The sequence below is a fragment of the Streptomyces sp. NPDC042259 genome (assembly GCF_055582085.1).
Genome location: NZ_JBVJDW010000003.1, coordinates 577,850 through 771,680 on the forward strand (window position 1 = coordinate 577,850; position 193,831 = coordinate 771,680).

154 protein-coding genes, 1 tRNA gene, 1 rRNA gene, 1 pseudogene and 1 riboswitch are annotated in these 193,831 nt (G+C 72.1%); of the genes and pseudogenes, 42 read left to right on the forward strand and 115 right to left on the reverse strand.

Features of this window, described 5'->3' with window-relative positions; genetic code table 11:
- Positions 1 to 104 precede the first annotated feature (104 nt).
- Positions 105 to 506: an ATP-binding protein gene (locus tag ACZ6MA_RS11385; protein ID WP_469432931.1), complete on the forward strand. Its 402-nt coding sequence runs from the start codon at positions 105 to 107 to the stop codon at positions 504 to 506.
- Between the two features lie 102 nt (positions 507 to 608).
- Here the strand turns inward: ACZ6MA_RS11385 and ACZ6MA_RS11390 are convergent, their stop codons facing one another.
- From ACZ6MA_RS11390 to ngcE, 3 genes are all read right to left on the reverse strand, one after another.
- Positions 609 to 1,493 carry a carbohydrate ABC transporter permease gene (locus tag ACZ6MA_RS11390; protein WP_469433147.1) on the reverse strand — a complete coding sequence of 295 codons (885 nt, stop codon included), beginning with the start codon at positions 1,491 to 1,493 and terminating at the stop codon, positions 609 to 611.
- Between the two features lie 139 nt (positions 1,494 to 1,632).
- On the reverse strand, positions 1,633 to 2,550 hold the full coding sequence (locus ACZ6MA_RS11395; protein ID WP_469432932.1) for a carbohydrate ABC transporter permease: 918 nt from the start codon (positions 2,548 to 2,550) through the stop codon (positions 1,633 to 1,635).
- A gap of 51 nt (positions 2,551 to 2,601) precedes the next feature.
- Entirely contained in the window at positions 2,602 to 4,035 is a 1,434-nt protein-coding gene (ngcE, locus tag ACZ6MA_RS11400) for an N-acetylglucosamine/diacetylchitobiose ABC transporter substrate-binding protein (RefSeq protein ID WP_469432934.1), read from the reverse strand.
- A gap of 401 nt (positions 4,036 to 4,436) precedes the next feature.
- Here ngcE and ACZ6MA_RS11405 point away from each other — a divergent pair, with 401 nt between their 5' ends.
- Both ACZ6MA_RS11405 and ACZ6MA_RS11410 read left to right on the forward strand, forming a co-directional pair.
- Positions 4,437 to 8,300 carry a GH92 family glycosyl hydrolase gene (locus tag ACZ6MA_RS11405; protein ID WP_469432936.1) on the forward strand — a complete coding sequence of 1,288 codons (3,864 nt, stop codon included), beginning with the start codon at positions 4,437 to 4,439 and terminating at the stop codon, positions 8,298 to 8,300.
- Positions 8,301 to 8,380: 80 nt separating this feature from the next.
- Positions 8,381 to 9,421, forward strand: coding sequence for an FG-GAP repeat domain-containing protein (locus tag ACZ6MA_RS11410; protein ID WP_469432938.1), 1,041 nt, complete (start codon positions 8,381 to 8,383; stop codon positions 9,419 to 9,421).
- 81 nt (positions 9,422 to 9,502) lie between these two features.
- On the opposite strand, the gene ACZ6MA_RS11415 is transcribed toward ACZ6MA_RS11410, so the two are convergent.
- From ACZ6MA_RS11415 to ACZ6MA_RS11440, 6 genes are all read right to left on the reverse strand, one after another.
- Positions 9,503 to 10,795, reverse strand: a complete 1,293-nt coding sequence (locus ACZ6MA_RS11415) for a hypothetical protein (RefSeq protein ID WP_469432939.1) — start codon at positions 10,793 to 10,795, stop codon at positions 9,503 to 9,505.
- A gap of 102 nt (positions 10,796 to 10,897) precedes the next feature.
- Entirely contained in the window at positions 10,898 to 11,230 is a 333-nt protein-coding gene (locus tag ACZ6MA_RS11420; protein WP_469432940.1) for a hypothetical protein, read from the reverse strand.
- A gap of 23 nt (positions 11,231 to 11,253) precedes the next feature.
- Positions 11,254 to 11,532 (reverse strand): hypothetical protein, encoded by a 279-nt coding sequence (locus ACZ6MA_RS11425; RefSeq protein ID WP_469432941.1) that lies wholly within the window; start codon positions 11,530 to 11,532, stop codon positions 11,254 to 11,256.
- Positions 11,533 to 11,768: 236 nt separating this feature from the next.
- The gene (acnA, locus tag ACZ6MA_RS11430; RefSeq protein WP_469432943.1) at positions 11,769 to 14,486 is read right to left on the reverse strand and encodes an aconitate hydratase AcnA; all 2,718 of its coding nucleotides are present in this window, start codon (positions 14,484 to 14,486) and stop codon (positions 11,769 to 11,771) included.
- 319 nt (positions 14,487 to 14,805) lie between these two features.
- Positions 14,806 to 15,168 carry a GntR family transcriptional regulator gene (locus tag ACZ6MA_RS11435; protein WP_469433148.1) on the reverse strand — a complete coding sequence of 121 codons (363 nt, stop codon included), beginning with the start codon at positions 15,166 to 15,168 and terminating at the stop codon, positions 14,806 to 14,808.
- A gap of 1 nt (position 15,169) precedes the next feature.
- Complete coding sequence (locus tag ACZ6MA_RS11440) at positions 15,170 to 16,165, reverse strand: hypothetical protein (protein WP_469432944.1); 996 nt, start codon at positions 16,163 to 16,165, stop codon at positions 15,170 to 15,172.
- An 87-nt stretch (positions 16,166 to 16,252) separates the two neighbouring features.
- On the opposite strand from ACZ6MA_RS11440, the gene ACZ6MA_RS11445 reads away from it, so the two are divergent.
- Both ACZ6MA_RS11445 and ACZ6MA_RS11450 read left to right on the forward strand, forming a co-directional pair.
- Complete coding sequence (locus ACZ6MA_RS11445) at positions 16,253 to 17,782, forward strand: helix-turn-helix domain-containing protein (protein WP_469432945.1); 1,530 nt, start codon at positions 16,253 to 16,255, stop codon at positions 17,780 to 17,782.
- A 52-nt stretch (positions 17,783 to 17,834) separates the two neighbouring features.
- Complete coding sequence (locus ACZ6MA_RS11450) at positions 17,835 to 18,005, forward strand: Rmf/CrpP fold protein (protein WP_469432946.1); 171 nt, start codon at positions 17,835 to 17,837, stop codon at positions 18,003 to 18,005.
- Positions 18,006 to 18,030: 25 nt separating this feature from the next.
- Here the strand turns inward: ACZ6MA_RS11450 and ACZ6MA_RS11455 are convergent, their stop codons facing one another.
- Positions 18,031 to 18,432, reverse strand: a complete 402-nt coding sequence (locus tag ACZ6MA_RS11455) for a RidA family protein (RefSeq protein WP_469432947.1) — start codon at positions 18,430 to 18,432, stop codon at positions 18,031 to 18,033.
- Positions 18,429 to 19,601, reverse strand: a complete 1,173-nt coding sequence (locus ACZ6MA_RS11460) for an acyl-CoA dehydrogenase family protein (protein ID WP_469432949.1) — start codon at positions 19,599 to 19,601, stop codon at positions 18,429 to 18,431. The genes ACZ6MA_RS11455 and ACZ6MA_RS11460 overlap by 4 nt, the downstream gene beginning before the upstream one ends.
- 137 nt (positions 19,602 to 19,738) lie before the next feature.
- On the opposite strand from ACZ6MA_RS11460, the gene ACZ6MA_RS11465 reads away from it, so the two are divergent.
- Entirely contained in the window at positions 19,739 to 21,391 is a 1,653-nt protein-coding gene (locus ACZ6MA_RS11465) for an AMP-binding protein (protein WP_469432950.1), read from the forward strand.
- Complete coding sequence (locus ACZ6MA_RS11470; RefSeq protein ID WP_469432951.1) at positions 21,372 to 22,232, forward strand: PaaX family transcriptional regulator; 861 nt, start codon at positions 21,372 to 21,374, stop codon at positions 22,230 to 22,232. Before ACZ6MA_RS11465 ends, ACZ6MA_RS11470 begins: the two co-directional genes overlap by 20 nt.
- Positions 22,233 to 22,251: 19 nt before the next feature.
- On the opposite strand, the gene ACZ6MA_RS11475 is transcribed toward ACZ6MA_RS11470, so the two are convergent.
- The 12 genes from ACZ6MA_RS11475 to ACZ6MA_RS11530 all read right to left on the reverse strand — a co-directional run bounded on the left by ACZ6MA_RS11475 (position 22,252) and on the right by ACZ6MA_RS11530 (position 37,699).
- A complete protein-coding gene (locus tag ACZ6MA_RS11475) occupies positions 22,252 to 24,492 on the reverse strand; it encodes a bifunctional salicylyl-CoA 5-hydroxylase/oxidoreductase (protein WP_469432953.1) in 2,241 nt (746 codons plus the stop codon).
- A 1-nt stretch (position 24,493) separates the two neighbouring features.
- On the reverse strand, positions 24,494 to 25,321 hold the full coding sequence (locus ACZ6MA_RS11480; RefSeq protein ID WP_469432955.1) for an enoyl-CoA hydratase family protein: 828 nt from the start codon (positions 25,319 to 25,321) through the stop codon (positions 24,494 to 24,496).
- A 225-nt stretch (positions 25,322 to 25,546) separates the two neighbouring features.
- Entirely contained in the window at positions 25,547 to 26,548 is a 1,002-nt protein-coding gene (gene argF / locus ACZ6MA_RS11485) for an ornithine carbamoyltransferase (RefSeq protein WP_469432956.1), read from the reverse strand.
- Between the two features lie 100 nt (positions 26,549 to 26,648).
- Positions 26,649 to 27,881 carry an arginine deiminase gene (locus ACZ6MA_RS11490; RefSeq protein WP_469432958.1) on the reverse strand — a complete coding sequence of 411 codons (1,233 nt, stop codon included), beginning with the start codon at positions 27,879 to 27,881 and terminating at the stop codon, positions 26,649 to 26,651.
- Positions 27,882 to 28,143: 262 nt separating this feature from the next.
- The gene (locus ACZ6MA_RS11495; RefSeq protein WP_469432959.1) at positions 28,144 to 30,882 is read right to left on the reverse strand and encodes a polynucleotide kinase-phosphatase; all 2,739 of its coding nucleotides are present in this window, start codon (positions 30,880 to 30,882) and stop codon (positions 28,144 to 28,146) included.
- Positions 30,879 to 32,375: a 3' terminal RNA ribose 2'-O-methyltransferase Hen1 gene (locus ACZ6MA_RS11500; protein ID WP_469432960.1), complete on the reverse strand. Its 1,497-nt coding sequence runs from the start codon at positions 32,373 to 32,375 to the stop codon at positions 30,879 to 30,881. The genes ACZ6MA_RS11495 and ACZ6MA_RS11500 overlap by 4 nt, the downstream gene beginning before the upstream one ends.
- 61 nt (positions 32,376 to 32,436) lie before the next feature.
- On the reverse strand, positions 32,437 to 33,366 hold the full coding sequence (gene mmuM / locus ACZ6MA_RS11505) for a homocysteine S-methyltransferase (RefSeq protein WP_469433150.1): 930 nt from the start codon (positions 33,364 to 33,366) through the stop codon (positions 32,437 to 32,439).
- Between the two features lie 107 nt (positions 33,367 to 33,473).
- The gene (locus ACZ6MA_RS11510; protein WP_469432962.1) at positions 33,474 to 34,397 is read right to left on the reverse strand and encodes an LLM class F420-dependent oxidoreductase; all 924 of its coding nucleotides are present in this window, start codon (positions 34,395 to 34,397) and stop codon (positions 33,474 to 33,476) included.
- Between the two features lie 613 nt (positions 34,398 to 35,010).
- A complete protein-coding gene (locus ACZ6MA_RS11515; protein ID WP_469432964.1) occupies positions 35,011 to 35,469 on the reverse strand; it encodes a DUF6099 family protein in 459 nt (152 codons plus the stop codon).
- Positions 35,470 to 35,588: 119 nt separating this feature from the next.
- Complete coding sequence (locus ACZ6MA_RS11520; RefSeq protein WP_469432965.1) at positions 35,589 to 35,969, reverse strand: nucleotide pyrophosphohydrolase; 381 nt, start codon at positions 35,967 to 35,969, stop codon at positions 35,589 to 35,591.
- Positions 35,966 to 37,126 (reverse strand): AAA family ATPase, encoded by a 1,161-nt coding sequence (locus tag ACZ6MA_RS11525; RefSeq protein WP_469432966.1) that lies wholly within the window; start codon positions 37,124 to 37,126, stop codon positions 35,966 to 35,968. Before ACZ6MA_RS11525 ends, ACZ6MA_RS11520 begins: the two co-directional genes overlap by 4 nt.
- A gap of 165 nt (positions 37,127 to 37,291) precedes the next feature.
- A complete protein-coding gene (locus ACZ6MA_RS11530; RefSeq protein ID WP_469432967.1) occupies positions 37,292 to 37,699 on the reverse strand; it encodes a cell division protein SepF in 408 nt (135 codons plus the stop codon).
- A gap of 540 nt (positions 37,700 to 38,239) precedes the next feature.
- On the opposite strand from ACZ6MA_RS11530, the gene ACZ6MA_RS11535 reads away from it, so the two are divergent.
- On the forward strand, positions 38,240 to 39,040 hold the full coding sequence (locus tag ACZ6MA_RS11535) for a GNAT family N-acetyltransferase (RefSeq protein WP_469432968.1): 801 nt from the start codon (positions 38,240 to 38,242) through the stop codon (positions 39,038 to 39,040).
- A gap of 87 nt (positions 39,041 to 39,127) precedes the next feature.
- On the opposite strand, the gene ACZ6MA_RS11540 is transcribed toward ACZ6MA_RS11535, so the two are convergent.
- The 9 genes from ACZ6MA_RS11540 to ACZ6MA_RS11580 form a co-directional block, all read right to left on the reverse strand.
- Positions 39,128 to 40,456 carry a class I SAM-dependent RNA methyltransferase gene (locus ACZ6MA_RS11540; RefSeq protein ID WP_469432970.1) on the reverse strand — a complete coding sequence of 443 codons (1,329 nt, stop codon included), beginning with the start codon at positions 40,454 to 40,456 and terminating at the stop codon, positions 39,128 to 39,130.
- An 84-nt stretch (positions 40,457 to 40,540) separates the two neighbouring features.
- Positions 40,541 to 42,592 (reverse strand): APC family permease, encoded by a 2,052-nt coding sequence (locus tag ACZ6MA_RS11545; protein ID WP_469432972.1) that lies wholly within the window; start codon positions 42,590 to 42,592, stop codon positions 40,541 to 40,543.
- Positions 42,593 to 42,879: 287 nt separating this feature from the next.
- A complete protein-coding gene (locus ACZ6MA_RS11550) occupies positions 42,880 to 44,004 on the reverse strand; it encodes a cytochrome P450 family protein (protein ID WP_469432973.1) in 1,125 nt (374 codons plus the stop codon).
- Positions 44,001 to 45,467, reverse strand: a complete 1,467-nt coding sequence (locus ACZ6MA_RS11555; protein WP_469432975.1) for a cytochrome P450 — start codon at positions 45,465 to 45,467, stop codon at positions 44,001 to 44,003. Before ACZ6MA_RS11555 ends, ACZ6MA_RS11550 begins: the two co-directional genes overlap by 4 nt.
- Positions 45,464 to 46,096, reverse strand: coding sequence for a GTP-binding protein (locus ACZ6MA_RS11560; RefSeq protein ID WP_469432977.1), 633 nt, complete (start codon positions 46,094 to 46,096; stop codon positions 45,464 to 45,466). The genes ACZ6MA_RS11555 and ACZ6MA_RS11560 overlap by 4 nt, the downstream gene beginning before the upstream one ends.
- On the reverse strand, positions 46,074 to 46,436 hold the full coding sequence (locus tag ACZ6MA_RS11565) for a DUF742 domain-containing protein (RefSeq protein ID WP_130881749.1): 363 nt from the start codon (positions 46,434 to 46,436) through the stop codon (positions 46,074 to 46,076). The genes ACZ6MA_RS11560 and ACZ6MA_RS11565 overlap by 23 nt, the downstream gene beginning before the upstream one ends.
- Positions 46,433 to 46,855 (reverse strand): roadblock/LC7 domain-containing protein, encoded by a 423-nt coding sequence (locus ACZ6MA_RS11570; RefSeq protein WP_184738712.1) that lies wholly within the window; start codon positions 46,853 to 46,855, stop codon positions 46,433 to 46,435. Before ACZ6MA_RS11570 ends, ACZ6MA_RS11565 begins: the two co-directional genes overlap by 4 nt.
- 8 nt (positions 46,856 to 46,863) lie before the next feature.
- Positions 46,864 to 48,321 (reverse strand): ATP-binding protein, encoded by a 1,458-nt coding sequence (locus ACZ6MA_RS11575; protein WP_469432978.1) that lies wholly within the window; start codon positions 48,319 to 48,321, stop codon positions 46,864 to 46,866.
- Between the two features lie 288 nt (positions 48,322 to 48,609).
- Complete coding sequence (locus tag ACZ6MA_RS11580; RefSeq protein ID WP_469432980.1) at positions 48,610 to 50,613, reverse strand: FAD/NAD(P)-binding protein; 2,004 nt, start codon at positions 50,611 to 50,613, stop codon at positions 48,610 to 48,612.
- A 573-nt stretch (positions 50,614 to 51,186) separates the two neighbouring features.
- Here ACZ6MA_RS11580 and ACZ6MA_RS11585 point away from each other — a divergent pair.
- Both ACZ6MA_RS11585 and ACZ6MA_RS11590 read left to right on the forward strand, forming a co-directional pair.
- On the forward strand, positions 51,187 to 51,855 hold the full coding sequence (locus tag ACZ6MA_RS11585) for a potassium channel family protein (protein WP_370421856.1): 669 nt from the start codon (positions 51,187 to 51,189) through the stop codon (positions 51,853 to 51,855).
- Positions 51,855 to 52,532 carry a potassium channel family protein gene (locus ACZ6MA_RS11590; protein WP_469432981.1) on the forward strand — a complete coding sequence of 226 codons (678 nt, stop codon included), beginning with the start codon at positions 51,855 to 51,857 and terminating at the stop codon, positions 52,530 to 52,532. Before ACZ6MA_RS11585 ends, ACZ6MA_RS11590 begins: the two co-directional genes overlap by 1 nt.
- 99 nt (positions 52,533 to 52,631) lie before the next feature.
- On the opposite strand, the gene ACZ6MA_RS11595 is transcribed toward ACZ6MA_RS11590, so the two are convergent.
- The 4 genes from ACZ6MA_RS11595 to ACZ6MA_RS11610 all read right to left on the reverse strand — a co-directional run bounded on the left by ACZ6MA_RS11595 (position 52,632) and on the right by ACZ6MA_RS11610 (position 57,447).
- Complete coding sequence (locus ACZ6MA_RS11595; protein WP_469432983.1) at positions 52,632 to 53,432, reverse strand: DUF3159 domain-containing protein; 801 nt, start codon at positions 53,430 to 53,432, stop codon at positions 52,632 to 52,634.
- 3 nt (positions 53,433 to 53,435) lie between these two features.
- Positions 53,436 to 53,834: an OB-fold nucleic acid binding domain-containing protein gene (locus tag ACZ6MA_RS11600; protein ID WP_469432984.1), complete on the reverse strand. Its 399-nt coding sequence runs from the start codon at positions 53,832 to 53,834 to the stop codon at positions 53,436 to 53,438.
- Positions 53,835 to 54,098: 264 nt separating this feature from the next.
- Positions 54,099 to 54,788, reverse strand: a complete 690-nt coding sequence (locus ACZ6MA_RS11605; RefSeq protein WP_469432985.1) for a response regulator — start codon at positions 54,786 to 54,788, stop codon at positions 54,099 to 54,101.
- A gap of 106 nt (positions 54,789 to 54,894) precedes the next feature.
- On the reverse strand, positions 54,895 to 57,447 hold the full coding sequence (locus ACZ6MA_RS11610) for a DUF4118 domain-containing protein (protein WP_469432987.1): 2,553 nt from the start codon (positions 57,445 to 57,447) through the stop codon (positions 54,895 to 54,897).
- 246 nt (positions 57,448 to 57,693) lie between these two features.
- Here ACZ6MA_RS11610 and ACZ6MA_RS11615 point away from each other — a divergent pair, with 246 nt between their 5' ends.
- Complete coding sequence (locus tag ACZ6MA_RS11615) at positions 57,694 to 58,263, forward strand: GNAT family N-acetyltransferase (RefSeq protein WP_469432988.1); 570 nt, start codon at positions 57,694 to 57,696, stop codon at positions 58,261 to 58,263.
- A 128-nt stretch (positions 58,264 to 58,391) separates the two neighbouring features.
- Here the strand turns inward: ACZ6MA_RS11615 and ACZ6MA_RS11620 are convergent, their stop codons facing one another.
- The 11 genes from ACZ6MA_RS11620 to ACZ6MA_RS11670 form a co-directional block, all read right to left on the reverse strand.
- Positions 58,392 to 59,126: an RICIN domain-containing protein gene (locus ACZ6MA_RS11620; protein WP_469432989.1), complete on the reverse strand. Its 735-nt coding sequence runs from the start codon at positions 59,124 to 59,126 to the stop codon at positions 58,392 to 58,394.
- 111 nt (positions 59,127 to 59,237) lie between these two features.
- Positions 59,238 to 60,212, reverse strand: coding sequence for a helix-turn-helix transcriptional regulator (locus ACZ6MA_RS11625; RefSeq protein ID WP_469432990.1), 975 nt, complete (start codon positions 60,210 to 60,212; stop codon positions 59,238 to 59,240).
- Positions 60,213 to 60,320: 108 nt separating this feature from the next.
- On the reverse strand, positions 60,321 to 61,262 hold the full coding sequence (locus ACZ6MA_RS11630) for a VOC family protein (protein ID WP_469432992.1): 942 nt from the start codon (positions 61,260 to 61,262) through the stop codon (positions 60,321 to 60,323).
- Positions 61,263 to 61,376: 114 nt separating this feature from the next.
- Positions 61,377 to 62,504 (reverse strand): FAD-dependent monooxygenase, encoded by a 1,128-nt coding sequence (locus ACZ6MA_RS11635; RefSeq protein WP_469432994.1) that lies wholly within the window; start codon positions 62,502 to 62,504, stop codon positions 61,377 to 61,379.
- Between the two features lie 189 nt (positions 62,505 to 62,693).
- The gene (gene kdpC, locus ACZ6MA_RS11640) at positions 62,694 to 63,341 is read right to left on the reverse strand and encodes a potassium-transporting ATPase subunit KdpC (RefSeq protein ID WP_469432995.1); all 648 of its coding nucleotides are present in this window, start codon (positions 63,339 to 63,341) and stop codon (positions 62,694 to 62,696) included.
- 4 nt (positions 63,342 to 63,345) lie between these two features.
- Complete coding sequence (kdpB, locus tag ACZ6MA_RS11645; RefSeq protein WP_469432997.1) at positions 63,346 to 65,451, reverse strand: potassium-transporting ATPase subunit KdpB; 2,106 nt, start codon at positions 65,449 to 65,451, stop codon at positions 63,346 to 63,348.
- Positions 65,448 to 67,139: a potassium-transporting ATPase subunit KdpA gene (kdpA, locus tag ACZ6MA_RS11650; protein ID WP_469433151.1), complete on the reverse strand. Its 1,692-nt coding sequence runs from the start codon at positions 67,137 to 67,139 to the stop codon at positions 65,448 to 65,450. Before kdpA ends, kdpB begins: the two co-directional genes overlap by 4 nt.
- Positions 67,140 to 67,171: 32 nt before the next feature.
- On the reverse strand, positions 67,172 to 67,261 hold the full coding sequence (kdpF, locus tag ACZ6MA_RS11655) for a K(+)-transporting ATPase subunit F (protein ID WP_469432998.1): 90 nt from the start codon (positions 67,259 to 67,261) through the stop codon (positions 67,172 to 67,174).
- Positions 67,262 to 67,564: 303 nt separating this feature from the next.
- Complete coding sequence (locus ACZ6MA_RS11660) at positions 67,565 to 68,344, reverse strand: DUF3710 domain-containing protein (RefSeq protein WP_469433000.1); 780 nt, start codon at positions 68,342 to 68,344, stop codon at positions 67,565 to 67,567.
- Position 68,345: 1 nt separating this feature from the next.
- Positions 68,346 to 68,843 carry a dUTP diphosphatase gene (dut, locus tag ACZ6MA_RS11665; protein WP_469433153.1) on the reverse strand — a complete coding sequence of 166 codons (498 nt, stop codon included), beginning with the start codon at positions 68,841 to 68,843 and terminating at the stop codon, positions 68,346 to 68,348.
- Positions 68,843 to 69,427: a PaaI family thioesterase gene (locus ACZ6MA_RS11670; protein WP_469433001.1), complete on the reverse strand. Its 585-nt coding sequence runs from the start codon at positions 69,425 to 69,427 to the stop codon at positions 68,843 to 68,845. The genes dut and ACZ6MA_RS11670 overlap by 1 nt, the downstream gene beginning before the upstream one ends.
- Before the next feature lie 59 nt (positions 69,428 to 69,486).
- On the opposite strand from ACZ6MA_RS11670, the gene ACZ6MA_RS11675 reads away from it, so the two are divergent.
- Entirely contained in the window at positions 69,487 to 69,930 is a 444-nt protein-coding gene (locus ACZ6MA_RS11675; protein ID WP_469433003.1) for a DUF3093 domain-containing protein, read from the forward strand.
- Between the two features lie 231 nt (positions 69,931 to 70,161).
- Here the strand turns inward: ACZ6MA_RS11675 and ACZ6MA_RS11680 are convergent, their stop codons facing one another.
- The 4 genes from ACZ6MA_RS11680 to ACZ6MA_RS11695 form a co-directional block, all read right to left on the reverse strand.
- Positions 70,162 to 70,992, reverse strand: coding sequence for a hypothetical protein (locus tag ACZ6MA_RS11680; RefSeq protein WP_469433004.1), 831 nt, complete (start codon positions 70,990 to 70,992; stop codon positions 70,162 to 70,164).
- Positions 70,993 to 71,006: 14 nt separating this feature from the next.
- Positions 71,007 to 71,303, reverse strand: coding sequence for a DUF4193 domain-containing protein (locus tag ACZ6MA_RS11685; RefSeq protein WP_130881781.1), 297 nt, complete (start codon positions 71,301 to 71,303; stop codon positions 71,007 to 71,009).
- A 397-nt stretch (positions 71,304 to 71,700) separates the two neighbouring features.
- Entirely contained in the window at positions 71,701 to 72,957 is a 1,257-nt protein-coding gene (locus tag ACZ6MA_RS11690) for a sensor histidine kinase (protein WP_469433006.1), read from the reverse strand.
- A 6-nt stretch (positions 72,958 to 72,963) separates the two neighbouring features.
- Positions 72,964 to 73,617 (reverse strand): response regulator transcription factor, encoded by a 654-nt coding sequence (locus tag ACZ6MA_RS11695; RefSeq protein ID WP_184738539.1) that lies wholly within the window; start codon positions 73,615 to 73,617, stop codon positions 72,964 to 72,966.
- A 307-nt stretch (positions 73,618 to 73,924) separates the two neighbouring features.
- On the opposite strand from ACZ6MA_RS11695, the gene ACZ6MA_RS11700 reads away from it, so the two are divergent.
- On the forward strand, positions 73,925 to 74,092 hold the full coding sequence (locus ACZ6MA_RS11700) for a hypothetical protein (RefSeq protein WP_469433008.1): 168 nt from the start codon (positions 73,925 to 73,927) through the stop codon (positions 74,090 to 74,092).
- A gap of 523 nt (positions 74,093 to 74,615) precedes the next feature.
- Here ACZ6MA_RS11700 and ACZ6MA_RS11705 read toward each other — a convergent pair.
- On the reverse strand, positions 74,616 to 75,428 hold the full coding sequence (locus ACZ6MA_RS11705; RefSeq protein WP_469433009.1) for an inositol monophosphatase family protein: 813 nt from the start codon (positions 75,426 to 75,428) through the stop codon (positions 74,616 to 74,618).
- A gap of 68 nt (positions 75,429 to 75,496) precedes the next feature.
- Entirely contained in the window at positions 75,497 to 76,633 is a 1,137-nt protein-coding gene (locus ACZ6MA_RS11710; RefSeq protein ID WP_469433011.1) for a ferrochelatase, read from the reverse strand.
- A 150-nt stretch (positions 76,634 to 76,783) separates the two neighbouring features.
- Here ACZ6MA_RS11710 and ACZ6MA_RS11715 point away from each other — a divergent pair, with 150 nt between their 5' ends.
- Positions 76,784 to 78,055 (forward strand): MFS transporter, encoded by a 1,272-nt coding sequence (locus ACZ6MA_RS11715; protein WP_469433013.1) that lies wholly within the window; start codon positions 76,784 to 76,786, stop codon positions 78,053 to 78,055.
- A complete protein-coding gene (locus ACZ6MA_RS11720) occupies positions 78,015 to 79,334 on the forward strand; it encodes a D-arabinono-1,4-lactone oxidase (RefSeq protein ID WP_469433015.1) in 1,320 nt (439 codons plus the stop codon). Before ACZ6MA_RS11715 ends, ACZ6MA_RS11720 begins: the two co-directional genes overlap by 41 nt.
- Here ACZ6MA_RS11720 and ACZ6MA_RS11725 read toward each other — a convergent pair.
- Positions 79,323 to 80,486, reverse strand: coding sequence for a hypothetical protein (locus tag ACZ6MA_RS11725; protein WP_469433017.1), 1,164 nt, complete (start codon positions 80,484 to 80,486; stop codon positions 79,323 to 79,325). The two genes, ACZ6MA_RS11720 and ACZ6MA_RS11725, sit on opposite strands and share 12 nt — an antisense overlap.
- Before the next feature lie 349 nt (positions 80,487 to 80,835).
- Between ACZ6MA_RS11725 and sepH the strand changes: the two genes are divergently transcribed.
- Positions 80,836 to 81,912 (forward strand): septation protein SepH, encoded by a 1,077-nt coding sequence (sepH, locus tag ACZ6MA_RS11730; RefSeq protein WP_469433019.1) that lies wholly within the window; start codon positions 80,836 to 80,838, stop codon positions 81,910 to 81,912.
- A 169-nt stretch (positions 81,913 to 82,081) separates the two neighbouring features.
- Here the strand turns inward: sepH and ACZ6MA_RS11735 are convergent, their stop codons facing one another.
- Positions 82,082 to 82,921: a sulfurtransferase gene (locus ACZ6MA_RS11735; protein ID WP_469433020.1), complete on the reverse strand. Its 840-nt coding sequence runs from the start codon at positions 82,919 to 82,921 to the stop codon at positions 82,082 to 82,084.
- A gap of 277 nt (positions 82,922 to 83,198) precedes the next feature.
- Here ACZ6MA_RS11735 and ACZ6MA_RS11740 point away from each other — a divergent pair, with 277 nt between their 5' ends.
- Positions 83,199 to 84,002: a VOC family protein gene (locus ACZ6MA_RS11740; RefSeq protein ID WP_469433022.1), complete on the forward strand. Its 804-nt coding sequence runs from the start codon at positions 83,199 to 83,201 to the stop codon at positions 84,000 to 84,002.
- On the opposite strand, the gene ACZ6MA_RS11745 is transcribed toward ACZ6MA_RS11740, so the two are convergent.
- The 4 genes from ACZ6MA_RS11745 to ACZ6MA_RS11760 form a co-directional block, all read right to left on the reverse strand.
- Entirely contained in the window at positions 83,977 to 84,705 is a 729-nt protein-coding gene (locus ACZ6MA_RS11745; protein WP_469433024.1) for a thymidine kinase, read from the reverse strand. The two genes, ACZ6MA_RS11740 and ACZ6MA_RS11745, sit on opposite strands and share 26 nt — an antisense overlap.
- A 66-nt stretch (positions 84,706 to 84,771) precedes the next feature.
- Positions 84,772 to 85,980, reverse strand: a complete 1,209-nt coding sequence (locus ACZ6MA_RS11750; RefSeq protein WP_469433025.1) for an alkaline phosphatase family protein — start codon at positions 85,978 to 85,980, stop codon at positions 84,772 to 84,774.
- Complete coding sequence (locus ACZ6MA_RS11755) at positions 85,980 to 86,567, reverse strand: DUF5998 family protein (RefSeq protein ID WP_469433026.1); 588 nt, start codon at positions 86,565 to 86,567, stop codon at positions 85,980 to 85,982. The genes ACZ6MA_RS11750 and ACZ6MA_RS11755 overlap by 1 nt, the downstream gene beginning before the upstream one ends.
- Positions 86,568 to 86,748: 181 nt before the next feature.
- Positions 86,749 to 89,550, reverse strand: a complete 2,802-nt coding sequence (locus tag ACZ6MA_RS11760) for a bifunctional acetate--CoA ligase family protein/GNAT family N-acetyltransferase (RefSeq protein ID WP_469433028.1) — start codon at positions 89,548 to 89,550, stop codon at positions 86,749 to 86,751.
- 156 nt (positions 89,551 to 89,706) lie between these two features.
- Between ACZ6MA_RS11760 and ACZ6MA_RS11765 the strand changes: the two genes are divergently transcribed.
- On the forward strand, positions 89,707 to 89,988 hold the full coding sequence (locus tag ACZ6MA_RS11765; protein WP_130881794.1) for an HPr family phosphocarrier protein: 282 nt from the start codon (positions 89,707 to 89,709) through the stop codon (positions 89,986 to 89,988).
- A gap of 138 nt (positions 89,989 to 90,126) precedes the next feature.
- Here ACZ6MA_RS11765 and ACZ6MA_RS11770 read toward each other — a convergent pair whose 3' ends face one another.
- The 4 genes from ACZ6MA_RS11770 to ACZ6MA_RS11785 all read right to left on the reverse strand — a co-directional run bounded on the left by ACZ6MA_RS11770 (position 90,127) and on the right by ACZ6MA_RS11785 (position 95,132).
- Complete coding sequence (locus tag ACZ6MA_RS11770; protein WP_469433029.1) at positions 90,127 to 90,852, reverse strand: GntR family transcriptional regulator; 726 nt, start codon at positions 90,850 to 90,852, stop codon at positions 90,127 to 90,129.
- A gap of 247 nt (positions 90,853 to 91,099) precedes the next feature.
- Positions 91,100 to 91,903, reverse strand: a complete 804-nt coding sequence (locus tag ACZ6MA_RS11775) for a M23 family metallopeptidase (protein ID WP_469433154.1) — start codon at positions 91,901 to 91,903, stop codon at positions 91,100 to 91,102.
- Between the two features lie 13 nt (positions 91,904 to 91,916).
- Positions 91,917 to 92,070: riboswitch (cyclic di-AMP (ydaO/yuaA leader) on the reverse strand.
- A gap of 297 nt (positions 92,071 to 92,367) precedes the next feature.
- Complete coding sequence (locus ACZ6MA_RS11780; RefSeq protein WP_469433155.1) at positions 92,368 to 93,735, reverse strand: M16 family metallopeptidase; 1,368 nt, start codon at positions 93,733 to 93,735, stop codon at positions 92,368 to 92,370.
- Positions 93,736 to 93,782: 47 nt separating this feature from the next.
- On the reverse strand, positions 93,783 to 95,132 hold the full coding sequence (locus ACZ6MA_RS11785; protein ID WP_469433157.1) for a M16 family metallopeptidase: 1,350 nt from the start codon (positions 95,130 to 95,132) through the stop codon (positions 93,783 to 93,785).
- Between the two features lie 237 nt (positions 95,133 to 95,369).
- On the opposite strand from ACZ6MA_RS11785, the gene ACZ6MA_RS11790 reads away from it, so the two are divergent.
- A complete protein-coding gene (locus ACZ6MA_RS11790; protein ID WP_469433030.1) occupies positions 95,370 to 97,832 on the forward strand; it encodes a DNA gyrase/topoisomerase IV subunit A in 2,463 nt (820 codons plus the stop codon).
- A gap of 7 nt (positions 97,833 to 97,839) precedes the next feature.
- On the opposite strand, the gene ACZ6MA_RS11795 is transcribed toward ACZ6MA_RS11790, so the two are convergent.
- On the reverse strand, positions 97,840 to 98,961 hold the full coding sequence (locus tag ACZ6MA_RS11795; protein WP_469433158.1) for a CobW family GTP-binding protein: 1,122 nt from the start codon (positions 98,959 to 98,961) through the stop codon (positions 97,840 to 97,842).
- Between the two features lie 410 nt (positions 98,962 to 99,371).
- On the opposite strand from ACZ6MA_RS11795, the gene ACZ6MA_RS11800 reads away from it, so the two are divergent.
- Positions 99,372 to 100,349 carry a sucrase ferredoxin gene (locus tag ACZ6MA_RS11800; protein WP_469433032.1) on the forward strand — a complete coding sequence of 326 codons (978 nt, stop codon included), beginning with the start codon at positions 99,372 to 99,374 and terminating at the stop codon, positions 100,347 to 100,349.
- On the opposite strand, the gene ACZ6MA_RS11805 is transcribed toward ACZ6MA_RS11800, so the two are convergent.
- Entirely contained in the window at positions 100,333 to 101,388 is a 1,056-nt protein-coding gene (locus ACZ6MA_RS11805) for an ABC transporter substrate-binding protein (protein WP_469433160.1), read from the reverse strand. The two genes, ACZ6MA_RS11800 and ACZ6MA_RS11805, sit on opposite strands and share 17 nt — an antisense overlap.
- A 371-nt stretch (positions 101,389 to 101,759) precedes the next feature.
- On the opposite strand from ACZ6MA_RS11805, the gene ACZ6MA_RS11810 reads away from it, so the two are divergent.
- Together ACZ6MA_RS11810 and ACZ6MA_RS11815 are read left to right on the forward strand one after the other, a co-directional pair.
- Entirely contained in the window at positions 101,760 to 103,397 is a 1,638-nt protein-coding gene (locus ACZ6MA_RS11810; protein ID WP_469433033.1) for a sensor histidine kinase, read from the forward strand.
- A gap of 56 nt (positions 103,398 to 103,453) precedes the next feature.
- Positions 103,454 to 104,131 carry a response regulator gene (locus ACZ6MA_RS11815; protein WP_469433035.1) on the forward strand — a complete coding sequence of 226 codons (678 nt, stop codon included), beginning with the start codon at positions 103,454 to 103,456 and terminating at the stop codon, positions 104,129 to 104,131.
- Between the two features lie 25 nt (positions 104,132 to 104,156).
- Here the strand turns inward: ACZ6MA_RS11815 and ACZ6MA_RS11820 are convergent, their stop codons facing one another.
- From ACZ6MA_RS11820 to ACZ6MA_RS11830, 3 genes are all read right to left on the reverse strand, one after another.
- On the reverse strand, positions 104,157 to 105,752 hold the full coding sequence (locus ACZ6MA_RS11820) for a solute symporter family protein (RefSeq protein ID WP_469433037.1): 1,596 nt from the start codon (positions 105,750 to 105,752) through the stop codon (positions 104,157 to 104,159).
- Positions 105,749 to 106,219, reverse strand: a complete 471-nt coding sequence (locus ACZ6MA_RS11825) for a DUF485 domain-containing protein (protein WP_469433038.1) — start codon at positions 106,217 to 106,219, stop codon at positions 105,749 to 105,751. The genes ACZ6MA_RS11820 and ACZ6MA_RS11825 overlap by 4 nt, the downstream gene beginning before the upstream one ends.
- Before the next feature lie 181 nt (positions 106,220 to 106,400).
- A complete protein-coding gene (locus tag ACZ6MA_RS11830; protein ID WP_469433040.1) occupies positions 106,401 to 108,521 on the reverse strand; it encodes a DNA gyrase/topoisomerase IV subunit B in 2,121 nt (706 codons plus the stop codon).
- A gap of 434 nt (positions 108,522 to 108,955) precedes the next feature.
- Here ACZ6MA_RS11830 and ACZ6MA_RS11835 point away from each other — a divergent pair, with 434 nt between their 5' ends.
- Positions 108,956 to 109,186, forward strand: coding sequence for a DUF7455 domain-containing protein (locus ACZ6MA_RS11835; protein WP_130881806.1), 231 nt, complete (start codon positions 108,956 to 108,958; stop codon positions 109,184 to 109,186).
- A 502-nt stretch (positions 109,187 to 109,688) separates the two neighbouring features.
- Here ACZ6MA_RS11835 and ACZ6MA_RS11840 read toward each other — a convergent pair.
- The 7 genes and pseudogenes from ACZ6MA_RS11840 to ACZ6MA_RS11870 all read right to left on the reverse strand — a co-directional run.
- Positions 109,689 to 110,486: pseudogene (locus ACZ6MA_RS11840) on the reverse strand (S1 family peptidase); the annotation flags it as partial.
- A gap of 231 nt (positions 110,487 to 110,717) precedes the next feature.
- Positions 110,718 to 112,277: an RNA polymerase sigma factor gene (locus ACZ6MA_RS11845; RefSeq protein ID WP_469433042.1), complete on the reverse strand. Its 1,560-nt coding sequence runs from the start codon at positions 112,275 to 112,277 to the stop codon at positions 110,718 to 110,720.
- Between the two features lie 430 nt (positions 112,278 to 112,707).
- Positions 112,708 to 113,646, reverse strand: a complete 939-nt coding sequence (locus ACZ6MA_RS11850) for a FadR/GntR family transcriptional regulator (protein ID WP_469433043.1) — start codon at positions 113,644 to 113,646, stop codon at positions 112,708 to 112,710.
- Between the two features lie 362 nt (positions 113,647 to 114,008).
- Positions 114,009 to 115,859, reverse strand: a complete 1,851-nt coding sequence (locus ACZ6MA_RS11855; protein ID WP_469433044.1) for an ABC transporter ATP-binding protein — start codon at positions 115,857 to 115,859, stop codon at positions 114,009 to 114,011.
- 222 nt (positions 115,860 to 116,081) lie between these two features.
- Positions 116,082 to 116,843, reverse strand: coding sequence for an NUDIX hydrolase (locus ACZ6MA_RS11860; protein WP_469433046.1), 762 nt, complete (start codon positions 116,841 to 116,843; stop codon positions 116,082 to 116,084).
- Between the two features lie 102 nt (positions 116,844 to 116,945).
- Entirely contained in the window at positions 116,946 to 118,898 is a 1,953-nt protein-coding gene (locus tag ACZ6MA_RS11865) for a glycogen debranching N-terminal domain-containing protein (RefSeq protein ID WP_469433047.1), read from the reverse strand.
- A 261-nt stretch (positions 118,899 to 119,159) separates the two neighbouring features.
- Positions 119,160 to 120,722, reverse strand: coding sequence for a DUF4192 domain-containing protein (locus tag ACZ6MA_RS11870; RefSeq protein WP_469433048.1), 1,563 nt, complete (start codon positions 120,720 to 120,722; stop codon positions 119,160 to 119,162).
- 164 nt (positions 120,723 to 120,886) lie between these two features.
- Between ACZ6MA_RS11870 and ACZ6MA_RS11875 the strand changes: the two genes are divergently transcribed.
- Together ACZ6MA_RS11875 and ACZ6MA_RS11880 are read left to right on the forward strand one after the other, a co-directional pair.
- Positions 120,887 to 123,052 carry a RecQ family ATP-dependent DNA helicase gene (locus ACZ6MA_RS11875; RefSeq protein ID WP_469433049.1) on the forward strand — a complete coding sequence of 722 codons (2,166 nt, stop codon included), beginning with the start codon at positions 120,887 to 120,889 and terminating at the stop codon, positions 123,050 to 123,052.
- 257 nt (positions 123,053 to 123,309) lie between these two features.
- Positions 123,310 to 123,891, forward strand: a complete 582-nt coding sequence (locus ACZ6MA_RS11880; RefSeq protein WP_469433050.1) for a hypothetical protein — start codon at positions 123,310 to 123,312, stop codon at positions 123,889 to 123,891.
- A gap of 134 nt (positions 123,892 to 124,025) precedes the next feature.
- On the opposite strand, the gene ACZ6MA_RS11885 is transcribed toward ACZ6MA_RS11880, so the two are convergent.
- The 8 genes from ACZ6MA_RS11885 to nrdR all read right to left on the reverse strand — a co-directional run bounded on the left by ACZ6MA_RS11885 (position 124,026) and on the right by nrdR (position 132,199).
- Complete coding sequence (locus ACZ6MA_RS11885) at positions 124,026 to 124,667, reverse strand: hypothetical protein (RefSeq protein WP_469433051.1); 642 nt, start codon at positions 124,665 to 124,667, stop codon at positions 124,026 to 124,028.
- Positions 124,668 to 124,725: 58 nt separating this feature from the next.
- Positions 124,726 to 125,427: a ribonuclease HII gene (locus ACZ6MA_RS11890; RefSeq protein WP_469433052.1), complete on the reverse strand. Its 702-nt coding sequence runs from the start codon at positions 125,425 to 125,427 to the stop codon at positions 124,726 to 124,728.
- A 64-nt stretch (positions 125,428 to 125,491) separates the two neighbouring features.
- Entirely contained in the window at positions 125,492 to 126,385 is an 894-nt protein-coding gene (locus ACZ6MA_RS11895; RefSeq protein ID WP_469433053.1) for an ADP-ribosylglycohydrolase family protein, read from the reverse strand.
- An 11-nt stretch (positions 126,386 to 126,396) separates the two neighbouring features.
- Positions 126,397 to 127,056: a histidine phosphatase family protein gene (locus ACZ6MA_RS11900; protein WP_469433054.1), complete on the reverse strand. Its 660-nt coding sequence runs from the start codon at positions 127,054 to 127,056 to the stop codon at positions 126,397 to 126,399.
- 79 nt (positions 127,057 to 127,135) lie between these two features.
- Positions 127,136 to 127,741 carry a YdbC family protein gene (locus tag ACZ6MA_RS11905; protein ID WP_469433055.1) on the reverse strand — a complete coding sequence of 202 codons (606 nt, stop codon included), beginning with the start codon at positions 127,739 to 127,741 and terminating at the stop codon, positions 127,136 to 127,138.
- Between the two features lie 33 nt (positions 127,742 to 127,774).
- On the reverse strand, positions 127,775 to 128,605 hold the full coding sequence (locus ACZ6MA_RS11910; protein WP_469433056.1) for an arylamine N-acetyltransferase family protein: 831 nt from the start codon (positions 128,603 to 128,605) through the stop codon (positions 127,775 to 127,777).
- A 94-nt stretch (positions 128,606 to 128,699) separates the two neighbouring features.
- Positions 128,700 to 131,570: a vitamin B12-dependent ribonucleotide reductase gene (locus ACZ6MA_RS11915; RefSeq protein WP_469433057.1), complete on the reverse strand. Its 2,871-nt coding sequence runs from the start codon at positions 131,568 to 131,570 to the stop codon at positions 128,700 to 128,702.
- A gap of 116 nt (positions 131,571 to 131,686) precedes the next feature.
- Positions 131,687 to 132,199: a transcriptional regulator NrdR gene (gene nrdR, locus ACZ6MA_RS11920; protein WP_469433058.1), complete on the reverse strand. Its 513-nt coding sequence runs from the start codon at positions 132,197 to 132,199 to the stop codon at positions 131,687 to 131,689.
- Positions 132,200 to 132,836: 637 nt separating this feature from the next.
- Here nrdR and lexA point away from each other — a divergent pair.
- On the forward strand, positions 132,837 to 133,622 hold the full coding sequence (lexA, locus tag ACZ6MA_RS11925; RefSeq protein ID WP_130881823.1) for a transcriptional repressor LexA: 786 nt from the start codon (positions 132,837 to 132,839) through the stop codon (positions 133,620 to 133,622).
- A 142-nt stretch (positions 133,623 to 133,764) separates the two neighbouring features.
- On the opposite strand, the gene ACZ6MA_RS11930 is transcribed toward lexA, so the two are convergent.
- From ACZ6MA_RS11930 to ACZ6MA_RS11945, 4 genes are all read right to left on the reverse strand, one after another.
- Positions 133,765 to 135,738 carry an ATP-dependent DNA helicase gene (locus ACZ6MA_RS11930; protein ID WP_469433059.1) on the reverse strand — a complete coding sequence of 658 codons (1,974 nt, stop codon included), beginning with the start codon at positions 135,736 to 135,738 and terminating at the stop codon, positions 133,765 to 133,767.
- Positions 135,739 to 135,828: 90 nt separating this feature from the next.
- Complete coding sequence (locus tag ACZ6MA_RS11935; protein ID WP_469433061.1) at positions 135,829 to 136,518, reverse strand: GNAT family N-acetyltransferase; 690 nt, start codon at positions 136,516 to 136,518, stop codon at positions 135,829 to 135,831.
- A gap of 58 nt (positions 136,519 to 136,576) precedes the next feature.
- Positions 136,577 to 138,529, reverse strand: a complete 1,953-nt coding sequence (locus tag ACZ6MA_RS11940) for an IucA/IucC family protein (RefSeq protein WP_469433062.1) — start codon at positions 138,527 to 138,529, stop codon at positions 136,577 to 136,579.
- A 26-nt stretch (positions 138,530 to 138,555) separates the two neighbouring features.
- Positions 138,556 to 140,070: an aminotransferase class III-fold pyridoxal phosphate-dependent enzyme gene (locus ACZ6MA_RS11945; protein WP_469433063.1), complete on the reverse strand. Its 1,515-nt coding sequence runs from the start codon at positions 140,068 to 140,070 to the stop codon at positions 138,556 to 138,558.
- A 289-nt stretch (positions 140,071 to 140,359) separates the two neighbouring features.
- On the opposite strand from ACZ6MA_RS11945, the gene ACZ6MA_RS11950 reads away from it, so the two are divergent.
- Positions 140,360 to 141,562: a trypsin-like serine peptidase gene (locus ACZ6MA_RS11950; RefSeq protein WP_469433064.1), complete on the forward strand. Its 1,203-nt coding sequence runs from the start codon at positions 140,360 to 140,362 to the stop codon at positions 141,560 to 141,562.
- Between the two features lie 73 nt (positions 141,563 to 141,635).
- Here ACZ6MA_RS11950 and hflX read toward each other — a convergent pair whose 3' ends face one another.
- The 6 genes from hflX to miaA form a co-directional block, all read right to left on the reverse strand.
- Complete coding sequence (hflX, locus tag ACZ6MA_RS11955; RefSeq protein WP_469433065.1) at positions 141,636 to 143,123, reverse strand: GTPase HflX; 1,488 nt, start codon at positions 143,121 to 143,123, stop codon at positions 141,636 to 141,638.
- Positions 143,124 to 143,258: 135 nt separating this feature from the next.
- Positions 143,259 to 144,737 (reverse strand): M1 family metallopeptidase, encoded by a 1,479-nt coding sequence (locus ACZ6MA_RS11960; protein ID WP_469433066.1) that lies wholly within the window; start codon positions 144,735 to 144,737, stop codon positions 143,259 to 143,261.
- Positions 144,738 to 144,858: 121 nt separating this feature from the next.
- Positions 144,859 to 146,997, reverse strand: a complete 2,139-nt coding sequence (locus ACZ6MA_RS11965) for a RelA/SpoT family protein (protein WP_469433067.1) — start codon at positions 146,995 to 146,997, stop codon at positions 144,859 to 144,861.
- 178 nt (positions 146,998 to 147,175) lie between these two features.
- Positions 147,176 to 148,066, reverse strand: coding sequence for a diaminopimelate epimerase (dapF, locus tag ACZ6MA_RS11970; RefSeq protein WP_469433069.1), 891 nt, complete (start codon positions 148,064 to 148,066; stop codon positions 147,176 to 147,178).
- A 100-nt stretch (positions 148,067 to 148,166) separates the two neighbouring features.
- The gene (locus ACZ6MA_RS11975) at positions 148,167 to 148,625 is read right to left on the reverse strand and encodes a hypothetical protein (protein ID WP_469433161.1); all 459 of its coding nucleotides are present in this window, start codon (positions 148,623 to 148,625) and stop codon (positions 148,167 to 148,169) included.
- Positions 148,626 to 148,732: 107 nt separating this feature from the next.
- Positions 148,733 to 149,671, reverse strand: a complete 939-nt coding sequence (gene miaA, locus ACZ6MA_RS11980) for a tRNA (adenosine(37)-N6)-dimethylallyltransferase MiaA (protein WP_469433070.1) — start codon at positions 149,669 to 149,671, stop codon at positions 148,733 to 148,735.
- A 183-nt stretch (positions 149,672 to 149,854) separates the two neighbouring features.
- Here miaA and ACZ6MA_RS11985 point away from each other — a divergent pair, with 183 nt between their 5' ends.
- Both ACZ6MA_RS11985 and ACZ6MA_RS11990 read left to right on the forward strand, forming a co-directional pair.
- Positions 149,855 to 150,094, forward strand: coding sequence for a gliding motility protein (locus tag ACZ6MA_RS11985; RefSeq protein WP_469433072.1), 240 nt, complete (start codon positions 149,855 to 149,857; stop codon positions 150,092 to 150,094).
- 30 nt (positions 150,095 to 150,124) lie between these two features.
- Entirely contained in the window at positions 150,125 to 150,370 is a 246-nt protein-coding gene (locus ACZ6MA_RS11990) for an antitoxin (RefSeq protein WP_469433073.1), read from the forward strand.
- 607 nt (positions 150,371 to 150,977) lie between these two features.
- Here the strand turns inward: ACZ6MA_RS11990 and ACZ6MA_RS11995 are convergent.
- Both ACZ6MA_RS11995 and miaB read right to left on the reverse strand, forming a co-directional pair.
- The gene (locus ACZ6MA_RS11995; protein WP_469433074.1) at positions 150,978 to 151,682 is read right to left on the reverse strand and encodes a class III extradiol dioxygenase subunit B-like domain-containing protein; all 705 of its coding nucleotides are present in this window, start codon (positions 151,680 to 151,682) and stop codon (positions 150,978 to 150,980) included.
- A gap of 114 nt (positions 151,683 to 151,796) precedes the next feature.
- Positions 151,797 to 153,284: a tRNA (N6-isopentenyl adenosine(37)-C2)-methylthiotransferase MiaB gene (gene miaB / locus ACZ6MA_RS12000; RefSeq protein ID WP_469433076.1), complete on the reverse strand. Its 1,488-nt coding sequence runs from the start codon at positions 153,282 to 153,284 to the stop codon at positions 151,797 to 151,799.
- Positions 153,285 to 153,439: 155 nt separating this feature from the next.
- Here miaB and ACZ6MA_RS12005 point away from each other — a divergent pair, with 155 nt between their 5' ends.
- Positions 153,440 to 154,438, forward strand: a complete 999-nt coding sequence (locus tag ACZ6MA_RS12005) for a TAXI family TRAP transporter solute-binding subunit (RefSeq protein ID WP_469433077.1) — start codon at positions 153,440 to 153,442, stop codon at positions 154,436 to 154,438.
- On the opposite strand, the gene ACZ6MA_RS12010 is transcribed toward ACZ6MA_RS12005, so the two are convergent.
- Positions 154,428 to 155,843, reverse strand: coding sequence for a sensor histidine kinase (locus tag ACZ6MA_RS12010; protein ID WP_469433078.1), 1,416 nt, complete (start codon positions 155,841 to 155,843; stop codon positions 154,428 to 154,430). The genes ACZ6MA_RS12005 and ACZ6MA_RS12010 overlap by 11 nt on opposite strands.
- 15 nt (positions 155,844 to 155,858) lie before the next feature.
- Entirely contained in the window at positions 155,859 to 156,563 is a 705-nt protein-coding gene (locus ACZ6MA_RS12015; protein ID WP_469433079.1) for a response regulator transcription factor, read from the reverse strand.
- Between the two features lie 265 nt (positions 156,564 to 156,828).
- Here ACZ6MA_RS12015 and ACZ6MA_RS12020 point away from each other — a divergent pair, with 265 nt between their 5' ends.
- From ACZ6MA_RS12020 to ACZ6MA_RS12055, 8 genes are all read left to right on the forward strand, one after another.
- Positions 156,829 to 157,605, forward strand: coding sequence for an amino acid ABC transporter ATP-binding protein (locus ACZ6MA_RS12020; RefSeq protein ID WP_469433081.1), 777 nt, complete (start codon positions 156,829 to 156,831; stop codon positions 157,603 to 157,605).
- Positions 157,606 to 157,720: 115 nt separating this feature from the next.
- On the forward strand, positions 157,721 to 158,641 hold the full coding sequence (locus ACZ6MA_RS12025) for a glutamate ABC transporter substrate-binding protein (protein WP_469433083.1): 921 nt from the start codon (positions 157,721 to 157,723) through the stop codon (positions 158,639 to 158,641).
- A gap of 108 nt (positions 158,642 to 158,749) precedes the next feature.
- Positions 158,750 to 159,400, forward strand: a complete 651-nt coding sequence (locus tag ACZ6MA_RS12030) for an amino acid ABC transporter permease (RefSeq protein ID WP_469433084.1) — start codon at positions 158,750 to 158,752, stop codon at positions 159,398 to 159,400.
- On the forward strand, positions 159,397 to 160,284 hold the full coding sequence (locus ACZ6MA_RS12035) for an amino acid ABC transporter permease (RefSeq protein ID WP_469433085.1): 888 nt from the start codon (positions 159,397 to 159,399) through the stop codon (positions 160,282 to 160,284). Before ACZ6MA_RS12030 ends, ACZ6MA_RS12035 begins: the two co-directional genes overlap by 4 nt.
- Positions 160,285 to 160,592: 308 nt before the next feature.
- A complete protein-coding gene (locus ACZ6MA_RS12040; protein WP_469433087.1) occupies positions 160,593 to 162,452 on the forward strand; it encodes an FAD-dependent monooxygenase in 1,860 nt (619 codons plus the stop codon).
- A 32-nt stretch (positions 162,453 to 162,484) separates the two neighbouring features.
- On the forward strand, positions 162,485 to 162,571 hold the full coding sequence (locus tag ACZ6MA_RS12045; RefSeq protein ID WP_324606970.1) for a putative leader peptide: 87 nt from the start codon (positions 162,485 to 162,487) through the stop codon (positions 162,569 to 162,571).
- Between the two features lie 133 nt (positions 162,572 to 162,704).
- Positions 162,705 to 163,247, forward strand: a complete 543-nt coding sequence (locus ACZ6MA_RS12050) for a cupin domain-containing protein (RefSeq protein WP_469433162.1) — start codon at positions 162,705 to 162,707, stop codon at positions 163,245 to 163,247.
- The gene (locus tag ACZ6MA_RS12055; RefSeq protein WP_469433088.1) at positions 163,244 to 163,618 is read left to right on the forward strand and encodes a rhodanese-like domain-containing protein; all 375 of its coding nucleotides are present in this window, start codon (positions 163,244 to 163,246) and stop codon (positions 163,616 to 163,618) included. Before ACZ6MA_RS12050 ends, ACZ6MA_RS12055 begins: the two co-directional genes overlap by 4 nt.
- Positions 163,619 to 163,829: 211 nt before the next feature.
- Here ACZ6MA_RS12055 and recX read toward each other — a convergent pair whose 3' ends face one another.
- The 4 genes from recX to ACZ6MA_RS12075 form a co-directional block, all read right to left on the reverse strand.
- Entirely contained in the window at positions 163,830 to 164,384 is a 555-nt protein-coding gene (recX, locus tag ACZ6MA_RS12060; protein WP_466899299.1) for a recombination regulator RecX, read from the reverse strand.
- 78 nt (positions 164,385 to 164,462) lie between these two features.
- Positions 164,463 to 165,578 (reverse strand): recombinase RecA, encoded by a 1,116-nt coding sequence (recA, locus tag ACZ6MA_RS12065; RefSeq protein ID WP_469433090.1) that lies wholly within the window; start codon positions 165,576 to 165,578, stop codon positions 164,463 to 164,465.
- Between the two features lie 189 nt (positions 165,579 to 165,767).
- The gene (locus ACZ6MA_RS12070; protein ID WP_469433091.1) at positions 165,768 to 166,973 is read right to left on the reverse strand and encodes an AI-2E family transporter; all 1,206 of its coding nucleotides are present in this window, start codon (positions 166,971 to 166,973) and stop codon (positions 165,768 to 165,770) included.
- A 114-nt stretch (positions 166,974 to 167,087) separates the two neighbouring features.
- Complete coding sequence (locus ACZ6MA_RS12075) at positions 167,088 to 167,282, reverse strand: DUF3046 domain-containing protein (RefSeq protein ID WP_469433093.1); 195 nt, start codon at positions 167,280 to 167,282, stop codon at positions 167,088 to 167,090.
- A gap of 80 nt (positions 167,283 to 167,362) precedes the next feature.
- Between ACZ6MA_RS12075 and ACZ6MA_RS12080 the strand changes: the two genes are divergently transcribed.
- The 3 genes from ACZ6MA_RS12080 (at position 167,363) to ACZ6MA_RS12090 (ending at position 174,221) form a co-directional block, all read left to right on the forward strand.
- A complete protein-coding gene (locus ACZ6MA_RS12080; protein ID WP_469433094.1) occupies positions 167,363 to 168,283 on the forward strand; it encodes a hypothetical protein in 921 nt (306 codons plus the stop codon).
- Between the two features lie 139 nt (positions 168,284 to 168,422).
- Positions 168,423 to 173,201 carry an ATP-dependent helicase gene (locus ACZ6MA_RS12085; protein ID WP_469433095.1) on the forward strand — a complete coding sequence of 1,593 codons (4,779 nt, stop codon included), beginning with the start codon at positions 168,423 to 168,425 and terminating at the stop codon, positions 173,199 to 173,201.
- Between the two features lie 201 nt (positions 173,202 to 173,402).
- Positions 173,403 to 174,221 carry a DNA-formamidopyrimidine glycosylase family protein gene (locus ACZ6MA_RS12090; RefSeq protein WP_469433097.1) on the forward strand — a complete coding sequence of 273 codons (819 nt, stop codon included), beginning with the start codon at positions 173,403 to 173,405 and terminating at the stop codon, positions 174,219 to 174,221.
- Between the two features lie 82 nt (positions 174,222 to 174,303).
- Here the strand turns inward: ACZ6MA_RS12090 and ACZ6MA_RS12095 are convergent, their stop codons facing one another.
- The 11 genes from ACZ6MA_RS12095 to ACZ6MA_RS12145 form a co-directional block, all read right to left on the reverse strand.
- Complete coding sequence (locus ACZ6MA_RS12095) at positions 174,304 to 174,687, reverse strand: hypothetical protein (protein ID WP_469433098.1); 384 nt, start codon at positions 174,685 to 174,687, stop codon at positions 174,304 to 174,306.
- Between the two features lie 116 nt (positions 174,688 to 174,803).
- The gene (locus tag ACZ6MA_RS12100; RefSeq protein ID WP_469433100.1) at positions 174,804 to 175,013 is read right to left on the reverse strand and encodes a hypothetical protein; all 210 of its coding nucleotides are present in this window, start codon (positions 175,011 to 175,013) and stop codon (positions 174,804 to 174,806) included.
- A gap of 139 nt (positions 175,014 to 175,152) precedes the next feature.
- Positions 175,153 to 175,623 (reverse strand): Dps family protein, encoded by a 471-nt coding sequence (locus tag ACZ6MA_RS12105; protein ID WP_469433102.1) that lies wholly within the window; start codon positions 175,621 to 175,623, stop codon positions 175,153 to 175,155.
- A gap of 148 nt (positions 175,624 to 175,771) precedes the next feature.
- Positions 175,772 to 176,155 carry a helix-turn-helix domain-containing protein gene (locus ACZ6MA_RS12110; RefSeq protein ID WP_086566431.1) on the reverse strand — a complete coding sequence of 128 codons (384 nt, stop codon included), beginning with the start codon at positions 176,153 to 176,155 and terminating at the stop codon, positions 175,772 to 175,774.
- Between the two features lie 94 nt (positions 176,156 to 176,249).
- Positions 176,250 to 176,825 (reverse strand): CinA family protein, encoded by a 576-nt coding sequence (locus ACZ6MA_RS12115; RefSeq protein ID WP_469433103.1) that lies wholly within the window; start codon positions 176,823 to 176,825, stop codon positions 176,250 to 176,252.
- Positions 176,822 to 177,442 carry a CDP-diacylglycerol--glycerol-3-phosphate 3-phosphatidyltransferase gene (pgsA, locus tag ACZ6MA_RS12120; protein WP_469433105.1) on the reverse strand — a complete coding sequence of 207 codons (621 nt, stop codon included), beginning with the start codon at positions 177,440 to 177,442 and terminating at the stop codon, positions 176,822 to 176,824. Before pgsA ends, ACZ6MA_RS12115 begins: the two co-directional genes overlap by 4 nt.
- A complete protein-coding gene (gene rimO, locus ACZ6MA_RS12125) occupies positions 177,439 to 178,932 on the reverse strand; it encodes a 30S ribosomal protein S12 methylthiotransferase RimO (protein ID WP_469433106.1) in 1,494 nt (497 codons plus the stop codon). The genes pgsA and rimO overlap by 4 nt, the downstream gene beginning before the upstream one ends.
- A gap of 116 nt (positions 178,933 to 179,048) precedes the next feature.
- The gene (locus ACZ6MA_RS12130) at positions 179,049 to 179,861 is read right to left on the reverse strand and encodes a helix-turn-helix domain-containing protein (protein ID WP_469433107.1); all 813 of its coding nucleotides are present in this window, start codon (positions 179,859 to 179,861) and stop codon (positions 179,049 to 179,051) included.
- A gap of 269 nt (positions 179,862 to 180,130) precedes the next feature.
- Entirely contained in the window at positions 180,131 to 182,941 is a 2,811-nt protein-coding gene (locus ACZ6MA_RS12135; protein WP_469433108.1) for a DNA translocase FtsK, read from the reverse strand.
- A gap of 191 nt (positions 182,942 to 183,132) precedes the next feature.
- Positions 183,133 to 183,816, reverse strand: coding sequence for a response regulator (locus ACZ6MA_RS12140; RefSeq protein WP_469433110.1), 684 nt, complete (start codon positions 183,814 to 183,816; stop codon positions 183,133 to 183,135).
- A 275-nt stretch (positions 183,817 to 184,091) separates the two neighbouring features.
- A complete protein-coding gene (locus ACZ6MA_RS12145) occupies positions 184,092 to 189,587 on the reverse strand; it encodes a HAMP domain-containing protein (protein ID WP_469433111.1) in 5,496 nt (1,831 codons plus the stop codon).
- Between the two features lie 454 nt (positions 189,588 to 190,041).
- On the opposite strand from ACZ6MA_RS12145, the gene ACZ6MA_RS12150 reads away from it, so the two are divergent.
- Positions 190,042 to 192,678 (forward strand): SpoIIE family protein phosphatase, encoded by a 2,637-nt coding sequence (locus ACZ6MA_RS12150; RefSeq protein ID WP_469433112.1) that lies wholly within the window; start codon positions 190,042 to 190,044, stop codon positions 192,676 to 192,678.
- A 103-nt stretch (positions 192,679 to 192,781) separates the two neighbouring features.
- Here ACZ6MA_RS12150 and ACZ6MA_RS12155 read toward each other — a convergent pair.
- From ACZ6MA_RS12155 to rrf, 3 genes are all read right to left on the reverse strand, one after another.
- A tRNA-Thr gene (locus ACZ6MA_RS12155) sits at positions 192,782 to 192,854 on the reverse strand.
- Between the two features lie 58 nt (positions 192,855 to 192,912).
- The gene (locus tag ACZ6MA_RS12160) at positions 192,913 to 193,620 is read right to left on the reverse strand and encodes a DegT/DnrJ/EryC1/StrS family aminotransferase (RefSeq protein WP_469433113.1); all 708 of its coding nucleotides are present in this window, start codon (positions 193,618 to 193,620) and stop codon (positions 192,913 to 192,915) included.
- A gap of 118 nt (positions 193,621 to 193,738) precedes the next feature.
- Positions 193,739 to 193,831 (reverse strand): 5S ribosomal RNA (gene rrf, locus ACZ6MA_RS12165); the annotation flags it as partial.

Genomic DNA, 193,831 nt, shown 5'->3' on the forward strand with positions numbered 1-193,831 from the left:
CTGCCGGATAGTTGAGGCCTTCCGCGGCATTGGCGACGCATACCCCCGAAGCGACGCACACGCAGCCACCGTCCAAGTGCAGAGAACGAAACGGAGCCCAGTACATGTGCGAGGACCCCCAACTGGCCACCGCCGACTGGTGGTACACACTCCGGATTCCGGCGCAGCCGTGGATGATCAGCCTCGTCCGCAGCTCGCTCCAGCTCGCACTGCGACGGCACGGGCGGCTCGACCTCGCCGACACCGCCTGCCTGTTGGCGACGGAGCTGGTCACCAATGGCGTGGTGCACGCCGATTCTGCGGTGACCGTCGACCTCAGCTGCCGCTCCCGGACCCTGCGGGTCGACGTGCACGACAGCAGCCCCGTGGTGCCCGCCCGGCGCAGCGCCGGATGCGACGACGAGTCGGGGCGGGGCCTGACCCTCATCGACGCCTGCGCCACGGCCTGGGGCGTCTCTCCGGCGGCCCACGGCCGGGGCAAGGCGGTCTGGTTCACGCTGTGCTGAGCGGCTGCCGGAGGCGGCGGCCCCCCGGGCAGGGGGCCGCCTTGGCGTGCGGGCGAGGGCCTCGCCCGCACGGGGAGCGGTGTGCGGACGGGCGCCCGGGTCCTACTTGAGCGCGCCCGCCGTCAGCCCCGCCTGGACCTGGCGCTGGAAGACGATGTAGGCCGCGAGGACCGGGAGCATGGCGATCACCAGTCCCGCGAAGAGCCCCGACCAGTCGCCCTTGTAGCCCTGGCTGACGGCGAGGGCCACCAGTCCCTGGGGGAGGAGCTTCTTGTCCTCGTCACCGACGTTCAGCACGGTGGGCAGCAGGTACTGGTTCCACTGGCCGAGGAAGTTGAAGATGCCGACGCTGATCAGGCCGGGCTTGGCCATGGGCAGCATCACCTGGAAGAAGGTCCGGGTGTGCGAGGCTCCGTCGATCATCGCGGCCTCCGCCACCGAACTGGGCAGCGTCTTGAAGAACCCGCTGAGGAAGAAGATCGTGAACGGCAGCGAGTAGGCGATGTAGACCAGGATCAGCCCGGGGTAGGTGTTGAGCAGCTGCATGTTCTTCATGACGAAGAACAGCGGCACCAGCGCCAGGATGATGGGAAAGCTCATCCCGCCCACGAAGAGGAAATAGACGAAGCGGTTGCCGGGGAAGGTGAAGCGGGCCAGCACATAGGCCGCCATGGAGCCCAGCAGCATCGTGCCGAAGAGCGAACCGGCCACGACGATCACCGAGTTGAGGAAGTACTGGCTCATGTGCGCCTGGGACCAGGCCCGGCCCCAGGCGTCGAAGTGCAGGCTCGTCGGCAGCGCCCACGGCGAGGTGAAGATCTCCCGGTCGGTCTTGAAGGCGCTCATCACCGCCCACACCAGCGGCAGGGTGACCATCAGGCCCCACAGGGCCAGCACGCCGTGCGAGAAGACGTTGAGGACCCTGCCCTCGCTGCCGAGCCGCCCGCGCGGCGAGTCGATCACCGGGCCGCCGCGCTGCGACGGCACACCCGGCGCGGGGTCCGGCTCGGTGGTCTCCGGGAGGTCGGGGAGGTCCGAGGGCTCGGCGTGCGCGGTCACGGTGCTACTCCCGGTTCGGCGGCGGGGCGGTGGGTCGGCTTCGGCCACACGGCCGCGGTGAGGGCCATCAGTACTCCAGCCGCTCGCGCCGGCCGAGCTTCATGACGATGCCGGCGAAGATCATGGTGACGATGAGCAGGGCCACGCCGAGGGTGGTGGCGTATCCCGCCTGCCCGTCGCGGAACGCCTTCGTATAGAGGTAATAGGCCAGGACCTCCGTGGAATAGTCCGGGCCGCCCGGCCCCACGGTCATGATCTGGATGACCGCGAAGGCGTCGAGCGCCATGATCCCCATGTAGACCCAGCCGGTCTGGACCGTGTCCCACAGCAGCGGCAGGGTGATCCGGAAGAAGGTCTGGACGCGATTGGCGCCGTCCAGCAGCGCCGCCTCGTAGAAGTCCTTGGGGATGGAACTCATGCCCGCCGAGAACAGCACGACGTAGAAGCCGACGTTGCTCCACACCATGACCGCCATGACGCACCACAGCGCCAGCTGCGGATCGCCGAGCCAGTCCGGCTGTACGGAGTCCAGACCGACGGCCTGGAGGAAGGAATTGAGCGCGCCGCTGTTGGGGTTGTAGGCGAACTGGAACAGCAGTGCGACGATCGCGATCGAGAGCACCTGCGGGAAGAAGTAGACGACCTTGTAGAGGCCCGAGCCGCGGACACCGGCGATCGCCGCGTTCTTCCTGCGCCGGCCGCCGACGTTCAGCATGAATGCGAAGAACAGCCCGAGCCCGAGCGTCACCAGCGGGAGCACCAGCAACAGCAGGACGTTGTGCCCCACGGATTTCCAGAACACCTCGTCGTCCCAGAGCCGCTGGTAATTCCGGAAGCCGACCATCTCGAAGTCGGGACTCAGCCCCGTCCAGTCGGTGAAGGAGTAGTAGATGGCCTGGATGAACGGCGAGATGACGAAGACACCGTAGATCGCCAGCGGCAGGGCCAGGAAACCGGCGATGAAGCGGTACTTACCGTGCTGCATGACTGTCGACCCCGATCTCTTCCCGCGGGTGCCGCCGCTGGTGACGCGGACTCACTTGTGCCGGTACTTCTTGACGGAGGCGTCCTTGGCGGTGTCGTCGGCGAATCGCTGGATCTTGGCGATCGCCTCGTCGGGGGTGGCCCGGCCGGCCATCAGCTCGCCGAGCGCCGCCACGCCGATCTTCTCCTTCTGGAGGGCGACGTACCAGTCCTGGATCCGCGGGTTGACGACGTTCTGGCCGGCCTTGGTGAGCGCCTCCTGCGAGGACGCCAGGCCGGGCGGCAGGGTCAGGCCCTCGGTTCCCCCGTTGAGGGAGGTGAGCGAGGAGACCTGCTTGATGAAGTTCTGCGAGGACTTCTTGCTCAGCATGATGCGCAGCAGCTCCATGCCGCCGCGCGGGTTCTTCGCGTTCTTCGGCACGATGAACGGCTCGCCGCCGGAGGCCCAGATCGTCCCGAACGGCAGCTTGTCGCTCTTGTCGAGGCCGGAAGGGGCCCCTACCGCCATCCGGAAGTCCTTCGGGGTGGTCTTCTTCGACTCGTTCTCCACCCAGGAGCCGTTCGGGATGAACAGCGCCTTGCCCTCGTTCCAGGCGGTCTGGGACTCGATGTGGGTCAGCCCCGGCGTGCCCCGGAGGATGTAGCCCTTCTTGTACAGCTCGTAGTACGCCTCGAAGGCGGACTTGACGGCCGGGTCCTTCCAGGCGTTCGGCTCCAGATTGTCGATCTTTTCGAGGACCTCCTTGCCGCCGATCTTCGCGATGAAGGGGTAGAGGCTGAACGGCAGGTAGTACGGGTGCTTGCCTGCGTACGTCCAGCCGGCGATGCCCTTCTTCTTCGCCTTCTCGCAGACCGCGAGCATCTCGTCCCACGTCTCGGGGTACCGCGCGTCGAGCTTCTGCAGATTGGTCTGCGAATACCAGACGCCGTAGACCGTGTAGGCGTAGTAGAGGATCCAGGTCTCGTCGCCGTCGAACCGGCCCATTTCCACGACACCCGGGCGCAGCGTGTCGCGCACCTTCTTCTTGGGGTCGTCGACGGAGGGCGCGTCGAGGAGGGCATTGAGATCGGTGAGCTGCTTCTTCCCGACGAGGGTGCCCATGTCCATCTGTTCGGCGCCGGAATTGTCGATGAGGTCCGGCGGGGTGCCGCCGTTGAAACGGGGCTGCAGCGTGGACTGGATCTTCTGGGTGGCGGAGTGGCTCACCTTGCTGCCGGGGAAGGCCTTGCCGTATTCGGCCTCCGCGTCCTTGGCGTACTGCTGGCCGAAACCGCCGTCGAAGATGACGACGTCGAGCGGCGCGCTCTCATTGATGGCGAGCGGGTTCGTGGCGCTCTTCTCCCCCTTGTCGACCTGCTGGGAGTCGCCGCTGTCGCCGCCGCTCGCACAGGCGCTCAGCACGCTCATCGACGGCACCGCGATCAGACCGATGGCCGCCGCGCGCTTGATCAGATCGCGTCGGCCGAATTCCGAGGTGGATCCCATGCTCAAGTCCTCGCCTTCTCCAGGACTCAGGCGGTGTACCGGTCTTCCCCTTGCGAACTCGCCATCGACGAAGGGCCCGACACCGCGGGTCAGTTGAAGCTTGGTGTGTGCTGGGTGTGCGTCCGGGCTCGGTGATGCTCCCACGGCATGGCCGTCCGCCGCCGCCTCCCGGGTCCGCCGCGGCGCCGAACCGTCGCCTCGGACGCCGACAGGTATAGTCCACTCCCCATCAACTGGGCAAGATCGAAAGCAGCTTTGACGACCAGTCTTTCCCGAGTTGAGACCTCGTCGACATACCCCGACACCAACCGCGGAACCCTTGACACCACTGGCGTCGCACGCCCTACTTAACTCTGCGCGACTCGGATGACAACGTTGTCAGTTTCATCGGGAGGCATGAGATGCGACAGAGATTCCGACACCGATGGCGTAGCTGTGCCCGTCCCACCGCACTTCTCGTGGCCACCGTACTGCTGACGACCGCTCAGGGCGGTCAAGGAGCCGCTAGCGCTTCCGCCGTTCGGAGCAAGGCTCCTGATACGCGGTTCGCTTCCTCCTTCGAGAAGGGCGAGCCACAGCCCGATTGGCGCGACACCGTCGAGAGCGGCCCGGACGGCCGCAAGAAGACCGCCGGGGTCGACGGCAACGACACCACCGGGATCCCCGGCAACGCCACCGACAAGGTGACCGGCGTCCGGGCCAGTGACGAGAACACGGAGGCGGGAGAGGTCAAGGAGAATCTCGTCGACGGCGAGAGCGCCACCAAATGGCTCACCTTCGCCAGGTCCGCCTGGCTGGAATTCTCCCTGTCCGAGCCGGTCAAGGCCGTCCGGTACGCGCTCACCTCCGCCAACGACGCGCCCGGCCGGGACCCCCGGGACTGGACGCTCAAGGGCTCCGACGACGGGACGCACTGGACCGCGCTGGACGCGCGCGAGGGCCAGACCTTCGAAAAGCGTTTCCAGACACGGGAGTTCTCGTTCAATGGCACCGCCTCCTACCGCCACTACCGGCTGGACATAGCCCACAACAACGGGGACGCGGTCACCCAATTGGCCGAGGTGCAGCTCGCGACGGCGGACACCGGCCCTCCCCCCGCCTCCGACATGCGCAGCCACGTCGACCGCGGCCCGACCGGCTCCCCCACGGCGAAGGCGAACGCGGGCTTCACGGGGACGCACGCGCTGCGTTACGGCGGCGCCCACCAGGCCACCGGCCGCGGTTATTCGTACAACAAGGTCTTCGACGTCAACCTTCGTGTGACGTCGAGGACCCGGTTGGCGTACAAAGTCTTCCCCTCGATGCCGGAAGCGGACGCCCGCTACCCCGCGACCCATGTGGCGCTCGACCTCGCCTTCACCGACGGCACCTATCTCAGCGACCTCGACGCCGTCGACCAGCACGGCGCGCCGCTGAACCCCCGGGGGCAGGCCGACTCCAAGACGCTCTACGTCAACCAGTGGAACAACAAGACCGCCCTGATCGGCACCGTCGCCGAGGGCAAGACCGTCGACCGGGTGCTCGTCGCCTACGACTCGCCGGTGGGCCCCGCCACCTTCCGCGGCTGGGTGGACGACATCACGATCGCCCCCGCCCCGGCCGAGAAGCCCCCGGCCCACCTGGCCGATTACGCCGTCACCACGCGCGGCACCCATTCCAGCTCGAACTTCTCGCGGGGCAACACCTTCCCTGCCACCGCCGTACCGCACGGTTTCACTTTCTGGACCCCGGTGACCAACGCGGGCACCCATACCTGGCTCTACCAGTACGCCGCCACCAACAACGCCGACAACCGCCCCACCGTCCAGGCCTTCAGTGCCAGCCACGAGCCGAGCCCCTGGATGGGCGACCGGCAGACCTTCCAGGTGATGCCCTCCACCGCCGCCGGGCTCCCCGACGCCTCCCGTACGGCCCGCGCCCTGCCCTTCCGACACGCCAACGAGACGGCCCGGCCGCACTATTACGGCGTCACCTTCGACAACGGCCTCAAGGCCGAGATCGCCCCCAGCGACCACGCCGCGATGATGCGGTTCACCTTCCCGGGGGAGAACGCCGGCGTCATTTTCGACAACGTCACCAACGAGGGCGGTCTGACGCTCGACCCCGGCCGCGGTGTCGTCACCGGCTACTCCGACGTCAAGAGCGGCCTGTCCACCGGCGCCGGGCGGCTCTTCGTCTACGGCGTCTTCGACGCGCCCGCGACCTCCGAGGGCCGCCCCGGCGGCGGGGCGGGCGGTGACGTCACCGGCTATCTGCGCTTCAAGCCCGGCAAGGACAAGACGGTGACGCTGCGCCTGGCGACCTCGCTGATCGGCGTCGACCAGGCGAAGGCCAACCTCGAACAGGAGATCCCGGCCGGCTCCTCCTTCACCGGGGTCCGCGACCGGGCCCGCGACGCCTGGGAGGCGATCCTCGGCCGCGTGGAGGTCGAGGGCGCCGGCCACGACCAGCTCACCACGCTCTACTCCAACCTCTACCGGCTGTACCTGTATCCCAACTCCGGCTACGAGAACACCGGCACCAAGGCCCGGCCGCGCCCCCGCTACGCCAGCCCCTTCTCCCCGGCGGCCGGCGAGAACACCCCGACCCGCACCGGCGCGAAGGTCGTCGACGGCGAGGTGTACGTCAACAACGGCTTCTGGGACACCTACCGCACCACCTGGCCCGCCTACTCCCTGCTGACGCCCAAGAGCGCCGCGAAGCTGGTCGACGGGTTCGTCCAGCAGTACAAGGACGGCGGCTGGATCTCCCGCTGGTCCTCCCCCGGCTATGCCGACCTGATGACCGGCACCAGCTCGGACGTCGCCTTCGCCGACGCCTACGTCAAGGGGGTCGGCCTCGACGGCGAGGCGGCGTACGAGGCCGCGCTCAAGAACGCCACGGTGGCGCCGACGCACCCCGGTGTCGGCCGCAAGGGCATGAACACCTCCGTCTTCCAGGGCTACACGAGCACCAGGACCCGCGAGGGCCTGTCCTGGGCGCTGGAGGGCTACCTCAACGACTTCGGGCTGGCGAAGATGGGCGAGGCCCTCTACGCCAAGACCCACCGGGCCCGCTACAAGGAGGAGGCCGCCTACTTCCTCGGCCGCGCCCAGAACTACGTCAAGCTCTTCGACGCGAACGTCGGCTTCTTCCAGGGCAAGGACGCCGACGGCGCCTGGCGGCTGTCGCCCGACGCCTACGACCCGCGCGTCTGGGGCTACGACTACACCGAGACCAACGGCTGGAACTTCGCCTTCACCGCCCCCCAGGACACCAGGGGCCTGGCCGCCCTCTACGGCGGCCGGAGCGGGCTGGCGAAAAAGCTGGACGCCTACTTCGCCACCCCCGAGACGGGCTCGGCGCAGTTCGCCGGCTCCTACGGCGGCGTCATCCACGAGATGACCGAGGCCCGGGACGTCCGCATGGGCATGTACGGCCACAGCAACCAGGTCTCGCACCACATCGCCTACACCTACGACGCGGCGGGACAGCCGTGGAAGACGCAGGCCAAGGTCCGCGAGGTCATGTCCCGGCTCTACCTCGGCAGCGAGATCGGCCAGGGCTATCCGGGCGACGAGGACAACGGCGAGATGTCGGCCTGGTACGTCTTCAGCGCACTCGGCTTCTACCCGCTGGTGATGGGCGCCGGTGAGTACGCGGTCGGCTCGCCGCTCTTCACCAAGGCCACGGTTCATCTGGACAGCGGCCGCGACCTGGTGGTGAACGCCCCGGGCAACAGTGCCCGCAACGTCTACGTTCAGAGCCTGCGGGTCGACGGCAAGGCGTGGAATTCCACGGCGCTCCCGCACTCCGTGCTGGCGGACGGGGCGACGCTGGACTTCACGATGGGGCCGAGACCCTCGACGTGGGGCAGCGGCAGGAACGCGGGGCCGGCCTCCATCAGCCGCGACGACAAGGTGCCCAGCCCGGCCACCGATCTGACCGCGTCGAAGGATTCGGCGCTGACGGACGACACCTCCGCCACGGACGCGTCCTTCACCACCGCCTCCCTGCGGGTGCCCGCCGGATCCCGGGTGACCTCCTACACCCTGACCTCGGCCGACCGGGCCAGGGCCCCGGGCGGGTGGGTGCTCAAGGGGTCGGCGGACGGCGAGCGGTGGAGTGAGGCCGACCGGCGCACGGGCGAGTCCTTCGCCTGGGACCGGCAGACCCGCGTCTTCGCGATCACATCTCCCGGCCGGTACTCCCACTACCGCCTGGAAAGCGCGAACGGCGAGGTCAGGCTGGCCGAAGTGGAGCTACTGGGGGTACCGGCAAACTGATTGACAGGTAAGAAAGTGTGAAAAGATCAGTTTAGTCTGGCGACGTGCCGCAAACGGGCACGTCGCCTTTCTTTATCTGATTGAGCCTGATTTTTCTGGAGACCTACGTGGCCCATCTTCCCGGCCGTACGCGCGGACGCGCCCTGAGCCGTCTCGCGACCGCGGCGATAGCCGCCGCTCTGGTCGGCACCACCGCCGGAACCGCCCTGGCCGACATCACGCCGGCCTCCTCGCCCGCACAGCGCGCGGCGCGGCACGCGGCCGAGAACAGCGCCAAGCGCTGGGCCGAGGCCCGGAGCGCGGCCCAGGGCGCCCAGGCGGACGCCAAGTCCGCCGCCCCGGGCCTGGCGGCGCCGCGCACGGTCCGTCCGAGCGGCCCCACCGCCGCCGCCCCCTTCTTCCCGGTCTCCGCCGTCGGCGGCTCCGGGGACATCTACGCCTACTGGCCCGACGGCAAGGGCGGGCTGACCGCCCGCAAGCGCATGGCCGGCGACTGGCAGGGCATCGACGCGAGCGCCCGTGTCGACCACAACGGCGACGGCATGCCCGACGGCGTGTACCTGCGCGACGCCCACAGCAACATCTACTACGGCAGCGCCGACGGCGCCGGCCGCCGCGTCGCGACCGACTGGGCGCAGTACGACCAGCTGTTCACCCCCGGCAACCTCGGCGGGTCGAAGCAGTCGGACCTCCTCGTCCGTGACCGCTCCGGCGTGCTGTGGCTCTACCTCGCCGCCGCCGACGGCTCGCTGTCGGGCCGGAAGAAGGTCGGCTCCGGCTGGAACCAGTTCACCCAGATCGCGGGCCGGGGCGACCTGAGCGGCGACGGCAAGGCCGATGTCGTCGCCCGCGACAAGGACGGCGTGCTGTGGCTCTACAAGGGCACCGGCGACTCCTCCAAGCCGTTCGCCGCCCGCATGAGGATCGGCTCCGGCTGGAACCAGTTCACCAAGCTGCTCGGCACCGGTGACGTGGACCTCGACGGCCGCAGCGACCTGATCGCCCGCGACGGTGACGGCGCCGTGTGGCTCTACAAGGGCACGGGCAACGCGTCCTCGCCCTTCAAGGCTCGTGTGAAGGTCGGCAACTCGGGCTGGAACCAGTACCGCCTGATGTTCTGATCCGCGGCACCCATGACAAGGGCCGCACTCCCGGAAGGGAGTGCGGCCCTTTCGTACGGGGTGGCCTGCCGTGCCGCCCCCTCATCCGGACCCGTCGGCGCGGCGGCGCACCCGGCGCCGGGCGAGCCGGACGAGGGACCGCGCCGGTCGCACGAGCACCAGCGACAGCCCGACGACGGGCAGGGTGAGCAACAGGACCTGCAGGCACGCCGCGATCATGCCGAGGATCTGGTTGCCGGACGTCCCGGCGTGCTCCACCAGGGAATTGACGGTCCGCCAGTCGGCCTGGAGCAGTCGCGGCATATTGGCCAGCACCAGACCGAGCTGGAGAACGAGCGCCGGCACCAGGAAGAGGACCCATCCCGCGACGAAGATCTGCGGCCATCGCTTGAGGGCCGAGAGCCGCTCGTCGTGCGCCCGGCGCAGTACGACGCGCCGGAGAATGGGCGCGATGTACTTGAAGAGGTCGGGGATGCCCGTCAGGTCCGCGACGATGTAGTAGCCGTCGAACCGCAGGGTGGGCAGCAGCTGTTGGAACATCTCCAGGTGGACGGAGAGAATCGCCACCAGCAGGAGCGGGGAGCCGGTCGCCGTGTACAGCGCCAGCAGGCCCAGCACGAAGAGGGCATTGAAGTAGACGCCCCCCAGGTCGGCCCGGATGCGGCCCGCGCGGCCCAGCCGGTAGGAGTTGGTGATGTCGGTGTAGAAGGCCGGCCACACGACGTAGATGCCGCACCCCATGGCGCCGGGCCGCGCGCCTCCGTAGCGGCATGCCGCGCCGTGCCCCATTTCGTGGAACACGCACGAGGCGATGGCCAGGAGGACGACGAGCAGCACGCCGGCCGGGGAGGACAGCACCGTCCGCAACGCGGCACCGGTGTCCTGCGTCAACCACAGCCAGACCTCGCCGGCCACGAACGCGCCGAGGGCGCCGACCACCAGCAGGGGCCGGAACAGCCAGGCGAGGAGGCCGGAGAGGAACCAGGTGACGTGCTCGGGCAGTACCGCCACCTTGAACCGGAACGACAGGAACGGGTCGCTCTTGGGGGTGGGAGGAGGCGGCGAGCCGTCGCTGTAGGTGGTGATGCCGAGCGGGGCGAGCTTCTTGTCGATGAGGAAGGCGACGTGCTCGGTGGTGAACTCCCGGTCCGTTTCGCGGCAAAGTTCGTCGGCCACCCGCGCCATGACCGGCTCCGGTCCGGGATGCTCCCGGCTGGGGCCGTTCAGCGCCCGGACGACCTGGTAGAGCAGGGCGGGCAGCCGGACGATCTGCCCGTCGGGGCGGCAGACCAGATGGGGCGGCTCCCGGTAGCCGGAGCCCTCGAACTCGCCGACCAGTTCCATGCCGGCCACCAGCGTGGGTTCCTGTGACATGGGCGCTCCCCGTGAGATGACCGGCACACTGCCTGCGAAAGTGACGGGAAGGGCCGGAGGTCTCCGGCCCTTCCCCCAGCGTTACGGCGTGCCGTTACGCGATCAGTGGCTCGAGATGGCCGCGGGGGTGCAGGTCAGGCTGGTGGTCGGGTTCGTGGACGGCAGGCCCAGCGAACCGAGCAGCCCCGGCGTCCCCTGGCGGTCCACCGACTGGCAGGCCGAGAGGGCGGTGGTGCCGTGGTCGGAGGCCGGCGGGGCGTACACCCCGCCGCCCGAGGCCGTCGCGGCGCTGCTGCTGGAGCTGCCGGCGCCGGCGGCGCCGTCACCCGGGTCGGCGAAGTTGAGCGGAGTGGCCACGATGCCCATGACGGTCCGCTCGGGCAGCACCTCGCCCGAGACCTCGTCGAGTTCCTGGAAGCTGATGGCGTTGTCCATGTCCGTACCCCTTCTCGAAGCGGTCAGCGGCTTGAAATGGCCGCAGGAATACAGGTGGTGCTGTGTCCGGGAGAGCTGGGCGCCAGTCCCAGGGCGACGAGAAGGCCGGGGCTTCCCGGGTCCTGCCGGTACTGACAGGCGTAGGCGACCGTCGTTCCGTGCTCCGTCCTCACCAGCGTCGGGAACACGGGCTGGTCGGCGCCCGTGGCGCCTGCCGACAGCACACTCGAAAGCGCGATCCGCGGGGGAAGTTCCTCACCGCGAAGGCGGTCGAGTTCCCCAAAGGTGACGGCGGATCCCATCGCTTGCTCCCTCCCTCAGGAACAACGGCGTCGCGTCGTCCCGGCAGGGAGCGTAACCAGCGGGGGAATGCCCGACACATCCTCAATCCCCTGATCACCCGGACGTGTTGGGGAATGCCCCGAAAGAGTGGCAAGGGGAACGTCCGCCCGGTGAAACGGCGAAGGGCCGCACCCCGTGAGACACGGGATGCGGCCCTGTGCACGCCCGCCCGGGGTGAACGCCCGGGCGCTGCCGCTTACTTGCGGATCAGAGAGCGCAGCACGTACTGCATGATGCCGCCGTTGCGGTAGTAGTCCGCCTCGCCGGGGGTGTCGATGCGGACGACCGCGTCGAACTCGACACCGGTGTCGGTGGTGACCTTGACCGTGCGCGGCGTGGTGCCGTTGTTCAGCTCGGTCACACCGGTGAAGGTGAAGGTCTCCTCGCCGGTGAGGCCCAGCGTCTCCGCCGTGGCACCCTCGGGGAACTGGAGGGGCAGGACGCCCATGCCGATGAGGTTCGAGCGGTGGATGCGCTCGTAGGACTCGGCGATGACGGCCTTGACGCCGAGGAGCGCGGTGCCCTTGGCGGCCCAGTCACGGGACGAGCCGGAGCCGTACTCCTTGCCGGCCAGGACGACCAGCGGGATGCCCTGCTCGATGTAGTTGCGCGAGGCGTCGTAGATGAACGACACCGGCGCGTCCGGCTGCGTGAAGTCGCGGGTGAAGCCGCCCTCGGTGCCCGGCGCGATCTGGTTGCGCAGGCGGATGTTGGCGAACGTACCGCGGATCATGACCTCGTGGTTGCCGCGGCGCGAACCGTAGCTGTTGAAGTCACGACGCTCGACACCGTGCTCGGTCAGGTACTTGCCGGCCGGGGTGTCGGCCTTGATGGCACCGGCCGGGGAGATGTGGTCGGTGGTGACCGAGTCGCCCAGCTTCGCCAGCACGCGGGCGCCGGTGATGTCGGAGACCGGGGTGGTCTCCATCGTCATGCCCTCGAAGTAAGGGGGCTTACGGACGTAGGTGGACTCGGCGTCCCACTCGAAGGTGTTGCCGGTCGGGATCGGCAGCGCCTGCCACTGGGCGTCGCCCGCGAAGACGTCCTGGTAGGACTTGTTGAACATGTCCTCGCCGATGGCGTTGGCCACGACGTCGTTGACCTCGGCCTCGGACGGCCAGATGTCCTTGAGGAAGACGGGGTTGCCGTCGGTGTCGATGCCCAGGGCGTCCTTGGTGATGTCCACCTTCATGGAGCCGGCGAGGGCGTAGGCGACGACCAGCGGCGGGGACGCCAGGTAGTTCATCTTGACGTCGGGGTTGATCCGGCCCTCGAAGTTGCGGTTGCCGGAGAGCACCGAGGTGACGGCCAGGTCGTGCTCGTTGACGGCCTTGGAGACCTCCTCCGGCAGCGGGCCGGAGTTGCCGATGCAGGTGGTGCAGCCGTAGCCGACGAGGTTGAAGCCGACCTTGTCGAGGTACGGGGTCAGGCCCGCCTTGTCGAAGTAGTCGGTGACGACCTTGGAGCCCGGGGCGAGCGTGGTCTTGACCCACGGCTTGCGGGTCAGGCCCTTCTCGACCGCCTTCTTGGCCACGAGCGCCGCGGCGACCATGACGTAGGGGTTCGAGGTGTTGGTGCAGGAGGTGATCGCGGCGACGGTGACGGCGCCGTGGTCGATCTCGTAGGTGGTGCCGTCGGGGGCGGTCACGGTGACCGGCTTCGACGGGGCGCCGTTCGGCGTGTTGGCCGGGGCGTCGGAGGCCGGGAAGGACTCCTTGCCCGCCTCGTCGACGTCGTCGACGTAGTTGCGGACGTCCTGGGCGAACTGCTGGGCGGCGTTGGCGAGGACGATACGGTCCTGCGGACGCTTCGGGCCGGCGATCGAGGGGACGACCGTGGAGAGGTCGAGCTCCAGCTTCTCGGAGAAGTCGGGCTCGGCGGCCGGGTCGAGCCAGAGGCCCTGCTCCTTGGCGTACGCCTCGACGAGCGCGACCTGCTGCTCGGAGCGGCCGGTGAGCTTGAGGTACTTCAGCGTCTCGCCGTCGATCGGGAAGATCGCGGCGGTGGAGCCGAACTCCGGCGACATGTTGCCGATGGTGGCGCGGTTGGCGAGGCTCGTCGCCGCCACACCCTCGCCGTAGAACTCGACGAACTTGCCGACGACGCCGTGCTTGCGCAGCATCTCGGTGATCGTGAGCACGAGGTCGGTGGCGGTGGTGCCGGCCGGCAGCTCGCCGGTCAGCTTGAAGCCGACGACGCGCGGGATGAGCATGGAGACCGGCTGGCCCAGCATCGCGGCCTCGGCCTCGATGCCGCCGACGCCCCAGCCCAGCACGCCGAGGCCGTTGACCATGGTGGTGTGCGAGTCGGTGCCGACGAGGGTGTCGGGGTACGCCTGGCCGTTCCGGACCATGACGGTGCGGGCCAGGTGCTCGATGTTCACCTGGTGGACGATGCCGGTGCCCGGGGGGACGACCTTGAACTCGTCGAAGGCGGTCTGGCCCCAGCGCAGGAACTGGTAGCGCTCCTTGTTGCGGCCGTACTCCAGCTCGACGTTCTGGCCGAAGGCGTCCTTCGTGCCGAACTTGTCGGCGATGACGGAGTGGTCGATGACCAGCTCGGCCGGGGCCAGCGGGTTGATCTTCGCCGGGTCGCCGCCGAGCTCCTTGACGGCCTCACGCATGGTGGCGAGGTCGACGACGCAGGGCACGCCGGTGAAGTCCTGCATGATCACGCGGGCCGGCGTGAACTGGATCTCCTGGCTGGGCTGGGCCTGGGAGTCCCAGTTGCCCAGCGCCCGGATGTGGTCGGCGGTGATGTTCGCGCCGTCCTCCGTGCGGAGCAGGTTCTCCAGCAGGATCTTCAGGCTGTAGGGCAGACGGGCGGAGCCCTCGACCTTGTCCAGCTTGAAGATCTCGTACGACTCGTCGCCCACCTGCAGCGTGCTGCGGGCGTCGAAGCTGTTCGCCGACACGACAGTCTCCTTCATGCATGAATTCGCGCGTACCACGGCCATCCTGCCGTCACAGCTCCACGCCGATCCGTTAAGGTGAACCTAAGTTAGGCATGCCTTACTGGCGCGGCAGCGGTACGCCTCTCGGCAGATATCTCGATGTCGAGATAACTCTAGTACATCGCCGCGGCGCGGTCATGCCCTGATAGGCCGTGCGTGGCTGTCACGGGCGGTGATCTCACGAACATCGGAGGTCGTTCCCCTGTTCGAGTGAACGGCGTGCGGGCACGTCCACGACCCCTTCGACATGGAGCTGGACACCTCGGAGCTCTGATCGCGGTCAGCGCCCCGCCAGCCCCGTCCTGACCAGGGTCAGGACCTCCTCGTCGGACAGCCCGAGGGTGCGGGCCTCTGCGATCAGGTGGCGGACGCCCTCGACGAGGCGGGCGCGGCCCGGGGAGGTGGCGCCGCCGGTGACCACCGCCCCGCGGCCGCGGCGCAGCTCGATGAGTTCCTCCTCGCGCAGCCGCTGGTAGCCCCGGAGCACGGTGTGGACGTTGACGCCGAGGGAGTCGGCGAGCGCGCGGGCGGCGGGCAGGCGCTCGCCGGGGCGGACGGCGCCGTCGGCGATGGCTCCGCGCACGGCGGCGGCGATCTGGTCGCCGAGCGGCAGCGGCGAGGCGGGGTCGAGCCGGATCAGCACTTCAGCTCCCGTGGTGCGCGCGGTCACGGGCGACCAGCGCGTTGAGCAGCGCGGCGGCCGTGGCCGCGTCGTCGACGGTGATCACGAACTCGCTGCCGGTGGTCAGCCGGGCCACGATCGCGTCGCCGGAGCGCAGCACGAGCCCGCTGCGGCCCGGGTGGACCCGGTACCCCCAGCCGCCCATGTCCTTCCAGGCGTTGATGTCGCGACTGCTCGCCTCCCCTATGCGGGCGAGCGGCACGCGCAGCCGGGGCCGCGGCAGCCAGGGAACGGTGGCGGTCAGCCCGTGCCGGTCGACCGTGACGCGCGCGCCGGCCATGACGGACAGCACCGCGCCCGGGAGGAGCAAGGAGAGGGCCGAGCCCACGTCCGCGACGAGGGCGACCGGCACACCCAGCACGATGAGCGCGGGTCCGCAGACGAGGAGGGCGCGGGAGGCGACGGTCCGCGTCCATGTCACGCTCTCCCCCTCGCGGAGGGGCAGCCGGGGCGTGGCGTCGGGGCCGGCGGTCGCCCGGGGGGCGGGCGGCGCGCCCCGGCCCGCCAGGAGCAGGCCGAGACCGGCGACGCAGACGGCGAAGACCATGGCCGCGCCGAGCCGCCAGGGGTCGAGCCGGACCTGCGCGGCGGAGGCGGCCCGTGCGTTGGCGAGGACGAGGTCGGTGAACAGGAATCCGCTGAGCCCCGCGACGCCGTAGGCGAGGGCGACGAGCGCCCGCCCGTGCGCCCGTCTGCCGCCCTCCGCGCAGGCGCACCCGAAGAAGACGGCGGCCGGCAGGAGCAGCAGGGCGAGGGCCACATAGGGAAAGGCACCGAGCGTGGTGAAGCCGTCGGCGCGGCCGGCGCCGGCGAAGTGGGTGGCCATGGGGTCGGGCAGTCGGTCCCGGCGGGTGAGGAAGACCGTGAGGAACACGGCGGCGCCGAGCAGATAGGGCGCCACCACGACCAGAGGGCGGCGCCGGAGCGCCGCCGGACGTACGGGCGCGTGGGAAGTCATGCGTACGCCCCCCTTTCAGTTGTTTGCATAGTAATAGAACAATGATCAATGGGGAAGGGATCTCATATCTGAGATACCGTCTGTCTCATGACAGACGCCTACCTCGCCCGTATCGGCAAGCTCATCCGTGACGCGCGTCAGCACCGGGGCTGGACGCAGTCGCAGCTCGCCGACGCCCTCGGCACCAGCCAGAGCGCGGTCAACCGCATCGAGCGGGGAAATCAGAACATCAGCCTTGATATGATCGCCCGTATCGGTGAGGCGCTGGACAGCGAGATCGTCTCCCTCGGATATGCCGGACCCATGCATCTGAGGGTCGTCGGCGGCCGTCGGCTCTCCGGCGCCATCGACGTCAAGACCAGCAAGAACGCCTGCGTGGCCCTGCTGTGCGCGACGCTGCTGAACGCCGGCCGCACGACGCTGCGCCGCGTCGCCCGCATCGAGGAGGTCTACCGGATCCTCGAGGTGCTCGGCAGCATCGGCGTCAGGGCCCGCTGGATCAACGACGGCAACGACCTCGAGATCGTGCCGCCCGCCGAGCTGGATCTGGCCGCGATGGACACCGAGGCCGCCCGCCGCACCCGCAGCGTCATCATGTTCCTCGGTCCGCTGCTGCACCGCATGGACCGCTTCAAGATTCCCTACGCCGGTGGCTGCGATCTCGGCACCCGGACCGTCCAGCCGCACATGACGGCCCTGCGCCACTTCGGCCTGGAGATCACGGCCACCGACGGCACCTACCACGCTCGGGTCGACCGTTCGGTCGCACCCACCCGGGCGATCGTGCTGACCGAACGCGGCGACACCGTCACCGAGAACGCCCTGCTGGCCGCCGCCCGCCACGACGGTGTCACCGTCATCCGCAACGCCAGCTCGAACTACATGGTCCAGGACCTCTGCTTCTTCCTGGAGGAGCTGGGCGTGCGCGTCGAGGGCATCGGCACCACGACCCTCACCGTGCACGGCGTGGCCACCATCGACCGCGACGTCGACTACGCCCCCTCCGAGGACCCGGTCGAGGCGATGAGCCTGCTGGCCGCCGCCGTGGTGACGGAGTCGGAGCTGACGATCCGGCGGGTGCCGATCGAGTTCCTCGAAATCGAACTGGCCGTCCTCGAAGAAATGGGCCTCGACCACGAGCGCAGCCCGGAGTACCCGGCGGACAACGGCCGCACCCGGCTGCTGGACCTGACCGTGCGCCCCTCCAAGCTGCGGGCGCCGATCGACAAGATCCACCCGATGCCGTTCCCGGGCCTCAACATCGACAACGTCCCCTTCTTCGCGGCCATCGCCGCCACCGCCCAGGGCCAGAGCCTCATTCACGACTGGGTCTACGACAACCGCGCCATCTATCTCACCGACCTCAACCGCCTCGGCGCCGACGTCAAACTCCTCGACCCGCACCGCGTCCTCGTCGAAGGCCCGACCCGCTGGCGCTCGGCCGAGATGATGTGCCCGCCGGCCCTGCGGCCCGCCGTGGTCGTCCTGCTGGCCATGATGGCGGCGGAGGGCACGTCGGTGCTGCGCAACGTCTATGTGATCAACCGGGGTTACGAGGACCTGGCGGAGCGGCTCAACTCCATCGGCGCGCAGATCGAGATCTTCCGCGACATCTGACCCGGGGGTCACACTGGTCCCACGGATCGTTCCGGCAGGAAGGTGTGCCCTCATGGTGGCGAGCAAGGCCGAGCTGGTGGTGGCGCTGAAGGAGGGGCGGCTGGCGTTCGAGCTGGGCGAGCAGGTCGCCGACTGTCCCTACCCGCCGGGTGATCCACTGCGGGCGGCGTGGCTGCGGGGCTGGGCCGCCGCCCGCGACGACCGGCGGGGCGGCGAGGGCTGAGGGGCGGGAGCGGCGGGACGGGGGCTCACGGCAGGACCGCCACCCCGTCCAGTTCGACCAGGGCCTCCTCGTCCCAGAGCCGGGTCGTGCCGATCACGGCCATGGCCGGATAGTCGCGCCCGGCCAGCCGGCGCCAGATCGTCCCCAGCTCGCGGGCGTGCGCGCGGTAGTCGCCGACGTCCGTGGCGTAGACGGTGACCCGCGCCAGGTGGCACGGCCGGCCGCCGACGGCGCCCAGGGCGGCCAGTAAATTGCTCAGGGCCCGCTCGAACTGTTCCGGCAGACCGGCCCCGACGACCTCGCCGGCCGCGTCGAGGCTGGTCTGCCCGGCGAGGAAGACCAGCCGGCCGCCGGTGGCGGTGACGGCGTGGGAGAAGCCGGTGGGCGGGGAGAGCCCGGCGGGGTTGACGCGTTCGAGTTCGCTCATCGGCTCGTCCCCCCGGGGCTCACGGGTCCGGCGCCATCGAGGCCCGTCCGGTACAGCTCCTTGGCGATGATGGTGCGCTGCACCTCCGTTGCGCCCTCGTAGATGCGCGGCGCCCGGACCTCGCGGTAGAGGTGTTCGAGGAGGTGCCCGCGTTCCAGGGCGCGGGCGCCGTGGATTTGTACGGCCGCGTCGACGACGTACTGCGCGGTCTCGGTGGCGAAGAGTTTGGCCATGGCCGAGCGGCCCGCCGTGCCGGGCTCCCCCGCGTCGTACGCGGCGGCCGCCGCGTGGACGAGCAGGGCGGCAGCCTCGGTGCGGGTCGCCATCTCGGCGAGCCGGTGGGAGACGGCCTGGAGGTCCTTCAACGGCCCGCCGAACGCGCGGCGTTCGGCGGCGTGGGCCAGGGCGGCGCGGAGCGCGGACCTCGCCATGCCGACGGCGAAGGCACCGACGCTCGGGCGGAAGAGGTCCAGGGTGCGCATGGCGACGCGGAAGCCACCGCCGATCTCACCGATGACGTCGTCCGGGCCGACGGGGACGGCGTCGAAGGTGAGGGTGCCGACGGGATGCGGACTGACCATGGCGAGCGGCCGGCCGCCGAGACCGGGACGGCCGGCGGGGACCAGGAAGGCGGTGACACCGCGTGCGCCGGGGGCCGGGCCGGTGCGGGCGAAGACGGTGTAGAGGTCCGCCTCGGGGGCGTTGGAGATCCAGCACTTCTCCCCCGAGAGCCGCCAGGCGCTCCCCTCGCGCTCCGCGCGCAGCGCGAGCGCCGCCGCGTCGGAGCCCGCGCCGGGCTCGCTGAGCGCGAACGCGGCGATCGCGCGGCCCGCCACCACCTCCGGCAGCCAGCGCGCCCGCTGCGCGGAAGTCCCCGCGTCCACGATCGGGTACGTGCCGAGGCCCTGGAGGGCGAGGGCAGTCTCGGCCTCGGTGCACTCCAGGGCGAGGGACTCGCGCAGCAAGCACAGGTCCATGGCCCGGACGGCTCCGTCGGCGGGCAACAGCCGCGCCAGCAGGCCGAGTTCACCCAGCGCGGCGACGAGCGGCCGGTTGACGCGGCCGGGCTCGCCCTTGTCCGCCAGGGGGCGCAGCCGCTCCGCCGCGAGCGTGCGCAGTCCGGCGCGCCACTCACGTTGCCCCTGGTCCAGTGCGAAGGGTGTGGACACCGGGCGCCTCCTCCGTTGACATATCGCGCTCTGTTGACTGCCGTCACCAAGTCGCTACGCTGGCAGCGAATCCGCATGGCTGGCAAGACCCCCGGTTCACCTCTATTTTTCCTCGGCGCTAGGGGGCGCAACCCGCGATGGAGCTCATGCCGTCGGCCCATGTCGACACCTTCCCGCGTGATCACTTGCCACCTGGCGGACAGTGGCCGGATCTTCGCTTCGATCTGGCGGGGGCGGCGGTGCCGCGCTATCCCGGCCGTCTCAACTGCGGGGCCGAGCTGTTGGACGCGACGGTGGCGCGGGTGGGCGCGGACCGGCCCGCCGTGCGGGACGGCGCGGGCGGCGTCTGGTCCTACGGTGAGCTGAACGCCCGGGTGAACCGGATCGCGCACGCGCTCACCGAGGACCTCGGGGTCGTCCCCGGCAACCGGGTCCTGTTACGGGGCCCCACCACGCCCTGGCTGGCGGCGTGCTGGCTCGCGGTCATGAAGGCCGGCGCGGTGGCGGTGACCGTCCTGGCCGCACAGCGCCCGCACGAACTCGCCACCATCTGCGAACTCGCCCGGGTGCGGCACGCGCTGTGCGACGCCCGGTCGATCGACGACCTGGCCAAGGCGGGGGTGCCGGCCCTGACGATCACGCCGTTCGGCGGGGACGACGGAGGCGAGCTGCTGCGGCTCGCGGCCGCGAAACCCCTCGCGTACGCGCCCGTCGACACCGCGGCGGACGATGTCGCGCTCATCGCCTTCACCTCCGGCACCACCGGACGCCCCAAGGGCTGCATGCATTTCCACCGTGACGTGCTCGCCATCGCCGACACCTTCTCCGCCCACGTCCTGCGGCCGCACCCCGACGACCTCTTCGCGGGCAGCCCTCCGCTCGGCTTCACCTTCGGCCTCGGCGGGTTGCTCGTCTTCCCGCTGCGCGTGGGCGCCTCCACCCTGCTCGCCGACTGGGGCGGCCCCCGCCGGCTGCTGGCCGACATCCAGCGCCACCGTGTCTCGGTGCTGTTCACCGCCCCGACCGCCTACCGCGCGATGCTGGCCGAACTCGCCGCCTACGACGTCTCCTCGCTGCGCCGGTGCGTCTCCGCCGGTGAGCATCTGCCCGCGGCCCTGTGGCACGACTGGCGGCGGGCGACCGGACTGCGCGTCATCAACGGCATAGGGGCCACCGAGATGCTGCACATCTTCATCTCCGCGGCCGACGAGGCGGCCCGGCCCGGCACGACCGGGCTGCCGGTGCCCGGGTACGAGGCGCGGGTGATCGGCGCCGACGGCCGTCCGCTGCCGGACGGCGAGGCCGGCCTGCTGGCGGTGCGCGGCCCGACCGGCTGCCGCTATCTGACGGACGAGCGCCAGCGCGACTACGTGCGCGACGGCTGGAACCTCACCGGCGACACCTATCTACAAGACGCCGACGGCTACTTCCACTATGTGGCCCGCGCCGACGACATGATCATTTCCGCGGGGTACAACATCGCGGGCCCCGAGGTCGAGGAGGCCCTGTTACGCCATCCCGACGTCCTTGAGGCGGCCGTCGTCGGACGGCCGGACAGCCGGCGCGGCCAGGTGGTCGTCGCGCACGTGGTGCTGCGGGCGGGGGTGCCGCGTACCGAGGAGACCGTCGCGGAGCTGCGGGAGTTCACCAAAAAGGAGATCGTTCCCTACAAGTGCCCTCGCGAGATCGAGTTCCTAAATGCCTTGCCCCGCACGCCCACCGGCAAACTCCAGCGCTTCAGGCTGCGTGCGGGCGCTTTACAGTTTTCCCGTGAACGACCAGCCGACTGACTCGCCGACAGACCCGCAGCCGTCCCACACTCCCAGGTCCCTCATCGTCACCTTCTACGGCGCGTACGGACGCGGCAGCGCCGACGACCCGGGCGCCCCGGTACCGATCGCGGCCCTCATCCGGCTGCTCGGGGCCGTGGGCGTGGACTCCCCGTCGGTACGGTCCGCCGTCTCCCGGCTCAAGCGCCGCGGGCTGCTCGTCGCGGGGCGCACGGCGGGCGGGGCGGCGGGGTACGGGCTGTCGGACGACGCCCGGGAGCTGCTGCGCGACGGTGACCGGCGGATCTACGGCCGCTCCCCGGCGCGGGCCGGCCAGGGGTGGCTGCTGGCCGTCTTCTCCGTTCCCGAGGAGGAGCGGCACAAGCGGCATCTGCTGCGCTCCCGGCTCTCCCGGCTGGGGTTCGGCACGGCGGCGCCCGGGGTGTGGATCGCCCCGGCGCACGTCTACGAGGAGACGCGGCACACCCTGGAGCGGCTGGGGCTGGCCGGCTACGTCGATCTGTTCAAGGGCGGCCACCTCGGCTTCGAGCCGACTCCCGAGGCCGTGGCCCGGTGGTGGGACCTGGAGGCACTGGCGACGCAGCACCGGGCGTTCCTGAACGCCCACGAGCCCGTGCTGCGCCGCTGGGCGCGCCGGCGGACGCTGCCGCCGGAGGAGGCCTACCGCGACTATCTCCTCGCGCTGGACTCCTGGCGGCGGCTGCCGTACGCCGACCCGGGGCTGCCGGCGTCGCTGCTGCCGGACCGGTGGCCGGGCGGGCGGGCGGCCCGGGTGTTCGGGGCACTGCACGCGCGGCTGTGCGAGGCGGGCGGGCAGTTCGTCGCACCGGCGCTGGCGTAGCCGGGCCGGGTTCCGCCGGTCAGAGGGTGCGCCCCGTCGGCGGCTTGCGGCTGCCCGCCCGGTACGGCTGCGGCCAGGGCGCGCCGGGGCCGGTGTAGCCCTGGTCGGCGGCGGCGTGCAGGGTCCAGTTCGGGTCGTAGAGGTGCGGGCGGGCGAGGGCGCAGAGGTCCGCGCGGCCCGCCAGTATCAGTGAATTGACGTCGTCCCAGGAGGAGATGGCACCGACGGCGACGACCGGGACGCCGACTTCGTGGCGGATCCGGTCGGCGAAGGGCGTCTGGTAGGAGCGGCCGTATGCGGGCTTCTCGTCGGGGACGACCTGCCCGGTGGAGACGTCGATGGCGTCGGCGCCGTGGTCGGCGAAGGCGCGGGCGATGGTGACGGCGTCGTCGGCGGTGGTGCCGCCGGCGGCCCAGTCGGTGGCGGAGATCCGGACGGTCATGGGCCGCTCGGCGGGCCAGACGGCCCGTACGGCGTCGAAGACCTCCAGGGGGTAGCGCAGCCGTCTCGCGAGGTCGCCGCCGTAGGCGTCGTCGCGCCGGTTGGTGAGGGGGGAGAGGAAGCCGGACAGCAGATAGCCGTGCGCGCAGTGCAGTTCGAGGAGGTCGAAGCCGGCGCGGGCGGCGGACTCGGCGGAGCGGGTGAACTGCGCGCGTATCGCGTCCAGTTCCGGTCTGCCGAGGGCCTTGGGGGTCTGGTTGACACCGGGCCGGTAGGGCAGCGGGGACGCGGCGACGAGGGGCCAGTTGCCGTCGGGGAGCGGCTGGTCGATGCCCTCCCACATGAGCCGGGTGGAGCCCTTGCGACCGGAGTGGCCGAGCTGGACGCCGATGGCGGTGCCGGGGGCCCGGGTGTGGACGAAGTCGGTGACGCGCCGCCAGGCGCGCTCGTGTTCCGGCGCGTACAGGCCCGTACAGCCCGGGGTGATCCGGCCCCGTGGGCTGACGCAGACCATCTCGGTCATGACGAGTCCGGCGCCGCCGAGGGCCCGGGCACCGAGGTGGACGAGGTGGAAGTCGTCCGGGGTGCCGTCGACGGCGGAGTACATGTCCATCGGGGAGACGACGACCCGGTTGCGCAGGGTCAGCCCGCGCAGCCGGAAGGGAGTGAACATCGGCGGTGTCGCGGGGGGTATGCCCGCTTCCTCCTCGACGGCGGCGACGAAGTCCGCGTCCCGCAGCCGCAGGTTGTCGTGGGTGACGCGGCGGCTGCGGGTGAGGAGGTTGAAGGCGAACCGGCGGGGTGGCTGGCCGAGATGCACGGCGAGGTTCTCGAACCATTCCAGGCTGGCGCGGGCCGCGCGCTGGGTGGAGGCCACCACCGGGCGTCGCTCGGCCTCGTAGGCGGCCAGGGCCTCGGTGACGGTGGCCCGGTCCGTCAGGTGCCGGACGAGGGCGAGGGCGTCCTCGACGGCGAGCTTGGTGCCGGAGCCGATGGAGAAGTGGGCGGTGTGGGCGGCGTCGCCGAGCAGCACGGTGTTGCGGTGGGACCAGTGTTCGTTGACGACGGTGCGGAAGGCGGTCCAGGTGGAGCGGTTCGAGCGCAGCGGGCGCCCGCCGAGGAAGCCGGCGAAGTACTTGCCGCACTGTTCGAGGGAAGCGTCCTCGTCGCAGCGGTCGAGTCCGGCGCGGCGCCACACCTCCTCGCGCATCTCGACGATGACGGTGCTCGCGTGGGGCGAGAAGGGGTAGCCGTGCAGCTGCATCAGGCCGTGTTCGGTCTCGGCCGTCTCGAAGCGGAAGGCGTCGAGGGCGAAGTCGGCGGCGAGCCAGATGTACCGGCAGCGGTGTGTGGTGAGGGTGGGGCGGAAGGCGTCGCGGTGGGTGTCCCGGGTGCGGCTGTGGACACCGTCGGCCGCGACGACGAGGTCGTGGGAGCGGGCCAGCTCGGCGGCGGGCGGGGCCTCGGTGGAGAAGTGGAGGGTGACGCCGAGGGCCCGGCAGCGTTCGTGGAGGACCTCCAGGAGCCGTCGGCGGCCGAGGGCGGCGAAGCCGTGGCCGCCGGAGGTCAGCACCCGGCCCCGGTGGACGACGTCGATGGCGTCCCAGCGGACGTACTCCCGTCTCAGGGCGCGGTGGACGACCGGGTCGGCGCTCTCGATGCCGCCCAGGGTCTCGTCGGAGAGGACGACGCCGAACCCGAAGGTGTCGTCGGGGGCGTTGCGCTCCCAGAGGGTGACCTCGTGCGCGGGGCCCTGGCGTTTGAGCAGGGCGGCGGTGTAGAGGCCGCCGGGGCCGCCGCCGATGACCGCGACCTTCATGTCACCGCCCCTGCCACTTGGGGGGCCGTTTCTCGGTGAACGCGGCATGGAACTCGGCGTAGTCGGCGCCGTTCATCAGCAGCGCCTGGGTGGCGGCGTCGAGTTCGACGGCGGCGGCGAGCGGCATGTCGAGTTCCGCGGTGAGCAGGGCCTTGGTCTGGGCGTGCGCGAGGGCGGGGCCGTCGGCGAGACGGCGTGCGAGGGCCCGCGCCGCGTCGGCCGCCTCGCCTTCCTCCACCAACTGGCTGATGAGCCCGATGCGTTCGGCCTCGGGGGCGCGCACGGTCTCGCCGAGCATCAGCAGCCGCGTCGCGTGACCGAGGCCGACGACGCGGGGCAGGAGGTAGGCGGCGCCCATGTCACCGCCGGAGAGACCGACCTTGGTGAAGAGGAAGGCGAAGCGGGCGGTCGGGTCGGCGACGCGGAAGTCGGCGGCGAGCGCGAGGACGGCGCCGGCGCCCGCCGCGACCCCGTGAACGGCGGCGATCACCGGGAAGGGGCACTCGCGCAGGGCGCGGACGACCTGCCCGGTCATGCGGTTGAAGTCGAGCAGCCGGCCGGTGTCCATGGCCAGGGTGGCGCCGATGATCTCGTCGACGTCGCCGCCGGAGCAGAAGCCGCGGCCCTCGCCACCGAGCACGAGGGCCCGTACGGATCCGTCACGGGCCAGCTCGGGCAGAAGGTCGCGCAGGTCGGCGTAGGCGCCGAACGTCAGGGCGTTGAGCTTGTCGGGCCGGGCGAGGGTGAGGGTCGCCACGCCCTCGTCGAGGGTCAGGCGCAGGTGCCGCCATTCCTCGGTGCGGTGCGCGGAGCCGGTGAACGGACTCATGGAGCACGGCCTCCTTCAGCCGGTGGCTGGTGCGTGCCTGCCCGGCGAAGTTATCACCGCTGTGTGACTGTCGTCACGAGTACGCGATAAGGATTGGCCGGGAGACGCCAAGGGCCGCACGGCAGCGTCCGCAAGCCCCGGACGGGCTGTCATCGACTGAGGCCGGCCATATCCAGCCCGTCCGGCGTTTGAGGACGCACCCGCGGGGCGCCCGCCCGAGACGGTCTAGTCCCCCAGGGTCGCCACCAGCACCGCCTTGATCGTGTGCATCCGGTTCTCGGCCTCGTCGAAGACGACGGAGTGCACGGACTCGAAGACCTCGTCGGTCACCTCCAGGGAGGTCAGCCCGTGGCGCTCGTAGATCTCGCGGGCGACCGAGGTGCCGAGATCGTGGAAGGCGGGCAGGCAGTGCAGGAACTTCACCGCCGGATTGCCGGTCGCGCGCAGCACGTCCATGGTGACCGCGTACGGCGCGAGCAGCGCGATCCGGGCGTCCCAGACCTCCTTGGGCTCCCCCATCGACACCCATACGTCGGTGGCGACGAAGTCGGCGCCGAGCACCCCTTCGGCGACGTCCGCCGTCAGCGTGATGCGCGCACCGCTCACCTCGGCGAGGCGCCGCGCCTCGGCGACGACCTCCGGGGCCGGCCAGAGTTCCTCGGGGGCCACGATCCGTACGTCCATGCCGAGGAGGGCACCGGTGACCAGGTAGGAGTTGCCCATGTTGTACCGGGCGTCGCCGAGATAGGCGAAGGCGACGTGCTCCAGGGACTTGGCGGTGTGCTCGCTCATGGTGAGCACGTCGGCGAGCATCTGGGTGGGGTGCCACTCGTCGGTGAGGCCGTTGAAGACCGGCACGCCGGCGTGCGCGGCCAGCTCCTCGACGACCTCCTGGCCGTGACCGCGGTACTCGATGCCGTCGAACATCCGGCCGAGCACCCGTGCCGTGTCCCTGACAGACTCCTTGTGCCCGACCTGGGAGCCGGCGGGGTCCAGATACGTCGTCCGGGCACCCTGGTCGGCGGCGGCCACCTCGAAGGCACAGCGGGTGCGGGTCGAGGTCTTCTCGAAGACGAGCGCGATGTTCCGGCCCCGCAGCGACGGCTTCTCGGTGCCCGCGCGCTTGGCCGCCTTGAGTTCCGCGGCCAGCTCGATCAGGCCGTGGAACTCCTCCGCGGTGAAGTCCGTCTCCTTGAGGAAGTGGCGGCCCTTGAGGTTAGTCGCCATGGGGTGGGCTCCTAGGTCACGACTACAGGGGAAAATCGGAACTCTATACGATCCTTCGCATCACTATGCAGTGGCTCGGTGTGCGATGGGCCACCCCCGCTCATCGCGAGGACACCGCGTCCCGCTCGACCGGGCAGCTCATACAGCGCGGGCCGCCCCTTCCCCGGCCCAGCTCGCTGCCCGGGATCGTGATGACCTCCACTCCATGTTTGCGCAGAAACGTATTGGTCGTCGCGTTGCGCTCGTACGCGACGACCACCCCCGGCTCGATCGCCAGCACGTTGCAACCGTCGTCCCACTGCTCACGCTCCGCCGCGTGCACGTCCTGGGTGGCGGTAAGCACCCGGATGTCGTCGAGCCCGAGGGCGGCGGCGATCGCGCGGTGCATGTGCTCCGGGGGGTGGTCGGTGACCTTCAGCTCGTTCTCGCTCGTCCCGGGTTCGATCGTGTACGAGCGGAGCATGCCCAGCCCGGCGTACTGCGTGAACGTGTCGCCGTCGACCATCGTCATCACGGTGTCCAGATGCATGAACGCCCGCGCCTTGGGCATGTCCAGCGCCACGATCGTACGGGCCGACCCGGCCGCGAAGAGACCGCGGGCCAGCATCTCCACGGCCTGCGGGGTGGTCCGCTCGCTCATGCCGATCAGTACCGCGCCCTCCCCGATGACGAGGACGTCGCCGCCTTCTATCGTCGACGGGTAGGCCGCCTGGCCCTCGGACCAGAGGTGGAATCCGCCCGGCGCGAAGAGCGGGTGATGGCGGTAGACGGCCTCGTAGTGCACTGTCTCGTGCCAACGGGCGGGCCAGCGCATCGCGTTGATGCACACCCCGTCGTACACCCAGGCCGAGGCGTCACGGGTGAAGAGATGGTTGGGCAGCGGATTGATCAGGAAGTCATCGAGGTCCATGACGTGGAACCGGACGGACACCGGCTCCGCGTGCCGCTCCAGGAACTCCCGTTTGGTCATCCCGCCGACGAGCGAGGAGGTCAGCTCCGCGGCGGTCATCGCGTCGAACGCGGCTCTCAGATGGTCGGTGGCGAGCGGCCCGTACTCCTTCTCGTCGAAGACACGGTCCAGCACGAGCGAACGCGCCGCCGGCACCGCGAGGCTCTCTTGCAGCAGGTCCTGGAAGAGGTGCACCTCGACGCCGCGGTCACGCAGCACATCGGCGAACCCGTCGTGCTCGGCGCGGGCGCGCCGCACCCAGAGCACGTCGTCGAAGAGGAGGGCGTCCTTATTGGACGGAGTGAGCCGCTTCAGCTCCAGGTCGGGGCGGTGCAGGATGACGCGGCGCAGCCGCCCGGCCTCGGAATCGACATGAAATCCCATCCCTCCATCCTGGCCCCACCACACCGTGATCACTCGGCACCGGGGTGTGGAAGGCGTCGTGGCGGATGCCGCAGGTCCGCGGCGCGGCGCGGTGTCCTCAATCGCCGGACGAGCTGCTGTGCTCTGTCCTCAAGCGCCGGACGGGCTGATTTCAGCCCGTCCGGCGCTTGAGGACGCGCCCGCAGGGCGCCCGCCGCCGCAGGCGGCACGCACAGCCCGCAGTCGGCAGACGGCCCACAGCCGAAGACCCGTCGAACAAGTCCTAGAGCCGGGGGTCCACCGGCTCGGACTCCAGGGCGAGGACGGCGAACACCGCCTCGTGGACGCGCCACAGCGGCTCCCCGGCGGCCAGCCGGTCCAGCGCCTCCAGACCGAGCGCGTACTCACGCAGGGCGAGGGACCGCTTGTGACCGAGGTGGCGCACCCGCAGCCGGGCGAGGTTGTCCGGGCGGGTGTACTCCGGGCCGTAGACGATCCGCAGGTACTCCCGGCCACGGCACTTGACGCCCGGTTGCACGAGACGGCCGTCGGCGCTTCGCACCAGCGCGCCGAGGGGCTTGACGACCATGCCCTCGCCACCGGCGGCGGTCAGCTCCAGCCACCAGCGCACCCCCGCGGCGACGGACGCCTCGTCCTCGGTGTCGACGATCAGCCGGCCGGTGGGGGCGAGAAGGCCGTCGCGGTGGGTGCCCTCGTTCCCGTCGGGCAGGGAGGCCTCGGCCGCGACCAGGCGGTCGATGAGCGCGAGCTGCTCGTCGTGCGGGAGCGCGGCGAGACTGCGGCCCCGGGCGGCCAGGATCTGGAACGGGGCCAGCCGGATGCCCTCCAGGCCGTCCGTGCCCCCGGGCGCCGGCTCCGCGCTTCCGCCCGGCCGGACCCGCGCGGCGTCGCCGACCGGCCAGCAGTAGCGCCCGTAGGCCTCTGTGAACGCCTCGGCGTCCTCGGCCCGCTCCCGCTGCCGGCCGAGCAGGTCCGTGACGTCCACGCCACGGGCCGCGGCGGACTCCAGGGCGGTGAGCACCCCGGGAAAGACGGTACGGGCGGCCGCGCCGACGGCGGCGTACTGGTGCCGCAGCAAGCCCTCGGCCTTGAGCGACCAGGGCATCAGCTCGGCATCCAGCAGCAGCCAGTCCGTGTCCAGCTCCGCCCACAGGCCCGCCGCGCCGACACAGCGGCCGATCCGGCCGAGGACGCGCTCGGTCATCTGCGGGTCGTCGAAGAACGGCCGTCCGGTGCGCGTGTACAGCGCCCCAAAGGCGCCTTCGGGGGCGCCGAACCGCTCGCGTGCCACGTCCGCGTCACGGCAGACGAGGACCACGGCGCGCGAGCCCATGTGCTTCTCCTCGCAGACCACCTGGCGCACACCGTCGGCACGGTAGGCGGCGAAGGCCTCCGCGGGATGCTCCAGGTAACCGTCCTCCTTGGACGTCGCGCAGGGCGCCATGGTCGGCGGGAGGTAGGCGAGCAGCCGGGGGTCGACCGCGAAGCGGCTCATGACCTCCAGGGCCGCCGCCGCGTTCTCCTCCTTCACGGCGACACGGCCCATGTGCCGGGTCTCCACGGCCCGGCGGCCGGTGACGTCGGCGAGGTCGAGCGGGCGGCCGTCGGCACCGCCCGGGGCCTCGCTCGCCAGGGGCTTGACCGGCTCGTACCAGACGCGCTCGGCGGGGACGTCCACCAGCTCGCGCTCGGGCCAGCGCAGAGCGGTCATCCGGCCGCCGAAGACGGCGCCCGTGTCGAGGCAGATGGTGTTGTTGAGCCAGGTGGCCGAGGGGGTCGGGGTGTGGCCGTACACCACGGCGGCACGGCCGCGGTAGTCCTCGGCCCAGGGGTAGCGCACGGGCAGGCCGAACTCGTCGGTCTCGCCGGTCGTGTCGCCGTACAGGGCGTGCGAGCGGACCCGGCCGGAGGTGCGGCCGTGGTACTTCTCGGGCAGCCCGGCGTGGCAGACGACGAGCGCGCCGCCGTCGAGGACGTAGTGGCTGACCAGCGACTCGATGAACTCCCGCACCCGGGGACGGAACTCCGGGTCGGTGGCGTCCTCGCGCTCCAGTTGCTCGATCGTCTCGGCGAGGCCGTGGGAGGGCTGGACCTTGCGGCCGCTCAGGTAACGGCCGAGCTTGTTCTCGTGGTTGCCGGGGACGCACAGGGCGTGGCCTGCGGCGACCATGCCCATGACGAGGCGCAGCACACCGGGGCTGTCGGGGCCGCGGTCGACCAGGTCGCCGACGAAGACGGCGGTGCGCCCCTCGGGGTGCGCGGCGTCTACCGGGCGGCCGGCGTCGTCGCGCGTCAGCACGTAGCCCAGCGCGGTGAGCAGGGTCTCCAGCTCGGACCGGCAGCCGTGGATGTCGCCGACGATGTCGAACGGGCCGGTGACGTGCCGCAGGTCGTTGAAGCGGCGCTCCCGGACGATCTCGGCCGCGTCGGTCTCCGCGGCACCGCGCAGGACGTGCACCTTGCGGAATCCCTCCCGCTCCAGATGCCGCAGGGAGCGGCGCAGCTCGCGCTGGTGGCGCTGGATGACGCGGCGCGGCAGCCCGGCTCGGTCGGGTCGGGTGGCGTTGCGCTCGGCGCAGACCTGCTCGGGGACGTCGAGGACGATCGCGACGGGCAGCACGTCGTACTGCCGGGCCAGGGCCACGAGCTGCTTACGGCTCTCGGGCTGGACGTTGGTCGCGTCGACGACGGTGAGCCGCCCGGCGGCGAGCCGCTTGCCGGCGATGTAGTGCAGGACGTCGAAGGCGTCACCGCTGGCGCTCTGGTCGTTCTCGTCGTCGCTGACCAGGGCGCGGCAGAAGTCGGAGGAGACGACCTCGGTGGGCTTGAAGTGCCGGGCCGCGAAGGTGGACTTGCCGGAGCCGGTGGCGCCGACGAGGACCACGAGGGACAGGTCGGGCACGGCGAGCGTGCGGTGGCTGGTGGCCGGGACCTGGGCCGGGGTGGGGGCCGGAGCCGGGGTCGGGGTCCGGTCCGGGGTCGGGTCGTTCATCGCGTTCATACCGCCTTCGCCTCCTTCGCGGTCTCGTTCTTCCGGGCCCCGTTCACCGGGGGCGCGCTCTTGGGGTCCGTCTTCGGCTTGCGGAAGACGGCCATCTGGGTGGGTGGCCCCACCTGTGGGTCATCGGGGCCGACGGGGATGAACTCCACGCCGTAGCCGTGCCGTTCGGCCACCGCGTGGGCCCAGGCGCGGAACTCCTCCCGGTTCCATTCGAAGCGGTGGTCCGCGTGCCGGACGTGCCCGGCGGGGAGCGACTCCCAGCGGACGTTGTATTCCACGTTGGGGGTGGTCACCACGACCGTCGCGGGCCGGGCGGCGCCGAACACCGCGTACTCCAGGGCGGGCAGCTTGGGCAGGTCGAGGTGCTCGATGACCTCGCTGAGCACGGCCGCGTCGTACCCGGCGAGCCGGCGGTCGGTGTAGGCGAGCGAACCCTGCATCAGCCGCACCCGCGCCGACTGACGCTCGGTCATACGCTCCAGCCGCAACCGCCGCGACGCCTCCTTGAGCGCGCGCATCGAGACGTCGACCCCGACGATCTCGGTGAACCGCGGGTCCTTGAGCAGCTCCCCCACCAGCTGCCCCTGCCCGCACCCCAGGTCGAGCACGCGTTCCGCGCCGGCCGCGCGCAGGGCGCCGAGGATCGCCTCCCGTCGCCGGACGGCGAGCGGCACCGGCTTCTCCTCGGTGTCCGCCTCCTCGTCCACGGCGTTGTCGAGTTCTTCGACCTCGGCGTCGTCCGCCTCGGCGAGCCGGGCGAGGGCATCGCGGGTGAGCGACCAGCGGCGGGCGAGATAGCGGCTGGTGATGAGGCGCTGCTCGGGGTGGCCCTCCAGCCAGCCCGCACCGGCGCGCAGCAGCTTCTCCACCTCGTCGGGCGACACCCAGTAGTGCTTGGCGTCGTCCAGCACCGGCAGCAGCACGTACAGATGCCGCAGCGCGTCCGCGAGGGGCAGCTCGCCCTCCAGCGCCAGCCGCACGTACCGCGAGTGACCCCACTCCGGGAACCGCTCGTCCAGCTCCACCGGCTCCGCCGTCACCGTCCATCCCAACGGGCCGAAGAGCCGCTCCACCAGCCCCGCGCCACCCCGGGCGGGCAGCACGGGCACCTCGACCCGCAGGGGCAACGCGGTGCCGGGCAGCTCCGGCCGGGCCGCGCACTGGCCCTTGAGGGCGCTGGAGAACACGGCGGCGAGCGCCACCGCCAGCAGCGAGGACGCCGCGTACGGCCGGTCGTTGACATACTGCGCCAGCGCCGAGTCGGGGGCACCGCCGCGGCCTTGGCCCTTGCTCCTGCGCACCAGAGCCACGGGGTCGATCTCCAGCAGCAGCGCCGCCGTGCAGCGCTCCGCCGTCGCCTCGGGGTAGAGGACGTGCGCGGTGCCGTGGGAGGTGGAGAACCGCTGCGCCCGGTCGGGGTGTTTGTGCAGCAGGAATCCGAGATCGGTGGCGGGCGATCCGGCTGTGCCGGTGGTGCTTATCGTCAGGAACACCCGACTGAGTATTGCCGGATACGCACCGGGGCTCCTAACCCTTTTCGAAGGGACGGCCCGCCTATGGGCCCACCTCCGTCTCCTCGTCCGTTTCCAGGATCCGGGCCAGCTCCGCGATCCGCTCCGGCCCGACCCGGCAGCAGCCACCGACGAGCCGCGCCCCCGCCGACTGCCACGCCTCCACCCGCTCGGGGTCGAAGGTGGGGTGCCCCCGCCAGTCCCGTGCCCGCGCATCCCACTCCTCCCCACTGTTCGGATAGACCACCACCGGCTTCCCGGTCGTCCGGGCCGCGACCTCCACGGCCCGGTCCGCGTCACCCGGTTCACAGCAATTGACGCCCACGGCGATGACCTGGTCGTTGTCCGCGGCGAGCGCGAACGCCTCGGCGAGCGGCTGCCCCGCCCGGGTCCGCTCCCCCATGACGCTGTAGGACAGCCAGACCGGCACCCCGCACCCCCGCACCGCCGCCAGCAACGCCCGCGCCTCGTCCGCGTCCGGCACGGTCTCCAGCGCGAGGACGTCCGGTCCGGCCGCCACCAGGGCCTCGATCCGGGGGCGGTGGAAGCGCTCCAGCTCACCGACACTCAGCCCGTACCGTCCGCGGTACTCGCTGCCGTCCGCGAGCATCGCCCCGTACGGCCCCACGGACGCGGCGACCCACACCTCCCGACCGCTCCTCGCCTTCTCCCCGGCCCGCGCGGCCTGCCGAGCGAGTTCCACGCTCCGCCGCAGCAGACCCGCGGCCGCCTCCGGCCCCAGGCCCCGCCGGGCGAAGCCCTCGAACGTGGCCTGGTAGCTGGAGGTGATGAGCACCCGTGCGCCCGCCCGGACGTACGCCGTGTGTGCCTGCTCGATCTGCCCCGGATCGTCGGCGAGCAGCCGGGCCGACCACAGCTCGTCGGCCAGGTCACAGCCCTGTGCCACCAGCTGGTTGGACAAGCCCCCGTCCAGGACGAGTGGTCCGCGGGCGAGCGCGGTGGCGAGCGGCATACGGGTGGCGGAGGCGGCGGTCACCGGCTACTCCTCGGGTGCGGCGGCGGATGGGTCAGCCCGGGTCGGGCCCCGGGTCGGATCGGAGCCGAACCGGTCCGGCCCGGTCAGCCCAACTGGGGCTGGACCTGTGAGGAAATCAGCTCCAGCTGATCGAGGTCGTCGAGGTCCAGAATCTGGAAGTAGATCCGGGACGAGCCGATCGCCGCGTACCGGCCGATCTTGTCGACCACCTCGGCGGGCGAGCCCGCCAGCCCGTTCGCCTTCAGCTCGGCCACCTCCCGGCCGATGACCGCCGCCCGCCGCGCCACCTCCGCGTCGTCCTTGCCGACACAGGCCACGAGAGCGTTGGAGTAGACCAGGTCCTCCCCCTTGCGGCCGATCGCCTCGGCGGCCGCCCGTACCCGGCCGAACTGTCGCTCGCTGTCCTCGATGGAGGCGAAGGGGATGTTGAACTCGTCGGCGTACTTCGCGGCCAGCCGCGGCGTACGGGTCACGCCGTGACCACCGATCAGCACCGGCACCTTGGTCTGGGCGGGCTTGGGCAGCGCCGGGGAGTCGGCGAGCTGGTAGTAGGTGCCGTCGAACGTGAACGTCTTGCCCTGCTCCGTCTCCCAGAGCCCCGTGATGATCTCCAGCTGCTCCTCCAGCCGCCCGAACTTCTCCTTCGGGAACGGGATGCCGTACGCCCGGTGCTCCTCCTCGAACCAGCCCGCGCCGAGCCCCAACTCGACGCGACCGCCCGACATCTGGTCGACCTGCGCCACCTGGATGGCGAGCACCCCGGGCAGTCGGAAGGTACCGGCGGTCATCAGCGTGCCCAGCCGGATCCGCCGGGTCTCGCGGGCGAGGCCCGCGAGGGTGATCCAGGCGTCGGTCGGCCCGGGGAGTCCGTCGGCGGAGCCCATGGCCAGGTAGTGGTCGGAGCGGAAGAAGGCGTCGAAGCCGAGGTCCTCGGTGGCTTTGGCGACGGTGAGCAAGGTCTCGTAGCTCGCCCCTTGCTGGGGCTCGGTGAAGATGCGCAGATCCATGCCTCCATCCTGCACTCCCGGACCCGCGTCAACCGTCCGCCACCTCCTTCGCCCCACCCTCCCCGGACGGGTGAAATCGCGTCACGGCCGCCGGGCGGTGAAGCACCCGGCAGTGTCCGGGCGGCCGGGGGCGCCGGCGGCACGGCGTGGCCGCCCACGATCGTTGGCTCGGGCGGCGCGGGCCCGCCCGGCCCGCGCACCGGCGTCCGCCACCGGAGGCGACGCTCGCGACGCCGCCAGCCCGCACCGGGCGGGCCGGTGCCGGGCGGGCCGGCCCCGGGGAGGCCGTGATGTCCCGGGAAGCCGTGCCCGACGGGACGGTGCCGTCCCCATAGGCCGCTCCGCAGCCACGGGCCACGCAAGGCCCACGAGACCCACAAGGCCCACCCAAGGGCCTGTCGCGGCAGATGGAGGAACGGATGGCGGCGCTGACCGCCGATGCGTCGCAGCTCGACGCCGAACACCAGCCCCCCGGCGCGGCCCCTTCGCCTGCCTCGCCACGTGAGCGGTACCACCCGGCCGGCCCGGCCGGCACGGCAGCCGACTGACGCGGATCTCGGAGGACCGTAGCCGCCGGCGCCACCGCGCCTTCCGTGTGTGATGGCACTCCGCGTCATGCCGCCCCTCCCCGCTCCCTCAGCGCGAGCCGCCTTTGCAGGCCGCGCACCCGGTCACTCGTCTCGTCGGCGGCGTCTATCGCCTCGATGCACTGCCAGTACAGGCCGTCCTCCTCGGAGGCGCAGGCGACGCCGACCAGCGCTATGCCCACCTCGCCGAGAAGCCCGCCCAACGCCGTCAACACCGCCCAGGGGTCGCGTACTTCCGTCAGCTGGACCGCCCGCAACCCTCCCTCGCGAGGTATGCCCTGGCGCAGTGCGCCGGAGGCCCGGCCACCCGCCTCGCTCAGACCACCGGCCGCCGCGCGGGCCTCGAAGGGCCCGTGCACGGCGAGATGGCCACCGATCGCTTCCGCCAGTGCCTGCGTCTGCCATGCCTCGATGACGATGTCCTGCACCGCCCTGGCCTGCGCCAAGGCGAGCCGGGTGACTCTGATGAGCCGCATTGCCTCCATGCCCGGTCCCCACTTTTCCCGACTGCCCGCTCCTCACTACCCAGAGTGATGACTAACCGCCGGAAAAGCCAGGGGAATTCAGAAATCTGTGGATACCAGATGCGCTGTGGATATCTCAATCACTCCGGAGAGTGACGAGCTTTGTCGTCCGCTTCCGATCCCGCCACCGTCTTCCCCGCCCCGCCCACCGGGAACCGGCTCTCGTTGCGGTCGATCTTCGCCGAGAGCGCCGCCAGCGGGTCGACGCCGAGGACCTCGCAGAACTGCAACAGGTAGGCCAGGACGTCGGCGACCTCGTCCTCCACCCGGCCCGCCGTCTTCGGGTCGTCCATCACCCGCGCCGATTGCTCAGGTGTCAGCCACTGGAAGATTTCCACCAGTTCGGAGGCCTCGACGCTGAGCGCGGCGGCGAGATTCTTGGGGGTGTGGAAGGGCTGCCAGTCGCGGGCCGCGGCGAACGCGGCCAGTCTCCGCTGCAAGGTTTTGAGATCGTTACTCACGCCTCCAGGTCTACCATCGACGCTCCCGCCGCCCGCGCCGCCTCCTTCGCGGCCGCCCCGCGCACCGTGCCCACCAGCCGGATATGCCCCCGCTCGCACATGCGCGCCGCCAGTCCCACCAATTCCCGCGCCTGCCGCTCGTCCAGGCACCGGTCGAGCCCGTCCGCCAGCACCGTCAGCGTCTGGAGCGCCGGCAGCACCTCCGCCGCCTGGTCCATGGCCAGCACCCCGGGCCCGGTCAACAGGACGAGGGACAGGGCCAGATAGCGCAGTTCCCCGTCCGCCAGCCGGTCCAGGGGCGTCGTCGCGCCCGCCTTCCGGGCCAGCACGGCCCGCACGAAGCCACCGTCCAACTCCTGGACCGTCAACCCTTCGACCGGCCCTCGGCAACCGGCACCCGTGGCGGTGACCAGCAGCCCGTGCCGGATGGCGCACTCGTGCCGCGTTCGCCCCAGAACCGCCGCGACGTTGTCACACGCTCCCCGCAGCATCCCGTCACGGGCGGCGGCCGGCATGCGCATCAGCTCCGGCCGGGGGTCGCAGGGGAAAACGGACCGCAGCGCGACCACCACCTGCTCGGCCGCGTCGAGGACCATCCGCTGCCCCACCGTCTTGCCCGCGACCCGCAGGGGCAGCAGCGAGGTGCCGAGCCGGTCGTCGGGGAGCGGTGCGCGGGTGACGGGCACCGCGCCCGCCGTGTGCCAAGCGGCCTCGACCGTCCGCAGCCCGGGGTCGCGCAGCGCGGTGGACAGCAGGGTCAGCCCGGAACCCGTCAGCCGCTCGCCGACGACCCGCAGCTCGGGCTCGGCCTGTACGGCCACGTCCAGATGGACCGGTCCCGCCGGCCCGGTGACGGTGCAGCCGATCCGGAAGCCGCGCCGCCCTTGCGCGTCGGGCCGAGCCTGCTCGGGCACGCACGCGGAAGGGCCATCGGCCACGGGGGCGAGGGCCTCTTCGAGCGTATCGCCGCCCGCGAGCCGCGCGAGGACCTCGTAGGCCTGGAGGGCATTGGATTTTCCGCTTCCGCTCCCTCCGGTGAAGAGGGTCAGCGGTCCGAGCGGGAAGACGGCGTTGCGATGCGACTTGAAGGCGGACAGCCGCAGTTCGGTGACCTCGGGGCGCTTGGGAAGCGGGGCGGTCTGCTGGGGCTGCGGCACGGTCTGCTGGGGCCGCGGGGCGGCCTGCTCGGAAGGCCGAGAAGCCTGCTGTGGAACCTGAGGGGGCTGAGAAACCCGGTGGGGAGGCTGAGGGAGCTGAGAAGGGGGGCCGGCGGCCGGTCGGGCACAGCTTGCGTCCATGCCCGGACCGTATGCGGCTACCGGTCAGCCAAACCGTTTCATCTGATCACTTTTCCTACGATCGGGGTATCCCGACGCCACCTCGGTCCCCTCGGGGGCCAACAGGAAGACGTTGGTGTCGACACGGTGCATACCGCTGCCCAGACCGAAGACGACACCGCTGGAGAAGTCGAGAATCCGCTTGGCGACGTCCGAATCGGCACTGGTGAGGTCCAGCAGCACCGGGACACGCGCGATCAGATACTCGGCGACCTCGCGCGCATCGGCGAAGATCTGGACACGAAGAACGACGAGCTGACGCCGATTCGGCTCCGGCTCGTCCTCGGGAAGGGCCCGGTGATTGGGCCAGGACGGCCATGCGTGATGACCGCGCAGCGGGACGACCTCGGCCAGTCCCTCCCACTGCTCGTCTGTGGCCTCGGACCTGTTCACCGGACCACCCCTCCGGGGAACGTGCTGGCTATGTACATCCCACAATCCTAGGGACAATCGCGGGCCGCTACGCCGAATGACACGCGCCGGTGCCGGCTTCGGCGACGAATCGGTACATGGCGGGGACGGATTCCGTACGGGTGGGCGGCCCCGTACGAGGCGTCAGGTCTGGCGGCTGCCGGTGAGCACGCACTCACTCTCCCGCCCTGCGGGGGGGCTCTTTCCCGGACGGGACGGCGTCCCCCGCCTTCCGTCAGGCCGTTCACCACCCCGGCCGCGTCGGCGGACTCGGACAGCTCGACGACCTCCCCACCGTCTGGCCGCAGCGGCGGACACGGCGGGCCACCATCTCCAACTGCCGCGAGCAGCAGAGTGATTCGCTTCATTGCACGCATGTCGCACTGCTACGGTGCCCCCCCGCTCCGGTGCGAAGAACGCCCATGACCAGATCACAGAGGCCGAGAACATCATCTGATGACACCAGAACCGCATGTCGCCGTTAGAGTCCCCACTGCCGCAGAGGCACCACATGGAGGCACTATGACCGTTCCCGCGGAGTCCATGGAGTCGGTACAGCAGCTCACCACGGTCTGGCGGACCATCGTGCTCGACCGTGACGCGGACGCGGACGTGCGCGACCTGCCGGGCATCGCCGTGCGCTGGGCCGACAGCCGGTTCGGGTTCTTGAACTGCCTCACCTTGACCGAGGCGGAAGCGGGAGCAGAGCTTCTCAGGCACCGTCTGAGCCAGGCCGCGGACATCATGCGGACGAAGAAGCACCCAGGCTTCCTGTGGCTCTTCGAAGACCTTCTCGACGACGAGGCCCGCTCCGCGCTGGAGACGACGGCCGAGCAGGCCGGTCTCCAGTACGCCTTCCCCGGTACGGGCATGGCCGGCGACCTGCTCCCCGTCCCCGAACCGGCCCACCCCGACCTGGCATTCGTCCGCGTGAGCACGGACGAGCAGCTGCGGTCCTACGCCGACCTCCAATCACGCGCGTACGACCTCCCGTTGGAGGAGGGCCGCGACGGCCTGGTGGGGTCGGCGCTCTGGAAGAACGAGATCTACGCCTACCTGGCCATACGCGGCGACGAACCGGTGGCGTGCGCCGCCACGATCGAAGCGGAAGGCCGCCTGTTCGTCGCCTTCGTCGCCACGGACCCGCGGTGGCAGCGCAAGGGCTACGGCGAGGCGGTCACGCGCAAGGCGCTCCACGAAGGCGCGCGGGCCACCGGGCTGACCCGCGCCACGCTGCACGCCACCGCCGCCGGAGCCCCCGTGTACCCGCGCATCGGGTTCAGGCCCAACTCACGAATCCACTTCTACGGCCTGAAAGGCTGACCCGGCGAGCCGACTTCGTCAGACCGTGCGCGCGACGCCCGGCGCGCGACGCCCGTAGCGCGGGTCATGCCCGCCGGAAGGCCCGGCTCACGCCTCCTTCGCCACCGGCTTCAAAATCGCCACGCACTCAACATGGTGCGTCATCGGGAAGAAGTCGAACGCCCGGAGCTTGACCGGCTTGTAGCCCTCTTCCGCGAAGTACGCCAGGTCGCGGGCCAGGGCCGCCGGGTCGCAGGCCACGTACGCGATCCGGCGCGCGCCCAGCGACGCCAGGTGGCGGACCGTCTGCTTGCCGGCGCCGGCGCGGGGCGGGTCGAGGACGATGATGTCGGCTTCCTCGATGCGCGTGCGCGGCAGGACCTGCTCGACCTTGCCCTGCTCGATACGGACCCGCTCCAGGTCCTTCAGGTTGTGGCGGGCGTCCTCCACCGCGCGCTTGCCGGACTCGATGCCGAGCACCGCGCCCTTGTCGCCGATGCGCTCGGCGAGCGCGCCCGCGAAGAGGCCGACGCCGCAGTAGAGGTCGAGGGCCATGTCGCCCTTGCGGGGCATCAGGCCCTGCATGACGGCCTTCACCAGCATGTCCGCCGCCTGCGGGTGGACCTGCCAGAAGCCGCCCTCGCCGACGCGGTAGGTGCGGCCGTCGGCGCGCTCGCGGACGAAGGCGCGGCCGTGGACGGGGTGGACCTGCTTGTCCTTCTCCCCGATGCGCAGCACCGACACCGGCTTGTCCAGCTCCACGATCGGCAGGCGGCCGCCCGGCTTCGGGGTGAGGATCACCTGCCGGTCGCCCGAGCCGGAGGCGGCGATCGCCTCGACGGACGCCATCTGCGGCCACTCGCGCTTCTCGACGCCCAGCTCGCTGACGCCCGGGGCCGCGATCAGGCAGCGGTCGATGATCTCGACGTCGTGCGAGCGGTGCTTGCGCAGTCCCGCGTGGCCCTCGGCGTCCACCGCGTACTGGACACGGGTGCGCCAGGCGGGAACCTCGCCGGCCGGGAGCTTGTCGCCGTCGGCCGGTACGACCGTGCCGTCCCAGCCGGCCTCCTCGGGGGTGAGGCCCGCGAGGCGCATCAGCTGCTCGGCGATGACCTCGCCCTTGAGGCGGCGCTGGGCGCCGGGCTTGGCGTGCTGCCAGTCGCAGCCGCCGCACTTGCCGGGGCCCGAGAAGGGGCAGGGGGCCTCGACGCGGTCCTTCGAGGCCTCCAGGATCCGTACCGCGTCCGCGCGCAGGAAGCGGGAGGTCGACTCGCCCTCGGTGATCTTGGCGACGACCCGCTCACCGGGCAGCGCGTGCCGGACGAACAGAACCCGGCCGGCCTCGGTGCGGGCGACGCAGTGGCCGCCGTGGGCGACGGGGCCGACCTCGACCTCGTACTCGTGGCCGACCAGCGATGCTTCGGTCTCGTGCTGCATGGCGGGTCGACTCCAGAGAACTCAAAGGGGGTGAGGGGGACAGCCTTCGAGTCTACGTCCCACCTCACCCCCTCGACGACCGCGCTACTTCTTGGTGGCGGCCTTTTCCCGCTTCGGCTGCGTGACCGGGCCGCGGCGCACCGCGCCCGGGGCGTTCCACTCGGCGCGCTTGCGGGCCCGTCGCTTGGCGGCCTCGGAGGAGTCGAGCTGCCAGGGCACCGAGGTGACCATCACGCCGGGGGTGAAGAGCAGCCGGCCCTTCAGGCGCAGCGCGCTCTGGTTGTGCAGCAGGTGCTCGTACCAGTGGCCGACGACGTATTCGGGGATGTAGACGCTGACCACGTCGCGCGGGCTCTCCTTCCGCAGCCGCTTGACGTAGTCGATGATCGGCCGGGTGATCTCGCGGTAGGGCGAGTCGAGGACCTTCAGCGGTACGTCGATCCCGCGGCGTGACCATTCCTCGTGCAGCGCCTTGGTCTCGGCCGGGTCGACGCTGATGGTCAGGGCCTCCAGGGTGTCGGAGCGCATGAGCTTGGCGTAGGCCAGGGCCCGCAGCGTCGGCTTGTGGATCTTGGAGACCAGGACGATGGAGTGCACGCGGGAGGGGCGTACGACCTCTTCGCCGGGCTCGTCCTCGACGGCGATCTCCTCGGCGACCCGGTCGTAGTGCTTCCGGATCGCGGTCATGGTGGCGTAGAAGATCACCATGCCGAGCAGGGCGACCCACGCGCCGTGGGTGAACTTCGTCAGCAGCACCACGACGAGGACCAGGCCGGTGAAGAAGGCACCGAAGGTGTTGATCGCGCGGGAGCGGACCATGCGGCGGCGCTCGGTCGGGTCGGTCTCGGCGGCCAGGTGGCGGTTCCAGTGCCGGACCATGCCGATCTGGCTGAGGGTGAAGGAGACGAAGACGCCGACGATGTAGAGCTGGATGAGGCGGGTGGAGTCGGCCCCGTAGATGATGACGAGTATGGCGGCGGCCCCGGAGAGCAGCACGATGCCGTTGGAGAACGCGAGGCGGTCGCCGCGGGTGTGCAGCTGGCGCGGCAGGTAGCGGTCCTGGGCGAGGATCGAGCCGAGCAGCGGGAAGCCGTTGTAGGCGGTGTTCGCGGCCAGGAAGAGCACGAGGGCGGTGGCGGCGGCGAGCACGATGAAGAGGAACGAGCCGTTGCCGAAGACGGCCTCGGCGACCTGGGAGATCACCGGGTTCTGGGTGTAGTCGGCGCCGACGGGCTTGCCGTCCTTGAGCAGGTCGGTGGCCGGGTGCTCGGCCATCCGCACCTTGGTGACCATGGCCAGCGCGATGATGCCGCAGAACATGGTGACGGCGAGGCCGCCCATGAGCGCGAGCGTCGTCGCGGCGTTCTTGCTCTTGGGCTTGCGGAAGGCGGGCACACCGTTGCTGATGGCCTCGACGCCGGTGAGCGCGGCGCAGCCGGAGGAGAAGGCGCGCAGCAGCAGGAAGACGAGCGCGAAGCCCGCGAGGCCCTGGTGCTCGGGGTGGATGGTGTAGTCGGCGGTGGGGGCCCGCATGCTGTCGCCCATGAACAGGCCGCGGACGGCGCCCCAGGCGATCATCAGGAACACGCCGCCGACGAAGACGTACGTCGGGATGGCGAAGAGCTTGCCGGACTCCTTGACGCCGCGCAGGTTCATCAGCGTGAGCAGCACGATGACGCCGACGGCGCAGGCCGTCTTGTGCTCGATGACGAAGGGGATGGCGGAGCCGAGGTTCTCGATTCCGGAGGAGATCGAGACCGCGACGGTCAGGACGTAGTCGACGAGCAGCGCACTGGCGACGGTCAGTCCGGCTTTGGGGCCCAGGTTGGTGGTGGCGACCTCGTAGTCGCCGCCGCCGCTGGGGTAGGCATGCACGTTCTGGCGGTACGAGGCGACCACCGTGAACATCAGCACGACGACCGCGACGGCGATCCATGGACTGAAGTGGTAGGCCGACACGCCTGCCACGGAGAGGACGAGCAGCACTTCGCCCGGCGCGTACGCCACCGAGGACAGCGGGTCGGAGGCGAAGACGGGGAGGGCGATGCGCTTGGGGAGGAGTGTCTCCCCCAGCTTGTTGCTGTGCAGCGCCCGGCCGATAAGGATCCGTTTGGGCAGGTCGGTCAGTTTGGACACGCAGAGGATCGTATGCGCTCGCTCTCGCGTGCGCCCACCCGCCACCCGCCGGGGAGGGGGAATGTGGCGTGTGTCGCGTGCCAGGGCCCTGGCCGGCCGGGCCCTGGATGGCGGCTCACCCACCGTTTCGTCCTCAAGCGCCGGACGGGCTTGACTGGCTGGGCCGGCCAAGACAAGCCCCTGGGGGTAACTCCCAGCGGTAGCTGGGGGAGCTTGAGGACGCGCCCGCAGGGCGCTCGCCGCCGCGAGGCGGCACACGGCTCGCGGCCGAAAACCCGCCGGCCAGGCTAGTGGCGGCCCAGCCGCGCCGGCAGGGAACGGTGGCCGTTGGAGATGAAGGACTCCACGGGGCTCATCTCACCGGGGGCGGCGGCGAGGGACAGTTCCGGGAAGCGCGCGAAGAGGGCCGGCAGTGCGACGGCGGCCTCCAGCCGGGCGAGCGGGGCGCCGAGACAGTGGTGGACGCCGTGGCCGAAGGCCAGGTGGTCCTTGTCGGCGCGGGTGAGGTCGAAGTCGTCGGCTGTCGGCCCGTACAACTGCGGGTCTCGGCCGGCCGCGGCGTAGGCGGCGACGATCGCGTCGCCCTTGCGCAGGGTGACGCCGCCGTCCAGTTCGATGTCCTCGACGGCGTAGCGCAGGGGAAGGTTGGCGACCGGGGCCTGGAGCCGCAGTGTCTCTTCGATCACATCGTCCCAGCCGGCCTCGCCGGCGCGGATCAGCGCCAGCTGCTCGGGGTGGGTGAGCAGCGCGTGGATGGCGTTGTCGAGGAGGTTCACGGTGGTCTCGTGCCCGGCGCCGATCATCAGCAGCAGGGTGTCGACGAGTTCCTGCTCGCTCAGCCGGCTGCCGTCGGGGCCGTCCCCGTCGGTGGCCGAGATGAGGACGCTGGTCATGTCGTCGCCGGGGGTCTCGCGCTTGGCGGCGACGATCCCGCCGAGCAGGGCGTACAGCTCGGTGTAGTTGGCGGTGACCTCGTCCGGGTCGGCGGAGGTGTGGAAGAGCGAGTCGACGCAGCGGCGCAGCCCCTCACGGGTCTCGGTGTCGTGGACGGCGTCCACCCCGAACAGCTCGCAGATCACCTGGATCGGGATGGGGTAGGCGTAGGCCTCGCGCAGGTCGACGATCTCGTCCGGGCCGTAGGCCGCGAGCGAGTCGAGGAGATCGGCGGTCATCTCCTCGATGCGGGGGCGCAGGGCGGCGGTGCGGCGGGCGGTGAACGCCTTGGAGACCAGGACGCGCAGCCGTTTGTGGTCGCTGCCGTAGGCGGTGAACATGTTCTGCACCGCGACCCAGGTGTACAGCGGCCAGTCCGGGGAGATCTCGCCATTGATCCAGGTCGGCCAGTGTTGGCGCGGGTCCTTCGAGACACGGGGGTCGGTGAGGAGTTCCTTGAGCAGCGGGCGCGTGGTCACTGCCCACGCCACCACGCCACCAGGGAGCTCCACGGGGGTCGCCGGGCCGAGGGCGCGGAGGCGGGCGGCCTCGCCGTGGATGTCGCGGCCGGCGGGGTCGATGCGGACGGGGCAGGTCTGCTGGTCCATCGTCGGTCTCCTGGGGGTTCGGGGGACGGGTGGCCGTGCGCCCGGTCGGGGTCCGGTACCAGCAGCGGCGCGGGCGCGGCCGTGGGTACGGGGACCGGGGGGAACCGCACGGGCAGGGCGGTGAGGGCCCGGTGGAAGGGGCCCGGCCGCCAGACGAGCCGGTCGGCGGGTACGGCCAGTTCCAGGTCGGGCAGCCGGTCGAGGAGCTTTTCGACCGCGACGGCCGCGATGAGCCGGGCGGAGTCCTTGGCGGGGCAGGTGTGCGGGCCGGCGCTCCAGGCGAGGTGGGCGCGGTTGCCGGTGCGCTGGTCGGACAGCAGCGCGGGGTCGGTGTTGGCGGCGGCGAAGCTCACCACGACCGGCTCGCCCTGGTTCAGGGGGACGCCGCCGAAGTCCACGTCGTGGACGGGGTAGTGGACGGCGTAGTTGGCCATCGGCGGGTCCAGCCAGAGCACCTCGTCGAGGGCGTCCTCGACGGGCATGCTGCCGCCGGCGAGGTCGCCCGCGAAGCGGTCGTCGGAGAGCAGCAGCCGCAGCGCGTTGGCGATCAGGTTCTGCTGGGGTTCGGTGCCGGCGCCGATGAGGACGACGAGCTGGTGGATCATCTCCTCGTCGGTGAGGGCGACGGGGTGTGCGAGCAGCCAGGAGATGACGTCGGCGCCGGGCCGGGCCCGTTTGAGGGAGACGAGCCGCACCAGGGTCTCGGTGATGAGGTCGTTGGCGCGTTCGGCGTCCACCCCGTCGAAGATCCCGGAGAAGCCTTCGACGAGGCGGTCGCCCAGTTCGGGCGGGCAGCCGAAGAGCTGCTGGAAGACCAGCAGGGGCAGCACCTTGGCGTAGCCGCCGAGCAGATCGGTCTCGCCGAGCGGGGCGAACCGGTCGATGAGGGTGTCGGCGCTGCGCTCGACGTAGCCCCGCAGGGCGTTGGGGTCGATGCGGCCGAGGCTGTCGGTGACCGCCTGGCGCAGCCGGCGGTGGGCGTCGCCGTCGGAGAACAGGCAATTGGGCCGGTAGGCCATCATCGGCACGACGGGGTTGTCCGGGGCCACCCGGCCGTCGGCGAGGGCCCGCCAGCGGCGGGCGTCCTTGGCGAAGGTCTCGGGGGTGCGGAGCACTTCGAGGGCGGCCCGGTAGTCCGTGACGAGGGTGGCCCGGGCGCCGGGCGCGAGTTCCACGGGCGCGGCCGGGCCCAGGGTGCGCAGCCGCGCGTAGACGGCGTGCGGGTCGGCGGCGAAGTCGGGTCCGTACAGCGGCTGGGGGCGCGGTGGTGGCGCCGGGGACCGGTGTGCGGGGCAGCCCGGCGGCGGGGGGCCGGCGTCGGGATGGTGGGTCACACATGCTCCTGGGCGGTGCTGGACAGGTGGTGCTGCCGGGTCTGGAGGTATTCCACGAGGGTGATCAGGGCCCGGGTGGAGGAGATCCGGTCGCGCGCGTCGCAGGTGATGAGCGGGGTCTCGGGGAGCAGGTCGAGGGCTTCGCGGATCTCCTCCTCGGGGTAGGCGGGGGCGCCGTCGAAGTGGTTGACGGCGACGGCGTAGGGCAGGCCGTGTTCCTCCAGCAGCCCCATGACGTCGAAGGACTGCTCCAGGCGCCGGGTGTCGGCGAGGACGAGGGCGCCGAGCGCGCCGCGGGTCATGTCCTGCCAGAGCCGGGTGAAGCGCTGCTGGCCGGGGGCGCCGAAGAGATAGAGGACGAGGCTGTCGCTGAGGGTGAGCCGGCCGAAGTCCATGGCCACCGTGGTGGTGGTCTTGCCCCGGATGCCGGCCAGGTCGTCGACGAGCGCGCCGGCCTGCGTCATGGTCTCCTCGGTGCGCAGCGGCCGGATCTCCGACAGCGAACCGACGAAGGTGGTCTTGCCCACCGCGAAGTGCCCCACGACGAGCAGCTTCGCGGCGGTCCGTACCGACTGCCGCAGATAGACGGCTCCCTCGTGAGCGGTGTCAGAGGCGAGCGCGGAGTCCATCGAGTACCTCCTGCAAGATCTGGGCCTCGGGCAGTTGGGCCGAGGGGATGGGGGCCCGGGTACTGAGGTGGCCGCTGTCCACGAGATCGCCGAGCAGCACCTTGGTGACGCTGACGGGCAGCATCAGGTGGCCGGCGATCTCGGCGACCGACAGGGCGCCGCCGAGGCAGAGTTCCATGAGCGCGCGCTTTTCGGGGCTGAGGCCGCCGATCGGCAGGTCGCCGTGCGCCATGACCAGCGTGACCAGGTCGAAGGTGTTGCGGGTCGGGTGGGCACGCCCGTCGGTGACGACGTACGGGCGTACTAACCCCTTGTCGCGCCTCGGCGCCGGCGGGGTCATGCCGGGTTGCCCGGGCCCTGCCAGACACCCTGCCGGGGCGGGCTGGTCAGTTCCTTGCCGAGCCGGTCCACGAGCTTTTGCATGCGGTAGGTGACGGCTTCCATGTCCACGTGCTCGGAGGCCGAGACGGCGAGGTAGGCGCCGGGGCCGGCGGCTATGAGGAAGACGTAGCCGTGGGCGAACTCGACGAGCGTCTGCCGCCAGGGGGTCTCCTGGTGGGCCTGGTGGGTACAGAACTCGCCGGTGGAGCGGCTGATCGACTGCAGCCCGGAGAGGGCGGCGGCCTGGCGCTCGGCCTCGTCGCGGCCGATGCCCTGGGAGTGGGCGCGCAGCATGCCGTCGGCGGAGAGCAGGATCGCGTGCCGGGTCTCCGGCATCTTGACGACCTCGTCGAGCATCCAGCCGAGCTCGTTGTTCATGTGGTCGTTCACGCGGGGGGTTTCCCTTCGTCGTCGGGGGTGGGGGCGCCGTGCTCGGCGGGGCCGGTGGGCCCGCCGGTCACAGGGGTATCGCAGGCGTCCCGGCCGGAGCGGGTGCCGCGGGCGAAGGCGCCCATGATCCGGGCGGTCTGTTCCGCGGTGCGCTCGCTGGGGCTCTCGGCGGGCGGCGGCGCGGCCGGCCGGGGGGCGGGGGGCTGCCGGCGGCGGCGCTTGGGCAGCCCGCCGGCCGTGGAGCCGGTCACTGTGGGGCCGGTCGCCGCGGGTCCGTCGCCGCCGGGCGCGGCGGGGTGTCCGGCGGGGAACTCCCGGGGGGCGGGTGGCCGTTCCGCCGGCCGGGCGGGCGGCTGCCGCCTCGGGGGCCGGGGGGCGGCCTCGGGCACGCCGGACCCCGCGGGCCCGGCGGGGGCGGCGGGGTGCCGGAGCGGGGTGGTGCCGGGGCCGTCGATCTCGAGGTGGGTCAGCAGGGCGCTGGGCAGGAACAGCACGGCCCGGACACCGCCGTACGGCGAGCGGGTGTCGACGGAGACGCTGAAGCCGTAGCGCGCGGCGAGCACGCCGATGACGGGGAAGCCGAACTGCGGGGGGTCGCCGAGCCGGGAGACGTCCACGACCCGCTGCCCGGAGAGCAGCGCGACGGCCTGCTGCACCTCCTGGCCGTCCATGCCCACGCCCGCGTCGTCGATGATGATGACGGCGCCGTTGTGCACGGGCTGGAGGCTGACCTCGACGGTGGTGTTGGGCTGCGAGTGGCGGGCGGCGTTGTCGAGGAGTTCGGCGACGGCGAGCACCACGGGCTCCACGGCCCGGCTGACGACGGCGAGGTCGGCCTGGCTGTGCACCCGTACGCGCCGGTAGTCGCGGATGCGGGAGGTGGCGCCCCGTACGACGTCGGTCAGCTGGGAGGCGACGCGCTGCCGGCCGGGCCAGGAGCCGCACAGCACGGCGATGGCCTGGGCACGGCGCCCGAACTGGGAGTTGGCGTGGTCGATCTCCAGCAGATCGCGCAGCACGTCGGGGTTGTCGTGCCGGTCCTGCATGTCGGAAATGGCCAGCTGCTGTTCGTGCGCGAGCCCCTGGAGGGCGCGCATGGAGGCCTTGAGCGCGGCCTTCGCGGACTGGTCCGCGCGGGCCTGCGCCTTGTCGACGGCCTGGGTGAACAGCTCCAGGGCCGTTTGCAGGCTTTGGGCGAACACGGTGCCGGCGAGCCGTTCGTCGAGCGGGCCGGGCAGCGGTACGGGCTGGTTCATGGTCTCCGCCACGGCGGGCAGCCGGACCCCGACCAGATGCCGTACCTCCTCGTCACGCGCCTGCAGGCTCTCTTCCAGCTGGGCGACGCGCCTGCGCACTCCGGCGGTGATCCCGCGCTGGCGTACCAGCAGGATCAGGACGGCGGTCAACGCGACGGCCAGGCACCAGATCACCGCCTCCGGTATGTGATGTGACATCAATTCCTCGTGGGCGATGGACGTAAGGGGCAAGTGGTCGGCCGGACAGGTCGGCGTCCTGACGTCCCGTCCGGAAGCGGAATACGCCGATCATCCTAACCACGCCGGTGACCGTGTGTCCGAACTTCATCACGAAATACGAACAGGCGTCCGCCCCTTGTGGGGCTCTTGTCGGTCCTTCGGCGGGCGTGCACGGGCTGGACGTGCGGTGATGGATGCTTTTTCCGAACGCCGGACGGCGGATTGAAGGCGGATCGAAGAGGGGGAGAAGACGGGGATCAGACGAGATCAGGCCTGTCCGGCGGTGGAGGACGCGCCGGCGGGGAGCCCGCCGCGGGCGGCGGCCCGGGGCCGGGGATCCGCCGGGCGGGCCCCGGGCAGGGCGAGGACGGCGCGGGCGATGGCGTCGGAGTCGCCGAGGGTCACCGAGTCCACGCCCGGCCGGATGCCGGCGGCGGTGACCCAGTGCACGGACTCGGTCGGCACGCCGTAGGCGAACCGGCGCGGATGGGCGTGGCCCCGCCCGTCGACGACGCGTTGCGGGCGCTCGGTGACGGCCAGTCCGCCCGTCTCGTAGCCGGGACCGGCGCCCGCGCCGACGCGGAAGGGGGCGGCCTGGCCGGTGTCGAGCAGATGCCGCAGCAGCGGGTCGGCGGTGCGGCGCAGATCGGGCTCGGGCAGCCGGGCCTCGATGAGCACCGCGGCGCGGACCGCGGCGCCGGGGACGAGGTGGGACTCGGCGACGAAGGCGGGACGGGCGGTGTCCGCGGAGTCGATCCGTACGCGCGTGCCCGGCCCGGTGACCTCCAGGATCCCCGCCTCGATGAGGGCGGCCATCTCCTCGACGCGCGAGGCGGGCGGCCCGATGGAGAGGAAGGCGTTGAGCGGGGTGTACCAGCCGTCCAGGTCGTCACGGTGCGAGTCGCCCGTCAGACCGCCGTGGTCGACGGCGAGCCTGATCTCGTTGCGCAGGTCGCGCAGGACGTCCAGGGCCGCCTTGAGCGGGTCGCTGACGTTGCCGGCGCGTGCCGCGCTCACGTCCTCGGCCAGGTACCCGAGCAGCCAGCCGCGGAACTCGGCGCGGGAGGCGAACCGGCGGTCGCCGTACGGCCTGGCCAGCCTGTCCCAGCTCCAGCGGTCGCCGTCGGCGATACCGAAGGACGTCAGCAGCCCGGCCGGGTCCGCGCCGGGCGGCAGGGCCAGATAACGGCCGGTGAAGGCCCGCCGCTCGTCCTCGCGGCCCCGGGCGCCCAGCAGCGTGCCGTAGTAGACGCTCTCGACCTCGCGGGCGATCAGCGGCCACAGGTCCGTGCCGAAGCGCACCGGGCTCCCGCGCCGGGCGCGCTCCCGCAGAGAGGCGATGTGCCCGGCGGTGAGCAGCCCGGGTAAGGAGCGGCCGGCGGCTCCCTTCTCGTTCCGCCCGCGCGCCCGGTACGGCACGCCGCGCCGGGAGAAGGCGTACAGGCGCGGCTCGTCGCCCGAGGGCCGGTAGACCAGGCGCCGGCCCTCGCGGGCGAAGGTGCCGCCGCGCCCGGCGGTGAACAGCGCCATGTGGTCGAAGAAGTTCAGCCCGAGACCGCGCAGCAGGACCGGCTCGCCCGCCCCGATCCCGCTCAGGTCGACGTCGGCGGGGTTGGCGGGGGGTATGTGGCGCAGCCGGTGGGCCTGGGCCAGGGCCGCCGTCCGCGCCTCGCGGGGCGCGAGCCGGGCGGGGACGTGGCCGAGTGCCAGGACGACCGCGTCCAGCCGGCCCAGCCGGCCGCCGTCCGCCAGCCGGACCTCCTGCGGGCCGCCGGGGACGCCGTGGGTGTCGGCCAGGGCGACCGCGCGCGAGCGGTGGACCTCGACGGTGACGTGCCCGGGGGCGCGGGCCACGACGTCCTGGAAGGCGTCGCGGAGGTAGCGGCCGTAGAAGGCGCGGGTGGGGTAGGAGTCCGGGCCGAGGTCACGGGCCTCGGCGAGGGTCTCGTCGTCGTGCTCGCCGGCCCGGCCGGCGGCCGGGAGACCGCGCGCCCACGCGTACAGACTCGGGCCGGGCTCGATGGGGCCCGCTATGCGGGTGCTGTCGTCCGTGTAGACGGTGATCTGTGCGGCGACGGTGTTCATCAGCAGATGGCGGGGCTGATCGGTGCGCCATACGGCGCCGGCGCCGGGCGCCGCGGGGTCGACGACGTGCACGGTGACGGCGGAGTGCGACGGCGCGGCGCGTTCGTTCGCGCACAGCCGTTCCAGCACGGAGAGCCCTCGGGGCCCGGCACCGATCACGCAGATCTCGACACGACTGCTCCTCATGCGGGCGCTCCTGTTCCGGAAGGCGTTCTGGGACGGTTCTGGGGCGTGCCCCGGGGGGCGCCCGGGAAAGGGGGCGTGTCCGGTGCACGGCGTGGCGGTGGGCCTCGACTGGGCGAGAGCCTGGCGCGGCTGGCGGGCGGAAGCGGGACACCTTCCGTTCGCGGCACAATCCGATCGGTTCTGATTGGCAGATCGACGACGGATGAACGGATCTGTCAATTTCCAGCCGACTATGCCTGCGGCGTGACACAGTCCCGGGCACGGCCCGAGTCGGCATCCCACCTGCCGTTCGGGTCCGCGACTCCTGTACGAGTCCGTACGCGCATGGCGTGCGCGCGCACCGGACGGGGGCCGCGCGCCGAGCGAGTCGGCACAGCGGCGCTCGTCGCGCGTGGTCTTGCGGATACGGTGGTGTCATGCGTCGGCATGGCCGAAAGTGCCGGTCGGCGCGGCACGTGGAGACCGCGAGCTGTGGTCTCGTGGGCCCGTGAGCTGAACGTGAACAAAAAGGGAAGATGTGAGCAGGGTGTTGGTGCAGGTCAACGCGGTAGTCCGGAGCACGGGGGCGTCGTCGTGCACATCGTGATCATGGGTTGCGGGCGGGTGGGTTCGGCCCTCGCCCAGACCCTTGAGCAGCAGGGGCACACCGTCGCCGTGGTCGACCAGGACCCGACGGCGTTCCGGCGCCTGGGCTCCGGTTTCAGCGGTCGGCGGGTGACCGGCGTCGGCTTCGACCAGGACACCCTGCGGGAGGCGGGCATCGAGGAGGCCGGCGCCTTCGCCGCGGTCAGCAGCGGTGACAACTCCAACATCATCGCGGCCCGGGTGGCGCGCGAGATGTTCGGCGTCGAGAACGTGGCGGCCCGGATCTACGACCCGCGCCGCGCCGAGGTCTACCAGCGGCTCGGCATCCCGACCGTGGCCACCGTGCGGTGGACGGCGGACCAGATGCTCCGCCGGCTGCTGCCGTCCGGGGCGGAGCCGCTGTGGCGCGACCCCACCGGTGGCGTCCAGCTCGCCGAGGTCCCGGCCTCGGAGGCCTGGGTCGGCCACCGGATCAGCAAGCTGCAGGAGGAGACCGGCGTACGGGTCGCGTTCCTCACCCGGCTGGGCGAGGCCGTGCTGCCGACGTCCTCGACGGTCCTGCAGGAAGGCGACCTGGTGCACGTGATGATGCGCACCGACGAGGTCGAAAAGGTCGAAGCGGCGTTCTCCGCCGGTCCCGAGGAGGCGGCGCACTGATGAGGGTTGCTATTGCCGGAGCCGGGGCGGTCGGCCGGTCCATCGCGGGCGAGCTGCTGGAGAACGGGCACGAGATCCTGCTCATCGACAAGGCCCCCTCGGCCATCTCGGTGGAGCGGGTGCCGATGGCGGAGTGGCTGCTGGCCGACGCCTGCGAGATCACCTCGCTCGACGAGGCGGCGCTCCAGCGCTGCAACGTCGTGATCGCGGCGACCGGTGACGACAAGGTCAACCTCGTCGTCTCGCTGCTCGCCAAGACCGAGTACGGGGTCCCCCGGGTCGTGGCCCGGGTGAACAACCCGAAGAACGAGTGGCTCTTCAACGAGTCCTGGGGCGTGGACGTCGCCGTCTCCACCCCGCGTCTGATGTCGGCGCTGGTCGAGGAGGCCGTGAGCGTCGGAGACCTGGTGCGGCTGCTGCGCTTCAGCCAGGGTGACGCCAACCTGGTGGAGCTGACGCTGCCGCCGGAGGCGGCGCTGGCCGGCACCCGGGTCGGGGACGTGGACTGGCCGGAGGACACCGCGCTGGTGACCATCATCCGCGGCACCCGGGTGCTCACCCCGAACAAGGAGGACGCGCTGGAGGCGGGCGACGAGCTGCTCTTCGTCGCGGCCCCCGCGCGGGAGGAACAGTTGGAGGACCTGCTGTCGGTGCGCCGCGAGGACACCACCGCCTGAGCGGTGACCGCGCGGGCGGACCACACACCGCATACACGCCGAAGGCCCCGGGAATCGCTCCCGGGGCCTTCGGCGTGTATGCGGTGTGTGGTCCGCCGCTCAGCGCGGCGGTGCGGAGTCGTGGGACGGCTCGCCCGCCACGATCCCTCCGAGGGGCCCGTCCGTGCGCGCGCCGACCGGGGCGCCGGGGCCCTGCTCCTTCGCCGCCCGCTCGGCGGCCTCCGCCGCCTCCATCTCCGCGAACACGTCGATCGGCGGCGGCGCCTTCGACAGGAAGATCCAGGTCAGATACACCGACAGCAGCATCGGGGGAATGCCGAGCGCCATCCTGACCCAGCCCAGCTGGGTGGCGTCGCCCCACCAGTACAGCGGGAACAGCACCGCCGACTTGGCGAGCAGGATCAGCCCCCAGGCCCAGCTGGCCTTGATGTAGGCGACCTTGCGGCCCGGATTGCGGGTGCGCCAGGAGAGGTTCTCCTTGAACACCGGGCCGAGGATCAGGCCGATCAGCGGATACCCGGCGATCGCCGAGACGATGTAGCCCAGGGACAGCCCGAAGGTGTAGATCATGCCGGGCAGATGGAAGTTCTTGGCATCGCCGGACATCATCGCGAAGACCGCGCCGACGGCGACCCCGAACACCCCGCTGAAGGCGTGCTTGAGGGTGTCCTTGCGCAGCAGCCGCACCACCACGAGCAGCACGGACAGGCTCAGTGCGGCGATCGCCGCGAGATGGATGTCCCGCCTGACCGTGTAGAGCGCGACGAACACCAGGCCGGGCAGGGTGGTCTCCACCATGCCCCGCACACCGCCGAACGCCTCGAAAAGGGCCGCTTCGGTCGCCGACCGTACGTCGGCGCCCTCTCTCTGCTGGTCGTTCGGCTTGTCGGGAGACGTCACCCGCTACTCCTGTCCGAGCGGTCGGAGTTCATATTTGGGATTGAACAGCACACGCCGGCCGCGGCTCATGGAGATCCGGCCGGAGGCGATCAGCTTACGGCCGGGCTCGATGCCGACTATGGAACGGCGTCCCAGCCACACCACGTCGAGCGCGGCCGAGCCGTCGAACAGCTCGGCCTCCAGCGCGGGCACGCCGGCGCGCGGCCGGAGCGTGACCGTGCGCAGCGTGCCGGTGACCTTCACTATCTGCCGGTCGCCGCAGTCGCATATCTTCGTGCAGCCCACGGCTTCCGCGTCCTGTTGCAGCTCTGCGGAGTGCAGCTCCTCCTGCGAGGTGGACAGCCGGTCCAGCATCCGGCGGAAACGGCCGGTCGGCTTCTCGGGACGGGGTACGGAGCTCATGAAACCAGCCTACCGGCCGCCCTCCGGGCGGGATCACGTTCGGGCGAGCCCCGCGCCCCGGGGAGCCCCCTCTTCCTGATCGCCGGACGGGCCGGTTGTCCTCAAGCGCCGGACGGGCTGGTTTTCCCAGCCCGTCCGGCGATTGAGGACCGGGGCCCGGGGCGGAGCCCCTCACACCTCGAAGCGGTATCCCATCCCCGGCTCGGTGATACCGCACCCCCGGGGGACAACCCCCGGACCCCCGGCCGCTCCGGGGCACCGCCCTCATACCTCGAACCGGTATCCCATCCCCGGCTCGGTGATGAAGTGCTTGGGGTGTGAGGGATCCAGCTCCAGCTTGCGCCGCAGCTGTGCCATGTAGACCCGCAGGTAATTGGTCTCGGTGCCGTACGACGGCCCCCATACCTCCTGGAGCAGCTGCTTCTGGCTGACGAGACGGCCCGTGTTGCGTACGAGCACCTCCAGCAGGTGCCACTCGGTCGGGGTGAGCCGTACGTCCCGTCCGTCGCGGTTGACCTTCTTCGCGGCGAGGTCGACGGTGAAGCCCTCCGTCTCGACGATCGCGTCGTCCCCCGCGGCCGCGGCGCCGGTGGGTTCCGCGCGCCGCACGGCGGCCCGCAGCCGGGCCAGCAGCTCGTCCATGCCGAAGGGCTTGGTGACGTAGTCGTCGGCGCCCGCGTCGAGCGCCTCCACCTTCTCGTCCGAGGTCTGGCGGGCGGACAGCACCAGGATCGGCACCCGGGTCCAGCCGCGCAGCCCCTTGATCACCTCGACCCCGTCCATGTCGGGCAGGCCGAGATCGAGGACGATCACATCGGGGTGGCGGGCGGCGGCGAGCTGGAGGGCGGTGGCACCGTCGGGTGCGGCGTCGACCTCGTACTTCCGCGCCTTGAGGTTGATGACGAGCGCGCGGACGATCTGCGGCTCGTCATCCACCACGAGCACCCGGTTCATGCGCAACCACCTCTGCTGTTCGTGCGGGCCCCGCCACGGGGCCCGGGGTATCGGCTGGACTTTCGGGGGCGGTCCCCCGGTGCGCGGCGGCGGCCGGCCGCCGCCTTCACGAGGTGGCCTGGGCGGGCAGGTCCGGGCGCACCGGCGGGCGGCCGGCGACGGCCCGCAGGGTGAGGACCATGGTCATGCCACCGCCCGGGGTGTCCTCCGCGGCGAGCGTGCCGCCCATGGCCTCGGCGAAGCCCCGGGCGACCGCGAGACCGAGGCCGACGCCCGCGCCGCGCGGCGCGTCCCCGTACCGCTGGAAGGGCTCGAAGATCCGGTCCTTGGCGCTGTCGGGCACGCCGGGGCCCCGGTCGGCCACACGTAGCTCCACGCGGTCGCCGAGGGCACTGGCGGCGACGAGGACGGGCGTGCCCTCGGGGCTGTATTTCACGGCGTTCTCGACGATGTTGGCGACGCCGCGCTCCAGCAGCCCGGGGTCGACGGCGACCATCGGGAGCGTCTCGGGGATGTCCAGGGTGACGCTGCTCTCGGGCACGCCGCCGAGGGCCATCGGGACCACCTCGTCGAGGTCGATCTCCCTGATCAGCGGGGTGACGGTGCCGGTCTGGAGGCGGGACATGTCGAGGAGGTTGCCGACGAGGTGGTCGAGGCGGTCCGCGCCGTCCTCGATTCCGGCCAGCAGCTCGGCCTCGTCCTCCTGCGACCAGGCGACGTCGTCGGAGCGCAGCGAGGTGACGGCCGCCTTGATCCCGGCGAGGGGGGTGCGCAGATCGTGGCTGACGGCCGCCAGCAGGGCGGTGCGGATGCGGTTGCCCTCGGCCAGCCGCTGGGCCCGCTCGGCCTCGCCGACGAGCCGCTGGCGGTCGAGGAAGACCGCGGCCTGGGCGGCGAAGGCGGCCAGCACCCGGCGGTCCTCGGCGGGCAGCACCCGGCCGGCGAGCGCCAGCGCCATGTTGTCACCGACGGGCATGTCCACGTCGGCGTCCTCGGGGCGCAGCAGCGGCTTGCCCGTGCTGGTCACGACGCTGCCGGCACAGGTCCAGGGGTCGACTTCGCTGGCCCGTTCCAGCAGTGCCACGGACTCCATGGCGAAGGTCTCGCGGACCCGTTCCAGCAGTGCTTCCAGGCTGGTGTCGCCGCGCAGGACGCTGCCGGCGAGGAAGGAGAGGATCTCGGATTCGGCGCGCAGCCGGGAGGCCTGGTGGGTGCGGCGGGCGGCCACGTCCACCACGGACGCGACGGACACCGCGACGAAGGCGAAGATCGCCATGGCGACGATGTTCTTCGGGTCGGTGATGGTGAGCCGGTGCACGGGCTGGACGAAGAAGTAGTTCAGCAGCAGGGAGCCGAAGGCCGCCGAGGCGAGGGCGGGCAGGAGGCCGCCGAGCAGCGCGGCCGCGACCGTCATGCACAGGTACAGCAGCATGTCGTTGGCCAGGCCGAGGTCCGGGCCGAGGTTCGTCAGCACCAGGCTGAGCAGGACGGGCCCGGCCAGGCCGACGAGCCAGCCCGCCAGGATGCGGCCCCGGCCGAGGCGGGCGCCGCGGGCGACGGGCAGGCCCCGGCCCTTGGCGGCCTCCTCGTGGGTGACGATGTGGACGTCGAGGTCGGGCCCGGAGTTCCGGGCGACGGTCTGGCCGACGCCGGGGCCGAAGACGTACTGCCAGTTCTTGCGGCGGCTGGAGCCGAGCACGATCTGGGTGGCGTTGACGCCGCGCGCGAACTCCAGCAGCGACGCCGGTACGTCGTCCCCGATCACGTGGTGGAAGGTGCCGCCGAGGTCCTCGACGAGGGTCCGCTGGACGGCCAGCTCCTTGGGCGAGGCCGAGGTCAGGCCGTCGCTGCGGGCGATGTAGACGGCGAGGATCTCGCTCCCGGAGCCCTTGGCGGCCATCCGTGAGGCACGCCGGATGAGGGTGCGGCCCTCGGGGCCGCCGGTGAGACCGACGACGATCCGCTCGCGGGCCGACCAGATGGTCGAGACGCTGTGGTCGGTGCGGTACTGCCGCAGGTACTCGTCGACGCGGTCGGCGGTCCACAGCAGGGCCAGCTCGCGCAGCGCGGTCAGGTTGCCCGGCCGGAAGTAGTTGGAGAGGGCGGCGTCGACCTTGTCCGGCTGGTAGATGTTGCCGTGTGCCATGCGGCGGCGCAGCGCCTGCGGCGACATGTCGACCAGCTCTATCTGGTCGGCGCGGCGCACGACCTCGTCCGGCACGGTCTCGCGCTGTCGCACGCCCGTTATCGACTCCACGACGTCACCCAGCGATTCGAGGTGCTGGATGTTGACGGTGGAGACGACGTCGACGCCGGCCTGCAGCAGCTCCTCGACGTCCTGCCAGCGCTTGGTGTTGCGGGAGCCGGGGACGTTGGTGTGGGCCAGCTCGTCCACGAGGGCGACGGCCGGCCGGCGGGCGAGGAGCGCGTCCACGTCCATCTCGGTGAAGACGGACTCCCGGTGGACCAGCTCACGGCGGGGCACCTCCTCCAGGCCGTGCAGCATGACCTCCGTGCGGGGGCGCCCGTGGTGCTCCACGAAGCCCACGACGACGTCGGTACCGCGCTCGGCCCGCCGGTGGGCCTCGGAGAGCATCGCGTACGTCTTGCCGACGCCCGGTGCCGCGCCGAGGTAGATACGAAGCTTGCCGCGTCCCATGGGCCCCATTGTCTTTCACGATGCGCGACCGTGTTCGGCCGGTTTCTCCGCGTCGTGTGCTGCACGGCCGCGCAGGGACGACCTTACGACCCAAGACCCGGGCAAAGGGGACAGCGGGCGCTCTGGTGTCATCTATTGACGCAGCCCTGACGCCTCCCCCGGTGACGTGCGCCGGACCCCGCCCCCGGAGGGCCGCGCAATGGACATGCGGCGCGCGCCCCGGGCGCGCCACAATGACGCGGACCGATGCCGCCTCCTCCGATGCCCTTGAGGACCCTCCCCATGACCGAGATACGCACCGCGCACACCGCGGATCTGACCGGCGCCGAACTGGCCGCGATCCGCGCCCTGTTGGACGCCGCCTTCGAGGGCGATTTCTCCGACGACGACTGGGACCACACCGTGGGCGGTGTGCACGCCCTCGTCCTGGACGCCGGCGAGCTGATCGGCCACGGCTCGCTGGTTCAGCGCCGCATGCTGCACGAGGGCCGCGCGCTGCGCACCGGCTACGTGGAAGGCGTCGCGGTCCGCGCGGACCACCGCCGCCGGGGCCACGGCGCGGCGGTGATGGCCGAGCTGGAGCGGGTCCTGCGCGGCGCGTACGAGCTGGGGGCCCTCAGCGCCTCGGACGACGCCGTGCCCTTCTACACCGCCCGTGGCTGGCGGGCTTGGCGCGGCCCGTCCGCCGTCATGACCCCCACCGGCGTCGAACGCACCGAGGAGGACGACGGCGGCGTGTACGTCCTGCCGGTCACCGCGAAGCTCGACCTCGACGCCGAGCTGGCCTGCGACTGGCGTCCGGGCGACGTGTGGTGACGTCCCGCCCCGGCCTCCCGGCGCACCACCGCCGGTGCGGGGCGCGACCATGACCGAGCCTGGGCCCCTGGCTGGCGGCCCCGCCCGTCATGGCCGCACGTCGGGCGCGGCGGCCGGCCGTGGGCGGCTCAGCGGCCGGTGGGCGGGAGCGTCGGCATCGGCGTCGGATGGGTGGGCGGCTGCGTAGGCAGCGCGGTCGGGGTCTGTGAGGGCCGCGAGGTGGGGTCGGTCGTGGGCCACGGGGTGGGCTCCGCCGTGGGGGGCTGTGTGGGCTCCGTCGTGGGCCGGGGCGTGGGCCGGGACGTCGGCTCCGTGGTGGGCCGGGGCGTGGGGTCGGTGGTGCCCGGGACGTCGACCGAACGCCACACCTGGCCGGCGGCACGGGCGTACGTCCACTGCTGGGCGCGGGCACGGGGCTTGATGCTGGAGTTTTCGATCTCCAGGACCTTGCCGCTGTTCTTGTTGACGACCAGGCCGTTGTCGTTGGCGAAGTCGAACCGCCAGAGCTGGGTGGCGGCCTTGTCGACGCAGGTCCACTGCTGGGCGGGGGCGCCGTTGTCCTTGCGGGAGTCGGCTATCTCCAGGCACTTGCCGCTGACCGCGTTGATGATTCTGACGTCACCCGACGTGCCGATCCGCTCGATGCGCCACTGCGTCTTCTGCCCGTTCTCGCAGAAGCCCTGCACCGCGGGGGCGCCGTTGCCGACGGCCGGGTATTCGATCTGCAGGCACTGGTTGCTGTGGTTGTTGACGAAGAACTGTGGGGCACCCGGCGTCGAGCCGGCGTGACCGGAAGCCGGTGCCAGCACGACGACGGCGGCACCGGAGGCCGCGAGGACGGCGAGCTTCGAAGTCATCTTCATTTCGTGATCGTAGGCAGGCCGAACGGCGCCACACACGGAAAGAGACGGGCGATCAGCCCACGGCTGAACAAACGGAATGTGCCCACGGTGGTGGGCCGTCCGGCGCGGGGGCTACCGGCGGGCCGCGGTGTCGGAGGGCAGCTCGCCGAAACGGGCGCGGTAGTCGCCGGCGAAGCGGCCCAGATGGCAGACGCCCCACCGGTAGGCGATGGTGCCGACGTGGTCGGTGGTGGTGAGGATGTCCTGCCGGATCCGGTCCAGCCGCAGGTCGCGCACATAGGTCAGGGGTGACAGACCGAGCCGGTCGCGGAACGCGGCACCGATGGTCCGCGGGGCACAGCCGGCCGCCTTGGCGATGTCGCCGAGGGTGAGGCGCTCGGTGAGGTTGGCGTCGATGAACGCGAGAGCCGCGCGCAAGGAGCGCGGGTGGCCGGGCCGGGGGCCGTCGCGCAGCTCGTCGGTGTGCGAGTGCGGCTGCGCCAGGAGCAGCGCGGCGACGATGCAGCGGAGTTGGCCGTGCTGGAGTTCGGCGCGCTGGAACATGGGGACCTCCGAGTCCAGTTGCTCCAGGAGGGAGCGGACGAGGAGTCGTACGGCCCGGCCCTCGGGCTTGGCCAGGTTCAGGGCGAAGTCGAAGCGGACGGGGGTCTCCGGCGGCCTCCCGGTCAGCGCCGCGTATTCCCGCCCGATCAGGCCCGCGTCGATCCGAAGCGCCAGGAAGCGCACGGGGCTTGGACTCGCGGGGCGCAGTTCCTGGGTGTCGCCGGGGTTGACGACCCCGGCCGTGGCGGTGTCGAGGGTGACGTTCAGACCGCCGCGGGACGCGGCGATCGCACCGGAGACACCCAGGTTGACGAAGTAGGAGCCGGCCCCTTCCACCGGGGAGACGCGTACGTCGAGCGGCGAGGAGAAGTAGCCGACGGCGAACTCGCGCGCGGCCACCCCGCGCAGTTCGTGATCTCCCTTGCGCAGGCCCTCCAGCGGCGACGTGGCGATGGAGCCGCCGAACAGGCGGGTGGCGGCGTTCAGGAGGTCGACGGGGTTGCGGGAACGGGTGATGAGGAAGTTCCGCAGTGGAGTCTGCAACGTTCACCTCCCTCGGGAGCGTCCCCGGGCCCGGCGCCTTGGTGTCCTACGGCCAGTGTGTCATCGCGGTCGGTCCGCGACGGGCCGGTCGTGGCTGGTCGTCACGCATCAGATCGGCGGGGCGACGAACAGCCCGGAATCGATGTCGTTGTGGGACTTGGCGGCGATGAACTCGTCCATCTCCTCGGACGTGCCCCACTGATCGGCGTTGGCGGGATCGCGCAGGTCGTAGAGGTGGGGGTGCCAGGTGTCCTCGTCGAGGACCTCCAGCGCGGTGGTGTACTCGACGGTGTTGCCGGCCCGGTCGAGGTGGTAGCTGAAGGAGTTGTCACCGGCACGGTGACGTCCCGGTCCCCACAGGCGCTCGACGCCCAGGCGCCGCATCCGGCCGGTTCCGCGCATGAATTCGTCGATCCCGCGCATCTCGAAGGAGGCGTGGTGGAAGGCCGCGTGCGGGCCGCGCACGATGCCGAAGCTGTGGTGGAAGGCGTTGCACCGCAGGAACCACATGATCTCGCCGTGGTCGCCCAGGCACATGGTGTCCGAGAGCCGGAAGCCCAGGTGCTTGATGTACCAGGCGACGGTGGCCAGGGGGGTGGGGGAATTCATCAGCACGTGGGAGAGGCGCACGGGGACCGGCTCGCGGGCCTCGATCGTGCGGTGCCGGCGGGTGGCGACGCCCGCGGAGACCTCGACCACGCGGCCCTCGTTGTCGAACAGGCGGACCGCGTAACCGCCCCCGGGGGTGTCCAGCGGCCTGGGCTCGTGCACCAACCGCACCCCCTGGGCGACCAGTCGAGCGGCCAGGGTGTCGACGTCGGCGGCGTTTTCGGCACCGAAGGCGATGAGGTCGGTGCGCTTGTGCGCGTCCTCGCGCAGTCGCACCACGTACTGCTCCGGGGAGCCCTCGGCCGCCAGGAACGCGACACCCGAGTCGGCGGCGGTCTCCGTCAGGCCCCACAGCTCGGTGTAGAAGCGTCGCTGCTCGGCGAAGTTCGGCATGGCGACATCGATGTGCCGCAGGTGGGTGATCAGATTGGTGTCGCTCATGGTGAGTGCACTCCCTCGGACGCGTGGGTCGGTCGGCCGGGCGCCGGTTCAGTGGGTCGCGGCACGTCGCCGCGGGCCGGGTCTCCTCGTGGGCCGTACCGAGCGGCCGGTCGGTTACGCGGGCTCGGCCATGAGGCGGTGACAGGCGTCGGCCAGCGGATACGCCTCGTGGTGGCGCCGGGCGCGCTCCAAGGACGCGAGGGTCACGGAGGTGTCCACCAGCGTCCGGCACCGCTGGGCGCGTCGGTTCACGAATGCCTTGAGCCCCGCGCCGACCGACGCGTGCCGCTCCAGCTCCTGGGCCAGCACGAGGCCGTCCTCGATGGCGAGGGCCGCGCCACTGGCCATCTGCGGGGCGGGGGCGTGGGCGGCGTCGCCGATGACCACGCCGCTGCCGCGATGCCAGTCACCCCGGAGGACGTGCGTCAGCACCGGGCGGCGTACCACCGCCCCGGACGCGGGCACCAGCGGGGCCAGCTCCGCCGCCCGGCCGGGGAAGGACTCCAGCAACCGCCCCAGCCGGGGCGCGAGTTCGGTGCCGGGAAGGGCGCCCCGGCCCACCCCGTTCTCCGTCAGGAAGACGTACGCCCGGCTGTCCGAGAGGGGGACGAGCCCCGCCGTGTGGACCTTCCCGGCGAACTGATGGACCCCGGTGCCCCACGACGGGCGCCGCACCAGCGCCCGCCACACCATCTGCCCGTGGTAGTCGAGCGAGGTGCGCAGGCCCAGCAGTCCCCGTACCGAGGACGAGATCCCGTCCGCTCCGACGACGAGCGCGGCCTGCCGCTCGGTCGCGTCCGACAGCCGCACGCGCACCGGCTCAGCTTCCTGGTCCACCGCCGTGATCGTCAGCCCGTGGCGTACCACCACGCCGCACCGCTCGGCTTCGGTGTACAGGATGCGGTGCAGTACGGGGCGGGCGATGCCGACCAGCGCCGGGCGCCGCGCACCGAGCAGACGCGGTAACCGGGCCCGGCCCGCGAGTTCGCCGTGCACGTCCACCTGCGTGATCACGCTCATGCCGTGTCCCTCGTCCAGACACGCGTCCGCGAGCCCCAACGCGGCCAGCGCGCGCAGCGCGGGCCCGGTCAGGCACAACCCCCAGCCGGACGTCGCCGATGACGGGCCGGCCTCGACGATCTCCACGCGCCATCCCGTACGGGCGAGGGCTGTGGCCGCCGTCAGACCCGCGACACCCGCGCCCACGATCAGGGCCGACCGCACCCCGCGATAGCTGTCCATGCACGCCTCCAGAACCTGGTTCCTCCAAAACCGTAGGATCCGTCGGCCCTCCGCCCTGTCCGCATCCGGCAGCGACCATCCGCTGTCGGCAATCAGCCCCGGGCCCGCGTCTCCGTACCGCCAACGGCAGCAGCCCGTACGCGCGTCCGCGAACGCGCGTACGGGCAGTTGCCGTTCGCGGTGACCGCCCTACCGCGCGGCGAGCCTCCGCAGCGCGACGTTGAGCTTGAGGACGTTGACGCGCTCGTTGCCCATGAACCCCAGGACGCGGCCGTCCGTGTGGTCCTTCACCAGCTCGCGGACCTCCGCTACGGGCAGGCCGTTGGCCTTGGCGACGCGCTCGGCCTGGAGGCGGGCGTACTCCGGGGAGATGTCCGGGTCGAGGCCGGAGGCGGAAGCCGTGAGGGCGTCCACCGGGACGGACGCCGGGGAGACGCCGTTGAAGGCGGCGACGTCCGCGCGGCGCCGCTCGACGGCGGTCAGCAGGACCTTGCTGTCGGCGGCGAGGTTGGACGCGCCGGACACCACCAGCTCGTACCGGGTGTTCACCGTGTTCGCACCGGCGGCCGAGGCGCGCGGCTGGAAGAACCTTGGGTCGGGCAGCGGGTTGCCGTCCTTGTCCTTCCTGTCGAGGTCGTAGCGCTGGCCGAGCCGCTCGGAGCCGACGGACCTGCCGTCGGCCTTCACCTCGGAGCCGTTGGCCTTGTCGTGGAAGACGGCCTGGGCGACGCCGGTGACGGCCAGCGGGTAGAGGACGCCGCAGACCAGCGTGAGGACGAGCAGGGCCCGCAGGCCCGCCCCCACCACGCGGAACGTACTGCTTACGGAGTTGTTCATGACGTCACCCGATGCCAGGGATGAGGGAGATGAGCAGGTCGATGATCTTGATGCCGACGAAGGGCGCGATCAGTCCGCCCAGCCCGTAGACGGTGAGGTTGCGCCGGAGCATGGCGTCCGCGCTCATCGGCCGGTAGCGCACGCCCTTGAGGGCGAGCGGCACCAGCGCCACGATGACCAGCGCGTTGAAGACGACCGCCGAGAGGATCGCGGACTCGGGCGAGGCCAGGCCCATGATGTTGAGCTTGTCCAGGCCCGGGTAGACCACCGCGAACATCGCCGGGATGATCGCGAAGTACTTCGCGACGTCGTTGGCGATCGAGAAGGTCGTCAGCGCGCCACGCGTGATGAGCAGCTGCTTGCCGATCTCGACGATCTCGATGAGCTTGGTCGGGTCGGAGTCCAGGTCCACCATGTTCCCGGCCTCCTTGGCGGCCGAGGTGCCGGTGTTCATGGCCACTCCGACGTCCGCCTGGGCCAGCGCGGGGGCGTCGTTGGTGCCGTCGCCGGTCATCGCGACGAGCTTGCCGCCGGCCTGCTCGCGCTTGATGAGGGCCATCTTGTCCTCGGGGGTGGCCTCGGCGAGGAAGTCGTCCACGCCCGCCTCCTCGGCGATGGCCTTGGCCGTCAGCGGGTTGTCGCCCGTGATCATGACGGTCTTGATGCCCATGCGGCGCAGCTCGTCGAACCGCTCCCGCATGCCCTCCTTGACGACGTCCTTGAGGTGGATGACGCCCAGGACACGCGCGCCCTCGGCGTCCTCGAGCGCGACGAGCAGGGGCGTGCCGCCGGCCTGGGAGATCTCCTCGGTCAGCGTCCGGGTGTCCTCGGCGACGTGGCCGCCGCGCTCCTCGACCCAGGCGACGACCGAACCGGTCGCGCCCTTGCGGACCTTCCGCGCGTCCACGTCGACGCCCGACATCCGGGTCTGGGCGGTGAACGGCACCCACTCGGCGCCGACGAGTTCGCCCTCGTGCCGCTCGCGCAGGCCGTACTTCTCCTTGGCGAGGACGACGACCGAGCGGCCCTCCGGGGTCTCGTCGGCGAGCGACGAGAGCTGGGCGGCATCGGCCACCTCGGCGGCCGTGGTGCCCTTGACCGGGACGAACTCGGCGGCCCGGCGGTTGCCGTAGGTGATGGTGCCGGTCTTGTCGAGCAGCAGCGTGGAGATGTCACCGGCCGCCTCGACCGCCCGCCCGGACATCGCCAGGACGTTGCGCTGCACGAGCCGGTCCATGCCCGCGATGCCGATCGCGGAGAGCAGCGCGCCGATGGTGGTCGGTATCAGACAGACCACCAGGGCCGCGAGGACGATCATCGACTGCTCGGCGCCCGCGTAGATCGCGAAGGGCTGGAGGGTGACGACGGCGAGCAGGAAGACGATGGTGAGCGAGGCCAGCAGGATGTTGAGCGCGATCTCGTTCGGTGTCTTCTGCCGGGCGGCGCCCTCGACCAGATTGATCATCCGGTCGATGAAGGTCTCGCCCGGCTTCGTCATGATCTTCACGACGATGCGGTCGGACAGCACCTTGGTGCCGCCGGTGACCGCGGACCGGTCGCCGCCGGACTCGCGGATGACCGGCGCCGACTCGCCCGTGATGGCGGACTCGTCGACGCTCGCGACGCCCTCGACCACATCACCGTCGCCGGGGATGACATCGCCGGCCTCGCAGACGACGAGGTCGCCCACGCGCAGCTCGGTGCCGGGCACCGGCTCCTCCACGGTGCCGTTGAGACGGCGGGCCACCGTGTCGGTCTTGGCCTTGCGGAGGGTGTCGGCCTGGGCCTTGCCGCGGCCTTCGGCGACGGCCTCGGCGAGGTTGGCGAACAGGACGGTCAGCCACAGCCAGGCGGTGATCGCCCAGCCGAACCAGTCGCCCGGGTCCTTGACCGCCAGCGCGGTGGTGACCACCGAACCGATCAGGACCACGAACATCACCGGGGACTTGACCATCACCCGGGGGTCGAGCTTGCGGAACGCGTCGGGCAGCGACTTCAGCAGCTGCGCCGGGTCGAAGAGGCCACCGGAGACGCGCCCGTGCTCCTCGGTGTTTGGCGTGCCCGCTCCGGGCTCCTGGGGGGCGGTGCGTACGGGGGTGGTCGTGCTCATGAGAGTCCCTCCGCCATCGGGCCGAGGGCCAGGGCCGGGAAGTAGGTCAGACCGGTGATGATGAGGATCGCGCCGACGAGCAGCCCGGCGAAGAGCGGCTTCTCGGTGCGCAGGGTGCCCGCGGTCTCGGGCACCGGCTTCTGCTCGGCGAGCGAGCCGGCGAGGGCCAGCACGAACACCATCGGCAGGAAGCGGCCGAGCAGCATGGCGAGGCCGATCGTGGTGTTGTACCAGGGGGTGTCGGCGTTCAGTCCGCCGAACGCGGAGCCGTTGTTGTTGGCGCCGGAGGTGAAGGCGTAGAGGACCTCGGAGAAGCCGTGCGCCCCGCTGCCGTCCACCGAGCCGGCCGCGGTGTTCAGCATCGACCCGGGCGGCCCGGACAGCGCCATGGACAGGGCGGTGAAGCCGAGCACGAGCGTCGGGGTGACGAGGATGTAGCACGCGGCGAGCTTGATCTCACGGGTGCCGATCTTCTTGCCGAGGTACTCGGGCGTACGGCCGACCATCAGACCGGCGATGAACACCGCGATGACCGCCATGACGAGCATGCCGTAGAGGCCCGAACCGACGCCGCCGGGCGCGATCTCACCGAGCATCATGCCCAGCAGGGTGATGCCGCCGCCGAAGCCGGTGAACGAGGAGTGGAAGGAGTCCACCGCACCGGTCGAGGTCAGAGTGGTGGCCACCCCGAAGATCGCGGAGGCGCCGACGCCGAAGCGCTGTTCCTTGCCCTCCATCGCCCCGCCGGCCGCTTCGAGCGCGGCGCCATGGCCCGCGAACTCGGTCCACATCATCAGGGCGGTGAAGCCGAGCCAGATGACGCCCATCGTGGCGAGGATCGCGTAGCCCTGCTTCACGTTGCCGACGAGCTTGCCGAAGGTGCGGGTCAGGGCGAAGGGGATGAGGAGGATCAGGAAGATCTCGAAGAGGTTGGTGAAGGCGTTGGGGTTCTCGAACGGGTGGGAGGAGTTGGCGTTGAAGTAACCGCCGCCGTTGGTGCCCAGCTCCTTGATGACCTCCTGCGAGGCCACGGCTCCGCCGCCCACCTGCTGGGTGCCGCCGGTGAGCTGCCCGATCTCGTGGATGCCCGCGAAGTTCTGGATCGCGCCGCAGGCGACGAGGACCAGCGCACCGACGACGGAGACCGGGATCAGGACGCGGACGGTGCCGCGCACCAGGTCGGCCCAGAAGTTGCCCAGTTCGCCCGTGCGGGACCTGGCGAAGCCCCGGACGAGGGCGATGGCGACGGCGATGCCGACGGCCGCGGAGACGAAGTTCTGCACGGCCAGACCGAGCGTCTGGACGGCGTGGCCCATGGCCTGCTCGCCGGAGTACGACTGCCAGTTGGTGTTGGCGACGAACGAGGCGGCGGTGTTGAACGCCTGGTCCGGGTCGATCGCGGTGAAGCCGAGCGAGACCGAATCCGGCAGGACGCCCTGAATCCGCTGGAGCAGATAGAGAAAGAGCACGCCGACGAGGGAGAAGGCCAGGACACCGCGGAAATAGGCGGCCCAGCGCATTTCGGCGTCGGGGTCGGCGCCGATCGAGCGGTAGATCCACTTTTCGACGCGCAGGTGCTTGTCGGAGCTGTAGACGCGGGCCATGTAGTCGCCCAGCGGGCGGTAGGCCAGTGCCAGCGCCGCAGCGAGGGCGGTGAGCTGGAGGACTCCGGAAAGGACGGGGCTCATATCGCCCGCCGCGATAGCGGCAATAGGCACGGTCAGAACCTCTCCGGGAAAACGAGGGCGAGGATCAGGTAGCCCAGGAGGGCGACGGCCACGACCAGACCGACGACGTTCTCGGTGGTCACAGCTTCGTCACCCCCTTGGCGACGAGAGCCACCAGCGCGAAGACCGCGATCGTGGTGACGACGAAGGCCACGTCGGCCATCGTGTGCTCCTAGAGGGTTCGGATATGAACGGACCTCTAGAGGAAACCTCTCGGACCGGCTCGCGAACGGTCCGTTGACGCCTCCCTTACGGCCATTAGCGCGCCCTTGACGAGATTCATACGCCCGCCGCGTGTACCTGCGAAAACGACACTGGGCCGCAACCCCGGACAGGGGTTGCGGCCCAGCGAAACGGCGCGATCCAGCCGCTTGACGAGCGTTTTTTCAGCGGATCTCGGAGATTTCCGGGCCCCGCTGGAGGCGGTCCACGCCACCGGCGAAGCGCGAGCCCTCGGGCTCCTCCTGCTGCAGGCCCTCGGCCACCATCTGCGCGTCGTCCGGCAGGTTCAGCACGATCGGGTCGCGCGGCGCCATCGGGGAGTCGCCGCGCACGACGACGGTGTCCAGGAAGATCTGCTCCAGCAGTCCGGCGGTCTGCGGCTGCACCGCGCCCTGGCCGGAGATCACACCGCGCAGGAACCAGCGCGGTCCGTCACAGCCGACGAAGCGCACCAGCTGCACACCGTTGGTCCCGTCCGGCAGCGTCACGGGCACCTGGGCCCGCAGCTCCCAGCCGAGCGGCCCCTGGACCTCGTCCACGACACCGCCCTGCTGGGTGATGCCGCTCGCGATCTCGTCCCGTACCTCGTGCCAGATGCCCTCGCGCTTGGGGGCGGCGAAGGCCTGCAGCTGCACGGCGCTGTCACGCAGCACCACGGTCGCGGCGACGATCGCGTCACCGGCGACCTCGACCCGCAGCTCCATGCCCTCGACGCCGGGCACGAACAGTCCGCCCAGGTCCACCCGGCCCTCGCCGGGCTCCCGGACCTCCGCGATGTCCCACGGCCCGTCGGGGCGCGGCTCCGGCTCCAGCCGGACCCGGGTCTCGGCCGCGGTGTCCTGTGCGGACTCGTCGGCGAGGGAGTCCTCAGCCGACTCCTGGGAGGTCACACCGTCGACCTGGCCGACGGCGTCCTCGCTCTGCTTGCGGCGACGACCGAACACGTCACTGTCCTTCCCGGTCGCGGGCGACCGAAGCGAATCCATTCCCCACGGCAGCGTGGCCACCGGTGGACCCGAAGCCCCCTTCGGCCCGCGCCGAGCCGGGAAGCTCCGCCACCTCGTGGAAGCGGACCTTCTCGACCTGCTGGACAACCAATTGGGCGATGCGGTCGAACCGCTCGAACCGCACGCTCTCGCGCGGGTCCAGATTGACCACAATCACCTTGATCTCTCCACGGTACCCGGCATCGATGGTCCCCGGGGCATTGACCATGGAGACCCCGCACCGGGCAGCGAGCCCCGAACGGGGGTGCACGAAGGCGGCGTACCCGTCCGGCAGCGCGATGGAAACCCCGGTGGGGAGCACCATCCGCTCGCCCGGTGCCAGCACCGCGGCCTCGGTGGTGACGAGATCACAGCCGGCGTCGCCGGGGTGGCCGTACGCGGGGACGGGCACCTCCGGGTCCACTCGGCGGATCAGCACGTCGACGGGACTGCGCATCACGGGTTCACCTCGAAAGCTCGCGCGACCTTCAGCTGGTCGGGGTCGGCCAGAGCGGCCTTGATCTCGGCCGGGCGGCCGTTCTCGATGAAGTGGTCGACCTTGACCTCGACGAACATCGCGTCCGCGCGCACCGCGACGGGCCCGTCGGGGCCGCCGATCCGGCCGGTGGCCGTGCAGTAGATCTTGCGGCCGTGCACCGCGAGCACCTCGGCGTCCAGGTACAGGACGGTGTCCACAGGGACGGGACGGACGAAGTCCGTCTCCAGCCGGCCGGTCACCGCGATCACCCGCAGTAGCCAGCCCAGCCCGCCCAGCGTCTCGTCCAGCGCCGTGGCCAGCACACCGCCGTGCGCGAGACCGGGCGCGCCCTGGTGGGCCTCCTTGACCCGGAACTCGGCCGTGACCCGCACGCCCTCGCCGGCCCGTGTCTCGAGGTGCAGGCCGTGCGGCACCGAAGGGCCGCAGCCGAAGCAGTACTCGTAGTGCGACCCGATGATCTCTCCGGGTGCGGGGGCGTCGGGGTGCCGCACCGGCGGCCCGGCGTCGTCCGGGGGCGTCAGCGCTGTCGTTCTTCCACTCACAGGGGCTGACCTTACCCGCGCCGGGGGCACCCGGTCCCGGCCGTGCCAAGCTTGGGCTTATGCAGCCTTACGAAGAACGCCTGACCGCGCCCCGTTCCTGGTGGTTCATCACCGTTCTCGTCGGGATCGCCATGGCGCTGATCCTGCTGCCGCTGGGCACGCTGCCGCCGCTGTGCGGTCTGGTCGGCGGCGGCGCGCTGGCGGCCGTCGCGGTCAGCTCCTACGGATCCGCGCGGATCCGGGTGGTCGGCGGCGCGCTGGTCGCGGGCGACGCCCGGATCCCCGTCGAGGCGCTGGGGGTACCGGAGGTACTGGACGCGGAACAGGCCCGCGCCTGGCGGACCCACAAGGCCGACACCCGCGCCTTCATGCTGCTGCGCGGCTACATCCCCACCGCGGTGCGGATCGAGGTCGTCGACCCCGCCGATCCCACGCCGTACGTCTATCTCTCCACCCGCTCCCCCGAGCGCCTGGCCGCCGCCCTCGCCGCCGTACGGGCCTAGGGGCCCGGTTTCGTCGGGACTTCGACCGCGGGCCGTCTTTGCCGCCTGCGGCGGCGCGCGCCCTTCGGGCGTACCCCCAGGGGCTGGTTCGGGCTGGCCTCAGCCCGAACCAAGCCCGTCCGGCGATTGAGGACACCGCACACCGCCCCCGGGGCAGCCTCAAGACAAGCCCCGGGGAGGGGCCACGGGCCCGGCTGACGGGCACAGGGCGGCTCGGGAGGCCCCAGGGGGTCAGCCGGCCCCCGGATCCTCCTGGGCGGGCGGCAGGGCGCTCCAGGCGGAGTCGGGCAGCGCGTCCCAGGGCACCTGTTTGGTGCGCAGGTCCTTGCGTACCTTCTCGGCGAGCTTCTTGGTGTCGCGGCGGTTCAGCACCGCGCCGACGGCCGCGCCGATCATGAAGGGCGTGAGGTTCGGCAGATTGCGGAACGTGCGCTTGAGGACCTGCTGGCGCAGCTCGCGCCGCAGCTGGCCGCCGAGGGCCGCGTTCAGGGTCAGGGGCGAGGTCACGTCGATGCCGCGCTCCTCGGCCCAGGCGCCCAGATAGGCCGTGGCCCGCTGGCGCACGGCCCCCGGGGCGCGGACCCCGTAGACCTCGTGGAGTTCGGCGATGAGCTTGAACTCCACGGCGGCGACGCCGACGATCTCGGCCGCCAGCTCGGCGGGCATGGCGGGCGGCACCGGCAGCATCGCCGCCGCGCCGACGCCGGCGCCCACGGTGGACGTGCCGTTCGCGGCACCGGCCACCAGCTTGTCGGCGAGCTGCTCCGGGCCGAGGCCCGGGAACTGCTCGCGCAGGGTCGCGAGGTCGCGCACCGGGATGCGCGGGGCGTTCGCGATGATCCGGTCGGCGACGGCGGTGAGTCCCGCCAGCGCTCCCCGGCCGCCCTTCTTGGCCCCACGGCCGACCGCGGCCGCGAGCGAGGCCGTACGGCCCCGCTCCACGCTCGCGTCGACCGCTTCGCCGGATGCGGTTGCGTCCTGCCGCGCGACGCCCTCGGCCGGCCCGGTGGTCAGTTCGGGCTGCCGGGAGCGTCGCTTCCGGAAGGGGGTCGAGCCTGCCATGGCAGACCCGGTCCTCAGTCGCAGTCGCGGCAGATCGGCTGGCCGTCCTTCTCGCGGGCCAGCTGACTGCGGTGGTGCACGAGGAAGCAGCTCATGCACGTGAACTCGTCGGCCTGCCGAGGCAGGACCCGGACGGACAGTTCCTCATTGGAAAGGTCCGCGCCGGGCAGCTCCATGCCCTCGGCCGACTCGAACTCGTCGACGTCGACCGTCGACGCGGACTTGTCGTTCCGCCGGGACTTGAGTTCCTCGATGCTGTCCTCGTTGACGTCATCGTCGGTCTTGCGTGGGGTGTCGTAGTCCGTTGCCATGTCGCTCTCCCCCTCTGGGTGTCTGCGGTGTCTCCAGCGCACGTAACGCGTGAGAGGCCGGACTTGTGCCCGACCTGAGGCGGAGATTTTGCCTCACATCAAGGTCTGTTACTCAATCGACACCCAACCGCACACCTGAAGAGGTGATGGGGATGGATGGCGAACGGGACCGTACACGGTCCGGACGACGCATGCGGATGCGCCATCACCTGTACTTCCCGTGATCAGGACCCCCGGAAACCCCCATTTTTCCGGCGTTCCGGCAGCCTGATCGATCACGGAGAGTGGGTGGCCGGAAGTTTGCGCATGTGATCGATCACACATGCCCACAGCGATGGCCGGAATGTGAAAATTCCGCCCAAAGCGAACCTTCGGCCGCCCTATTCTCGCAGAGTTCTCAGGCCGGCAGGACAACCCTCATGATCAACCCGCCGCCCTCCCGGGGTTGGGCCGTGATCCGCCCTCCGTGCGCCCGGGCCACCGAGCGCACGATCGACAGGCCGAGGCCCACGCCCTTGTCGCTGCCCGTGCGCTCCGTACGGAGCCGTCGGAAGGGCTCGAAGATGTTGTCCACCTCATACGCCGGGACGACCGGCCCGGTGTTCTCCACGACCAGCAGCGCCTGGCCCGGCAGGGCCCGTGTGGTGACCTCCACCCAGCCGTCCGGGGTGTTGTAGCGCACGGCGTTCTGCACGAGGTTCAGCGCGATCCGCTCCAGGAGCACCCCGTTGCCCTGCACGACCGCGGGCTCCCGCGTCCCGCGCAGTTCCACGCCCTTGGTCTGCGCCTCGGCCCGGGCCTGGTCGAGGGCCCGGGAGGCCACCTCGGCGAGATCCACGGGCTTGCGGTCCACGATCTCGTTGTCGCTGCGGGCGAGCAGCAGCAGGCCCTCCACGAGCTGCTCGCTGCGCTCGTTGGTGGCGAGCAGGGTCTTGCCGAGCTGTTGCAGTTCGGGCGAGGCGCCGGGATCGGAGAGGTGGACCTCCAGCAGCGTCCGGTTGATGGCCAGCGGGGTGCGCAGCTCGTGCGAGGCGTTGGCCACGAACCGCTGCTGCGCGGTGAAGGCCCGCTCCAGCCGGTCGAGCATCTCGTCGAAGGTGTCCGAGAGCTCCTTCAACTCGTCGTCCGGCCCACCGAGTTCGATGCGCCGGGACAGGTCCGTCCCCGCGACGCGGCGGGCGGTGCGGGTGATCTTGCCGAGCGGCGAGAGGACCCGGCCGGCCATGGCGTAACCGAAGGCGAAGGCGATCACGGCGAGCCCGAGGAGGGCGAGCAGGGAGCGCTTGAGGAGGCTGTCCAGGGCCATGGCCCGCTGGTTCCGCATGCACTGTTCGAGGCCCTGCATGAAGGCGCCGCTGTCCCGGGTCCCGGTCAGGTCCGGGCAGGTGTCGCTGGTGAAGGCCACCTGCGCGTTGAGGATCTTGAAGGGCAGCTCGTTGCCCTGGCGCAGGGCGTCCGCGGCCAGCAGATAGATGATCGTCAGCAGCAGGACGCCGGCCATCAGGAACATGCCGCCGTAGAGCAGGGTGAGCCTGATCCGGATGGTCGGGCGCAGCCAGGGGAACGGCCGGACGACCGGCTGACGGGGGTCCCAGGTGGGTTTCGGCGGCGTGGGAGGGGTCGCCGGCGGCGCGGGGGTGGCGGGAGTGGGCATACGGCGTCAGATCCGGTATCCGGAGCCGGGCACGGTGACGATGACGGCGGGCTCGCCGAGCTTGCGGCGGAGCGTCATGACCGTGACTCGGACGACGTTGGTGAACGGGTCGGTGTTCTCGTCCCAGGCCTTCTCCAGGAGCTGCTCGGCCGAGACGACCGCGCCCTCGCTGCGCATCAGCACCTCCAGCACCGCGAACTCCTTCGGCGCCAGCTGCACCTCACGGCCGTCGCGGAAGACCTCGCGGCGGTTGGGGTCCAGCTTGATGCCGGCGCGCTCCAGGACGGGCGGCAGGGCCACGGTGGTGCGGCGGCCCAGCGCGCGGACGCGCGCGGTCAGCTCGCTGAACGCGAAGGGCTTGGGCAGATAGTCGTCCGCGCCGATCTCCAGGCCCTCCACGCGGTCGCTGACGTCACCGGAGGCGGTGAGCATCAGGACCCGGGTGGGCATGCCCAGCTCGACGACCTTGCGGCAGACGTCGTCGCCGTGGACGAGCGGGAGGTCCCGGTCGAGCACGATGACGTCGTAGTCGTTGACGGCGATGCGCTCCAGGGCCGCGGCCCCGTCGTACACGACGTCGACGGCCATGGCCTCCCGGCGCAGTCCGGTGGCGACGGCATCTGCGAGCAGCTGCTCGTCCTCGACGACGAGTACGCGCACGGCGCTGTTCCTTTCCTCGGGCCCTGTGGGCAGGTGTGATTCCCCTGACGGGTGCGTCCATCCTGCCTCGAACGTCGATAAACCGGCCGTAAGGGGGGTGCCGGTGGCCGGATCGGCGGGGATTCCGGATTCCTCGAACATCGCAGGTTTCCGCGCGGATCGCGGTGGGGAAGACGTCTGCACACCCGCGATCACGCTTTGTGGCGGCGCGTCACGACCGGCCGTCACCCGCAGGGACACCGCACGTGATCGTTTCGCCGTCGGCACACCCCCGTGCCATCGACTCACGACGAGAGGGCGCCGCACCATGGACGCGTTCACCGCTGGCATCCTGCAGCGCATAGAGAACACCCGCACCGATCTCGACCAGGCTCGCCGGACCGGCGACGATTTCCTCGCCGAGGTGGAGCAGGCCGAGCTGGACGACCTGCACCGCCTGGCCGCCGAGCACGGCGTCCAGGTCACCGCCGCGTGACCCCCTGCCCTTGCCCTTCGGGCTGATCATTTACGACCGAGCGCCCACCGCCGTACGGCGGTGGGCGCTCGCGTGCTGTCGGCTATGCCCGGCGAAACCGGCCCCGTCCGTCCTGCCGCCTGCGGCGGCGAGCGCCCTGGGGCGCGTCCTCAAGCGCCGGACGGGCTTGATTCGGCTGGGCTCAGCCGCCAGCGCGGGCAGCGATTAGGCCGGCCTCAGCCATTCCAGCCCGTCCGGCGATTGAGGACTACCGCCGCGCAGCGGTGGTGCCGACGGACTCCGGCGGTTCTTCGACTACCGGCCGGTGGTGCCGCCTGCGGCGGCGAGGCGCCCTGCGGGCGCGTCCTCAAACGCCGGACAGGCTGGATGTGGCTGGGCCCAGCCGAAACCAGCCCGGACCGGCTGACGGAAGACAGGCCCAGCCAACCAAGCCCGTCCGGCGATTGAGGACACAGCACACCAGCCCGTCCGGCCAGGACAGAGGTGAACGGGAGGCCCGCTTACACGACCCGCAGGCCACCGCCTAGTCGTGCCAGGCCCCCAGCTCCTCCAGCCGCCCCTGGAGCGGCTCGAAGAGGCCCTGGGGGGCCGCCACGGTCAGTTCCGGGGAGACCGGGTCGCCCGGGCGGCCGCCCGTGAGTGCGCCCGCCTCGCGGGCGATCAGCGCGCCCGCCGCGTAGTCCCAGGGGTTGAGCCCGCGCTCGTAGTAGCCGTCCAGCCGGCCGCAGGCCACGTCGCACAGGTCGATCGCCGCGGAACCTCCGCGCCGGATGTCCCGGACCTCCGGCAGGAGGGAGCGCAGCACCTCCGCCTGGGCGGCCCGCCGGGCCGTGAGGTAGCCGAAGCCCGTGCCGATCAGTGCCTGGTCGAGGGCGGCCGCGGGGCGCACCCGCAGCCGGCGGTCACCGGCGAACGCCCCTTCGCCGCGTACCGCCCGGTACGTCTCGCCGCGCATCGGGGCGGCGACGACGCCGACGGCCGCCTCGCCGTCGATCTCGGCGGCGATGGACACCGCCCACGACGGCAGGCCGTACAGGTAGTTGACCGTGCCGTCGAGCGGATCGATGACCCAGCGCACTCCGCTGGTGCCCTCGCTGCTCGCGCCCTCCTCGCCCAGCACCCCGTCGTGGGGGCGCCGGTCCGCGAGGAAGCCGGTGATCAGCTTCTCGGAGGCGATGTCCATCTCGGTGACGACGTCGATGGAGCTGGTCTTGGTCGCGGCCACCCCGAGATCGGCCGGGCGGCCGTCACGCAGCAACGCGGCGGCGCGGTCGGCGGCCTCCAGGGCCACGGCCAGGAGTTCGGCCTTCAGGGGGGCGTGGGACACGTCGTTCACGGTGCTCCTCGGTGCGTCTTCTCGGTGCGTCTTGTCCGTGCCCCGCGGGCGGGCCGGGCCCGCGACGGTCACGCGTACGGGCTGTCGGCGCCCGCGGCGGCGGGGCGGGGGGCGCGGCCCGGGCAGCAGCCGACGGGGCACAGGTCGTGGCTCGGGCCGAGGGCGCCCAGCGCGCAGCGCGCGGGCGGCATGCCGCGCTCGGTGGCCGCGCGCTCCAGCACCAGCTCGCGGACGGCGGCGGCGAAGCGCGGATCGGCGCCCACGGTGGCGGCGCGGGCGACGGGCAGCCCGAGGCCGGCGGCCTTGGCGGTGGCCTCGGTGTCGAGGTCGTACTTGACCTCCATGTGGTCCGAGACGAAGCCGATCGGGACCATGACCACACCAGGGACGCCCGCGCCGTGGGCGCTCTCGAGGTGGTCGCAGATGTCGGGCTCGAGCCAGGGGATGTGCGGGGCGCCGCTGCGGGACTGGTAGACGAGCTGCCAGGGGTGGTCGACGCCGGTCTCCTCGCGGACCGCCCCGGCGATCAGCCGGGCGACGTCGAGGTGCTGGGCGACGTACGCGCCGCCGTCGCCGTGCCCGTCCGCCGGCCCGGAGGTGTCGGCGGCGGCGGTCGGGATGGAGTGCGTGGTGAAGGCGAGATGCGCCCCGTCCCGCACGTCCTCGGGCAGTTCGGCGAGCGCCGCCAGCGTCGCGTCGACCATCGGGCGCACGAACCCGGGGTGGTTGAAGTAGTGGCGCAGTTTGTCGACGCGCGGCGGTGTCAGCCCCTCCGCCTCCAGGGCGGCGAGGGCGTCCGCGAGGTTCTCGCGGTACTGCCGGCAGCCGGAGTAGGAGGCGTAGGCGCTGGTGGCGAGCGTCAGGACGCGGCGGTGGCCGTCGGCCGTCATCCGGCGCAGGGTGTCCGTCAGATACGGCGCCCAGTTGCGGTTGCCCCAGTAGACCGGCAGGTCTAGGCCGTGGTCGGCGAAGTCCTTGCGCAGCGCGTCGAGCAGCTCACGGTTCTGGGCGTTGATCGGGCTGACGCCGTCGAAGAGGAAGTAGTGCTGCCCGACCTCCTCGAGCCGCTCGCGGGGGATGCCCCGGCCACGGGTCACGTTCTCCAGGAACGGCACGACGTCGTCCGGGCCCTCGGGTCCGCCGAAGGACAGCAGCAACAAGGCGTCGTAAGGGGAACACGGGGTGACAGCGCTCTGATCCGGCATGCGTCCGATCCTGCCACCCGCCACCGACAGGCAGGAAATGGCTGTGCGGGGCGCCCGTGTACGCCGTAAGCTGTATCGGCCACTTACATCCCTTACGCCCAGCGCGCCCTTCCCGGTCTCCCCCGGCCGGCAGCACCCGCGGAGTCACCCTTGCCCAGTCCCTACCGCGCGATATTCGCGGCCCCCGGCGCCAAGGGCTTCTCCACCGCCGGCTTCTTCGGCCGGATGCCGCTGTCGATGATGGGCATCGGCATCGTCACGATGGTCTCCCAGCTCACCGGCCGCTACGGGCTGGCGGGTGCGCTGTCGGCGACGCTCGCGCTGTCCGCGGCTGTGCTCGGCCCGCAGATCTCCCGGCTGGTCGACCGGCACGGGCAGCGCCGGGTGCTGCGCCCGGCGACGCTGGTGGCGCTCGCCGCGGTCGCGGGGCTGCTGGTCAGCGCCCAGCAGGAGTGGCCGGACTGGACCCTGTTCCTCTTCTCGGCCTGCGGTGGCTGTGTGCCGAGCGTGGGCTCGATGGTGCGGGCCCGCTGGGCGGCGATCTACCAGGGCTCGCCACGGCAGCTGCACACCGCGTACTCCTTCGAGTCCGTCGTCGACGAGGCGTGTTTCGTCTTCGGGCCGATCCTGTCGATTGGTCTGTCCACGGCGTGGTTCCCGGAGGCGGGCCCGCTGCTGGCCGGCTGTTTCCTGGCCGTCGGCGTCTTCTGGCTGACGTCGCTGCGCGCCACCGAGCCCGAGCCGCACCCCCGCGACCACCACGGCGACGGGTCCGCGCTGCGTTCGCCCGGGCTCCAGGTGCTGGTGGCGACCTTCGTCGCCACGGGCGCCATCTTCGGCGCCGTGGACGTGGTGACCGTGGCGTTCGCCGAGGACGAGGGCCACAAGGCCGCGGCCAGCATGGTGCTCGCGGTGTACGCGCTGGGCTCCTGCCTGGCGGGCGCGGTCTTCGGTCTGCTGCACCTGAAGGGCGACCCGGCCCGCCGCTGGCTGCTGGGCGTGTGTGCGATGGCCGTGAGTATGATCCCCCTCCAACTGGTCGGGAACCTGCCGTTCTTGGCCGTGGCGCTCTTTGTCGCGGGCCTGTCCATCGCGCCGACGATGGTCACCACGATGGCCCTCGTCGAGCAGCATGTACCGCGCGCGAAGCTGACCGAGGGCATGACCTGGACGAGCACCGGGCTCGCGGTCGGGGTGGCGCTCGGGTCGTCGGCCGCCGGCTGGGTGGTCGACGCCGCGGGGGCCGGGGCGGGGTACACGGTGCCCGGCGTGTCGGGGGTGCTCGCGGCGGCGGTCGCGTTCCTCGGGTACCGCCGGCTCCGGTCGGCGCCGCAGCGGGTGGGGGCGCCCACGCCGCAGGCAAGGGGAGGGTCTGCAGCAGATGACGGAGCGGACGGGAACGAACAGCAGCGCGTGGCGTAACTGGGCGGGGAACGTCACCGTCCGGCCGGAACGGACCGCGGCCCCGGCCAGTGCCGAGGAGCTGGCCGCCCTGATAGCCGGGGCGGCCGCCGACGGCCTGCGGGTGAAGGCGGTGGGCACCGGTCACTCCTTCACGGCCGCCGCGGCCACGGACGGGCTGCTCATCCGCCCCGAGCGCCTCACGGGCATCCAGGCGGTCGACCGCGAGGCGGGGACCGTGACGGTCGCCGCGGGCACGACGATCAGACAGCTGAACGAGTCGCTGTCCGCGCACGGCCTGTCGCTGGCCAACATGGGCGACATCATGGAGCAGACGGTCTCCGGGGCGGTCAGCACCGGTACCCACGGCACGGGCCGCGACTCGGCCTCGCTGGCCGCCCAGATCACGGGCCTGGAGCTGGTCACGGCCGACGGCTCTCGGCTCACCTGCTCCGCCGACGCGCACCCCGACGTCTTCGCGGCGGCCCGGCTCGGGCTCGGCGCGCTGGGGGTGATCAGCTCGATCACTTTCGCGGTGGAACCGTCGTTCCTGCTCAGGGCGCGTGAGGAACCCATGCGGTTCGACCGGGTGACGGCCGAGTTCGATCAGCTGGTCGCCGAGAACGAACACTTCGAGTTCTTCTGGTTCCCGCACACCGACAGCTGCACCACCAAGCGCAACAACCGCAGCGCGGGCCCCGCGGCGCCGCCCGGTCGCGTCGGCGGCTGGGTCGAGGACGAACTGCTGGCCAACGGCCTCTTCCAGGCCGTGTGCACGCTGGGCCGGGCCGTTCCCGCCGCGGTCCCCGGCATCGCCAGGATCGCCGGCCGGGCCCTCTCCGCCCGTACGTACACCGATGTCGCCTACAAGGTCTTCACCAGCCCGCGCCGGGTGCGTTTCCTGGAGATGGAGTACGCGCTGCCGCGCGAGGCCGCCGTGGCGGCGCTGCGCGAGCTGCGGGCGATGATCGAGCGCACCGGGCTGCGGGTCGGCTTCCCGGTGGAGGTGCGGACCGCCCCGGCGGACGACGTGCCGCTGTCCACGGCCTACGGGCGGGAGACGGTCTATCTCGCCGTCCACCTGTACCGGGGCACCCCGCACCGGGCGTACTTCACCGCCGCCGAGCAGATCATGACGGCTCACGGCGGCCGGCCGCACTGGGGGAAGCTGCACAGCCGGGACGCGGGGTATCTGGCCGGGGTCTATCCGCGGTTCGCGGAGTTCGGCGCGCTGCGGGACCGGCTGGACCCGCGGCGCGTCTTTGGCAACGACTACCTGCGGCGGGTCCTAGGACCCTGAGCCCGCCGCACCGGCCGCGGCGTTCTGCTGCCCCTGCGGCGGCGCGGGCGACTGGCTGCCGCCGGTGCCCCCGGCCCCCTCGGTGGCGCCGCCCTTGCCGCCGTCGTCGCCCTTGCCGGTGTCCGGCGTCTTGCCGGGCTCGGTCGGCGGGGTCGGCTTCGGGGTGGGCGAGGAGCCGCCGGAGGACGGTGAGGTCCGCGGGGCCGGCGACGAGTGGTCCGTACCGCCGCCGCCCTGCCGGGAGGGGTCCGGGGACGGGGACGTCCCGCCGGTGCCGCTCTCCTGGCCGCCGCCCCGCGAGTGGCCGGGGCCGGGCGTGTGGGAGGGCGTCGGGTCGTGCTTCTTCTCCGAGGTCTGCGGCTGGAAGATCTGGCCGACGGTGGTCCCGCCGCCACCGTCCGCGCTGGAGCCCTTGACCAGCTCGACGGCGGTCACCGTGCCCATGGCCAGGACGAAGACGGCGCCGGCGGCCAGCAGCGGACGCTTCCAGCCGCGCAGCCGGGTGCCGTGGGTGGTGCCGTCACTGAACGTGTCGTCGAAAGCGCCATTGAACGGGTCGGAGGACGGGTCGGAGGACGGGCCCGAACGGTGATCGTTGCGTGCGTAGGGGCTCGCGCCGGAGTGTGCCCCCGCGTGCGCCCCGGCTTCCGCCGAGGGGCCCGTCTGATGCAGAGCCTGCGTGGCGTCGATCTCCGGCAGCATCTGGGTCGCCTCGGCCTGCCGCAACAGCCGGGTACGGTCCGGATCCGGCATCCCCGGCCGGCCCTCGCCGACCGCGGGCCACGCGGCTGTCGCGTCCGCGTCAGGGCCGGACCAGCCGTTATCCCCTCCGCCGCCCCCTCTGCCGGCCGCGTACCGGACGGCCCGGTCGGCTTCCCGCACGGGGACCCGGCGCAGCCTGGGCTTCGCCGCCTGGACCGTCGCCTCGGTGATCTTCTCACCGGTGCGCTTGAACAAGTGCTGGAAGATCGTGCCACCGGTAGTGGCGACCACGCTGACGACACCGGCACCGATAATCGTCCCGTATACACCGAGCTTGCCCGCGAGCAGCGCGGCCACGCACGCCGCGAGGGCGCTGCCGGCTACCTGCGCGACGCTCAGCTCCAGACGCTTGTTCTTCGGTTTTGCCTCGCTTTCGCCTTTGTCGTCCATCTCCAGCCTCTGTGTCGCCCTTTCATTCCTTCTGACAGACAGGACAGACTTCCGAGCGTAACGAACAGTTCCGATTCGGGCGATTGTGTGAACCACGCCACCTATGGGGCAGCCGTACACACGAAGGGGCGCACTCAACTCCCTTGCCGGGGGTGAACTTCGATGGCGCGCCGATCCACCCCCGGTGGCCCGAATGGAGTACTGTGGCGAGCCCTGGCCCCGGTTATCCCGTCCGGCTGCCCGGACCCAACGGGAGGGGCCCAGGCGGCACTCGCCCCGTCAACTCGGCAATGTTGTGGCAGGCTGCACCCGGGCAGGCCACACTCGACTAGCGGAAGCAGCGACGCACGTGACGTCGGCAGGCACCACCCGGGAGGTCCCCATGCCCGAACTGCGTGTCGTGGCCGTCTCCAACGACGGCACACGGCTGGTGCTCAAGGCTGCGGACAGCACGGAGTACACGCTTCCCATCGACGAGCGCCTGCGCGCCGCGGTGCGCAACGACCGTGCCCGTCTGGGACAGATCGAGATCGAGGTGGAGAGCCATCTCCGCCCGCGAGACATCCAGGCCCGTATACGTGCGGGCGCCTCCGCCGAGGAGGTCGCGCAGCTCGCCGGCATCCCGGTCGAGCGGGTCCGGCGCTTCGAGGGCCCCGTACTGGCCGAGCGCGCGTTCATGGCCGAGCGGGCCCGCAAGACACCCGTACGCCGCCCCGGCGAGAACACCGGCCCGCAGCTCGGTGAGGCCGTGGCGGAGCGGATGTCCCTGCGCGGGGCCGAGAAGGACACCGCCCAGTGGGATTCCTGGCGCCGCGACGACGGCACCTGGGAGGTCCTCCTCGTCTATCGCGTGGCCGGTGAGCCGCGTGCCGCGAGCTGGACGTACGACCCGCCCCGGCGGATCGTCCAGGCGATGGACGACGAGGCACGGGCCCTCATCGGCGAGACCGACGACACGCCCGAGCCGAGCTTCCCGTTCGTCCCGCGTATCGCCCGGCTGCCGCGCGACAGACCGCTGGACCGGTCCCTGGACCGGCAGCAGCAGACTCCCCCGCCGCCGGACGCCGACGCGGCCCCGGCGGAGGAGACGGTCAAGGAGCGGGACACCCTGACGAGCCTGCTCGAAGCGGTGCCCAGCTTCCGGGGCGACATGGTGGTGCCCGAGGCACCGTCGGTGGCTCCCGCGACCTCGGTCGAGGCGCCGCCCGACGAGGCGGAGGCTGTCGAACCGCCCGCGCCGGCGGCGAGCGCCGGCGCGGCCTACGCGGACGTGCTGATGCCACGGTCGGTGGCCGGCCACCGGGACCGGCTGACCGGCACGACGGACCGTCAGGCGGAGGCGGACGGTGTCCGGCCGGGCCGCCGGGCGGCGGTACCCAGCTGGGACGAGATCGTCTTCGGCACCCGCCGCAAGAAACAGGAGTGAGCCGAGCGCGCTGAGCCGCCGTCATCTCCCCCGCCGAAGCGGGGGTGACGGCGGCTCATCCGCTCGCTCACCCACATGGCCGCCGCCCGATCGGCTCGTTTCCCCCAGGGGATCCACGAGCCGTCGACACGGTCGTCCAGGCTGATTTTCAGCCAATGATGACGGGTGGTCAGCCCGGCTGCGGGCCCGTCGCCACCGGACGGGTTCCGTCCGCCGTCCACTCGCTCCAGGAGCCGATGTACAGCGCCGCCGGGATCCCGGCGACCGCCAGGGCCAGTACCTGCTGTGCCGCCGACACGCCCGAGCCGCAGTAGACGCCCACCTCCGTGCCCGCCGTGGCACCCAGATCCGCGAACCGCCGGCCGAGCACCGCCGCGGGATGGAAGCGGCCGTCCTCGGCTGTGTTCTCGCTCGTCGGGGCGGACACCGCTCCGGGGATGTGGCCGGCGACCCGGTCGATCGGCTCGACCTCGCCCCGGTACCGCTCCCCCGCCCGCGCGTCCAGCAGCAGACCCCGCCGGGCCAGCGCCGCCGCGCCGTCCGCGTCGAGGAGGACCGGCCGGGCACCGGGCTCGGGACGGAAATCGCCCTCCGTCACCGACGGGATCTCCTCGGTCAGCGCACCGCCCGCGCTCGTCCAGGCGGCGAGCCCGCCGTCGAGGACCCGCACGGCCGGGTGCCCCGTCCAGCACAGCAGCCACCACGCGCGGGCCGCCGCCCAGCCCAGCCCGCCGTCGTAGACGACCACCTCACGGTCCCGGCTCACCCCGGCCCGGCGCATCGCGGCCCCGAACGCGGCGATGTCCGGCAGCGGGTGACGGCCCCGCTCCCCGGGCGCCCCCGCGAGTTCGGTGTCCAGATCCACATAGACGGCGCCGGGCAGATGCCCCGCCTCGTAATCCGCGCGGCCGGAGGGCCGGCCGTGCTGCCAACGGATGTCCAAAAGGGTCGGCGGCCGGTCTCCGGCCGATGCGCTCGCGAGTTGCTCTGCGGTGATGATGGCGTCCATGCCCGCCATTCTGGCGTAGTCGTCGTTGCGCCGAATGGCCCTCTGGCCAGACCGCGCGAAGCTGATCGATACTGGACGCCCCCGACGCCGAAACGGATGCGCGGCCCGAAAACGGGCATTCTCCAGCGGGAACCCGGGGAATCCGGCGCGGCCGGGGGGTACGTCACCACAGGTGGTGCAAACATCTGGTCGGGCCCCGTCCCATCCGGTCCGATCCGGAGCGCCGCCGACCGGCGCGGGAGCGCGGCCACCACGATGGTCCGAGGAGAGAGTGACGATGACCGAGGTATGGGGGTCCCCCCAGCAGAGCAAGGGGGAGGCTCGGCACACCCCAGGCACCCCATGCTGGACGAGTCTCTTGGTGCACGATCTGGAGGCTATCCAGGACTTCTACAGTGGTCTGTTCGGCTGGAGTTACTACAGCCCCGGACCACGCCAACTGGGCCCGTACGTCCGTGCGACGCTCGACGGCCGCGATGTGGCGGGGATCGGCGAACTGCTGCCCGACCGCCATCTGTCGACCACCTGGACGACCTATCTCGCGAGCGACGACGCGGACACGACCGCCGAATGGATCCGCTGTTCCGGCGGCACGGTGGGCGTGGGGCCGCTGACCGCCGAGGACGCGGGGCGGCTCGTGCTCGCCTCCGACCCGGCGGGCGCGCCCTTCGGCGTCTGGCAGGGCCAGGAGCTGGTCGGCCCCGCGCTGGTGGGGGTGCCGGGCACGCCGGTCTGGCATGAGCTGGTCACCTATGAGACGACCGCCGTCGCGAAGTTCTACCAGGCCCTCTTCGGCTACGAGACGGTGTCGGCCGACCCGCTGGACACCGACTACCTCACCCTGCTGGTGAACGGCTCCCCGGTCGCCGCGATCCACGGCGTGGGGACGGCTCTGCCGCGCAGCCGGGGCCCGCACTGGATGACGTACTTCGAGGTGGCGGACACCGATGCCGCCGCCCGGCGGGCGGTCGAACTCGGCGGCCGGGTACTGCTGCCGCCTCAGGAGGGGCGGACCGGACGGATGGCCACGGTCGCGGACCCGGAGGGGGCGGTCTTCACACTCCTACGGACGACGCGTTAGCGGCGGCACTCACCAGGCCGGCCGGGTCCATCCGGTCGGTGGGGTCCGCGGGGTCGATCGGGTCCACCGGCAGGACGTCGGGCGACAGAGCGGCGGCGCGGGCCGCGGCGGCCGTGAGCCGACGGCGGTGGTGACGGCGGCACAGCACCTCGTAACCCACCAGGGCCTCGGACTGGTTGACGTCGCCCACGACCACCTGCGCGCCTTCGACGACCATCTCCCCGCCGACGGTGCGGGCGTTGTGGGTGGCCCGCGCACCGCACCAGCAGAGCGCCTCGACCTGGAGGACCTCCACCCGGTCGGCGAGTTCGACCAGGCGCCGGGAGCCGGGGAAGAGCCGGGTGCGGAAGTCGGTGGTGATACCGAAGGCGAAGACGTCGAGTTCCAGGTCGTCGACGATGCGGGCCAGCTGGTCGACCTGTTCCGGGTCGAGGAACTGCGCCTCGTCGGCTATGACGTAGTCCGCGCGGCCGCCGGCGGATATGTGTCCGACGATGTGCGCGTAGAAGTCGAAGCCCTCGCCCGCCTCGACGGAGTCGGTGACCAGACCCAGCCGGGAGGAGAGCTTCCCCTCGCCCGCGCGGTCGTTCTTCGTGTAGATCATCCCTTGGAGCCCGCGGGCCGAGCGGTTGTGCTCGATCTGCAGAGCGAGGGTGCTCTTTCCGCAGTCCATGGTTCCGGAGAAGAACACCAGCTCGGGCATGGGAAAGCCAATGCCTTTCATTTGTCTCGGTCGTCGGCGGGCGGGGCGGTGCGGCGGGGCTCGGCCCTAGGTGCGTACTTCGAGGAGCGGCACGAGCTGCTCGACGGGCGTCATCGAGCCGTGCAGGCCCACCATCGCGGATTCGTTCGGCTCGGTCTCGGACGCCACGATCGCGACGTCGTCGCGGGCCGCGGCGACGACATCGCCGATCCGGGCGTACACCCGGTCGTCGACGCCCTCTCCGGGCGGTCCGAACCAGCCGGCCTCGATGGCCTCGTCACGGCCCGCCACCCACATCTGCTCGCCGAGCACCTCGCGCCACACGGCGAGCACATCGTTGGCGGCCCCCGGCACGGCGTACACATGGCGGGCCCGGGCCTCGCCGCCGAGCAGGGCCACGCCGGCGCGCAGCTCCCAGTCCTCGTCGAAGTCGATGCGCGACTCCGGGTCGAAGGGGATGTCGATCATGCCGTGGTCGGCGGTGACGTACAGCGCCGAACGCGGCGGCAGCTGCTCCGCGAGCCGCTGGGCGAGCCGGTCCACGTACATCAGTTGGCCGCGCCACTCGTCGGAGTCGACGCCGAAGCGGTGGCCCTTGCCGTCGAGTTCGCTGTAGTAGGTGTAGACGAGCGAGCGGTCGGCGGCGGCGAGCCGGTCGGCGGCGAGGTCCATCCGGTCCTCGCCGGAGAGCCGGCCGTGGAAGGTGCCGCCGCTGAGTGCGATCTTCGTCAGCGGAGTGTGCTGGAAGTCGGGTGCGGAGACCTGGCAGGTGTGCACCCCGGCGGCGTCCGCGCGTTGGAAGACGGTCGGGTACGGCTGCCAGACGTGCGGGTCGGTCCACGGCCGCCAGCGCAGCTGGTTCATCAGCCGGCCGGTGGCGGGGTCGGCGACGGTGTAGCCCGGCAGGCCGTGGGCGCCGGGGGGCAGGCCGGTGCCCACCGAGGCCAGGGAGGTGGCGGTGGTCGACGGGAAGCCCGCGGTCATGGGCTCGCCGGTGCCGTTCATGGACGTGGCCAGCAGCGAGTGCAGGAACGGTGCTTCCGCCGGGTGGGCGCGCAGCAGCTCCCAGCCGAGGCCGTCGACGAGGAAGACGCAGACCCGGTCGGCGGGCGCGAGCCGCATGCCGGCGGGCAGGCCGGGAACGCCCATGCCGGACGCGATGGTGGGCAGCAGATCGGCGAGCGAGCCGGTGCCGTAGCGCGGGAGCGGGGCGGAGCGGGGGTCGAGCGGGGCGGGCTCGTGCCAGGCGGAGCCCGCCGTCGTCAGGTGGGCCATCAGCGGGCAGTGGCCGCGGTCGCCTCGGAGAGCGCCTGCGCGAAGGCCAGGGTCTGGCGCACGGTGTCCGGGCCGTCGCCCGCCTCGCTGACGCGCAGGCTCAGGTCGTCGGCGGTGGACGAGCCGGTGTAGCCGTGGTCGGCGTCGCAGTTGGCGTCACCGCAGGCGGCGGGCTCCAGGTCGATCCGGGAGACCGCGCCCCAGCCGATGGTGAGGACGACCTCGCGGGGCAGGGTGCCCGGGGTGTACGACTCGGGGTTGGCCACGACGCGGCTGAGCACGACCGAGGAGATCCGGCCGATCTTCACGGACTCGGTCGAGGTGGTGGCGTACGGGGACGGCGACGTGGCGTCGGCGGCCTGCTCGTCGGTGTGGCTGACGATGAAGCGCGTACCGGTCAGGACCAGGACCGTGACGTGACGGCGCACCTCGTTCGAATCGAAGGTCGTCTCCTGGTGGACCAGATAGGAAACGACCGGCTCCCCGCCCACGGCGGCCTCCACCGCCTCGGCCACGAGGGCCGGGTAGTAGCCGCTGCGCTCGATCGCCGCGCGCAGCCCCTGGGTGGTCGTACCGGTCTTCGCCATACGCCCATCCTACGGGGCGTACGGGGTCGCCTTGGCGCTTGGCCTCAGGGGCCCCTTGGCCTTGGCCTCAGCGGCCCCTTGGCCCGAGGTTCACGGCGGTGGGCTGCCACCCGCGGCGGCGAGCGCCCTGCGCAGCGGTGGTGGTGCGCCCACCACGGCCCGCGGGGCCGGTCGTACCGCGTCAGTACGCGGGCAGGCTGCGGGGCCCGAGGTCGGTGCGGGCCGGGGGCGGGGCCAGGCGTATGGCCGCGCCGAGGACGTGGACGCCGTGCGGTGCGACGATCACGGGCTCCAGGTCGGCGCCCACGACCTCGGGGTGGTCGTCCACCAGCCGTGAGACGCGCAGCAGCAGCTCTTCGAGGGCTCCGGTGTCCACGGGGGTGGAGCCGCGCCAGCCGAAGAGCAGCGGCGCGGTCCGGATCGAGCGGATCAGCTCGGCGACGTCCCGGTCGGTCGCCGGGACGAGGCGGTGGGCCGTGTCGCCGAGCAGCAGCGACGGCGCCCCCGCGAGGCCGAAGGACAGCACCGCGCCGGCCGCCGGGTCGATCGCGGCCCGTACGACCGTGTCGACGCCGCGCGGGGCCATCGACTGCACCACCAGCCGCGTTTCCTCGGGCTTGCCGAGCAGCTCCGTCAACTCCGCGTAGGCCCTGCGCAGTTCCGCCTCGCCGCCCAGGTCGAGCCGGACCCCGCCGAGGTCGGCGCGGTGGCGCAGGTGCGGGGCGGTGGGCTTGAGTGCCACGGGGAAGCCGAGCCGGTGCGCCGCCCAGACGGCGCTGTCGGGGTCGGGCGCGGCCAGGGCGGGCAGGACGGCGATCCCGTAGCGGGCCAGCAGCCGCTGGGTGTCGGCGGCGGACAGGGTGACGGCCCGGGCCGCTCCGGGCGGCGGGGTGGCCGCGCCGTGCGCGGTCAGCAGCACGTCGATGTCGGCGGCCGCGCCGGCCTCGTCGATGTCGTCGTACTCGGGCACCCGGCCGGGCTCCGCGAGCTGCCGCCGCCAGCGCGCGTAGCGGGCGGCCTCGGCCAGGGCCCGCACGGCGCGCTCGGCCGCGGGGTAGGCGGGTATCCGCACGGCGGGCGCACCGCCGGCCGGTCCGGGTGCCCGCCGCGACTCCCCCGGGGCCGGCTCGGCGTCGGCCGCCAGCGCCTCGGCGAGGCCCTCGATCTCCAGATGGACGACGGTGACGGGCTTGGCGGCCGGGGACTGCGCGACCGCCTCGCGCAGGGCGGTCGCGAGGGCGCCGGCGGAGGTGTCGCCCACCCAGGGGATCGCGGTGACCACCACGGCGTCGCTGCCCCCGTCGGCCAGGGCCTCGGCGAGGGCGGCGTGGAAGTCGGCGGGCCCCGCCGCCGTGGTGAGGTCGCGCGGGGGCAGCGGGCGCAGCCCTTCGGTGAGGCAGGCGTCGTAGGTGAGGAGGGCGAGCGACTCGGAATTGCCGAGGATGGCCACGCGCGGTCCGGCGGGCAGCGGCTGGGAGGCGAGGAGCAACCCGGCGTCGGCCAGCTCGGTGACCGTGTCGACACGGATGACACCCGCCTGCCGCAGCAGGTCTGAGACGGTGGCGTCGGGGATGCGGGTGGTGGGGACGGCGTGCCCGGTGGGGGCCGCGCCGCCGTGGCGGGCGCCCTTGACGACGACGACCGGCTTTCGGGCCGCGGTGCGCTTGGCGAGGCGGGTGAACTTCCGGGGGTTGCCGATCGACTCCAGATACATGAGGGCGACGTCGGTGTCCGGGTCGTCGTGCCAGTACTGGAGGAAGTCGTTGCCGGAGACGTCGGCGCGGTTTCCCGCGGAGACGAAGGTGGAGACGCCGACGAGCCCGGCGGCACGCCGGTGCAGCCCGGAGAGCAGGGCGATGCCGATCGCGCCGGACTGGCTGAACAGCCCGATCCGCCCGGCCGCGGGCAGTTCGGGCGACAGGGAGGCGTTGAGCCGGACGCCCTCCGCGGTGTTGATGAGGCCGAAGGCGTTGGGGCCGATGAGGCGCATCCCGTACGAGCGGGCCTGGCGGACCAGTTCGCGCTGGCGGGCGCGGCCGTCGGGCCCGCTCTCGGCGTATCCGGCGGAGAGGACGACGAGGCCCTGCACCCCGTGCTCGCCGCACTCGGCGACGACGGACGGCACCCCGGCGGCGGGCACGGCGACGACGGCGAGGTCGACGGGTTCGGTGATGTCGAGGATCGAACGATGGGCGGGAACGCCCTCGGGCTCCAGGACCGAAAGCCCCTCGGGGAAGGCCCGGTTGACCGCGTGCGTGCGGCCCGTGAAGCCGCCGGCCAGCACGTCGCGCAGCACGGTGCGGCCCAGGCCGCCCGCCGCACGGCCCGTACCGATAACGGCGACGGACCCGGGGGCGAGGAGCCGCTGGACGGAGCGGGCCTCGGCGCGCTGCTCGCGGGCCCGCTGGACGGCGAGCGATCGGTCGGTGGGTTCGAGGTCCAGCTCGAGACGGACGACTCCGTCCTCGAAGCTGCGCTTCTGGGTGTAGCCCGCGTCCGTGAACACCTTGATCATCTTGGTGTTGGCGGGCAGCACCTCGGCGGCGAAGCGCCGGATGGAGCGCTCGCGGGCGACGGCCGCGATGTGTTCGAGCAGGGCGGAGGCCACGCCGCGGCCCTGGTGGGCGTCCTGGACGAGGAAGGCGACCTCGGCCTCGTCGGCGGGGGCGGTGGCGGGCATGCCCCGGGCGTCGATGCGGTCGTAGCGGACGGTGGCGATGAACTCGCCCCCGACGGTGGCGGCCAGGCCCACCCGGTCGACGTAGTCGTGGTGGGTGAAGCGGTGCACGTCCCGGTCGGAGAGCCGGGGGTAGGGGGCGAAGAAGCGGTAGTACTTCGACTCGTCGGAGACCTGTTCGTAGAAGCTGACCAGGCGGCCCGCGTCGTCGGCGGTGATGGGGCGGACCTGGGCCGTACCGCCGTCGCGCAGCACGACGTCGGCTTCCCAGTGGGTCGGGTACGCGTGCTCGGACGGCGTCTGCATGGGGCCAGCGTACGGCCGGGGACCGACGACGGGCCCGGCGGCGTCGGGTGGCCGTCCGGGCGCTCCCGAGGTGTCGTGGGGAGCACCACACCCGAGCACCGCCACCCCCGTGAGACACTGGTCTAGACAACCAATAGCGACTTGAAGGGCAACACCATGGTTGAGCGCCGCGTCAACGTCGGCTGGGCCGAGGGCCTGCACGCCCGTCCCGCGTCGATCTTCGTCCGTGCGGCGACGGCCGCCGGCGTCCCCGTGACGATCGCCAAGGCGGACGGCAGCCCCGTCAACGCCGCGTCGATGCTGGCCGTACTGGGCCTGGGCGCCCAGGGCGGCGAGGAGATCGTCCTCGCCACCGAGGCGGAAGGCGCCGAGGCCGCGCTCGACCGTCTGGCCAAGCTGGTCGCCGAGGGGCTCGAGGAGCTCCCGGAGACCGTCTGATTCACCGCGCACCGCGAAAGCGGGGCCGCGGCGGCCGGGTGAGGCCGCCGCGGCCCCGCTTTTTGTTTTATGCGGACACACCGGACCGCAGCGCAATTCCGGCCGGCCTCCGGCGGCGGCTTGAATAGCGGATTCTTGTTAAGAGCGGGCGCTCACCGTGTTTACGGATTGTTTCGGATTTCCCGCCCGTGGCCGCCCCACGCGCACCGCCCGCCGCAGCCGGTACGCACCGGGCGACCGGGCCGCCCGGGTCTCGGCCAGCGCCCGGGCCCGCTCCGCGTCGCCCCGGGCGACGGCGTCGACGAGGGCTCCGTGGGCGTCCCAGACCTCGACGGGCCGCGGCGGTGCCTCCGGTGCGTAGACCCAGGCGATCTTGAGCCGCAGCTGGGTGAGCAGCGCGGCGAGGCTGGGGCTGCCGGACGCCTGGGCGAGGGTCTCGTCGAACCAGTCGCCGAGGGGGCACAGTTCCGCCGTACTGCCGTCCCTGGCCCGCTCCCGGCCCAGCCTGACCAGTCCGCGCAGCACCTTCAGATGGGCCTCCGTGCGGCGCTGCGCGGCGCGGGCGGCACCGAGCGGCTCCAGCAGGGCGCGGACGTCGAGGAGATCGGCGGCCTCCCGCTCGCTGGGTTCGGCGACACAGGCCCCGGCGTGCCGGCGCGTGGTCACGAACCCCTCCGAGGCGAGGGCCCGCAGGGCTTCCCGCACCGGCACCCGGGAGACGCCGTAACGGCGGGCCAGTAACTCCTCGATGAGCCGGCTGCCGGGCGGATGGACCCCCGAGACGATGTCGTCGCGGATCGCCGCGCACACGGCGTGCGCGGAAATGCGGCCGCCTTCTCGCGCTGTCTCGCCATTGCCGGTCACGTAGGGCCCCGCATCAGTGAACCTCCGCCTTAATCCCCGCGAAACGCGGCCGATTGACGTCTGTTCGGCGACTCTATGGCAATGCCGGGCGATTTCCGATGGGCACCGGTAATCCATGGCTATTTTTTGGCCATTACCCGGCTGCCGTATACCGGCCGATGTCCATCCGCCAACGCCCAAGGCCCCGGCGGGAGCCGGGGCCTTGGGCGGAACGAGGAGTGCGGGGCTGCCGCCCCGGACGCGGGGATCAGACGTTGACGCCGTGCGCGCGCAGGTAGGCGACGGGGTCGATGTCGGAGCCGTAGGTGGCGCCGGTACGGGCCTCGAAGTGCAGGTGCGGGCCGGTGACGTTGCCCGTGTCGCCCGAAAGGCCGATCTGCTGGCCGGCGGTGACCGTCTGGCCCGCGGAGACGCTGAGGGACGACAGGTGGCCGTACTGCGTGTAGGTGCCGTCGTTGTGCTTGATGACGATGTTGTTGCCGTACGCGCCGCCGAAGCCGGCCTCGACGACGGTGCCGGCACCGACGGCCTGCACGACGGTGCCCATGTCGGCGTGGAAGTCGACACCGGTGTGGCTGCCGGAGGACCACAGGCCGCTGGAGGCCTTGTAGGAGGTCGAGACGTAGCTGCCGTCGATCGGGGAGACGTAGGCGTTGAGGCGCTTGCGCTCCTCGTCGCGGGCGACGCGCTCCTTCTCGGCGCGCTCGGCCTCCGCCTTGCGCTTGGCCTCGTCGGCGCGCTGCTTGGCGTCCGCGGCCTTCTGCTTCGCGTCGGCCTCCGCCTTGAGCCGCGCCTCGGCCTCGTAGGCGGCGCTCTGCTGGGTGTCGGCCTGGGCGCCGATCCGGTCGGCGGTCTCGTCACCCATGACGACGGCCTGGGTGAGGCCGGTGTCCTGGACGCGCGGGGCGTCGTCGGTGGCGGCGATCGCCGGAGCGGCGAAGCCCGCGACCACACCGGTGGCGGTGAGCGTGGCGATGCCCGCCACGTTCGCGCCGACGCGGACGGCACGGCTCGGACGACGATGCTTGCCGGTGGCACCTATGAACGCCATGGGTGTGGCCATTCCTTTCCTTCCTTCTCGCCTACCGGGTTAGCTGACGGGTTCGGAGCAGGAAGGTCTCCTACGGCTCCCTCCGGAAAGGGACCCGATTCACCCCAGGGACTGTGGGTCCCCGGCTCCCCTGGCTCGCGCCATTGGGGACTCGGCGATGACTGACCGGTGCCGCGGATGCGGCTCACATCTGACGGGCAGCCGGACTGACGCTAATCCGGGTGTGTTTCGATCGACAAACAGAACGCAGCTTTTGTGTCGTACGCCACACGCCAGACATGCAACCTCTCCTTCAAAACGGACATAAGGGAGGCACGCGAGCCCCGTTGGCCCCGCGTGCCTCCCTTATGCGCTTATCTGCCGACCAGTTGGCCGTCCACCGGCCGCAGTGGCCGCGACAGGCGGGGGCCACCGGGCGCCCCCGGCCGCGAACCGTCGCGACCGGCCCGCGCCCCGACGTGCCGTCAGCCCTGGACGACCTTCACCTCTCCGATGCCCAGCGCCTTGACCGGCTCCAGGATCTCCGCGGCGTCACCCACCAGGACCGTCACGAGGCGGTCGGCCGGGAAGGCGCTCACGACGGCCGCGGTGGCCTCCACGGTGCCCGTCTCGGCGAGGCGCTCGTACAGGCGCGCCTGGAAGTCGTCCGGGAGGTGCTGCTCGACCTGGTCGGCGAGGGTGCCCGCGACGGCCGCCGCCGTCTCGTACTTCAGCGGGGCGACGCCCACGAGGTTCTGCACGGCGACGTCGCGCTCGGCGTCGGTCAGCCCCTCGGCGGCCAGGGTGCGCAGCACGGTCCACAGATCGGCCAGTGCCGGTCCGGTGGACGCGGTGTCCACGGAGCCGCTGATGGCGAGCATCGCGGCACCGGTCCCGTCGGGCGCCGAGCGGAGCACCTGGCCGAAGGAGCGCACGCCGTAGGTGTAGCCCTTCTCCTCGCGCAGGACGCGGTCCAGACGGGAGGTGAGGGTGCCGCCGAGGCAGTACGTGCCGAGCACCTGGGCGGGCCAGACGCGGTCGTGCCGGTCGCCGCCGATGCGGCCGATGAGCAGCTGGGTCTGCACCGCGCCGGGGCGGTCGACGATCACGACGCGGCCGGAGTCGTCCGCGGTGATCGGCGGTACGGGCCGGGCCTCGGCGGTGGAGCCGGTCCACGCGCCGAGGGAGTCGGCCAGCGCCTGGTCGAGGTCGACGCCGGTGAAGTCGCCGACGACCACGGCGGTCGCCGTGGCGGGGCGCACGTGCGCCTCGTAGAAGGCGCGGACGGCGGCGGCGTCGAGGCGCCCGACGGTCTCCTCGGTGCCCTGGCGGGGGCGGGACATCCGGGACTCGGCGGGGAAGAGTTCCTTGGAGAGCGCCATGGCGGCCCGGCGGGCGGGGTTGGCCAGCTCGTGCGGGATCTCGTCCAGCCGGTTGCGGACGAGGCGCTCGACCTCGCCGTCGGGGAACGCGGGGGCGCGCAGGGCGTCGGCGAGCAGGCCGAGCGCCTTGGGCAGCCGGGAGGCCGGGACCTCCAGGGAGACCCGGACCCCGGGGTGGTCGGCGTGCGCGTCGAGGGTGGCCCCGCAGCGCTCCAGCTCGGCCGTGAACTCCTCGGCGGTGTGCTTGTCGGTGCCCTCGGTCAGGGCGCGCGCCATGATCGTGGCGACGCCGTCGAGGCCCTGCGGCTCGGCCTCCAGGGGCGCCGCGAGGTTGATCTCGACGGCGATGATCTGCTGGCCGGGCCGGTGGCAGCGCAGCACGGTGAGGCCGTTGGGCAGCTCACCGCGCTCGGGGGCCGGGAAGGCCCACGGGGTGGCCTCGCCCGGCTGGGGGCGCGGGTGGAAGTCCATCGAAGGGGCTGCCGCGGTCTGGGGGCTGCTCGCGGGTGCGGCGTCGCTCACTGGGCCGTCTCGCTTTCCGTTGCGTTTCCTGCGTTCTCGTCGGCCTCGGGGGCGGTCGGCTCGTACACCAGCACGGCGCGGTTGTCGGGGCGCAGCCGGGCGGCGGCTACCTCGCGCACCTCCTCGGCGGTGATGTCCAGAACCCGGTCGACGGCGCTGAGGGCGAGCTGGGGGTCGCCGAACAGGACCGCGTAACGGCACAGTTCGTCGGCGCGGCCGCTGACCGTGGCGAGCCGGTCCAGCCATTCGCGCTCCAGCTGGGCCTGGGCGCGCTCCATCTCCTCGGGGGTCGGGCCCTCCGCGGCGAAGCGGGCCAGCTCCTCGTCGACGGCGCTCTCGATGTCCGGGACCTCGACGCCGCCGGACGTCTTGACGTCCAGCCAGCCGAGCGAGGGGGCGCCGGCCAGCCGCAGCAGGCCGAAGCCGGCGGCGACGGCGGTGCGGTCGCGCCGGACCAGCCGGTTGTGGAGGCGGGAGGACTCGCCGCCGCCGAGGACGGTGAGGGCGAGGTCGGCGGCGTCGGCCTCACGGGTGCCGTCGTGCGGCAGACGGTAGGCGGCCATCAGGGCGCGGGAGGGGACCTCCTCGCGCACGACCTCGCGCAACTGTTCGCCGATGATGTCGGGCAGGCTGCCGTCGCGCGGCGGCTGCTTGGCGTCGTGGGCGGGGATGGAGCCGAAGTACTTCTCGATCCAGGCGAGCGTGCGCTCGGGGTCGATGTCGCCGACGACCGACAGGACGGCGTTGCCCGGCGCGTAGTACGTGCGGAAGAAGGCGCGCGCGTCCTCCAGGGAGGCGGCGTCCAGGTCGGCCATCGAGCCGATCGGGGTGTGGTGGTACGGGTGGCCGTCGGGGTAGGCCATGGCCGTCAGCTTCTCGAACGCGGTGCCGTAGGGCACGTTGTCGTAGCGCTGGCGGCGCTCGTTCTTGACGACGTCGCGCTGGTTCTCCATCGACTCCTCGTCGAGGGCGGTCAGCAGCGAACCCATCCGGTCTGCTTCGAGCCACAGGGCCAGCTCCACCTGGTGGGCGGGCATGGTCTCGAAATAATTGGTGCGCTCGAAGCTGGTGGTGCCGTTGAGCGACCCGCCCGCGCCCTGCACCAGCTCGAAGTGGCCGTTGCCCTCGACCTGAGCCGAGCCCTGGAACATGAGGTGCTCGAAGAGGTGGGCGAGGCCGGTGCGGCCCTTGACCTCGTGGCGCGAGCCGACGTCGTACCAGAGGCAGACCGCGGCGACCGGGGTCTGATGGTCCTCGGAGAGCACCACCCTCAGGCCGTTGGCCAGCCGGTGCTCGGTCGCTGTCAGGCCGCCGGTACCGGCCTGTTGCGTGGCCGTGTGACCCATGGGCATGTACGTCCCTTCGATCGCTGGAGAAATCGCGTGCCGTCTCGCGGCGTCCGCCGCGGCGACCAGCGTGTGAACAGTTCTGTCACTGTATGCAAGCGCGCTGACATCTGGCGAAGTTCCCGTCACGGTGCGCTCTTACGGACGGGTCGCGGTCGGCGTTGTCAGTGGCGCGGTCCACAATGGTCGGCGTCAGACCCCCCACCTCGGCAATCGATCGAAGGAGCCGCAGCCGCGATGGCCCGCCGCAGCACGAAGACCCCGCCGCCGGACGACTTCGAGGAGCGCATCCTCGACATCGACGTCGTCGACGAGATGCAGGGCTCCTTCCTCGAGTACGCCTACTCGGTCATCTACTCGCGCGCTCTGCCCGATGCCCGGGACGGGCTCAAGCCCGTCCAGCGCCGCATCCTGTTCCAGATGAACGACATGGGGCTGCGCCCCGAGCGTTCGTATGTGAAGTGCGCCCGTGTCGTCGGCGAGGTGATGGGCAAGCTCCATCCGCACGGCGACGCGTCCATCTACGACGCCCTGGTCCGCATGGCCCAGCCGTTCTCCATGCGGGTGCCGCTGGTCGACGGGCACGGCAACTTCGGTTCGCTGGGCAATGACGACCCGCCCGCCGCGATGCGGTACACCGAGGCCCGGATGGCGGCGACGACGTCGCTGATGACCGAGTCCATCGACGAGGACACCGTCGACTTCACGCCGAATTACGACGGCAGCGAGCAGGAGCCGGTGGCCCTCCCGGCCGCCTATCCCAACCTGCTGGTCAACGGCGCGACCGGGATCGCGGTCGGCATGGCGACGAACATGCCGCCGCACAATCTGGGCGAGGTGATCGCCGCCGCCCGGCACCTGATCAAGCACCCAGGCGCCGACCTCGACACCCTCATGCGGTTCGTCCCCGGCCCGGACCTGCCCACGGGCGGCCGGATCGTCGGACTGAGCGGCATCCGGGACGCCTACGAGACCGGCCGCGGCACCTTCAAGATCCGCGCGACCGTCTCCGTGGAGAACGTGACGGCCCGCCGCAAGGGCATCGTCGTGACCGAGCTGCCGTTCACGGTGGGCCCGGAAAAGGTGATCGCCAAGATCAAGGACCTGGTCGGCTCGAAGAAGCTCCAGGGCATCGCCGACGTCAAGGACCTCACCGACCGCTCGCACGGGCTGCGCCTGGTCATCGAGGTGAAGAACGGCTTCAACCCGGAGGCCGTGCTCGAACAGCTCTACAAGCTGACGCCGATGGAGGAGTCCTTCGGCATCAACAACGTCGCACTGGTGGACGGCCAGCCGCTGACGCTGGGCCTCAAGGAGCTGCTGGAGGTCTATGTCGACCACCGCTTCGAGGTCGTGCGCCGCCGCAGCGAGTTCCGCCGCGGCAAGCGGCAGGACCGGCTGCACCTGGTCGAGGGCCTGCTGGTGGCCCTCATCGACATCGACGAAGTCATCCGGATCATTCGATCGAGTGAGAACGCGGCGCAGGCCAAGGAGTCACTCGTCGCGCGCTTCTCGCTCTCCGAGGTGCAGACGCAGTACATCCTCGACACCCCGCTGCGCCGCCTGACCAAGTTCGACCGCGTCGAGCTGGAGTCGGAGCGCGACCGGCTGACCGGCGAGATCGAGGAGCTGACCCGGATCCTGGAGTCCGACGCCGAGCTGCGCAAGCTCGTCTCGGGCGAACTGGCGGACGTGGCGAAGAAGTTCGGCACCGACCGTCGCACGGTGCTGCTGCAGTCGGCGGGCTCGCCCGTCTCCGCGGTGCCGCTGGAGGTCGCGGACGACCCCTGCCGGGTGCTGCTGTCCTCCACCGGGCTGCTGGCCCGTACGGCCAGCGCCGAGCCGTTCGCGCACGAGAGCGACCACGGCGAGGTCAAGCGCGTCAAGCACGACGTGATCGTCTCGGCGGTCCCGGCGACCGCGCGGGCGGACGTGGGCGCCGTCACCTCGGCCGGGCGGCTGCTGCGGCTGCCGGTGATCGATCTGCCGCAGCTCCCGGAGACGGCGTCGGCGCCGAATCTGTCGGGCGGCGCCCCGGTCTCGGAGTTCCTGACCCTTGAGGACGGCGAGCGGATCGTCTGCCTCACCACCTTGGACGAGTCCTCGCCGGGCCTCGCCATCGGCACGGAGCAGGGCGTCGTCAAGCGCGTGGTCCCCGACTATCCGGCCAACAAGGACGAGCTGGAGGTCATCGGCCTCAAGGACGGTGACCGCGTCGTCGGCGCGGTGGAGCTGCGCACGGGCGAGGAGGACCTGGTCTTCATCACGGACGACGCCCAGTTGCTGCGCTATCCGGCCGGCCAGGTACGGCCGCAGGGGCGGCCCGCGGGCGGCATGGCGGGGATCAAGCTCTCCGACGGGGCGAAGGTGATCTCCTTCACCGCCATCGATCCGGCGGGCGACGCCGTGGTGTTCACCGTGGCGGGCGCGCGCGGCACCCTGCTCGGCGCCTCGGAGACGACGGCGAAGCTGACGCCGTTCGACCAGTACCCCCGCAAGGGGCGGGCCACGGGTGGCGTGCGCTGTCAGCGGTTCCTCAAGGGCGAGGACTGCCTGGTGCTGGCCTGGGCGGGCGCGTCGCCTGCCCGCGCGGCGAACGCGGCGGGAGCCCCCGTCGAGCTGCCGGCCCCCGACCCGCGCCGCGACGGCTCCGGCGTGCCGCTGGCGAAGCCGGTGGCCGTCGTGGCGGGGCCGGTGTAGCGGCCGGTCAGCCCTGCGCGTACCGCAGGACGCCCCACATGCCGTGCTCGTCGGCGGTGGCGGTGTCCTGCGGGCCGGTTTCCCGGCAGGTCTCCAGCTCCTGTCGCAGCCCCTCGGCGTCGATACCCGAGCCGATCAGCACCAGCTGGGTCAGGCGCCGCGCGCCGCGCGCCCAGGGCTCCGGGTAGAAGCGCAGGAACCGGCCGACGGCGTGCACGGCGTACCGGTTGCGGGGATCAGCCGCCCCGAAGTGGACATAGCCCTTGATCCGGTAAAGGCCCTCGGGCCTGTTGTCGAGGAATGCCATGAGCCGGCGCGGGTTCATGGGTTCCTCGGCGGTGAAGGAGACGCTGTCGTAGGCGGTGTGCGGATGCGCCGCCCGGCGATGGCAGCCGTGGGCGTCGCAGTCGTGCGCGTCACCGTCGTATGTGTGGTCTTCGCCGGCGGTGGCGTCCGCGAACAGGTCCTCGAAGGACAGCTGGCCGATCGTCTCGGTCCTGGGCTTGCGGTCGAAGAACAGCTCCGGGTCGACCCGGCCGTGCGCGGCGGTGACCACGGCGGTGCCGTCACACAGGCCGTCGAGCGTCTCCCGCACCCGGCTCAGCTCCGCCTCGGCCACCCGGTCGGCCTTGTTCAGCACGACGAGGTCGGCGAGGGCGAGGTGGCGGTCCATTTCGGGGTGCCGGTTCCGGGTGGCGTCGAACTCCGCCGCGTCGACGACCTCGACCAGCCCGCCGTACACACTGTGCGGATCCTCGCTGGCGAGGACCATCCGGACCAGTTCCTCCGGCTCGGCCAGCCCGCTCGCCTCGATGACGATGACATCCATCCGGGCGGAGGGCCGGGTCAGCTTCTCCAGGTAGACGTCCAGCTCGCTCGCGTCGACGGCGCAGCACAGACAGCCGTTGCCGAGGGAGACGGCCCCGTCCACCTGCCCGGCGATCGCCATGGCGTCGATCTCGATCGAGCCGAAGTCGTTGACGATCGCGCCGATCCGGGTGCCGCCGCTGTTCCGCAGCAGATGGTTGAGCAGGGTCGTCTTCCCGGAGCCGAGGAAGCCCGCGAGCACGATCACCGGGATCTGCGGGCCCGCGGGCCGGGCGGCACCACCGGACGCGGAGGACCCGATCGGGTGATCCGCGTCCGCGGTGCCGGGCAGGGCCACATCGGCGTGCTCGCCGGGCTCGTCATAGGTCTCGCCGTAGACCTCGTCCGCCGTGCTGTACGTACCGTCCGTACCGGCCGTGCTGTCCGTGCTGTCCAAGGGGGTGGCGCCTCCATCACGCGTAGGGAACGGCGGAGTCCGGCTCCCGCGCCGGATAACGGCCCGTACGCGGCCCGGACACCGTCCACCCGCCCCAGGATAGGAGCGCGCCGGACGGTCCCGGAGAGCCGGTCCCGGCGCTCCCGCCCCACCGGTCCGGGCCACCCCCGGGCCCGCTCCCGGCCCCTACGTACCGGCCGCCCCGGTGGTCCTTCCGCGACAACACGGCCGGGCCACCGCGCGACTCCACGGAGGGTCAGGTTAGGCTTACCTTCGTGAGCACGTGCGCTACCGCATCCCGCCTCCTGACCGAGCCGCTGGCCGGCACCGCCGCCACCGCGCCGACGTGGCTGCTGATCGAGCAGCCCGGCCCGTGGGGCACGGACGCCCTCACCTCCAGCCACCTGGACCCCGTCGTGGGCCGGGCGCTCGGCGCGGCCGCCGAGGGCACCGGCGTGCGGATCGCGCTGATCCGCCGGCCGGGGCGGCACGCCGACTGCCACGAACCGGCCACCCAGCGGGTTTTCGCCGCCCACACCGCGCCGGGCCGCTCCTGGATGCGTACGGCCTCCGTGCCCGACCCCGCCGCTCTGACGGACCTGGACTTCGCCGCCCTCGGCGCGGGCGAGCACGGCGGGCTGTGGGAGCCCTACACGGGGGACCCCCTCGCGCTGGTGTGCACCAACGGCAAACGCGACCGCTGCTGCGCCCTGCTCGGCCGCCCGCTCGCCGCCGAGCTGGCCGCGTCCGACGGTCTGGAGGTCTGGGAGGTCACCCACATCGGCGGCCATCGCTTCGCGCCGACCCTCTTCGTCCTGCCGTACGGCTACGCGTACGGGCGGGCGACCGCGCACGGGGTCAAGAACGCCCTCGAAGCGGCGCGGAACGGCCGGATCGCGATCGCGGACTGCCGCGGCCGCTCGGCCTGGGAGCGCCCCGCCCAGGCCGCCGATCTGGCGGTACGGGAGCTGACCGGCGAGGAGGGCGCGGACGCGCTGGACGTGCTGCGGACCGAGGGCGCGGCGCCGCTGTGGTGCGTGACCGTCGGCCACCGCGACGGCCGCGCCTGGCGGGTCACCGTCGAGCAGGGCGCCGCCGAACCGCCGCGTCCGGAGAGCTGCGGCAGGGCGCTCGGCAGCCCGGCCCGGATGGACGTGCTGTCGGTCGACCGGCTTTCCCCGGCCGGCGCCTCGCAGCCCCCCGCGGCCCGTACGCGCTCGCCGCTGACGCTGTCCGTCAGCCCGCCTTCCTGACGAACTCGGTGGTGTAGGTCTTCTCCAGGTCCACCGAGGCGTTCTTCAGGACCGGGTCGAAGGACTTGAGGACCTTCAGGACGGTCTCGGGCCCGTCGGCGGGCATCACGCCGTCCTTGGTGAACATCGGCAGGGTGCTCTCGATCGCGCGGACGTAGAGGGCCTTGCCGCCCTTGGCGTAGTCGGCGGGCATTTTGTCGGCGATCTCCTCGGGGCTGTGCGCGGCCATCCATCTGAGCGTCTTGACCATGGCGTTGGCGAGCTTCTGGACGGTCTCCCGGTGGCCCTCCACCCAGCTGGTGTTCATGTAGAGGCTCGACGCGGGGTAAAGCCCGCCGAGCGCGGCCCGGGAGCCCTCGGGGGTGCGCATGTCCACGAGGATCCTGCCCAGGCCCTTGGCGAGGACCTGCGCGACCGTCGGTTCGGTGGTCATGCCGCCGTCGATCGAGCCCTGCTGGAGCGCGGAAACGAAGGTCTGGCCCGCGCCGACGGCCACCGGGGTGAACTCGCCGGCCTTCACCCCGCTCTTCACCGCCAGGTATTTCGTCAGGAAGTCGGTGGAGGAGCCGAGCCCGGTGACCCCGAGCTTGCGGCCCTTGAAGTCCCTGGGCGAGGTCATGTGGCCCGCGGCCCGCGTCGAGACCATCTCCACCTCCCCGGGCGTCCGGGCCAGTTGGACGACGGACTGCACCCGCTTGCCCTTGGCCTGGAGATCGAGGGTGTGGTCGTAGAAGCCGACCACACCCTGCACGTCGCCGGAGACGAGTGCGGTGGTGGCCTGCACCCCCGCGGGCTCGCTCAGGAGCTTGACCCTGACCCCTTCGTCGTGGAAATAGCCCAGGCGCTGGGTGAGCACCGCCGGCAGGTAGACGACCTTGTCGAGGCCACCGACCATGATCTTCACGGTGTCGCCCCTGACCGCTTCGGCGGCCCCGCCCGCCCTTGACGGCGATGCGCCGGTACAGCCCGCGAGGGCGACGCACAGCGCCCCCGCGACGGCCGCCGCGGCGACTTCGGTGAGCTTGCCGAACGTACGCATCATCTGTTCCTTAACGTCGGGAACGACGGCCGGGGTGGGGGGATCCGGCGGGGAGCCCATCGCCCGGGCCGCCGCCGTCCGTCCGTCCGTCCGCCTCCGCCACCGGCTCCGTGTTCCCGCGGTCACGGGTGGGGCCGGCACGGGCTGGAGGGTAGGTGTGGTGTCCGACACAGGGGCAGGCTTGTGAGCACTGTGGGACTTGAGAGCACGAACCCTGTTCTGCTCGTTTTGCTCGCGCCACCACAACGAATGCGACACGGGGGCTGGGCCGGGGGCCGCGGTCCCGCTACGTTCGACGCGGCCGCCGGTGCGAACTGCCGACGCGGCAATGCCGTGCCCCGCTTCGGGGCGACGACACGAAAGGGACACACATGCGCCCCCGGTGGCCCCGCCGCGTCTTCGCCCAGGTCCTCCTCGTCCAGCTCCTGATCACCACCGGCGTCACCACGCTCGCCGCCGGTCTCTTCCTCGCGCCGCTCGGCTCACAGCTGGACGACCAGGCCAAGCACCGGGCGCTGGCCATAGCGCAGACCACCGCCGCCCAGCCCGGCCTCGCCCGCGATCTGGTGGCCCACCGGCCGGCCCCCGGCGGCCCGGTGCAGGCCGGGGCCGAGCGCGTACGACGGGCCACCGGCGCGAGCTTCGTCGTGGTGGTCGACAACCGGGGCATCCGCTACTCGCACACCACCCCCTCGGAGATCGGCCGGCACGTCAGCACCGACCCCGGCCCGGCCCTGACCGGACGGGAGTGGACGGGCATCGAGCGGGGCACCCTCGGCCGCTCCGCACGCGGCAAGGTGCCCCTGCGCGACCAGCGGGGCGACATCGTCGGCGCCGTCTCCGTGGGCATCGCCTACGGCAGCGTGCGCGCCCTGCTGCTGGACGCCGTACCCGGCGTGCTGATGTACGCGGGCGCCGCGCTCGGCGTGGGCGCGCTGGCCGCGTGCGCCGTCTCCTGGCGGCTGCGCAAACGCACCCACGGCATCGAGCTGTCCGAGATATCCGCCCTCCTCGACGAGCGGGAGGCCATGCTGCACGGCATCCGCGAGGGGGTCCTCGCGCTCGACCGGCGCGGCCGGATCCGGCTGGTCAACGACGAGGCGCGGCGGCTGCTCGGGCTCGGCCCCCAGGCCACCGGGCGCCCGCTGGACGACGTCCTGCCGCCCGGCCGGACCACCGATGTGCTGGCCGGCCGGGTCGCGGGGGCGGACCTGCTCACCGTCTGGGGCGGCCGGGTCCTGGTCGCCAACCGGATGGACACCGCCGACGGCGGGGCGGTGGCGACCCTGCGCGACCGGACCGAGCTGGAGCTGCTCGGCCGGGAGCTGGACGGCATCCGGGGGCTGACCGAGGCGCTGCGCGCCCAGGACCACGAGCACGCCAATCAGCTGCACACCATCGTCGGGCTGCTGGAACTGGGCCGCTACGAACAGGCCGTGGCGTTCGTCGCGGAGGTCAGCGGTGCGCACCGGGCCACGGCCGAGCAGGTCACCGAGCGGGTGCGCGAGCCGATGGTCAGCGCCCTGCTGGTGGGCAAGAGCGCGGTCGCGGCGGAGCGGGGGGTGGCGCTGCGGGTGAGCGAGGCCACCCATCTGCCCCCGCGCGTGGTGGACTCGCGGGACCTGGTCACCGTGCTCGGCAATCTCGTGGACAACGCCCTGGACGCCGCCGGGACCGCGCGCGGCGGCACGGCGGGCGGGCGGCCCGCGGCCGAACCCTTCGTGGAGGTGGAGCTGCGCGCGGAGGGCTCCACGGTCGTCCTGCGGGTCTCGGACAACGGCCCGGGCGTCCCCGAGGAGGCCGCGGAGCTGGTGTTCACCGACGGCTGGTCCACCAAGGAGCCGCCCGCGCACCGCCGCCGCGGCCTCGGACTCTCGCTCGTACGGCGGCTGGCGGAACGGTACGGCGGTTCGGCCCGGGTGGGCGAACGGGACGGGGGCGGGGCGGTGTTCACCGTGGAGCTGCCGGAGGCACTGCGGGAACGGGAACGGGAAGGGGTGACGCGGTGAGCCCGGCGGCCGCGATGACGGGGAGACCGAGACGAGAAGACCGAAAGGGTGAAGCAGTGATCGAAGTCCTGGTCGTGGACGACGACTTCCGTGTCGCCGAGATCAACGCCGCGTACGTCGCGCGCGTTCCCGGCTTCCATGTCGTGGCCAAGGCCCACCACGCGGCACAGGCCCTGGCCCTGCTGGAGCGCGGCGGCATCGATCTGGTGCTGCTGGACCACTACCTGCCGGACGAGACGGGGCTGTCGCTGGTCCGCCGCATCCGGCAGCAGGGCCATCTCACCGACGTGATCATGGTGACCGCCGCCCGCGACATCGCGACCGTGCAGACGGCGATGCGCTACGGCGCCCTGCAGTACCTGGTCAAGCCGTTCGCCTTCCCCGCGCTGCGGGTGAAGCTGGAGGCCTATGCGCAGCTGCGCCGGACAATCGACGACGCCGAGGAGGCGGGGCAGGACCAGGTGGACCGGATCTTCGGCACGCTGCGCACCGCCGCGACCGCAGCTCCCCTGCCCAAGGGCCACTCCGCGCCGACCGCCGAGCTGATCCGTCAGGTGCTCTCGGCCGCGGCCTGTCCACTGTCGGCGCACGAGGTCGCGGAGCGCTCGGGACTCAGCCGCTCCACTGCCCAGCGCTATCTGAAGCGGCTGGAGGAGTCCGGCCGGCTCAGCCTCACCCTGCGCTACGGCGAGACGGGCCGGCCGGAGCACCGCTACGCCTGGGCGGCCCGGTGACCCGCCTGGTGGCCGGGCGGGGCGTTCAGGCCGCCCCGGCGCCCGTCAGCGAGCGCACCTCGGCCTCGGCGTGAGCGGCCTCGTCGGCGAGCCCGGGTGAGGTGAGGGTGCCGAGCCAGCCGGCCAGGAAACCGAGTGGCACGGACACCAGGCCCGGGTTCTCCAGCGGGAAGAGGGCGAAGTCGAGCCCGGGGAAGAGCGCCCCGGGGCCGCCGGAGACGACCGGGGAGAAGACGACGAGCGCCAGGGCGGGGACCAGGCCCCCGTAGACGGACCAGAGGGCGCCGCGCGTGGTGAACCGGCGCCAGAAGAGCGCGTAGAGCAGCACCGGCAGATTCGCGGACGCGGCGACGGCGAAGGCGAGGCCCACCAGGAACGCGACGTTGAGGTTCTGGGCGAGCAGCCCGAGTCCGATGGCGGCCGCGCCGGTGCCGACCGCCGCGACGCGCGCGACGGCGACCTCGCCGCGCACCGCGCGGCCCGTGCGGCGGCGCCGTGTGGCGTAGAGGTCGTGGGCGACGGACGCGGAGGAGGCGAGGGTGACCCCGGCGACGACCGCGAGGATGGTGGCGAAGGCGACGGCCGCGACGACGGCGAAGAGGATCGTTCCGCCGGTGGAGCCCGCGCCGCCGCCCAGGTCGAGGGCGAGCAGCGGTACGGCCGTGTTCCCGGAAGGGCTGGAGGCGCGTACGGCCTCGGTGCCGAGCACGGCCGCGGCTCCGAAGCCGAGGACGATCGTCATGAGGTAGAAGCCGCCGATGAGGCCGATCGACCAGACGACCGACCGGCGGGCGGCGCGGGCGGTCGGCACGGTGGAGAAGCGCGCGAGGATGTGCGGGAGCCCGGCGGTGCCGAGGACCAGGGCGATGCCGAGGCTGATGAAGTCCAGTCGCGCCGTCCAGTCGCCGCCGTATTTCAAACCCGGGGCGAGGAAGGCGCTGCCGTGACCGCTGCGGTCGGCGGCCGAGGTGAGCAGGGCCGAGAAATCGCCGTGGAAGCGGATCAGCACGAGCGTGGTCAGCGCGACCGTGCCGCCCATCAGCAGGACCGTCTTGACGATCTGGATCCAGGTGGTGGCCCGCATGCCGCCGAGGGCGACGTAGAGGACCATCAGGGTGCCGACGCCGACGACGGTCCAGGTGCGGGCCCGCCCGCCCGTACCGCCCAGCAGCAGCGCCATCAGGCTGCCCGCCCCGACCATCTGGGCGACCAGGTAGAGGACCGAGACGGTGACGGAGGAGATGCCCGCGGCCGTCCGGACGCGTGGTGCGCTCAGCCGGGCGGCCAGGACGTCGGCGAGGGTGAACCGGCCACAGTTGCGGACCAGTTCGGCGACGAGGAACAACACGACGAGCCAGGCGACGAGGAAGCCGACGGAGTAGAGCACCCCGTCGTAGCCGAAGAGGGCGATGAGCCCGGAGATACCGAGGAAGGAGGCGGCGGACATGTAGTCACCGGCGAGGGCGAAACCGTTCTCCATGGGGGAGAACATCCGCCCGCCCGCGTAGAACTCCTCGGGCGAGCCGCGCCGCACCCGGCCGGCCCAGGCACTGATGGCGAGGGTGACCACGACGATGACGCTGAACAGGCCCAGTGCCAGGCCCTGGTGCGTGCCGGTCAACGCGTTTCCCCCCGCGCCGGCGGGACGGCGCCGCCCGCCCGCTCCGGCTCCCGCCGGGTCGCCAGCGCGACCGCCCAGCGCAGCTCCAGGGCCGCCGGATCGCGGTGGGAGCGGGCGTGCCGGACGTAGGCCCAGGTGAGCAGGAAGGTCGTGGCGAACTGGCCGAGCCCGAGGAGCATCGCGAGGTTGCACGCGCCGGCCACGGGCCGGGCCATCAGCGCCGGTGCGGCGGTGGCCAGCACCAGATACCCGAGGTACCAGCCGAGGAAGGCGACGGTCGCGGGGAAGACGAACCCCCGGTAGCGGCGGCGCACTTCACGGAAGGCGGCACCGCGCTGGACCTCCCGGTAGACACCCGACGGATCGCGCGCGGCCTCCGGCCCCGCACGGCCCCCGGGCGGCGCGCACGGCGTGGGGCCATCCGTCAGGCGAACCGTTCCGGCACTGCCTTCGTCGTCCTTCTCCACCGAACTCTCCTTGGTCGCCGCGCTCGTTGGCCGGGGCCCAAGAATGGTCAGAACAGGGAGATCCGGATCCCCGCAACACCGCGACGTTCACCCCATCAGGTGATGGGGCCGGGGAGCCCGGAGAGATCCGGGTACGCGCGTGCCTCCGGCCGGAGGCACGGGGCTTCGCGGCCCGCCCGGGTCAGGCGTCGATGCGCGAGCGGTCCAGGGTGGCGGCGGAGTTGGTGATGAACTCCTTGCGCGGGGCGACCTCATTGCCCATCAGCAGGTCGAAGGCGCGCTCGGCCGCCTCCAGGTCGCTGATGTTGATCCGCCGCAGGGTGCGGTGGCGCGGGTCCATCGTGGTCTCCGCGAGCTGGTCGGCGTCCATCTCGCCGAGACCCTTGTAGCGCTGGATGCCGTCCTTGTACGGCACCTTCTTGCGGTCCAGGTCCATCAGCGTCTGACGCAGCTCGCTGTCGGAGTAGGTGTAGATGTACTTGTCCTGCCCCTTCTTGGGGCGGGTCAGCTCGATCCGGTGCAACGGGGGAACGGCCGAGAAGACCCGGCCCTCCTCGACCATCGGCCGCATGTAGCGCTGGAAGAGCGTGAGCAGCAGACAGCGGATGTGCGCGCCGTCGACATCGGCGTCGGCGAGGAAGATGACCTTCCCGTACCGCGCGGCGTCGATGTCGAAGGTCCGGCCGGATCCTGCTCCTATCACCTGGATGATCGCGCCGCACTCGGCGTTCTTGAGCATGTCCGAGACCGACGACTTCTGGACATTGAGGATCTTGCCGCGGATCGGCAGCAGCGCCTGGAACTCGGAATTGCGGGCCAGCTTGGCCGTGCCCAGCGCCGAGTCGCCCTCGACGATGAACAGCTCGCTGCGCTCGACGTCGTCACTGCGGCAGTCGGCGAGCTTGGCCGGCAGGGAGGAGGACTCCAGGGCGGTCTTCCGCCGCTGGGCCTCCTTGTGCTGCCGGGCGGCGATGCGGGTACGGGCCGCGGCGACGACCTTCTCCAGGACGGCCCGCGCCTGCTGCTTGGCGTCGCGCTTGGTGGAGGCCAGGAACGCCTTGAGCTCCTTGGCGACCACGTTCGCCACGATCCGCGAGGCGGCCGAGGTCCCCAGGACCTCCTTGGTCTGCCCCTCGAACTGCGGCTCGGCCAGCCGGACGGTCACGACCGCGGTGAGCCCCTCCATGGCGTCGTCCTTGACGACGTCGTCCTCGGCGACCCGCAGCAGCTTGGACGAGCGCAGGACCTCGTTGACGGTCTTGGTGATCGAGCGCTCGAATCCGGCCACATGCGTGCCGCCCTTGGGGGTGGCGATGATGTTGACGAAGGACTTCACGTTCGTCTCGTAGCCGGTGCCCCACCGCAGGGCGATGTCCACCCCGAGTTCCCGGGTGACCTCGGTGGGCGTCATGTGGCCGCGCTCGTCGAGGACGGGCACGGTCTCCTTGAAGGTGCCCTGGCCCGTCAGCCGGAGCACGTCGCAGACGGCCTTGTCCTGCGCGAGGTACTCGCAGAACTCGCCGATGCCCCCGTCGTAGCGGAAGGTCTCCTCGGTGGCGGTCTCGCTCTCGATCCCCCGCTCGTCGCGGACGACGATGGTCAGCCCCGGCACGAGGAACGCGGTCTGCCGGGCCCGACCGTAGAGGTGATCCAGGGAGAGCTTGGCGTCCTTGAGGAAGATCTGGCGGTCCGCCCAGTAACGGATCCGGGTGCCGGTGCGGGTCTTGGGGACCTTCTTGCTCTTGAGCAGGCCGTTGGCCGGGTCGAAGGGCGCGTCCGGGCCGGATTCGGTGAAGATGCCGGGAACGCCGCGCCGGAAGCTGATGGCGTGGGTCCTGCTGCCGCGGTCGACTTCGACGTCCAGGCGGGCGGAGAGGGCGTTGACGACGGACGCGCCGACGCCGTGCAGACCTCCGGAGGCCGCGTACGAGCCGCCGCCGAACTTTCCGCCGGCGTGCAGCTTGGTCATCACGACCTCGACGCCGGACAGCCCGGTCTTGGGCTCGACGTCCACGGGGATGCCCCGGCCGTTGTCCCGCACCTCCACCGAGCCGTCCTCGTGGAGGATCACCTCGATGCGGTCGCAGTACCCGCCGAGCGCCTCGTCGACGGAGTTGTCGATGATTTCCCAGAGGCAGTGCATCAAACCGCGGCTGTCGGTCGAGCCGATATACATGCCGGGGCGCTTGCGGACGGCTTCGAGACCCTCGAGGACGAGCAGGTGCCGCGCGGTGTAGTTGGATCCGTCCCGGTCTGCCCCGGTCAGCAACGCAGTGGACGGCACGGACGTTTCGGCGGTCACGCGGTTCGCTCCTCGCTGAATTTCTGTACTGGCCCGGGTACGGGCACAGTGGTGGCTCGGTCGCCGTTCAGAGGGTACCGAGGCCTGGTAGAGCCTTTGTGCCGCCACCCACGGGAGCGCCCATGCTAGTCCAGCTTCGCTCAAGCGTTCGATACCCCGATGGAGTGACGTGCACATCACGTTCCCTTGGAGGCATGAACCATTTAGGCTCCGGGCACGTCCTCAAGAACAACCCGGCAAGCCGGCCGGGCGGACGAAAGACCCCCAGCGACGTGAAACCGTAAGCCCACGCAATACGGCTCATTCGCCGCCAACCGTCAAGATCCGGCACCCTCGGAAGGAAGTTTCGAGGAAAAGCCACGAGCGGGAACGTTTTCGGCCTGGTTGGATGTTGACCCTGGTACGACAGCTCGTCGAGCTAGAGAAGAGGCGACGTGACTACTGTTCTGACCCCCGCGAGCCCGCTGACGGCCGCTGACCGCTGCGACCGGTGCGGCGCTCAGGCTTACCTGCGCGTCGTTCTCATGAGCGGCGGTGAACTGCTCTTCTGCGCTCACCATGGGCGCAAGTTCGAGCCAGAACTCAAGAAGATCGCCGCGGAGATACAGGACGAGACGGAGCGGTTGACCGCTGCCCCGGCGTCCGCGTCCGATGAGGACCGCTGAGTCCGCAGCAAATAGCTGACACATCGCATCCGACGACGAGCGAGGTCCGGCCATCCAGGGCCGGGCAGCCGCGGGCGGCCACCCCCACGGGGGAGGCCGCCCGCTCTCGTACGTCCGGACGCCTTTCGGGTGCCCGCCCCGGCCCGGGAGGAGGCCTCAGGCGGCCTCAGGGGGGTCACTGCGGCCCCCGCCCACGGGGGTCCGCACTCGGCGGCGCCTCCCCACCGGGGGGCCGCGAGGGGGGCTGCTGGGCGATCCGCTCCGGGCGGGCCTCCAAGGCGGCCCGCGGCGACGTCTTCCCAGCCGTTTCCTCCTCCGGCTCCTCCGGCGGAGCGGCGGGCTCCGACCGGTCCGTGCGCGCCGTGCGCGACAGCGGGACGGGGGGCGCCACCGGGACCATGACGGGCGAGGCGGCCGGCGGCGGGCCGGCAGGCGGCGGCGCGGCGGGTGGCGCGGGAGGCGGCGGCCCGGTGGGCGAAGCCGGTGCGGCCCCGCCCTTGTGCGCCGCCACCAGCGTCGCGACCGCCGACACGCGCGTGTACACCCCGGGGTGCCCCGCCTGGGCGCAGCCACTCCCCCAGGACACCAGCCCGACCAGCTTTCCCTTGGCCACGAGCGGCCCGCCGCTGTCTCCCTGGCAGGCGTCCCGGCCGCCTTCGGGCCGCCCCCCGCACAGCATCGAGGCCCGCCGGTACGCACCTTCCGGGCCGCCCGGGTAGGCCTGCTCGCAGAAGACGTCGTCCAGGACGAACACACCGGCCGCCCGCAGCGTCTCCGCGTAGGTGCCGTTGCCCAGCGTGTCCCCCCAGCCGTAGACCTTGGCGGGCGTGCCGGGCCGGTAGGCGGAGTCGCCGGCCTGCGCCATGGCGATCGGATATTTTTCCGGCACCTGTTCCGCCAGAGTGAGTACGGCGACGTCCCCGGCGTTGGTCGTCGCGTCGAACCCGGGGTTGACCCAGGTGTCCCGCAGCGCCACCTCGGAACCGCTCCCGCCCCGCAGATCGCCGCGCCCCACGATGACCCGGAGATCCTTCGCCTCGTCCACGTCCACACCGAGCACCTCGCGGCTGAGGCAGTGCGCCGCGGTGACGACCGTGGTACGGCCGACCAGGACCCCGCCGCAGAACTGCCCCGACCGCGCGGCACCGAACCGCTCACGGCTCGCCAGAGCCACCACCCAGGGCGCCTCGGAGGCATTGACGGGCTGCCCGCCGATGACCACCCGGTCCGCGACGGCCGGACCGGGGGCCGCCAGCAGCAGCGCGACCGCGCCGGCGAGCGGGTAGCTCAGTGCACGCATACAGTCTCCTGACCCTGCGGAGTTAGTCGCATACCCAGGGTCGATGCGAAGAGTATTCGGCGCATCCGGAAGAAAGACCGGCCGACCGGAAAACCCGGCGGTGCGGGCAGCCGAAATGGCGCGAGGCCCGGCACCCTCTCAGGGGGCCGGGCCTCGCGCCATTCGTTCCGCATTCCCCCGTATTCCACCCGGTGCCCGTGCGGAGGGAGCCGGATGAGGGGGAGGGCGGATTTAATCCAGGTAGTCGCGCAGGACCTGCGAGCGCGACGGGTGGCGCAGCTTCGACATCGTCTTCGACTCGATCTGACGGATGCGCTCACGCGTCACCCCGTAGACCTTGCCGATCTCGTCGAGGGTCTTCGGCTGGCCGTCGGTGAGGCCGAAGCGCATGGAGACCACGCCCGCCTCCCGCTCGCTGAGCGTGTCCAGGACGGAGTGCAGCTGCTCCTGGAGAAGGGTGAAGCTGACCGCGTCGGCCGGCACGACCGCCTCGGAGTCCTCGATGAGGTCACCGAACTCGCTGTCGCCGTCCTCACCCAGGGGGGTGTGGAGGGAGATCGGCTCACGGCCGTACTTCTGGACCTCGATGACCTTCTCGGGGGTCATGTCGAGTTCCTTGGCCAGCTCCTCCGGGGTGGGCTCGCGGCCCAGGTCCTGGAGCATCTGGCGCTGGACACGCGCGAGCTTGTTGATGACCTCGACCATGTGCACCGGGATACGGATGGTGCGGGCCTGGTCGGCCATCGCGCGCGTGATCGCCTGGCGGATCCACCAGGTCGCGTAGGTCGAGAACTTGTAACCCTTGGTGTAGTCGAACTTCTCGACCGCACGGATGAGACCGAGGTTGCCTTCCTGGATGAGGTCCAGGAAGAGCATGCCGCGACCGGTGTAGCGCTTGGCCAGCGAGACCACCAGGCGGAGGTTGGCCTCCAGGAGGTGGTTCTTGGCGCGGCGGCCGTCCTCGGCGATGATCTCCAGCTCGCGCTTGAGCTTCGGCGCGAGCTTGTCGGCGTTCGCCAGCTTGTCCTCGGCGAACAGACCGGCCTCGATGCGCTTGGCGAGTTCGACCTCCTGCTCCGCGTTGAGGAGGGGGACCTTGCCGATCTGCTTGAGGTAGTCCTTGACCGGGTCGGCCGTGGCACCGGCCACCGCGACCTGCTGCGCGGGGGCGTCGTCCTCGTCGTCGTCGGAGAGGACGAAGCCCTTGTTCTCGCCGGTCTCGTCCTCGTCGTCACCCTTGCCCGGGGTGGGGGTCTCCTCGACGACCTCGTCGTCGAGCAGCTCGTCGGCGTCCTTCTTGGAGGCGGTCTTCTTGGCCGCCGTCTTCTTGGCGGTGGCCTTCTTCGCCACCGTCTTCTTGGCCGCCGTCTTCTTGGCGGCGGTCTTCTTGGCGGGCGCGCCCATGGCCTCGTCACCCTCCTCGTCCCCGTACGCGCCACCCTGGGCGGACGTGGTGGACGCGGAGGACGTGGACCTGGCCGTGACCGTCTTGGACGAGACGGCCTTGGTGGCGGTGCGCTTCGCCGGGCTCTTCGCTGCGACGCTCTTGCGGGTGCGCTTGGGCGCCTCTGCGGCACTGACCATCAGCGTCACACCCTCCTCGTCGAGGACCTGGTTGAGGCTGCGCAGAACGTTCTTCCACTGGGTTGGCGGAATCTGGTCAGCCTCGAAGGCCCGACGCACGTCGTCGCCGGCGATCTGCCCCTCGGCCTTTCCCTGCTCGATGAGCGCCATCAGAGACTCGGATTCGGCGATCTCCGGCGGGAGCGTACGGGATGTGCTGGCCGACACGAACAACCTCTCGGAACGATGGAAACGGCTTCCGGCCCCGTCCGTAGCGGACCGGAGCCGACGACCGCCGGCAAGGATGAACCGACGGCGCGGGCGGGAGTGCAGAGCAACACAGCACCTCGATCGAGGCCCGTATTCCCTCAGCGTCTGCCACCTCTTTAGTCATCGCGCTTCGCCGGACAGCGTTACGCCCAATCCTCGTGGCCCGAGTCACACCCCATACCGGGATGCATCACCACTTAATTGGACGGATCACCCGGTTCCGTCGCGTCCCATCCCGGGGCCGGACCCGCTCCGGCCCTCCGTGAGGCCGCCCACCCGGCCCGCACGCACGGTCGTACGCGCGAGCCGCCACCGCGGCCCCGCGCGTACGGATCCGGCCGTACGACCCAGCCCGTACGGCCCCGTCCGTACGACCCCGGTCCCGCGATCAGTGCTCGCGCGGGGCGGGCACCACACGCTCGACGTCGGGGTGGGTGACGAGCAGCTGACGCATCGCGGCCTCCGCCCCGGCGGCGTCTCCGGCACCCACCGCGTCCACGATCCGCAGGTGCTGGCCGACTCCGGTCTCGGTGGGGCGGTCACAGCCGCTGACCGGGGCGCCCGAGACGTGCAGGGCGGCGGAGACGATGCCCGAGAGGTGCTCGAGCATGCGGTTGCCCGCGACCTGCAGGAGGAGGGAGTGGAACTCGGCGTCGGCGCGGGAGAAGGTGAGGGAGTCACCCTGGGCCAGGGCGTGGCCCATGATCTCGGCCATGTCGGCGAGGCGCTGCTGGACGTCCTCGCGCCCGTGTCCGGCCGCGAGCCGGGCGGCCAGCGGCTCGATGGTCCAGCGCAGCTCGCACAGCTCGCGGCGCTGGTCTTCCCGCTGGGGCCCGAAGGCCCGCCATTCGATGATGTCCGGGTCGAGGAGGTTCCAGTCGCTGACGGGACGGACGCGGGTGCCGACGTTGGGCCGGGCGCTGACCAGGCCCTTCGCCTCGAGGACGCGCAGGGACTCGCGGACGACGGTCCGGGAGACCTCGAAGCGCTGCCCGATCTCCTCCGGGACGAGCGGGCGGTCGGCGCCCAGGTCGCCGGAGACGATCATCTGGCCCAGCTGCTGGACGAGCTGGCCGTGCAGCCCTCGGCCGCGGCTGCCGGCCGCACGGCGGCCGGCCCGGCTCAGCTCCGTGTCACCGTCCCAGGCGGACGACGCCCCGCGGTCGGCCCCGGGGGCCTCCGCGTAGGAGTAACGGTCAAGCTCGCCCGATCCTGCGAGGCCGGAGTCGGCGGGGCGAGCCGCGGTCATCATGGTGTGCGCAAGGGTACTCACGCATCCTTTGTCGGCGACACGTTGAGAGCCCTTGAGGTCTTTGGTGAAAAGCACACGAAAGGGTGATCGCGCATTACCTCACAATTGACGCTCAATCGGACGGAATCGGGCACCGCCTCAGGGAGGGCGAGTGCGGAGCGTGACGACAATTCTGGTGAGGCCGGGACGTGACCGCCCGGCGTGATTACGCGGTGTGATCTCTTCGCCGGGACTGGGAGCCACGTACGGGCGCGAGCCCCGGGGCGAGGCCTTCGCCGCCTTTATCACGCGGGCCCCGTGCGGCAACCCGAGCGGGCCGACTGCCTCCGAGGCGAGGGGCGCGGCCCGGCGCGCGACCGCCTCCGGCCGCGCCCCCTCGGGGCTCCCCCGGGCCCACGGCCGCCGTGGCCGCGCTCCCGGCCGCCGGTCACCGCCCATCACGGCCTGCCCCGGAACACGGTGAGCACGTAGGCGCCCAGGAGCACCGCGAGGGACAGGGCCAGCGCCCAGCCGACGGGCTGGGACATCAGCCGCAGGGCCGCGGCGAGCGCCTGGTCCACCCCGGACGGCCACCGCACCAGGGCCGTGGAACGCAACCGCTCCGGGAGCCCCACCAGCGAACGGGCCGTCGGGTGGGCGAGCACCCCGCCCAGGACGGGCATCACGAGCGTGGGCACCGCGAGCACCGCCACCAGCCCCAGGGCCGTGGACCGGAACACACCGGCGGCGAGAAGACCGGCCCACGCGCAGCCGAGGGTGAGCCCCGCCCAGCCGGCGAGCGTGAGGGCCCAGTGGGCGGGGAGGACGACGGCGGGGTCGCCGAAGAGCAGCCTGAGGGCGGCCGCGTCGAGTCCGATGGCGGCGAAGGCGAGCAGCAGGGCGGCCATGGCCGTGACCGCGAGCTTGGCGACGAGCAGTCCGAGGCGGCGGGGAACGGGGCCCTGGTGCGGCGCCAGTGCCGGGTAGCGGAACTCCTGGCCGAAGGCGAGGGCTCCCAGCAGCCCCGCGCCGAAGGCGGCCGGGGGGAGCGGCATCGGCACCGGCCAGCCGGTGAGGAGGCGCAACGCCGGGGTGTCGCCGGTGCGGGCGAGCAGCACGGAGGCCACGAGTGAGGCCGTGAGGGCGAGGGCCCCGGTGATCCAGCCCGTCCGTACGCCCGTGGCGCGGCGCAGTTCGTAGAGCAGCGGCCAGACAGGGCCGGGGGCGGGCAGCCGGGGCTGGACGCGGGCCTGCGAGCGGGATGTCGGCGGCGCCGGGGAGCCGGTGTCGGTATCGGTAGCGGTGCCGGTGGCCGGGGCGGCATCGAAGCCGGCGCCGGGGTCCGTGCCCGGTTCCGCGGCGGCCGTGGAGGCAGGGGCGGCGGGGCGGCGGCCGTCGGCGCGGTGCAGGGGGGACACGGGGCCGGTGTCCCCGGTCTCGTCGGCCAGGCGGTGTACGAGGATGCCGTGGCGGTAGGCGGTCTCGCCGACGGCGGCACAGCTGCTGCCGTAGACGTTGATCCGGCTGCCGCCCTCGTGCGTCACTTCCACGGGGGGCCCGTCGGGGGACGCGCGCACCACGTCGGCCTCGACGGTGAGGACGTGGGCGAGGCGGCTCGCGAACGGTGAGTGGACGGCGACCCGGGGGCGCAGCCGGGTCCGGGCGAAGTCGGCGGCCTCCTGGTCGGCGACGAGACGGCCCCGGTCGACGGTGACGACCCGGTCGCCGATGCGAGCCGCCTCCCTGGGGTCGCCCGAGGTGACGAGCACGGCGCCGCCCTGGGCCGCGTAGCCGCGCAGCACGCCGTGCAGCCAGGCGGTCTCCCGCGGCGAGAGGCCTTCGGCGGGTTCGTCGAGCAGCAGGGTGTGCGGATCACCGAGGAGTGCCGCGGCGAGACCGAGACGGCGGTCCATGCCGAGGGAGAAGCCGCCGAGACGCTGGTCGGCGAGACCGCTGAGCCCGACGACCTCCAGGAGGTCGTCGGCGCGCTCCGCGGGCACCCCGGCGGCGGCGCTGAGCATCCGCAGGTGGCCGCGGGCGGTGCGGGCGGGGTGGCCGGGGACGTCACCGAGCAGCACGCCGATCTCACGGGTGGGGTGGGGCACCCGGTCGAGCGTGCGACCGCGGAACAGCGCCACTCCGCGCCCGGGGTCGAGCCGCAGCATGAGCCGCAGGACGCTGGTCTTGCCCGCCCCGGGGTCGCCGAGCAGCACGGTGACCCGGCCGGGGCGGGCCTCGAAGGTGAGGTCGTCGACGGCGGGAGGGTGGTTGCGGCGGGGGGCGCTGGTCAGCCCGATGGCCTGGATCATGGCTTCTCCCGCGGGGCGTGGGACGGCTCGGCGCGGGAACCCTGGGCTACGGGACGCACGGAGCACGGGGACGTACCGCAGCACCGTAACCCGATATGCCCGATTTGCTCCGCACGGTAGGCATTCCCGCCCGCCGTGTCCGCCGACCCGGTCGGCGTCCGCCCCGTGGCAGCACCCGGAGCGCGTCGGGCGCCCCCGCGCCTGGCGGCGCCCGGACGCGCCCTACGCCTCGGGCCGCAGCATCGGCGGGTTCAGCAGCGTGGCCCCGCCCGCCCGGAAGAGCTGCGCGGGGCGGCCGCCCTGGCGCGTCGTCGTTCCGCCCGTGGGCACCAGGAAGCCGGGCGTGCCCGTGACCTTGCGATGGAAGTTCCGCGGATCCAGGGCGACGCCCCACACCGCCTCGTACACCCGGCGCAGCTCCCCGACGGTGAACTCCCGCGGGCAGAAGGCGGTGGCCAGTGAGGAATACTCGATCTTGGAGCGGGCCCGCTCGACGCCGTCGGCGAGGATACGGGCGTGATCGAAGGCGAGCGGCGCGGCCAGCTCCCCGTCGCGGCCGTAGCCGTCCGCCTGGTTCAGCAGGTCCTCCACGGGCGCCCACCGCACGCTGCGCGCGTCGCCGCCGGCGCGCGGGGCGGGCAGATCCGGCGCGAGGGCGAGGTGGGCCACGCTGACGACCCGCATCCGGGGGTCGCGCTTCGGGTCGCCATAAGTGGCGAGCTGTTCGAGGTGCGCGGCGTTCGCGGGAGCGGGCCCGGCCGGGTCGTGGGCGTGCAGCCCGGTCTCCTCGGTCAGCTCCCGGGCGGCCGCAGTCGCCAGGTCCTCGTCCCCCCTGACGAATCCGCCCGGCAGTGCCCAGCGCCCCTGGTAGGGAGGCTCACCCCGGCGGACGGCCAACGCGCACAGCGCGTGGCGCCGCACGGTGAGCACGACCAGGTCGACGGTGACGGCGAAGGGCGGGAAGGCCGACGGGTCGTAGGGCATGACGCGATCATAGTCGTCTGCTTGACGATAAACAGGGCCTTGTCGACTGCTCACCCATGACTCTTCGGATGACTCTTCGGGCCGCTCGGCCCGCACCCGCGCTCACACCCCCAGTTGCAGACCGTCGGCGGCTTCCTCCACCATGCCGAGCCCCAGCCGGCTGATCCGCACGGCGAACGGCTGGTCGGCGACCCGCAGTCCCGTGAACCGCAAGGCGCCCAAGGGTGCGGTTGGCGGCGGCCGGACCGCCACGCTCCCCGCCGGCACGTCGGGCCGCACCCCGGCGAGGGCGGTCAGGAGCTGGACCGCGCCCGCGGCGGCGACCGCGGCGGGGCGGCAGGCCGCGGGGTGCGGCAGCGGCACACTGCCGGTGGTGCGCTGCTCCCCCGCGTACATCTCCGGCAGCCGGTACCCGAAGGCCTCGGCGGCGTCGAGGGTGCCGCGCAGCAGTCCGCCCGCTTCCTTCTCGAAACCGGCGGCCGCCAGCCCGGCCACGGCCACGGCCGTCTCGTGGACCCGCACGGCCCCGCTGCGGTGGCCGAACGGGTTGTGGCCCGGCTCCTTCGCCCCCAGGCTGCGCAGCCCCCAGCCCGAGTCGAGCGCCGGCCCGCCGAGCAGTCGGGCCAGCTGCTCGCTCCGCACCTGGTCGAGCAGGCCCGGGGCGTACTCGCCGGCCCCGAGCAGACCCGTGTCGAGCAGATGCGCGGCGGCGCAGCCCAGATGCGGTATCCGCCGGCCGTCCGGCATCAGGGCCGCGACGGGGCGTCCGCCGCCGGGGTCCTCGGCCCAGAAGTCGTCCCGGAAGCGGCGCCGCAGCTCGCCCGCCCAGTCCCGCCAACCCTCCGCGCCGGGGCGGCCGCACGCCTCCAGGAGATCCGCGCCGAGCAGCGCGGCACGGTGCGCGTGCGCCTGCACCTCGCAGCGGTACGGCCCGTCGGGGCCCGGGTCCGCGAGGTAGCGGCCCTCCCCCACCGCCGAACGCAGCCAGCCCAGGCACCGCTCGGCGGCCGGCAGCAGAGCTTCGACCTCCCGCTCGGCCAGCCCCCACCGCCGGGCCTCGGCGAGGACCACGGGGAACAGCAAGGTCGCCTCGACGCCCGTGCACCCCGGCGGCAGGTGCGCTCCCGCGTGCCGCAGCGCCCCGGGGATATGGCCGCCGTCCGCGTGCGGCCCGGGCAGTTGCGCGCGGGCCAGGGTGCGCAGTGTCCCGGCGGCGAGGCGGACGCCCAGGGGCAGTGTCATCCGGGCCGCCCACAGCGCCTCGGCGGGGGCGAGGTGACCACAGCGCCATGGGACGCCCGCGGCGAGGTGGACGTCGGCGGGCTGCGCCGGGTCGCGGACCAGCAGCGCGCGGAGATCGTCGAGGCTGGCCTTCAGCAGGGCCGCCGCCCGTGGGTCGTCCCCCTCCGCCGCCGCCTCGGCCCAGGGCACGGTGCCGCCTCGGCCCCGTGGTGCCGCGCTCTCGGCCGGTCGCGACCGTCCGGGCAGCTCCACCCGGACGCGGAGTTCGATGCTCCGAGTACCGCCGGGCGGCAGCTCCAGCTCCCAGCACAGCAGGCCGGCGGAGGCGAGGGAGTCCCCGGGCGCCGGCTCCGCGGTGACCATGACCTGGATCCCGGCCGCGGACCAGCGCAGCCCGCAGGCGTGCACCGCGGCGGGAATCTCTGGGCCCGCGAGGCCGGAGGCGACCGCGCCGAGTTCGGCGAGGTCGGTGCCCAGGGACACTTCGACGCCCAGCTTCAAGGCGCGCGCGGCCGTGCTGCGCAGGGTGATCCGCTCGGTGCCCTCGGCGTCCCGCAGCCGCTCGACGGTGACGGCCGGGTCGGGTCCCGAGTCGGCGACGGTCCGTACGGTGCCCACGAAGCGGGCCCGGTCGGCGGCGAGCAGCCGGCCCTGGACGGGCACCGGTTCGGCTCCGGCGACCCGCACCCGGCAGCGTGCCAGCAGCCGGCGCCCCGCGCGGTAGAACCCGTCGAGTCCGTGGCCGGTCAGCTGTCCGTCCTCGCCGGAGATCGCGAGGGCGGGCAGCGCCACACAGATCAGCGCGTCGTGCACGGGCTGCGGACCGTGCCCGCGCCCCGGTCCCGGGCGCCTGACGGCGGGCGGGCGGCGTGTCGAAGCGGGGCCCGGGGTGGGGCCCGGGGCGGGCCTCGGGCCAGGGCCCGGGGTCAGGGTCGGATGGCCATGGGGGACCTTGCCTTGCATGTGTCTGCGCTCCCTGTGGACGTCGCGACCGGGCGACGGACGGCGGCGGGGCCGCCTAGGTGAACGGCGCGGGGGCCACGTAAGTCACGGTGCCCCCGCCCAACACCCTGATCACTGCCGGCCACGAGCCCCTCGCGGCCCGTTCCGCCGCCGCACCCGTGCCCTGCCCGCGGGCCCGTTCGCCCCGCCGGGCCCTGCGGGGCGGACGTTCCCGGCGTTCCTGAGGGCGCTCCCTTCGCCGACGGACCCCGCCCGGTCGCTCGCACCGGTTTCGGCCGCACCCTGGGGCGGGCGGCGACGCCGCCTGGTCCGGGGCGCCTGCTCCACGCCCTGGCCGGCGCCGTCCGCGTCGGCGCTCGCCGCGCGGTCCGCTTCGGCGTGCGCGGCGGCGTGCACGGCACGGTCGGCCCGCTCACGGCGCAGGCAGCGGCGCAGCGGCTCGGGGTCCATTCCCTCGTTGCAGGCGCGTTGCAGGAGCTGGGCGAAGAGGTACTCGGGGTCGGTGGTCAGCGCGAGGCTCAGTGCCACCCGGGCCTCGGGCTGATCGCCGGTGGACCAGGCGACCCAGCCGGCGAGGGTGAGCGGCGCGGCCGCGTGCTCGGCGTACGAGGACACACAGCGCCGGGCGAGGGCGCGCCAGAGGCGGAGCACCGAGGGGGCGAGGGGGCCCTCCATCCATTCCGCCGCCCGGTCCCGGGTGGCGCGGTCCTGGAGCCCGAGGATGATCGCGGCGGCTTCGTCGTGGGCGAGGAGGGCGTCGTCCTGGGCGTCCGCCTCCGGTTGCCGGGGGTGCGGCGGCGTGGTGTGGAGCCGGTCGAGTACGAGCCGGGCCAGGCCCATCGTCTCCTCGCGCACCGTCTCGCAGTCCGTCCCGCGCAGGATGCGGGGCACGAGGTCGGCGGCCGCGGCGTCCAGCGCCCGTTCCTGCTCGTCGGCCGCAGGGCCGGTGAGCGGTGCGAAGCGGGCTTCCATCTGGCGCAGGGAGCCGCGCACCTGGATGCCGGCGTAGGCGGCGGCCGCCGCCATGACGGAGGTGCCGGGCACGGCCAGCGGGGTGCCCTCCGGTGGGCAGCACCGGGTGTCGGGGCAGCAGTAGGACCAGAAGCGGCCGTCGGAGATGCACAACGCCTCGTAGACCGGCACCTCCAGTCCTCCGCAGGCGAGGCGCAGGCACTGGGCGAGCGGACGCAGCCGCTCCATCACGTCGCGCGCGGTCTCCCCGGCCCCGGGATCCTGGCAGAGGAACAGCACGATGCCGTCGGGCCGGGCGCCGCGCTTGCTGCTGCCGGCGATGAGGGTCTCGGCGAGCTGGGTGCTGACTTCCGGCCATTCCTCGCGGGTCCGTGGAATGCCGAGCCTGAGCCGGCCGCCGAAGCGGCCGCGCTCGCCGTGCAGCGCGACCATGACGACGCTGTCATCCGGGAAGAAGCCGAGAAGGTACGGCAGGGCGTCGGCCAGTTCGGCCGGGCTGCGGAGGCTGATCTGCTCCTCCGGCGACGCGGTCGGCGCGCCGGACGAGACGGACGAGACGGATGAGTCCTCCGGAGCGGAGGAAGCGGAGGGAGTAGCGGCGGCGGGGGTGGTCGGGGAGGCGGCGGCGGAGGCTGCCGGATCCGCGGAGGCGGGTGTAACCGACGAGGTGGACGGGCGGGCTGATTCATCGCGCTTGGTCATGGCCCGAGAGTCCCGCGGAGGTGTCAAGGTCCGCCAGGCCTGTGGATAACTCCCGCATATTGTCCTACTAACCCTGTGGACAACGGGGTTTCGAGCCCTCGGCGTTTTCCACAGGCCGACGGTCCCATTAGCGCGATGTCAGTGGCCTCGTGTTGCATGGGGGCATGAGCAACGAAGATCTCCACGCCTCGGCCGACGCCGTCCTCGCCCGCCTCGTCGGGGACACCACAGGCACGGCCACGTTGCGTGAGGATCAGTGGCGCGCGATCGAGGCGCTGGTCGCGGAGCACCGGCGCGCGCTCGTGGTGCAGCGCACCGGCTGGGGCAAGTCGGCCGTCTACTTCGTCGCCACCGCGCTGCTGCGCGAGCGCGGCAGCGGCCCGACGGTCATCGTCTCCCCGCTGCTGGCCCTGATGCGCAACCAGGTGGAGGCCGCCGCGCGGGCCGGGATCCGGGCGCGGACGATCAACTCCGCCAATGTCGAGGAATGGGACACCGTCCAGGCCGAGATCGCCGCGGGCGAGGTCGACGTGTTGCTGGTGAGCCCCGAGCGGCTGAACAATCCGGATTTCCGTGACCAGGTGCTGCCCAAGCTCGCCGCCGCCACGGGTCTGCTCGTCGTCGACGAGGCCCACTGCATCTCCGACTGGGGCCACGACTTCCGGCCCGACTACCGCCGGCTGCGCACCATGCTGGCCGATCTGCCCCCGGGCGTTCCCGTCCTCGCGACGACCGCCACCGCCAACGCCCGGGTCACCGCCGACGTCGCCGAGCAGCTGGGGACGGGCGAGGGCGCCGCGAAGACGCTCGTGCTGCGCGGGCCGCTGGACCGGGAGAGCCTGAGCCTCGGCGTCCTGCGGCTCCCCGACGCCGCCCACCGGCTGGCCTGGCTCGCCGACCATCTCGACGAGCTGCCGGGCTCCGGCATCATCTACACCCTCACCGTCGCCGCCGCCGAGGAGGTGACGGCGTTCCTGCGCCGGCGCGGCCACACCGTCTCCTCCTACACCGGCAAGACCGAGAACGCCGACCGGCAGCAGGCGGAGGACGACCTGCTCGCCAACCGCGTCAAGGCGCTCGTGGCCACCTCCGCCCTGGGCATGGGCTTCGACAAGCCCGATCTCGGTTTCGTGGTCCACCTGGGTTCGCCCTCCTCCCCCATCGCCTACTACCAGCAGGTGGGCCGCGCCGGCCGTGGCGTCAAGCACGCCGAGGTCCTGCTGCTCCCGGGCCGTGAGGACGAGGCGATCTGGAAGTACTTCGCCTCCCTCGCCTTCCCTCCGGAGGACCAGGTGCGCCGCACGCTGGACGTGCTGGCCGCCTCCGACCGGCCCGTGTCCCTGCCCGCCCTGGAGCCGCAGGTCGAGCTGCGGCGCTCACGCCTGGAGACCATGCTCAAGGTCCTCGACGTGGACGGCGCGGTGCACCGCGTCAAGGGAGGCTGGACCGCGACCGGCCGGCCGTGGGCCTACGACGGCGAGCGCTACGCGTGGGTCGCGCGGCAGCGCGAGGCCGAGCAGCAGGCGATGCGGGACTACGCCACCACGACCGAGTGCCGGATGGAGTTCCTGCGCCGCCAGTTGGACGACGAGCAGGCGGCCCCCTGCGGGCGTTGTGACAATTGCGCGGGCGCCAGGTTCACCGCCGAGGTCTCCGGTGTGGCGCTGGAGGCGTCACGCGGCGAACTGGGGCGCCCCGGTGTGGAGGTCGAGCCGCGGCGGATGTGGCCGACGGGCATGTCGGCCGTGGGCGTCGATCTCAAGGGCCGCATCCCGGCGGGCGAGCAGGCCGCTCCCGGGCGGGCGCTCGGGCGGCTCTCCGACATCGGCTGGGGCAACCGCCTGCGACCGCTGCTCTCCCCGCAGACGCCGGACAACCGGATTCCGGACGATGTGGCGGACGCGGTGGTGACCGTGCTGGCCGACTGGGCCCGGGGTCCCGGCGGTTGGGCCTCCGGCGCCCCCGACGCGCCGTCCCGGCCCGTGGGCGTCGTCACCCTCGCCTCGCACACCCGCCCCCAGCTGATCGAATCCCTCGGCCGGCACATCGCGACGATCGGCCGCATGCCTCTGCTGGGCTCCGTCGCGTACCGGGACGCGGCGACGGACACCCGGTTGCCGCGCACCAACAGCGCACAGCGCCTGCGGGCGCTCGACGGGGCGCTGACCGTGCCCCCCGCGCTCGCCGAGGCACTCGCGTCGGCGGACGGGCCGGTGCTGCTCGTGGACGACATGGCCGACACCGGATGGACCCTCGCCGTGGCCGCGAGGCTGCTGCGCCGGTCCGGCGCCAAGGAGGTGTTCCCGCTGGTCCTGGCCGTTCAGGGGTGAGCCGTCGGATTCCCGGGTGAACCGCAGCCCGCCGCTCGGGCGAGGGGGGAAGATACGAGCGGCGGGAAGACAGGCGACGAACCACCCGATACCCGTCAGTGGCGCCAATCGGTCGTTGCCGGGCGGCTGGTGCGCCCGCGAGAATTGGGACCGACCCCCCGCTCCCGCTCCCACGGCTTCGCCGGGACGGCCTTCGTGGTGCGCGCCGCGCTCTGCCGCGCCGCCCGGGCCGTGGGCGCGCCGACGAAGGGAGAACCGTGGCTCTCGGTATCGCCGCCCCAGCGTCAGCCGATTCCGTTTCCCGGTTGGTGCGGCAGCTCGAACCCGCCGAGTGGGCCGCCGCCAGGATTCCTCTGCTGCGCGATCCACGGGACGTCGTCACCGGGCTGCACGAGCGCCACTCGCCGACACCGTCGACGGCTGTCGTCGCCGTTCTGGGGCCGGACGAGCGGCTCGTCGCGAGTGCCTCCCTCGCCGGACGGCCGGCCACGGTCGACGGATGGGAGCTTCGCAACGCCCTCCTGGCCCAGTTGCGCCGGGTGATCCCGCATGACCTGCGTCGCAGGACGCCGGTCCGCACGGCCGTATTGCTCTACTGCCGTGAGGGCCAGGGGCATTGGACCGAGGAGGACGGCGCCTGGATGTGGGGCCTGCGTGACGCGTGCACCTTGCACGGGCTGCGCTGCGGCGCGTACATCACCCTGACCCGCGGTGGGTGGCGCGTTCTCGGCGAGGGCCGGGCCGGCCGGCAACCGCGCTCTCCCGCGCGCCCGGTGGCGTCCCTGAGTTCCTCCGGTGGCGGGGCCCCGGAGGCACACCGTCACACGGCTGCCCGCTGACAGGCACGGCCGGGCGGCAGAGCCGGTCGGCCGCTCCGGCGACGCGCGTGTCCGCGCCGCGGGGCCGCGGGCTCGCCGATCCGTCGGTCGCCGGCACCCCGCCAGGGAGTGCCGGCGACCGACGGGGCCGAACGCTAGACGCCCGTGGCGAGAAGGGCGTTGACCCGCTGCGGGTCACCACAGACGATCAGCAGCGCACCGGCGCGGGCCATCGCCGCGGGCAGCGCGCCGGTCACCACGGCGTCCGTGCCGCCGTTGACGGCGACGACCACGACCGGGCGGGCCGTGGCACGGGCCGCGTCGGCACCGGCGTAGAAGACGTCGTCCCCGGCGTCGTGCTGCGCCCAGTACGACGCCTCACCGAAGGACAGCTCGTGCGCCGCCCAGGGGTGAAGGTCGCCGGTGGTGAGCACCAGGATCTCGCCGGGCGCGCGGCCGGTGTCGAGCAGCAGGTCGACGGCTTCGTCCGCCGCGTCCACCGCACCCTGCGCGGAGGCGGGGATCAGCTGGATCTGCGGGGTGGCCGCCGGGGCGGGCCGCGGCGCCCGCGCCGGTATCGAGGCGGCGGCCGGGGCGTCCGTCACCGTCTCGCGCGGGCTGCGCGGGGCGGGGACCGGTGCACGGTTCGAGCCGGGGTTTCCGGGTCGCGCCGGGACCGGACGGGGGCCGGGGCCAGGGACGGGGCGGGGGGTCTGCGTGGTCCGGCCGGCGGTCGGAACTGCGCGGGGACCCGGGACACTCTCGTGAATCTGAGGCTCCTCGGGGATGAGAGGCATGAGTTGATGTTTATCAAACGCCGGTGCGGGTCGCATCGGCGGGTGGCCACAGGGCCGCTCAGAAGTCGAAGCCGATCTGGCCTCCGGCCTCCAAGGCGACTGTTTCGGGGCTGACGCGGGGCCGTTTGAGGTGCTGCCACCGCGGCAGCGCGTCCAAGTAGGCCCAGGACATCCGGTGGTGCGGAGTCGGGCCCAGCTCCCGCAGAGCGGCCTGGTGCACCGGCGAGGGATATCCGGCGTTGTCGCAGAAGCCGAAGTCCGCGTGGTCGGCGCCCAGTTCGGCCATCATCGCGTCGCGCCGGACCTTGGCGATCACGGAGGCGGCGGCGACGACCACACAGGACTGGTCACCCTTGATGACCGTACGGACCTTCCAGGGGGCGCCGAGATAGTCGTGCTTGCCGTCGAGGATCACCGCGTCGGGCCGCACCGGCAGCGCGTCCAGGGCGCGGCACGCGGCCAGTCGCAGCGCCGCCGTCATTCCCAGCTCGTCGATCTCCTGGGGGGAGGCGTCACCGAGGGCGTGGGCGGTCACCCAGCTCTCCAGCTGCTGGGCGAGCGCGGTGCGCCGCTTGGGCGTCAGGAGCTTGGAGTCGGTGAGGCCCTCCGGCGGCCGGCGCAGCCCGGTGACGGCCGCGCAGACGGTGACGGGACCGGCCCAGGCACCCCGGCCGACTTCGTCGACACCGGCGACGATCTTGGCTCCGGTGGTGGCGCGGAGCGAGCGCTCGACGCTGTGGGTAGGCGGTTCGTACGGCATGACGCTGTAAGCGTACGCCCCGGAGGCGGCACGCGGTGCGCCGCCCCCACTACCGCCCGTCAGCTCAGCGTGCGGTGGCCGGCAGCCAGTCGGGCAGGTCCTCGGTCTGCCGCAGCCAGTCGGCGGGCGGGGCGCCGCGCGTCCCGGCCGCGACCACGCCGCCGGCGATGGCGCACGTGGTGTCCACGTCGCCGCCCGCCTGCGCGGTCGTCCAGAACGCTTCCTCGAAGGATTCGAGGTGGCGGGCCGCCGCCCACAGCGCGAAGGGTACCGTGTCGTGGGCGCTGGTGCGCCGGCCGCAGCCGAGGACGGCCGCGACGGTGGTCGCGTCGCCGTAGTCGAGCATGTCGCGGGCGCGGCGCAGCCCGGCGTGCACGGCGCTGCGTGGCACCAGGGCGATCACACCGTCCAGCAGCGCGCCCGGGTCGACGGAGCCCGCCGGGTCGGCGGCGATCGCCGCGGCGGCGGCCACGGCCATGGACCCGGCGACCGCCTCGCGGTGCTGGTGGGTGGTGTAGGCCGAGATCTCGGCCTGGTGCGTGGCCTGCTCCGGGTCGTCCGCGTACCAGGCGCCCAGCGGGGCGATGCGCATGGCGGCGCCGTTCCCCCAGGAGCCCTGGCCCTGGAACAGCGCGGCGGCCAGCTCGCGCCAGTCGCCGCCCTCCCTGATCAGCCGCAGCATCCGGTTGACCGCCGGGCCGTATCCGCGGTCGAAGTCGTGGTGCGCGGCGAAGGAGCGCGCCAGGGCGTCCTGGTCGATACGGCCGTGCTCGGCGAGGACGGCCAGCACGGAGCAGGCCATCTCGGTGTCGTCGGTCCACTGCCAGGGGGCGGGCGGCAGCTCGCGGCGCTTGAGGGACGGATAGTTGTCGGGGACGAAGAACTGGGAGCCGAGGGCGTCGCCCACGGCCAGCCCTCGCAGGCTCCCCAGGGCTCGGTGGAATCGGTCAGCGGTCATCGCAGCGAACTCTAACCGGTGAAGCCGTACGATTCGGGGGTGCACCAGCGCTCGAACGGACGGTCCAGGTGGTACCGGCCGTCGGGTCCGAGCAGAAGGGCACGGCTCTCGGCGTTGCCCGGGTTCGACAGGCACTCGAACTCGGCGACGGTCCAGTGCAGCCAGCGCATGCAGAACAGCCTCATGGTCAGACCGTGCGTGACGATCAGTACGTTCGGCGGGTGCGCCGGGTCCTCGAAGCTGCGCCACAGGCTCTCCAGGAAGGCGCCCACCCGGTCGTAGACGTCCGCGCCCGACTCGCCCTGGGCGAATCGGTAGAAGAAGTGCCCGTAGGCGTCGCGGTACACCTTCTGTTTGCGTACGTCTTCGCGCTCCTGCCAGTTCCCCCAGTCCTGCTCGCGCAGCCGCGGCTCCTCGCGGACCCGGACCAGGCGCGGGTCGAGGCCGAGGGCCTGGAAGGTCTGGTGGGTGCGGCGATAGGGCGAGACGTAGGCGGAGACCCGCTCGTCCCCGAAGAGCGCGCGCAGCCGCACTCCGGCTTCCTCGGCCTGTTTGCGGCCCTTCTCGGTCAGGCTCAGGGCGTGGTCGGGTTCCCGTTCGTAGACGGTGTCGTCGACATTGCCTTCCGACTCTCCGTGTCGGATGAGAACGATGCGCCGGGGCCGTGACATGCCGCCACCCTAGATCGAGTACCGGCCACCTGCCTCATCGATGCGAGAGGGACTCGTCGATGCGGGAGGGGCCGGACGGTCACACCGTCCAGGACGGCTCTAACGCGACGATGTCGCCCGCGATGGCCGCCACGTCCGCCTCGGTCTGGGCCCGCAGGGCGAGCCGCTCCACCCGCTCGGTGCGGTACTTGCCGTGCTCGGCCTCGGAGTTCCACATCGAGAGCACCAGGAACTCCCGGCCGGGCGCCTCGCCGAACACCCCGCGCAGCATTCCCGGGGATCCGGCCATCGCCGGATTCCACACCTTCTCCTGCATATGCGTGAAGTGCTCCACCCGGTCCGCACGGATCCGGCAGTGGGCGAACCGCACCACGTCCGCGTCCGAGAACTGCGGCCGGAAACCGACCTTCACATCGAAGCGGTGCTCGAAGAGCCGGACCTGGACGTCCTTGTACGTGCCGGCCTGGGAAGCGGCCAGTCTGTCGTGCGAGCGCGCCATGAACGAGTCGTAGAAGGCACGGCTCTCCCAGAACCCGAAGAGATGCGCCACCTGCGGACGCCCGCGGCTCCAGCCACCGCCCTGCCCCCGGAATCCCGGCTCACCGAGCAACCCCGCCCATTTCCGCTGCCCCCGCTCGAACCCGCGGCGGTCCACCACGGTGCAGCGAATCCACTTGACCAGCACCGCGCCATCGTACGGCCCCGGCCGTGGCGCGTATCACGTACCGGAGGAGTACACCCGCGTGAGCGTCTCGGCGTCCGCCGCGCCCAGCTCGATCCGGAACTCCCGCGAGAGCACCTCCGTCAACTCCTCCACCCCGATCTCGCAGGCGTCACGCGAGCCGTCGGCACGAGCACGCGTCAGGACCGGGCCGACCAGGTTCCGCCGGTGATCGGACTCCGTCCGCTGCACTACGGGCCGGGAGACGAAGGGTGAGCGCGGATGCGTCGAGATGTAGTGGTTCATGACGGCGTAGTCGACGGGGAACCGCTCCTCCGGGCCGAACGCGTAGAGGTCGAACCATCCCTCCGGATGGAGCGTGCGCAGGACGCGTACGTCCTTCTGTTCACGCGCGATTCCAAACGTCCAGTCCCCCTGGCGCTCCCGTACCCCGTCCCGGAGGGCCAGCGGCTCCAGCAGGCCCTCGCCGCCGAACCCGACGTCGCACAGCCACGGCTCGCCGTCGGCCTCGACCTTCAGGGCCATATGGGTGACGGCGCGCTGCCGGTCGCTGCCCATGCGGACCCGTGCCCCGAGACCGGTGAAGGGGAAGCCGATGCGCTCCAGTGCGGCGGCCAGCAGCAGGTTCTGCTCGTAGCAGTAGCCTCCGCGGCGCCGGGTCACCATCTTGTCCTGAAGCGCCGGGACGTCCAGCAGTATGGGGCGGCCGAGCAGGATCTCCAGATTTTCGAACGGGAAAGCGGCCACGTGCCCCCGGTGCACCGCCCGGAGCGTCGCCAGGTCCACCCGCGGTGTTCCCTCGAATCCGATGCGTGCCAGGTAGCCGTCGAGGTCCAGCTCGTCGCCGCCCCACAGACACTCGCCCATACCGCCGCTTCCTCCCCTTGTCCGGACGTCCCGCCAGTGTGCATGCCGAAGGGGAGCCGGCACCGGGCCGGCTCCCCTTCGGTTCATCCGACCGTCAGCTGCAGCCGCTGGTCGAGCCGCAGCCCTCGCAGAGGTAGCAGCTGCCCGCGCGGCGCATCTTCGTGCCACAGGAGAAGCACAGCGGCGCGTCCGCGTTCAGGCCGAGCTGCATCTCCACCAGCTCGGTGGAGTTGTGGACCTGCTTGGGGGCCGGGACCACGGCCGCCGGCTGCTCCGGGGACTCCGCCTTCGGGGCCTCCAGCTGCCGCGGCGCGGACTGCGCCAGGCCCTCGACGTCGACCTCGTCGTCGGACGGCTCGTACGAACCGGTGTCCAGGTGACGCTGACGCTCCTGGGCGGAGTGGATACCCAGCGCCGAGCGCGTCTCGAAGGGCAGGAAGTCCAGCGCCAGGCGGCGGAAGATGTAGTCGACGATCGACTGCGCCATCCGCACGTCCGGGTCGTCCGTCATGCCGGCCGGCTCGAAGCGCATGTTGGTGAACTTCGAGACGTAGGTCTCCAGCGGCACGCCGTACTGGAGGCCGACGGAGACGGCGATGGAGAAGGCGTCCATCATGCCCGCGAGGGTCGAGCCCTGCTTGGACATCTTGAGGAAGACCTCACCGAGACCGTCGTCCGGGTAGGAGTTGGCCGTCATGTAGCCCTCGGCGCCACCCACCGTGAAGGAGGTGGTGATGCCCGGACGGCCCTTGGGCAGCCGCTTGCGGACCGGACGGTACTCGACGACCTTCTCCGCGACGGGCGCGGCCTCGGGGGCCTTCGCCTGCTCCTTCTTCTTCGCGGAGAGCGGCTGGCCGACCTTGCAGTTGTCGCGGTAGATCGCGAGCGCCTTCAGACCGAGCTTCCAGCCCTCGAAGTAGACCTCCTCGACCTCTTCGACGGTCGCCGACTCGGGCAGGTTCACGGTCTTGGAGATCGCGCCCGACAGGAACGGCTGCGCGGCGGCCATCATGCGCACGTGGCCCATGGCGGAGATCGCGCGCTCGCCCATGGCGCAGTCGAAGACCTCGTAGTGCTCGGGCTTGAGGCCCGGGGCGTCGATCACGTTGCCGTGCTCGGCGATGTGGGCGACGACCGCCTCGACCTGCTCCGGCAGGTAGCCCAGGCGCTTGAGCGCCTTCGGCACCGTGTTGTTGACGATCTGCATCGAGCCGCCGCCGACGAGCTTCTTGAACTTGACCAGGGCCAGGTCCGGCTCGACGCCCGTGGTGTCGCAGTCCATCATCAGGCCGATGGTGCCGGTGGGGGCCAGCACGGAGGCCTGGGCGTTGCGGAAGCCGTTGCTCTCGCCCAGGCGCAGGACGTCCTGCCACGCCTCGGTGGCCGCGGCCCAGACGGGGGTGTCCAGGTCGTCCACGCGCTTGGCGGCGCCGTTGGCGTCGGAGTGCTGCTTCATGACGCGCTGGTGGGCGTCGGCGTTGCGGGCGTAGCCGTCGTACGGGCCGACGACCGCGGCCAGCTCGGCGGAGCGGCGGTAGGAGGTGCCGGTCATCAGCGAGGTGATGGCACCGGCGAGGGCGCGGCCGCCGTCGCTGTCGTAGGCGTGGCCGGTGGCCATCAGCAGGGCGCCGAGGTTGGCGTAGCCGATGCCCAGCTGGCGGAAGGCGCGGGTGGTCTCGCCGATCTTCTCGGTCGGGAAGTCGGCGAAGCAGATGGAGATGTCCATCGCGGTGATGACCAGCTCGACGACCTTGGCGAAGCGCTCGGCGTCGAACGACTGGTTGCCGGCGTCGTCGTCGCGGAGGAACTTCATGAGGTTGAGCGAGGCGAGGTTGCACGAGGAGTTGTCCAGGTGCATGTACTCGCTGCACGGGTTGGACGCGGTGATCCGGCCCGACTCCGGCGAGGTGTGCCAGTGGTTGATCGTGTCGTCGTACTGGATGCCCGGGTCGGCGCAGGCCCAGGCCGCCTCGGCCATCTTGCGGAAGAGGCCCTTGGCGTCGACCTCCTCGATGACCTCACCGGTCATCCGGCCGCGCAGACCGAACTTCGAGCCGGACTCGACGGCCTTCATGAACTCGTCGTTGACGCGGACGGAGTTGTTGGCGTTCTGGTACTGGACGGACGTGATGTCGTCGCCGCCCAGGTCCATGTCGAAGCCGGCGTCGCGCAGGGCGCGGACCTTCTCCTCCTCCTTCACCTTGGTCTCGATGAAGGCCTCGACGTCGGGGTGGTCGACGTCGAGGACGACCATCTTGGCCGCGCGACGGGTGGCGCCGCCGGACTTGATGGTGCCGGCGGAGGCGTCGGCGCCGCGCATGAAGGAGACCGGGCCGGAGGCGTTGCCGCCGGAGGAGAGCAGCTCCTTGGAGGAGCGGATGCGGGAGAGGTTCAGGCCGGCGCCGGAGCCGCCCTTGAAGATCATCCCCTCTTCCTTGTACCAGTCGAGGATCGACTCCATGGAGTCGTCGACGGAGAGGATGAAGCAGGCGGAGACCTGCTGCGGCTGGGCGGTGCCGACGTTGAACCAGACCGGGGAGTTGAAGCTGAAGACCTGGTGCAGCAGGGCGTAGGTCAGCTCGTGGTCGAAGATCTCGGCGTCCGCCGGGGAGGCGAAGTAGCCGTGCTCCTCGCCGGCCTTGCGGTAGGTGCGCACCACGCGGTCGATGAGCTGCTTGAGGCTCGCCTCGCGGTCCGGGGAGCCGACCGCGCCACGGAAGTACTTGCTCGTGACAATGTTGACCGCGTTCACCGACCAGGAGTCGGGGAACTCGACGCCACGCTGCTCGAAGTTGATCGAGCCGTCGCGCCAGTTGGTCATGACGACGTCACGACGCTCCCAGACCACCTCGTCGTAGGGGTGGACACCGGGAGTGGTGTGAATGCGCTCGATGCGCAGACCCTTGGCACCCTTGTTTCCCTTGGAGCGGGAACCTCGTGCCGGGCCGCTCGTCGTCTCTGTCATGCCGCCTCCCTCTACGGGCAAAACGCCCTAATGCGCCCAATTCTTCCGTGGCGCGATGTGTGTCTTCCACCCGTGCGCGCGGGGCACGCCGGGCTGGTCCTGTGTGGTCGCCGTCGCTAGTCGGCGGCCGCGGCGGGCGCGGGAACGTCGACGTCCTCGCCTCGGCCGACGGTGTCCGCCGCGGACCGCTGGCCACGGAGCTCCGCGACGGCGGCCTCGAAGTCCTCCAGCGAGTCGAAGGCCTGGTACACGGACGCGAACCGCAGATACGCGACCAGGTCGAGATCCTTGAGCGGGCCGAGTATGGCGAGCCCGACGTCATGCGTGGAGAGTTCGGCGCTGCCCGTGGCGCGCACCGCCTCCTCGACCCGCTGGCCGAGCTGGGCCAGGGCGTCCTCGGTGACCGGCCGCCCCTGGCACGCCTTGCGCACGCCGGAGATGACCTTGTTGCGACTGAAGGGCTCGGTGACCCCGCTCCGCTTGATCACCATGAGTGACGCGGTCTCCACCGTCGTGAAGCGGCGGGAGCAGTCGGGGCACTGGCGGCGCCTGCGGATCGAACAACCGTCATCGGTGGTCCGGCTGTCGACGACCCTGCTGTCGGGGTGCCTGCAGAAGGGGCAGTGCATGGCTCTCCACCCTCCTTCACCCTCGAGGAACCTCGAAAAAAGCTGTACACGATCTTCGGCTTCGAACGGGCCCGTCCAGGCCTCGCGAAGCAGCCCCCAGCATAGGCGATGACCGCGGCCCGAATGCACCAGGGCCCACCCATGGACCACTACTGGTGGGTGGCCGCCGCCCATCAAACCACTAGATCTGGTGCCGGGCGGGCAAGCGCGCCGAGCGCGTGTCGCGGCGTGCAGGAGCCGCGCCGACAGCATCGGACAGGGCGCGGGACGCGCGGGAGAGACCCCGCTCGGGGCTCCGCAGACCCGTGAATGGCACACTGGGCCCGGCGCACGGAGCCCCCGACGAAACCCTGCACCGAACCCCTGGAACCGCCCCGCGGCGGGCGCCGGGGCCCGGGCGCGGACCCCGGCCACCGGCGGCACTTCGGGCGCATTGCCGGATTCCGCGATACTCGCTCCATCCGGCATCCTTCGCACCGAAGGCTACCGCAATGGGCGAATTGATCTCCGCCTGTACACCTTCCCGCCTGATCACGTCAGGTAATCTCCGATATTTCACTCGAACGTGTGTTTGGCGCAACCTTTCGAAAGCAACTACCGTTGTCCAGCTAGGGAGAACATCTCGAGAGGGGCCGACGTGACCACCACCGCAGACAGCGCCACCATCACCGCCCAGGACCGCTCCCAGAGCCGACTCGACCAGGCACACCCGATGAATGACGCAGCCATGAACGCCGAGGGGCAGAAGCCGGCCCGCTCACTCCCGGGACGCCCACCAGGAATCCGGGCGGACAGCTCCGGACTCACCGACCGGCAGCGTCGCGTGATCGAGGTCATCCGGGACTCGGTCCAGCGCCGCGGTTACCCACCGTCCATGCGAGAGATCGGCCAGGCGGTGGGGCTCTCCAGCACCTCTTCCGTGGCCCACCAGCTGATGGCCCTGGAGCGCAAGGGATTCCTGCGCCGGGACCCGCACCGCCCCCGGGCCTACGAGGTGCGCGGTTCCGACCAGCCGAGTTCCCAGCCGACCGACACGACCGGCAAGCCCGCCGCGTCGTACGTGCCCCTGGTCGGCCGGATCGCCGCCGGTGGCCCGATCCTCGCCGAGGAGTCCGTCGAGGACGTCTTCCCCCTCCCCCGCCAATTGGTGGGTGACGGCGAGCTGTTCGTGCTGAAGGTGGTCGGCGATTCCATGATCGAAGCCGCCATCTGTGACGGCGACTGGGTAACGGTGCGTCGTCAGCCCGTCGCGGAGAACGGCGATATCGTGGCCGCGATGCTCGACGGCGAGGCGACCGTCAAGCGCTTCAAGCGCGAGGACGGCCATGTGTGGCTGCTGCCGCACAACGCCGCCTACCAGCCCATTCCCGGTGACGAGGCCACCATCCTCGGCAAGGTCGTGGCGGTGCTGCGGCGGGTGTGAGTGCGCGAAGACCGGGCCCCGGGACCACTGCGCCGGTTCCGGGGCCCTGCTGTGTGCGGCCGCGCCCTGCCGCGCGCCCGACGCCGTCTCTCGCCGGCCGACGCTGCCGCCGTCGGCCGGCGTCACCGCTCCTCGGCAGGTGTTACGTGGCGTCCGCCTTCGCCGCGGCGTCGATGGCCGCCAGTGAGCGGCGCGCCTGGTTACGGTCCGTGGTGTACCAGAAGTCCGGCATCGAGGCGCGCAGGAAGCTGCCGTAGCGGGCCGTCGCCAGCCGTGGGTCGAGCACCGCGACCACGCCGCGGTCGCCGGACGCGCGTACGAGCCGGCCGGCCCCCTGCGCCATCAGCAGCGCCGCGTGCGTCGCCGCGACGGCCATGAAGCCATTGCCGCCCGCCTCCTCCACGGCCTTCTGCCGGGCGCTCATCAGCGGATCGTCGGGGCGCGGGAAGGGCACCCGGTCCATGACGACGAGCTGGCAGTTCACCCCCGGCACATCGACGCCCTGCCACAGGGACAGGGTGCCGAACAGACAGGTACGGGCGTCGGCGGCGAAGGTCCGGATCAGCTCGCCCAGCGTCTCCTCACCCTGGAGCAGGATCGGCAGATCGAGCCGGCCCCGCAGCGCCTCGGCCGCGGCCTGCGCGGCCCGCATGGAGGAGAACAGCCCGAGGGTCCGGCCGCCCGCGGCCTCCATCAGCTCGGCCAGCTCGTCCAGCATGTCGCCCCGGCTGCCTTCCCTGCCGGGCTGGGACAGATGCTTGGCGACGTAGAGGATGCCCTGCTTGGGGTAGTCGAACGGGGAGCCGACGTCGACGCCCTTCCACTGGGGGAGGTCGTCACCCTCGACGCCCTCGGGGGCGAGGCCCAGGGAGGCGCCGACGCCGTTGAAGTCGCCGCCGATCTTGAGCGTGGCCGAGGTGAGCACCACGGAGCGCTCGTTGAAGAGCTTCTCGCGCAGCAGGCCGGAGACCGACAAGGGCGCGACGCGCAGGGACGCGCCGAAGCGGTCGTGCCGCTCGTACCAGACGACGTCGTACGGGGAGCCCTCCACGATGCGCTCGGCCACCGTGTGGATGCTCTCCACGGCGGCGAGAGCCTGCTTGCGGACCGCGTCCTCGTCCTGGACGGACCGGTCGCGGGTGTCGCCGATCGCCGAGATCACCGTCCGGGAGGCGTCGCGCAGCGCCATGAGGGCGTAGCCGAGGTCCTCCGGGATCTCCTCCAGCCGCCCGGGCAGGGCCAGCTCCATCAGCCGGTCGAAACTCTCGGCGGCGGTCTGCAGCGCGTCGGCCGCCTTCTCGTCGACGAGCTTGGCGGCCCGCCGCACGGCGCGGTTGACCTGGCCGGGAGTGAGTTCGCCGGTGGCGACGCCGGTGACCCGGGAGACCAGCTCGTGCGCCTCGTCGACGATCAGCACCTCGTGGCTGGGGAGCACCGGGGCGCCCTCGATCGCGTCGATGGCGAGGAGAGCGTGGTTGGTGACCACCACATCGGCGAGCTTGGCGCGCTCGCGGGCCGCCTCGGCGAAGCACTCGGCGCCGTACGCGCACTTCGAGGCGCCGAGGCACTCGCGGGAGGTGACGGAGACCTGGGACCAGGCGCGGTCCGAGACGCCGGGCGTCAGATCGTCCCGATCGCCGGTCTCCGTCTCGTCCGACCAGTCGCGCAACCGCAGCAGGTCCTTGCCGAGCTTGCTGGTCGGGGCCGCCGCCTCGAAGGGGTCGAACAGCCCCTCCTCCTCTTCCTGCGGTGCTCCCTCGTGCAGCCGGTGCAGGCACAGGTAGTTCGACCGGCCCTTGAGCATGGCGAACTGCGGCCGGCGGCGCAGCAGGGGGTGCAGGGCGTCGACGGTCCGCGGCAGATCGCGCTCGACGAGCTGGCGCTGGAGCGCGAGCGTCGCGGTCGCGACGACGACCCGCTCACCGTGGGCGAGGGCCGGCACGAGGTAGCCCAGGGACTTTCCGGTGCCGGTGCCGGCCTGCACCAGCAGATGGGCGTCGCCGTCGATGGCTTCCGCGACGGCTTCGGCCATGGTGACCTGGCCGGGACGCTCACTGCCCCCGACGGCGGTGACGGCGGCGTGCAGCAGGTCGGTGAGGGAGGAGGAGGCAGTCATAGCTCTTCCAGCCTAAGGGGCGGCACTGACATCGCCGTCCTCACGGAGTGCGGAGTGCGGAAAAAGCCGCCACCCGGCACGACGGCCGCGTCACAGGACGCCGCGCAGGGAGCGGTCGCGGATCATCAGTGCCACGCGCTTGTCGGGCAGGTCGACTTCGCCGGTCAGCCGGAAGCCCGCGCCGAGGAAGGCGGCGACGCAAGGGGTGTTGCGGAGGTCGGGTTCGGCGACGACCCGGCCACAGGACGGCCGGTGGTCCAGGACGAGGTCGGCGACGGCCCGCAGCAGGGCCGTGCCCATGCCCCGGCCGCGGTCGGAGACCTTGCCGATGAGCAGGTGCAGTCCCGTGTCGTGCGGCCGGGCCGGGTAGTAGCGGGCGATGGGGTCGAGGTCGGCGCGGTAGACCTCCCAGTAGCTCATGGGCACGCCGTCGAGCACGCCGAGGCAGGGCACGCTGCGCCCGTCGCCGTCGAGCTGGGCGCGGAGGTGGTCCGCGCTGGCGCTGTCGGGCCCGGCCAGGCCCCAGAAGGCGGCGACGGCCGGGTCGTTCATCCAGCGGGCGACGAGTCGCAGGTCGCGCTCGATCCGGACCGGTACGAGCTGGAACGCGCCGGCCGGGGTGTCGACGGGGCCCCAGCCGGCGAGACCGTCCAGCAGGTCGGGGGCCCGGAAGGCGGACGCCTCGGGACGGTCGTAGGCGATGAGTTCGACGAATTCGTCGGAATGGCGCAGGTCGAGGGTGTCGGAGCCGGGGTCCGCCTCGGCGTCGGTGGGTGGCACGGCGTCGCTCTCCTCTCGGCCGTCCCGCTGGGTACCGCGATGTCGGGACGGTCGTCGCTCATGGGGCGGAGGTGACAAGGGGGTTGGTGATGGTGACGTAGACGGACTGGGTGTCGACGGGCCCGACGAGTTCGTCGAGCCCCCGCAGCCGGGTGAGCAGGTTGGCCTTGCACCGGAGGGTGGGGGCCTCCAGCAGGTGGGCCGCCAGGGGTGAGGGGTGGGGCGCGCCCTCGCCCCGCGCCGTCGCGGCTTCCTTGAGGAAGCGGCGGAGCGCGGCCAGCAGGATCCGCTCGTCGGCCAGCCGCTGGGCGCCGAACGCGCCGATCAGACCGAGAACGTTGTTGATGCCCAGGTAGTAGGCGAACCGTTCGTCGGCCACGTCGTCGGCCACGAACGTGTCGCTCTCCGCGCCGATCCCGGGGAGGCGGCCCTCGAGGGCGGGGCGGCGCGATTCCCGGAAGTAGTAGCCCTGGTTGTCGCGGTAGCGCCCGCCGACGGGCCAGCCGGCGCGGTCCAGCAGGACGAGGGTGTTCTGCTGGTGGGCCTCCAGCGCGATGCCCGCCTCGCCGTCCAGCCACAGCACGGGCCGTACGACCGTCTCCAGGTAGCGCAGGAACCACTCCGCGGAGACCGCGCCCGCCGGCCGGCCGGTGCGCAGGGCGAGCCCCGCGACGATGCCCGCGAGCCGGGAGCCCATGGCCCGTCGTCCGTCCGGACCGGGCGGGCCCGGCCAGGGGCGCGGGGAGACGAGCCCGGCCAGGCAGACGGCGTCGTCGCCGGGGCCGAACGGGTTGTGCCGGATGACGACGTCGAGGCCGGGCAGCGGTGTGCCGTCGGGCGCGTCGACCGCGAGCCAGGCCGGGTCCCGGACGATGTCGAAACCCAGGCCGCCCGGGCAGGCCGCCCGCCATCGCTCGGCGAGTCCGCTGCGCAGCAGACGATGCACTTCGACCCCGCGGCGCAGCTCCTTGCGGAGGTTCTCCCGGCGGGAGTTGGTGATGCGCACCCCGAGGGAGAGCTTCAGCATCGCGGGCGCGCCCGAGCGGTAGACCGTCCGTACGGAGGAGGTCGGGGACCAGGGCTCGCCGCAGGGGCCGAGGCCGCGCAGCAGTCCGGCGTCGAGGAGCGGGGCGACGGCGGGGCGGTGGCGGAGGTCGCGTGCCTGCCAGGGGTGCAGCGGCAGGGGCACCGTGTCCGGGGGGAGCCCGAGACGGGGGCCGGCGAGCCGGGTGGCCAGCGTGGCGGCCTCCACGGCCCGGCCGCGCTCGGTCCACGCGGAGTCCGTGGCCAGCACGGAGCGGTGGACGGCCAGCCAGTGCAGGGGGAAGGAGCCCCGCGACTCCGGGGAGTACAGCGGTGCTTCGGCGTCGGAGAAGCCTTCGCGGCTCTTGGGCGCGGGGTGCAGCGGGTGGCCGAGGACGAGGGCCTGCTCGCCGTAGAGGAAGAGGTCTCCGCCGTCCGGGTCGGCCGGCCGGGCGCGCCGGTCCGCGACGAACGCGGCGGTGCGGCGTACCGAGTCGGCGACCCGCCCGACGAGATCGCCGCTGTCCCCGCCCGGAGGCGGCCCGTCCTGCCGTCCCGCACGGTAGGAGGCCTCGCGGCCGAGGAGGGCGGCGAGGGTGACCGCGTCGACACAAGGGGCGCCGGCGGGGGCGTCCGCCAGCTCGGGCGGCCCGAAGCGGTGCCAGCCGGCGGCGGACCAGTAGCGGACGGGGACGCGGAGGGCGGTGCCGCTCGCGGGGAGCGGGACGCGCAGGGTGGGGCCTTCGGGGTGGGCGGTGCCGCTCTCGCGCACCCAGCAGCGGAGCAGGTTCTCCACGGTGGCAGCGTCGGCGGTGACCGACGGGTCGGGGTGCTCCAGCGGGTCGGGCCCGTCGGGGCGGCCGGTGGGGGCCGGGGGCCCGTCGGGGAGTCCGGTCTGGTGCGGCAGCGTGGAGACGGTCCGGTGCCGCGGGCCGGGATCAGGGCCCTGGCCGACGGTGGACGCATCGGTGTCGGGGGACGCGTTCATGCGCTGTGTGGCGAGCACCCCGGCGGTCAGGCCGGGGATGCGGCGCCTGCCTCCTTCGGCGTGGGGTGTTCCGACGGGCTGGGGGGCGTGGTGTCGCCCGGGTGCGGCGACGCGCCCGGCGTCGTCCGCCCGCCGGGGCCGCCCGGCGCACCGAGGTGGGTGGTGCCGTGGTGGTTCGGGGCACTCCGGGTGCCGGGGGGCCGCCGGGGCGCGGCGTGTGAGAGGGCGTCGAGGGCGTCGGAGAACCGGTCGAGCACCGCCTCCGTCTGCTCGTCCGTGGTGGTCAGGGGCGGCAGCAGGCGGATCACACCGGAGGAGCGGCCGCCCGTCCCGACGATCAGCCCGCGTCGCAGACACTCCCGGCGCACGGCGGCGGCCGTCGTGGGAGCGGCCGGGAACGGCGGGCGGCCGCTCCCGTCGGCGGGGCAGGGGGCCTCCGGGTCGACGAACTCCACGCCGATCATCAGGCCGCGCCCTCGTACCTCCCCGATGTGGTCGCACGTCGCAGCCATCGCCCTGAGCGCGGCCAGCAGCCGTGCGCCCAGCACGGCGGCGCGCTCGGGGAGACGGTTCTCCCGGACGTACCTCAGCGTCGCGGCGCCCGCCGCCATGGCGAGCTGGTTGCCCCGGAAGGTCCCCGCCCGGTCGCCGGGTGGCCCGGCGTCCAGCCCGTCCCGGTGGACGACGGCGGCGAGCGGGAGGCTGCCGCCGATGGCGTCGGACAGGACCATGACATCGGGGACGACGCCGCTGTGCTCGACGGCCCAGAAAGCGCCGGTCCGGCCCACCCCGGTGTGTCTCTCGTCGGCGATCAGCGTGATGCCGTGCGCCGTGGTCAGCTCCCGCATCCGGCGCAGCCATCCGTCCGGGGCGGGGATCACGCCGCCCTCGGCCGGCACGGGTTCGACAAGCATCGCGGCCGGGCCGCCCGCCCGGCTCCCCCGGTCCTCCAGCAGGCTCCGTGTCCGCTCGGCCGCCAGCCGGGCGCCGTGCGCACCGCCGACGCCGAACGGGCAGCGGTAGTCCTGCGGATAGGGCAGCCGGATCACACTCCCGCCCGGCGCGGCCGCGGCGAGCTTGTCGTGGGCGGCGGTGAAGGCGAGCAGCCCGGTGCGTCCGGTGGCCTTCCGTGCGAGCCCCAGCGCGGCCCGCACGGCGTCGGTGCCGGCCGGGCCGCAGAAGCGGATCCGTGCGGAGTCGGCCCAGGGGCGTGGCAGCGTGGCGAACAGCTCTTCGGTGAAGGCGTCCCGCACCGGCGTGGCCAGGTCCATGTCGTGCAGCGGCGCACCGGAGTCAAGAACGGACCGGATGGCTTCGAGCACGACCGGGTGATTGTGCCCGAGGGCCAGCGAGCCCGCCCCGGAAAGGCAGTCGAGATAGCGCCTGCCGTCGGCTCCCTCGACGGTCAGCCCCCGGGCGCGTACCGGCACGACGGGCAGCGAGCGGGGATAGGTGCGGGCCGCGGACTCCCGGGCCGGCTGCCGCCGGGGGGACTCCGCGCGCGCCGACGGCCCCACGGGCGGTAGCTGGGTCAAGGCCACGGCTCTGGGTCCTCCTGCTGAACACTGGTCGGCTGTCCCCCGTACGTACCAACGACGCCACGGGCCACGGAACACGGCCCGGCGTCAAGATCCTTCGAGGCGGAACCGAGGACCCGCGATCACCCGTCTCCCACCACACCGGGCATAGTGTGGTGCCGCGCCCCGCCACTGGGGCGGTGCATGACAAGTTCATCAGTGCCCGTGCCACGGACGCATCGGCGTGCGACCGACGGGTGCACTTTCACGACGAGCCACGACGAGCAGAGATCAACCAGGGGGAATCCACTCCATGTCACCCATACGCCGGCCGGCCATGGCGGCCGCCGCCCTCGCCGCCGCTCTGGCGCTGACCGCCACCGCGTGCGGACCGACCGACGACAAGGCCGCGGGCGGCGACACCAAGCCGAGTGCGAGTGCCGGCCAGGCGAGCGACGACCTCCCCAGCCTTCCCAAGGGCATCCCCTCGCAGGACCTGGAGAAGTGGAAGCAGAAGTGGAAGGAGGGGGCCTGGAAGAACTGGGACAAGGACCAGTGGATGCGTGAGGCCCGCGACTTCATCAACCCGATCATCAAGGAGCACTGGAAGCCCGGGAACATGAAGGACGCCCGGGCCGGCGACAAGACACTCGCCACCCAGGGCGCGCCGGGCACGGTGCCGGGCTCGGGGGCCAGCGACCAGGGCGTCACCGACCCCGAGCCGCGGCCGGTCACCGCGAAGGCCGTCAAGCTGCCCTACCGCCAGAACGCGGCCCCCGTCGGCAAGGTGTTCTTCGACGGCCCGCAGGGCCACATGGTCTGCTCCGCGACCGTCGTCAAGGACCCGGCCCACCCGGGCAAGTCCAACATGGTGTGGACCGCGGGTCACTGTGTGCACGCCGGACAGAAGGGCGGCTGGTACCGCAACATCGCCTTCGTCCCCTCCTACAACGACAAGGGCCTGCCCGCCTCGCAGGTCAACAGCGCGCCGATGCAGGACGTCGCGCCGTACGGCGTGTGGTGGGCGAACTGGGCGCAGACGTCCTCGCAGTGGATCGCGCAGGGTGCCGAGACCGGTGGCGCGGGCGCGCCGTACGACTTCGCCGTGCTGCACGTGAAGCAGGAGACCCCCACGGGCAAGTCCCTCGAGGAGACGGTCGGCAACGCCCTGCCCGTGGACTTCAGCACCCCGCCGGTGAAGTCCATCCCGTCCATGGGCGCCTGGGGCTACCCGGCCGCCGCGCCGTTCGACGGGCAGAAGATGTACGACTGCGTCGACCGGCCGGGCCGCCTCACCCTGCAGCCCGCGCAGCCGACGATGTACCGCATCGGCTGCACCATGACCGGTGGTTCGTCCGGCGGCGGCTGGTTCGCCAAGGGGGCCGACGGCAAGCTGGCGCTCGTCTCCAACACCTCGATCGGCCCGGCCGGCAACACCTGGCTGGCGGGTCCGCGCCTGGGCCCGGAGGCGAAGGGCGTCTACGACGCGCTCAGCCGGAAGTTCGCCAACCAGTAGTTCCGCCGCATCGCCCATGCGAAAGGCCCGCCCCCCGACATCGTCGGGGGGCGGGCCTTCGTCCGTTCGCGGGTCAGCCGCGCGCGGCCGGTACGAACCGCTGGAGTTCGGCGGCGAGTTCCTCGTGGACGCGCGCCTTGAGCAGGGTGCCCTCCGGGGTGTGCTCCTCGGAGATCACCTCGCCGTCGGCATGGGCGCGGGCGACCAGGGAACCGTGCGTGTACGGCACGAGCGCCTCGATCTCGACGGCGGGCCGCGGCAGCTCCACGTCGATCAGCGCGAGCAGCTCCCCGATGCCCTCGCCGGTCCGCGCGGACACGGCGATCGAGTGCTTCTCGACCCGCAGCAGCCGCTGGAGGACCAGCGGGTCGGCGGCGTCCGCCTTGTTGATCACCACGATCTCGGGCACGTCGACCGCGCCCACCTCGCGGATCACCTCGCGCACGGCGGCCAGCTGCTCCTCCGGCGCCGGGTGCGCGCCGTCCACCACGTGCAGGATGAGATCGGAGTCCCCGACCTCCTCCATGGTGGAACGGAACGCCTCGACGAGGTGGTGCGGCAGGTGCCGGACGAACCCGACGGTGTCGGCGAGGGTGTAGAGCCGCCCGCTGGGCGTCTCGGCCCGGCGGACGGTCGGGTCCAGGGTGGCGAACAGGGCGTTCTCCACCAGGACGCCCGCACCGGTGAGCCGGTTGAGCAGCGAGGACTTGCCGGCGTTGGTGTAGCCGGCGATGGCGACCGAGGGGACCTTGTTGCGCCGGCGTTCCTGGCGCTTGATGTCCCGGCCGGTCTTCATCTCCGCGATCTCCCGGCGCATCTTCGCCATCTTCTCGCGGATGCGGCGCCGGTCGGTCTCGATCTTGGTCTCACCGGGACCGCGGGTGGCCATGCCGCCACCGCCGCCGCCACCCATCTGCCGGGACAGCGAGGCACCCCAGCCGCGCAGGCGCGGAAGCATGTACTGCATCTGCGCGAGGGCGACCTGCGCCTTGCCCTCCCGGGACTTGGCGTGCTGGGCGAAGATGTCGAGGATGAGGGCGGTGCGGTCGACCACCTTCACCTTGACGACGTCTTCGAGGGCGATGAGCTGGCCGGGGCTGAGTTCACCGTCGCAGACCACGGTGTCGGCACCGCTCTCCAGGACGATGTCCCGCAGCTCCCGCGCCTTGCCGGAGCCGATGAAGGTGGCCGGGTCCGGCTTGTCGCGGCGCTGGACGACACCGTCGAGGACGAGGGCGCCCGCGGTCTCCGCGAGGGCGGCCAGCTCCGCGAGGGAGTTGTCCGCGTCCTGGGCCGTGCCGGACGTCCAGACGCCGACCAGCACCACGCGCTCCAAGCGCAGCTGCCGGTACTCGACCTCGGTGACGTCCTCCAGCTCGGTGGAGAGACCCGCCACTCGGCGCAGTGCCGCGCGCTCGGAGCGATCGTACTGATCGCCGTCACGCTCCCCGTCGATCTCGTGGCTCCAGGCGACGTCCTCTTCCATCAGGGCGTCGGCCCGAAGGCTCTCCGGGAGGCTCTGCCGGTCCTGGTCCTGCGGAAGGGAAGAAGAGGAGGTCATTTGATCCTTACGTCGTTGGGATGTGCCGCCCCGATGTGTGGGGCCGCACCGTCGACAACGCCTGGGAGGCCCCGGGGATTCCCGGGACCGGCCGCCTCGCCGACCCGTTGATGGTCCCATGCCGCCGTGGCGGCGTCACTCGGGTTTCCCGGCGCTCTTCCAGGTGGGGTGACCGGGCATGGGCGGTGTCTTGGCCTCGTACAGCCAGGCGTGCAGGAACGGCTTCAGGTCCTGGCCGGAGATCTTGGAGGCGAGGGCGATGAAGTCGGCGGTGGTGACGGTGCCGTCCCGGTGGCCGGCGACCCACGCGCGCTCCAGCCGGTCGAAGGCGGCCGTGCCGATCTTCTGCCGGAGGGCGTAGAGCACGAGGGCGGATCCGTCGTAGACGACGGGCCGGAAGATGCTGATCTTCTTGCCCGGTACCGGTGACTTGATCGCGGCGGGCGGGCCGCCGTCGGCGCGCCAGGCGTCGGAGTGCTCGTACGCGAGGCGCATGCGGTCGGCGAGCGGCTTGCGGGACTTCTCCTGCGCGTACAGCGCCTCGTACCAGGTGGCGTGGCCCTCGTTCAGCCACAGGTCGGACCAGGTGCGGGGGCTGACGCTGTTGCCGAACCACTGGTGCGCCAGTTCGTGCACCATGATCGCGTCGACGTACCAGGCGGGGAAGGCGGGGTTCGTGAACAGGCCGCGCTCGAAGAGGGAGAGGGTCTGGGTCTCCAGCTCGAAGCCGGTCGACGCGTCGGCGATCAGGACCCCGTAGTTCTCGAAGGGGTACCTGCCGACCTTCCGCTCCATCCAGGCGAGGTGGCCGGGGGTCTTCGCCGTCCACTTCTCCAGAAGCCCGCGGTCGGCGACGGGCACCACGTCCCGGACGGGCAGCCCGTGCGGGCCGGTGCGGGTCAGCACGGCGGAGCGGCCGATGGAGACCTGGGCCAGCTCGGTGGCCATGGGGTGGTCGGTCCGGTAGGTCCAAGAGGTGACCGCTCCCCTGGCTCTGCGCGCGGTGGGCACGCCGTTGGCCACCACGGTCAGGTTCTTGGGGGCGGTGACGTGGAAGGTGAAGCGGGCCTTGTCGGAGGGGTGGTCGCTGCCGGGGAACACCCGGTGGCCGGCGTCGGCCTGGTTGGCCATGACCAGCCCGTCACTGGTGCGGACCCAGCCGCCGTCCTCGCTGCCGCGCGGGTCACTGGTGTGGCGGACGGTGACGGTGAAGCCACCGCCGTGGGGCAGGGTGACCCGCGGGGTGACGACCAGGTCCTCCTTGGCGGTCGCGAAGCGCGCCGCCAGGCCGTTGACCTCGACCGAGGAGACCGTGCCGTGGGTGAAGTCCAGGTTGAAGGTGTCCAGATCGGTGGCGGCCCGGGCCTCGATGACGGTGACGGCGTCGAGCGGCTTGTCGTTGCCGTGGTAGTCGAAGCTGATGTCGTAGGCGCTGACGTCGAAGCCGGGGTTGCCGAGGTCCGGGAAGAGCCGGTCGCCGATCCCCCGCGCGGTGGGCGAGGGGGGCGGAGCGGCGGCCCCGATGAGGAGGGCCGCGACGGCGGCGGTCAGGGCTGCGCGGCGGCGTACGGACCGCCGGGGCTTCGGGGGACGTGCCCCGGGTGTGTGCGGCATGCGTCCACCGCTATCAGCGGGGAAGGCGCCGCAGGTGGCGCCACGACGCTTTCCCACCCGTACGAGCGGCTGGGCGGGCCGTCCGGAGCGGCGGTGGAGCCGCCGCCCGGACCGGCCGCCGTCACAGGGGCGCGGCCGCCACGGGTCGCCCGGCCCGCTCGACGTCGTAGACGCCCGGGACCCGCCGCATGGCCCGCATCAGCTCGGGCAGCCGGGCGGCGTCGGACAGCTGGAGGGTGTAGGTGTGGCGCACGCGCTGTTCGTGGGGCGGCTCGACGGCGGCGGAGACGACCGCCGCGCCCTCGGCGGCGATGGCCTCGGTCAGATCGGCGAGCAGATGCGGCCTGCTGAAGGACTCGGCGCGCAGGGTGACGCGGTAGTCGCGGGTGCCCTCGCCGTCCGTGGACCGCCAGCGCACCCCCACCGGATCGCGCCCGGAGGTGACCATGCGGTCGACGGCGGTGCACTGGGCGCGGTGGACGGTCACGGCGCCGCCCCGCACGGCGAACCCGGTGACCTCGTCGGGCGGCACGGGCGTGCAGCAGCCGGCGAGCCGGACGCTCGCGGCGGCCAGATCGGCCTCCTCGGCGACGACGACGGGCCCCGCGGGGGCCGGCCCGGCGGCCCGGGGGGCGGGCCGGGGCGGGCCCGGGGCGGGCGGCGCGGGCGCGGCGGCGGGCTGCGCACCGGGTTCGGGTGCGGGATGGGTGGCCAGCCAGTGGGCGATGGCGATCCGCGCGGCCGGGGTGCGGGCGTGCTCCAGCCAGTCCGGGGACGGCCCGGAGACGGTGTCGGGTGACATCAGCAGCTGGACCGTGTCGCCGTCGCGCAGGACCGTGCTGAGGGTCGCCAGCCGGCCGTTGACCCGGGCGCCGATACAGCCGTGCGCGCCGTCGCCGTGCTGGGCGTAGGCCGCGTCGACACAGCTCGCGCCCGCCGGGAGGCCGATCGTGCCGCCGTCGGCGCGGAAGACAGTGACCTCGCGGTCTTGGGCCAGCTCGTCACGGAGCGAGGTCCAGAAGGTGTCGGGGTCGGGGGTGGCGCGCTGCCACTCCAGGAGCCGCGAGAGCCAGCCGGGTCGGGTGGGGTCGACGCGCTCGCCGTCCGGGGCGTCGGGGGTCTCCGGGCCGGCGTAGGGATTCCCGAGGGCGATCACCCCGGCCTCGGCGACCTTGTGCATCTGGTGGGTGCGGATGAGGACTTCGGCGGCCTGGCCGTCCTCTCCCGCGACGGCGGTGTGCAGCGACTGGTAGAGGTTGAACTTCGGTACGGCGATGAAGTCCTTGAACTCCGAGATGAACGGGGTGAAGCACGTGTGCAGCTCGCCCAGGACCGCGTAACAGTCGGCGTCCTCCGTGACGAGGACGAGCAGCCGCCCGAGGTCCGAGCCGGACGGCTCGCCGCGCTTGAGCCGGACCCGGTGGACGGAGACGAAGTGCCGGGGCCGGACGAGGACTTCGGCGGCGATGCCCGCCTCCCGCAGCACCGCGCGCACCCGGGCGGCGGTGGCCTGCAGGGGGTCGGTGCGGGTGGCGTGGGCGAGGACGAGGTCGCGGGTGCGGGCGTACTCCTCGGGGTGGAGGATCGCGAAGACCAGGTCCTCCAGCTCGGTCTTGAGGGCCTGCACGCCCAGCCGCTCGGCCAGCGGGATCAGCACATCGCGGGTGACCTTGGCGATGCGGACCTGTTTCTCCGGGCGCATCACGCCGAGGGTGCGCATGTTGTGCAGCCGGTCGGCGAGCTTGATGGACATCACACGGACGTCGTTGCCGGTGGCCACGAGCATCTTGCGGAAGGTCTCGGGCTCGGCCGCCGCGCCGTAGTCGACCTTCTCCAGTTTGGTGACGCCGTCGACGAGGAAGCGGACCTCCTCGCCGAACTGCTCACGCACCTGATCGAGGGTCACCTCGGTGTCCTCGACGGTGTCGTGGAGGAGGGAGGCCGTCAACGTCGTCGTCTCGGCACCCAGTTCGGCGAGGATGAGGGTCACGGCGAGGGGATGGGTGATGTACGGCTCGCCGCTCTTGCGCGTCTGGCCGCGGTGGGAGGACTCCGCGAGCACATAGGCGCGGCGCAGGATGTCGAGATCCGCGCCGGGGTGATGCGCCCGGTGGACCTTGGCGACGTGGTCGATCGCGTCGGGGAGCCGGCCCCGCGCCCCGGAACCGCCGAGCGCCGCGCGCCCCAGCCGTCTCAGGTCGATACGGGGACGGCCGCGCCTGCGGCCGAGAGCACCGTCATTCGTGGCGTCTGCGCTCATGGGCACCTCCGGCGGCATCGACCGGCGGTCGGCTCACGCCGCCAGACCGGTGCTTGATGCTACCGAGCCCATCACGCACCGCTCACCCGCTCTCGCCCAGAGTGAAACGGATCACCCATTCGAGCGAGCCCGCTTCCGAAAGTCCCCGCGAACGGGCCCGGGGTGCGCGGCGCCGCTCTCAGGCGAGGGCCGTCTCCAGCCAGGACGGGTCGAAGGTGCCCTCCGCGACGATCACGGCGGGGCCGGTCATCTCGACCGTGCCGTCGGGGCTCTCGCTGATCACCAGGCGGCCGCCGGGGACGTCCACGGTGTAGGTGACGGGATGGCCGAGGAGGGCGGGGTCGGCTCCGTCGCGGCGGGCGGTGGCGACCATCACGGCGCAGGCGCCCGTGCCGCAGGAGCGGGTCTCGCCGGAGCCGCGCTCGTGGACGCGCAGCGCGACGTGGCGCGGGCCGCGGTCGACGACGAACTCCACGTTGGTGCCGTCCGGGTAGGCGGAGGCGGGGCTGACGGCGGGGGCCGTGTACAGATTCCCGGCGTCGGCGAGGTCGTCGACGAAGGAGATCGCGTGCGGGTTGCCCATGTTGACGTTGCGGGCGGGCCAGGAGCGCTCGCCCACGGTGACCGTGACCGCGCCTTCGGGGAGCAGGGCCCGGCCCATGCCGACGGTGATGTCCCCGGGCGTGCCGTCGGGGCCGTCCTTGGCGATGTGGGCACGGCGGATGCCCGCGCGGGTGGCGATCGCGAGGTCGCCCTCCTCGGCGAGACCGGCCCGCTGGAGGTAGCGCGCGAAGACACGGACGCCGTTGCCGCACATCTCTGCGACGCTGCCGTCGCCGTTGCGGTAATCCATGAACCATTCGGCCTCGGCGGCCATCGGGCGCGCCTCGGGGTGCGCCGCGGACCGCACGACGCGCAGCACGCCGTCTGCGCCGAGACCGGCCCGCCGGTCGCACAGCCGGGCGACGGCGGCCGGGGACAGCTCGAGCCGGCCGTCGTGGTCGGGGATGATCACGAAGTCGTTCTCGGTGCCGTGGCCCTTGAGGAAGGCGATCTGCGCTGTGCTCACGCTTCGATGGTACGGGGCACCGGTGACAGCGCCCGTGACCAGGGGTGACCCCGGTGGAGAGGGCGCGCGGCAGGGGCCCCACCTCAGGGCTGTCCCGGGACTACCTCAGCCGCGCCACGCGCCAGACGGCGAGGACGACCAGGAGGACGACCACGGCCGCGTAGAGGACCACGTAGCGCCAGTCCGGGCGGCGCCCGGAGCCCCGCTGCGGCAGGCCCGGCCAGGTGTAGCCCACCCGGCGGGCGGCCATGACGCCCCAGCCCGCGGCGCAGCAGCTGATGAGCAGGCCGAGCATGGCGACGACCGGGCCGCCGTCGCCGAATTCGAAGGCGAGCGGGAAGGCGAACATCAGCGAGCCGATAGCCGCGAGCATGACAATCGGGGCGAGTTGCCAGACGCGCAGCCTGCGCTGCGGGCGAAGCTCCCGGAAGGACGCGGGCGCGGCGCTGTCGGGTGCGATGCCCTCGACGCCCTCGGTGTCCTCGGGGCCGTCCGGAGTCAGCGCCTCCGGCTCACCGGGCGGCGGCTGCTGCGGTCTGTCGCGAGGGCCGGCCTCCATCGCCACGCGCCCTCCCAACTCGGACTTCACGGCTCGATCGAAGCTCGATGATGGCACGCTCACACGGTCGCCAATGGCGTGCGGAGCGTCCCGATGCCATCACGTGATCAGGCTGTGACCGCCCGTTCGACCAACGCCAGCGCTTGCCCGCGGAGTTCCGCCCGCCGGTCGGCCGCGCCGCTGAGCCAGTGCACGCGCGCGTCCCGCCGGAACCACGAGTCCTGACGCCGGGCGAACCGCTTGGTGGCGCGTACGGTCTCATTGCGCGCCTCCTCCTCGGTGCACTCCCCCGCCAGGAAGGCGAGCACCTGCTGGTAGCCGAGCGCGCGGGGGGCCGTGAGCCCCTCACGCAGTCCCTCGCGCTCCAGGGCGCGCACCTCGTCGACGAGCCCGGCCTCCCACATGCGGTCCACGCGCACGGTGATCCGCTCGTCCAGTTCGGGGCGCTCCACGTCGACCCCGATCTGCAGGGTGTCGTACACGGGCTTCTCACCGGGCAGGTTGGCGGTGAAGGGCTTGCCGGTGAGTTCGATGACCTCCAGCGCACGCACGATGCGCCGGCCGTTGCCGGGCAGGATCGCCCGGGCGGCGGCCGGATCGGCGGCGGCGAGCCGGGCGTGCAGGGCCCCGGGGCCCGCCTTTGCCAGCTCCGCTTCCAGCCGGGCGCGTACGGCGGGGTCGGTGCCGGGGAAGTCGAGGGCGTCGATGGTGCCCTTGATGTAGAGCCCGGAACCGCCGACGAGCACCGGGGTGCGGCCCTCGGCGAGCAGCCGGTCGATCTCCGCGCGGGCCAGCCGCTGGTACTCGGCGACGCTCGCGGCCTCCCGCACGTCCCAGATGTCGAGCAGGTGGTGCGGCACCCCCTGGCGTTCCTCCACCGTCAGTTTGGCGGTGCCGATGTCCATGCCGCGGTAGAGCTGCATGGAGTCGGCGTTGACGACCTCACCGCCCAGGTGCTGGGCGAGGGCGACGCCGAGATCCGACTTGCCGGCGGCCGTGGGTCCTACGACCGTGATGACCCGCGGTGCGGGAACTGCGTTTTTCACTGCACCAGTCTCGCAAACCTTGGGCTCGCCCCTCGAACGAGCGACGTGACGCGACGCGGCCGGGTTCGTTGCCTGTTGCGAGGTTCCGACGGCCGGTTCACGGGTCGGTGCCCGGAAGCGGCGCAATGGGACGCTCCGGGCGACGCGGGATTTCGCTCACACCAGTAAGGTAATGGAGTAGATATGGGCGTGTTTTCAAGGTTTCGCCGTAAGGCGTCCGAAGCGTCAACCGAAGAGGCCGCGACTGCCACTCTGACGGCGGAACCGGATTCGGCCGACGCCGAGGAGACGACCGAGGCGAAGGCGGAGGAGTCCGCCGAGGCCGGCGCGGAGGACGAGGCGGCCGAGGGAGTGGACATCCCCAAGCAGCAGTCCGCGGAGAAGGCTGCCGACAGCGAGGCCGGTGAGGGCGCCCGTAAGTAGCTTATCGACGAGGAATATCAGGGAGTGTCCGTGAGTCTGTTCGACAATCTCATAGCCAAGCTCGGCCCGGTGAAGGGCAAGGTCGGCGATCTCGCGCAGCAGCACGGGGACAAGATCGGGCTGGGGCTGGAGAAGGCCGCGCAGGTGGTCGACTCGCAGACCAAGGGCAAGTACAGCAGCCAGATCCGGACCGGCACGGCCAAGGCGAAGGACGCCCTTGACCGGCTCTCCGAGAAGGACACCAAGGGCGGCGGTACGGGCTCGGCGGCTTCCTGACCTCTCGTCGGCGACGGCCGCGGAGTCGCTCCGCGGCCGTCGCCGTGCGCCTGGCCGGCGGTTCTTCGACTACCGGGCCGTCCGTTGCCGCCGTGACGGCTTGCGCCTCTCGCCTAGCCGGCGGTTCTCCGGCTGCGGGCCGGCCCGTGCCGCCTGCGGCGGCGGGCGCCCTGCGGGCGCGTCCTCAATCGCCGGACGGGCTTGATTTCGCTGGGCCCGGCCGAAATCAGCCCCCGGCGGGCTGATGGAGACGGACTCAGCCAAATCAGCCCGGATGGGCTGATGGCGACAAGCTCAGCCACAACCAGCCTGTCCGGCGCTTGAGGACAGGCTCAGCCACAACCAGCCCGTCCGGCGCTTGAGGACAGGCTCAGCCACAACCAGCCTGTCCGGCGCTTGAGGACAGGCTCAGCCAAAACCAGCCCGTCCGGCGCTTGAGGACACAGCACAGCAGCCCGTCCGGCGTTTGAGGACACCGCCTGCTCATCCAGCCCATCCGGCGCTTGAAGGACAGCCTCAGCCAAAACCAGCCCGTCCGGCGATTGAGGACTACCGCCGCGCAGCGGTGGTGCACACGCCACGGGCGCAGGCGGCCTGAGACGGACGCCTAGGACCAGGCCGCCACGAAGTACCCCACCCCGTAAGGCGCGTCGTCGTAGAGCAGTTCTCCGGTCAGGCCGGCTCCCTCGGCCGCGCCCGCGAGTACCTGCCAGGGGGCACGGCCGGCGGCCTTCAGTTCTCGGGCCGGTTCCGGGGCGAGCGCGGCCAGTGCCGTGGTGTCGGCGGTTCCTAGCGCGCGGACCGCCCCCGCGTCGAACGCTGCGGCCCGGTCGTCGAGGTAGCCCGGTGCCTTGAGGGTGCGGCAGGCGCTGCCGTCACCCATCGTCAGGACCGCGATCCGCTCAGCCCCGACGGCCAGCTCCCGGCCCGTCTCCAGGCATCGCGCGGCTTCCAGCGCCTCGCTCACGCCCAGCCCCTCGACCGGCGCGGTGGACCAGTTCGTCCGGCCGAGCAACCAGGCGGCCACGGCGAGGGACGGCGGCAGCTCCCGCGCCCCGGTGGGCTCACCCGGGCCGAGCCGCACATCGAGGTCGACGCCGAAGCCGCGGAACGATCCCGCCGTACCCCCCGGGTACGGGCCGGGGTCCGCGGCGGGGCCGACGACGACGAGCCGGTCGGGGCGGGCGGCCGCGAGGACGGCCACGGCGTCCGAGCACGCGGCCCGCAGGGCGTCCAGTTCGGGTGCGGCCCCGGCGGCGACCTCGGGGACGAGCAGCGGCGGACAGGGGCAGACGGCGGCGGCGACAAGCATGATCCGCAGCCTAGTGGGGCGACGGACGCGGGTCGCGGCGGGCACTCGGCGCACCGGGGGTGTCCTCGCCCCCGGACGGCGCGGGGAGCGGCCCGAGCCGCGCCCCGAGCGCCGTCAGGCGATGCTGCAGCCGCCCGTCGGCGCGGGCAGCGGCGCCGGGGCGCCGATGCCCGGCAGGCCCAGCATGACGCCCGCCTTCTCGGCGGGAGCGGCGGTGCGCTTCTCCCACGCGTCGCCCGCGCGCGTGCGGCGCACGCCGGTGGTCGGGCCCTCGGCGAGCAGGTGGTGCGGGGCGGCGTAGGTGATCTCGACGGTCACCACGTCGCCCGGGCGCACCGGCTGCTCGGGCTTGGTGAAGTGCACGAGGCGGTTGTCGGGCGCGCGGCCGGAGAGGCGGTGCGTGGCGCCGTCCTTGCGGCCCTCGCCCTCGGCGACCATGACCTCCAGGGTGCGGCCGACCTGCTTCTTGTTCTCGCTCCAGGAGATCTCCTCCTGGAGGGCGACGAGGCGCTCGTAGCGCGCCTGGACGACCTCCTTGGGGATCTGCCCCTCCATCTCGGCCGCCGGCGTGCCGGGGCGCTTGGAGTACTGGAACGTGAAGGCGTTCGCGAAGCGGGCCTCGCGCACCACGTGCATGGTCTGCTCGAAGTCCTCCTCGGTCTCGCCGGGGAAGCCCACGATGATGTCGGTGGAGATCGCGGCGTCCGGCATCGCGGCCCGGACCTTCTCGATGATGCCGAGGAAGCGTTCCTGGCGGTACGAGCGGCGCATCGCCTTGAGCACGGTGTCCGAACCGGACTGCAGCGGCATGTGCAGCTGCGGCATCACGTTCGGCGTCTCGGCCATCGCGGCGATGACGTCGTCGGTGAAGTCCCGCGGGTGCGGGGAGGTGAAGCGGACGCGCTCCAGGCCCTCGATGCCGCCGCAGGCGCGCAGCAGCTTGGAGAACGCCTCACGGTCACCGAGGTCCGAGCCGTACGCGTTGACGTTCTGGCCGAGCAGGGTGATCTCGGAGACGCCCTCGGAGACCAGCGTCTCGACCTCGGCGAGGATGTCGCCGGGCCGGCGGTCCTCCTCCTTGCCGCGCAGGGCCGGGACGATGCAGAAGGTGCAGGTGTTGTTGCAGCCGACGGAGATGGAGACCCAGGCGGCGTAGGCGGACTCGCGGCGGGTCGGCAGCGTGGAGGGGAAGGCCTCCAGCGACTCCGCGATCTCGACCTGCGCCTCTTCCTGGATGCGGGCGCGCTCCAGCAGCACGGGCAGTTTGCCGATGTTGTGCGTGCCGAAGACGACGTCGACCCACGGGGCCCGCTTGACGATGGTGTCGCGGTCCTTCTGGGCCAGGCAGCCGCCGACGGCGATCTGCATGCCGGGCCGCTTCGTCTTCATGGGGGCCAGCCGGCCGAGGTTGCCGTACAGCTTGTTGTCGGCGTTCTCCCGCACCGCGCAGGTGTTGAAGACGACGACGTCGGCATCGCCCTCCGCGGTGCCCTCGGGCGCGCGGACATAGCCCGCGTCCTCCAACAGGCCGGACAGCCGCTCGGAGTCATGGACGTTCATCTGGCACCCGTAGGTGCGCACCTCGTATGTCTTCGCACTCATCTCAATCGACCAGGGTACGTGGTCGCCCGGGCGACCCGCCCCCTCCCCGCGCGCTCCGGGCCGGGACGGGGCGGAGGGCGGGGGCCTCGATGGTCCCCGATGGTCACGGTTTGGGGCCTGGTCCGTAGCCACTCGGGCTGGCAGTATCCGCACCCATGGCTCCCCGACTCCCGCACGTCGACCGGTGCCGTGCCCTGCGAGCGGGCACGGTGGCCGCCGTCGTGCTCGCGCTCCTGGCCTGGTGGCTGGTGCCGTTCGGCGACGAGACGTCGCCGCGCGGCCGGATGGCGTTCGCGACCGGGGTGCCGACCGGGGTGTACGCGAAGTACGGGGCGCTGCTCCAGGAGGATCTGGCCCGTGATCTGCCCGGGCTGGAGGTGCGGCTCCGCGAGAGCCAGGGTTCCCTGGACAATCTGCGGCAGCTCACGACCGGCAAGGCCGACTTCACCCTGGCCACCGCGGACTCGGTCGCGAGCTACCGCGCCTCGGGGCGCGCGGGGGCGCGATCACTGCGTGCCTGCGCCCGGCTGTACGACGACTACATGCAACTGGTGGTCGAGAAGGACTCGAAGGTGGGATCCGCGCGGGACCTGAAGGGCAAGCGGGTCGGCGTGGGCACGGACGAGTCGGGGGTGCAGCTGATCACCCGGCGGCTGCTGCGGGCCGCGGGGGTCGACTTCGACAAGGACATCACCCCGGTACGGGTGGGCATCGACCGGATGCCGGACCTGCTGGAGAAGGGCGACATCGACGCGTTCTTCTGGTCCGGCGGGCTGCCGACCAATGCCGTGCAGAGCCTCGGCCGGCGGATGCGGATCCGCCTGGTGCAGCTCGGTGACCTGATAGCGCCGCTGCACGCCCTCGGCGGGAACACGCGCTACTACCGGGCGGCCGTCATGCCCGCCGACGCCTACCCGGAGCTGCGCTCCACGCAGGCCGTGAAGACGATCGCCGTCGCGAATCTCCTGGTCACCATGGAGGACGCCGACCCCGATCTGACCGAGCGGATCACCCGCTCGGTGATACACAGCCGCGACCGGATCGGCGTCAAGGTGCACGCCGCCCAGAAGGTGGACCTGCGGACGGCGGTCTTCACCGATCCGCTGCCCCTGCACACGGGCGCGCGGCGCTACTACATGTCGGTCAAGCCGTGAGGCCGCCACGGGCGTGGCGTGGCACCGCGATCGTCGCCCGCAGTCCGTTGGGGTCGTTCGGCGCGTAGGTGAGGGTGGCGCCGCCCGCCGCGAGGAGGGCCCGGCTGATGGACAGGCCGAGACCGGAGCCCGAGACGTTCTGATGGCGGTTGCTGCGCCAGAAGCGGTCGCCGATGCGGCTCAGCTCGTCCTCGGTCAGTCCCGGCCCGCCGTCGGCGACGGTGATGCCGACGCTGTCGCCGACGACCTCGACGGTGACGTCCACGCGTGCGTGCGCGGGGGTGAACTTCAGCGCGTTGTCGACCACCGCGTCGAGCGCGCTGGACAACGCGATCGGATCGGCCCAGCCGGTGACGGCGGCCGGGCCGCTGTAGGCCAGGGTGACCTGCTCCCGGTCGGCGACCGGGGACCAGGAGCCCACCCGGTCGGTGACGATCTCGGCTATGTCGGTCAGTTGCAGATCGCTCTCGGCGTGCTCGGCCAGGGCCAGGTCCAGAAGGTCGTCGAGGACCCGGGCGAGCCGCTTGCCCTCGGTGCGCACCGAGGCGATCTCCTCGTGGCCGTCGGGGAGGTCCAGGGCGAGCAGTTCGATGCGCAGCAGCAGGGCGGCGAGCGGATTGCGCAGTTGGTGCGAGGCGTCGGCGACGAAGGCCCGCTGCTGTTCGAGGACTTCTTCGACGTTGTCGGCCATCTCGTTGAACGAGCGGGCCAGTCGGCGCAGTTCGGGCGGCCCGGTGGAGACCGCGACACGGGAGTTCAGGGCTCCGGTGGCGATGCCGTGCGCGGCCACGTCGAGGGTCCGCACGGGCCGCAGCACCCAGCCGGTGAGCCGGAAGGCGGCTCCCACGGCCAGTAACATCGCCGCGGTCTCGCCCGCCGCGAGCAGCAGCCAGGAGTGCAGGATGCGCGAGCGCAGCTTCCCCGTGGGCGATTCGGTGACGACGACCGCGACGACGTCGCCGTCGCGGATGACCGGTGAGGCCACGGCGAGCCGGCCGCCCCGCCAGGGCAGGACCTGGCCGGGGTCGTGGCTGCGCCGGCCGGCGAGCGCCTCCTGGAACGCCTGCCGGCCCTCCCCCCGGGGCGGTACGGACCAACCCGCGGGGGCGACGGCCATGGCCCGCTCGTCGCGGTAGAAGACACCGACGCGTATGTCGTACAGATCCTCGTAGCGGGCGAGTTCGGACCGCAGGGTCGTCAGCCGTTCGTCCGCCTCGTCCGCGGGCCCGAACTGCCGGGTGGTGACGAACTGGGCGAGAGCGGCGAACCGGGCGGTGTCGTCGATCCGGTCGACCACCAGCCGCTGCTGCTGGACCGCGGCGATGCCCGCCCCGAGCGGGAAGCCCAGGGCCAGCAGGACGCCCGCCATGAGGACGATGAGCAGCGGGAGGAGTCGGGTGCGCACGAGCACATACTGCCGTCAGACGGCCGGAACGACGATTTTGTAACCGACGCCACGGACCGTTTCGATGAGCGCGGGCATGCGCAACTTCGCCCGCAGTGAGGCGACGTGCACCTCGAGAGTGCGCCCGGTCCCCTCCCAACTCGTCCGCCACACCTCGCTGATGATCTGCTCGCGGCGGAAGACGACGCCCGGGCGCTGGGCGAGCAGCGCGAGCAGATCGAACTCCTTGCGGGTGAGAGGGACGGTGGAGCCGCCCACCGAGACCTGGCGGTTGGGCAGTTCGATGGTCAGGGGCCCCAGCCGCAGGGCGGGCGGGGCGGCTGTCTCGAGCGGCTCACCGGGGGCGTCGGCGGGCGGGGTGCGCCGGGCGACCGCGTGGATGCGGGCGAGCAGCTCACCGGTGTCATACGGCTTGACCACGTAGTCGTCGGCGCCGAGGTTCAGACCGTGGATCTTGGATCGGGTGTCGGCGCGGGCGGTCACCATGATCACGGGTGTGCCGGTGCGCTTGCGGATCTTGCCGCACACCTCGAAGCCGTCCTGGTCGGGCAGGCCGAGGTCGAGCAGCACGACGCCGAAGGGCGCGCGCTCGGCCGGCAGCAGGGCCCGCAGCGCCTCTTCTCCGCTCCGGGCGTGCGTGACCTCGAAGCCGTGTCTGGCCAGTACCGCGGACAGGGCCGCGGCGACGTGATCGTCGTCTTCTACGAGCAGGAGTCTCATCGGCCCCCCTCCGGGTGGCTGTGGTGTGCCACCGCATCCACGCCGATGGACGCCCGGCGCGTCAAGGGGGTTCCGGCCGGGAAGGGCTTTCCGTTATGGAGCCGGTACGCCCGCGCGTCCGGAGCGTGGCCCGGGCGCCCCGTTCACGCGGAGTGTCCGTTTGAGTCCGTATCGTTATGCTCAATTTCCGCTCAGATGTAATGACGCTGGTCGCCACGGCTCATTAGGGTCCACCCCAATCGAGGAGGACGGAGCGAGAACGCCGATGAGCGAAGTATCGGTGACCAAGGACGCGGCCCCCGTCGCGGACGCACTGGTCGTCCTGAACAACGTCAACAAGCACTTCGGCGCGCTGCATGTGCTCCAGGACATCGACCTGACCATCGCGCGCGGCGAGGTGGTCGTCGTCATCGGGCCCTCGGGGTCCGGCAAGTCGACCCTGTGCCGGACGATCAACCGGCTGGAGACGACCGACTCCGGCACGATCAGCATCGACGGCAAGCCGCTGCCCCAGGAGGGCAAGGAGCTGGCACGGCTGCGCGCGGACGTGGGCATGGTCTTCCAGTCCTTCAACCTCTTCGCGCACAAGACCGTGCTGGAGAACGTGACACTGGGGCAGATCAAGGTCCGCAAGACGGACCGCAAGTCGGCCGAGACGAAGGCCCGTTCGCTGCTCGACCGGGTCGGCGTGGGCGCCCAGGCCGACAAGTACCCGGCGCAGCTCTCCGGTGGCCAGCAGCAGCGGGTGGCGATAGCCCGGGCGCTGGCCATGGACCCCAAGGTCATGCTCTTCGACGAGCCGACCTCGGCCCTGGACCCGGAGATGATCAACGAGGTGCTGGAGGTCATGCGGCAGCTCGCGGCGGACGGCATGACGATGGTCGTCGTCACGCACGAGATGGGCTTCGCGCGCTCCGCCGCCAACCGTGTCGTCTTCATGGCGGACGGGAAGATCGTCGAAGAGGCGCGCCCGGACCAGTTCTTCGCCAATCCGCGCAGCGACCGGGCGAAGGACTTCCTCTCGAAGATCCTCCACCACTGATCCCTTTTCGCGGCCGCGCTGAGCGGGCCCCCTTTTACCCCCACCCCTTCTCCCGCCGGGCCGCCGGCGGTTTCGACCACCCAGCGGACACCCGCAGACGCAAAGGATGTTCACCATGAAGCTCCGCAAAACCGCCGCAGCGGCCGCCGTGGTGCTGGCGCTCACCGCGTCCGCGACCGCCTGCGGCAAGTCGGGCAGCCCCGACGACGACAGCGACAAGGCCAGCGGAGGCGCGTCGGCACCCACCCTGCCGACGTACAAGGTGAACTCCGCCGCCGATGTGAAGGACTCGCCGGTCTTCGAGAAGATCAAGGGCAAGACGATCACCATCGGCACCAAGGCCGACCAGCCCGGCCTCGGTTTCGAGAACCCCGGCACCAAGAAGCGCTCCGGTTTCGATGTGGAGATCGCCCGTATGATCGCGGCCGATCTCGGCTTCGACGAGGCGCACATCAAGTTCACCACCGTCCCCTCCGAGGCCCGCGAGACGCAGATCGCCAGTGGCGGCGTGGACCTGTACGTCGGCACGTACACGATCAACGACGAGCGCAAGAAGCAGGTCGGCTTCGGCGGCCCGTACTACATCGCCGGCCAGGACCTGCTGGTGAAGGCCGACAGCGACATCAAGGGCCCGGACGACCTCAAGGGCAAGAAGGTCTGCTCGGCGACCGGTTCCACACCGCTCAAGCGGATCAAGGAAGCCAAGTACGGGGTGAGCGAGGCCAAGGCGCAGCAGGGCTACCAGCTCTGTGTGCAGGACCTGGTCAACGGCTCGGTCGACGCGGTCACCACGGACGACTCGATCCTCAAGGGCTACGCCGCCGAGAACAAGGGCGCCCTGAAGGTCGTCGGCGCCCCGTTCTCCAAGGAGCCCTACGGCGTCGGCCTGAAGAAGGACGACAAGGCGCTGCGCGACGCGGTCAACAACGCCATCGAGGCGCACATGAAGAACGGCGACTGGAAGAAGGCGTACGACGCGACGCTCGGTCTCTCCGGGACCGCCGCCCAGAACCCGCCCGCGGTCGACCGCTACTGACCAGCGGTGCCTGATCGGTTCCGCGCCGGCGAGGTCCGGCCCCGGGGGTGACCCGGGGGCCGGGCGTCCCGGCGCGGCCGCCCGCCACGCGATTTCCGGAGAAGTGACTTGAACGTTCTGTCGGACAACTTCGCGATGTTCCGCGAAGGATTTCTCGGCACCGTCGAGCTGACGGCGCTGAGCGCGGCGCTCGCCCTGGTGCTGGGCACCCTGATCGCGGCGTTCCGCGTTTCTCCGGTGCCCGCGCTGCGAATATTCGGCACGGCCTGGGTGACGCTGCTGCGCAACACCCCGCTGGTGCTGCTCTTCCTCGCCGTCACCCTGGGGCTGCCCGCGCTCGGCCTCAAGGGCTGGGACTCCTTCTGGCTCGCCGTCATGGCGCTGGGCTGCTACACCTCGGCGTTCATCTGCGAGGCCATCCGGTCCGGCATCAACACGGTGCCGGTGGGCCAGGCGGAAGCCGCCCGCTCGATCGGTATGACCTTCAACCAGACCCTGGGGCAGATCGTCCTGCCGCAGGCGGCCCGGACGGCGATCCCGCCCATCGGCAGCCTGATGATCGCGCTCGCCAAGAACACGGCGATCGCCTCGGGCTTCAACGTCACGGAACTCGGCTCCGTGCAGAAGACGCTCAACGCGGCCGCGGGCTATGACATCTACGTGATCTTCCTGTGGATCGCGGTCTGCTACATCATCATCACTTTCACGATCAGCGGTCTCTTCCGACTGCTGGAGAACCGGCTGGCGGTGGCCCGATGACCTCGAGCGTCCTGTACGACGTACCGGGCCCCCGGGCCAAGGTCCGCAACCGGGTCTACGGCGTCGTGTCCGCCGTCGCCATCCTCGGTCTGATCGCCTTCATCGGCTACAAGCTCGACTCGACCGGCCAGTTCCAGGCGGGCCTGTGGGACGACTACGAGTACAGCGACACCCAGCAGCGGATCCTCGACGGTCTGCTGACGACGCTGAAGACGTTCGCGATCGCCGCGGTGCTCTCCGTGGCGCTCGGCACCGTGCTCGCGGCCGGCCGTCTCTCCGACCACAAGCCCGTGCGCTGGGCGGCCACCACGGTCGTGGAGTTCTTCCGCGCCATGCCGCTGCTCATCATGATCTTCCTGCTCTACGCGGCGGTCTTCACCTCCGAGCCGATGTGGGCCCTGATCATCGGCCTGACCCTGTACAACGGCTCGGTGCAGGCGGAGATCTTCCGGTCCGGCATCAACGCCGTGCCCCGGGGGCAGAGTGAGGCGGCGTACGCGATCGGGCTGCGCAAGACCCAGGTGATGACGGGCGTCCTCGTCCCGCAGGCCGTCCGCTCGATGCTGCCGTCGATCATCAGCCAGCTCGTGGTGACCCTCAAGGACACCTCGCTCGGGTTCATCATCCTGTACGAGGAGCTGCTGTTCGTCGGCAAGGCGTTCGCCCAGCAGACCCCGCCCGTGAACGGCGTCTACGCCTTCATCCCGATGGTGATCGTCTTCGGTTCGATCTACATCCTGCTCTGTCTGGCCCTGTCCTCCGTCGCCACGTGGGTCGAACGGCGCACACAGCGCTCGCGCAAGGGCTCCCCTCCCGCGATGCCCGCCAACGACCCGAGCATCACCAACGGGCTCGGGGGCGCCGGGGGCGGTGCCGGGGGCTGAACGGCCCAGTCGGGCCCCGGGCCACGGCGGGCGGCTCCGGCGCGTGCCGTCCCAAGGCCGACCGCACGACACGACGGTGACGCCCCGTCGGCCCGATCGGGCCGACGGGGCGCGCGCGTTCCGGCGCGCCGTGGCGAACGCCATGGTCACTTGACGCAAGCACCCGCAATGGGTTGCATACGTTCTGTGATCGCGCACCGTGTTCCTCCCGGCTGTCCCCCGCCGACCCGTACGTCCCGTACGGGCGGTTCGCACCGCGCGACCCGCCACGGGATCGCCGGTCCCCACGGGTGGGAAGGAGCCGTGCCGTGGATCCGGTGATCGTCGTCGGAGCCGGGCCGGTCGGCCTCACCCTGGCCCTCGCCCTGACCCGGCACGAGGTGCCCGTCGTCGTGCTCGACGAGGGGCCGCACGGCCGCGCCGAGGGAGCCGGCCCGGCCGGTGGCGCGGACCTCGACGACGAGCGCCTCGCCCGTACGGCCGTGCTGCGGCCGGACACCGCCCGGATGCTGGAACGGCTGGGCTGTGCCACCGGAGGCGGGGCCCGGTGGACCGGCTGGCGCACGCTACGGCGCCGCGCCGTGGTCGCCCAGCTGGCGTTCCGGGAACGCGAAGGCATCGAACACGTCAAACAGCCCGGTCGCTTCGGTGACTACGAGGAGGAGCCGGGCGAGCCGTCCCCGCTGCACCTGCCGCAGTACGCGCTGACCCGCGGACTGCGCGCCGCCCTCGCCCGCGAGCCGGGGGCGCGGATCGTCGGCGGCGGCCGCCTGGACGCCCTGGAGCAGGACGCCACCGGGGTCACCGCGCACACCCGGGGCGTCAACGGCGCCACCTGGCGCGGCAGTTACCTGGTGGGCTGTGACGGTGCCCGGTCCGTCGTCCGCAAGCTGCTGGGCGTGCGTTTCCCGGGCCGTACGGCCGTGGAGCGGTACGCGGTCGCCGCGCTCCGCGCCGAGCTGCCCTGGCCCGGCGAGGCCGTGCTGCACCGCGCGCCGCCGCACGGCGGCGGCGAGGTGACGGCCCGTCCGCTGCCGGACGGGGTGTGGCGGCTCGACTGGCTGCTGCCGCCGGGCCGCGATCTGGTCACCCCCGACCTGCTCCTCGCACGGGTGCGCGACTCCCTGTTCACGTGGTGCGGAGAGGTACCGCCGTACACGCTCCTGGACACCGGTGTGCACGCCGTGCACCACCGGCTCGCCCGCCGCTGGCGCACCGGCCGGGCGTTCCTCGCCGGGGACGCCGCGCATCTGCTCGGAGCCCTCGGCACCCAAGGACTCGACGAGGGGCTGCGGGACGCCGACAACCTCGCCTGGAAGCTGGGCCTGGCCTGGCACCAGGGCGCCTCGGACGCGCTGCTCGACAGCTATCAGACGGAGCGGCGCGGGGCGATCGGCGCCCGGTTGCGCGCCGCGGACCGGGCACTGCCGCCGGTACGCGGCGCGGGTGGCTGGCGTGCCGTGCGGCGGACGGTGGTGCCGGGCGCGTCCCGTGGGCACGACGGACTGCTCAGCGACGGGCACTTGGGGCGCGGACCACTGGGCGCGCCCTACGTGTACACCCGTACGCCCCTGGCCCCGGCCGCGCCGCCCGCGAGTGCCGTGCCGGTGGGGACCGCCGTGGGAGCACCGGTCGTGGACGTCCCGGTGACCGCGCCGGACGGCTCGGACGCACGGCTGCGGGACCGGCTGGGCGGCGGTCTGCTGGTCGTGCTCGTCGCGCCCGGTACGGGGGTGTGGGAGCGGCGGCACTGGTTGGGCGCGGGCCTCATGCCACGGCTCGCGGCAGCCGTCTGCGCCCTGCCGATGCCCGCGGAACTGCTGGTCACCGAGGGGTATCCCGGGGCCGCGGCGCACACGGTGCTGCTGGTGCGGCCGGACGGGCACCTGGTCGCGGCGCTGGCCGGGGTGCGGCCGGCGGAGCTGTACGCCTGCGCGGACGCGGTGCGGGGCGGCGCGGTGGGAACACCCGACGTGTGCGGAACGGGGGCGGCCGGTGCGGGCACGGAGACCGGCGGAATGCCCCGAACCCCGGGGCCGGCCGAGGCCACCGACGACGCGGGGGCCGAGGGCCACGCGGAGCGGCCGGGCCGGGCCGGACGCGCGGGACGCACAGGTCTGGCGGGGGCGCCCGAGGGAGCGGCCAGTGAGGCTACGGCCAATCGTTGACCCGTCCGGACGCACGTGGTTGACTCCGGAGCGTGACTGAAAGCGGCGCGCGATTCTGGCGGAGGGTCCATCTGGACCTGGTCCGCTATGCGGGTTGCGTCTGTCGTCCGTCCTGCTGATCCGCTGTCTCTTCGCGCGACCGTCTTCCCACCCCTGTCTGTGGGACGTCGCGCGCTCCTTCGCGATCCCTCAGGACGGTTCTCTGTGTCTTTCCCCGCCGGTGCGTCCGCGCTTCCCTCCGCCGACGCTGCCCTGACCCCCCTGAGCCCGGTCTCCCCCGCGGCTCCCTCCTCGGAGGTTCCCGCGCCTTCGGCAGCCGATCTGCTGCGATTCGCCCGCCGTACGGCCTCCGACACCACACTCGTCGCGTCGCTTCCCCTCGACCCCGAGGGCCGTACCTGGATCCGTCTGGAGGGGCCGGGCGGTAGCGAGGCCTGGCTGATCGGATGGCCGCCCGGCACCGGCACCGGCTGGCACGACCACGGTGGCTCGCACGGTGCCTTCGCGGCGGCCGCGGGTCTGCTGACCGAACAGTCGCTGTCCGCCCAACTGCCCACCGAGGGCTGGAAGGTGCTGGAGCTGGCGGACGGTGTCGACCGTCAGCGGCAGCTCGCCGACGGGCAGGGCCGGGCCTTCGGGCCGCACCATGTGCACCAGGTGTTCAACGCCTCGGCTACGGAGCACGCGGTGTCCGTACACGCCTACTATCCGCCGCTGCCGATGATGCGGCGCTACAGCCGGGTGGGACAGGTGCTGCGGCTGGAGCAGGTCGAGTGGGCGCGGGAGTGGGCATGAGGGTCGAGGAGCTGCTGGCCGCCGCCCGCGCGGGCCTCGACCGCCTCGGCCCGGCCCAGGCCGCCGAAGTGCAGGCCGGGGGCGGCCTGCTGGTCGACATCCGCTACGCGGCGCTGCGGGAACGGGACGGGACCATCCCCGGGGCGCTGGTCGTGGAGCGCAATGAACTGGAATGGCGGCTCGACCCGCTCTGCGAACACCGTGCGCCGGAGGCGAGCGGTCACGATCTGCGGGTGGTCGTGATCTGCGACGAGGGCTACGCCTCAAGTCTGGCCGCCGTCTCCCTCCGGCAGCTGGGGCTGCGCCATGCCACGGACCTGGTGGGCGGCTTCCAGGCCTGGCGGGCGGCGGGCCTCCCGGTGACGGCCTGACGACGGACGGGCCCATGGCGGGAGTCCCCCGGGACCTGTGCGGCGGTGTCCTCAAACGTCGGACGGGCTGGTGGCTGAGCCCGGCCGAACCAGCCCGTCCGGCGTGTGAGGACGCGCCCGCAGGGCGCTCGCCGCCGCAGGCGGCGACGACGGCTCGCAGCCGAGGCCGGAGCCGGGCCCGGGCGGTCAGCCCACGGGCAGCGTCCGGCGGTCAGCCCTCGGGCAGATAGTGGTCCAGCAGCTCGGGGTCGTCGCCCTCCTCCTCCAGGGCCTGGCGCACCACGCGCAGGGCGAGCCCCTCGGCGTAGCCCTTGCGGGCCAGCATCCCGGCGAGGCGTCTGAGCCGCTTCTCCCGGTCCAGGCCACGGGTGGCCCGCAGCTTGCGCTCGACGAGCTCCCGGGCCGTGCGCTCCTCCTGCTCGGAGTCGAGCTGCCCGACGGCCTCGTCGATCACCGCGGAGTCCACACCCTTGGTGCGCAGCTCGCGCGCCAGGGCTCGGCGGGCCAGCCCCCGGCCGTGGTGCCGGGACTCCACCCACGCGTCGGCGAACGCCGCGTCGTCGATCAGGCCCACGTCCTCGAACCGGGACAGCACCTCCTCCGCCACCTCGTCGGAGATGCCCCGCTTGGCCAGCGCGTCCGCCAGCTGCTTTCGGGTCCGCGGCGATCCGGTGAGCAGGCGCAGACAGATCGCACGCGCCTGCTCCTCCGGTCGCTGCGGCGCCCCGTCCCCGGCCCTCGACGGGGAAGGGGGGCCGCCGTCCATGCGGTCGTCCGCGCCCAGGTCCGGCCGGTCTCCCCCGGCCCGCGGCCGGGGGTGGTACCCCCATCGCTGTGCCACGGTCTAGCTCTTGGCCGCCGTGGCCTTGGCCGACTTGCCCGTGGACTTCGCCGCCGGGGCCGGCACCGACTTGGCGGGCTCGGCCGCGGCGTCCGGGCCGGGCTCGGCCGCCGGAGCCTCGGGGCGCACGCCCACGCCCAGCTTCTCCTTGATCTTCTTCTCGATCTCGTTGGCGAGGTCGGGGTTGTCCTTCAGGAAGTTACGGGCGTTCTCCTTGCCCTGGCCGAGCTGGTCGCCCTCGTAGGTGTACCAGGCACCGGCCTTGCGGACGAAGCCGTGCTCCACGCCCATGTCGATCAGACCGCCCTCGCGGCTGATGCCCTGGCCGTAGAGGATGTCGAACTCGGCCTGCTTGAAGGGCGGCGCGACCTTGTTCTTGACGACCTTCACACGGGTGCGGTTGCCGACGGCGTCGGTGCCGTCCTTCAGGGTCTCGATCCGGCGGATGTCCAGGCGCACCGAGGCGTAGAACTTCAGCGCCCGGCCACCGGTCGTCGTCTCCGGGGAGCCGAACATGACGCCGATCTTCTCGCGGAGCTGGTTGATGAAGATCGCGGTGGTCTTGGACTGGTTGAGCGCACTGGTGATCTTGCGGAGCGCCTGGCTCATCAGCCGGGCCTGCAGACCGACGTGCGAGTCGCCCATCTCGCCCTCGATCTCCGCGCGCGGCACCAGGGCGGCGACGGAGTCGATGACGATCAGGTCGAGGGCACCGGAGCGGACCAGCATGTCCACGATCTCCAGCGCCTGCTCACCGGTGTCCGGCTGGGAGAGGATGAGATTGTCCGTGTCGACGCCGAGCGCCTTCGCGTACTCCGGGTCGAGCGCGTGCTCCGCGTCGACGAAGGCGACCGTGCCGCCCGCCTTCTGCGCGTTGGCCACGGCGTGCAGGGTGAGGGTGGTCTTACCGGAGGACTCCGGTCCGTAGACCTCCACGACACGGCCGCGCGGGAGCCCGCCGACGCCGAGGGCGACGTCGAGAGCGGTCGACCCGGTGGGGATGACCTCGATGGGGTCGTTCGGCCGGTCGCCGAGGCGCATCACGGCGCCCTTGCCGAATTGGCGTTCAATCTGTGCGAGTGCGGCGTCCAGCGCCTTCTCGCGGTCGGTTCCTGCCATGGGTTCCACCCGGTTTGCTTGAGTCGATCGCTTCACGTCCATGACGCTAACGCCTGCCACTGACAATCGGCCCGGGCGTCGCCCCGGCCTGTGGATAACCCGCCGCTACCAGCGTCCCGCCATCAGGCCCGGAACCCCATAAGAATGGATGTTCGATTTTGGTGTCAAGCGCGCCCCGCCGCCCGCGCGTCACCGCCCGCGCCACGCCCTGAGCAGCCGGCCGAGGGCCGAGTCGCCCGGGCCGCGCCGCGCCCGCCGGCCCTGCACCCGGGGGTCGTCCATGACGTCGTACCGCTTGACGTACGCGCCGAGGAAGGCCTGGAGCGTCGCGGTCGCCGGGATGGCGATCAGCGCTCCCACCGCGCCGAGCAGCGCGGTGCCCGCGACCACCGAGCCGAAGGCGACGGCCGGGTGCAGGTCGACGGTCTTGGCGGTGATGCGCGGCTGGAGCAGGTAGTTCTCGAACTGCTGGTAGATCACGACGAAGCCGAGCACCCACACCGCGTACCAGGGGTCCACCGTGAAGGCGAGCAGCATCGGGAGGGCGCCCGCGAGGTAGGTGCCGATGGTGGGGATGAACTGGGAGACCGCCCCCACCCAGACCGCGAGCGCCGGGGCGTAGGGCACACCGAGGATCTCCAGCAGCACGTAGTGCGCGCCGCCGGAGACCAGCGCCATCAGAGCGCGCGAGTAGAGGTAGCCGCCGGTCTTGTCGACGGCGATCTCCCAGGCGCGCAGGACCTCGGCCTGCCGGGTGGGCGGCAGTACGGAGCACAGGGCCCGGCGCAGCCGGGGCCCGTCGGCCGCGAAGTAGAACGAGAACAGCAGCACGGTCAGCAGCTTGAACAGGCCGCCGAGGACCGTGGCGGAGACGTCGAGGACACCGGTGGCGCTGTTCTGGACGTACTTGCGCAGCCAGTCCGAGTGCAGCAGGTCGTTCTGCACCTCGACCCGGGAGAGGTCGGTGCGGAACGTCCGGTTGATCCAGCGGATCACGGAGTCCAGATAGCTGGGGAAGTTCTCCACCATGGTCACGATCTGGTCGGCGAGCACCGACCCCATGAGCGCGAAGAAGCCCGCGAAGGCGACGATCACCCCGAGGTAGACCAGGCCCGTCGCGAGCCCCCGGCGCATGCCGCGGGCGGACATCCGCGCCACGGCCGGTTCGACGGCGAGCGCGAGGAAGAACGCGATCAGGATGTTGAGCAGCAGGCCGATGAGCTGGTGGAAGGCCCAGCTGGCCAGTTGGAAGCAGGCGAACAGGGCGAGCGCCGCCACCATCGCGCGGGGCAGCCAGCGCGGCATGCCGGCGCCGGATTTCCCACCGGTCCCGGTGCCGGTGTCGGGCGGAGGCGGTGGGGCATGGTCCGGGGCGGTGTCGTCTGTGGCTGCCACGGGGCAAGTGTCACCCATACGGCGCGGAGGAAAACCGGGCGCCGCGCCGTACGGCCGGGCGCCCGCCGGGCCCCGCGCGGTACGGCGGCGGTCCCGGGGGCCGCCGTGGGGGCCTCAGCGCCTGTCTTCGGGGATGTCCATGGCCCTGCACACCGCGCGCCACACGTCCTTGGCGTTCCAGCCCGCGTCGAGCGCCTGGTGCACGGTCCTGCCGCCCAGCTCGGACATCACATGATCGCGTGCGAAGGAGTCGGCGTACGCCGCGCCGAAATAATCGCCCATCCGCTGCCAGAAGACCGTCAACCGCATGGGCCCAGTATCCCGCCCCTGAGAGTGCTGCCGGGCACGAGCCGCTGACCGGTGCCGCCGTCCGCCCTTACGGTCGGGGCATGGCCCGATCCGGAGCATCCCCCGCAGTCCGTGCCGAACAGTTCGTCTGGCTGACCGCCCGCGTCCTCGAACAGCGAAGGTTCGCGTTCCACTTCCTGGACGGCGGACCCGACGCCGTGGAAGCGGCCCTTGAGGCCTACCGCGGTGACGACGGCGGCTACGGCCACGCTCTGGAGCCCGATCTGCGCGGGCCGGTGAGCCAGCCCCTGCACACCGCGCACGCGTTGCGCGTGCTCGACGAGATCGGCCGCTGTGGTGACCGGCGGGTGGAGCGCGTGTGCCGCTATCTGACGGCGATCTCCACCGCGGACGGCGCGCTTCCGGCACTGCACCCGTCGCTGCGCGGCTATCCGGCAGCCCCGTGGATCCCGGTCGTGGACGATCCGCCCAGCGATCTGCTGGCCACCGGGCCGGTGGTGGGGCTGCTGCACCGGAACGCGGTCTGGCACGCGTGGCTGTTCAGGGCCACCGACTTCTGCTGGGCCGCGGTCGACGCCCTCGGCCAGGGCGCGAAAACTCACCCGTACGAGGTGCTGGCGGCCGTCGCCTTCCTGGACGGCGTCCCCGACCGCGCCCGCGCGGAGGCGGCCGCCGAGCGGATCGGGCGAACCGTCCGGGAGCAGCGGCTGGCCGTCCTGGACCCCGGGCGGCTGGCGGAGCATCCCGTGCCCGAGGGCTACGCGCCCGGTGAGCACCATTTCCCCCACGACTTCGCGCGCGACCCGGAGTCGGTCGCCGCCGCCTGGTTCACCGACGCGGAGCTGCAACGGTCGCTGGACTACCTGGCCGCCTCGCAGGAGGACGACGGCGGCTGGCCGATCCGCTGGCGGGAGTGGGCACCGGGCACGCGTCTGGAGTGCCGCCCGATGGTCACCATCACCGCGCTGCGCACCCTGCGGGCGTACGGGCGCGTCGGATAACCGCCCCCGCCCCGCCTTCTTCGGCCACACCACCGCGCCCGCGTCCGGAGCCCGCAGGTCAGCCGCGCCCCGCTGTGACGGGGGCGCGGCTGACCTGCGGATCCGGGGCATTGTCAGTGGGGCGGTACAGGATGGGGGCATGGCGGACGACATGGCGGCAGTTCCGGCCGGGGACCCGGCCTCGGCCCTCGCGGCGTTCTCCCCCGCGACCCGGGCCTGGTTCAGGGGGGCCTTCACCGCGCCCACGGCCGCGCAGGCCGGAGCCTGGCGGGCGATCGGCGAGGGGTCCGACGTGCTGGTCGTCGCGCCCACCGGCTCCGGCAAGACGCTGGCCGCCTTCCTCGCCTCGCTGGACCGGCTGGCCAGTTCCCCGCCGCCCGCCGAGCCCGGGAAACGCTGCCGGGTGCTGTACGTGTCCCCGCTCAAAGCCCTCGCGGTGGACGTCGAGCGGAATCTGCGCAGCCCCCTCACCGGCATCCGCCAGGAATCCGTGCGCCTGGGGCTGACCGAGCCGGAGATCCGGGTCGGGATCCGTTCCGGCGACACCCCGCCGGCCGAGCGCCGGGCGCTCGTCACCCGGCCGCCGGACATTCTGATCACCACCCCCGAGTCGCTGTTCCTGATGCTCACCTCCGCCGCGCGGGACGCGCTCGCGGGCGTCGAGACGGTCATCCTCGACGAGGTGCACGCCGTCGCCGGGACGAAGCGGGGCGCGCACCTCGCCCTGTCCCTGGAGCGTCTCGACACCCTGCTGCCCCGTCCCGCCCGCAGGATCGGCCTCTCCGCGACGGTGCGCCCGGTGGACGAGGTGGCGCGCTATCTGTCACCGCAGCGCCGGGTGGAGATCGTGCAGCCGCCGTCCGGCAAGGAGTTCGACCTCTCGGTGGTCGTGCCGGTCGAGGATCTCGGCGAGCTGGGAGGCTCGCCCGTCCAGGAGGGGGACGCCAAGGAGAAGCCGTCGATCTGGCCCCATGTGGAGGAGCGGATCGCCGACCTGGTCCAGGCCCACCGCTCCACGATCGTGTTCGCCAACTCCCGGCGGCTCGCCGAGCGCCTGTGCAACCGGCTCAACGAGATCGCCTACGAGCGCGCCACGGGCGAGGCCCTGCCGGAGCACCACTCCCCCGCCGAGCTGATGGCCGAGTCCGGCGCGGCCAAGGGGGCGGCGCCGGTGCTCGCCCGCGCCCACCACGGCTCGGTCTCCAAGGAGCAGCGGGCCTTGGTGGAGGAGGATTTGAAAGCCGGCCGGCTGCCGGCCGTCGTGGCGACCTCCAGCCTGGAGCTGGGCATCGACATGGGCGCGGTGGACCTCGTCGTCCAGGTCGAGTCACCGCCGTCGGTCGCCTCCGGTCTCCAGCGCGTGGGGCGGGCCGGACACCAGGTGGGTGCCGTGTCGACCGGTGTGGTCTTCCCCAAGTACCGGGGTGACCTGGTGCAGGCGGCCGTGGTCACGGAGCGGATGCGCGAGGGGGCCATCGAGTCGCTGCGCGTGCCCGCCAATCCGCTGGACGTGCTCGCCCAGCAGATCGTCGCCATGGTGGCCCTGGACACCTGGGACGTGGCGGAGCTGCTGGCCGTGGTGCGCCGGGCCGCGCCCTTCGCCTCGCTGCCCGAGTCCGCGTACTCGGCGGTGCTCGACATGCTCGCCGGGCGCTATCCGTCGGACGCCTTCGCGGAGCTGCGGCCGCGCCTGGTGTGGGACCGCGTGGCCGGTACGGTCACGGGGCGCCCGGGGGCGCAGCGGCTCGCCGTCACCTCGGGCGGCACCATCCCCGACCGGGGGCTGTTCGGCGTGTTCCTGGCGGGCTCGGATCCGAAGAAGGGCGGTGGCCGGGTCGGGGAGCTGGACGAGGAGATGGTCTACGAGTCCCGGGCCGGTGATGTGTTCACGCTCGGGACCACGTCCTGGCGGATCGAGGACATCACCCGAGACCGCGTCCTGGTCACCCCCGCGCCGGGCACCCCCGGCCGGCTGCCGTTCTGGAAGGGCGACCAGCTGGGCCGTCCGCTCGAACTGGGCCGGGCGCTGGGCGCGTTCCTGCGCGAGGTCGGCGGGCTGGCGCCCGAGGCGGCCCGCGAGCGGCTGGACGCCGCCGGGCTCGACACCTGGGCGACGGACAACGTCCTGTCCTACCTCGACGAGCAGCGCCGTGCCTGCGGCCATGTGCCGGACGACCGGACGATCGTCGTCGAGCGGTTCCGCGACGAGCTGGGCGACTGGCGGGTCGTCGTCCACTCCCCCTTCGGCGCCCAGGTCCACGCGCCGTGGGCCCTGGCCCTCGGTGCCCGGCTCACCGAGCGGTACGGCATGGACGCCCAGGTGATGCACGCGGACGACGGCATCGTGCTGCGGCTGCCCGACGCCGACCTCATGGGGCTGGAGCTGCTGGACGCCGACCCGGCCCGGCCCGGCACCGAGTTCGACAGCGGGCAGTCCCCCGTCGGGGCCGCCGATGTCACGTTCGACAAGGGCGAGATCGGTCAGATCGTCACCGACCAGGTCGGCGGTTCGGCGCTCTTCGCCGCCCGGTTCCGCGAGTGCGCGGCCCGCGCCCTCCTGCTGCCGCGCCGCAGCCCCGGCAAGCGCACCCCGCTGTGGCAGCAGCGCCAGCGGGCTTCCCAGCTCCTCCAGGTGGCGGGGGAGTTCGGCTCGTTCCCGATCGTCCTCGAAGCCGTCCGCGAATGCCTCCAGGACGTCTTCGACGTGCCGGGCCTCACCGAGCTGATGGGCGACATCGAGGCCCGCCGGGTGCGGCTGGTGGAGGTGACGACCCCCGAGCCGTCGCCCTTCGCCCGCTCGCTGCTCTTCGGCTACGTCGCCCAGTTCCTCTACGAGGGCGATTCCCCGCTCGCGGAGCGCCGCGCGGCCGCGCTCTCCCTCGATTCACGGCTCCTGGCGGAGCTGTTGGGCCAGGCCGAGCTGCGCGAACTGCTCGACGCGGAGGTGCTGGCCGAGCTGGAGCGCGAACTGCGGTGGCTGACCGAGGACCGCCGGGTCAAGGACGTCGAGGGAGTCGCCGATCTGCTGCGGATCCTCGGCCCGCTGACCGATGCCGAACTGGCCGAGCGCGGCGCCGAGCCCGGGTGGGCGAAGGAGTTGTCGGACGCCCGGCGGGCCCTGCGGGTCCGCATCGCCGGTCAGGACCACTGGGCGGCGATCGAGGACGCCGGGCGGCTCCGCGACGCCCTGGGGACGGCGCTGCCCGTCGGTGTCCCGGAGGCCTTCACCGAGCCGGTCAAGGATCCTCTCGGGGATCTCCTCGCCCGCTTCGCCCGCACGCACGGCCCCTTCACCTCGGCGCAGGCGGCGGCTGGTTTCGGCCTGGGTCCGGCGGTGACCGACGGGGCGCTGCAGCGGCTCGCCGCGAGCGGCCGTGTCGTCCAGGGGGAGTTCCACCCGGCCGGCATCGGCCAGGAGTGGTGTGACGCCACGGTCTTGCGCAGGCTGCGCCGCCGGTCCCTCGCGGCCCTGCGGCAGGAACTGGAGCCGGTGCCGCCCGCCGCGCTCGCCGCGTTCCTCCCGCAGTGGCAGCACGTCGGCACGCACAGCCTGCGCGGCACCGACGGCCTGGTGCGCGCCATCGAGCAGTTGCAGGGCGCGCCGGTTCCCGCCTCCGCCCTGGAGAAGCTGGTGCTGCCCGCCCGGGTCAGCGACTACTCCCCGGCGATGCTCGACGAACTCACCGCGGCGGGCGAGGTCGTCTGGGCCGGCGCGGGAGCACTCCCCGGGAAGGACGGCTGGGTCTGTCTGCTGCCCACCGACGCGGCACCGCTGCTGCTGCCCGCTCCGCACCCGCTGGAGATCACGCCCGTGCACCAGGCCGTGCTCGACGCGCTGTCCGGGGGTTACGGCCTGTTCTTCCGTCAGATCGCCGACCAGGTACGTGCCGCGGGCCACGCGCCGGCCGAACCCGGCGGCTCGGACGCCCACATCGCCGACGCCGTCTGGGACCTCGCCTGGTCCGGCCGGCTCACGAACGACACGCTCGCGCCGCTGCGCTCCCTGCTCGGCTCGGGGCGCACGGCTGGGTCCACCGCGCACCGCGCCAAGCGCGCGGTGCCGCGCGGCCGCTACGGCTCGCTGACCGGCCGCGCGGGCGGGCTCGCGGGTCGTCCCACGGCCTCCCGCGGCGGGCCGCCGACGGTCGCGGGCCGCTGGGCCCTGCTCCCCGAGCGCGAACCGGACCCCACCCACCGGGCACACGCCCTGGCCCGCACCCTCCTCGACCGGCACGGGGTGGTGACGCGGGGGGCTGTGGCGGCCGAAGGCGTCGAGGGCGGCTTCTCCGCCGCCTACCGCGTCCTGGCCGTGTTCGAGGAGAGCGGGCAGACCCGTCGCGGGTATGTGGTCGAGGGGCTGGGTGCCGCACAGTTCGCGATGGACGGCGCCGTCGACCGGCTGCGCGCCGTGAGCACCGCCCGGGAGCGGGCGGCCGGTGCCGATCACACGGGCGGTCCGAGCGGCTTCGACGCGCCCTGGGCGCCCCCGGCTCCCACGACCCCGCCGCGCGGCGGTGGCCGGCGCGCGGTCGTGCTCGCGGCCGCCGATCCCGCCAACGCCTACGGTGCCGCGCTCCCGTGGCCGGAGCCGCCCCCGGGCGCGTCCCACAAGCCCGGGCGCAAGGCCGGTTCCCTGGTCGTCCTCCTCGACGGCGCGCTCGCCCTGTACATGGAGCGCGGTGGCAAGACCCTCCTGGCGTGGCCCCGGGAGGAGAACGCCGAGACGGTGAGCGGTGACGACCCCGTGCTGCGCGAAGCGGCGGCGGCCCTGGCCGACGCGGCCCGCGCGGGCGTGCTGGGCACGGTCACGGTCGAGCGCGTCAACGGCTCCCCCGCGCTCACCTCCCCCCTCGCGCCGCTCCTGGAGTCCGCGGGCTTCCACGCCACCCCCCGGGGACTACGACTGCGCGCGCCCTAGGCCTGACCGGCGGACCAGTGGTGTCCTCACTCTCCCCCCGCAACCACCCGTCCGGCGCTTGAGGACACAGCACAGCAGCCCGTCCGGCGCTGGAGGACGCGCCCGCAGGGCGCCCCGCCGCCGCAGGCGGCAACACAGGCAGCAGCCCAGGCAGCCCGTCGCCGAAGCCCAGCCGGCAGGCGACCCGGCATCATGGGGCACATGCCCGAAGGAGACACCGTCTGGCGCGCCGCTCGGCATCTGCACCGCGCCCTGGCCGACGAGCCCCTCGTGCGGTCCGACCTGCGCGTCCCCCGGCTCGCCACCGTCGATCTCACCGGCCGCCGGGTCACCGAGGTCGTCCCGCGCGGCAAGCATCTGCTCACCCGCCTGGAGGGCGGTCTCACCCTCCACTCGCATCTCGGCATGGACGGAGCCTGGCGGATCTACGGCTCCGGCGAACGCTGGAACGGCGGCCCGCAGCACCAGATCCGTGCCATCCTCGCCAACGCCGCGTACGCCGCCGTCGGTTACCGGCTGCCCGCCCTGGATCTGCTGCGCACCGCCGACGAATCCACGGTGGTCGGCCACCTCGGGCCGGATCTCCTCGCACCCGACTGGAGCCGGGACGATCAGGAGGAAGCGGTCCGCCGTCTGCTCGGGGACCCGGCCCGCACCGTGGGCGAGGCCGTGCTCGACCAACGCAATCTCGCCGGTGTGGGCAATGTCTACAAGTCGGAGCTGTGTTTCATGCTCCGTTTCTCGCCCTGGCTGCCGATGGCCGAACTCCCCTCCGTGGAGCGGCTGGTGGTCCTGGCCCGGAAGCTGCTCGACGTCAACAAGGCCCGTACCGCCCGCGTCACCACCGCCGACCCCCGCCTCGACCACCGGCTGTGGGTGTACGGCAGGGCCGGCCGGCCCTGCCGCCGCTGCGGCACGGCGATCCGCGTGGCCGATCAGGGTCCGGTGGGCCAGGAGCGTCCCACCTACTGGTGCCCCAGCTGCCAGCCCGGCCCCGGGCCCGCCCTCCCCGTCCGCTGACGACGCGCGCCCCTTGGGCCGTGTGGGTGAATCCGAGGGCCTCGCGCCGGCGGTCGGGTATCCGGCGTCGGACGCCTCGTCGTCACGACCGGCCGGATCCCGGGCCCGGGCGGCGCGGTGACCGTGCCCGGGCGGCGGCCGCCCCGGGGGGCGTTCCGGTGACTGTCGCGAGGACCGCCTGGGTGGCCGCCCGGACGGCCCGCTCCGCCCACGCCGCGCAGCGGCCCTTGCGTCTGGGCGTCCGCGCCCACGGCACACAGTGCACGGGCAGCAGGCTCAGCCCCCAGCCGCCGGCGGCGACCAGCCCCTCGACGGGCCCCGCCCGTTCCGGCTGTGCGAGCAGCCGGAACACCGCCCACCACCACACACCACCGAGGACGAGCGCGATCACCCAGCCGACTGCCCCGAAGGTCCGGCAGAACGGCACCGCCGAACGGCAGAAGCCCCAGAAGTCCCGCCAGGCCATGGCTGCCTCCTTCGGCCGACGCTAGACCGGGCACTCCCCGTCACGGCAGAGCGCACCGGGGATCGAGAACGGCGCACACGGGATCTCCGTACGCGCCCCCCACCGAGCCGGCGTCGTCAGTCGGACTCCCCCCGCGATCGGGCCAGCTCCCCTTCCAGCTCCGCGATCCTGCGGTCACGCCGGTGCAGATCGACGATGACCCGCTGCTCGCCTTCGCGCATGCCTTCCTGGTACACCGTGCGCACAAAGGCGCCGGCTGCCGTCTGATCGAGGTCCGTGACCACCATCAGCTCTTTCGTGAAGCGGATGACGGGGTGCTCGTCCATCCATCAAGGAGAGCGCGGCCACGCCGCCTCCGCCACCGGAGCACCCCGCGGCGGGCACCCGCGACAGACACGGGAACGGCACGGGAAGGCCCCGGACCGGCTGCCGGTCCGGGGCCTTCCCGTGGTCACCACAGGCGGGTCAGGCGTTCTCCGCCTGGAACATCCAGTGGTGCTTCTCCAGGTCTCCCGTGAGACCGATGAGCAGGTCCTGCGTGACGGGGTCGGGGTCACCCGTCGCCTGCACGCGCTCGCGCATGCGGGTGATGACCGCACCGAGCGCCGCGACGAGGATCTGCACCGCCTTGGTGTCCTTGTTCCAGCCGTCGCCGAGCGCGTCGATTCCGCTGGTCTTGGCGACCGTCTCGGCTCGCCCGTCCGGGGCGACACCGAGCGCCGAGGCACGCTCCGCGACCGCGTCGGCGTGCTGCCGGGCGCTCGCGACGACCTCGTCGAGCTGTAGGTGGACCGAGCGGAAGCGGGGGCCCACCACGGTCCAGTGGACCTGCTTGGCCACGAGCGAGAGGTCCACCAGGTCGACGAGCGCCCCCTGAAGGGCATCACCGACGGTCTTGCGGTCCTGCTCGGACAACGGGCTCTTCACGACAGACATCCGCGTTCTCCTGTTCGACTGTCCGGTCTGTTTGATCCCCGTTCATCCACCATGGCACACCCGTACCGAAGGGGCGGAAAACGCAGGATCCCGGTCAGATTCCTGACCGGGATCCTGGACGGGAAACACACGTTTTCCCAGACTTGCCTCAGGCCGCGACCACGTCCACGGCCTCGGCCGGAGCCTTGATGGTCACACGCTCCCCCGGCACGCCCGTCACAGACGTCACGGACACCGAATTGAACATCGGCCGCATCGGCGCGGGTACCGGCTCGCTCGCCGCCGCCGACTGCGCCAGCTCGGCGAGCGACAGTTCGTCACTCACCTCACGCATGACCTCGGACATCCGTACGTCCAGAGCGTCGCAGATTGCGGAGAGAAGCTCGGAGGACGCCTCCTTCTGCCCCCGCTCGACCTCGGAGAGGTAACCGAGCGAGACCCGGGCGGATGAGGAGACCTCGCGCAGAGTGCGGCCCTGGCGCTGGCGCTGCCGACGCAGCACGTCACCCAGCAGGCGACGGAGCAAAATCATCGGTGGCTCCCTCCTTGGACCGCGAATCCGGATCCTTCACGCCCCACCGTACCGCCTCGGGCTGCGGCCGTGCGGGGAGCTATGTCGTGTTCACTCAGGGCTGCAAACATCCATTCCCCCCGTTGTGTTCCGTATCCTTTGCCCGCGCGTTCTCCGCCAGTTCGCCCAGCAACAGGGCGAGCGCGGCCCGTACGCTCTCCTCGCGGATGCGCTCCCGGCCGCCGTCCAGCGACAGCTCACGCACCGCGCCCGCACCGTCCGGGCCCGCCACGGCGACGAAGACCGTACCGACGGGCTTGCCGTCCTGGGGGTCCGGTCCGGCGACGCCGGTGGTGGCGACGCCCCAGTCGGCGCCGAGCAGCACCCGCACGCCGCGGGCCATCTGCCGGGCCACCTCCGCGTCGACGGCCCCGCGCTCGGCGAGCAGTTCCCCGGCCACGCCCAGCACATCGCGTTTGACGTCGGTGGCGTACGCGGTGACCGCCCCGCGCACCGCGCGGGAGGCGCCGGGCGCGGCGGTCAGCTCGGCCGCGACCAGCCCGCCCGTGAGCGATTCGGCCGCGGCCACCGTCCAGCCCCGCCCGACCAGCGCACCCAGCACCGCGGCGGCCCCGCCGTCGCTCCGCGGGCCGGCCGGACGGGCCGGGCCGGCCGGCTTCGCCGGGCTCATCGCGCGGCCCCCCGGCCGGCCCGGCGCAGCTCGACGGCCTGCTTCACGTAGTCCAGCCCGGTCAGCACCGTCAACGCCACGGCGACCGCCATCACCCAGAAGCGGGCCGTGGCCAACGGCCCGGTCAGCGCCAGGATGTACATCCCGACGCCCACGCCCTGGGCGAGCGTCTTCATCTTGCCGCCGCGGCTGGCCGGGATCACCCCGTGCCTGATCACCCAGAACCGCATCAGCGTGATGCCGACCTCGCGGAAGAGGATCACGCCGGTGACCCACCAGGGCAGGTCGTCCAAGACCGAGAGACAGATCAGCGCGGCGCCCATGATCGCCTTGTCCGCGATCGGGTCGGCGATCTTCCCGAAGTCGGTGACCAGGTCGTACATCCGGGCCAGATGGCCGTCGAACAGGTCCGTGATCATGGCGACGGCGAACGCGGCCCAGGCGAAGGAACGCCAGGCCGGGTCGTAGCCGCCGTTGTGCATCATCAACAGGACGAACCCGGGCACGAGGAGCAGCCGCACCATGGTGAGGATATTGGCGATGTTCCACAACCCGGCCGGCCGCACGGCCGTCGCCGGGGCGGGGCCTCCCGCGGCGGAGGCCGGGGCTCGGGTCATCTGCCGGCCTCCTCGGTACACCCTTCGTCACCGAGTACCTCGGCGATGAGGTCCACGCCCTCGGTCGCCACCACCTTCGCCGTGACCATCCGGCCGGGCGTCAGCTCCCGGTCGGTGGTGAGCAGCACCTGGCCGTCGGTCTCGGGCGCCTGGTGGGCGGCCCGTCCGATGACGCCGTCCTCCTCGTCCACGCGGTCGACGAGCACCTCGAGGGTCTCCCCGAGCCGCTCCTCGGCGCGCTGGGCGGTCAGCTCCTCGGCGAGCCGCGAGATGTGCGCCAGCCGCTCGGCGACGACGTCGGGGTCGACCTTGTGCTCGTAGGTGGCCGCCTCGGTGCCGTCCTCGTCGGAGTAGCCGAAGACGCCGATGGCGTCCAGCCGGGCCCCGGCCAGGAAGCGCTCCAGCTCGGCCACGTCCTCCTCGGTCTCCCCGGGGAAGCCGACGATGAAGTTGGAGCGGGCACCGGCCTGCGGGGCCTTGGCACGGATCTGGTCGAGCAGTTCCAGGAAGCGGTCGGTGTCGCCGAAGCGGCGCATCGCGCGCAGCACGCCGGGGGCCGAGTGCTGGAAGGAGAGGTCGAAGTAGGGCGCGACCTTGTCGGTGGACGTCAGCACGTCGATCAGGCCCGGCCGCATCTCGGCGGGCTGCAGGTAGCTGACCCGGATCCGCTCCAGGCCCTCCACGGCCGCCAGCTCCGGCAGCAGCGTCTCCAGCAGCCGGATGTCACCGAGGTCCTTGCCGTACGAGGTGTTGTTCTCGGAGACGAGCATGACCTCCTTCACACCCTGCTCAGCGAGCCAGCGCGTCTCGCTGAGCACGTCGGAGGGACGGCGGGAGATGAAGGATCCGCGGAAGGAGGGGATGGCGCAGAAGGAGCACCGGCGGTCGCAGCCGGAGGCGAGCTTCACGGAGGCGACGGGGCTGGTGCCCAGTCTGCGGCGCAGCGGCGCCCGGGGGCCGGAGGCCGGGGCGAGGCCCTCGGGGAGGTCCGCCGGGGCACTCTCCTGGGCCTCCAGGGCCTCCTGGGCGTGTCCGGGCAGGGCGACGTCCGCGCTCTGCCGGGCGGCGGGGCTGATCGGCAGCAGCTTGCGCCGGTCGCGCGGGGTGTGGGAGGCGTGGACGCCACCGGAGAGGATGGTCTGGAGCCGGTCGGAGATGTCGGCGTAGTCGTCGAAGCCGAGCACTCCGTCGGCCTCGGGGAGCGCCTGGGCCAGCTCCTTGCCGTACCTCTCGGCCATGCAGCCGACGGCCACGACGGCCTGGGTGCGGCCTTGGTCCTTGAGGTCGTTGGCTTCGAGGAGGGCGTCGACGGAGTCCTTCTTGGCGGCTTCGACGAAGCCACAGGTGTTGACGACGGCCACGTCGGCATCGGCGGCGTCCTCGACGAGGTCCCAGCCATCCGCCGCCAAGCGGCCTGCCAGCTCCTCCGAGTCCACCTCGTTACGGGCGCAGCCAAGTGTGACAAGAGCGACGGTACGGCGTTCGGGCATAGGGCTCAGCCTACTTTGTCCCGGCACCACATCCGTTGCCGCGTGTCCCCCGAGTGCGGAGAGCCTGGTCACCCGAAGGCTCGCCGCGCCGGGTACACCGACCGTGTTCGCGCTGGTCAGCCCGTTTCGGGGTCACCCTTGGTGTAGCTCAGACGCTGAACCTGTCCGTCGTCACCCAGATCCTTGACCTCCTTGCCGTTCACGAACAGTTGCACGGCCCCGGCATTGCCCAGTACCAGGTCGATCCGCTTGGCGTCGGTGAAGGTCTTGGAAGCGCCCCGCTTGAGCACGCCCTCCTCGATCAGCTTGCCGTTGTGGTCCTTGGCGGACATCCACGTCTGGCCGTTGTCGGCGGTGAGCTTGACGGTGACCTTGTTGGCCGGGACGCCGGCGATGGCGCTGTCGGACGGTTCCGGCTTGGGGTCGGCGGGCTTGCTGGGGACGGCCTTGGGGCTCCGCGGCGCGGGCTGCTTGCCGGAGGCCGTGTCGGCCGCGACGGAGCTGCTGCTCTGCCCCTTCGAGCCGCCGTTGAAGAGCGTGAAACCGACGAATCCGACGACGGCGACGATGGCGGCCACCATCGCGGCCGTCCAGTTGGGCCGCCGGCGCTCGGGCCGCAGCCGTTCGGCTTCGAAGAGGGGCGCGGCGGGGGTGGGCGCGGGCCGGCCGCCGTGCTCGGCGTCGTACTGCGCGACGAGCGGGCCGGGGTCCAGACCGACGGTCTGCGCCAGCACGCGGATGTGTCCCCGGGCGTAGACGTCGCCGCCGCAGCGGGAGAAGTCGTCCTGTTCGATGGCGTGCATGATCGGGATGCGCACGCGGGTGGTCGTGCTGACCTCGTCGACGGTCAGTCCGGCGCTGATGCGGGCCTGCTGGAGGGCGCGGCCGATCGAGGGCCGGTCGTCCGCTGGGGAGTTGCCGATGGACACGTGGGCGCCTTTCGAGCGTGTAGCCACCTGCTGGAAGTTCAGTCTAGGGGGGATCCGAAAGGGTCGGGCAAGCGGGAAGCCGGACTTTGTACGCCATCGGAAGGTTCTGCCGGGCCGGCGGTGGGAACTCCGGCGACTCCTGTGGTGGGACGCCCGACGGGGCATCGTCCCTCCCCCCTCTCCCTCAACTGGACCCGCCGCCGGGGGAAACGGTCGGACGGCCCGTTTTTCCGTCGTCCCCGGCCGGCCGGCCCGGTTTTTCCGGCCGGCTAGCCCGGGCCGTCCCCGCGGATCACCGCGAGCACGCCGTCCAGCTCCTCGGGCTTGACGAGCACGTCGCGCGCCTTGGAGCCCTCGCTCGGGCCCACGATGTCGCGCGACTCCATCAGGTCCATGAGTCTTCCCGCCTTGGCGAAGCCCACACGCAGCTTCCGCTGCAGCATCGACGTCGAGCCGAACTGGGTGGAGACGACCAGCTCGGCGGCCTGGCAGAGCAGATCGAGATCGTCGCCGATGTCCTCGTCGATCTCCTTCTTCTTCGCCGTGCCCACGGTGACGTCGTCCCGGAACACCGGCGCCATCTGGTCCTTGCAGTGCTGGACGACCGCCGCGACCTCGGCCTCCGTCACGAAGGCGCCCTGCATGCGGACGGGCTTGCTCGCTCCCATGGGCAGGAAGAGGCTGTCGCCCTTGCCGATCAGCTTCTCCGCGCCGGCCTGGTCGAGGATGACGCGGCTGTCGGCCAGCGAGGACGTCGCAAACGCGAGCCGGGAGGGCACGTTCGCCTTGATCAGGCCGGTGACGACGTCGACGGACGGCCGCTGGGTGGCGAGCACGAGGTGGATGCCGGCGGCGCGTGCGAGCTGGGTGATGCGGACGATCGAGTCCTCCACGTCGCGCGGGGCGACCATCATCAGGTCCGCCAGCTCGTCCACGATGACCAGCAGGTACGGGTACGGCGACAGCTCCCGTCCGCTGCCTTCCGGCGGCTTGACCCTGCCCTCGCGGACGGCGGCGTTGAAGTCGTCGATGTGCCGGAAGCCGAAGGCCGCCAGGTCGTCGTAGCGCAGGTCCATCTCGCGGACGACCCACTGCAGGGCCTCGGCGGCCCGCTTGGGGTTGGTGATGATCGGCGTGATCAGGTGCGGGATGCCCTCGTAGGCGGTCAGCTCGACCCGCTTGGGGTCGACGAGGACCATCCGGACGTCCTCCGGGGTCGCTCTTATCATCACCGAGGTGATCAGGCAGTTGATGCAGGACGACTTTCCGGAACCAGTGGCTCCGGCGACCAGGACGTGCGGCATCTTCGTCAGGTTGGCCATCACGTAGCCGCCCTCGACGTCCTTGCCGAGCGCGACGAGCATGGGGTGCTCGTCACCGGCCGCGTCCGCCAGTCGCAGCACGTCGCCGAGGTTGACCATCTCGCGGTCGGTGTTCGGGATCTCGATGCCGACCGCGGACTTGCCGGGGATGGGGCTGATGATCCGCACGTCCGGGCTGGCGACGGCGTAGGCGATGTTCTTGGTGAGCGCGGTGATCCGCTCGACCTTGACCGCCGGCCCCAGCTCGACCTCGTAGCGCGTGACCGTCGGGCCGCGGGTGAAGCCGGTGACCGCCGCGTCGACCTTGAACTCCGCGAAGACGTTCGACAGCGAGGCCACTATGGCGTCGTTCGCGGCGCTGCGGGTCTTGCCGGGGCCTCCGCGCTCCAGCAGGTCCAGCGAGGGCAGCGCGTAGGTGATGTCGCCCGCCAGCCGGAGCTGCTCGGCCCGCGCCGGGAGCCCCGAGGAGGGCTCGGGAGCGGGCTTGGTGAGGTCGGGCACGCCTCCCGTGCCGCTCTCCCCGCCTCCGGGCGCCGCGCCGGCGGGGCCGCCGGACGCCGCCTTGCCGGCGCCGCGCGCGGTCGGGACCGCGTCCGTCCGCTCCCGCTCGGCGGTGACGGCACTGCTGAGATCGGCGACGAGGGGCGAGGGCTGCACACCGTGCAGCACCGCCCCGTCGAGCGCGGCCGCGGCGGCGGCCGCCACGTCCACCGCGTCCAGCGGCCGGTCCGCGGGCGGTTCCGCGGATGTCCGGCGCGGCTTGCGGCGCTTGGTGAGCGCCTCTTCCTCGGCGCGCTCCGCGTCGGTGCCGGCCGCGGCCCGGTCCGCCACGGCCCGGCGGGGCCGCCGCGCGGGCACCTCGCGCCATTCGTCGTCGTACTCCCCCGAGTCGTACGTCCCCGAGGCGAACGGATCGTGCTCCTCCGGTTCCGCTTCTACCAGGCCGAGCCGGATGCCGAGCAGCCGCAGCCGCTGCGGGATGGCGTTGACGGGCGTGGCCGTGACGACCAGCAGCCCGAACAGGGTGAGCAGCACGAGCAGCGGTACGGCCAGCACCTCGCCGACGGTGAAGAGCAGGGGTTTCGCGGCGGCCCAGCCGATCAGGCCCCCGGCGTCCTGCAGCGCCTCCGTGCCCTCGCCCCGGCCGGGCGACCCGCAGGCCACGTGGACCTGGCCGAGAACGCCGACGACCAGCGCGGAGAGCCCGATGACGATGCGGCCGTTGGCCTCGGGCCGCTCGGGGTGGCGGATCAGCCGGACGGCGATGACGCCGATCAGTATCGGCACGAGCAGGTCGAGCCGGCCGAAGGCGCCGGTGACGAGCATCTTCACCAGGTCGCCGACCGGGCCTTCGAGATTGGACCACGTGCCGGCCGCGACGACGAGGGCCAGACCGAGGAGGAGCAGGGCGAGACCGTCCTTGCGATGTGCGGGGTCGAGCCCCTTCGCCCCCCGTCCGACGCCGCGGAACACCGCGCCGACGGTGTGCGCCAGCCCGAGCCACAGGGCTCGGGCCAGGCGGTAGAGACCGCCGGTCGCGGAGGGCGCGCGCCTGGGTGCCGCCTTGGCCGCGGCCTTCTTCGCCGGCTTCCGCGCGGGCGCCGCCTTTTTCGCGGGCCGGGCGGGTGCCTTGCCCGCCGGCTTCGGCGGTGCCTTCTTCGCGGGTGCCTTCTTGGCCGCGCTCCCGGGGCGTCCGGCGCGCTGCTTGGAGGGGCCCGCCGTGCTCTGGGAACCCTTGCCGGACGTACGTGAGGCCATGGAGCCGAGATTACCGTCGACGGGCGCGAGGGACACGTGCGCCCGGGCCTTCACCCATCCGTGTCGCTCCCCAGTGATACCGGGGGTGACGCTGCGTCAAAGAATCGGCGGGCGCACCGAGGAGGCGAACCCGCGCGCGCACGGGCCCGGCACAGGCCGCGAGGAGACGTGCGAAGGGCCGGCCGTGGGGGTCAGCTCGGCGCGGACAGCGCGCTCGCACCCCCGCCGGCCCCGGGCTCCAACGCGTCCAGGGCCCGGCGCAGCCCGGTGAGTTTGCGCTCCAGATGGGCGGCGGTGGCGACGGCGGCCGCGTCCGCGGACTCGTCGAGCTGCTTGGAGAGGGCCTCGGCCTGCTCCTCGACGGCGGCGAGCCGCGCGGAGAGTTCGGCGAGCAGCCCGGCGGGCTCCTGGGTCTCCGTCACTCCGCTGCGGCCGGACTGGCCGTCGAGCTGGAGCCGCAACAGGGCGGCCTGCTCGCGCAGCTGGCAGTTCTTCATGTACAGCTCGACGAAGACCGAGACCTTGGCGCGCAGTACCCACGGGTCGAAGGGCTTGGAGATGTAGTCCACCGCGCCCGCCGCGTAGCCGCGGAAGGTGTGGTGCGGGCCGTGGTTGATGGCGGTGAGGAAGATGATGGGAATGTCCCGGGTCCGCTCCCGCCGCTTGATGTGCGCGGCGGTCTCGAAACCGTCCATGCCCGGCATCTGGACGTCCAGCAGAATCACCGCGAAGTCGTCCGTCAGCAGCGCCTTGAGCGCTTCCTCCCCTGACGATGCCCGTACCAGTGTCTGATCGAGCGCCGAGAGGATCGCCTCCAGCGCCAGCAGATTTTCCGGCCGGTCATCGACCAGGAGGATCTTGGCCTTCTGCACCATGCCCCGTCCTCCTCGCCCCGGCTTGGCGTCTCCCCGGCCCGAAGAGCCAGGGGAAGCACCGGGCGCCGCCCCAGGGGACGACTCCCTTGCGCCGCCCGTCCTTGTGCCGGTCATCGTAGCCGTACCCCGCCTGTCACCACACCCTGTCACCGCGATGTCACAGGGGCCCGTAGCAGAAACGTGGTGGGAGACCAGAAGGTTCCCCGTATACCGCGCTTCCACACGTCTTTGAGCACAGTCAGTCAACAGACGCACAAAGAGTGACCAACCTCCTGTCACTCACCGCGCATCCACTGCTCCATCACCGTCAGCAGATGATCTGTGTCGACCGGTTTGGTGACGTAGTCCGACGCCCCGGCGTCGATGCTCTTCTCCCGGTCGCCCTTCATCGCCTTCGCCGTGAGCGCGATGATGGGCAGCCCCGCGAACTGCGGCATCCTGCGGATCGCCGCCGTCGTGGCATAACCGTCCATTTCCGGCATCATGATGTCCATGAGCACCAGCACCACATCGTCGTGCTGCTCCAGGACCTCGATCCCCTCACGGCCGTTCTCGGCGTAGAGCACCGACAGCCCGTACTGCTCCAGCACGCTGGTGAGCGCGAAGACATTGCGGATGTCGTCGTCGACGATGAGCACCTTCTCGCCGTGGAACCCGCCGCTGAAGCCTCGCGGCGCCCCGTCCGCCTCCTCGCTCGGCGCGACGTTCAGCCACGGCTCCGGCTGCGGGGCCGGCGGAGCCTGGGCCGGCTGCGCCCCGGGGGCCGTCTCCTCGACCTGGCCGGGGAGGGCGGGCCAGGCCGCGGCCGCCTGGGCGGCGCGCTGGCGGCGCAGCAGCAGACCGGCGGCACCCCGCGCGGGCACCTCGGCCACGCCGTGGCCGCCGGGCCGGTCGCTCCCCGGCATCAGGGCCTGCGGGCCGGCGGCCTGGCCGCCCGGGGCGAGCGGGTAGCCCTGCGGCGGCAGCTCGCCGGAGGTCAGCGGCAGGTAGAGCGTGAAGGTGGAGCCGCGCCCCGGCTCGCTCGCCGCGTGGATCTCGCCGCCGAGCAGGCGTGCGATCTCCCGGCTGATGGAGAGCCCGAGCCCGGTGCCCCCGTACTTGCGGCTGGTCGTGCCGTCCGCCTGCTTGAAGGCCTCGAAGATGACGCGCATCTTGCTGGCCGCGATGCCGATGCCGGTGTCCGTGACGGAGAAGGCGATCAGATCGCCGTCGGCCTCGCGCAGCGAGCCCGCCTCCAGCAGCTGCTCGCGAATGGTGTCCGGGACGTCCGCACCGGCCGGCCGGATGACCAGCTCGACCGCGCCGGTGTCCGTGAACTTCACCGCGTTCGACAGCAGATTGCGCAGCACCTGCAGCAACCGCTGTTCGTCGGTGTGCAGCGTGGCCGGCAGCTCCGGCGAGACGCGGACGGAGAAGTCGAGCCCCTTCTCCGCCGTCAGCGGCCGGAAGGTGGCCTCGACGTAGTCGACGAGCTGGACCAGGGCGATCCGGGTCGGGCTGACGTCCATCTTGCCCGCCTCGACCTTCGACAGGTCGAGGATGTCGTTGATCAGCTGGAGCAGATCGGAGCCCGCTCCGTGGATCGTTTCGGCGAACTCGACCTGCTTCGGGGAGAGATTGCCCTCCGCGTTGTCGGCGAGCAGCTTGGCCAGGATCAGCAGCGAGTTGAGCGGCGTGCGCAGCTCGTGCGACATGTTGGCCAGGAACTCGGACTTGTAGCGCATGGAGACCGCGAGCTGCTCGGCGCGCTCCTCCAGCACCTGCCGGGCCTCTTCGATCTCGGTGTTCTTGACCTCGATGTCGCGGTTCTGCCGGGCCAGCCGCTCGGACTTCTCCTCCAGCTCGGAGTTGGAGATCTCCAGCTCCTTCTGCCGGTTCTCCAACTCCAGGGACCGCTCGCGCAGTTGCTCGGCGAGTTCCTGCGACTGCTTGAGCAGCACCTCGGTCTTGGTGTTGACGCTGATGGTGTTGACGCTGGTGCCGATCATCTCGGCGATCTGGTTGAGGAAGTCCTTCTGGATCTGGGCGAACGGCTGGAAGGAGGCCAGCTCGATCACGCCGAGGACCTGCCCCTCGAACAGCACCGGCAGCACGATGACATGGGCCGGCGGCGCCTCCCCCAGCCCGGAGGCGATCTTCAGATAGCCCGGTGGCACGTTCTCCACCAGGATGGTGCGCTTCTCCTGTGCCGCCGTCCCGATGAGCGTCTCACCGGGCCGGAAGGAGGTGGGCATCGAGCCCATCGAGTAGCCGTACGAGCCGAGCATCCGCAGCTCGTACGCGTCCTCCGCGCCCTCGTCCTCCGGCCGGACGGTCGGCATCGCGAGGAAGAAGGCACCGTGCTGCGCGGAGACCACGGGGGTCAGCTCGCTCATGATCAGCCCGGCGACGTCCTCCAGATCGCGGCGCCCCTGCATCAGACCGGAGATCCGGGCGAGGTTGCCCTTGAGCCAGTCCTGCTCCTTGTTGGCGAGGGTGGTCTCGCGCAGGTTGGCGATCATCGTGTTGATGTTGTCCTGGAGTTCCAGGATCTCGCCCGCCGCGTCCACGTCGATCTTGAGGTTCAGATCGCCCCGGGTCACGGCGGTGGCGACCTCGGCGATGGCCCGCACCTGACGGGTCAGGTTGCCGGCCATCTCGTTGACCGACTCGGTCAGGTCGCGCCAGGTGCCGTCGACGTCGCGCACCCGGGCCTGTCCGCCGAGCTGCCCCTCGGTGCCCACCTCGCGGGCCACCCGGGTGACCTGGTCGGCGAAGGACGACAGCTGGTCGACCATCGTGTTGATGGTCGTCTTGAGCTGGAGGATCTCGCCGCGCGCATCGATGTCGATCTTCTTGGTGAGATCGCCCTGGGCGATGGCGGTCGTCACCATCGCGATGTTGCGGACCTGGCCGGTGAGGTTGGACGCCATCGAGTTCACGGACTCGGTGAGGTCCTTCCACGTACCGCTGACGCCGGGGACGCGGGCCTGGCCGCCGAGGATGCCGTCGGTGCCCACCTCGCGCGCCACACGCGTGACCTCGTCCGCGAAGGACGACAGCGTGGTCACCATGGTGTTCACGGTGTCGGCCAGCTGCGCGACCTCGCCGCGCGCCTCGACGGTGACCTTCTTGGTCAGGTCACCGTTGGCGACCGCGCCCGCGACCTGCGAGATGTTCCGCACCTGGCTGGTGAGGTTGTTGGCCATCAGGTTGACGTTGTCGCTGAGGTCCTTCCAGATGCCGGTGACGTCCCGCACCCGTGCCTGGCCGCCCAACTGGCCCTCCGTGCCCACCTCGCGGGCCACCCGGGTGACCTGCTCGGCGAAGTCCGAGAGCTGGTCGACCATGGTGTTGACGGTCGTGACGAGTTCGAGGATCTCCCCCTTCGCGTCGACCGTGATCTTCTTCGACAGGTCGCCCTTGGCCACGGCGGTGGTGACCTCGGCGATGTTGCGCACCTGCGAAGTCAGGTTGTTGGCCATGAAGTTGACGGACTGGGTGAGGTCCTTCCAGGTACCGGAGACGCCCTGCACCTCCGCCTGGCCGCCCAGGATGCCCTCGGTGCCCACCTCGCGCGCCACGCGCGTGACCTGGTCGGCGAACGAGGACAGCTGGTCGACCATGGTGTTGAGGGTGTTCTTCAGCTCCAGGATCTCGCCGCGCGCGTCCACATCGATCTTCTGCGACAGATCGCCCCGCGCCACCGCCGTGGCGACCTGCGCGATGTTGCGGACCTGGGCGGTCAGATTGCCCGCCATCCCGTTGACCGAGTCCGTCAGATCGCGCCAGACGCCGGCCACGCCCGGCACCTGCGCCTGGCCGCCGAGGCGGCCGTCGGTGCCCACCTCGCGGGCGACCCGGGTCACCTGCTCGGCGAAGGCCGAGAGCTGGTCGACCATCGTGTTGATGGTGTTCTTCAGCTCCAGGATCTCGCCGCGCGCGTCCACATCGATCTTCTGCGACAGATCTCCCCGCGCCACCGCCGTCGTGACCTGCGCGATCTGCCGTACCTGCGACGTCAGATTGCCGGCCATGAAGTTGACCGAGTCGGTCAGCTCCTTCCAGGTGCCGCTGACGCCGTCCACCCGGGCCTGGCCGCCGAGGCGGCCCTCCGTACCCACGTCCCGCGCCATCCGCGTGACCTGGTCGGCGAAGGACGACAGCTGGTCCACCATCGTGTTCACGGTGTTCTTCAGCTGGAGCATCTCGCCGGACACGTCGACGGTGACCTTCTGCGACAGGTCGCCGTTGGCGACCGCCGTCGTCACCTGCGCGATGTTGCGGACCTGGCCGGTGAGGTTGCGGAAGGCGGTGTTCACCGAGTCGGTGAGGTCCTTCCACGTCCCCGCCGCACCCGGCACCTGCGCCTGACCGCCCAGCTCGCCCTCGACGCCGATCTCCCGCGCCACCCGCGTCACCTCGGCACCGAAGGACTGCAGCTGGTCGACCATGGTGTTGACGGTGTTCTTCAGCTCCAGCATCTCGCCGGACACGTCGACGGTGACCTTCTGGCCCAGATCGCCATTGGCGACCGCCGTCGTCACCTGCGCGATGTCGCGGACCTGCGTGGTGACGTTGCGGAAGGCGGTGTTCACCGAGTCGGTGAGGTCCTTCCACGTCCCCGCCGCACCCGGCACCTGCGCCTGACCGCCCAGCAGACCCTCGGCACCGACCTCGCTGGCGACCCGGGTCACCTCGTCGGCGAAGGTGCGCAGGGTCTCCGTCATCTGGTTGATCGTCTCCGCGAGCTGCGCGACCTCGCCGCGCGCGCTCACCGTGACCTTCTGCGACAGGTCGCCGTTGGCGACCGCCGTCGTCACCTGCGCGATGCCGCGCACCTGGGCCGTCAGATTGCCGGCCATCAGATTGACCGAGTCGGTGAGGTCCTTCCAGACGCCCGCGACGCCGGGCACCTGCGCCTGCCCGCCCAGCTCGCCCTCGGTCCCCACTTCCCGCGCGACGCGGGTCACCTCGGACGCGAAGGAAGAGAGCTGGTCGACCATCGTGTTGACGGTGTTCTTCAGCTCCAGCATTTCGCCGGCCACATGCACGGTGACCTTGCGGGACAGATCGCCCTTGGCGACCGCCGTCGTCACGAGGGCGATATCACGCACCTGAGCGGTGAGCCGGGACGCCATGGTGTTGACGGAGTCGGTGAGGTCCTTCCACGAACCCGACATTCCGCGCACCCGGGCCTGACCGCCGAGCTTGCCCTCGGTGCCGACCTCGCTCGCCACCCGCGTCACCTCGTCGGTGAACGCCGACAGCTGGTCCACGAGCCCGTTGACCGTGCGGCCCACCTTGAGGAACTCGCCGCGCAGCGGGTGCGCCGCCCCGTCCGCGCCCTGCGAGCGCAGGTCCATCCGCTGTTCCAGATCACCCTCGGCGACCGCCGACAGCACCCGGCCCACCTCGGACACCGGCCGCACCAGGTCGTCGACCAGGGCGTTCGAGGCGTCGATGGCCGCGGCCCACGCGCCCTCACAGGCACCGACCTCCAGCCGCTCCGTGAGCTTTCCCTCACGGCCGACCACCCGCCGCACCCGCGCCAGCTCGCCGGTCAGCTGCAGATTGCGGTCCGCGACTTCGTTGAAGACTGCCGCGATCTCGGCCATCAGCCCGTCACCCGAGACCGTCAGACGCTTACGGAAGTTCCCGTCCCGCATCGCCGCCAGGGCCGTCAGGAGCCGGTTCAGTGCCGCCGTATCCACCTGCGTCGTCCCATTGGTCCGGGATCGTCCGCCTTTCGCGCGCGTGCTTGCGCCCCGCGCCGCTGCGCCAGACTCCACCGTGTCCCTCCCGCAGGGTCGATCATCCGTGTCGGGCCTACCTTGAGCGTCCCAGTCTTTCATCCCGGCCCGCAGAAGAGGTTGCCAGTTGGAGCGTAACCACACCCCGGGGAAGTCGTTGAACGCTACGGTGCGGGACTGTCCGCCGTCACGGCCGTAGGTCAGGCGAAAGCCCAGGCCCAGGGGGATATCACCATGAGTGCCCCGGGGCGCGCAGCACCGGGTACCCCCTTTTCCCGGCCGATCACAGCGCGGGGTTTGAGAGGGCCGTGCGAGGGGATACGCATGGTCGTCGGATCGCGTCCACTCCCACGTCCTTCCCGACGCCTATCCCTGCCTCCGTTTCCGAAATACACGACTCTGTTCCACATCGCCTGGGCCGACGGTTTAGCCTGGCGAACGAATCGAGGCCTTCGGAAACGGGCACAGGACTCGGGGGAGCGATGAGAGGCCAATGGGGAGTGCTGTGATCACCGCGCGGGCTGCCGCCACTTTCGAGCCGGTCGGGCGCTCGGTAGCCTCCGCCCGCTCCTTCGTCCGGGACACCCTCCAGGGGTGGGGCTTTCCCGACGTCATCGACGACGCCGTCGTCCTGACCAGCGAACTCGTCACCAATGCCGTGGTGCACGCGGGCACCGCCGCCGACGTCCTGTGCGTCCGCCTGGACACCGGGGTGCGCATCGAGGTCGCCGACCGGTACCCCGAGCGCGAGCTGCCGCTGCACAACCCCGGGCGGCACTTCGGCGGCGTCGACCGAGAAGGGGGCCGTGGACTGCTGCTCTGCGCCGCCCTCGCCGGCCGCTGGGGCGTGGAGTACAGCGCCACCCACAAGAAGGTGTGGTTCCAGCTCGACCTGTCCGACCGCCCGGCCGGCACGCGTTCCGCGGGCCCGGCGCTCCCCGTGGAGGCCCTGCCGCTGGCCGACACCCGGGTACGCGTCGCCGTCATCCAGATCGACCGCGCCGGTGGCATCAGCTCCTGGAACGACGACGCCGAGGACCTCTTCGGTTTCCCCGCCGACCAGGTCATGGGCAAGCCCCTCACGGACTTCGCCGCCTGGCCGCACACCCCCGGCACCTCCACGGGCATCGCCGAGGCGCTGCTTCTCTCCCGCTGGGAGGGCTCGTACGGCATAAGGGGCGAGGACGGCCGCATCGTCGCGGTGTACGCCTCCCACCTGCGTGTCCGTGACAACGAGGGCGCCCCCTCCACCGTCTGCCTGCTCGTCCGTGACGAGGAGCGCGCGGTGCTGCAGAGCCCGCAGCGGGCCCCCGCTGGCGATGCCGGCTCCGGCGACCGGGGCACGGCCACCGACCCGTTCGAGGTCTTCATCGGCTCCCCCGCCCCGGACGACCTGGACGGACTGCTCCAGCGCACCGTCGAGCGCGCCCGCGACATGCTCGACGGAGACTCCGCCTATCTGCTGCTCGCCACCGACGACGAGACGGAGCTGGAGGTCCGCGCGTCCACGGGCCTGCCGTCGGCCCGGCAGCGGTTCGCGCGCGTCCCTGTGGAGGCCGGTACGGGCCGCTACGGATCGGCTCGCATGCCCGCCGTCCACGACGATCTCAGCGCCGTCCCGGGCGCCGTCCCGCTGCTCGCCAACACCGGCATGCGCTCGGTCGTCACCGTCCCCCTCAAGGTCGAGGGGCGGCTGACCGGCTCGCTCGGCGTGGCCGCGGAGGCTCCCGGCCGTTACGGCAACGAGGAGGCCCTGCGTCTCCAGTTCGCGGCCGACCGGATCGCCCTCGCCGTGGAGTCCGCGCGCCTCGGCGAGCTGGAGCGGCTGCGCCGCGGCTCGCTGTCCTTCCTGGTGGAGGCCTCGGATCTGCTCGCGGGCACCCTGGACCGGGACCAGACGCTCGCCCTGATGGCGCAGATGACAGTCCCGACGCTGGCCACCTGGTGCGCCGTCTACACCATCGCCGACCAGTCCTCCGAGCCCGAGCTGTCCTATGTGCTCCATGAGGACGAGGACCGCATCGACGGCCTCAAGGCCCTGCTGTCCAAGGTCGCCCCGCCCGACCCGGTGCCCACTCCCGGCGCCCGCATCTGGACCGCGCCCTCGGAGGCGGCCCACGCGGCCGCGCTGCGCAGTTCGCTGCGCAGTCTCGGTCTCGGCGACGCCGGCGGCGGGTACGCACCCGGCGCCGGTACGTCGCTGGCCACGGCGGCGGCCGTCGGCGGCGAGACAGTCGTGCTGCCCCTGGTGGCCCGCAACCGTGTCATCGGCATGCTCACCCTCGGCAGGCCGACCGACGACCACTTCCGCCAGGAGATTTTGGAGCTGGCGGAGGACCTCTCCCGCCGGGCGGCCCTCGCTCTGGACAACGCGCGCCTCTACAGCGAGCGCACGGCCATCAGCCAGTCCTTGCAGCGCAGCCTGCTCCCGCCCGAGCTGCCGGACGTCCCCGGCGTGGAGGTCGAGGTCATCTACCGCGCCGCGGGCGAGGGCAACGAGGTCGGCGGCGATTTCTACGATCTCTTCCCGATCCGCGACGGCGCGTACGGCTTCGCGATCGGCGATGTCTGCGGCACGGGCCCGGAGGCCGCGGCGGTCACCGGTCTCGCCCGGCACGCGTTGCGGCTCCTGGCCCGTGAGGGCTTCGGCGGTCCCGCGGTCCTGGAGCGGCTCAACGCCGCGATCCTCGACGAGGGTGCCCGCAGCCGCTTCCTCACCCTCCTTTACGGGGAGTTGTGGCCTCAGCACGATGGCAGCGCGGTCCTGAAGGTCGTGTGCGCCGGGCATCCGCTGCCGCTGCGTCTTCGTCAGGACGGCACGGTGGAACCCGCGGCGACCCCGCAGCCGCTGCTGGGTGTCATGGAGGACCTGGAACTGTACGAGCAGACGATCACCCTTGACCCCGGTGATGTGCTGCTGTGTGTCACGGACGGCGTCACCGAGCGCCGTGAGGGGGCGCGCATGCTGGGCGACGACGGGCTGGCGGACGTCCTGACCACGTGTACGGGGCTGACGGCGGGGGCGGTGGCGGCGCGCATTCTGCGGGCGGTGGAGCGTTTCGCCGCCGAACCCGCCTCGGACGACATGGCGATTCTCGCCATGCGTGTTCCGGAGCCGCAGGATTCCTGACCGGGCCGGGGGGGTTCGCCCCCCGGCCCGCGAACCCCGCATACGACAGAACTCCGCATACGACAAAGGCCCCCGCCATCAGGCGGGGGCCTTTGTTTTGATGAGCCCCAATACGGAATCGAACCGTAGACCTTCTCCTTACCATGGAGACGCTCTACCGACTGAGCTATTGGGGCCGGTGCAACGAGATAAAGCATACCCGACTCTCGCACGTGCTTTTGACCGGCTGGGCGGCTACGCGGCTACCGGCAGGAGCCCGCCGAGCGCGTTGCACGCCGAGACGACCCGGTGGAGTTCACGTCGTGTCATGCCCGCCTCGACGGGCAGGGCGAGGCATTCGCCGGCGGCCCGTTCCGTTTCGGGCAGCCACAACTCCCGCCGGTAGGCGGGGGTCCGGTGGACGGGTGTCTGTACGGGCACGCCGCATGGCACGCCCCGGGCCCGGAGCGCCCGCGCGAACGCGTCCCGATCAGGCCGCCCGTTCCCGGGCACGCGCACCACGTAGGAGCGGTAGTGGTGCTCCGCTCCCGGTGTCACGGCCGGCGTCTGAACGCCTGTCAGGCGGGCGTTGAAATAGGCCGCGTTGGCCCGCCGGGCCGCGTGGTCGGCTTGGGCGGTGGCGGGTTTCGTTTCGGCGTCCGGTGGGGTGTCGTCGTGTTCGATGACGAGCAAGCCGTGGGCGCGGGCGACGGCTCGTAGGCCTGTGTGGTCCACGGGGTGCCCGAAGAGGGGTACGGGCACGATGGCCGCGGTGCGTGAGGTCACCGCCTTGGTGACGGCGACCGGGTCGAGGCAGAGGCTTTGCGGATCTATGTCCGCGAACACGGGCCGTGCCCCGGTCGTTCGAACGGCCTCGGCGGCCCCGGTGGTGGCGTACGAGGGCACGATGACCTCGGTGCCGGGTCCGACTCCTGCCGCCGTCAGCAACTCCACAGTCCCCATACCTGCAAATGGTGGCGGCGGGACGTGAACGCGGGGTGACGCTCCGCACGGTATCGGGAAAACAAAAAAGCTCTGGTTCCTGAACCGAAGTTCAGGAACCAGAGCTTTTCTAAAATTTGTTCGGCGGCGTCCTACTCTCCCACACGGTCCCCCATGCAGTACCATCGGCGCTGAAAGGCTTAGCTTCCGGGTTCGGAATGTAACCGGGCGT

What these genes read in the sequence shown, in the direction of transcription:
- ACZ6MA_RS11450 (WP_469432946.1), top strand. Translation starts at nt 17,835, where the DNA reads ATGGTGGCGAGCAAGGCCGAGCTGGTGGTGGCGCTGAAGGAGGGGCGG.
- rimO (WP_469433106.1), bottom strand. Translation starts at nt 178,932, where the DNA reads ATGCCCGAACGCCGTACCGTCGCTCTTGTCACACTTGGCTGCGCCCGT.
- ACZ6MA_RS11540 (WP_469432970.1), bottom strand. Translation starts at nt 40,456, where the DNA reads ATGCAGCACGAGACCGAAGCATCGCTGGTCGGCCACGAGTACGAGGTC.
- ACZ6MA_RS11480 (WP_469432955.1), bottom strand. Translation starts at nt 25,321, where the DNA reads ATGAGTCCGTTCACCGGCTCCGCGCACCGCACCGAGGAATGGCGGCAC.
- ACZ6MA_RS11720 (WP_469433015.1), top strand. Translation starts at nt 78,015, where the DNA reads ATGACGGAGCGGACGGGAACGAACAGCAGCGCGTGGCGTAACTGGGCG.
- ACZ6MA_RS12080 (WP_469433094.1), top strand. Translation starts at nt 167,363, where the DNA reads ATGGCCCGATCCGGAGCATCCCCCGCAGTCCGTGCCGAACAGTTCGTC.
- kdpA (WP_469433151.1), bottom strand. Translation starts at nt 67,139, where the DNA reads ATGAGCCCCGTCCTTTCCGGAGTCCTCCAGCTCACCGCCCTCGCTGCG.
- ACZ6MA_RS11740 (WP_469433022.1), top strand. Translation starts at nt 83,199, where the DNA reads ATGACCGAGGTATGGGGGTCCCCCCAGCAGAGCAAGGGGGAGGCTCGG.
- ACZ6MA_RS11565 (WP_130881749.1), bottom strand. Translation starts at nt 46,436, where the DNA reads ATGACCCCGCCGGCGCCGAGGCGCGACAAGGGGTTAGTACGCCCGTAC.
- dut (WP_469433153.1), bottom strand. Translation starts at nt 68,843, where the DNA reads ATGCGCAGTCCCGTCGACGTGCTGATCCGCCGAGTGGACCCGGAGGTG.
- ACZ6MA_RS11975 (WP_469433161.1), bottom strand. Translation starts at nt 148,625, where the DNA reads ATGGAGGCCGGCCCTCGCGACAGACCGCAGCAGCCGCCGCCCGGTGAG.
- ACZ6MA_RS12025 (WP_469433083.1), top strand. Translation starts at nt 157,721, where the DNA reads ATGAAGCTCCGCAAAACCGCCGCAGCGGCCGCCGTGGTGCTGGCGCTC.
- ACZ6MA_RS11750 (WP_469433025.1), bottom strand. Translation starts at nt 85,980, where the DNA reads ATGGCCCACCTGACGACGGCGGGCTCCGCCTGGCACGAGCCCGCCCCG.
- ACZ6MA_RS12020 (WP_469433081.1), top strand. Translation starts at nt 156,829, where the DNA reads ATGAGCGAAGTATCGGTGACCAAGGACGCGGCCCCCGTCGCGGACGCA.
- ACZ6MA_RS11785 (WP_469433157.1), bottom strand. Translation starts at nt 95,132, where the DNA reads ATGGGTCACACGGCCACGCAACAGGCCGGTACCGGCGGCCTGACAGCG.
- recA (WP_469433090.1), bottom strand. Translation starts at nt 165,578, where the DNA reads ATGGCAGGAACCGACCGCGAGAAGGCGCTGGACGCCGCACTCGCACAG.
- ACZ6MA_RS11755 (WP_469433026.1), bottom strand. Translation starts at nt 86,567, where the DNA reads ATGGCGAAGACCGGTACGACCACCCAGGGGCTGCGCGCGGCGATCGAG.
- ACZ6MA_RS11960 (WP_469433066.1), bottom strand. Translation starts at nt 144,737, where the DNA reads ATGCCGCACACACCCGGGGCACGTCCCCCGAAGCCCCGGCGGTCCGTA.
- ACZ6MA_RS11455 (WP_469432947.1), bottom strand. Translation starts at nt 18,432, where the DNA reads ATGAGCGAACTCGAACGCGTCAACCCCGCCGGGCTCTCCCCGCCCACC.
- mmuM (WP_469433150.1), bottom strand. Translation starts at nt 33,366, where the DNA reads ATGCCGCTCGCCACCGCGCTCGCCCGCGGACCACTCGTCCTGGACGGG.
- ACZ6MA_RS12090 (WP_469433097.1), top strand. Translation starts at nt 173,403, where the DNA reads ATGCCCGAAGGAGACACCGTCTGGCGCGCCGCTCGGCATCTGCACCGC.
- ACZ6MA_RS11495 (WP_469432959.1), bottom strand. Translation starts at nt 30,882, where the DNA reads ATGAACGCGATGAACGACCCGACCCCGGACCGGACCCCGACCCCGGCT.
- ACZ6MA_RS11780 (WP_469433155.1), bottom strand. Translation starts at nt 93,735, where the DNA reads ATGGACTTCCACCCGCGCCCCCAGCCGGGCGAGGCCACCCCGTGGGCC.
- ACZ6MA_RS11735 (WP_469433020.1), bottom strand. Translation starts at nt 82,921, where the DNA reads ATGGACGCCATCATCACCGCAGAGCAACTCGCGAGCGCATCGGCCGGA.
- ACZ6MA_RS11420 (WP_469432940.1), bottom strand. Translation starts at nt 11,230, where the DNA reads ATGGACAACGCCATCAGCTTCCAGGAACTCGACGAGGTCTCGGGCGAG.
- ACZ6MA_RS12075 (WP_469433093.1), bottom strand. Translation starts at nt 167,282, where the DNA reads ATGCGGTTGACGGTCTTCTGGCAGCGGATGGGCGATTATTTCGGCGCG.
- argF (WP_469432956.1), bottom strand. Translation starts at nt 26,548, where the DNA reads ATGGCGACTAACCTCAAGGGCCGCCACTTCCTCAAGGAGACGGACTTC.
- ACZ6MA_RS11710 (WP_469433011.1), bottom strand. Translation starts at nt 76,633, where the DNA reads ATGCCGGATCAGAGCGCTGTCACCCCGTGTTCCCCTTACGACGCCTTG.
- ACZ6MA_RS11805 (WP_469433160.1), bottom strand. Translation starts at nt 101,388, where the DNA reads ATGCGTACGTTCGGCAAGCTCACCGAAGTCGCCGCGGCGGCCGTCGCG.
- ACZ6MA_RS11965 (WP_469433067.1), bottom strand. Translation starts at nt 146,997, where the DNA reads ATGAGCGCAGACGCCACGAATGACGGTGCTCTCGGCCGCAGGCGCGGC.
- ACZ6MA_RS11605 (WP_469432985.1), bottom strand. Translation starts at nt 54,788, where the DNA reads ATGAACCGGGTGCTCGTGGTGGATGACGAGCCGCAGATCGTCCGCGCG.
- ACZ6MA_RS11515 (WP_469432964.1), bottom strand. Translation starts at nt 35,469, where the DNA reads ATGGAGGCAATGCGGCTCATCAGAGTCACCCGGCTCGCCTTGGCGCAG.
- ACZ6MA_RS11415 (WP_469432939.1), bottom strand. Translation starts at nt 10,795, where the DNA reads ATGTCACAGGAACCCACGCTGGTGGCCGGCATGGAACTGGTCGGCGAG.
- ACZ6MA_RS11890 (WP_469433052.1), bottom strand. Translation starts at nt 125,427, where the DNA reads ATGCCGTACGAACCGCCTACCCACAGCGTCGAGCGCTCGCTCCGCGCC.
- miaB (WP_469433076.1), bottom strand. Translation starts at nt 153,284, where the DNA reads ATGAGTGCGAAGACATACGAGGTGCGCACCTACGGGTGCCAGATGAAC.
- ACZ6MA_RS11465 (WP_469432950.1), top strand. Translation starts at nt 19,739, where the DNA reads ATGGAGCTCATGCCGTCGGCCCATGTCGACACCTTCCCGCGTGATCAC.
- ACZ6MA_RS11590 (WP_469432981.1), top strand. Translation starts at nt 51,855, where the DNA reads ATGAGGGTTGCTATTGCCGGAGCCGGGGCGGTCGGCCGGTCCATCGCG.
- ACZ6MA_RS12105 (WP_469433102.1), bottom strand. Translation starts at nt 175,623, where the DNA reads ATGTCTGTCGTGAAGAGCCCGTTGTCCGAGCAGGACCGCAAGACCGTC.
- ACZ6MA_RS11490 (WP_469432958.1), bottom strand. Translation starts at nt 27,881, where the DNA reads ATGGGATTTCATGTCGATTCCGAGGCCGGGCGGCTGCGCCGCGTCATC.
- ACZ6MA_RS11940 (WP_469433062.1), bottom strand. Translation starts at nt 138,529, where the DNA reads ATGAACGCGTCCCCCGACACCGATGCGTCCACCGTCGGCCAGGGCCCT.
- ACZ6MA_RS11985 (WP_469433072.1), top strand. Translation starts at nt 149,855, where the DNA reads ATGGGCGTGTTTTCAAGGTTTCGCCGTAAGGCGTCCGAAGCGTCAACC.
- ACZ6MA_RS11995 (WP_469433074.1), bottom strand. Translation starts at nt 151,682, where the DNA reads ATGCTTGTCGCCGCCGCCGTCTGCCCCTGTCCGCCGCTGCTCGTCCCC.
- ACZ6MA_RS12135 (WP_469433108.1), bottom strand. Translation starts at nt 182,941, where the DNA reads ATGGCCTCACGTACGTCCGGCAAGGGTTCCCAGAGCACGGCGGGCCCC.
- ACZ6MA_RS11895 (WP_469433053.1), bottom strand. Translation starts at nt 126,385, where the DNA reads ATGACCGCTGACCGATTCCACCGAGCCCTGGGGAGCCTGCGAGGGCTG.
- ACZ6MA_RS11510 (WP_469432962.1), bottom strand. Translation starts at nt 34,397, where the DNA reads ATGGATCTGCGCATCTTCACCGAGCCCCAGCAAGGGGCGAGCTACGAG.
- hflX (WP_469433065.1), bottom strand. Translation starts at nt 143,123, where the DNA reads ATGACCTCCTCTTCTTCCCTTCCGCAGGACCAGGACCGGCAGAGCCTC.
- ACZ6MA_RS11760 (WP_469433028.1), bottom strand. Translation starts at nt 89,550, where the DNA reads ATGCAGACGCCGTCCGAGCACGCGTACCCGACCCACTGGGAAGCCGAC.
- ACZ6MA_RS11725 (WP_469433017.1), bottom strand. Translation starts at nt 80,486, where the DNA reads ATGGACGACAAAGGCGAAAGCGAGGCAAAACCGAAGAACAAGCGTCTG.
- ACZ6MA_RS12005 (WP_469433077.1), top strand. Translation starts at nt 153,440, where the DNA reads ATGGCTCCCCGACTCCCGCACGTCGACCGGTGCCGTGCCCTGCGAGCG.
- ACZ6MA_RS11570 (WP_184738712.1), bottom strand. Translation starts at nt 46,855, where the DNA reads ATGAACAACGAGCTCGGCTGGATGCTCGACGAGGTCGTCAAGATGCCG.
- ACZ6MA_RS11620 (WP_469432989.1), bottom strand. Translation starts at nt 59,126, where the DNA reads ATGAAGATGACTTCGAAGCTCGCCGTCCTCGCGGCCTCCGGTGCCGCC.
- ACZ6MA_RS11910 (WP_469433056.1), bottom strand. Translation starts at nt 128,605, where the DNA reads ATGGGCGAGTGTCTGTGGGGCGGCGACGAGCTGGACCTCGACGGCTAC.
- ACZ6MA_RS11855 (WP_469433044.1), bottom strand. Translation starts at nt 115,859, where the DNA reads ATGATCCAGGCCATCGGGCTGACCAGCGCCCCCCGCCGCAACCACCCT.
- ACZ6MA_RS11395 (WP_469432932.1), bottom strand. Translation starts at nt 2,550, where the DNA reads ATGCAGCACGGTAAGTACCGCTTCATCGCCGGTTTCCTGGCCCTGCCG.
- ACZ6MA_RS12115 (WP_469433103.1), bottom strand. Translation starts at nt 176,825, where the DNA reads ATGAGCCCGGCGAAGCCGGCCGGCCCGGCCCGTCCGGCCGGCCCGCGG.
- ACZ6MA_RS12035 (WP_469433085.1), top strand. Translation starts at nt 159,397, where the DNA reads ATGACCTCGAGCGTCCTGTACGACGTACCGGGCCCCCGGGCCAAGGTC.
- ACZ6MA_RS12100 (WP_469433100.1), bottom strand. Translation starts at nt 175,013, where the DNA reads ATGGACGAGCACCCCGTCATCCGCTTCACGAAAGAGCTGATGGTGGTC.
- ACZ6MA_RS12160 (WP_469433113.1), bottom strand. Translation starts at nt 193,620, where the DNA reads ATGGGGACTGTGGAGTTGCTGACGGCGGCAGGAGTCGGACCCGGCACC.
- ACZ6MA_RS11580 (WP_469432980.1), bottom strand. Translation starts at nt 50,613, where the DNA reads ATGAGGAGCAGTCGTGTCGAGATCTGCGTGATCGGTGCCGGGCCCCGA.
- ACZ6MA_RS11690 (WP_469433006.1), bottom strand. Translation starts at nt 72,957, where the DNA reads ATGCCCACTCCCGCCACCCCCGCGCCGCCGGCGACCCCTCCCACGCCG.
- ACZ6MA_RS11560 (WP_469432977.1), bottom strand. Translation starts at nt 46,096, where the DNA reads ATGGACTCCGCGCTCGCCTCTGACACCGCTCACGAGGGAGCCGTCTAT.
- ACZ6MA_RS11685 (WP_130881781.1), bottom strand. Translation starts at nt 71,303, where the DNA reads ATGGCAACGGACTACGACACCCCACGCAAGACCGACGATGACGTCAAC.
- ACZ6MA_RS11790 (WP_469433030.1), top strand. Translation starts at nt 95,370, where the DNA reads ATGGCCCGCCGCAGCACGAAGACCCCGCCGCCGGACGACTTCGAGGAG.
- ACZ6MA_RS11675 (WP_469433003.1), top strand. Translation starts at nt 69,487, where the DNA reads ATGCAGCCTTACGAAGAACGCCTGACCGCGCCCCGTTCCTGGTGGTTC.
- ACZ6MA_RS11600 (WP_469432984.1), bottom strand. Translation starts at nt 53,834, where the DNA reads ATGAGCTCCGTACCCCGTCCCGAGAAGCCGACCGGCCGTTTCCGCCGG.
- pgsA (WP_469433105.1), bottom strand. Translation starts at nt 177,442, where the DNA reads ATGACCCGAGCCCCGGCCTCCGCCGCGGGAGGCCCCGCCCCGGCGACG.
- ACZ6MA_RS11900 (WP_469433054.1), bottom strand. Translation starts at nt 127,056, where the DNA reads ATGTCACGGCCCCGGCGCATCGTTCTCATCCGACACGGAGAGTCGGAA.
- ACZ6MA_RS11445 (WP_469432945.1), top strand. Translation starts at nt 16,253, where the DNA reads ATGACAGACGCCTACCTCGCCCGTATCGGCAAGCTCATCCGTGACGCG.
- ACZ6MA_RS12140 (WP_469433110.1), bottom strand. Translation starts at nt 183,816, where the DNA reads ATGGTGCAGAAGGCCAAGATCCTCCTGGTCGATGACCGGCCGGAAAAT.
- ACZ6MA_RS11875 (WP_469433049.1), top strand. Translation starts at nt 120,887, where the DNA reads ATGAGCAACGAAGATCTCCACGCCTCGGCCGACGCCGTCCTCGCCCGC.
- ACZ6MA_RS11385 (WP_469432931.1), top strand. Translation starts at nt 105, where the DNA reads ATGTGCGAGGACCCCCAACTGGCCACCGCCGACTGGTGGTACACACTC.
- ACZ6MA_RS12055 (WP_469433088.1), top strand. Translation starts at nt 163,244, where the DNA reads ATGAGGGTCGAGGAGCTGCTGGCCGCCGCCCGCGCGGGCCTCGACCGC.
- ACZ6MA_RS11610 (WP_469432987.1), bottom strand. Translation starts at nt 57,447, where the DNA reads ATGGGACGCGGCAAGCTTCGTATCTACCTCGGCGCGGCACCGGGCGTC.
- ACZ6MA_RS11950 (WP_469433064.1), top strand. Translation starts at nt 140,360, where the DNA reads ATGTCACCCATACGCCGGCCGGCCATGGCGGCCGCCGCCCTCGCCGCC.
- ACZ6MA_RS12085 (WP_469433095.1), top strand. Translation starts at nt 168,423, where the DNA reads ATGGCGGACGACATGGCGGCAGTTCCGGCCGGGGACCCGGCCTCGGCC.
- ACZ6MA_RS11535 (WP_469432968.1), top strand. Translation starts at nt 38,240, where the DNA reads ATGACCGTTCCCGCGGAGTCCATGGAGTCGGTACAGCAGCTCACCACG.
- ACZ6MA_RS12015 (WP_469433079.1), bottom strand. Translation starts at nt 156,563, where the DNA reads ATGAGACTCCTGCTCGTAGAAGACGACGATCACGTCGCCGCGGCCCTG.
- ACZ6MA_RS11680 (WP_469433004.1), bottom strand. Translation starts at nt 70,992, where the DNA reads ATGGCAGGCTCGACCCCCTTCCGGAAGCGACGCTCCCGGCAGCCCGAA.
- recX (WP_466899299.1), bottom strand. Translation starts at nt 164,384, where the DNA reads ATGGACGGCGGCCCCCCTTCCCCGTCGAGGGCCGGGGACGGGGCGCCG.
- ACZ6MA_RS11745 (WP_469433024.1), bottom strand. Translation starts at nt 84,705, where the DNA reads ATGCCCGAGCTGGTGTTCTTCTCCGGAACCATGGACTGCGGAAAGAGC.
- ACZ6MA_RS11425 (WP_469432941.1), bottom strand. Translation starts at nt 11,532, where the DNA reads ATGGGATCCGCCGTCACCTTTGGGGAACTCGACCGCCTTCGCGGTGAG.
- kdpC (WP_469432995.1), bottom strand. Translation starts at nt 63,341, where the DNA reads ATGAACAACTCCGTAAGCAGTACGTTCCGCGTGGTGGGGGCGGGCCTG.
- ACZ6MA_RS11405 (WP_469432936.1), top strand. Translation starts at nt 4,437, where the DNA reads ATGCGACAGAGATTCCGACACCGATGGCGTAGCTGTGCCCGTCCCACC.
- nrdR (WP_469433058.1), bottom strand. Translation starts at nt 132,199, where the DNA reads ATGCACTGCCCCTTCTGCAGGCACCCCGACAGCAGGGTCGTCGACAGC.
- ACZ6MA_RS12150 (WP_469433112.1), top strand. Translation starts at nt 190,042, where the DNA reads ATGGGGAGTGCTGTGATCACCGCGCGGGCTGCCGCCACTTTCGAGCCG.
- kdpB (WP_469432997.1), bottom strand. Translation starts at nt 65,451, where the DNA reads ATGAGCACGACCACCCCCGTACGCACCGCCCCCCAGGAGCCCGGAGCG.
- ACZ6MA_RS11615 (WP_469432988.1), top strand. Translation starts at nt 57,694, where the DNA reads ATGCCGCCTCCTCCGATGCCCTTGAGGACCCTCCCCATGACCGAGATA.
- ACZ6MA_RS11915 (WP_469433057.1), bottom strand. Translation starts at nt 131,570, where the DNA reads ATGACAGAGACGACGAGCGGCCCGGCACGAGGTTCCCGCTCCAAGGGA.
- ACZ6MA_RS12110 (WP_086566431.1), bottom strand. Translation starts at nt 176,155, where the DNA reads ATGATTTTGCTCCGTCGCCTGCTGGGTGACGTGCTGCGTCGGCAGCGC.
- ACZ6MA_RS11810 (WP_469433033.1), top strand. Translation starts at nt 101,760, where the DNA reads ATGCGCCCCCGGTGGCCCCGCCGCGTCTTCGCCCAGGTCCTCCTCGTC.
- ACZ6MA_RS11860 (WP_469433046.1), bottom strand. Translation starts at nt 116,843, where the DNA reads ATGCCCTACGACCCGTCGGCCTTCCCGCCCTTCGCCGTCACCGTCGAC.
- ACZ6MA_RS11440 (WP_469432944.1), bottom strand. Translation starts at nt 16,165, where the DNA reads ATGACTTCCCACGCGCCCGTACGTCCGGCGGCGCTCCGGCGCCGCCCT.
- ngcE (WP_469432934.1), bottom strand. Translation starts at nt 4,035, where the DNA reads ATGGGATCCACCTCGGAATTCGGCCGACGCGATCTGATCAAGCGCGCG.
- ACZ6MA_RS11885 (WP_469433051.1), bottom strand. Translation starts at nt 124,667, where the DNA reads ATGCCTCTCATCCCCGAGGAGCCTCAGATTCACGAGAGTGTCCCGGGT.
- ACZ6MA_RS11765 (WP_130881794.1), top strand. Translation starts at nt 89,707, where the DNA reads ATGGTTGAGCGCCGCGTCAACGTCGGCTGGGCCGAGGGCCTGCACGCC.
- ACZ6MA_RS11635 (WP_469432994.1), bottom strand. Translation starts at nt 62,504, where the DNA reads ATGGACAGCTATCGCGGGGTGCGGTCGGCCCTGATCGTGGGCGCGGGT.
- ACZ6MA_RS11775 (WP_469433154.1), bottom strand. Translation starts at nt 91,903, where the DNA reads ATGGCGTTCATAGGTGCCACCGGCAAGCATCGTCGTCCGAGCCGTGCC.
- ACZ6MA_RS11870 (WP_469433048.1), bottom strand. Translation starts at nt 120,722, where the DNA reads ATGACCAAGCGCGATGAATCAGCCCGCCCGTCCACCTCGTCGGTTACA.
- ACZ6MA_RS12095 (WP_469433098.1), bottom strand. Translation starts at nt 174,687, where the DNA reads ATGGCCTGGCGGGACTTCTGGGGCTTCTGCCGTTCGGCGGTGCCGTTC.
- ACZ6MA_RS11700 (WP_469433008.1), top strand. Translation starts at nt 73,925, where the DNA reads ATGGACGCGTTCACCGCTGGCATCCTGCAGCGCATAGAGAACACCCGC.
- ACZ6MA_RS11475 (WP_469432953.1), bottom strand. Translation starts at nt 24,492, where the DNA reads ATGAAGGTCGCGGTCATCGGCGGCGGCCCCGGCGGCCTCTACACCGCC.
- ACZ6MA_RS11630 (WP_469432992.1), bottom strand. Translation starts at nt 61,262, where the DNA reads ATGAGCGACACCAATCTGATCACCCACCTGCGGCACATCGATGTCGCC.
- ACZ6MA_RS11575 (WP_469432978.1), bottom strand. Translation starts at nt 48,321, where the DNA reads ATGTCACATCACATACCGGAGGCGGTGATCTGGTGCCTGGCCGTCGCG.
- ACZ6MA_RS11930 (WP_469433059.1), bottom strand. Translation starts at nt 135,738, where the DNA reads ATGACTGCCTCCTCCTCCCTCACCGACCTGCTGCACGCCGCCGTCACC.